General features: G+C 47.0%; 145 protein-coding genes, 1 tRNA gene, 1 other RNA gene, 1 riboswitch and 1 other annotated feature. Of the genes, 111 read left to right on the forward strand and 36 right to left on the reverse strand.

Going from position 1 to position 169841, the window contains the following annotated elements; translation table 11 throughout:
* The first annotated feature begins 470 nt into the window (after positions 1-470).
* The 53 genes from QZ371_RS06880 (at position 471) to QZ371_RS07140 (ending at position 62744) form a co-directional block, all read left to right on the forward strand.
* Positions 471-1523: a hypothetical protein gene (locus QZ371_RS06880; RefSeq protein WP_295211004.1), complete on the forward strand. Its 1053-nt coding sequence runs from the start codon at positions 471-473 to the stop codon at positions 1521-1523.
* Between the two features lie 359 nt (positions 1524-1882).
* Positions 1883-2752, forward strand: coding sequence for a substrate-binding domain-containing protein (locus QZ371_RS06885; protein ID WP_295211006.1), 870 nt, complete (start codon positions 1883-1885; stop codon positions 2750-2752).
* Between the two features lie 212 nt (positions 2753-2964).
* A complete protein-coding gene (gene pstC, locus QZ371_RS06890; RefSeq protein ID WP_295211300.1) occupies positions 2965-3801 on the forward strand; it encodes a phosphate ABC transporter permease subunit PstC in 837 nt (278 codons plus the stop codon).
* A 6-nt stretch (positions 3802-3807) separates the two neighbouring features.
* The gene (gene pstA, locus QZ371_RS06895; RefSeq protein WP_295211008.1) at positions 3808-4653 is read left to right on the forward strand and encodes a phosphate ABC transporter permease PstA; all 846 of its coding nucleotides are present in this window, start codon (positions 3808-3810) and stop codon (positions 4651-4653) included.
* Positions 4654-4656: 3 nt separating this feature from the next.
* On the forward strand, positions 4657-5430 hold the full coding sequence (gene pstB, locus QZ371_RS06900; protein WP_295211010.1) for a phosphate ABC transporter ATP-binding protein PstB: 774 nt from the start codon (positions 4657-4659) through the stop codon (positions 5428-5430).
* 44 nt (positions 5431-5474) lie between these two features.
* Complete coding sequence (gene phoU / locus QZ371_RS06905) at positions 5475-6134, forward strand: phosphate signaling complex protein PhoU (protein WP_295211012.1); 660 nt, start codon at positions 5475-5477, stop codon at positions 6132-6134.
* Between the two features lie 562 nt (positions 6135-6696).
* Positions 6697-8478 (forward strand): Na/Pi cotransporter family protein, encoded by a 1782-nt coding sequence (locus QZ371_RS06910; RefSeq protein ID WP_295211013.1) that lies wholly within the window; start codon positions 6697-6699, stop codon positions 8476-8478.
* 11 nt (positions 8479-8489) lie between these two features.
* A complete protein-coding gene (locus QZ371_RS06915; RefSeq protein ID WP_295211016.1) occupies positions 8490-9167 on the forward strand; it encodes a response regulator transcription factor in 678 nt (225 codons plus the stop codon).
* Between the two features lie 111 nt (positions 9168-9278).
* Positions 9279-10982 carry an ATP-binding protein gene (locus tag QZ371_RS06920; protein WP_295211019.1) on the forward strand — a complete coding sequence of 568 codons (1704 nt, stop codon included), beginning with the start codon at positions 9279-9281 and terminating at the stop codon, positions 10980-10982.
* 199 nt (positions 10983-11181) lie between these two features.
* Positions 11182-11967: a DUF4261 domain-containing protein gene (locus tag QZ371_RS06925; protein ID WP_295211021.1), complete on the forward strand. Its 786-nt coding sequence runs from the start codon at positions 11182-11184 to the stop codon at positions 11965-11967.
* 357 nt (positions 11968-12324) lie between these two features.
* Positions 12325-13746, forward strand: coding sequence for an MBOAT family O-acyltransferase (locus QZ371_RS06930; RefSeq protein WP_295211023.1), 1422 nt, complete (start codon positions 12325-12327; stop codon positions 13744-13746).
* Between the two features lie 14 nt (positions 13747-13760).
* Positions 13761-16103 carry a DHHW family protein gene (locus tag QZ371_RS06935; protein WP_295211025.1) on the forward strand — a complete coding sequence of 781 codons (2343 nt, stop codon included), beginning with the start codon at positions 13761-13763 and terminating at the stop codon, positions 16101-16103.
* A 22-nt stretch (positions 16104-16125) separates the two neighbouring features.
* Complete coding sequence (locus tag QZ371_RS06940) at positions 16126-16374, forward strand: hypothetical protein (protein WP_295211026.1); 249 nt, start codon at positions 16126-16128, stop codon at positions 16372-16374.
* A 30-nt stretch (positions 16375-16404) separates the two neighbouring features.
* Complete coding sequence (locus QZ371_RS06945) at positions 16405-16989, forward strand: L-2-amino-thiazoline-4-carboxylic acid hydrolase (RefSeq protein ID WP_295211029.1); 585 nt, start codon at positions 16405-16407, stop codon at positions 16987-16989.
* Positions 16990-17008: 19 nt separating this feature from the next.
* Positions 17009-17563, forward strand: a complete 555-nt coding sequence (locus QZ371_RS06950; protein ID WP_295211031.1) for a TIGR00730 family Rossman fold protein — start codon at positions 17009-17011, stop codon at positions 17561-17563.
* A 27-nt stretch (positions 17564-17590) separates the two neighbouring features.
* A complete protein-coding gene (locus QZ371_RS06955; RefSeq protein ID WP_295211034.1) occupies positions 17591-19387 on the forward strand; it encodes an HAD family hydrolase in 1797 nt (598 codons plus the stop codon).
* 165 nt (positions 19388-19552) lie between these two features.
* The gene (locus QZ371_RS06960) at positions 19553-19798 is read left to right on the forward strand and encodes an acyl carrier protein (protein WP_295211035.1); all 246 of its coding nucleotides are present in this window, start codon (positions 19553-19555) and stop codon (positions 19796-19798) included.
* Between the two features lie 410 nt (positions 19799-20208).
* Positions 20209-20940 carry a hypothetical protein gene (locus QZ371_RS06965; protein WP_295211037.1) on the forward strand — a complete coding sequence of 244 codons (732 nt, stop codon included), beginning with the start codon at positions 20209-20211 and terminating at the stop codon, positions 20938-20940.
* Positions 20941-21170: 230 nt separating this feature from the next.
* Positions 21171-21728 carry a hypothetical protein gene (locus tag QZ371_RS06970; protein WP_295211039.1) on the forward strand — a complete coding sequence of 186 codons (558 nt, stop codon included), beginning with the start codon at positions 21171-21173 and terminating at the stop codon, positions 21726-21728.
* 61 nt (positions 21729-21789) lie between these two features.
* Positions 21790-22320, forward strand: coding sequence for an inorganic diphosphatase (locus QZ371_RS06975; RefSeq protein ID WP_295211041.1), 531 nt, complete (start codon positions 21790-21792; stop codon positions 22318-22320).
* 816 nt (positions 22321-23136) lie between these two features.
* Entirely contained in the window at positions 23137-23568 is a 432-nt protein-coding gene (mraZ, locus tag QZ371_RS06980) for a division/cell wall cluster transcriptional repressor MraZ (RefSeq protein ID WP_295211043.1), read from the forward strand.
* On the forward strand, positions 23568-24503 hold the full coding sequence (rsmH, locus tag QZ371_RS06985; RefSeq protein ID WP_295211044.1) for a 16S rRNA (cytosine(1402)-N(4))-methyltransferase RsmH: 936 nt from the start codon (positions 23568-23570) through the stop codon (positions 24501-24503). Before mraZ ends, rsmH begins: the two co-directional genes overlap by 1 nt.
* A 57-nt stretch (positions 24504-24560) precedes the next feature.
* Entirely contained in the window at positions 24561-25034 is a 474-nt protein-coding gene (locus QZ371_RS06990) for a cell division protein FtsL (RefSeq protein ID WP_295211045.1), read from the forward strand.
* A gap of 163 nt (positions 25035-25197) precedes the next feature.
* Positions 25198-27531, forward strand: a complete 2334-nt coding sequence (locus QZ371_RS06995; RefSeq protein WP_295211046.1) for a penicillin-binding transpeptidase domain-containing protein — start codon at positions 25198-25200, stop codon at positions 27529-27531.
* Between the two features lie 57 nt (positions 27532-27588).
* Positions 27589-29037, forward strand: a complete 1449-nt coding sequence (locus QZ371_RS07000; RefSeq protein WP_295211047.1) for a UDP-N-acetylmuramoyl-L-alanyl-D-glutamate--2,6-diaminopimelate ligase — start codon at positions 27589-27591, stop codon at positions 29035-29037.
* A 166-nt stretch (positions 29038-29203) separates the two neighbouring features.
* The gene (murF, locus tag QZ371_RS07005; RefSeq protein WP_295211049.1) at positions 29204-30574 is read left to right on the forward strand and encodes a UDP-N-acetylmuramoyl-tripeptide--D-alanyl-D-alanine ligase; all 1371 of its coding nucleotides are present in this window, start codon (positions 29204-29206) and stop codon (positions 30572-30574) included.
* A gap of 13 nt (positions 30575-30587) precedes the next feature.
* Positions 30588-31631 carry a hypothetical protein gene (locus tag QZ371_RS07010; protein WP_295211051.1) on the forward strand — a complete coding sequence of 348 codons (1044 nt, stop codon included), beginning with the start codon at positions 30588-30590 and terminating at the stop codon, positions 31629-31631.
* A gap of 43 nt (positions 31632-31674) precedes the next feature.
* Complete coding sequence (locus tag QZ371_RS07015) at positions 31675-32901, forward strand: putative peptidoglycan glycosyltransferase FtsW (RefSeq protein WP_295211053.1); 1227 nt, start codon at positions 31675-31677, stop codon at positions 32899-32901.
* 20 nt (positions 32902-32921) lie between these two features.
* Positions 32922-34049, forward strand: a complete 1128-nt coding sequence (locus QZ371_RS07020; RefSeq protein WP_295211054.1) for a UDP-N-acetylglucosamine--N-acetylmuramyl-(pentapeptide) pyrophosphoryl-undecaprenol N-acetylglucosamine transferase — start codon at positions 32922-32924, stop codon at positions 34047-34049.
* A 61-nt stretch (positions 34050-34110) separates the two neighbouring features.
* Positions 34111-35019 carry a hypothetical protein gene (locus tag QZ371_RS07025; RefSeq protein WP_295211056.1) on the forward strand — a complete coding sequence of 303 codons (909 nt, stop codon included), beginning with the start codon at positions 34111-34113 and terminating at the stop codon, positions 35017-35019.
* Positions 35020-35105: 86 nt separating this feature from the next.
* Positions 35106-36365 carry a UDP-N-acetylglucosamine 1-carboxyvinyltransferase gene (gene murA, locus QZ371_RS07030; protein ID WP_295211060.1) on the forward strand — a complete coding sequence of 420 codons (1260 nt, stop codon included), beginning with the start codon at positions 35106-35108 and terminating at the stop codon, positions 36363-36365.
* Positions 36366-36414: 49 nt separating this feature from the next.
* Complete coding sequence (locus QZ371_RS07035; RefSeq protein ID WP_295211062.1) at positions 36415-37551, forward strand: FtsQ-type POTRA domain-containing protein; 1137 nt, start codon at positions 36415-36417, stop codon at positions 37549-37551.
* 277 nt (positions 37552-37828) lie between these two features.
* Positions 37829-38956 (forward strand): cell division protein FtsZ, encoded by a 1128-nt coding sequence (ftsZ, locus tag QZ371_RS07040; protein ID WP_295211064.1) that lies wholly within the window; start codon positions 37829-37831, stop codon positions 38954-38956.
* Positions 38957-39317: 361 nt separating this feature from the next.
* Entirely contained in the window at positions 39318-40274 is a 957-nt protein-coding gene (locus tag QZ371_RS07045) for a hypothetical protein (RefSeq protein ID WP_295211066.1), read from the forward strand.
* Between the two features lie 8 nt (positions 40275-40282).
* Positions 40283-40840, forward strand: coding sequence for a FumA C-terminus/TtdB family hydratase beta subunit (locus QZ371_RS07050; protein ID WP_295211068.1), 558 nt, complete (start codon positions 40283-40285; stop codon positions 40838-40840).
* Between the two features lie 239 nt (positions 40841-41079).
* The gene (locus QZ371_RS07055) at positions 41080-41640 is read left to right on the forward strand and encodes a sigma-70 family RNA polymerase sigma factor (RefSeq protein WP_295211070.1); all 561 of its coding nucleotides are present in this window, start codon (positions 41080-41082) and stop codon (positions 41638-41640) included.
* Between the two features lie 96 nt (positions 41641-41736).
* A complete protein-coding gene (locus QZ371_RS07060; RefSeq protein WP_295211072.1) occupies positions 41737-42015 on the forward strand; it encodes a zinc-ribbon domain containing protein in 279 nt (92 codons plus the stop codon).
* 237 nt (positions 42016-42252) lie between these two features.
* Complete coding sequence (locus tag QZ371_RS07065; protein WP_295211075.1) at positions 42253-42456, forward strand: DUF1858 domain-containing protein; 204 nt, start codon at positions 42253-42255, stop codon at positions 42454-42456.
* Between the two features lie 116 nt (positions 42457-42572).
* Complete coding sequence (locus QZ371_RS07070; RefSeq protein ID WP_295211077.1) at positions 42573-43247, forward strand: class I SAM-dependent methyltransferase; 675 nt, start codon at positions 42573-42575, stop codon at positions 43245-43247.
* Positions 43248-43379: 132 nt separating this feature from the next.
* Positions 43380-43787, forward strand: coding sequence for a hypothetical protein (locus tag QZ371_RS07075; protein WP_295211079.1), 408 nt, complete (start codon positions 43380-43382; stop codon positions 43785-43787).
* Positions 43771-44532, forward strand: a complete 762-nt coding sequence (locus tag QZ371_RS07080) for a Nif3-like dinuclear metal center hexameric protein (RefSeq protein WP_295211080.1) — start codon at positions 43771-43773, stop codon at positions 44530-44532. Before QZ371_RS07075 ends, QZ371_RS07080 begins: the two co-directional genes overlap by 17 nt.
* Before the next feature lie 32 nt (positions 44533-44564).
* A complete protein-coding gene (locus tag QZ371_RS07085; protein ID WP_295211082.1) occupies positions 44565-46316 on the forward strand; it encodes an NFACT RNA binding domain-containing protein in 1752 nt (583 codons plus the stop codon).
* 206 nt (positions 46317-46522) lie between these two features.
* Positions 46523-46731: riboswitch (cobalamin riboswitch) on the forward strand.
* Positions 46732-46965: 234 nt separating this feature from the next.
* Positions 46966-49053: a hypothetical protein gene (locus QZ371_RS07090; protein ID WP_295211084.1), complete on the forward strand. Its 2088-nt coding sequence runs from the start codon at positions 46966-46968 to the stop codon at positions 49051-49053.
* A 148-nt stretch (positions 49054-49201) separates the two neighbouring features.
* A complete protein-coding gene (locus QZ371_RS07095; protein WP_295211086.1) occupies positions 49202-51238 on the forward strand; it encodes a DUF4430 domain-containing protein in 2037 nt (678 codons plus the stop codon).
* Between the two features lie 2 nt (positions 51239-51240).
* Positions 51241-53040, forward strand: a complete 1800-nt coding sequence (locus QZ371_RS07100; protein ID WP_295211088.1) for a prenyltransferase/squalene oxidase repeat-containing protein — start codon at positions 51241-51243, stop codon at positions 53038-53040.
* Positions 53041-53049: 9 nt separating this feature from the next.
* Positions 53050-54012 carry a MoxR family ATPase gene (locus tag QZ371_RS07105; RefSeq protein WP_295211090.1) on the forward strand — a complete coding sequence of 321 codons (963 nt, stop codon included), beginning with the start codon at positions 53050-53052 and terminating at the stop codon, positions 54010-54012.
* Positions 54009-55016 carry a DUF58 domain-containing protein gene (locus tag QZ371_RS07110; protein ID WP_295211092.1) on the forward strand — a complete coding sequence of 336 codons (1008 nt, stop codon included), beginning with the start codon at positions 54009-54011 and terminating at the stop codon, positions 55014-55016. Before QZ371_RS07105 ends, QZ371_RS07110 begins: the two co-directional genes overlap by 4 nt.
* A 105-nt stretch (positions 55017-55121) precedes the next feature.
* Positions 55122-57251 (forward strand): transglutaminase family protein, encoded by a 2130-nt coding sequence (locus tag QZ371_RS07115; protein ID WP_295211094.1) that lies wholly within the window; start codon positions 55122-55124, stop codon positions 57249-57251.
* Between the two features lie 26 nt (positions 57252-57277).
* Entirely contained in the window at positions 57278-57841 is a 564-nt protein-coding gene (locus tag QZ371_RS07120) for a DUF4430 domain-containing protein (RefSeq protein ID WP_295211096.1), read from the forward strand.
* On the forward strand, positions 57838-58710 hold the full coding sequence (locus tag QZ371_RS07125; RefSeq protein ID WP_295211098.1) for an energy-coupling factor transporter transmembrane protein EcfT: 873 nt from the start codon (positions 57838-57840) through the stop codon (positions 58708-58710). Before QZ371_RS07120 ends, QZ371_RS07125 begins: the two co-directional genes overlap by 4 nt.
* A complete protein-coding gene (locus QZ371_RS07130; RefSeq protein ID WP_295211100.1) occupies positions 58683-60395 on the forward strand; it encodes an ABC transporter ATP-binding protein in 1713 nt (570 codons plus the stop codon). Before QZ371_RS07125 ends, QZ371_RS07130 begins: the two co-directional genes overlap by 28 nt.
* Position 60396: 1 nt before the next feature.
* Entirely contained in the window at positions 60397-61095 is a 699-nt protein-coding gene (locus tag QZ371_RS07135) for an ECF transporter S component (RefSeq protein WP_295211101.1), read from the forward strand.
* A 482-nt stretch (positions 61096-61577) separates the two neighbouring features.
* Positions 61578-62744 carry a cation diffusion facilitator family transporter gene (locus QZ371_RS07140; protein WP_295211102.1) on the forward strand — a complete coding sequence of 389 codons (1167 nt, stop codon included), beginning with the start codon at positions 61578-61580 and terminating at the stop codon, positions 62742-62744.
* 162 nt (positions 62745-62906) lie between these two features.
* Here the strand turns inward: QZ371_RS07140 and QZ371_RS07145 are convergent, their stop codons facing one another.
* The 6 genes from QZ371_RS07145 to QZ371_RS07170 form a co-directional block, all read right to left on the reverse strand.
* Positions 62907-64874, reverse strand: coding sequence for a cellulase family glycosylhydrolase (locus QZ371_RS07145; protein WP_295211103.1), 1968 nt, complete (start codon positions 64872-64874; stop codon positions 62907-62909).
* A 101-nt stretch (positions 64875-64975) separates the two neighbouring features.
* Complete coding sequence (locus QZ371_RS07150; RefSeq protein ID WP_295211105.1) at positions 64976-67144, reverse strand: bifunctional diguanylate cyclase/phosphodiesterase; 2169 nt, start codon at positions 67142-67144, stop codon at positions 64976-64978.
* A gap of 204 nt (positions 67145-67348) precedes the next feature.
* Positions 67349-67694, reverse strand: an RNA gene (rnpB, locus tag QZ371_RS07155) — RNase P RNA component class A.
* Positions 67695-67912: 218 nt separating this feature from the next.
* Positions 67913-69094, reverse strand: a complete 1182-nt coding sequence (locus tag QZ371_RS07160) for a Ger(x)C family spore germination C-terminal domain-containing protein (RefSeq protein WP_295211108.1) — start codon at positions 69092-69094, stop codon at positions 67913-67915.
* The gene (locus QZ371_RS07165; protein WP_295211110.1) at positions 69078-70163 is read right to left on the reverse strand and encodes a GerAB/ArcD/ProY family transporter; all 1086 of its coding nucleotides are present in this window, start codon (positions 70161-70163) and stop codon (positions 69078-69080) included. The genes QZ371_RS07160 and QZ371_RS07165 overlap by 17 nt, the downstream gene beginning before the upstream one ends.
* A gap of 240 nt (positions 70164-70403) precedes the next feature.
* Positions 70404-71885, reverse strand: coding sequence for a spore germination protein (locus QZ371_RS07170; protein ID WP_295211111.1), 1482 nt, complete (start codon positions 71883-71885; stop codon positions 70404-70406).
* Between the two features lie 229 nt (positions 71886-72114).
* Between QZ371_RS07170 and QZ371_RS07175 the strand changes: the two genes are divergently transcribed.
* The 8 genes from QZ371_RS07175 to QZ371_RS07210 all read left to right on the forward strand — a co-directional run bounded on the left by QZ371_RS07175 (position 72115) and on the right by QZ371_RS07210 (position 83156).
* On the forward strand, positions 72115-72807 hold the full coding sequence (locus QZ371_RS07175; RefSeq protein ID WP_295211113.1) for a DUF421 domain-containing protein: 693 nt from the start codon (positions 72115-72117) through the stop codon (positions 72805-72807).
* On the forward strand, positions 72804-73178 hold the full coding sequence (locus QZ371_RS07180) for a DUF4363 family protein (protein WP_295211115.1): 375 nt from the start codon (positions 72804-72806) through the stop codon (positions 73176-73178). The genes QZ371_RS07175 and QZ371_RS07180 overlap by 4 nt, the downstream gene beginning before the upstream one ends.
* A 274-nt stretch (positions 73179-73452) precedes the next feature.
* Entirely contained in the window at positions 73453-75504 is a 2052-nt protein-coding gene (locus QZ371_RS07185) for a zinc ribbon domain-containing protein (RefSeq protein WP_295211116.1), read from the forward strand.
* Between the two features lie 217 nt (positions 75505-75721).
* Positions 75722-78655: a fibronectin type III domain-containing protein gene (locus QZ371_RS07190; RefSeq protein WP_295211118.1), complete on the forward strand. Its 2934-nt coding sequence runs from the start codon at positions 75722-75724 to the stop codon at positions 78653-78655.
* A gap of 242 nt (positions 78656-78897) precedes the next feature.
* Positions 78898-79428, forward strand: a complete 531-nt coding sequence (locus tag QZ371_RS07195; RefSeq protein ID WP_366558714.1) for a cysteine hydrolase — start codon at positions 78898-78900, stop codon at positions 79426-79428.
* Between the two features lie 43 nt (positions 79429-79471).
* Entirely contained in the window at positions 79472-80185 is a 714-nt protein-coding gene (locus tag QZ371_RS07200; protein WP_295211120.1) for an AzlC family ABC transporter permease, read from the forward strand.
* Positions 80179-80499, forward strand: a complete 321-nt coding sequence (locus QZ371_RS07205) for an AzlD domain-containing protein (RefSeq protein WP_295211122.1) — start codon at positions 80179-80181, stop codon at positions 80497-80499. Before QZ371_RS07200 ends, QZ371_RS07205 begins: the two co-directional genes overlap by 7 nt.
* 296 nt (positions 80500-80795) lie before the next feature.
* The gene (locus tag QZ371_RS07210) at positions 80796-83156 is read left to right on the forward strand and encodes a phosphoketolase (protein ID WP_295211124.1); all 2361 of its coding nucleotides are present in this window, start codon (positions 80796-80798) and stop codon (positions 83154-83156) included.
* Between the two features lie 1192 nt (positions 83157-84348).
* Here QZ371_RS07210 and QZ371_RS07215 read toward each other — a convergent pair.
* From QZ371_RS07215 to QZ371_RS07290, 16 genes are all read right to left on the reverse strand, one after another.
* Positions 84349-85143 carry a Bax inhibitor-1/YccA family protein gene (locus QZ371_RS07215; RefSeq protein WP_295211126.1) on the reverse strand — a complete coding sequence of 265 codons (795 nt, stop codon included), beginning with the start codon at positions 85141-85143 and terminating at the stop codon, positions 84349-84351.
* A gap of 196 nt (positions 85144-85339) precedes the next feature.
* Positions 85340-86365 carry a hydrogenase expression/formation protein HypE gene (gene hypE, locus QZ371_RS07220; RefSeq protein WP_366558715.1) on the reverse strand — a complete coding sequence of 342 codons (1026 nt, stop codon included), beginning with the start codon at positions 86363-86365 and terminating at the stop codon, positions 85340-85342.
* Positions 86366-86420: 55 nt separating this feature from the next.
* Complete coding sequence (locus QZ371_RS07225) at positions 86421-86795, reverse strand: DUF3795 domain-containing protein (RefSeq protein ID WP_295211128.1); 375 nt, start codon at positions 86793-86795, stop codon at positions 86421-86423.
* A 43-nt stretch (positions 86796-86838) separates the two neighbouring features.
* A complete protein-coding gene (hypD, locus tag QZ371_RS07230) occupies positions 86839-87891 on the reverse strand; it encodes a hydrogenase formation protein HypD (protein WP_295211130.1) in 1053 nt (350 codons plus the stop codon).
* A complete protein-coding gene (locus QZ371_RS07235) occupies positions 87888-88094 on the reverse strand; it encodes a HypC/HybG/HupF family hydrogenase formation chaperone (protein ID WP_295211131.1) in 207 nt (68 codons plus the stop codon). The genes hypD and QZ371_RS07235 overlap by 4 nt, the downstream gene beginning before the upstream one ends.
* Positions 88095-88172: 78 nt before the next feature.
* On the reverse strand, positions 88173-90485 hold the full coding sequence (hypF, locus tag QZ371_RS07240; RefSeq protein ID WP_295211133.1) for a carbamoyltransferase HypF: 2313 nt from the start codon (positions 90483-90485) through the stop codon (positions 88173-88175).
* Between the two features lie 8 nt (positions 90486-90493).
* Positions 90494-90901: a hypothetical protein gene (locus QZ371_RS07245; protein WP_295211135.1), complete on the reverse strand. Its 408-nt coding sequence runs from the start codon at positions 90899-90901 to the stop codon at positions 90494-90496.
* Positions 90898-91971, reverse strand: a complete 1074-nt coding sequence (locus tag QZ371_RS07250) for a nitrogenase component 1 (protein ID WP_295211139.1) — start codon at positions 91969-91971, stop codon at positions 90898-90900. Before QZ371_RS07250 ends, QZ371_RS07245 begins: the two co-directional genes overlap by 4 nt.
* Positions 91968-93293, reverse strand: a complete 1326-nt coding sequence (locus QZ371_RS07255) for a nitrogenase component 1 (protein ID WP_295211141.1) — start codon at positions 93291-93293, stop codon at positions 91968-91970. Before QZ371_RS07255 ends, QZ371_RS07250 begins: the two co-directional genes overlap by 4 nt.
* Before the next feature lies 1 nt (position 93294).
* Positions 93295-94080 (reverse strand): nitrogenase iron protein NifH, encoded by a 786-nt coding sequence (locus QZ371_RS07260; RefSeq protein WP_295211144.1) that lies wholly within the window; start codon positions 94078-94080, stop codon positions 93295-93297.
* Between the two features lie 41 nt (positions 94081-94121).
* Positions 94122-95303, reverse strand: coding sequence for a nitrogenase component 1 (locus QZ371_RS07265; RefSeq protein WP_295211146.1), 1182 nt, complete (start codon positions 95301-95303; stop codon positions 94122-94124).
* Positions 95300-96637, reverse strand: coding sequence for a nitrogenase component 1 (locus QZ371_RS07270; RefSeq protein WP_295211147.1), 1338 nt, complete (start codon positions 96635-96637; stop codon positions 95300-95302). Before QZ371_RS07270 ends, QZ371_RS07265 begins: the two co-directional genes overlap by 4 nt.
* Positions 96634-97419: a nitrogenase iron protein NifH gene (locus tag QZ371_RS07275; protein ID WP_295211148.1), complete on the reverse strand. Its 786-nt coding sequence runs from the start codon at positions 97417-97419 to the stop codon at positions 96634-96636. The genes QZ371_RS07270 and QZ371_RS07275 overlap by 4 nt, the downstream gene beginning before the upstream one ends.
* Positions 97416-98459: a [FeFe] hydrogenase H-cluster radical SAM maturase HydE gene (hydE, locus tag QZ371_RS07280; protein WP_295211150.1), complete on the reverse strand. Its 1044-nt coding sequence runs from the start codon at positions 98457-98459 to the stop codon at positions 97416-97418. Before hydE ends, QZ371_RS07275 begins: the two co-directional genes overlap by 4 nt.
* The gene (gene hydF, locus QZ371_RS07285; RefSeq protein ID WP_295211152.1) at positions 98456-99652 is read right to left on the reverse strand and encodes a [FeFe] hydrogenase H-cluster maturation GTPase HydF; all 1197 of its coding nucleotides are present in this window, start codon (positions 99650-99652) and stop codon (positions 98456-98458) included. The genes hydE and hydF overlap by 4 nt, the downstream gene beginning before the upstream one ends.
* 378 nt (positions 99653-100030) lie before the next feature.
* Positions 100031-100276 carry a TM1266 family iron-only hydrogenase system putative regulator gene (locus tag QZ371_RS07290; protein ID WP_295211154.1) on the reverse strand — a complete coding sequence of 82 codons (246 nt, stop codon included), beginning with the start codon at positions 100274-100276 and terminating at the stop codon, positions 100031-100033.
* Between the two features lie 275 nt (positions 100277-100551).
* Here QZ371_RS07290 and QZ371_RS07295 point away from each other — a divergent pair, with 275 nt between their 5' ends.
* The 3 genes from QZ371_RS07295 to QZ371_RS07305 are packed head-to-tail and all read left to right on the forward strand — an operon-like array spanning position 100552 to position 103018.
* Complete coding sequence (locus tag QZ371_RS07295) at positions 100552-100836, forward strand: FeoA family protein (protein WP_295211156.1); 285 nt, start codon at positions 100552-100554, stop codon at positions 100834-100836.
* Complete coding sequence (gene feoB / locus QZ371_RS07300) at positions 100833-102839, forward strand: ferrous iron transport protein B (protein WP_295211159.1); 2007 nt, start codon at positions 100833-100835, stop codon at positions 102837-102839. The genes QZ371_RS07295 and feoB overlap by 4 nt, the downstream gene beginning before the upstream one ends.
* Positions 102836-103018, forward strand: a complete 183-nt coding sequence (locus QZ371_RS07305; RefSeq protein ID WP_295211161.1) for a FeoB-associated Cys-rich membrane protein — start codon at positions 102836-102838, stop codon at positions 103016-103018. The genes feoB and QZ371_RS07305 overlap by 4 nt, the downstream gene beginning before the upstream one ends.
* A 107-nt stretch (positions 103019-103125) precedes the next feature.
* Here the strand turns inward: QZ371_RS07305 and QZ371_RS07310 are convergent, their stop codons facing one another.
* Positions 103126-103833: a hypothetical protein gene (locus QZ371_RS07310; protein WP_295211163.1), complete on the reverse strand. Its 708-nt coding sequence runs from the start codon at positions 103831-103833 to the stop codon at positions 103126-103128.
* Positions 103830-104285: a LytTR family DNA-binding domain-containing protein gene (locus QZ371_RS07315; protein ID WP_295211165.1), complete on the reverse strand. Its 456-nt coding sequence runs from the start codon at positions 104283-104285 to the stop codon at positions 103830-103832. The genes QZ371_RS07310 and QZ371_RS07315 overlap by 4 nt, the downstream gene beginning before the upstream one ends.
* A 449-nt stretch (positions 104286-104734) precedes the next feature.
* Here QZ371_RS07315 and rplU point away from each other — a divergent pair, with 449 nt between their 5' ends.
* From rplU to QZ371_RS07415, 20 genes are all read left to right on the forward strand, one after another.
* Positions 104735-105046, forward strand: coding sequence for a 50S ribosomal protein L21 (rplU, locus tag QZ371_RS07320; protein WP_295211168.1), 312 nt, complete (start codon positions 104735-104737; stop codon positions 105044-105046).
* Positions 105046-105363, forward strand: coding sequence for a ribosomal-processing cysteine protease Prp (locus tag QZ371_RS07325; RefSeq protein WP_295211169.1), 318 nt, complete (start codon positions 105046-105048; stop codon positions 105361-105363). Before rplU ends, QZ371_RS07325 begins: the two co-directional genes overlap by 1 nt.
* A gap of 37 nt (positions 105364-105400) precedes the next feature.
* A complete protein-coding gene (gene rpmA, locus QZ371_RS07330) occupies positions 105401-105682 on the forward strand; it encodes a 50S ribosomal protein L27 (RefSeq protein ID WP_295211171.1) in 282 nt (93 codons plus the stop codon).
* Between the two features lie 145 nt (positions 105683-105827).
* Positions 105828-107105, forward strand: a complete 1278-nt coding sequence (gene obgE, locus QZ371_RS07335; protein WP_295211173.1) for a GTPase ObgE — start codon at positions 105828-105830, stop codon at positions 107103-107105.
* Positions 107106-107150: 45 nt separating this feature from the next.
* A complete protein-coding gene (locus tag QZ371_RS07340) occupies positions 107151-107546 on the forward strand; it encodes a ribonuclease III domain-containing protein (protein WP_295211176.1) in 396 nt (131 codons plus the stop codon).
* Positions 107547-107715: 169 nt separating this feature from the next.
* Complete coding sequence (locus QZ371_RS07345; RefSeq protein WP_295211177.1) at positions 107716-108459, forward strand: YebC/PmpR family DNA-binding transcriptional regulator; 744 nt, start codon at positions 107716-107718, stop codon at positions 108457-108459.
* 277 nt (positions 108460-108736) lie between these two features.
* Entirely contained in the window at positions 108737-110056 is a 1320-nt protein-coding gene (locus QZ371_RS07350; RefSeq protein WP_295211178.1) for a WG repeat-containing protein, read from the forward strand.
* A gap of 412 nt (positions 110057-110468) precedes the next feature.
* Positions 110469-111905 carry an adenylosuccinate lyase gene (purB, locus tag QZ371_RS07355; RefSeq protein WP_295211179.1) on the forward strand — a complete coding sequence of 479 codons (1437 nt, stop codon included), beginning with the start codon at positions 110469-110471 and terminating at the stop codon, positions 111903-111905.
* A gap of 230 nt (positions 111906-112135) precedes the next feature.
* Positions 112136-112771, forward strand: a complete 636-nt coding sequence (locus QZ371_RS07360; RefSeq protein ID WP_295211181.1) for a hypothetical protein — start codon at positions 112136-112138, stop codon at positions 112769-112771.
* A 36-nt stretch (positions 112772-112807) separates the two neighbouring features.
* Complete coding sequence (locus QZ371_RS07365; protein WP_295211183.1) at positions 112808-113941, forward strand: hypothetical protein; 1134 nt, start codon at positions 112808-112810, stop codon at positions 113939-113941.
* A 56-nt stretch (positions 113942-113997) separates the two neighbouring features.
* The gene (gene fic / locus QZ371_RS07370; protein ID WP_295211185.1) at positions 113998-114594 is read left to right on the forward strand and encodes a protein adenylyltransferase Fic; all 597 of its coding nucleotides are present in this window, start codon (positions 113998-114000) and stop codon (positions 114592-114594) included.
* Between the two features lie 86 nt (positions 114595-114680).
* Positions 114681-115946 carry an aminotransferase class V-fold PLP-dependent enzyme gene (locus QZ371_RS07375; RefSeq protein ID WP_295211188.1) on the forward strand — a complete coding sequence of 422 codons (1266 nt, stop codon included), beginning with the start codon at positions 114681-114683 and terminating at the stop codon, positions 115944-115946.
* Between the two features lie 429 nt (positions 115947-116375).
* Entirely contained in the window at positions 116376-117506 is a 1131-nt protein-coding gene (locus tag QZ371_RS07380; protein ID WP_295211191.1) for a cysteine desulfurase family protein, read from the forward strand.
* 150 nt (positions 117507-117656) lie between these two features.
* Positions 117657-118832 carry a tRNA uracil 4-sulfurtransferase ThiI gene (thiI, locus tag QZ371_RS07385; RefSeq protein WP_295211194.1) on the forward strand — a complete coding sequence of 392 codons (1176 nt, stop codon included), beginning with the start codon at positions 117657-117659 and terminating at the stop codon, positions 118830-118832.
* Between the two features lie 330 nt (positions 118833-119162).
* Positions 119163-119696, forward strand: a complete 534-nt coding sequence (locus tag QZ371_RS07390; protein ID WP_295211197.1) for a CinA family protein — start codon at positions 119163-119165, stop codon at positions 119694-119696.
* Positions 119683-120753, forward strand: a complete 1071-nt coding sequence (locus tag QZ371_RS07395) for a class B sortase (protein WP_295211200.1) — start codon at positions 119683-119685, stop codon at positions 120751-120753. Before QZ371_RS07390 ends, QZ371_RS07395 begins: the two co-directional genes overlap by 14 nt.
* A 126-nt stretch (positions 120754-120879) precedes the next feature.
* Positions 120880-121998 (forward strand): cell wall hydrolase, encoded by a 1119-nt coding sequence (locus QZ371_RS07400; RefSeq protein WP_295211202.1) that lies wholly within the window; start codon positions 120880-120882, stop codon positions 121996-121998.
* Between the two features lie 171 nt (positions 121999-122169).
* On the forward strand, positions 122170-123633 hold the full coding sequence (locus QZ371_RS07405; protein ID WP_295211206.1) for a SpoIID/LytB domain-containing protein: 1464 nt from the start codon (positions 122170-122172) through the stop codon (positions 123631-123633).
* Between the two features lie 63 nt (positions 123634-123696).
* The gene (locus QZ371_RS07410) at positions 123697-124416 is read left to right on the forward strand and encodes a zinc-ribbon domain-containing protein (protein ID WP_295211209.1); all 720 of its coding nucleotides are present in this window, start codon (positions 123697-123699) and stop codon (positions 124414-124416) included.
* 35 nt (positions 124417-124451) lie between these two features.
* Positions 124452-125057 carry a Maf family protein gene (locus tag QZ371_RS07415; RefSeq protein WP_295211212.1) on the forward strand — a complete coding sequence of 202 codons (606 nt, stop codon included), beginning with the start codon at positions 124452-124454 and terminating at the stop codon, positions 125055-125057.
* Here the strand turns inward: QZ371_RS07415 and QZ371_RS07420 are convergent.
* The gene (locus QZ371_RS07420) at positions 125045-125755 is read right to left on the reverse strand and encodes a DUF421 domain-containing protein (RefSeq protein WP_295211215.1); all 711 of its coding nucleotides are present in this window, start codon (positions 125753-125755) and stop codon (positions 125045-125047) included. The genes QZ371_RS07415 and QZ371_RS07420 overlap by 13 nt on opposite strands.
* A 103-nt stretch (positions 125756-125858) precedes the next feature.
* On the opposite strand from QZ371_RS07420, the gene QZ371_RS07425 reads away from it, so the two are divergent.
* The 5 genes from QZ371_RS07425 to QZ371_RS07445 all read left to right on the forward strand — a co-directional run bounded on the left by QZ371_RS07425 (position 125859) and on the right by QZ371_RS07445 (position 130257).
* Positions 125859-126074, forward strand: coding sequence for a hypothetical protein (locus tag QZ371_RS07425; RefSeq protein WP_295211216.1), 216 nt, complete (start codon positions 125859-125861; stop codon positions 126072-126074).
* A gap of 22 nt (positions 126075-126096) precedes the next feature.
* Positions 126097-126408, forward strand: coding sequence for a hypothetical protein (locus QZ371_RS07430; protein WP_295211218.1), 312 nt, complete (start codon positions 126097-126099; stop codon positions 126406-126408).
* Between the two features lie 347 nt (positions 126409-126755).
* Positions 126756-126983: a binding site (T-box leader), on the forward strand.
* A 67-nt stretch (positions 126984-127050) separates the two neighbouring features.
* The gene (gene ilvA, locus QZ371_RS07435; protein ID WP_295211221.1) at positions 127051-128253 is read left to right on the forward strand and encodes a threonine ammonia-lyase; all 1203 of its coding nucleotides are present in this window, start codon (positions 127051-127053) and stop codon (positions 128251-128253) included.
* Between the two features lie 131 nt (positions 128254-128384).
* Positions 128385-128759, forward strand: a complete 375-nt coding sequence (locus QZ371_RS07440) for a RidA family protein (protein WP_295211224.1) — start codon at positions 128385-128387, stop codon at positions 128757-128759.
* Between the two features lie 235 nt (positions 128760-128994).
* Positions 128995-130257, forward strand: coding sequence for a chloride channel protein (locus QZ371_RS07445; RefSeq protein WP_295211307.1), 1263 nt, complete (start codon positions 128995-128997; stop codon positions 130255-130257).
* A 182-nt stretch (positions 130258-130439) separates the two neighbouring features.
* Here QZ371_RS07445 and QZ371_RS07450 read toward each other — a convergent pair whose 3' ends face one another.
* From QZ371_RS07450 to rpsT, 3 genes are all read right to left on the reverse strand, one after another.
* Entirely contained in the window at positions 130440-132095 is a 1656-nt protein-coding gene (locus tag QZ371_RS07450) for a glycosyl hydrolase (protein ID WP_295211225.1), read from the reverse strand.
* A 270-nt stretch (positions 132096-132365) separates the two neighbouring features.
* Positions 132366-133211 carry a glycosyltransferase gene (locus QZ371_RS07455; RefSeq protein ID WP_295211226.1) on the reverse strand — a complete coding sequence of 282 codons (846 nt, stop codon included), beginning with the start codon at positions 133209-133211 and terminating at the stop codon, positions 132366-132368.
* Between the two features lie 188 nt (positions 133212-133399).
* Positions 133400-133651, reverse strand: a complete 252-nt coding sequence (gene rpsT, locus QZ371_RS07460; protein WP_022287631.1) for a 30S ribosomal protein S20 — start codon at positions 133649-133651, stop codon at positions 133400-133402.
* Positions 133652-134007: 356 nt separating this feature from the next.
* Here rpsT and gpr point away from each other — a divergent pair, with 356 nt between their 5' ends.
* The 10 genes from gpr to QZ371_RS07510 all read left to right on the forward strand — a co-directional run bounded on the left by gpr (position 134008) and on the right by QZ371_RS07510 (position 143781).
* Positions 134008-134877 carry a GPR endopeptidase gene (gene gpr / locus QZ371_RS07465; protein ID WP_295211230.1) on the forward strand — a complete coding sequence of 290 codons (870 nt, stop codon included), beginning with the start codon at positions 134008-134010 and terminating at the stop codon, positions 134875-134877.
* Between the two features lie 337 nt (positions 134878-135214).
* Positions 135215-136630, forward strand: a complete 1416-nt coding sequence (locus QZ371_RS07470) for an ABC transporter substrate-binding protein (RefSeq protein ID WP_295211232.1) — start codon at positions 135215-135217, stop codon at positions 136628-136630.
* A gap of 316 nt (positions 136631-136946) precedes the next feature.
* Positions 136947-137573, forward strand: coding sequence for an AAA family ATPase (locus tag QZ371_RS07475; protein WP_295211233.1), 627 nt, complete (start codon positions 136947-136949; stop codon positions 137571-137573).
* A gap of 240 nt (positions 137574-137813) precedes the next feature.
* Positions 137814-138416: an AAA family ATPase gene (locus tag QZ371_RS07480; protein ID WP_295211235.1), complete on the forward strand. Its 603-nt coding sequence runs from the start codon at positions 137814-137816 to the stop codon at positions 138414-138416.
* A 23-nt stretch (positions 138417-138439) separates the two neighbouring features.
* Complete coding sequence (gene ybaK / locus QZ371_RS07485; protein WP_295211238.1) at positions 138440-138931, forward strand: Cys-tRNA(Pro) deacylase; 492 nt, start codon at positions 138440-138442, stop codon at positions 138929-138931.
* 141 nt (positions 138932-139072) lie between these two features.
* On the forward strand, positions 139073-140428 hold the full coding sequence (locus QZ371_RS07490; protein WP_295211242.1) for a MurT ligase domain-containing protein: 1356 nt from the start codon (positions 139073-139075) through the stop codon (positions 140426-140428).
* Position 140429: 1 nt separating this feature from the next.
* Positions 140430-141170, forward strand: coding sequence for a glutamine amidotransferase (locus QZ371_RS07495; RefSeq protein ID WP_295211244.1), 741 nt, complete (start codon positions 140430-140432; stop codon positions 141168-141170).
* 27 nt (positions 141171-141197) lie between these two features.
* Positions 141198-141581, forward strand: coding sequence for a hypothetical protein (locus QZ371_RS07500; RefSeq protein ID WP_295211247.1), 384 nt, complete (start codon positions 141198-141200; stop codon positions 141579-141581).
* A 27-nt stretch (positions 141582-141608) separates the two neighbouring features.
* Positions 141609-143327, forward strand: coding sequence for a DNA mismatch repair protein MutS (locus QZ371_RS07505; RefSeq protein ID WP_295211249.1), 1719 nt, complete (start codon positions 141609-141611; stop codon positions 143325-143327).
* Positions 143328-143346: 19 nt separating this feature from the next.
* Positions 143347-143781 carry a GNAT family N-acetyltransferase gene (locus QZ371_RS07510; protein ID WP_295211251.1) on the forward strand — a complete coding sequence of 145 codons (435 nt, stop codon included), beginning with the start codon at positions 143347-143349 and terminating at the stop codon, positions 143779-143781.
* 90 nt (positions 143782-143871) lie between these two features.
* Here QZ371_RS07510 and QZ371_RS07515 read toward each other — a convergent pair whose 3' ends face one another.
* The 3 genes from QZ371_RS07515 to QZ371_RS07525 form a co-directional block, all read right to left on the reverse strand.
* Positions 143872-144597, reverse strand: a complete 726-nt coding sequence (locus tag QZ371_RS07515; protein WP_295211254.1) for an amino acid ABC transporter ATP-binding protein — start codon at positions 144595-144597, stop codon at positions 143872-143874.
* On the reverse strand, positions 144584-145276 hold the full coding sequence (locus QZ371_RS07520) for an amino acid ABC transporter permease (RefSeq protein WP_295211257.1): 693 nt from the start codon (positions 145274-145276) through the stop codon (positions 144584-144586). Before QZ371_RS07520 ends, QZ371_RS07515 begins: the two co-directional genes overlap by 14 nt.
* Positions 145277-145401: 125 nt before the next feature.
* The gene (locus QZ371_RS07525) at positions 145402-146184 is read right to left on the reverse strand and encodes a transporter substrate-binding domain-containing protein (RefSeq protein WP_295211260.1); all 783 of its coding nucleotides are present in this window, start codon (positions 146182-146184) and stop codon (positions 145402-145404) included.
* A 246-nt stretch (positions 146185-146430) separates the two neighbouring features.
* On the opposite strand from QZ371_RS07525, the gene nadA reads away from it, so the two are divergent.
* Positions 146431-147354 (forward strand): quinolinate synthase NadA, encoded by a 924-nt coding sequence (gene nadA, locus QZ371_RS07530; RefSeq protein WP_295211262.1) that lies wholly within the window; start codon positions 146431-146433, stop codon positions 147352-147354.
* 358 nt (positions 147355-147712) lie between these two features.
* Here the strand turns inward: nadA and QZ371_RS07535 are convergent, their stop codons facing one another.
* A complete protein-coding gene (locus tag QZ371_RS07535; RefSeq protein WP_295211264.1) occupies positions 147713-150397 on the reverse strand; it encodes a YfhO family protein in 2685 nt (894 codons plus the stop codon).
* A 245-nt stretch (positions 150398-150642) separates the two neighbouring features.
* On the opposite strand from QZ371_RS07535, the gene QZ371_RS07540 reads away from it, so the two are divergent.
* From QZ371_RS07540 to QZ371_RS07560, 5 genes are all read left to right on the forward strand, one after another.
* On the forward strand, positions 150643-151284 hold the full coding sequence (locus QZ371_RS07540) for a peptidylprolyl isomerase (RefSeq protein WP_295211265.1): 642 nt from the start codon (positions 150643-150645) through the stop codon (positions 151282-151284).
* A 322-nt stretch (positions 151285-151606) separates the two neighbouring features.
* Positions 151607-154378: a preprotein translocase subunit SecA gene (gene secA, locus QZ371_RS07545; RefSeq protein ID WP_295211268.1), complete on the forward strand. Its 2772-nt coding sequence runs from the start codon at positions 151607-151609 to the stop codon at positions 154376-154378.
* Positions 154379-154599: 221 nt separating this feature from the next.
* Positions 154600-155856, forward strand: a complete 1257-nt coding sequence (locus tag QZ371_RS07550; protein WP_295211271.1) for a DUF1015 domain-containing protein — start codon at positions 154600-154602, stop codon at positions 155854-155856.
* A 216-nt stretch (positions 155857-156072) separates the two neighbouring features.
* Complete coding sequence (locus QZ371_RS07555) at positions 156073-157242, forward strand: AGE family epimerase/isomerase (RefSeq protein WP_295211274.1); 1170 nt, start codon at positions 156073-156075, stop codon at positions 157240-157242.
* The gene (locus tag QZ371_RS07560; RefSeq protein ID WP_295211277.1) at positions 157242-157940 is read left to right on the forward strand and encodes a PHP domain-containing protein; all 699 of its coding nucleotides are present in this window, start codon (positions 157242-157244) and stop codon (positions 157938-157940) included. The genes QZ371_RS07555 and QZ371_RS07560 overlap by 1 nt, the downstream gene beginning before the upstream one ends.
* A gap of 75 nt (positions 157941-158015) precedes the next feature.
* Here the strand turns inward: QZ371_RS07560 and QZ371_RS07565 are convergent, their stop codons facing one another.
* The 4 genes from QZ371_RS07565 to QZ371_RS07580 form a co-directional block, all read right to left on the reverse strand.
* Positions 158016-158555 (reverse strand): hypothetical protein, encoded by a 540-nt coding sequence (locus QZ371_RS07565; RefSeq protein ID WP_295211279.1) that lies wholly within the window; start codon positions 158553-158555, stop codon positions 158016-158018.
* Positions 158556-158849: 294 nt separating this feature from the next.
* Entirely contained in the window at positions 158850-160007 is a 1158-nt protein-coding gene (locus QZ371_RS07570) for a glycoside hydrolase family 5 protein (protein WP_295211282.1), read from the reverse strand.
* Positions 160008-160241: 234 nt separating this feature from the next.
* Positions 160242-162818 (reverse strand): AMP-binding protein, encoded by a 2577-nt coding sequence (locus QZ371_RS07575; protein WP_295211284.1) that lies wholly within the window; start codon positions 162816-162818, stop codon positions 160242-160244.
* Positions 162819-162820: 2 nt separating this feature from the next.
* Complete coding sequence (locus QZ371_RS07580) at positions 162821-163342, reverse strand: MarR family winged helix-turn-helix transcriptional regulator (protein ID WP_295211286.1); 522 nt, start codon at positions 163340-163342, stop codon at positions 162821-162823.
* A 736-nt stretch (positions 163343-164078) separates the two neighbouring features.
* Here QZ371_RS07580 and QZ371_RS07585 point away from each other — a divergent pair.
* The 6 genes from QZ371_RS07585 to QZ371_RS07610 all read left to right on the forward strand — a co-directional run bounded on the left by QZ371_RS07585 (position 164079) and on the right by QZ371_RS07610 (position 169686).
* The gene (locus QZ371_RS07585) at positions 164079-165446 is read left to right on the forward strand and encodes a hemolysin family protein (RefSeq protein WP_295211288.1); all 1368 of its coding nucleotides are present in this window, start codon (positions 164079-164081) and stop codon (positions 165444-165446) included.
* 188 nt (positions 165447-165634) lie between these two features.
* Positions 165635-166948, forward strand: a complete 1314-nt coding sequence (locus tag QZ371_RS07590; protein WP_295211291.1) for a transglutaminase domain-containing protein — start codon at positions 165635-165637, stop codon at positions 166946-166948.
* 167 nt (positions 166949-167115) lie between these two features.
* Positions 167116-168192 (forward strand): hypothetical protein, encoded by a 1077-nt coding sequence (locus tag QZ371_RS07595; RefSeq protein WP_295211293.1) that lies wholly within the window; start codon positions 167116-167118, stop codon positions 168190-168192.
* Between the two features lie 190 nt (positions 168193-168382).
* Positions 168383-168820, forward strand: a complete 438-nt coding sequence (locus QZ371_RS07600) for a hypothetical protein (protein WP_295211295.1) — start codon at positions 168383-168385, stop codon at positions 168818-168820.
* A gap of 17 nt (positions 168821-168837) precedes the next feature.
* Positions 168838-169344 (forward strand): hypothetical protein, encoded by a 507-nt coding sequence (locus QZ371_RS07605; protein ID WP_295211298.1) that lies wholly within the window; start codon positions 168838-168840, stop codon positions 169342-169344.
* A gap of 266 nt (positions 169345-169610) precedes the next feature.
* A tRNA-Val gene (locus QZ371_RS07610) sits at positions 169611-169686 on the forward strand.
* Positions 169687-169841 lie beyond the last annotated feature (155 nt).

Consider the following 169841-nt stretch of genomic DNA (forward strand, 5'->3'; position numbering starts at 1 on the left):
AGGACTTGAACCTGCGGCATCTTGGTCCCAAACCAAGCACTCTACCAAACTGAGTTACGCCTCGTAGTTGACGTTGCACACGGTGGGGAAATATCTCCAGCCACGGAAAAGATCCAAGCTTTGTGTGCCTTGAGTTTTACGAATGTTTCCGCAAAACGTTTGTCTGCGTCATCAGACAGCTTAATTATTATACAATGCTTTGCTTGGTTTGTCAAGGGGTATTTTGATGATTTGTAGGGTTGCTGGGGCTGCGGTGTTTTATTTTGAAATAAAATGTGCAGATTGCACAGAAAATTGTGCTTTATTGTTGATCTTAGAGTGCGTTATGAGCCGCATTTACTTTTACCGAGCCTTAGAATAGGTTGTTGCCGATGGCGGCAAGCCCCTGCAAAAAAGGGGTTGATTTTTGAGAGCTGATGTGTTATTATATATTTAATATAGTATTTTTTGTTTTTTGGGAGGATATCATAATGAAAACTAAAGAATGTCCGTATTGCCATAAGGAAATTTCCGAGGAAGCAATACTCTGTAAATATTGTCACAATTTGCTTATCGATGAAAACGATACTGTCGCTGATAACGGCGATAATGTTAATGCTGACAATAACGTGCATATGGAGGACGACGCAGACAGAACTCGTGTGTTCACTAAGCAGGAAGCTGCCGATTATGAGGAAAAGACCCGTGCTTTCTCTGTTCCAAAACAGCCTGTACATAACGACCAGCCTGCCGATAATGCCTACGCTGCCCCTGTTCTCGACGATAACGACCAGTTCGGCGGCGTGAACGATCAGCCCGATTTCAACGATCAAGGCAATTATAGCTCAGGCAGCTATGACGATTTCAGCGACGATTATGATTATGACGACGATGACGCTGATTATGAGGAAGAGACTGAGGATGACTCAAAGAAAAAGCTCTTCGCTATCACAGCCGTTATCACAGTCGGCGTGCTGCTCGTTATTATCCTCGCTATTGTGGCAGGTTATAAGATATTCGGCGGAAGCAATGACGATTCGCTGAACTATTCCAAGAAGAGCAATTCCGTTGCAGCCGTTGACGACAGCAGCAAGAGCGGCGTTTATGTCGATACCCTTGAGGGAGATGACAGCAGCAAGGCTGATACAACTACTACTGAGCCTAAGGACGAAAGCTCCGATGAAGTTTCTGATACTGAGACAGATACTAATACTGCAACAACTACAACTACCACAACGGCTTCATCTACAACTACGACAACTACGACTTCCGCTTCGTCCACAACGTCTTCAACTACCACAACTACAACAGCTAAGTCGGAAAAGGAAGACACTGAGACGACCACAACGACAGCAGCAGGCGGTGATTCAAGCGACGCTATCGCAGCTATCACAGGTCAGATAAGCGGCACAGTTGAGTCCTATTCTTACAGAAGCGAGGACGCAGGCTACATTTACTATTATGTATACACAACTGACGGCCACGGTTACAGCGCAGCTTACAACAAGGCTGACGGCTCGGTAGTTCTTGTTCAGAGCTATTAATGCTATTAATATAGCGTTTGGTGACTTTACAATATGATTTTACAAAGGGCGACCTGCTTCGGCAGATCGTCCTTTTTTTGCCTGTTTGCGGCAGCTTCGGCGCATTTTACAGAAGCTTTTTCTTGTAAAGTGCGCTTTTTTGCGGCCTGTAAAAGTAAAATTCTTTGCAAACATCTTACAATGACTTTACTCTCCCACGGTTATTGATTTTACATTGGTGATGTATCATAATAACATCACCTGAATAAGATTTAAGAAAAAGACCACAGACGGGCTGTGGTGTAGGGCAGCATAAAGTTGCCGAATTAAGAAGGTGCAATTACATAGCCAAAACGGCTAAAGAAAGAGGTATATTTTATATGAAAACAAGAACATCAAAACTGGCAGCTATCTTTATGTCAATGGCACTTGCGGCTTCAATGCTTGCAGGCTGCGGCGGAAGCTCAGATAAGATTACGGTTATTTCCCGTGAGGACGGTTCGGGCACAAGAGGCGCTTTCATCGAGCTCACAGGTATCGAGGAGAAGGACGCTGACGGAAACAAGACCGATAACACGAAGAAGGACGCACTTATCTGCAAGTCCACAGACGTTGTGCTCACACAGGTTTCGGGCGATAAGAACGCTATCGGTTACATCTCGTTCGGTTCACTCAACGATACAGTAAAGGCTCTTAAAGTAGAGGGCGTTGAACCTTCAACAGCAACTATCGAGAGCGGCGATTACAAGATCGTAAGACCTTTCAACATCGCAGTTAAGGACGGCCTTTCAGACGCAGCACAGGACTTTGAGAACTATATCCTCAGCTCAGAAGGTCAGGACATCATCGAGAAGGCAGGCTACATCAAGATCGACAAGAGCGCAGCAGCTTATGCTTCAAACAACGCTTCCGGCAAGGTGGTAGTCAGCGGTTCATCTTCTGTAACGCCTGTTATGGAAAAGCTTGCGGAAGCTTATCAGAAGGTAAACACAGGCGTAACAGTTGACGTTCAGCAGTCAGACTCTTCAACAGGTATCAAGGACGCTATCAACGGCACATCTGATATCGGTATGGCTTCAAGAGATATCTCCGACGACGAGCTTTCACAGGGTGTCAAGTCTGTTACTATCGCACAGGACGCTATCGCAGTTATCGTAAACAAGGACAACACAGTTGACGATATCACAATGGACGAGATCAAGGCTATCTACACAGGCTCAAAGACAAACTGGTCCGACGAAAGCAAGTAAATTTGCTCGCAAATAATAATTTTCCACAATAAGTAGGGGCGAACAGCGTTCGCCCGTTTTGATACGTTTTGTATACGTTATCAAAATGCTAAAACGAAAGAAAACACGCTGAGGTGATAAATACGTTGACGGAAAATACGGCGATCGCCGAGACAAATTCAACTTCAAAAAAGCACCACATCAACAGAAAAGCAAGGGTTCTTGAAAAAGGAATGAAAGGGCTCTTCTTCCTCTGCGCCTGCGTATCCGTAGCGGCGGTAGTGGTCATATGTATATTTATGTTCGCAAAGGGCTGCCCCGCTATCGCAAAGATAGGCGTTGGCGAGTTCCTCTTCGGCTCAGACTGGAGCCCGAGAAACGTTCCTGCTTCATACGGCATTTTCCCGATGATAGTAGGCTCTCTTTACTGCACTGCCGGTGCAATGGTCATCGGTGTGCCCATAGGACTTCTCACGGCTATCTATATGGCTAAGTTCTGTCCGAAAAAGCTTTTCAAATGGCTTATGCCGCCTATCAATCTGCTGGCAGGTATCCCGTCTATCGTATACGGCTTCTTCGGAATGGTAGTTGTCGTGCCCCTCATCAGAAACATTTTCGGCGGAACAGGCAACAGCGTTTTGACTGTATCTATCATTCTTGGGATTATGATACTTCCGACTATCGTTGGAATGAGCGTTAGCGCACTTCAGGCCGTTCCCGACAGCTATTACGAGGGCGCAGTCGCTCTTGGTGCGACACACGAGAGAGCAGTTGCAACAGTAGTTTTCCCAGCCGCTAGATCCGGCGTGCTGGCAAGCGTTATCCTCGCTGTGGGCAGAGCTATCGGCGAGACGATGGCTGTAATTATGATCGCAGGCAACTCGACCATTATCCCACATTCGCTCCTTGACAGCGTTAGAACGCTTACAGGCAATATCGTAATTGAAATGAGCTACGCAGAGGGACTTCACTATGACGCACTTATCGCAACAGGCGTTGTGCTCTTCGTATTCATTCTGCTCCTCAACCTCTGCTTCAATCTTATCTCAAACAGAAAGGACAAGGGGTGATACATAATGTCAGACAGAATGAAAACCTATAAGACCCACCCGCTTTCCCTTGTGTTCAATATCCTCACAAAGATCGCTGTGGCGCTGACTATCGGCATTTTCATCTTGATAGTAGGCTATGTTGTGATAAAGGGCGTGCCTTATCTCAAACCTTCGCTTTTCGCTAAAGAATACACCACGGAGAACGTTTCAATGCTCCCTGCGATAATCAATACCTTTGAAATGCTCCTTGTTTCCCTTGCTATCGCTGCACCTCTCGGCATATTCTGCGCAATATATCTTGTTGAGTATGCTAAAAAGGGCAACAAATTCGTTAGGATAATAAGACTTACGACAGAGACCCTTTCGGGTATCCCTTCTATCGTATACGGACTTTTCGGCAATATGTTCTTTGTGCTGGCGCTCAACTGGAAGCTTTCAATGCTTTCGGGTGCGTGCACGCTGGCGATAATGGTTCTGCCGCTCATAATCCGTTCGACGGAAGAGGCGCTCAAGTCTGTTGACGACAGCTTCCGTGAGGGCAGCTACGGCCTTGGCGCAGGAAAGCTCAGAACTATCTTCGTTATCGTTCTGCCTCCTGCAATAAGCGGTATCCTCTCGGGCGTTATCCTTGCAATGGGACGTATCTTCGGCGAGACCGCCGCACTTATCTACACCGCAGGAACTATTGCAAAGTATGCAGGCCTTACCGATTCGGGACGCACACTTTCTGTACATATGTATTCGCTTTCAAACGAGGGACTTTATATGAATGAAGCAAGCGCAACGGCAGTCGTACTGCTGGCGGTGGTGCTGCTTCTTAACGGACTGGCTTCTCTTGTTGCTAAAAAGCTTTCCAAAGGAGGAAACTGATAAATGAGCACTCAGACTCAGACAAATCAGCCAAAATTGCAGGTCAAAAACTGCGACCTGTTTTACGGCGATTTTCAAGCGCTGAAAAATATAAACCTTGAGATACAGGAAAAGGAGATAACCGCATTTATCGGCCCGTCGGGCTGCGGAAAATCCACCCTGCTCAAGTCATTAAACAGAATGAACGATCTTGTGGAGGGCTGCAAGATAACAGGCGAATTTACACTTGACGGCGAAAATATCTACAAGGATATGGAGATAACAGAGCTTAGAAAGCGTGTGGGAATGGTTTTCCAAAAGCCTAACCTTTTCCCGATGTCCATATATGACAACATCGCATACGGCCCGAGAACACACGGCATAAAGAAAAAGGCGGAGCTTGACGAGATCGTGGAGACCACTCTCAGACAGGCCTCCGTTTGGGACGAGACAAAGGACAGACTAAAAAAATCCGCCCTTGGAATGTCCGGCGGTCAGCAGCAGAGAATTTGTATCGCAAGAGCTTTGGCTGTAAAGCCCGAGGTGCTGCTTATGGACGAGCCGACGTCCGCTCTTGACCCTATCTCCACTATCAAGATCGAGGAGCTTGCAACGGAGCTTAAAAAGGATTACACTATCATTATCGTAACACACAATATGCAGCAGGCGACCCGTATATCTGACAAGACGGCGTTTTTCCTCCACGGAGAGATAGTTGAGTTCGACAAGACCCAGCGTATATTCTCTAATCCTAAGGAACAGAAAACGCTTGAATATATCACAGGACGTTTTGGTTAATGGGATATTTGTGGATAAAGTAGGGAAAGGAATGGGTCTTAAAAATGCGTGCTAGTTTTGACAACAAGCTTAATGAACTCAACAGAAAGCTGCTGGATATGGCGGCAATGGTGGAACAGATAATCGCAATGTCGATAAAATCACTTGAGAAGCAGGACGAAAAGCTTGCAAAGGAGACGGTGGGATTTGATGAGAAGATCAACGAAGCCGAGCGTGAGGTGGAGCGTATCTGCCTTAACCTGCTTTTGCAGTATCAGCCTGTTTTTGCCGATGATCTGAGAAGAGTTTCGGCGGCGCTGAAGATGATAACTGATATGGAGCGTGTGGGCGATCAGGCTGCGGATATCGCAGAGCTGAACATTATGCTCATAAAGAAAAAGCAGCGCTGGGAGCTTTCGGACATAAGCGAAATGGCAAGAGCTGCCACAACAATGGTGACGGAAGCCATCGACGCTTATGTAAACAATGATGAAGAGCTTGCGAAAGCTGTCATAAAGTCTGACGACAAGATCGACGAGCTGTTTGTAAAGACAAAGGATAAGATAATAAACGAGATCGCAGCCGACAAGGCAAACGGCGAAAAGGCTATCGACACACTTATGGTGGCAAAATACTTCGAGCGTATCGGCGACCACGCTGTAAACATTGCAGAATGGGTGGTATTCTCCATTACAGGCGTTCATAAGACAGAACGGATAATGTAATATACAGTAAGATACAGCAAAAGAACAAAAAACTTTTCAATGTAAATATTTGATGAAAAACGGTGTTATACGTCGTTTCAGGCTGTCGAAAAACGCCCAAATAACGGGCGAACGATGTTCGCCCCTACATATAAACAGCGTATTTACGCCATTTGTATGGGACGGCGAAATTTATCTGTTCAACGTTGTTCGCAGATAAATTGACGTCCCACTTGTTTGAACCTTATTCGACAAGCTAAAACGGCGTTCAACGTCGTTTTTTAGGCTAAGGCACCACCGCACAAGGCACGCCTAGCGGCTTTGCACGCAATCTGCTTGCAGATTTTCCGCCATATCGCACAGAAATTTCTTGACATACGACAGTATGCCTGCAAAATTTCTATACGATCTGACGAAAAATCTGACTGCGCATCTTACGCACAATCCTTGTGTGGTGGTGCCTAAAAAAAGAGATTTTACTCAGATTTTACTCTGCCTGATTTGTTATTTTACAATTGTGTTGTATAATGTTCATTGTAAAGTATGTAACATTAGTGTAAAATGGTATTTAGGAGCAAATGGTATGAGTATTTTTAACGTGTTGACTCTTATCGGCGGCCTTGCGATGTTCCTTTACGGAATGAACGTAATGGGCGGCGGTCTTGAAAAGCTTGCAGGCGGCAAGCTTGAGAAGATTTTTGAAAAACTGACCTCGAACCCGCTCAAAGCGGTGCTGCTTGGTCTTTCTGTGACGGCTGTTATACAGTCGTCCTCAGCCACAACGGTAATGCTGGTGGGCTTTGTTAATGCAGGCATTATGAAGCTTCATTCAGCTATCGGCGTTATAATGGGCGCAAATATCGGCACAACGGTGACGGCTTGGCTGCTTTCTCTTTCGGGATTGGACGGCGACAGCTTTTTGATACAGATGTTAAAGCCGACCGCATTTTCGCCTGTCCTTGCAATAGTCGGCGTGGCGATACTTACATTCTCAAAGAGCGACAGAAAAAAAGACGTTGCGACTATCCTTATAGGCTTTGCTGTGCTTATGTTCGGAATGAACACGATGAGCGGAGCTGTTGAGCCGCTAAAGGACGTGCCTGAGTTTGCTGAGATACTTCTTTGGTTCAAAAATCCTATCCTGGGCGTGCTTGCCGGTGCGCTTCTTACGGCGATAATCCAGTCGTCGTCTGCTTCGGTGGGAATCTTGCAGGCGCTTTCGGCAACAGGCGCAATAACATTCGGTTCGGCGCTGCCAATTATTTTCGGACAGAATATCGGTACTTGCGTGACTGCGCTGCTTTCATCTATCGGCACAAGCAAGAACGCAAAGAGAGTTGCGGTGGCCCACCTTTATTTCAACATCATCGGAACGGTCCTTTTCCTTACGATATTCTACATCGCAAATGCTCTTATCGGCTTTTCGTTCATTGACGGAGTTGTGGGGGCAAAGGAGATAGCAATTGTCCATACGATATTCAACCTTTCAACGACTATCGTGCTGCTGCCTTTCATAAAGGTGCTGGAAAAGCTTGCTTACCTCACTATCAAAGACGGCGAGGGCGAGGGACAGAACAACGATATGGAAGCTCAGTTCAGACTGCTTGACGACAGATTTTTGCAGTCGCCAACATTCGCAGTTGAAAAGTGCAGAGAGCTTACCTATAAAATGGGCGAGATCGCAAAGGAAAGTATTAATATGTCCATAGATATCGCAACGGGCAAGTTCGATCAGGCAAAGGCGGATCAGATCAAGGCAAACGAATCTGCTGTGGATATGTATGAGGATAAGCTTGGAACATATCTTGTGAAGCTTTCAAGCCAAAATATGTCGGTGAGGGATTCGCAGTCAGTTTCAACGCTTCTTCACGTTATCGGCGATTTCGAGAGGATATCAGACCACGCAATGAACATTGTTTCCGTTGCGGAGGAAAAGCACAGCAAGAACGTTGAGTTCTCGGCTCAGGCGACAGAGGAGATAACTGTTATCTGCAACGCCGTCAAGGAGATACTTGACACGGCACTTGAAGCCTTTGAAAAGCACGATCTTGACACAGCTTCAAGAGTTGAACCGCTGGAAGAGGTCGTTGACAGACTGAGGACAAGGCTAAAGAACCGCCACGTCAGAAGGCTCCAGTCAGGTGAATGCACGATCGAAATGGGCTTTATCTTCTCAGACCTTTTGACAAATCTTGAAAGAGTTTCAGACCATTGCTCAAATATAGCGGTATGTCTTATACAGGCGGACGATGAAAGCTTTGACACCCACGAGTATGTTAAAATGCTCAAAAATTCGGGCGAGGGCTTTGACGGACAGGTGAAGAGATACTGCGAAAAATATGCTCTGCCTGCAAAAGAACTTTAGGGGGAAACTAGATGTCACTTATATATTGTGTAGAGGACGACGATGGTATCAGAGAGCTTGTTTCCTGCGCTCTCAAGTCGGGCGGATATGACGTGAAGGCTTTTCCGAAAGCCAAGCCCCTCTATGAAGAGATAAAAAACAAGCAGCCTGCACTTGTGCTGCTTGACATTATGCTGCCTGACGAGGACGGTTACACTATCCTCTCAAAGCTCAAAAAGGACAGCAGAACGCAGGATATCCCTGTTATAATGCTCACCGCAAAGGCAAGCGAGATCGACAAGGTATCGGGTCTTGAAATGGGTGCGGACGATTATATCACAAAGCCATTCGGCGTAATGGAGCTGCTTTCGAGGATAAAAGCCGTGCTGAGACGTGCCAACAAGCAAAACAGCGAGGTGGAAGTCATCGAAGAGGGCGGCGTATCCCTTGACGCTTCAAGGCGTATATGCTCTTATAACGGACAGGAAGTCGTGCTCACATACAAGGAATTCGAGCTTCTTATGTATCTGATGCGCCACAAGTCTATCGCCGTCAGCCGTGACAAGCTTATGGAAATGGTTTGGGGCTATGAGTTCGCAGGAGAGACGAGGACTGTCGATATGCACATCAAGACCCTGCGTCAGAAGCTTGAAGCCGCAGGCTGTACAGATCTTATCAAGACTGTAAGAGGCGTTGGCTACAAGGTTTAAGCATATATATGTAGATATATGTAGGGGCGAACATTGTTCGCCCGTTTATTCGCCGTTTGTTTCGACAGATCACGGCAAATTTATATTCCAATCAAAAGAAGGTGAATGATCGTGCAGAAAAAAATATATAGGGTTATGACTTTGCTAGTGTCCTGCACGGTGGTAATATTCCTGCTGGTGACAGGTTCTCTTGGTTATTCATCTTATCAGAGATTCACCAAAGAGGGGCTGAAATCCGCTGCAAGGCTTGTTGCGGCAGGAGATAATGAGCCTTCTGAAATGGCGGATATACTCAAAAAGTCCATTGATTATGATATCAGAGTGACTTATATCGACGCTTCGGGCAAGGTGCTTTTCGATTCCGTTGCCGACCCTGCAAAAATGGAGAACCATTCTCAGCGTGACGAGTTTGTCAAGGCAATGGCTGACGGCGAGGGCGAGGCGACACGTTTTTCCGAGACTTTGGGCTATTCGACATATTATTATGCGATACAGTACAAAGACGGCGTGCTGAGATTTTCCACCGATAAGGAAAACCTTGCAGGAGTGTTCCTTGTTGTGCTTCCAATGCTTGTGGTATTTGCCGGTGCGATAATATTCGTTACGACCGTAATTTCTATCAAGCTTTCGGAAAGTATGATAAAGCCGATAAATTCACTTGTGAAGCAGCTTGATCTGAGAAACGAGAACATCGGTCAGTTCGAGACCCCTTATGAGGAGCTTGAGCCGATAATCAAAAACGCCGACGTGCTTATGGGCCGTATCCACAAGAATATGAACAAGATAAAGGCGGAAAAGGAGAAAATTTCTCTTATCACCGAAAATATGGTGGAGGGAATGGTGCTTCTTGACGAGGATATGACGGTGCTTTCCGTCAACAAGAGCGCACTTCACACCCTTACTGACAGCTATGACGTATCAGAGCGCAGCAGGATAAGAGCGCTGACTGACGATCAGCAGGTGATAGAGCTTCTTGAAGAGGCAAAGGAAAACGGCGCTGCCAACGGCATTGTGTCGGTCAAGGGCAGATTTTACCGCACTTTTGTCAACAAGGTTTACAGCGAGAACACAATGGATTTCGGACTTATAATGTTCCTTGTGGACGTAACGGAAGAAATTCAGAGCGAGCAGATAAGGCGAGATTTCTCCGCCAATGTTTCTCACGAGCTGAAAACGCCGCTGACCACTATAAAGGGCTTTGGCGAGCTTCTTGAAAACGGACTTTTCACCAAGCAGGAGGACGTAAAGAAATACGGCGGAATGATATATCGTGAGAGCGAGCGCCTGCTTTATCTCATCAACGACATCATAAGACTTTCGCAGATCGAGGAGCAGGAGCACGTTTTGAGCGACACTATCGACCTGTTAAAGACTGCTCATGATGTTGAAGAGATATTGCAGAACAAGGCGTACAATCACAAAGTTGAGATACACATTGACGGCGAGCCTGCCATTATCCACGGCAATCAGAGCTATATAACAGAGCTTTTCCTCAATCTTATGGACAATGCTGTCAAATACAGCAAAGAAGTCGGCGATCTTTGGGTAAGCGTTCGCAAAGAGGGCGACAAGGCTGTTGCGGTCTTTAAGGACAACGGCATAGGCATTTCCGACGAAGATCAGAGCCGAGTATTCGAGCGTTTTTACCGTGTTGACAAGAGCCGCTCAAAGAAAATCGGCGGAACGGGACTTGGGCTTTCGATAGTAAAGCACATTGTTTCCTATCACGACGGCGAGATATCTATGAAGAGCGAGCCGGGCAAGGGAACGGAGATAACTGTTAGGCTTCCGCTTGCTCCCTCTAGTGAGGAATGAGGAGTGAGGAATGAATGTATCGCCTAACGGCGATGATCTTTGTTGCGAACTTCGTTCGCCCTTTTTTGTGCGCTATTTGTATGTGACGTTTGTATGCTCTGTTTCTGTGCTATTTTTGCTATTTTCCTTGCAATTTGCGCATTTGTATGCTATAATAAACAATAAATATGAACTATGAATTTTATTGCGGAGGTATAAAATGACTGAGGAAAACAAGAACGTTCAGAATACGAACGAGCAGAATAAAGATGATAAAAAAGAGGGCAATGTGCTGGCAGGCTTTGTGCTCTACACGGACGCAAATATCGACTGGCTGAGATTCAAAAAATATCTCAAAGAGGACTGGAACATTATCCCACAGGACGATGTCAAGGACAATGCTATGGTTTTCAAAGTCGGCGATATGGTTGTTGCTTGCTCCCTTATGCCTAACCCTGTTCCAAACAAGGAGGCGGAGGCTGCGGCTAAGTACAATATCCTTTGGAAAGAGGGCGCAAGCGAGGTCGCAAAGCACAATGCGCACATTATGCTGGCGGTAATGAACAAGACAAAGGCTATCGATCAGGCTATCCTTTTTGCCAAGGTCGCAAGCTCTTTGCTCAAGCTTGACAACGCTATCGGCATTTACAAAGACCCGACAGTTTACGAGAAAAATTTCTATGTGAACTTTGCCGAGACTATAAAGGACGGCGAATATCCAATGCCTATCCTTATTTATACAGGTATGTATCTTGCGAAAACTGGTCTTTGCGCTTTCACATCGGGAATGAGATTTTTCGGATATGAGGAAATGGAGATCGTTGATTCTCCGAAGCAGCCGAACGATCTGCTGGGCTTTTTGCTTTCTATCTCAGAGTACGTTCTCTCCGAGGGCGTTGAGCTAAAGGACGGCGAGACTATCGGCTTCACGGAGGAGCAAAAGCTGCCTATCACCCTGTCCGACGGCGTAAGCGTTCCGGGCAAGACCCTCAAGATCAAATATTGATGATTTGAAACAATATATTAAATGCCGCAAAGTGGGAAACTAATGGGCGACCACAGGTCGCCCCTACAAAAAACAACGCAATTACGTCAATTGTAGAGGAAAATTGTTGTTCGACAAGGCTTATTACAATTTGCGTCCTCGACGTCCCGCTTGTTTCGGAGTTTTTCAACAGTTTTAGCCGTACAATTTGTGCGGCTTTTTTTGTGTATGATATCAAAAATTGCGGCGTAAAGCCGATTTGCATTGACTTATTTTTGGCGGCGTGATATACTGATTATGTGTCGTCATTTGGCGATGCGATCAGATCTATGTTAAGTTTTATTTATTTTTATTATTTTTTGCGTTAGGAGCATTGTTGTGGTTTTTGCTGATCTATTTTTCCTTTATTTTTTCCTGCCAGTGTGCTTGATATGTTATTTTATAACAAAAAAGCCTGCCATAAGAAACGGCGTGCTGATAGTATTTTCGCTGATATTCTATGCTTGGGGCGAGCCTGTTTGGGTGAGCATTCTTATAGTTTCGTCCTTGGTTGACTACATAAACGGCCGTGTCATTGAAAAACACCCCGAGGGCTGGCAGGCAAAAGCCGCTTTGGCTTGGTCGTTGATATTCAATCTAGGCGTGCTGTTCGGCTTCAAGTATACGGCGTTCTTTGTTGAAAACCTCAACAACTGGTTCGGGCTGGGCATACCCGTGCCCAATATCGTGCTGCCGATCGGCATATCATTCTTTACATTTCAGACTATTTCATACACTGTGGACTGTTATTGGGGCAAGGTCACGCCGCAGAAAAGCTTTTGGCGCTTTTTGATGTACGTTTCCCTCTTCCCACAGCTTGTGGCAGGACCTATCGTCCGCTATTCAGTTATCGCCGATGAGATAAACGAGCGCCACACCACAGCAAAAGACCTTTCCGACGGCTTTTCAAGAATTATTCTCGGACTTGGCAAAAAGGTAATAATAGCAAATAATCTCAGCACTATCGTAACAGCACTTTTCGGCTCGGCTTCAAACGGCTATGAGAATATCAAGACACAGTCCGTGACAGGCGCTTGGGTCGGTGCGATACTGGTGGGACTTTGGTATTATTTTGACTTTTCGGGCTATTCCGATATCGCAATCGGCTTGGGACGAATTTTCGGCTTCCACTTTGATGAGAACTTCAAATATCCTTTCATATGCAAGTCAATATCCGAATTTTGGCAGAGATGGCATATCTCCCTCAGTTCGTTCTTCCGTGACTATGTGCTTTATCTGCCTATCTTTGGCAAAAGAAGAAAATACGGCGGACTGTTCCTCGTGTGGTTCTGCACAGGACTTTGGCACGGCGCAAGCTGGAACTTCATCTTCTGGGGACTTTATTACGGTCTTTTCATTTTTATGGAAATGCTCATCGGCAAAAAGCGTATGAAGAAAATGCCTGCTTTTTGGGCGCATATCTACACAAAGTTTGTGATATTTGTGGGCTTCGGAATATTCTATTTCGAGAATTTGGGCTCGCTGGGAACGTTTTTCAAGGCACTGGTGGGCGCAAACGGCAACAAGCTTACCGACGCTGTCACGAACCACTTACTTATGAACAACATTTGGCTTTTCGCCGTTGCAATACTTTTCACAATGCCTGTTGTTCCAAAGATCAAGGAAAAAGCCCTTGTCGCAAAGGGTTCGGCTTTTGCGATACAGTCATTCGGTATCGTCTGCAACGCCGCAATACTTCTTTTGAGCAGCGTTTTGCTTGTCAATACCACAAACAACCCATTCTTGTATTTCAGATTTTAGGCAGGTGAGAAGTTATGGATAATACAAATAATAGCAATAAAAAATTTGATAAGGACTTCTCTTTGCCCGATACAAAGGCGCTTTCAGAAGCCTATACAGACTATCTTGACAGCGTGACCTTCGGCGGAAAAAGCCTTTCAGAGCCGAAAACGTCCAAAGCTCAGAATGCTCATAAAATAGAAGAGCAGGACGAGGAATATTCAAAAGAGCACAACGAGATAGTTGAGAAAATAAAAGAGAAAAACCGCATTTTAAGCCAGAGTATTTGGACGGACGAGCCTGTTTTGAAGCCAAAGAAAAGCGTTTGGCTGGACGATGAAAGCGACAGCGCTTCTAATGTTAAGGCTGATGTCAAGGCTAAAGCTGACGCTCCAAAGGCTGTAAAAGATCAGACAAATGCCGCTCCAAAAGAGGAAAATAAGGCGGATAATGACGTTATTATCCCGTTTTCATTGGAGAAAAACCACATTGACGGGGCGAAAAAAGAGATCACAATGGAGGTGGCTGCCGACGGAAGTCTGCGCAAAAAGCCTTCAAAGAAAAACTTCACGCTGAAGATACCCGACAGCTATTACAGGGAATACGATCAGGGCTATCAAAAGGCTCAGCCTGTTATCGGCGGAAAAAAGGTGGAGATAATCGACAAGAGAAATATGTCGACTGAGAAGTCGGAAAGTTCTGCAAATGCTGAAAATTCTGATAAAGTTGACGATAAGCCAAAAGGTAAGAGGCTTTCCGAAAGCCGTGTCGAGGCGACGATAAATGTAAAATTGCCGACAGAAAATGTGAAACCGGCAGCCGAAAATGTGAAACAGGTTTCACATAATGATACTGAAACATTGCAGAAATCAGCGAGCGGAAATTCCGAAAGCGCTGAGAAGATCGAGACCATTGACCAATATGAGGAAGCCCACAAGAAAAGCTTGGAGCGTGTGGCAAAGCGCAGGGCGGAAAGGGAAGAGGCAAAGAAAAATAATATCCACGAACTGGAATTCAATGTGATAAACGTCGTGGTCTGCTTGGTGATTGTTTTCGGCGTGTTTATTGCGCTGCTTGTGATGAAGCGTGAAAGCGGCTTTATCCAGTCGGAAAACAGAAACCTTGCGACCTTCCCGAAATTCTCGGTATCCTCCTATTTCAAGGGCGAATACACAAGCGGCATTGCGGAATATTTTACCGATACTGTGCCGAACAGGGAGACTTTCAAGAAATTCTGCTCTGAGTTTTCAAATATGCTGGGAATAAAGCTCAATGATACTGTCATTTCGGGGGATTTCAAGACAGTTCAGAAGGAAGAGCTTGACCAAGAAAAGGTTGCGACAACCACGACTGTTACGGCGTTTACAGGCTCGAGGACGACCACGACTTCGGGTGATACCACTAGCGCTGATACCACCACAACAAAGAAAAAGACAACTACTGAAAAGGTGGTGGAAGTGCCCGACAACCTTGATGACGGTCAATGGGAAGGTGATGTTATCGTATCGGGCAAGGGCGAAAACGTCCGTGCAATGGGCGCTTATTACGGTACTTTCGAGAACGGTGATAAGTACGCTGAGACCATCAACAAATGGAAGGCTGATCTTGGCGACAGCGTGAACGTATACAATATGTCTATCCCGACTTCGGCGGCTTATTATATGCCGAACAACCTCAAGGACGCTGTTTCGGATCAGAAGGACAATATCGACAACATTGCCGCAGGACTTAAAGGAATAATCAACACCGATGTTTACGACGCTATCGGTGCGCACAAGGACGAATATATCTACTCGAGGACGGATCATCATTGGCAGCCGCTGGGCGCATATTATGCGGCGGAAGTTTTTGCTGGTCAGTCGGGAATAGATTTCCCGAGCCTTGACACCTACGACAAGAGGGAGATAGACGGCTTTGTTGGCACGATGTACGCTTACAGCAATTATAACAGCGAGCTTCAGAAATATCCCGACAAGTTTATTTACTACAAGCCCGACAACAATGACGATCTTACTGTGACATATTACGACACGTCATTTAAAAACCCTGTTCAGTCAACGCTGTTCTTTGATTATGCTGAGGGCGTGAACTGCTATTCGGCTATTCTGAACGTTGACCAAGAGATCGCAGAGATCGACACGGGGGTGGATAATGGCAGAGTGCTGGTGGTATTCAAGGACAGCTTCGGCAATGCGCTTATCCCGTTCTTTACCCACGGCTTCTCGAAAATTTATGTGTGCGATTTCAGATATTTCGATATCAACGCCATAGATTTCTGCAAGCAGGTGGGCTGCACGGACTTGCTGTTTGCGATATCCATAACATCCTGTTCAACGCCGACTAAGGTGGATTGTTTGAATAATATTAGGATACAGTAATTTTTGACCAAAGGGGATAGTTATGGGGGAATATGAGAATCTGGGGAAATTAATTGGCGATGCAGCGATATTTATGTATGTGTACGGGGCTATCATCGCTGTTGTGATTATCTTGCTGGGAGTACTTGTGGCGAGGTACATAAAGAAAAAGAATAGGAAAAACAAGGGTAATGATGATAAAAAATATGTGCCAATGAGGATAAGCATTATTATTGTGGTGGCGGCGCTGATATTGCTGGCGTCGCCGATCATAATGGGGATATTTTTGTAAATGTAAGTGATCTATGAGGTGATCAGGAAGATGGATATAAGACAACAGAAGCAGATCAAGGAATTTTTGGTTGAAAGTTTTGGAAGCGAAAGGGGCGGAGAACTGTTTGAAATGCAGGATAAGACCCTTGGCGCTATCATCGGCAATACCAAAGGCAAAACGGAAAATCAGATGAAAACCCTTGTGCAGACCATTTTGCCGAGGATTGCCCTTTATAAAAGCTTGACGGAAGCAGGGCTTTCGGAAGATGACGTGTATAAGCATATGCGCAAGTATATGCTGGAGATAGTTGCGGCGAAAAAGCACGCTGCTACGGCGAAAATGGAGATCGTGCCGGGATTTTATGCAATATACAGCAGGGTGTTTTTGAAAATAATGCGCACCACCGACCTTCAGGAAAGCACGCAGGAACAGGGCAAGGACTACTATAATATCACTATTACAAAGTGCCTTTGGCATACGGCTTGCGTGGAAAATGGCTGCGAGGAACTTTGCAGACTGTTTTGCGACGTTGACGACGTGACATACGGCGGACTTAGAAAGATAGGATTTTCAAGGACAAAAACGCTTGGCTATGGCGGCGATTGCTGCGATTTTCATATGTTTAGGAAATAGGTGTAAGGTGTAAGATGATATGAATATTACGGTATATTTGGGCGCAAGTGATGGCAACGACCCTGCTTTGAGAAAAGCAGTCACAGAGCTGGGCACTTGGATAGGGCAGAGCGGAAATGTGCTTGTTTATGGCGGCTCTAAAGGCGGATTAATGGGAGCGTTAGCAGACAGCGTGCTCAATGCAGGCGGAAAAGTTATTGGCATCGAGCTGCAGCTCTTTATTTTGAATGAGTTTCAGCATAACGGGCTGACTGAACTTATTGTGACTAAAGATATGTCTGAACGTAAAAATAGGATGATAGAGCTTGGCGATGCTTTTATTGCTTTTCCGGGCGGCACAGGTACGCTTGAAGAAATTGCGGAAGTTATGTCAAAGGTTTCATTGAAGCAGCTTGACGCTCCGTGTATTCTTTATAATTTGGACGGATATTACAATGACCTTAAAAATTTGCTTGGGCATATGATAGAAAAAGGGTTATCCTCTGAGGAACGACAGTCAGGCATTTACTTTGCTGACGACCTTGAACAAATACAGAGGGCGCTTGTGCAAAAGTCAGATATCTGTGTTGAGTGATCTGTGGAAACAAAAAGAGAGGACAATATGATAGAGCTTAATTATCCATTTGACAATGGGTTTATAATGAAAAAGAAAAGATCGCTGAAAAGGCAGCTTTTGGGCGACGGGGCGGTGCGTGTCAAGAAAAAGATCGCTGTGCTGGGCGGCTCAACTACTGACGATATCGTTTCGGTTCTGGAGCTGTTTTTGCTGGATATGGGCTTTGAGTGCAAATTTTATCAGTCTGAGTACGGGCAGTTTTGGCAGGACGCCGTGTTCTCAAATGAGGAGCTTGACAGCTTTGCGCCTGACCTTGTGTATATCCACACCAGCCTTAGAAATCTCAGCTTTTTGCCGACGCCGAGATCGACTGAGCAGGAGATAGAGCAGGCTTTGAACGCTGAGCTTGACAAGCTTTCGCAGGCTTGGGACGGAGTGAAAGAGCATTTCAATTGCCCCGTGATACAAAATAATTTTGAGCTGCCTTCCTATCGGCTTATGGGAAATATGGACGCTTCCGACAGGCGTGGTGCGGTGAATTTCGTCACACGGCTGAATGTGAAGCTTTATGACAGGATAGCAGAGCGAAAGGAAATCTATCTCAACGATATCAACTGGCTGTCGGCGGCTTATGGGCTGGAAAAATGGAGCGACCCGAAGTTCTGGTATCTTTATAAGTATGCGCTTGATATTAACGCTATCCCAGAGCTGGCTTTTCAGATCGCCAATATCATAAAGGCGATATTTGGCAAGAATAAAAAGGCGCTGGCGCTTGACCTTGACAACACCCTTTGGGGCGGTATTGTCGGCGATGACGGAGCGGAGAACCTTGAGATCGGCAAAGAGACCGCCGAGGCTATGGCTTATTACGAGTTTCAGAAGTATGTAAAGGCTCATAAGGATATCGGCGTGCTGCTGACTGTTTGCTCGAAAAATGAGGAGGAGAACGCTATTGCAGGGCTTTCTCACCCCGAGGGCGTGCTTAGGCCGGCGGACTTTGTGAATATCAAGGCAAACTGGCTCCCAAAGGACAAAAATATTGCGGATATTGCGCAGGAGCTCAACATTCTTGCGGAGTCTATCGTCTTTGTGGACGATAACCCTGCGGAGCGTGAGATAGTGAGAGAGCAGCTTGCAGGAACGGCTGTTCCTGAGATCGGCGAGGTGACGGACTATGTCAGGGTGCTCGATCGGTCGGGATTTTTTGAGACTGTATCACTTTCTGAGGACGATTTCAAACGCAATGAAATGTATCGTGCAAATGCCGAGCGTGCAAAGGCGCAGAGCAGGTTTGAAAACTATGAGGACTATCTGCTGAGCCTTGAAATGCGTGGTAAGATCGCAGATTTTTCGCCGATGTATATTCAGCGGATAACCCAGCTGACGAACAAGAGCAACCAGTTCAACCTCACCACAAAGCGCTATACTGTGGAGCAAATGGAAACGGTTTATGATTCCGACGAGTATGTGCGGCTTTACGGCAAGCTTTACGATAAGTTCGGTGATAACGGCGTTGTGGCGGTGACTATCGGAAAGCTGCGTGAGGTCAAAGAGGGCGCAAAGGCGCTTGATATCGAGCTTTGGCTTATGTCCTGTCGGGTGCTCAAACGTGATATGGAGCTTGCAATGCTTGACAGGCTGGTGGAAGAGGCGAAAAAGCGTGGGGTCAGCGAGATATTCGGCTATTACTATCCCACGGCGAAAAATAAAATGGTGGCAGGCCTTTACGAGAGTTTCGGCTTTGAAAAGGTCAGCGAAAATGAGGACGGAAGCACGGTTTGGAAGCTTTGTACTGAGGGTTATGTGAATAAAAACAAGGTCATAGAGATTGTAACTGATTAGAAAGTCAAGAATAAGTTGGTCGTTTAGGACGCAAAAAAATTTTTTTGTGGTGTAGGGGCGAAAATTGTTGTTCGACAAAGCTCACAACAATTTACGTTCGCCCGTTAATTAGCTGGCTGAAAGATAATAAAAGTTTGATTTTCATTATATAAAGGAGGAAATTTTATGCTTAATGACAAGGAATTGCTTGAAAGGCTGAACGATGTGTTCAGAGACGTTTTTGATGATGATGACATCGTGGTGGACGAAAACACCACCGCCGACGATATCGAGGACTGGGACTCTATCGAGCACATCACCCTTATCGGCGCTGTTGAGGACGAATTTGGTATGCGTTTCAAAATGGGCGAGGTATCAGGTATGCAGGACGTTGGCGAGATGATATCCATTATCAAGGCAAGGGGCAAATAATTTGCATATGTAGTAATATATAGGCGATACGGCGATCAAGCTTGCTGTATCGCCTTGCTTATTTAATTTGATATAAGATGAATTATTAAGCAAATTTGTTGCTAATATTTATGGCACAAAATTGAAATTGCATAATATATTGACTTTTACTTGGCGTTTTGCTGCGTAAATGTCAATATATTATGGTTTGTTTGTCCGCTTTATATAATTTATATACTTAAACGTTTTTAGTTTTGATGTAGTTTATTTAATCTGACAATTGTATTATTTATTAACTTATAGTATAATAAATATAACGAATTATTAAGTTAAGTTTAACGAAAGCGGTGGTTAAAAACCGTGCGGATTGAAAATTGGAAAACTGGAAAATTGAAAAGTGAAAAGGGATCTTTCAAGGAGATGTTTAGATTATGAAGGCGATCATCAGAACAGCCGCAGGCGTTACAGCAGCGGCAGTAGCAGTAACAACAAGTCTGGCAGCGGTATCGGCAGACAACGATAAATATTCAAAGCCATATACTATCAAAAACGTGCTGTCAGACTATGAATTCTTTGTTGAGGGCGATTTCAACAGCGCAAGCCACATTGTCGGCGCTATCGCAGCAGGCGGCACACTTTCCGTTGGTTCTTTCGGTGATGGACAGATCGTTCCGTCATACGGCCACGTTCTCAAGTACAATTCATTCGGCAACAGCCAATGGGTAGACGAGGCACACAAGAACAATACAGTTTATTACGGCACATCAAAGAGCAACGTAAACGGCGACAATTTCATTGAGAATGATACATATATCGACTTTTCTGAGGCTATGGAGAAGATCAGAAAAGAGTCGGCTTGGATCGCAAAGACAGGCACAAAGCTTGACGACAGCAATTACGATGTAAGCACACAGACTGTTACAATTGATCTTACAAATACAGACAGCAAGAGCTTTACGATCGGTTATGATCTTTATTCAAAGACTACAACAGCTTCTTCAAAGGCAGTTGATTCTGCTAACAACTCCAACCCTAAGACAGGTGCGGCAGCTACAACAGCGGCAGCAGTTCTTCTTGGAGCAGCAAGCGTTCTCGCAGTTTCAAAGAAGTCCGAAAATGACGATGACAACGCTAATGCTGAGAAGTCTGACAAGGACGAGTAAGAAGGTAAAAATATAAATTTGCTTATTTGATTTTCTTCATAATAATTTTCCAATGCGGCGGTACGGCTCAAAAGGCTGTACCGCCGTAAACTTTTTGTGCATTTTTTTTGCAATTTGGTATTTTTGTCTTGCAATGTGGGAGAAAATGCGTTATACTAAGCTTATGAAGCTTATGAAGTTTATGATATTTACGATATTATGATATCTATTATCGGAGGTATATTTTATATATGGAAAAGCAATTTAGTCTCTGCCAAGGCGTTTCGGTTGAGGGCGCTGACAAGCTGCGCTCCTGCTGGTGCGGAAATGGCGAGAATATCAGCGGCATACTGAGCTGCGAGCTTATCGCAAAGACCGCCAGCGCATTTATCGAAAAGCTGGGCGAGCCTATCTTTTTCTTCCTCGAGCTTTCAGAGGGCGAGGGCTTTAAGACTTATTATCTCGACAACTGCACGAAAGAGGTCGCCCTTGCGATAATGAAGCGCTACGGCGCTTTGCTGGTCAATGACGGCACTTCCAGATTCGGCTTCGGCTCTCACAAAAACGACGAGGAGATATATTTCACCGACTATCAGGAATTTCAGATATATTCCCCGAACCCTCAGAAGATCGCAAAGATATTCTCAAGGCTTGGTGTTGAAAAGGTGCAAGAGGACGACATCGTCACAATGTGGGATCTTATCAGAGAGGACAATGTTGGCTGCCTTTCCTGCGTTGAGGCGGACGGAGAAACTGTTGCCGATATCGTCGAGAACCTCAAGCCTGAGGGTATGTATGAGGCTGAGTAAAGCGAAAGAACTATTTTGACATAATAAAATAAAATCAGAAATACACAAGGAGGAAATTTATATGAACATATGGCACGATATTTCACCAAAGGCTATTTCAAAGGAAAAATTCACAGCGGTCATCGAGATACCAAGAGGCTCAAAGGTCAAGTATGAGCTTGACAAGTCAACGGGTCTGCTGAGAATGGACAGAATACTTTATACATCGACCCACTATCCTGCAAACTACGGATTTATCCCGAGAACTTACGCAGAGGACGGCGACCCGCTTGACGTGCTGGTGCTCTGCTCTGAGACGCTGGAGCCGCTTTCGCTGGTGGACTGCTATCCTATCGGCGTTATCACAATGCTTGACAACGGTGCGGCTGACGAGAAGATAATCTGTATCCCTGAGAACGATCCGACTTACAACGTTTATAAGGATATTTCAGAGCTTCCGAAGCACATTTTTGACGAAATGTCGCACTTCTTCTCCGTTTACAAGGCTCTCGAGCACAAGGATACCGTTATCGACGACGTTAAGGATCACGAGGCGGCTGTTGAGATCGTCGCAAAGTGCATCGACAGATATATCGAAAGCTATTGCAGATAATAATTTTACAATTGCACAATTGCATAGAATTTTTATCGGGCGGACTGCGTTTGCGGTCTGTCCGATTTTTTTGTTGAGGTATTTGCTTTGCAACTGTATGTTGTATCAACGGCGGCTTGTGAGGGCGGAGGGCCACAGGATTTTGCGGTTTTGTGCAATTTTACTATTATTTTGCCTGTAAAATGGTTTGTAAGGAGGTTTTGCGGACTTGTGGACTGCAAAATGTAAATTTTCTTTCACGGCGCTTTAAAATTGCCTTAAAGCATAATGTAATAATTAACTGAGTAAACAAATTACTTTGTTACCGATTTTTAACCTTTATTCGGCAGGGTTCAAAGGGGTCTGACATTTATCGTGATTTTTCACAGAGAAGTGATGGAAAATTGTTAGACTTTTTGCGATACCCTATTGACGTACACTATATATTGTGGTAAAATAGTTTTGTAAGAACTAATTGTACTTGAAAATGACTTTTTGAACCTGCCGCAAGGTCGTCATTATACAGAGGTCTAGGCGGTTTTGATATCAATATATAGCGCTCGAAAAAGTTAATAAAAAAGTTACAAATTACAGACCGGTGACAAATTATCCGGGCAAGGTTACAAAAATCCCATAAAAACACCTCGAAAATTGTAAAGTGTCCAAGAAAAATCCCTTGCGAAGTTTCACTTTGGGAAAAATTACTGTTGCAATTTTCTATAATATAGTGTATAATTAATGTATGGTGGTTAAAAGTGCGAAAAAGTGGTGACAAGTGTCACGAAAGTGCATTTTTAAAACTGGATTTAGATTATGCTATTGACGGAGGTGAACGGCTTGCTGACTTGTATGCTCAAAGGTACTTATAACCAGACGATGGACGCAAAGGGAAGAATGACTTTTCCAACAAAGCTCAGAGAGATAATCGGCGAGCGGTTCATTGTTACTAAAGGTATAGACGGCTGCCTTTTCGTTTACTCGATGGAGGATTTTGAAAAGAAGGCCGAGAAGATCAGAAGCCTGCCTATGGCGAAGGCGAGAGCACTCCAGCGAAGCTTTATGGCTTGGGCGTGCGAGGTCGAGCCGGACAAGCAGGGACGTATCCTTGTGCCCCAGTCCCTTAGAGAAGTGGCAGGGCTTGAAAAGGAGATCGTCGTTGCAGGCGTTTCCGACAGATGTGAGATATGGGATAAGCAGCGCTGGGACGATTTCAATAACAGCGTTGACGATGAAGAGCTTATGGAAGCTTTGGAGGGACTTGATTTTTAATGGAATTCAACCACGTTCCCGTACTTCTGAACGAGTGCCTTGAGGGGCTGAATATTCGTCCCGACGGCATTTACTGCGACGGAACAGCAGGCGGTGCAGGACATTCGAGAGAGATAGCGAAAAGGCTTGACGGCGAAAAGGGTGGCAGGCTCATATCTATCGACAGAGACCCCGAGGCTGTAAAAGTTGCGACTGAAAGGCTTGCAGGATATCCTGCGCAGGTCGTTAAAGGAAATTATTCTGAGATAGATGAGATACTTGAAAGGCTGGGCATAAGCGGCGTTGACGGCATTTTGCTTGACCTTGGCGTTTCATCTTATCAGCTTGATAATGCAGAGAGAGGCTTTTCTTATCACAATGACGCACCGCTTGATATGAGAATGTCGGGCGAGGGGCTTTCTGCGAAGGATGTTGTGAACGGATATGATTATCAGAGCCTTGCAAGGATAATCTTTGAATACGGCGAAGAGAAGTTTTCGAGGGGCATTGCTTCTAAAATAGTCAAATACAGAGAACAAAAACAGATAGAGACAACATTGGAGCTTGCCGAGATAATAAAAAGTGCAGTTCCGCAAAAAGCAAGACGGGAGAAAAATCCCTGCAAAAAGACTTTCCAAGCTATAAGGATAGAAGTGAACAAAGAGCTTGAGCATTTGAATATCGCTCTTGACAAGGCGTTTGACTGCCTTAACGTTGGCGGCAGGCTTTGTATCATCACTTTCCATTCCCTTGAGGACAGGCTCGTTAAGCAGAGGTTCCAAAGCTTCTGCAAGGGCTGTATTTGTCCGCCGGACTTTCCGCAATGTATATGCGGAAGAACGCCGAGAGGAAAGCTTGCGAACAGAAAGCCTATCGAGGCTGGGGAGAGCGAACTTGCTCAGAACAAGCGAAGCCACAGCGCAAAGCTGAGGGTCATCGAAAAGATCAAGGAATAAAAGACCGACGTCTTAAAATTTCTGACTGTGTAAAAATGTGAGAGGTGTTTACCTATAATGGCAAAGGTACATAATTTAGCTTACGATTACAGCATTTACGATAATGCGGAAGAGCAGGCTGTAAGAGAGATAAAATATAAGAAAAATCCTGCGGCGAAGCAGAAAAAGACTTCTGTTGTGAAGATAATGGCGGTCTGTATGCTTGCGCTGGCGATATTCGGTGCGATGATATTCGGCAAGGTGGAGATATCGAGCCTTTGCTCAGAGCAGACAAAGCAGCTCGAGCAGCTTGAACAGCTTCAGGGCGAGAATGTCAGCCTTCAGTCTGAGCTGGCTCAAAAGACTAATATGTCAAAGGTTGAAGAGTACGCAGAGAACGAGCTGGGACTGAAAAAACTGGACAAATCACAGATCGAATATGTAACAGTTGACTCCGACTCCGTTGCCAAAGTGGTAAAGACTGAGGAGAGCAATGTGTTCGTTAAGATTAAGCGCTGGTTCAGCTCCGTGCTGGAATATATCGGCGCTTAGTGAATAAAATATTTATGGGGAAAGTTAGGGACAAGATTTGTGCTTAGCTTTCTTGTTCTATTAATTTGTATGTGTAATTTTTCGTAAATTTATGATTTTTGCCGCAATGTGCTAAAATGTTGAAGATTTTGCATATCGGCAATATCATTGAAGGGAGATATTTATGACCGACAGACCGACCACACGAATGAAAAGACGTCTGAATATATGGCTCGGCGTGCCTATCGCAGCTATACTTGCGTATACGGTAGTCAACATATTCAACGTGTCGGTGAAGGACAGCAAAAAGTGGCAGTCTCTTGCCAACGCCCAGCAGCTCAAAAGCACGGCTGTTTCGGCTTCAAGAGGCACTATATATGATTCAAACGGAACGGTGCTTTCGCAAAGCTCGACTGTTTACACGGTTTACGCCGATCCGCATATGCTCAAGGAAAGACTTGAAGCGAACGATGCAAAGATAGAAGAACTCAAGGGCTATATCGCAAAAGAGGACGACGCAGCTAAAAAGGCTACTTATCAGACAAGACTTGACAACACAAAGTCTGGGGACGAGTGCCTTGACGAGTTGGTGGAGTTTTTGGCGCTGAACCTTGAGATAGATACATCAACTGTGAGGGAAAAACTCACCAAGACCGATACTCAGTACATAGTGCTGAAAAAAGAGGTCGAGAAAACTGTTTCGTCAAAGATCGAGGATAAGCTCACAGAACTTGGTATCGACGGCATAAGGTGCGACCCGACCACAAAGAGGCTTTATCCGCAAAACACCCTTGCTTCGACTGTTTTGGGTCATACCGATTATGAGGGCAACGGCATTTACGGTCTTGAAGCATATTATGACGATTATCTCAGCGGTATCGACGGAAGGATCATTACTGCGAAGGCTAACGACGGCACGGAGATACCTTACAGATACAAGCAAAGCTATGACGCTCAGGACGGCGACGATCTTAACCTTAATATCGATGCAAATATCCAGTATATCCTCGAGAAAGAGCTTGCGAAAGCCGTTGAGGAGAACAAGCCGACAGACAGAGCTTGCGGCATTATAATGAACCCGAAAACAGGTCAGATATACGCAATGGCGACTTCTGACCCTTACGATCCTAACGAGCCTGCGGCGATATCAGATGAGACCCTTGCGGCAGAGCTTGCAAACCTTGACGAAAATTCAGACGAATATAAGGAGAAACAGCTTGAAGCTTGGTCGCTCCAATGGAAAAACAAGGCTGTTTCCGAAACATATAACCCGGGTTCGGTATTCAAGGTCATCACAGGCGCTTCTGCACTTGAAGAGAAGGCTATCACACTTGACGATACTTTCGGCTGCGGAACGCAGATACAAGTTGAGGATACCACGTTCCATTGCTGGTCTACAAACGACCACGGTTCGCAGAACCTTGCGCAGGCAATGCTCAATTCCTGCAACCCTGTTTTCATTCAGATCGGTATGAAGCTTGGTTCGGAAGAGTTCTGCAAGTATTACAACGCTTTCGGCTTCAACGAGCTTACAGGTATCGACCTGCCGGCGGAATCAAATTCTATCAGTATGCCGCTTAGCAATATGGGTCCTGTACAGCTTGCTTCATCTTCATTCGGTCAGACCAATAAGGTCACGCCGATACAGATGATAACAGCTTATTCAGCAGCGATAAACGGCGGATATCTTGTTACGCCCCACGTTGTTGACAGCATTACAGACCCTAACGGCAACGTTGTGAAAAATTTGGACACAGTTATAAGACGACAGGTGATCTCTGAGGACACCTCCGCTTCTATGAGAGAGATTTTGGAGGGCGATGTTGAGGGTCAGCCAGGTTCAAACTGCTATATCAAGGGCTACAAGATAGGCGGTAAATCGGGTACTTCTCAGAAAATGGACGAGGATATCACAGGTCAGACCTATGTTTCTTCATACTGCGCATTCGCTCCCGCTGACGATCCTGAGATCGTTATGCTTGTAATGGTAGACCACCCGACAGGCGAGAAATTCTACGGAAGCCAAGTTGCAGCGCCTATCTGCGTGAACGTGCTTACAGACGTTTTGCCATATGTGGGAATCTTCCCTGAGTATGACGAGGACGAATTGCAGGATCTTCAGGTATCTGTTCCGAGCGTTCAGTATTACACAGTTGAGGAAGCAACAAAGACCCTTGAGGATCTTGGACTTGAGGTCAAGATAAAGGGCGAGGGCGATACTGTTATCAAGCAGGTGCCTTCCGCTGTTAAGATAGAGCAGGGCGGTTCTGTTGTGCTTTATACAGACAGCGAAACAAAGGAAGAAACTGTTACAGTTCCGTCTCTCCAAGGACTTACAAAGGAGCAGGCAAAGGCAACTCTCGATATGTACGGACTTAATCTGACGGCAGAGGGTTCGGGCTATGAGGAAGAGGGCGCTGTTGCGCAGAGCGATCAAAGCATAAGCGCAGGACAGAGCGTTCCAATGGGAACGGCTGTTACTGTTACGTTCGCCACAACAACAGTCGGCTCGCAATGATAACTCGCAGCTTGAAACTACACATAGCTCGTATGAGATCAAAAAGGAATGATGATTATGAAACTTTATGAAATTATAAAGGGCATTGCAGAGACCTCTCTGCCCGATATGGAAATAAGCGATATCACAAGCGATACAAGAAAGGCTGTCAAGGCAGGCTCGATGTTCGTGTGCATAAAGGGCAACACCTTTGACGGACACGACGCCGCTAAGGATATGATCGCAAAGGGCTGCACAGTTGTGGTCTGCGAAAGAGACTTAGGACTTGACTGTCAGATAATAGTTGACAACACAAGGGAAGCCTTTCCTCTGCTTTGCGCCGCATTTTTCGGCCACCCGGAAAAGGAACTCACTCTTATCGGCGTGACGGGCACGAACGGCAAGACAACTATCACAACAGTTATAAAGAAGGTGCTTTCGTCCTTCGGCTGCAAGGTGGGTCTTATCGGCACTTGTCAGAACGAGATCGGCGACACGGTTTATCCGACTGCAAGAACTACTCCAGAGCCTTACGACCTTTATGAACTTTTCAGAAAAATGGCCGACGAAAAGTGCGACTATGTTGTAATGGAAGCTTCATCTCAGGGCCTTGAACAGAAGAGACTTTCGGGCTGCCATTATAAGGTGGGCATTTTCACAAACCTCACTCAAGATCATTTGGACGTTCACGGAACTATGGAGAATTATTATCAGGCAAAGAAGATCCTCTTCACCATTTCCGATAACGCTATCATCAATATAGACGACGATTACGGCAGAAGATACATAAGCGAGATAAGCTGTCCTGTCAAGACATATTCCTGCTGCACAAAGGCTGATTTCAGAGCGGAGGATATCCTGCTTTCAGCAAGCGGTGTAAAATACGTTTTCTCTGACGGCTTCACAAAGCACAATGTTTCATTCAATATGCCGGGTCTTTTCAACGTTTCAAACTCCCTTGCCGTCATCGCCTGCTGCGAGACGCTGGGCTTCAATGTTGAGAAAACCATCAAAGCCCTTGGCACAATGCAGGGCGTAAGAGGCAGAGCTGAGATCGTGCCAACAGGCAGAGATTTCACCGTCATCTGCGATTATGCTCACACGCCGGACGCACTTGTAAACGTGCTTTCCGCTATCAAGAACAGCGCAAGCGGCAAGGTAAAGTGCCTTTTCGGCTGCGGTGGAAACAGAGACGCTTCAAAGCGAAGCCTTATGGCTGCGGCTGCTGCCGACCACGCAGATTTTCTTATTGTGACTTCCGATAACCCGAGAAATGAAGACCCACAGGATATTATCGACGATGTTCTCGTTGGACTTGAAGGCAAGACAACGCCTTATATCACCATCGTTGACAGGCGTGAAGCTATCCATTGGGCTATCCACCACGCTGAAAAGGACGATATAATCGTGCTGGCAGGTAAAGGTCACGAGGATTATCAGATACTTGCAGGCGGCGTAAAGATTCATTTCGATGAAAGAGAAGTCGTTGCTGACGCTCTTAAAGAGCTTGAAGCTGAGGGAAGATAAACGCATTTGGGTGTAGGGGCGAACAGCGTTCGCCCGTTGATTACCTGCTATTTAAACAGATTGCTGGCAATGGTCGGCTATCGTGATATGATATAAAGATATATATTCAGATACACAAGAAAAGGGAAAGGAGATACCGCCGAGATGTTGGCGGATAAGAATTAAAATGGAAAAATTAAACTTACAGGAGATAATATCGGCGGTTCACGGAAGCTACGGCTATCCTGCTGACGTTGAGATTTCCGATATCTCCACAGACACAAGAACTATCAAGCCCGGTTCTCTTTTCATTGCCCTCAAGGGCGAGAACTTTGACGGACACAATTTCGCCGCAAAGGCTATGGAGCTTGGCGCAGAGGCGGTCGTGACGGAAAGACCTGTTGAGGGCGCAAAGTGCGTTATCGTTGATTCAACCGCAAAGGCGCTTCTTGACTGCGCAGGATATTACAGATCAAAGTTCGGCGTAAAAGTCGTCGGCATAACAGGAAGCGTGGGCAAGACCACCACAAAGGATATGATCGCCCTTGTTGTTTCGCAGAAGTACAAAACGCTTAAAACTCAGGGCAATCACAATAATGAGATCGGTATGCCGCTGACCCTTTTCGGACTTGATAAGAGCTATGAAGCAGCTGTTATTGAAATGGGAATGTCCCACGAGGGCGAGATATCGAGAATGTCGATGTGCTGTCAGCCAGACGTTGCCGTTATCACAAATATCGGCGTTTCACATATCGAAAACCTTGGTTCGCAGGAGAATATACTCAAGGCAAAGCTTGAGATACTTGACGGCGCTTCATACAGCGCTCCTCTCATTCTCAGCCGTGATGATAAGCTGTTGGCAGGGGTGCAGATACATTCCGACAGGAAAATTTACTACTATTCAGTATCAAAAAAGGACTGCGATGTTTATGCCAGCGGTGTTAAGACCGCCGACAACGGCATAACATTTACTATAAACTATGAGGGTGGGAAGATACCAGCAAGGATAAACTGCCTTGGCGAACACAACGTTAAAAACGCTTTGGCGGCGTTCTGCGTTGGTTTGGCACTTGATATCGCTCCCGAGGATATCGTAAAGGGCATTGGCGAGTTCAAGCCCGAGGGACTTAGACAGAACATTACTGTCAAGGACGGCGTTACATATATAGTTGATTGCTACAACGCCGCCCCCGATTCGATGAAAGCGAGCCTTTCCGTGCTTTCGCAGGCGCAGGCAGAGGGCAAGCGCATTTGCGTGCTTGCGGATATGCTCGAGCTTGGCAAGAACGCAAAGACTTATCATAAAAATGTTGGCGAATATGTGCAGGCTTCAAAGGCCGATCTGCTTTACTGCTTCGGCGAAAACTCTCAGATGTACATTGAGGGCGCTGTAAAGAAAGGCTTTAACGCCGATAATTGCAGGCATTTCGACAGCAGGGAAGAGCTTGCAGAAGCTCTTGGTAAGGTCATCGCAAAGGGCGACGCCGTGCTTTTCAAGGGCAGCAGAGGAATGAAACTTGAAGAAGTTTACAACGCTCTGACAAGTTCAGCTGATTAAGAAAGCAGGCAAAATGAGCTGGAGCGTGCAGGCGGTAATAATGGTGTGCGAAATGGTGCTGGGATATTTTCTCGGCAGAGTTTTGATACCCTGTTTCCGCAAGACAAAAACAGGCAAATTCGATATCTATATCGGCGACAGATTTGCGAAAGACGGCTCTGAGCCGAAATTCGGCGGCGTTATTATAATGATGTGCGTTATCATCGGCATTGTTATAGGGCTGATGTTTGACGGCGATACGCAAACGCTGAGCTTTTCCGCCGGCTATTCAAAGCGCATGGCGCTCATATCATTGGGTGCGGTGATAATGCTCACGGCTATCGGCGTTTCGGAAGATTATGTCAAAGAGAAAAAGCTCGGTATCGGAATGAAGCCGATCTATAAGCTTTTGATGGAATATCTCATATGCCTTGGGCTGTGCGTGTGCTTAAAGCCATACGGCGGCGTTTCAACGGCTGTATTGATGCCATTTCACCTTGGCTATATCGAGTTCGGAAAGAGCTTTTATGTGCTGTTTCCGCTGTTTATGACCATTGGCATAAACGCTGTGAAGATTCACGACTGTGCAGGAGGAAGAACCGACACGGGTGTAGACGGACTGTGCGCTGTTACGGCGCTGGTGTTTTCGGCAGGACTTTCAAGCGGCTTTGCGGCGACCTCAAGCGCAGATACGGCACAGCTTTTCGCCGTTGTGACAATGGGTGCGGCGGCAGGATTTCTCTTTTGGGGCTGCGACCCTGCAAAGCTTTATCTCGGCGAGTCGGGAGCTTTGGCGCTGGGAAGTCTTATGACTGTTTCGGTGCTGCTTTCGGGACTTCATTTAGTTTTTATTCTGGCAGGAGCGGCGGCCATTATCGACGGCATTTGTGCCCTTTTGCAGTATGCAGCTTTCAAGACTAGAAAAAAGCTGCTTTTTAAAGGCTATACGCTCCACGAGCACCTTATGAAAAAGGGCTGGGGAGCTTTCAAGATATTAGGAGCTGACGCCGCAGTTTCGGCGTTGGGTTCAGCGGCGGCGATAATGTTTATCGTCTACGCTTCAAAAATTTCAATGTAACGATTTAACGATCGTGCGATTTATTTGTTAGGAGGTTGTTTGTTTGGCTATAAGAGGTCCAAGACGTGAACGGGACGGAAGCATAGTTTATGACAGTCACGTTCCCCTTAAACAACCTGTGGCGCAGGCAAGAAAGAAATTACGATTCAGATTTATTCTGACTGAGATAGATAAGCCGTTGTTCATATTAGTAATGGTGCTGCTCATATTTGGTATCATAATGATGTTCTCGGCAAGCTACGCCTGGGGACTCAGCGAGGAAAACGACGGCTATTACTATGTTAAAAATCAGATGATAGCGGCAGGTATCGGACTTGTTGCGATGTTTGCGATGAGCTATCTCGATTATCACTTTTTCCAAAACACAAAGATCGCCTATGCGGCGTTTTTTGCCACATATGCATTGACGCTTTATACCGCCTTTTTCGGAATAGACGTTGCAGGCGCACGGCGTTGGATACAGATAGGCTCACAAAGCTTCCAGCCGTCGGAGCTTTTGAAAGTTGCGTTTATAATCATTTTCGCCTACATAATGTCGGTTAACTTTCCGAAATTCAAGGACTGGAAATATTGCATAGTGCCTTTTGCGATCATAATGGGCGCTGTTGCGGTGGTGCTGGTGCTGCAAAGGCATATGTCGGCGGTAATGCTTGTGGGAATAATCGGCGTTTCGATGATGTTCATAAGCGGTATGCCGAGAAAGACCTTTTGGAAATTTATCGGCGTGTGCGTGGCGTTCGGCGTGCTTTATCTTATCTACAAAATGACTTCGGGTTCGGGCTTTTCCTATATTTCCGACAGAATACAGAGTTGGAAGAACCCTGAGGCCGACACCAGCGACGCAACTTTCCAGACCTATGAATCGCTGCTTTCTATCGGTTCGGGTGGCTGGTTTGGACTTGGCTTCGGCGAATCAAGACAGAAGTATTACCTGCCTGAATCGCAGAACGACTTTGTTTTCGCTATCATCTGCGAGGAGCTTGGTTTCGTCGGCGCAATGGTGGTGGTTCTGCTGTTCGTGCTGTTTATCATCAGAGGCTTTTATATCGCCTCAAACAGCAAAGATCGCTTCGGAATGCTTCTCGGCGCAGGAATAACTATCCAGATCGGTTCGCAGGCGCTTTTCAATATAATGGTTGCCTGCAACGCTTTCCCGAACACGGGAATATCCCTGCCGTTTTTCAGCTACGGCGGAACTGCGCTGCTTATTCAGCTTGCCGAAATGGGAATACTTCTCAATATTTCACGGCAATGCTCACGAAAAAAATAACTTAAAGAGGTCGATATATTATGTTAAGAGTTTTACTTGCAGGCGGCGGAACAGCAGGACACGTCAATCCTGCCCTTGCCATTGCGGAGATCATAAAGGAACATTATCCCGACGCTGTCATAAGCTTTGCGGGCAATCCCGAAAAGCTTGAGGCAAGGCTTGTGCCAAAGGCAGGATACAAGTTCTATCCTATCAAGATCGAGGGTTTTCAGAGAAAGCCTAACTGGACAAATCTCAAGAGAAATATCCACGCCGCAGGCTGTCTTGCAGCTTCTGGCAGAACGGCAAAGAACATAATAAAGGACTGCAAGCCCGACCTTGTTATCGGAACAGGCGGATATGTTTCCGGCCCTATCGTGAGAAAGGCTGCGAAAATGGGAATAAAGACCGCAGTCCACGAGCAGAACGCTTTTCCGGGTGTAACGAACAAGATACTATCAAAGTCCGCAGACGTTGTAATGCTCACGGTCAAGGAAGCTGAAAAATATCTTCCCGACGCTAAGAACACAGTCGTGACGGGACTTCCTGTCAGAGGTGCTTTCAACACGATGTCAAAGGCTGAGGCGAGAGCACAGCTTGGCTTTGCGGAGGACGAGATATGCGTGCTCTCCACAGGCGGAAGCCTTGGCGCAAGAGTGCTCAACGAGAATATCGCAAAGCTGCTGAAATGGTATCAGGACAACGGCGTAAAAGTCAACCATATCCATTCCTACGGCACTTATCAGGGCTATAAGGACTATCCCGAAAAGCTGAAAGCAATGGGCGTTGACCTTGAGGGCAATAAGCACCTTATCGTAAAGGATTATATAAATATGCCAGTTGCAATGGCGGCGGCTGACCTTGTTATATCAAGGTGCGGTGCGGCCTCGCTGGCGGAGCTTGAAGCAATGGGAAGAGCTTCCGTGCTTATACCTTCGCCAATGGTCGCTGAAAACCACCAGTATTACAACGGAATGGTGCTGCAAAACGCAGGTGCAGGCGTTGTTATCGAGGAAAAAGACCTTACCGACAAGCTTTTCATCGACACAGTAAAAAGCTTCATCGACGACCCGAACAAGCTTCGTGAATGTTCGGAAAACGCCGCAAAGCTTCACGTTGCCGATACCAACGACAGGATATTCAAGGCGCTTGAGCCGCTTCTGAAATAATCCTGTCAGTAGATTTACAAAATAGGAAGATCAATAGACTATCAAGGGGTTAGTATAGAATATGGACAAAAATTACAGGCAGTATAATAAAAGAGCCTCAATGGACAGCATTGAAGTGCCCGACGTGGACAAGATAAAAAAGCTCTCCGATAAAAAGTTCACAGGCAGCGGAATAAATGCCGCCGCCGAGCAGATCTTTAACGGCGAGAAATTCAACAAGCAGGGCGAGTTCGACAGAGCCACAAAGGTCTACGACGACCCCACAGTCCACAAGGAAGAGGAAGCCCCCGAGGACGATTTCATCGCCGACGCAGCGCCAATGCCTGCACAGGCCGCAACAGGCCTCAACAAGGGCGTAAAGGTGGGCGAATCCTACGTCAAGCGTGGCAAGATCGTCAAGTGGATATGCGTTGCGATAGTTATAATCGTGCTTATGGTGTTCTTCTGTCCGCCGTTTTTTTTCAATGATACCGACAAGAGCAAGGTAAGATATGACGACGATGTTTTCAAGACAATGGGAATGACCGACTTTAAGACCTATGCGCTGTCAAATTATTCAGTTTACAACGAAGAGGCGTTCAGCTCTGAGCTAAGCTCAAATTACAGGTTCGCAGATATTGTTTTCAACGTCAAGAACCCAACGCCTTTTGAGATAGAGATACCGCAGTATGAGATATCCCACGTTTCGTCAAGCTATGAAAATGCGGTCTGCTATGCAACTGCTCTGACGACCAACAGCGACGGCGAAGTTATCGGCGACAGTATCCCTGCATTTTCAAGCCAAGAGGTAACAGTAAGGATACTGGTAAACGTAACAGGTATGACAGATCAGACCTTTGACGACTGCGTGACAGGTATGATACTTTCCACCAGCGGAATGAAAAAGAAGATAGGCAAAAATTCTTATCTCCCTTGCCTGCCTGCATTTATGCCTGTTTCAAATGCAACTGAGATATATCTTTCTAAATAAACTAAATAAAGCAAATAAAATTTAAAACTCACAAATTATCATTCTAAAGCATAAGATAAGTCAAAACCGATAAAGGAGCGACGCTTATGCAACGGCTGATAATTCAGGGAGGAAACAGACTGAGCGGTGAGATCAGCGTTCAGGGAGCAAAAAACAGCGCTCTGCCTTTGCTTGCAGGGTGCGTTCTTGTGAAAGGCGAAACGCAGCTACATAATTGTCCTGCGCTTTCGGACGTCTTTGCGGCTTGCAGGATATTGTCCGAACTTGGGTGCAGGTGTGATTACTGCGGCGGAAGGGTGAAAGTTGACGCAAGTGGCCTTGACAAATGCTTTGTGCCCGATGATCTTATGCGTGAAATGCGCTCGTCTATCGTTTTTCTTGGTGCGATACTTGGAAGAACAGGGGAGTGCAGGCTTTCTTTCCCGGGGGGCTGCGAACTTGGCCCACGACCGATAGATATGCACATCTCCGCCCTTGAACAAATGGGCGTGAAGATAAATGAAGAATACGGCGTAATGGATTGCTGCTGCCCGAGAGGGCTTACGGGGGCGAAGATAAATCTTTCCTTCCCATCGGTGGGAGCGACTGAGAACATTATGCTGGCGGCGGTGCTCGCAAAGGGCGATACTATTATATATAACGCCGCAAGAGAGCCTGAGATCGCCGACCTTGCAGGCTTTTTGAATTGCTGCGGCGCAAGGATAAGCGGCGCAGGCACGGGAACTGTTTTTATAAGCGGAGTGAAAGAGCTTCACGGCTGCGAATATTCCGTTATGCCCGACCGTATCGTTGCGGCGACACTTATGAGCGCAGCGGCGGCAACAAAGGGCGAGCTTAGCCTTTTAGGGGCAAGAGCGCAGGATATTCAGGCGGTGATACCTGTTTTCGAGCAAATGGGCTGTCAAGTGTTCTGCTATGACGATAGGATATTCATAAGCGCAAGAAAGCCATTGAAAGCGGTGAAAACTATCCGCACGATGCCTTATCCCGGCTTTCCGACGGACGCACAAGCCATTGTTATGGCGGCGCTTGCGAAAGCTAAAGGCACAAGCGTGATAGTGGAAAATATTTTTGAGAACCGCTATCGCCACGTTGACGAGCTGGTGCGAATGGGCGCAGACATAAAAGCAGAGGGCAAAGTTGCAGTCATCGAAGGGGTGAAAGCCCTTTACGGCGCAAATGTGAGAGCCACAGACCTTCGTGGCGGAGCAGCCCTTGCGGTTGCGGCACTTTCCGCAGAGGGAGAAACGGCGCTGTCGAATGTGCGCTTCATCGACCGTGGATATGAAAGCATTGAGAAAGCTTTTTCACAAATAGGCGGAAATATCAAGCGTGTGAATTATTAGGGATATTAGAATTATAAAGGAAAAGTTAGTAAAGTTAGGAAAGATAAAAATGAATGAGACTTACAAGGGAAATATGGAAACACCGAGAAAAACGGCGGTACGCCGCCGCAAAGCCAATATGCGCAATATCTATGTTGCCTGCGGTTTTCTTGCGGCTGCAATAATGCTCATAATGTGTATGTTCCTGTTTTTCAATGTTTCTGATATAAAGATCGAGGGCGTGACCCTTTATGAGGACGAACAGATCCTCGTTGTGGGCGGCGTTCAGACTGGTCAGAACCTTGTGAGAACTAATACTGATATCGTTGAGCAGCGGCTTAAAAACACCCTCGTTTATATCGACGACGTGAAGGTAACGAAAAAATTCCCTTCGACCCTCGTTATAAGCTGTACAGAGGCGAAAAAAGCCGCCGATATCGAGGATAAGGGCTCATATTATGTAGTATCCACTTCGGGCAAGATACTTGAAGTGAAAAATCCCGATACCACAGGGGATATCCCCGTTGTGAAAGGCTTTGAGCTAAAAAGCAAAGAGCAGGGCGGCGACCTTGAGTCGGAAAACAGTTTCAAGGCTGATATCCTAAAAGAGCTTCTTTCCGACCTTGACGAGCTGGACTTTGAAAATATCGACACTATCGACATAACAACACGTTCGGATATAAAGCTTATGTATGACGGACGTATTGAGATAAAAATGGGCAGTTCAGTTGATATGGAATATAAGCTGACATACCTCAAGTATGTTATCGATAACAGCTTCACAAAGGATTATGAGGGCACGCTTATCTATAACGGCGCCGACAGCGGTATCTCAGCTATCCCGAAAGATCAGACCGAGGATACAACTTCAAGCGCAGTTGACAGCAAGACCGACAGCTCTTCTGACAGCAGCGCAGTCCAAGCTGACACAACAGCCGATGATAACCAGAGCGGCCAGCAATGGACGGCGGACGACACTCAAGGCTATGGCGATAACACGGACAATAACGACTATGCCGATAATACCGACACCACTTGGGGCGATAATAATAACAATAATAATGATAATTATGGCTATACGGGCGACGACGGTTACGGCGATAATGCCGATAACGGAAATTATGGCACAGATCAAGGCTACACTGATAATAACGGCGATTATGACTATGGTTACGGCAATGAAGATCAGACTTACGGCGGTTGGTAAAGTGTAATATACCAATTGTATAGTATAAACAATTATCGCCGTGAAATTAGTCGGTTTATTGATAATTAATAAAAAATTTATAAAGGCTTCATTTAAGTTCTTTACTTTTTGACTAAAGTGTGATAATATAATAATATATCTATTTGTGCGCTTATTCGGAAAGCGCAGAGCTTTTGTGCTCGGGCGTGCTGAGGTGCGCTGTCATTTTATGATTTTAAGCATTGATATGTAAAAATACGGAGAAGTATGAAAATTCGCTTTTAGGAGGAGTTCTATTATGGGTTACGAGTATGTTGAAGAGCCAGTCGTAGGCGCAAAGATCAAGGTCATCGGTGTCGGCGGCGGCGGCGGAAACGCACTTAACTGCATCGCACAGGCAGGCATCGAAGGTAACGTAGAATATATCGCTGTAAATACAGATATCCAGGCTCTCAAGAAGTCTGCTGCAAACAGACAGATCCAGATCGGCGCAAAGCTCACACACGGCCTTGGCGCTGGTGCTAAGCCTGAGATCGGCGAAGCTTCCGCACAGGAAAGCAAGGAGGAGATCTCCGAGGCTATCGCTGACGCTGATATGGTATTCATCACAGCAGGTATGGGCGGCGGAACAGGTACAGGCGCAGCTCCTGTCGTTGCTGAGATCGCTCAGTCACTCGATAAGCTCACTATCGCTGTTGTTACAAAGCCTTTCAGATTTGAGGGCGCAAAGAAGATGGAGAGAGCTGAAAAGGGTATCGAAGCACTTATCCAGCACGTTGACGCACTTATCGTTATCCCTAACCAGAACCTTATCACAAACGAGATGAGACTGACTATGAAGCAGTCCTACGCTATCGCAGATGAGGTGCTCAAGACTGACGTTATCGCTATCGCTGAGATCATCACAAGACACGATGAGATCAACGTTGACTTCGCTGACGTTACAACTATCCTCAAGGGCGCAGGCAGAGCGCATATCGCTATCGGCCACGGCGAGGGCAAGGATAAGGTACAGGATATCGTTAGCCAGGTCATCGCTTCTGACCTCCTCGAGACTTCTATCAAGGGCGCAAGAAGACTTATCGTTAACGTTACAATGAGCGAGGATCTCCTTATCAGCGATATGGACGAGCTTACAGGCGCAATTGCTGACGCTGCTGACGACGGTGCAGAGATCATCTTCGGCAACGGCACAAATCCTGACGCTAAGGATACAATGGACGTTACAGTTATCGCTGCTGACTTCGTTGACAGAGACGACGCTGCACAGGCTGCTCCAAAGACGGCAACAACATATACTGCAAATTTTACTAAGCCTGCCGACGACGCTAAGGCTGACGCTGAGGCAATGCACAAGGCAGGAGTTAAGGCTGCTGACAACCCGAATTATTACGACGATATCTTCAATATCTTCAAGAACAAGTAATTCGGCGCTTTGCGGCAGGATATAACAGAATAACTCAAAGGCGAGCATAGATTGTTCGCCTTTTGTTGCTCTTTATGAGAAAACGTTTACGAAAGTCAAATATCTAATTCATACCGAAATGGTAGCTGAGAATTCGGAAAGATTTCAAAAAGCAGAAAAAGTTTCGTAAAAGCACTTGAAATTTGCCGCAATATTTGCTATAATTACTTTATGGGGAACAGATAATTAAGACAAATTGTATAAATTTCAGCGGCATATTTGTATGGAATAATGAAATTATTGAAAACGTCTTAAATCTGTTGAAAAATTACTAATTTTATAGTATAATAAATATAATCACGAAATTGTGGAGGGATTTGAAATGGCTAGTAATGGTTATTTAAGAACAGTAAGAGTCGGCGGATTCGATAAGCAGGACGTTCTTGCTTACGTTGACGACCTTACTTCTAAAATTTATACTCTTGAAGCTCAGGTAAACGATCAGAATGAAACTATCGAACGTCTCGAAAAGCAGGGCGGCGCTCAGCAGAAGGACTTCGAGGGCAAAAAGGAACTTGAGAAGAAAGTAGAAGAAGCTAAGAATAAGATCGCAGAGCTTATGGCTAATACTGATACGATGAAAGTTCGTATCGCTGACTATGAGCAGCAGGTAACTGAGAAGGACGCCGAGATCGAAAAGCAGAAGCAGGAGATCGAGGAGCTCAAGGATAAGCTTGAGACAGCTGAGGCTAACGCAGGCACAGCTACGCCAAGCTTTGACCTTGGAAGCGTGTTCATCGAGGCTCAGAATACTGCTAATAAGGTGGTTCAGGAAGCTAAGAAGGCTGCAAAGCAGATGGAAGACGAAGCTAAGCAGCTTCAGGATCAGGTTCTTGCTGACGCTAACGCACAGGCTCAGAAGCTTGTTACAAATGCTCAGACTGAGGCTGATACAACTCTTCAGACTGCAAAGGCTAGTGCCGACGCTATGACAGCTGCTGCTAAGCAGGAAGCTGAAGCAGTTACAAGCGCCGCAAACAAGCAGGCTGCTGATGTAACATCTAAGGCAAATGCTGAGGCTGCTGACGTTACATCTAAGGCTAACGCAGAGGCTCAGAAGGTAGTAAGCGACGCTAAGTCTGAGGCTAAGAATATCAGAGCACAGTCCGCTGACCTCAGAGAGTCGGTTAAGACACAGTTCTCAACTCTCAGCGATACAGTTCAGCAACTCGTTACTTCACTTAACGATCTCTATGGCAACAGCATCGGCGCAGTAAACACAGCAAGAGACCTTATCGACGACGGCCTTGCTCTTGTTTCTGACGACGACGAGGAATAATCCGCTGTATGTCCGAAATAAAAAAAGTACGTTCCGAAGAGCTCAAAGCGAGAAGCGCTGAGTTCAAATGCGGCGATAAGATATTGCTCACGGGTACTGTCTATACTGCAAGGGACGCCGCTCACAAAAGGTTCAATGCGCTGCTCGACGAGGGGAAGGAGCTTCCGTTACCTCTCGAAAATGCGGTGATATACTATGCAGGCCCTACTCCTGCACCCGAGGGAAAGCCTATCGGCTCTTGTGGTCCCACCACATCGGGCAGAATGGACAGGTTCGCTCCAAGGCTGCTTGATCTGGGGCTGGGCGGAATGATCGGCAAGGGCGAACGTTCACAGGAAGTGCGTGACGCTGTTAAACGTAATGGCGCTGTGTATCTCTGTGCCGTTGGCGGAGCCGGTGCACTGGCTTGCAATTGCATAAAGTCCTGCGAGGTCATAGCCTTTGAGGAGCTCGGCTGCGAGTCGGTCAAGAAACTCTACGTTGAAGACTTTCCGCTGGTCGTTGCTGACGACTGCTTCGGCGGTGATATTTTCAGCAGCGGCAGAGCAGAATATTGCAGAGTATAGTCGCAAAACCTTTGCACAAAAGAATTTCAGTCAGTCGTGTTTATTCGACACGGCTGGCTTTTTTGTTTGTTATAAGTCACAAGAAAGCTTTCACAAAACTGTGGTTTGTTACAAAAATTTGAATGAGATGTGAGAGATTTCGGATTTTCCCTTGACTTTGGTGGGGAAAAATGTTATGATAACAGTACGCAGTTGCGGTGCGATTGCGTGCAAATTGTACGATTAGGCGGCGGTATCTTTTGGAAAACAATTGGCAGGGCTTGCTTAAACAGCTCTCTGACGAGCAGCTTGTGCGTAATGCTGAAAACGACAAGGCTGCGGTGGGCGAGCTGATCGCAAGGTATATCTGCACGGTTGAGTTTCTGGCGAAAAGGTACGGTTCGGAGGTTCGGGAAGATCTCGTGCAGGAAGGACTTATGGGGCTTTTGAGCGCCGTGAGGACTTATCGTGCGGAGGAAAACGTGAAGTTTTCGACGTATGCCACTAAATGTATAAAAAACAAGATCATTTCTTCCGTGGGGAAAAATGCGCTATTGTCTGACGGTGATGAGGCTGACCTTGAGGAGATATTGGGCAGCGGGGGTGATATCCCCGAGGATATCGTGCTTGAGCGAGAAGAGATGAACGAGCTTTATGAAAAGATCACTTCGGCGTTGTCTGAGCAGGAGTGGCAGATATTTCAATTGTTTTTAACTGGTATGTCTTATAATCAGATAGCATTAAACTTGGGGAGCACGGCAAAGTCGGTCAACAATGCGATGCAGAGGGTTAGGCGCAAATTAAAATCACTATTGAGATAAGGGAATATGGCCATATAGCTTAAAGCAGAGCGTTGTTTATCAAAGGTGTCGGTGCGAGTCCGGCTGGGCACAATTTTAATGTAACGAGGTAAGATTATGTACGAAGACAAGACATTAGTATGCAAGGAGTGCGGAAACGAGTTCACTTTCACAGCAGGCGAGCAGGAGTTCTATGCTGAGAAAGGTTTTGTAAACGAGCCCCAGAGATGTAAGGCTTGCAGAGATGCAAGAAAGGCAGCGACAAAGTCTGAGAGACAGACATACACAGCGACCTGTGCAGCTTGCGGCAGAGAGGCTGTAATACCTTTCAAGCCAAGAGAAGACAGACCTGTATATTGCAGCGAGTGTTTCGCTAAGATGAAGGAGCAGGGCTAATATAATTTCTGCATATATGAGCTGCCAAGATGTTGGTAGCTCTTCTTTTTTGTTCGAGGATATCATTCCCTACATATGCTTAAATGCGCAATTTTAATGTAGGGGCGAACATTGTTTGCCCGCAGTCCAGCCCTATGCGAATTAAAAAAAGGTCTTGCTTTTTTTTAGAGAATTGGTTATAATATAAGAGGTGTAGTGTGCACCAAAATCGTATATAATCGAACAGGAGGAATAAAAATGGCATTTACAGTAACTAAGGATACGATCATCGGCGATATAATGGACGCCGACGAGAATACAGCACCATACTTTATGGAAATGGGTATGCATTGCCTTTTCTGCCCCTCTTCAAGAGGCGAAACACTCGAGGAGGCTTGCGCTGTACACGGCGTTAGCGTTGACGATATGATCGCTAAGCTCAACGCTCATTTCGCAGGCTAATAACCACATAAGATATTCCGCCGAGTTTCCGTATGTGGAATTTCGGCGGTTTTCTTGTATGTTTGTATGTTTGTACATTTGTATATTTTTATATACTCTTTATGGAGGTTCACCTATTGGATAAAAGACTTCTGACCTGTGCGAAACTCTGCACGGGGGATTTTGTATGTGACGTGGGGACAGATCACGGATATCTGCCCTGCTTTATGATAAAGGAAAATATGTGTAAAAAAGCCCTCGCCTGCGACGTCGCCCCTATGCCGCTGAGATCGGCGGAGGAGCATATCCGCCGTGAAGGCCTTTCAGACCGCATTGAAACTGTGCTCTCCGACGGCCTCGATAACGTCCCCGAGCAAGGCATAACCGACGTCGTTATGGCAGGTATGGGCGGCGAGCTTATCTCAAAGCTGCTCGATAAATGTCCGTGGGTAAAAAATAAGGACAACGCCGTAAACCTCGTCTTGCAGCCAATGACTAAGTGGGATACACTCAGAAAATGGCTCTACGATAACGGCTTTGAGGTCAAAAATGAGCTTGCCTGCACAGAGGGGCAGTTCGCCTATTCCGTTATGCAGGTGGAGTTTATCGGCAAAACACCGACCTATGACTGCGACGACCGATATCTCCAGTTCGGCTTCGTCAAGTCCGAGGGAGAGGGCAGAGACTACATAGCAAGACAGGCAAAGCGCCTTATCTCCGCAGGCAGCGGAATGATGAAGTCTGAGGATAAAAAGGAACTTGGGGAAAGGCTCTGCGCCCTTGCGAAAAAAGAACTTGAAGGGCTGAAATAATAAGAACAACAAATAAAGAATAAAAATAGGGGTGCAAATATAAATATGAAATTTCTGAAAGCTTTGGGCATTGGCATAGCCGTGCAAATTTCCGTGTTGATATTTTCGTTGTTGCTGATATTGGCGTTTTGTATGGCAAGTCCCAGCATCGCAAGCATAGTATTGAGCGGCTTTATAACCTTTGGTGCGTATATAGCGGTGTATTTCAATTTCAAAAAGCTGAACGTCGGCAAAGCCTTTTATTGGCTCAGCTTTGCGTTTATTCCGCTTGCTTTGCATACCATTGTAATGGTCTTGGTCTATAACCATTGCGAAAAAGATACGTCAGGGGCTTGGGTCGATGGCACAAGGTTGCCTTCATTCAATTTCTTGCCTTATGCCGCAATGCTACCTGCATTGGTGGTTCTCATAGTGGGAGCACTTATGACAGGCCTTTATGAATTCCTCGATGCAGTCATCAAGGACAGAAATATCCCAAACAGCACACAAAGCACTTCAGATACTCAAAAAGGAGCTGACAAAAATGATGACAGTTTATGATATTTACAGTTTTATAGAGGATATCGCACCATATCGCTTGCAGGAGGGCTATGACAACAGCGGTCTTAACGTTGGCGAAATGTCCGCAGAGGTCAAAAGCGTCCTCGTGGCGCTGGATTGCACCGCAGAGGTGGCAAGAGAAGCCTGTCAGCGTGATTTTGACCTTGTTTTGACCCACCACCCAGTTATTTTCAGAGGGCTGAAAACTCTATCTCCAAACGACCCGGCCGTCATTCTTGCGGCTGGTGGCAAGAACGCAATTTCAATGCACACCAATTTCGATTCGGCAGAGGGCGGAATGAATGACGTGCTTTGCAAAATGCTGGGGCTTTCACCTAGCGGCTCTCTCCACGAGGAGCACGGTGTTGGCTGTGGATATGTCTGCGACTGCAAAGGCTTCAACGTACGTGAGCTTGCCCAAAGAGCAAAGGACGTGCTTGGCTGCAAAGTCGTCCGCTTCAATGACCACCAGCGTGAGGTCACAAGAGCAGCGGTCTGCTCGGGCTCAGGGGGATCGTTCCTTTCAGACGCTGCCGCCAAGGGCTGCCAAGTGCTCATAACTGGCGACGTCAAACACGATGTTTTCATCGACGGCGAAAATATGGGCGTGTCTATAATCGACGCAGGGCATTTCTATACCGAAAACATCTTCTGCGATTTCATCACTGAGCTGCTGAGAAAGAATTTCAGCGGACTGCGTGTGGAGACCGCCGCAAGCAACAGGGATATAGTTGATATAATTTGATCTAGTAGAATATAAAAAAGCAGGTAAGTAAAATGGCATTGGACGGAATTTATCTGAGCTTGCTCAGAAAAGAATTTACCCCTCTTATCGACGGCAGGGTGGATAAGATACACCAGCCCTCGAGAGAGGAAATAATAATGACTATCCGCACCCGTGAGGGCGCTCAGCGGCTTATGTTCAGCACAGGCGCAGGCTCGGCGAGAGTTCACATCACCACGGCGGATATCGAGAACCCTAAGACCCCACCGATGTTCTGTATGCTTATGAGAAAGCACCTTTCAGGCGGCAGGCTCACGGGCATAAGGCAGGACGGCTTTGAGCGTATACTCTTTTTCGACTTTGAAGCCACCAACGAAATGGGCGATAGGGTAAAGCTCACCCTTGCGGCGGAGATTATGGGCAGGCGCTCAAATCTCATTCTTTTCCGTGAGGACGGCAGGATAATCGACAGCATAAAGCGTGTGGGACAGGAAATGTCCTCGGTGCGAATGGTGCTGCCGGGGATGGCGTATGCCCTGCCGCCGAGAGAAGAGCGGCTGAACCTTATGGACTGCACAAAGGAAGAGCTTCTTGAGAAAATCGCCGAAAACTCCACGGCGGAGCTTTCAAAGGCGATAATGAAGAGCCTTGAGGGAATTTCCCCTGTTTTCGCAAGGGAAGCGGTGTTCTTTGCCGCAAGGGGCGCTGATATCACCGCCCAGCAGCTTTGCGGCGATACTGCCGACAGACTTTGGTTTTATTTCTCCAAAGTCCGTGACAGCATAAAAAGCGGTGAAAATGTCTATACTGTCCTAAAGACCAAAGAGGGCAATCTCAAAGACTTCTGCTTCTGCGATATCACCCAGTACGGCGCACTTATGGTGACAAAGGCATTCGAGTCACCCAGCGTGCTGCTTGATTATTTCTATGCGGAAAGGGACTCTCTTTCGAGGATAAAGCAGAAAGCCAACGACCTTTTCAAGCTTCTTGTGAACACCACCGAGCGTACTCAGCGCCGTGTCCAGAACCAGCGTGAAGAGCTAAAAGAGTGCGCAGACCGTGAAAAATTCAAGGTCTATGGCGATCTTATAATGGCGAATATGTATTCACTCGAAAAGGGTATGGCATACGCCGAGGTGCAGGATTTCTATGACGAAAACTGCCCGACGGTGAAGATCCCCATTGATAAAAGGCTCACGCCAACGCAGAATGCGCAGAAGTATTACAAAGAGTACCGCAAGCTTGACACAGCCGAGAAAAAGCTCACAGAGCTTATAAAAGAGGGCGAGGAAGAGGAAAAGTATCTTGATTCGGTTTTCGATTCGCTCACAAGGGCGCAGACCGAGGGTGATATCGCCGAGCTTCGTGAAGAGCTTTTCCAGCAGGGCTATGCAAAGCGCTCAAAGCTCAAAGGCAAGCCGCCAAAGGCTCTTCCGCCGATAAGATACCGCTCTTCTGACGGCTATGAGATAAGGGTAGGAAGGAACAACAAGCAGAACGACCGCCTAACCTGCAAAGAGGCTGAAAAGACCGACTTGTGGCTCCACGTCAAGGATATCACAGGCAGCCACGTTATCGTCACCTGCGACGGCACAATGCCCCCCGACAGAACTATCGAAGAGGCCGCAAATATCGCCGCCTGCAATTCAAAGGGCAAAGGCTCCTCACGAGTTGACGTTGACTATACCTTTATAAAAAACGTCAAGAAGCCAAACGGTTCAAAGCCGGGTATGGTCATATTCACAAACAATTACACCATAACAGTAAAGCCCGACAGCGAGCTTGAAGAGAGATTGAGGGTATAGCATATAGTTTCAAACTATCACAAACGAAGTTTTAAGCTATGCTGTTGTGCAAAAATGATAAAATGGCAATGTGTGAGGACTTAACTTGTGAAAAAATATCTCTTGAATAATCCATAGCATTATGCTATAATAAATACGGCGCAGAATGAAGTATGATCTTGCGCCATAAAATCAAATAATGTGTTTGTAGGGAAATACAGTTTGAAAAGTTGTTAGCTGAGTAAAGCGGAGAAAAACTCCGTCAGGGAAGCAGGTTTGAATCCTGCACAACCGCCATTACTGTGTTTGATGATCGAAAGCGAAGCGGAAAGTCCGCAGCCATTGGACGGGTAAAATCGTCTGAGAAGGCGCTTTTGTGGGAACGATATAGTTTCAGTCATAAGTCAGGATATCTGCTGTATTTTCAGACAGTCGGGATAGTTCCCCGACCGTTGTTGGTTCAACATATCTTGGGCGATGAAGAATGCGATCAATTATGAGCTTGTGGGCGCTGCATTTTTCGTGCAGGGTCTGTTAAGTCGTGTATAGTTTGATCTGGCTTTTTCGTGTTCGCTTTGTATTTTGTATGTGGATACGGGAAGGCTTTTCTTTTTGGATATGCTGGTACCAACGCTGAAAAAACAAGAAAAACTGAAAGGACAGAAGTGTAATGAAAGCGAAGAAAACATTCACAAAGGCTGTAAGCTGCACAGTTGCGGCTGCTCTCAGCCTTGGCGTTTGCGTAAGCACTAGCGCAAGTGCATTCGTTCCCGACGGAACAAACAACAGCGTCTCAAAAACAGCTCTTCCAAACAGCGCAGACAACGCTGTTCTCAACTGGGCAACAAAGGTTGGCACAGGCTGGACGGATTCTCCTTCCCCTGTAACTATCGTGGGCAATGACCTTGTTTTCACATCGGGCGATAAGCTTATGAGAATGAACAAGGACACAGGCGTTATCGACAGCACAGTCGGCCAGCGTGCAGGCACGAACAGCTACGCTATCCAGCCGCCAACATATGCTGACGGTATGATCTTTGTAGGCTTTGACGGCGGCGTGCAGGCATTTGACGCCGAGACTCTCAAGTCTCTTTGGGTATACAACGACGAGCTGGGCGGACAGGCTGTAAGCCCTATCTATTATAACGACGGCTGTATCTATACAGGCTTCTGGTCAAGCGGCTGGTCTGAAACAGATACAAAGAACTATGTTTGTATCGACGTTAAGGACGAGGACCCTAACTCTGAGACAGAGGCAAAGTCCGCTAAGTGGACATATGCAAGCGAAGGCGGCTTCTATTGGGCAGGCGCTTATGCAAACGACAATTTCGTAGTTGTCGGCACAGAGGACGGCAAGACAGGCGCAACAAGCCCTGCAAAGGCTGTAACTTTTGATAAGGAAACAGGCAAGGTGCTTGACAGCGTTGACAGCATTTACGGCGACGTAAGAAGCTCCGTTACATATGACGCCGCAACAGACGCTTATTACTTCACCTCAAAGGGCGGACATTTTTACAGCGTTAAGATCGACGACAACGGCAAGTTCTCTGATCTCAAAGACCTTGATCTTGGCGCAGCTTCCACATCAACACCAACAGTCGTTGACGGCAGAGCTTATGTTGGCGTAAGCGGTTCAGGCTGGGGACAGTATAACGGCTGCGGTATCGACGTTATCGACCTCGACAGCTTTGGGATCGCTTATAAGGCAGAAACAATGGGCTATCCTCAGACATCTGGACTTGCTTCTGTAAACGAGGACGGCTATACATATGTGTATTTCGTTGAGAACACTTCACCAAGCGAGATCCGCTATGTAAAGGATAAGAAGGGCGTAACGGAAGTTCTTGACGCACAGACAGAAAAGGGCAAGACTTGCGCTCCTGTACTTTTCACACCAACAGGCGCACAGGCTCAGTACGCTATCGCTGACCTTGTTGCAGACGATGAGGGCACTATCTATTTCAAGAACGATTCAAGCTATATAATGGCTATCGGCGCAGAGGTAAAGAACATCACAGTTGAAACAGCCGAGGGCAAGACCCTTTACAAAGAGGGCGAAAACTTTGACCTTGCAGGAATGAAGGTCTATGCAGAGCTTGCAAACGGCGTAAAGAAGGATATCACAGACAAGGTGACATTTGACGACAGCGCACTTTCACTTGACGATACTTTCGTAACTCTCACATACAATTACGGTCTTTACAAGGATACTGCAAATAAGGGCGAAAAGACCACAGCAGGCGTCGCAGTTGACCCGGCTGAGGCAACAGTTGACGTTAACGTCCTGAGCGAAGCTGATTACAACAGCGTTGACGAAGTAATCAAGGCTATCGCAGGTCTTGGCGACATCACACTTGACAGCGAAGAGGCTGTAAATTCCGCAAGAGCAGCATATGAAGCTTTGGGCGACCTCAAGGTATATGTTTCAAACATCGACGTGCTCACAGCTGCCGAACAGAAGATCGAGGATATCAAGAACTCTTCATCATCTGAGGAAAGCTCCGATTCCGACAAGGATTCAAATTCCGACAGCAGCTCAGAGGTAACTTCTGATTCTATCGCCGACAGCGACAGCACAAGCAGCGCTGATTCAGCTTCAAACGCTGACAGCAAGACAACTTCTGACGCTTCATCTTCAAAGGCAGCAAACAGCGCTTCATCTGCAAACCCTTCCACAGGTATGGCAAAGAGCCTTTGCTTCGCAGGTCTCACAGCAGTTATCTGCGGCGCACTTGCAGCTTCAAAGAAGAGAAAGTAAAAGTAAAAATTAAAAGCAACAAGCTAAATAAAATAACACATTTTTGTTAAATTTTGCAGGATACTCGCCCCCGAATTTCGAGGGCGGGCATTTTGCGTATTTAACGTTTTTTAGGAGTAACAAAATTTAGCATCAAACGGAGACTTTTATGAAAATGCAAAAAGTGCATATGGAAAAAAGCGGACAAAACAGGGCTTCAAAAAGGCTTTTGGCTCTGTCGGCGGCAGCGGTGATGATTTTCGCTGCGGCTTTTTTCTGTGTGCATTTTTATAATTTTGCAAGCTCCCACACCCCCGAAAATCCTTTCGCCGACCTGTCGCAAAGTATGACCCAGTATGAAACTGAGGGCGAAAAATATGAGACCGATACCACATCTCGGCGACAGGATTCTGCCGACAGCTCTCAGACTGATGATGATACCAATACTGATACAAATTCTGACAGCAAAACTGAAACCGATACCACATCAGTTTCACAAAATGACAATGTTTCGGATAATATCGGCGGCAATGTTGATACGCCAAATGGAATATCAAACGGCGGAAACAGCGTAAATACGCAGCAAAAGGGCGATAAAAAATCTGAGGACAGCAACGTTACAAACAAAAAACCAAATTCAAAAACTGAAACCGATACCACAAAGTCGGACACGGAATATTTCACAACTTCAATAAAAGACGGCGAAAAAGTGGAGAAAACTGACTTTGCTTTCACCATAACCCACAAAAGCAAGTCGCTGACTGTAAAAAAAGTTGCGGTGTCGGTCAATGGCGACGAGCTGCCCCAGTTCACGGGAAAATGCACGCTGAAAGAGGGGAAAAACACCATTCGTGTTGCGTGCACTTATACCGACAAGTCGGGCGAGGTGAAGCGTGCCTACAAGGACTACACGGTTTATTGCGATCTGGGCGAGATCACCATTGAGACCAGCCTTTCGGACGGCGATATTGATACCGACAGCGATAGTCTTGAGTTTACAGCATTTGCCTATGTCGGCAAAGAAAAGCTTTCGCCTGCCGTGAGCCTTAACGACGAAAAGCTGGGCGATACTGCGGACGGACGTTATTCTGTGACCCTTTCAGAGGGCGAGAACATCATCAAAATTTCCGCCGAAAAGGGCGAAAAAAAGGCGGAAAAGACCTATCGTGTGACATATACCAAAGCGGAATTTTCCATCGACACCGACCTTTTTGACAGAACTGTCAGCGACGAAAATTTCGGCTTTTATGTGAAAATGAAAGGGCAAAACGGCTCGGCAAAGCTGACTGTTGCTTTCAACGGCAAGAATATCAGCGGCGAAAACGGCGCTTATAACGTGACCCTCAAGACGGGGGCAAACCGAATCCGTGTCCGTGCGAAAGACGGCGAAAAGCTTATCGAGCAGACTTTCACCATAACTTTCACCCCTGCGGCGACTGACGAGACACGGCCAAAGCTGACATATATAAACATTTCTGACAATATGACTGTCAAGGGTACGGGCTTTACGCTGCGGCTTTATGCTGAGGACTATCAGGGCGGACGAATTTACGCCGACAGCACGGAGGTCTATCTCAACGGCGTTTGGCAGAGCTATCTTGCGCAGGACAGCCAGTCAGTTTATTATCTTGACCTCAAGGGCGGCGCAAATCTGCTGGAAATTCGCATTTATGACGGCGAGGGGCGCTATGCGGACTTTGCCTACACCATAAACTGCAGGTTGGCGGCTGACGGCGAGCAGATCGGCACGGTGAAAATCTCCTTTGACGCAAACGTTATCGGCCTTGGCCAGCTTGCAGGGGAGAGCGAAATTCCCATTTATCAAGGCGAAAACGGCTCCGACGCAATAGAGCGTTTTCTCGAGCAAAACGGCTTCACAGCGCACTTTACAGGCCCTTCAAACTCACGCTATCTCAGCCGAATCTACAAGGACGGGGCCTTCGCAGGGGGACAGATCGACAGACAGCTTTCGGGATATCTCTCGGCGGACGGCATTGGCGAAAACGGCGTGCAAAATGCAGACAGCCTTGGCGAAATGGACTACACAAACGCCTCGGGCTGGGTCTATACGGTCAACGGCGAAATGACAGGTTATGGAATGTCACGGGTGAATTTCTCTGACGGCGACGTCGTAAGGCTGGCGTTCACGCTTGCTTACGGCAAGGATATCACAGGTTCGCAGAATAGTTACGACAGGGTGTGGTAAAAATGGATATAAATAGCACGGACGTGGTGAAAAAACGCTGGGCGATCTTGGCGACAATGATTGCGATAATATTGACGATTGCGACTTTTGCGCCTGTTTTCGGCATTAGCGCACAGGCAGACAATTCTAAAAATACTTCGGACGAGCTTATCGCAAGCGCAAAAAATGTTATAGATTGGGAAAAAGAGCGCTACGGCATTGAGAAGTCGGGAAAGCTTTTTTCGGGGGATTTCCTCGAAAATGCTGGCTCTGCACAGTCGGATTGGTTCGCTATCGGGCTGTCGAGATTCGGCTTTGATGATGATTATCAGGCCTACCTCGGTGCACTTGGGGAGGCCGCAAAGCGGCTTTCTTACAGCGATAAAGCCACCGATTGGCACAGGACAGCCATTGCGGTGTGCGCAGTTGGCGGCGACCCGACGGATTGCGGCGGAGTTGATTTGGTAGAAAAAGGCGTTTATGGCAGAACGGAAGAAAATTCCGTTGGCAAACAGGGCGCAAACGGCTGGATATTCGCACTTTTGACCCTCGACACAATGGGCTTTTTCACACCTGAGGGCGCAGTTTTTGATCGTGAAAGGCTGATAAAGGAAATTTGTTCCTGTCAGAACGCCGACGGCGGTTTTTCTCTCAGCGGGAAAAGTTCTGACGTTGACATAACCGCAATGGCGGTGCAGGCGTTGGCGGTCTATCAGGACGACTTCACGAGGTCTGATATCACGGCGGCGGTGGATAATGCCCTTTCTTATCTCAGCGAAAAGCAGGGTGCGGACGGCTCATTCGGAAGCTGCGAGGCTGACGCACAGGCGATAATTGCCCTTTGCGCCGCTGGTGTGGATATCGAAAATGACGAGAGATTCACAAAAAATGGTACAAACATTTTGCAGGCTTTGCTCAGCTATCAGAATTCTGATGGCGGATTTGCGCATTTGGCAAATGGCGATTCGGACGAATACGCTTCGGGACAAGCCCTTTGCGCACTTGCGGCGGCGGAACGTCAGCGGCTCACAATGCGCAGGATATACGATTTCCGTGAGGAGCTTTCGGTTCTCCAGCGTGAAAAGCTTGACGGCACAAACGGCAGGCTTTCAGCTTTGGCGGACGCCGATGAGGACACAGCCTACGCCGCAGTCAAGCTTTTTAACGATCTCGACTGCGACGAGCGCACCTATATAAAATACGGCAGAGAGCTAAAAGCCGCCGCTGAAAAGTTCGGCATAGCCCTGAGCGACAGAGATTTTACAGCGGAGCTTTGCCAGTCGGAGCAGACCACGGGCTGCATATTCAGTATCGAAAAGACGGAAATTTACAAAGGCGAAAGCGGCTTTTCCGATGATGATCTTGCACAGTATGAAAAGCTGAAAAAAAGCGGAGCAGGCTCGGCGGACTGCACGCTGGCGGCGGTGCTGCTTTCAAAGGCAAAGGCGGACGAAAGTCTTTCTGATAGGGAAAATATCATCGCCGATCTTGAAAAGCTCAGCCAACAAGCGGAGGAGCTTTACAGCGAGGTCTGCGACCTTAACAAATTGATATCTGAGCGGCTTTATCCTGTCGAGACCGTGGGGAATGATAAAGCGAACAGGGAGCTTTTGAAGTCCACGGCGGAGCGTATAAAGGCGCTTCCAAAGGCTGAACAGCAGAAAGTCACGGCGGAGGAGGATATCCTAAAAGCCGCTGAAAATGGCTCTGAGACTGTTATTATCGTGATGATCGGCGTGATAATTTGCGCTGGCATTGTGACGATAGTTGCGGTAAAAAAGTTCAAAAGCAAGGGCAAAAAGTCTCAAATTTTGGAAAATTGAGGTGTCGATATGCACAACACAAAAGATAATACAAACGAGCTTCACGCTATCACGGCGGAGGTAAAAAAAGTCATTGTCGGCAAGGACAAGGTAGTGGACAAGGTGTTTGCGGCGGTGCTTGCGCAGGGTCACGTTTTGATGGAGGACGTGCCGGGTGTGGGCAAGACCACACTTGCGGTGGCGTTTTCAAAGGCGCTGGGGCTTGAATGTAAGCGTATTCAGTTCACCCCTGACACGGTGGCTTCCGATATCACGGGTTACACGGCGTTCGACAGGCAGGCAAACGGCTTCACTTTTCACAGCGGTGCGGCGATGACAAACATTTTGCTTGCGGACGAGATCAACAGAACGTCGGGCAAGACCCAATCTGCGTTGCTTGAAGTAATGGAAGAAAAAGCCTGCACAGTTGATGGCAGGACTTATCCGCTGCCAAAGCCCTTTGTGGTGCTTGCAACGCAGAACCCTGTTGGCTCTATCGGCACGACTGCGCTGCCTGTTTCACAGCTTGACCGATTTATGTTCCGCCTTTCAATGGGATATCCTGACAGGACGGCGATGAAAAATATTATGGCGGACAGAAGCGAGGCCGACCCGTTGGCGGCGGTCAAGGCGGTCTGCGATGCTGAAAAGCTTATAAAAATGCAGGAAAAAGCTAAAGCCGTGTATGTTGACGACGCAATTTACGATTATATCACGGCGCTTTGCGAGGCAACACGTTCCAGCGAGCTTGTGAGCCTTGGCGTGTCGCCGAGAGGTGCGCTGGCGCTTTGCCGTGGTGCGAAAGCTTGGGCGCTTTACAATGGCCGTGAATATGTTGTGCCGCAGGACGTGAGGGAGCTTTTCTGCGACGCCTGCGCCCACAGGCTGGTGCTTTCGCCAAAGGCAAAACTTTCAGGGGCAAAGGCAGAGGATATTTTGGCGGATATCTTGAAATCCACGCCCTGCCCAGAAAATGCGGTGAACGCTCGATGATATCGGCGAATGTGTCGGCAAAGCTCGCAATTAGGCGCATTTTGCTTATGGTAATGGCGGCGGTGGGGGCGCTAATGCTCAAATGGCATATTATCGCTGGGGCTGTTATTATCGTCATTGAGCTGGTTTTTCTGCTGTTTTCGGCGGCGGAAAATCTGCTTTGCAAGGAAAAACTTTCGGCTAATATCCAAAGCAAAGCCAATGGTCTTAAAAATTCTGCGGCTGATATCGGGCTGAAATTTTCGGGCAAGGCTGGGCTTTATAAGGGTCTGCTGAAAGTGGAAAATCTGTTGACGGGGGAGAAGATTTGCCGCAAAGTGCAGTTTGAAATTTTGGCTGAAAATGGCGATATCCCACAGCTTGAAGTTGAGATAACGAGCGAAAACTGCGGAAAATTGGCGTTTTCATTTGAAAAGCTGCGCCGTTATGATATGCTTGGGGTAACATTTCGGCGGATAAAGTGCGATGTAAAGGGCGCTTTCATCGTTATGCCCGACCCCGACAGCGACTTTGCCCTTGAAGAGCCAGAGCTGCGAAACGCCATTGAAAGCGACGGATTTAGCCAAGAAAAAGAGGGTACAGACCACAGCGAACCCATCGGGATCCGTGAATATCGTCAGGGGGACAGCTACAAGGCTGTGCATTGGAAAATGTCCTTTCGGCTGGAAGATATTTACGTCCGTGAATACGGCGAGCCTGTCACGAACTGCATTTGCATATATGTGGAAACTAGCGGCGATCGCCCATCAAAGGCTTATGACGGCGTTGCAGGGAAGGCGCTGGGGCTTTCAATGGCTCTGCTTGAGCAGGGAATAAACCATTATGTGGCATTTTACAGCTTTTCTGAGGATATGCCGATGATAGAATTGGTTGAAAACGACCAAAGTTTTGGCATCGCACTTGACAGGCTTTTATCCAGCCGACCGAAAGAGGCGGACGAAAAGTTCGGGAGCTTTGAAGAGCTCTTCGAGGAAATGGGAGTTTCAAGGATAATACGAATTTGACAAATGTGAAACCATATGAAACCGCACGAAAAAATGTGAAATTATATGAAATAAATGTGGTATCGGTTCCACATTGGTTAGCAACAGAAATCAGAGGTGAGAAAAATGACGCTTGATATCAAAGTCAGTAATAAACTCCAAAGCCGTGGCGAGGTCGGCGAGAGTTCGGGAAGCGGTTTGCTATCCAAAATATTGCAGATGATATTCTGCGGCGTTTTTCTTTTTGCTCTGTGCGAAATGTTCGGGCTTGGCGCTGGGGCGACTTTGGCTGGATTGGCAGGCTGGCTTGTGACTTGGGCGGCTTGGTGTTTGCCTTTGGGAAAGAAAAGGCGCTTTGGGGCGTTTGTGAATTTTGTGCATTTTATGCCCCTGATTGTGGTGCTGGCGGCGGACTTGATCTTTCACGAAAGCTTTGGAAAAAGCCTTGCAGGGCTTTTGAACTGCGCCGCAAAAAGCTATGGCGAGCATATGGGCGTTATAGTGAAAACCCTTGAAAACGTCGCAAATGCGACCTTTGCGGCGGTGACGGTGGCGGTGCTGGTGACGACTGTGCAGGGTATATTCTGCGCTCTTGAAAGCAAGGCGTTCAGCTTTGTTATGCTGGGGATTTTCTCGGGACTGCTTTTCGGTTTCGGCGGAGATAGCGTTATGGTCGCCGCTTTGGTGTATGTTTTTGGCATTTTGGCGCTGTTTGTTGGCAATGCGAGAAGCCTGCGGAACGCTTTTGGAAGGCTGCTGTCTGGGGCAATCGCTTTGGCGGTGTGCTTTGCACTTGATATCACGGGGGCGCTGGGGGCTTTGGAAAATGCTATTTCTGAGGATAAATTTGACAGCTCGGCAAGGTACGAGGTCATAATGGAAAAGCCTGCGCCTTTGTATCTTATCGAGAGCCGATTTGAGGTGGAGAATGCTGAGAGTTTTGCGTGGGAAAAGCTTTCAAACGCTGAGAAATTCGCCTTTGCGGACAGCTTTTACTGGCTTTACAGCTCGGGATTTTACCCCGAACTTCAGGCTTCCGATCTTAACAAAGCTATCGGTGTTGATGAAAGTGAAGCGGAACGGCAAAGTGTGACAATAAACATAAAAAACGGCAAAAAGGCGATCTATCCATATGGTATCACCAGCGCTGAGGGGGTGGTGACCGACGAGAAAAAGATCGACGGCGGACTTGAAAACAGCGCAAATTGGTACAAGCTGGCGGTGCCGGGCAATTATCTTAGCAAGCCCTCGGGGAGTTTTGCGGCGCTCCAAAGGGGCGGCGACGAGGTGGAAAGTTATCTCGACGTCGAAAAAGGTTATCGTGACTATGTTTACAAGACCTGTCTTGGGCTGAGTTCGGCGGACAGGCAGATGATCGCAAGCCATTTTGATCTTGGCGGCTCGGTGGGAAAGCTGGAGAGCCAAATGCTCAGCTTTTTTGCAGGAAATTGCACTCTTGACAAGGGGCTTTCATATGGCGGCGAGGGTTCGCTGGGGCGGCTTTTGGAGCGAGAGCTAAAGGGTGGCGAGGAGGACTTTGCGGCGGCGGCGGTGAAGATTTTCCGTGCAAAGGGCGTGCCTGCAAGGCTTTGCAGGGGGTATCTTGTTACTGACGATATGACCGATGGGCTGGCGGAAAATTCTGCTATCGAGGTCACGGCGGAGAATTTGCACTACTGGGCGGAATATTACAAGGACGGCATTGGCTGGCAGCCTTTTGAGGTCATTCCGGAATATGTTGGGCTTATCGACACGGACGATGAAGCTGTTAAGGCGGCGAAAACAGGCAAGACAGGCGGCGAGAGCCTTGCACCACGGGATGAGGAGATCACAAGGCAGGAAATTTTTGAGGAAAATAATGACACGGACAAGTCGGAGATATGGCTGAAAAAGGTGGTCATTATCATAGTCGCAGGGCTTTTAGCGCTTGCGATATTGGCGGCAGTCGTGGCGATTTTGGCTTGCAAGATTGCACGGAAGCGGCTTATGAAAAAGCCTGCGGACAAGCGTGTCAAGGTGATATTCACGGCGGCGGTTAAAAAGCTTTGCGGCAAGGATATCAGCAATTTGACGCCTTTTGAGCGTGGAAAAGATATCGAAAAGCGCTTTGGAAAGGGCATGCGTGACAAGTTCGAGGCGGCGGAAGAGGTCTTTGAAAAGGCGGCGTTTTCACGGCTTGACATTTCGGAGCAGGAAGAGCAGAGTGTTTTCGATTTTGAACAAGCGGCTAAAAATGCAAAAAATGTAAGAATGTAAAATAACGACAGTCGGGAGGGATAACGGTGAAAAAGGATATTGCGGTGCTTTTGGCGGTGGTGCTGCTCATCGGCGGCGCTTTCAAATTCGGGCTTATAAATATCCAGTCGGTGGAGGAATATTACAGCGTTCATTGTGACGATGTTGAAAACGCCGACAAGACCGTTTTTCTGACTGTCGATTGTTCGGACGTTATCCAAAATTACGATATGCTTGAGGAAAATCTTTGTGACGAGAAATTTGTGCCTTCTGACGGGAAGATAATCCCCGAGACGGAGTTTGTGCTCCTCGACGGCGACAGCGTTTTCGATATTCTCGATCGTGCGGCAAGAAGTCAGCGCATACCGCTTGACTATCAAGGGGCTGGTGACAACGGCTACAAGACCGTTTACGTCAAGGGGATAAACAACCTGTATGAATTTTCCTGCGGCCCGTCCTCGGGGTGGACTTACACGGTCAACGGCGAAAGCCCCGACAAGGGTTGCTCCCAATATATCCCCAAAGACGGCGACGAGATCGAATTTTACTATGTTTGCGACTACACAAAAAGCAACAAAAGCGATGTTGGCGAAGGGGGTGGCCGACGATGAAGCTTTCGACTTTTCACCCTTTGACTGCGCTGGTGTATTTTGCGGCGGTGCTGGTTGTGACGATGTTCTGCCTTAGTCCTGCGGTTGTGGTATGCTCGGCGGCTGGGGGGCTGTTGGCGGAATTTGCCCTGCGGCGTGATGTATGGCGATTTTTCAAGGACGTGGGGGCATACCTTGCGATGTGGGCTGTAATAACGCTGTCAAATCCGCTGTTTGTGCACAAGGGGCTCACGCCGCTGTTTTTCGTCAACGGCAGGGCTTACACGCTGGAAGCGCTGTGCTATGGCGCTGTTATGGGCGGCGGACTTGCGGCGGTGATAATGTGGTTCAAGGTGCTGGGGAAAATTCTCACGAGGGAGAAGCTTTTGTACATTTTCGGTCGCAAAACGCCTAAGACCGCCCTTATCATCACGGCGGCAATGGGCTTTATACCGAAGCTCAAAGGGCTTCACCGGCAGATATCAGACAGCTTGAAGTGCACGGGTTCGAACAATTCCGACAGCAGGCTGGACAGGTTCAAGACCGCCTGCGGAATGTTCACGGCGCTTTGTGCAGGCTGCCTTGAAAACGCCGCAGATGTGAGCATTTCGATGAAAGCAAGGGGCTTTTGCACGGGCAAAAGAAGCTTTGCACACGGCTTTAGGTTCAGACTTTTTGACGGGATATTCGCAGGGGCGTTTATATTGCTTTTCGTGATCGTGATGATCGAGCGGAGCAGGGGGGCGCTTTTGGCGGAATTTTATCCACGATTTGAGATATTCGAAAAGGGCGCTTTGGGCGTAGTGGCGTTTGGAATATTGTGCGCAATGCCGTTTATTTTGGAAGTAAAGGAGCGTTTGAAATGGAAATTCTTTCTTGCAAGGGCTTGAGTTTTGCATACAAGGACAGCGAGGATTTCGCCCTTGAGGACTGCGCATTTGCGGTGGAAAAGGGCGAAAAAGTTCTGCTTTGCGGACTTTCGGGCAGCGGAAAATCAACGCTTCTAAAGCTTTTGAAGCGAGAGCTTGCGCCCATTGGCAGGACAGCGGGTGAGATAAGGCTTTTCGGCGCTTCGCAAGAGGGCGTTTCGGAGCGTGAGAGCGCAAGGCGTATCGGCTTTGTTATGCAAGACCCCGACGCTCAGACCGTTTGCGACAAGGTATCGGCGGAGCTTGCGTTCGGGCTGGAGAACCTTGGGGTGAAAAGCGGCGAGATATTGAGCCGTGTTGGCGAAATGGCGGCGTTTTTCGGCATCGAGCGGCTTTATGATCGGGATATTTCCACCCTTTCGGGGGGGCAAAAGCAGCTTGTGAACCTTTGCGCCGTTATGGTGATGAACCCCGATATTTTGCTTTTGGACGAGCCTACCGCTCAGCTTGACCCTGTTGCCGCAAGGGATTTTTTGTCCATTCTCGAGCGGCTTAACAAGGAGCTTGGCTTGACGGTGATAATTGCGGAGCACCAGCCCGAGGGTATTTTTGACAGCTGCGACAGGGTGCTTTATATGGAAAATGGCAGGGTGAAGCTTTTTGCTGAGCCGAAAAAGGCGGCTGAATATTTCGCCGACAACGGGCTGACGGAGTTTTTGCCGAGGTCGGCGGCGGTTTTTGAGGGTATCGTTAATGGCGAGCTGCCACTCGATGTTAGAAGTGCAAAAAGGCGGTTTGCGGAGATCGTTGAAGATAGCGTTGGCGACAGAATGACGGCGGAGCAAGTGGGACGTCGAGGACGCCGTCCCCTACACCAGCAATCTGCTGAGGTCAAGAGCGATATGGTTTTGCAGGCGGAAAATGTTTGGCAGAGATATGAAAAGGATTTGCCCGATGTTATCAAGGGGGCTGATCTGCGGCTTTTCAAGGGTGAGTGTTACGGGCTTCTCGGGTCCAACGGCGTGGGAAAATCCACCTTTGTGAAAGTGCTTTGCGGTCTTGAAAGGGCTTATATGGGCAGGGTCAAGGTTATGGGCAAGGGGCTGAAAAGCTACAAAAACGGGGCGCTTTTTAGAAATATGCTGGCGGTTATGCCGCAGAAGCCTGTGACGATGTTCATTCGTGAGACCGTGAGGGAGGATTTTTTGCTGACACTCAGCCATATGGGCGGCAGGTTTGAGGAAAACGAGCAGGCGATACAAGATTGCGCAAAGCGGCTGGGCATTGGGGAGCTTTTGGAGCGCCAACCATATGATCTCAGCGGCGGAGAGATACAGAAATGCGCTTTTGGGAAAATTATGCTGTCCTGTCCGCAGATAATGATACTTGACGAATGCACAAAGGGGCTTGACGGTTTTGGAAAAAAGGCGCTTGGCGAGATCATTGAGGGCTTTAAGGCGGAGGGTATAACGCTTCTCATCGTGACCCACGATCTTGAATTTGCGGCGCAATACTGCGATCGCTGCGGACTTTTCTTTGAGGGAAAGATCGTTTCCGAGGGCGGTTCGGCGGAATTTTTCAGCAAGAACAGCTTTTACACCACAGCCGCCGCAAGGATAACCCGTGGCATTGCGGAGGATATTGTGACGGTGGGGCAAGCGAGAGAATATCTTGCAAGTTTGCATAAAGCGAAAGGTTTGGAATAGAATGGATAAAAAGGCAAGTGCAAAATTGTCCAACATAATATATCTTGCGATCGTGCCGCTGGTGTGTTTCGGGGGGATAGTGCTTTTTCGGGAGCGGTTTTATTCCTTTGTGACGGCGGTGCTGGCGATAATATGCCTTGGGGGCTATTTTCTGCGGTTCGAGCGGCGTGAAAGCTCGGCGGCGCAGCTTGTGATAATTGCGGCGATGACAGCGCTTTCGGTGTTCGGGCGGATATGTTTCAGCTTTCTGCCCGGTGTGAAGCCCTGCACGGCGCTTATCATCATCACGGCGATGTATATGGGCAGGGAGACCGGTTTTATGACCGGTGCGATGACGGCGCTCATCTCGAATTTTTACTTTGGGCAGGGTGCGTGGACGCCTTTTCAAATGCTGATATGGGGTTTGACGGGGTACGTTGCAGGAATGCTTGCGAATGTACTAAAGGGCAGGCGTTTAGTGCTCATCATATTCAGTGCAATTTCGGGCATAGCGTTTTCGCTGATAATGGACGTTTGGAGCGTGCTTTGGGCGGACAACGGGTTCAACCTTGGGCGATATCTGACAATGGTTGCTTCATCGGCTTGGTTCACATTTGTTTATGCGGTATCGAATGCGGTGTTCGTAAGGGTGCTTGAAAAACCGCTAGGCAGGGTGTTCGGGCGGCTCGGTAAAAAAGTGCGATTTTTTAGTGAGGAATGAGGAGTGAGGAATGAAGGTATCGCCTACGGCGATGATCTTTTTGTAGCGACCTTCGGTCGCTTTGAACTCTCGTTTGCTTTGACCTCTCGGTCGCTTTGAACTCTCGTTTGCTTTGACCTCTCGGTCGCTTTGAACTCTCGTTTGCTTTGACCTCTCGGTCGCATTGAACTCCCATTTGCTTAGAACTATCATTTGCTGTGTGCTTTTCGATAAAAAGGCTTGATTTTGTTTGATACTGTGGTATAATAGTAGGTGATCTTTTAAGTTTACTTCAGTAAACTTTGAGACTGTTGAAAAACACCAAAATAACGGGCGAACGCTGTTCGCCCCTACATATAAACAGCGTATTTACGCCAATTGTAGGGGAAAATTGTTGTTCGACAAGGCTTACAACAATTTGCGTCCTCGACGTCCCACTTTTGTCGGACTTTTTCAACAAGCTGCAAGTTTACCTAAGTAAACTTTATGCGAAGGAGATATCTATGACAAAACTTCTTATCAAACTATTTATAAAGGACAGCGACAATGTGGGCGACAGCAGTGTGCGTCAGAAATATGGCTACCTTGGCTCTTGCACGGGCATTGCGCTCAATATACTGCTTTTTGTGGGAAAACTCATCGCAGGGCTTATTTCGGGTGCGATATCCGTTATGGCGGACGCTTTCAACAACCTTTCGGACGCCGGCTCATCGGTTATGTCGCTGGTGGGATTTAAAATGGCGGCAAAGGCGGCTGACGAGGATCACCCTTTCGGACATGGACGAATGGAATACATATCGGGACTTGTGATATCTTTTATCGTAATGCTTATGGGCGTGGAACTTGGAAAATCTTCGGTATCGAAAATTTTCGCCGGGGAAAAGCTGGCGTTCTCTAAGCTCACTTTGGGGATACTCATATGCTCTGTGGCGGTGAAGCTTTGGATGGGCTGGTTTTACAAGAGCCTTGGAAATAAGATCAATTCGACGGCGCTTCGTGCTTCGGCGGCTGACAGCCTTTCCGACTGTGCGGCGACGGGAGCGGTAATAATCGCAATGCTCATCTCATCGCTGACTGGTGTGAATATTGACGGATATGTAGGTGTGCTGGTGGCTGTGTTCATATTCTGGTCGGGATTCAACACCTGTCGTGACAGCGTATCGCCTTTGCTGGGTTCAAAGCCTGACAAGGAGTTTGTGCAGGAGATAATCGACACGGCGATGAGCTATCCGAACATAATCGGCATACACGATCTGCTTGTACACGATTATGGTGTTGGCAATTCTGTGATATCATTTCACGCAGAAGTGCCATGCGAAATGAATTTTATGGCGGCGCACGAGCTTATCGACTCTGTTGAGGAAGATATGAAAAAGAAATACAAGTGTGCGGTGTCGATACATATGGATCCTGTTGCGGACAATGACGAGGAGACCAACGCTGCAAAGCAGGTAGCAATTGAAGTGGCAAAGTCCATTGACGAGCGTTTGAGCATACACGATTTCAGAATGACGAAGGGTGAAAACAGGGCGAATCTCATTTTTGACCTTGTTATCCCATTTGATTTTTGTTTATCGGACGATGAAGTCATTGACAAGGTATCACGCCGCTTATCAGAATTTGACAGCAGATACAACGCTGTAATTAATGTTGATAAAGGTTCTTTTTAGTTCGCATAGGGCTGGACTGTGGGTCGGGTACGACTCAGCCCGAGGAATGAAGGTATCGCCGTTGGCGATGATTTTTTTGTTGCGAACTCCGTTCGCTTAGACCTCTCTGTTGCCCACTGCATAAAAAAAGAGCGAAACTTTTTAAGCTTCGCTCTTTGCTTTTTATAAGCCCTTGGCTTTCTTTAGTGTGATACCATTATCACCTAGCGGTATGGCGTGGTCAAGCCCAACGAATTTGCCGTTTTCCTGCCATAGAACTTCCTTGACGAACTTGTATTTTTCTTCGTCCCAGGTGACAAAATCGTCTAGGACAAGTCCGCCTGTATCGCCCGAATTGGCGTTGAAGCACCAGAATGTGTGGTTGACGTGGTTGTCCTTTATAAGCTTGCGCATATAGGTCATCCAAGTGAGGTTCGGTTCGGTCATAAAGCCGCCCCATTCGCCGATGAGAAGCGGTGCGATGTTCTGATCTTGAATATAGAACCAGTTGTCCTTCCAGCAGTCTTTCATAAGGCTTTGGTAGGTGTAATTTCCTTGGAACCAAGGCTGTTCATATACTGTCGGGCCGTAATCGTGTGGCGAATATACCAGCTTATCCTGATATTTGCCAAGGTCGATAGGATGATCCTTCACGCCACGGAGATTTCCGCCCCACCAGTTGAAGTAATAGTCATCGCTGTTCTGCGACGAATAATCGCCATTTTTCTTGATATTCTTCGGGTAAATTTCCGTGCCCTCTACCATTATAAGGACGTTCGGGTTCTTGGCAAGGACTTTCTTTGCGGCGGTCTCGGCAACGTATTTCCAGTTGTTTGCGCTCTTTGAATCGTTCCATATCGCTGCGCTCGAGCCTTCATTTGGCTTGCCGTGAGGTTCGTTTTTAAGGTCGTATGCGATGATAGTGTCGTTATCTTTGTATCTTTCTGCCATCCATTCAAGTGCGCTGTAATAATCATTGACTGTTACCTTGTCGGTATACCAAAGATTTACTGTATGGCCGCTGGCATTCGTCTCGGCGGAATGGATATCGGGCATAACTTTCAAGCCGTTTTCCTCTGCAAGTTTGAGGAAGTAATCGAAGATCTCCAGGTTGTTCATTGCGTTGAGCTCTTCATTATAGGCGTTGTTATAATTTGCCTGCGGATATTCGCCGTCAGCCCATTGATTTATAAGCTCTGCCGACATAGGCACTCTTATGAGATTGAAGCCGTGGTCTGCGATAGCTTCAACAGAGGGCTTGAGTTCGCTGTTCCAAAGGCCGTCAAAAGTGTTTGTGCCTGTGTTATAGCCGAACCAGTTTACGCCTGTTATCCAAACTTCCTTGCCGTCCTTATCAAGTATTTTGCTGCCGTCTGTGTGGAGCCAGTCGTCGCCCTGTTTGGCTTTGGAAGTCCTTTTCAGCAGGTCTTTGACGTCCGCTGAGGTGGTCTTTTTATCGTTGTTTTGATTATTCTGATTATTATTGTTATTGTTCTGCGATACCTTGCCCTTTTTGACCGTGCAGTCAACGCCGTTGAGCTTTGCGGACTTGACGTTGAGCTTGACCCCTGTGCCGATATTGCAGCCGATAGAGGTCGAGCCGCCAACAGCGATCTCGCCGTTGTAGTCAACGTTCGTGATCGTGAGGGTGTTGCCCTTGGTCTTGTAATTGCCATTCCAGCCCTCGCAGGATTTTAGTTGGTCGATCTCCAACTCAAGCTTCCATTCCTTGATAGCGGCTTCGGAATTGTTTTCAATGCCGATCTCCATACCTGTCATGATCTTGTCGCCGTCCTGCCAAGTATTGTCGCCGGAATAGGATATGATGAAGCCTTTTTCCTTTTTGTCCGTGTCGTCTGAATCGGAACTTTCGTCAGCCTCGCTTTCGTCCTCGGAGCTGTCCTCGTCGGTATCGGAGCTATCTTCGTCAGAGCTTTCGTCGGTCTTGCTGTCATCCGCCTGTGAAGCGCTTTGGCTTTTATCAGCCTTTGAAGAGCTTTCGCCCTTGCCGCCGCTTGAAGTCGCCACGGCGATAAGTGCGATCATAAGCCCGATTATGACAGCGCCCATTGCGGCTATCGCCACGATAAGCTTCTTGCTGCCGCCTTTCTTAGGGCTTTGCTGTTGGATATCTTTGTTTTCTTCGTTCATAAACTTTCCCCTTTTTGATTTTTTGTGAGACAGAATATTCTGTCGCTTAGTAAAACAATACCGCACAAATGGCTGTGCGGTATTGCAAAATTGCGAATTTTTTACTGTTCTTTTTTTACAAGCACGCTGCTGTTGTTAAGAAACATTTCCTCGAATTTGTCGGAAGGCATTGGCCTGCCGAAATAATAGCCCTGAATAACGTCAGTATCAAGACCCTTTAGGATATCGAACTGTATCTGCTCCTCAACGCCCTCTGCGCAGACTGCGATATTAAGGTCGTGAGAGAGGTTGACTATCATCTTGACGAACACCGCTGTGCTCGGGTTGTTGGCGATATCGTCGATAAAGGACTTGTCGATCTTGATAGTATTGAGTGGCATTTCCTTTATGCAGTTAAGCGACGAATAGCCCGTGCCGAAATCGTCAAGTGCGATCTTAACGCCCTTGTCGGTGATACTTCTCAGCAGCTCTTTCATCTTGTTCATATCGTTGATAGCAAGGCTTTCAGTTACCTCAAAGCATATCTTATCCGGCGGCGCTCCCGTTTCCTTGAAGAGCTTATCCACCTTTTCAAGAAAGTCCGGCTCGATGAGCTGGCCGACGGAGAGATTGATGTTCACTCTTATATCAAGGCCTTGCTCAGCCCATTTTCTGCATTGTGTGCCTGCTATTCTGATTATATTCTCGCCCAAGAGATTTATGTAGCCCAGCTTTTCAGCCATTGGAATAAACTCTGACGGCGGAACTTGGCCATACTCGGGCGGGTTCCATCTCATAAGAGCTTCGCAGCCCACAAGCTTTTTGTCTGCGCTGCTGAATATCGGCTGATAATATGCGTTGAAATGGGCAAAGTTGTTTGTGATATCCTTGTGCATAAGTCTTTCAAGGTCTATCTGTCTTGTAAGTATCCTGCCAATAGTTTCGTTATAGTTTATTATGCAGTTCTTGCCGTGCTTTTTGGCGTAATAGATCGCAAGGTCGATACGCTTTAGGACTGTATTGACCGTATCATCGGGCTTCGGGAACTTTGCAAGTCCGATCGAGCAGGTGCAGTAGCAAGTGCTGTTTGCGATCTGCCATTCGGTGTTGAACTTTTTATGTATGGTGTTGCAGATATCGTCAACAAATTCCTGATCCTGGCTTCTTATAAGTATGACAACTTCGTCGCCGCCGAAACGGAAAACGCTGAGCTCTTTGTGGACCTTTTGAAGCTCAAGGAAAAACTGTCCGATATCTTTAAGCAGTCTGTCGCCGTTGTTATGGCCGTAGCTGTCGTTTATGTTCTTGAAGTTATCGAGATCGAGAAAGATTATCTCGCTGTCCTGCTCGGAGTCGATAATGCTTTGGATATTCTTGTCAAGGCTAAGTCTGTTGGGCAGACCCGTAAGGCCATCAAAGAACACCTGCTTTTCGATAACACGCTCGTACTCGATCTTATCGGAGATATCGTTGAGGGTGCAAAGCTTTATCATTCTGCCGTCGTGCCATTTGATTATCTTTTCGGACACATCGAGCCACTTATCCATTGCTTCGGAATAATAATCGCCGTTGAAAAGCTCGCCATTCTCAAGCTGGGTGTTATCATACCACGCCTTGCTGAAAACGTCACGACCCTTTTTGCCCACAAGCTCCTGTCCGAAAAACTTTTCAAGCCTTTTGCTTGCGAATACGATCTCATCGGTATCTGTTGTGAGGGCGATAACGTATGAATTCATATTGTCCATAACGTCTGCAAGAGTTCTCGAAGTATTCTCTGCGTGGGTAGAAGCACGCTGGGCGTGGAGCATACCCGAAAGTATGTATGTAAGCTGCGAAACGAGAGCTATCTCATCATCACGCCACACTCTTTCCTTATCTGAGCAGAGCAGATTGAAAAATGCAACGTTTACATTTGAGTCCCTGACTGCACAAGTGAGGGAGCAGGGGTACTTCACGCCGCTGAGAATAAAGGTCTCATTATCCGGAATAGGGTGCTCCTTATCGGCGATATGAATGCCCTTATCCATAAGAATAGGCCGCACGTCGGTGTAAACAGCGCCGCTTTTTTCTTTATCAAATTCAAATATTCTGTATGTCTTTGCCTCGGCTATCCATTCATAGCTGAGGGGAGTGGCGTTTTTATAACCCGATACCGTCAGCGTGGCAGCCTGAACTGACATAGCGCTGCAAATGCTTTCAAGAAAATCACGGCAGACTTCCTCAAACTTTTCGGTGCTTTCGAGAATTTTCAGAAAACTGCTCAAGGTGTTTTCGTTGACTGACAGAGCCATATTTCACCATATCCTTTCGCTAGAGTAAATTACATCAGTTACATTATAACACAATCGCCGTAAAATCACAAGAGCTAATCTTGATTTTTGGTTAGTTTGTATATTTAGCGAGCGTAAATCTGTACAAATAAGCAAATTAAATTTTCGTTGTAAAATATAAAAAAGCTCACTTAATTGGATCGTGAAAAAAGCAATTAAGTGAGCGGCGTGATCTGACCGATAAGCCGAGTTTTGTCGTGTGCGATAATCTATCTAGGCTGTACGTTGCCGCACAGCTCGAGCCACCTATGGCCCCAAGTCTGACGAGCAGCCATTGACTTGCAGACCACCATTGGTGTTGCATCGGATAAGGTTTACATAGCGACGGCGTCTCCGCCGCCCTGGTGAGCTCTTACCTCGCCTTTCCACCCTTACCGAAAAATTCGGCGGTATATCTCTGTTGCACTAGCTCTAAGGTCGCCCTCGGCTGATGTTATCAGCTACCCTGCTCTATGATGCTCGGACTTTCCTCATAAACATTGAACGTTCACGCTATCGCATAGTCTGGTCACGGGTAGTATTATAGCACACTTTGTCCTTTTTGTCAAACAATAGGCGCAAGCTAAGTGAGGAATGAGGAGTGAGGAATGAGGAATGAAGGTATTGCCTAGCGGCAATGATTTTTTTGGGGCGGCTTCGCCGCTATCGCTGGGTTCTTAACAATGTTGATTAGAATGACAAAGTTCGGTGGTATGTCAATAATTCCTCACTCCTCACTTAACTGCGTTCCTATTCCACCCGACAGTTTATCGCAAGCTCCAAGTCTGTAGAGCGCCAAATCTCTTCGAGCTTGTCCTTGTATTCAAGATACCCCTGCGGATATTTGTGGCGAAGCTGCTTCCATATGCCGAAAATGTCGGTCTCGTTTGCGATGATAGTCTTATTCCAGGCGGCGGTGATGTTTTCCGTTAGCTGGGCTTTGACCGCCTTTGATATCTCGTCTGACAGCCTTTCGCTGCGGATATCCTTTGAGGCGTGGGCGAGGACGGTGAGCTTTACCTTATATATAAGCCTGCCGTTTTCGTTTTCGAGAGTTATCTTTTTGCCGTCGTCGGAAAGCTTTATGTCAACGTCCTTGCCGTCGATATTTGTCACCATATCGAACTGCTTCGCCTTGCCCATAAGCCAAGCTGAGCCTGCGGCTTCCTCTCGGTTGAGGGTATCATTTTGCACCCTGCCGTTTTTCACAAGGGCGGTCTGACTTATTTCAAGGAGGGGTTCTTGCTGCTCGGCGGCGGAGTTTTCGGCGCTGCCTGCTTCGGAATTCTTGACGGACAGCACGGGCATTGCGACATATTGCGGTGAATTAATGCAGGAAAGGAAGTCTATCAGCCGACATTCAAGGGTTATGCCGTTGCGCACGCCCATTTTTATGACTTGTGTGAAGTTCTCCGAGGACATTGTGCCCCTTGTCAGCTGGACGTTCATAAGCTCTTCGGCGGTGGTGTCGGATAGGCAAAGCTCAACGCCGAGAAATACGTTTTTGTCCTTTATTGCGAATGAGAAAAGCCCCTCGGGGTTGGAAAAATCGACAGTTTTGCCGAAACATATTAGCTGAAGGTGGCCTAAAAAGACTTCCTTTCCAAGCTGATACTGACAGTCGTCGATGGCTTCCTTGACGGTCTTGCCTTGGCAGGTGACAGTTTGGATATTTGACTGGCTCACGTCAAGGGGTGTGTCAGAGCCCATACTTTGGGTCTTGAACACTTGCAGGGAGACTGTATACTCGCTGCCGTCAAAGTCAATGCCCATTGCGTGGACGAGGACACGCTGTTCTATCGCTACTTGATTTCCGAAAGAGGATAAAAGCAGCGTGACTGCGGCGATGAGAAGCACCGCTGTTATTTGAAGTCTGCGCTTTTTTCTGCTGCTGTTGATATTGCTATTGTTATTATTATCCTGCGCTTTCATTTTCGATTTTTGCACGCTCCTTTCTGCGTTTGTTTGAGAGCATTATCATCACAAGGGGGATAAGTCCCGAAAGTATCACCGCAGGCAGGGGGCTGAAATTTGAATATGCGATGATCTCCCATTTGTGGGGGATAAGCCAGAAAAGTGAAGCCGCCGCAGGTATCAATGCGGATATTATCACGGCGGGGACGAAATTCACTTTCGGGGAGATATATTTCACGCACCTGCCTGTGCAATGGAGATAAAGCCCCAGCTTATAGACTGAAAGCATTACCCAAAGCGCCATTATTGCGGCGTCGTAACGCTCTATAATGGCAGTTCGTGAATATGCCGCAAGGGCAAAGAATGGCAGCTTTGCAAGAAGGGTGTAATCCCCCAATATCATTGTGATGAAGCCTAAAATAAGCTCGATGAGGATAAGGCGTGTGAGCAAAAAGCAGACGGAGGTCTTTGTGACGCTGCCCTTGACGGAGGGGAGCAGAAAGACCAGCACCGCAAGATAGGAATTTCTCGCAAGCTCGCTGACGGCGGAGCGCCACACACCTGCAGCGAAATTGTCCTCTGCGGTGTGAAAGCTCACGAGAGAGAAATTTTCCACGGAGCTTATCACAAGGGTCGCTGTGAAGATGAGAAACAGGGCAAAAAGCACCGTGCCCGTCTTGCCGATAACGCCGATATTCGCCCTGCCGATATAAATTGCGCAGGCCGCCACGCTTATGACTGTCATGATCCTCGGGATATAATCGGAGAAATAATAGTCCATAAAATATGTGAAAGTGCCTATCATATAAAAGGACACCAGCAGGAAATATACTACATAAAGCGCCGTCACCCCAAGCCCCAGCGGCCGTGAACGGCTGAGGGCAAGGGAGCAGGGGTCGTCATTTGGGAAGCGCTTGTGAAAGACTATCATAATAATGATAAGGACAGCCTGAAAGGCGGTGGATATCACCGCACCAAGCATAAGCTGCAAGGCGTTCGAGGCGTTGTCGGGGAGAAATGTCATAAGCGAAAAAGCTCTTGTGCAGATAAGCAGAGAAAAGAGCTGTAATGGGGTCAGCTTTTTCAATTTTGTCCCTCCTGTTTTTAGTGTTTGGTTCGGGTATTGTGGGGTAGCACACGGAAAACGGGCGAACGCTGTTCGCTCCTACAATGCCAACGCATTTACGCCAATTGTAGGGGAAAATTGTTGTTCGACAAGGCTCACGACAATTTGAGCCCTCGACGTCCCGTTTGTTTTGGACTTTTTCAACAAGCTGCAGGCGACCACAGGTCGCCCCTACATTTATCTGTTGCAATTGGAAGCGTTTTAGCTCTCACGATATTCGTCAAAGCCCGGGGTAGTGTTTTCATAGGACTTGAAGCTGCGGCGTGAGATTATATCTTTAATGCCTTTCGGGAAAAATGGCGTCACGGGGGCGGTGTAGGATATGGCGAAATCGTCCATTGAGTTTATGTTCACCATAAGCAGGACTGTGCACAAGGCAATGCCGTAAAGCCCAGCCGTGCCGCCGATAAGGATATAAACAAGCCGCAGGATAGTGGTCTGCTGATTAAGGCTCGGGATAACGAATGACGAGGTCGTTGTTATTCCCACGACGATAAGTAGCGGTGCGGAGACAAGTCCGCTTTTTACCGCAGCGTCGCCGATGATAAGTCCGCCAACGATAGAAACTGCACTGCCAACGGCTTTTGGCAGCCGCACGCCTGCTTCTTTCATAATCTCAAACATTACCATAAGCACGAAAACTTCCACCGTCAGGGGATATGGCGTTGATTCCTCAGAGACGGTGAGGTTTAATAGCAGCTTGAGCGTAAAGACCTCGGGGTGGAAATTCGCCAAAGCCACATACAGCCCCGGAAAGGCAACGGCGAGAAAAAATGCGATATATTTCAGCCAGCGCATAAAGGTGACGTAATAAGGCTTCTCGGCGTAATCGTCCATTGTCTGGAAATTCTCCGCAAAGAGCGAGGGACAGATAAGACAAAAAGGCGTGCCGTCAACAAGAATACATATCCTGCCTTGATCAAGGCGTGTGCAGATCATATCGGGGCGCTCAGAATATGCCATTTGCGAGAACACCGACGAGCCAAAGCTTTCGTCGATGAAAGGCTCTATATAACCGCTGGTGAGGATAGTGTCAAGCTTTATGCTTTGAAGCTGTTTGCGGATAGTATCAACGGCTTCGGAGCTTGCCCTGTCGCAAAGGTACATTATGCACACGTCCGTTGAGGAAAGCTTGCCAACTTGCAGCATTTCAAAGCGCAGAGCAGGCGTTTTCATTCGGCGGCGAACAAGGGATAGATTGGTTCGGATAGTTTCCGTGAAAGCGTCCTGTGCGCATCTAATGGTCTGCTCGCTTTCGGGAGTTGATACCGAGCGCTTGTCATAGCCCTGTATGCCGTAAACAACGGCTTTTTGTATCCCTTGGACGAATATGACTGCAAAGCCCGAGAATAGATACTGGACGACTTCGCCGTAATCAAAGACGGTCTTTCGCTCTGCCGCAAGTATGCTCTCTTGGGTCAAAAAGCGGAAAACGCCGTCCTTGCCGATGTCGGGGCTTGTCCGTGAAAGTTCCATAAGCGGGCGGAAAATAAGCTCCGCCATTGCGTCTGTGGAGGTCATAGCTTCTATTGTCACAACGGAACATTCCACCTCGCCCACCTTTATTTGCAGGATATTGAGATCCATCGTGTTTCCCATAATTGTGCGCAGGTCGGTCATTGCGCCGTTTATATCAGCGCTTATTTTTGCGCCTTTATAGTTTCTGTGATCGGGTGAGTGCATTGTTTTGTTCCTTTCATAATTTTATAGATGATATTGCCGACAAACAGGAGAGCAACGGGCGAACGCTGTTCGCCCCTACCAAATCGTTACACGGACATATCAAGTAATTATCATAATTTCATAAGTTATTAGTTATTATCGTCATAATTTGCTGGAATATTCCAAAGATGTGCGGCGAATAATAGATGTTGAAAAAATCAAAATAATATTTCCGACAGGAGATGAAAAAATGCTGATAGTTTTCTTCCGTGCCATAATACTTTATATACTCATCGTAATAAGCATAAGGCTTATGGGCAAGCGGCAGATAGGGGAGCTCCAGCCCTCGGAGCTTGTTATAACCCTGCTGCTTTCAAATATCGCAACGCTGCCTATCGAGGATATCACGATACCAATGGCAATGGGCATTGTGCCTATCTTTACGTTGGTGTGCCTTGATGTGATACTTTCACATTGCTCGCTTAAATTTCGTGGGCTGAGAAAAATTATGTGCGGTTCGCCTAAGATAGTCATATCGGGTGGAAAGATAGATCAGAATCAGCTAAGAGACCTGCGGTTCTCGGCGGACGATCTTATGGAGTCCCTTAGAAGTATGGGCATATTCGATATTGAGGAGGTGCAGCTTGCTGTTGTGGAGACAACGGGCAAGATATCGGTCTATCAAAAGGCTGAGTATCGTCCTGTGACCAATGGAGCAATGCACGTCAAGGACTCTCAGGGCGACCCGCCTCAGCTTGTTATAGACAACGGCAAGGTCATAGGCTCGGCGCTGAAAAGTGTTGGCAGAGATCGAAAGTGGCTCGAACAGAAGCTTGGCGAAAAGGATATGAAGCTTTGTGACGTTTATATCTGCACCGCCGACCCGTCGGGCAAGGTGACTGTTATCGGCAAAGATAAGCGTGGAAAGGGGAGAGGAAAATGAAAAGGCTTGCGGCGTGTATAACCATACTTGCGGTGATAGCGGCGGCTTCGGTGTTCTCGCTGTTTTCTATCGGCAGGGCGAATGAGCGGCTGCTTGGGCTTATCGACGAGACCGCCGAAAGCTATCGCACCGACAGAAAGAGCACCCCTGCAAAGCTTGATGAGCTTGAAGAGTGCTGGAAAGATTATTATGTGAAGATATCATATATCGCACAGTCCTGCACATTGGACGACATATCATATTCAGTGGCAAAGCTGCCTGCGCTGCTTGAAAAGGACGCAGAGGAATTTCTTTCTGAGTGCGAATCGGTCAGCGCTTGGGTGAGAAAAGTTTACGACAGCCAGTTCCCACATTTGTATTCCGTGTTTTAGTTAACAAAGTTCAAAGGGTTAGTTATTTGATTTTACTATGTAAAAAGTCATATGGGACAGGGTGCAAATTGTACAAATATACAAAAATGCACCTTTTTAAGCGGTTTGCCGTGGGTTTTTCTTGACTTTTTTGTGCTTTTGGTTTATACTTTTTATGAAGCAAAATAATGTTTTTAATTTATATTCTGTTACGATGAGATTAATATCAACATTGTTTTGTATAGGCAGCACCCTTTGGCGGCGTTGCCTAATTGAAGTATAACGGAGGTATATAATGAACACTATCAAGTTTTGCTCGAAGTGCGGCGCTTCAATAGGTCCTGAAGAGAAGTTCTGCGGCGGCTGCGGTGCGTCTGTTGCTCAGATGGAGGCAGAGGCTGCGGCACAGGCCGGTCAGAACGCTGCGGCTGCACAGGCTCCTGTTCAGCAGGCACAGCCGAAAGTACAGTATAATGCACAGCAGGCTTACGAGAACCCGCAGAATATGGCAGCTCCACAGGCGGCAGCGGCAGCAAAGCCTAATCCCCTTACAAAGCTTACAGATTGGGTAAAGAACAACAAGAAGATATCGCTTATCATCGCTGCGGCGCTGGTGGTCGTTATCGTTGCTATCATCATTATCTGCAATATCCTTAAATATCAGGTCATCGACGCAAAGGATCTTTTCAAGATCGAGTTCAAGGGCGTTGACGGCTGCGGTATCGTTGAGGCTGAGCTCAACTGCTATGACGAGGACGAATACGCTTATGCAAACGCTTCATCTGTCCTCAAGGACAACGGCATCGACACGGGCGATCTTTTTGACGATTACGGAAGCGATGATGACGAGGACAAGGTATCAAAGTATTTCGCACTTGACAAAAAGACCCTTACAAAGGCTTTTGACAAGGCTGACGATTTCGCCGAGGCAAAGCAGATGAGAAACGCTCTTCTCAAGCAGAACAAGGACGGCGAATACAAGATCAAGATCAAGGCAAAGGACAACAAGAACCTCAAGAACGGCGACAAGGTAAAGTTCACCGTTACATATAACGAGGATACCCTCAAGTCAAAGAACATCAAGCTCAAGAACACAGAGTTTGAGATGACTGTAAAGGATCTTGAAAAGGGAGAGGAGATCGACTTCTTCAAGGGAATCGACGTTTCATTCACAGGTTTTGACGGCCACGGCGCTGCAAATATATCAGAGAATACAGACGGCTATCCATTCATTTACTATGATTACAGCTATGACAACAACCTTTCAAACGGCGATAAGTTCCCTGTAACAGCTGTCCTCAGCGTTTACAGCGATATGCACGAGAGCGGAGATATGACTTGGTTCGAGTATGACGACAAGTATTATACTTACAAGACTGCCGACGTTAAGGACAAGAAGGTAACAAAGGACTTCACCGTTGAAGGACTTAAAGAGACTTCTGAAGTTGATCCTTTCGAGGGTATCAAGTTTGAGTGCAGAGGCGGCGTTCCGTTCGTAAAGCCTTACGCTGTTAAGGAAGATTCTATCCCGGACGTTCTCAAGGACAACGTTTATTACACAGTTGAGTGCGACGATTATATCGGCGTTGGCGGCAAGTTCAAGGTAACTTGCAAGGCTTATTCGTCACTTGCGGAGAATGGCGTTACCCTCAAGGGCAAGACTGAAACAGACAGCTGGGGCGATACAGTTTGCACAACAGAGATCACAGTTGACGATACTTTCCCTGCATATGTAACTTCTGACAACGGCGAAGCTGCAATGGAGAATTACAGAACTGTTATCGAGGACAAGATACAGGAACTCAGAAAAGATATCAAGGGCAGTTCAGCACCTTGGGGCACAGATTTCGACGGCAAGGTAACATCTATCGAGTCATTCGACAAGGTGGATACTTATGTACAGTTCACAAAGAAGCAGAATTATGACAGCTGGAACGACACAAACAAGATCATTGAGCTTTACAAGGTAACAGTGAAGACTGACGACAAAAAGACAAAGACAGCTACATTCTACGCTGCTATCTATTGCTCGAACATCGTGTTCGACGGCGAGAATTACACAGAAGAGCCGGGCTTCTCTAGCAAGTATTACAATGACGAGAAGGCTTTCAAGGAAGATATGGTTGATATCGAAGGCTACACAGTAACAAAGGCCGGCGCTGCTGCGACAGACGATAAGAAGGACGATTCTTCTTCAAAGGCTGAAACAACAGCAATAACTACTACAACAACTGCTGCCGACAAGACAGCAAAGGACGATTCAGCAGCAAGCAAGGACTCTGAGACGACCACAACTACAACTACTAAGAAGGCTTCCGAGACAACAACTACAACTCTTGTTCCATAAGTTTTGGGGCGTTAAGATAGTTTGATATGAAAAAAGCCGCAGGCGTAAAAGTCTGCGGCTTTTTTGTGCGAAAAATTCGCAGATACGGGGAAAAGCTGTTGACAGATATGCGTAAATGTGGTATATTTATCGTGTAGAATTTAATTGAATGTTTACTGTTTTGTTATATTATTTCTTAATTTTTTTGAGTTTCTAAGGTTTTTAAGGAGGGAAGACTATGAAGAAGCGTGTCCTTTCGGCGGTGCTTGCGGTGCTGATGACTTTCGGTGCGGCGGTCGTGCCTGTGGGAAATGAGCTTGCGGAAAATGTCAGCCTGGGGGCTTTTGCCCTTGACGAGGACGGAATGAACGAAATGTTCGTCCGCAGCGGCGATTGGGAGGTCAGAGAGTATCTTGACGAGAACCAAGACCCATATCTTTACATAACGGCTTATTATGGCGAGGACGAGCACATTGCCGTGCCGAGCGAGCTTGACGGCAAGCCTATCAAGGGCATTGCTGCCTGTGCATTCGCTCAGAAAATCTACAAGGACGAGTCACGGCACGATCATTATTATCTTGCCAACAAGACTGCGCTTTCCGTGTCTATCCCAAAGTCGGTGGAGAGCATTGACCCAAGAGCATTTGAGTTGTGTGAAAAGCTTGAAAGCCTTGACATTGCGGCGGAAAACGAGAGCTACGCATACATCGACGGCATAATATTCTCAAAGGATATGAAAAAGCTTTTTATGGCGTTTGACAAAAATATCACCTCGGCGGAGATTCCTTCGACTGTTGAGGAGATATGCGAGGGCGCATTTGAGGGCTGTCAGAAGCTTGAAGTTATGAACCTTCCCGACAGCGTAAAGACCATCGGCGGCGGAGCTTTCAAGGACTGCACGGCGCTTAAAAATGTTGTTATCGGCGAGGGCGTGAAAAAGCTTGACAGAAGTATGTTCGCAGGCTGCAAGGATATCGAAAGCGTTGTGCTCGGCGAGGGCCTTGAAGAGATCGGAAGCTGCACATTTGCGGATATGCGAAAGCTTAAATATGTTGAGATACCTCAGTCGGTGACGGCTATCGGCGAGCGTGCTTTCGGCTTTGTCATCGAGTATGGCGAGGACAAATATGACTATGATTATTTCTATGCGGAGGATTTTACTCTTGGCGTTTACAAGGACACTGAGGGCGAGGCTTACGCAAAGCGCAGCGAGCTTGCTTATGATATCATAAAGGCTGACAGCAAGGTGGATATTGCCGACTGCAAGGTGGAGCTTGACGAATACGGCGCTGTTTATAACGGCGGCGAGTTCTGTCCGCAGGTTACTGTTACCGATAATTCGGACGATACCGAAGGAGAGAAAGTTCTCAAGCAGTACAAAGACTATATCGTGGAATATTATAACAATATAAATGCAGGCAACGGCTATGTGCTTGTAAATGGCATTGGAAAATACACAGGCAGAGCTGAGGTCAACTTTACTATCTCAAAGAAAGAGATAACCGAGGTTGAGCTTTCTCAGGACAGCTATATTTTTGACGGCACGGCAAAGACCCCAGACGTTGTTGTCAGAGACGGCGAGAAAGTTCTTGAAAAGGACAAGGACTATATGCTTGTGTACTCAAACAATGTCAATATCGGCACGGCAGTGGTTACTGTTGTGGGCAGCGGAAATTACACAGGCGTTGTGACAAAGCTTTTCGCTATCACCGCAGTACAGCTTCCGCAGCCGCAGCTTGAAAAGGACAGTTTCACATACAGCGGCGAGGCTATCAAGCCGAAAGTTACAGTCAAGGATGGAGAAACTGAGCTCACAGAGGGCGAAGATTTCGAGGTCTCATATACCGACAACAAAAATGCAGGCGTTGCAACGGCTGTTGTTGTGGGCAAGGGCGGATACAGCGGCACTTACATTTTGAATTTCACAATAAATGCCAAGCAGATACCAGCGCCGGGTCTTGAAAAGACAAGCTATGTTTACGACGGCACGGCGAAAAAGCCCTCCGCTGAGGTAAAGGACGGAGACAAAGTCCTCACCGAGGGCGTTGATTACACGCTGAGCTATTCATCGAACACCAATGCAGGCAAGGGCAGGGTGACTGTATCGGGCAAGGGCAATTACAAGGGCACAGCCACGACAGAGTTCACCATTGAGGGCAGAAAGCTTTCAAACGCAGTATTGCTCGAGACGCAGTTTATTTATGACGGCAAGGCAAAGACCCCGAAGGTAACAGTAACAGACGGCAACAAGACCCTTATGGAGGGTGCGGCATACACACTTTCATACAGCAAGAACAAGAATGTTGGCACAGGCGAGGTAACGATCAAGGGCATAGGCAATTACACAGGCTCATTGAAAAAGACCTTTACGATCCTGCCTGCAAAACAGACTGTTCAGAAGCTTGAGACGAGATACAGAGGTTTCTTTGTTGACTGGGCGCAGAAGGGCTCAGCCACAGGATACGAGATACAATACGGCACAAGCGCAGCATTCAAGGGCGCAAGCAGTTTCAAGCTTATGCAGAACAAGCCTGACACCTGCACTATCGGCGGACTTGTGGCAGGAAAGAAGTATTATGTAAGGGTTCGTTCCTACACAGTAGTTGGCGGAAAGACATATTATGGTGCTTGGTCGGACACAAAGAACATCACAACGGCGAAGTACAATTTCGCTTCATCGGTGGTGACGGGCATTTCCAACAAGGCATACACAGGCAAGGCTATCACACAGAACATTACGGTTAAGTACGGCGGAAAGGCACTTAAAAACGGCACAGACTACACCGTTACATACACGGCAAACAAGGCCATTGGCACGGCGACGATAAAGCTTGTAGGCAAGGGTGTGTACGGCGGCGTTATCACAAAGACCTTCAAGATTAACCCTGCAAAGCAGGCGATACAGAAGCTCACGGCACGCAGCAGAGGTTTCTTTATCGACTGGGCGCAGAAGGGTTCGGCGACTGGTTACGAGATACAATACTCATTGAGTTCAAAGTTCACGCCGATTATGAAGGCGACTGTCACGAACAACAAGCAGGACAAGCTTACCATCACGGGTCTGGCTTCTGCGAAGAAGTATTATGTTCGTGTACGTTCCTACACCAATGTTGGCGGAGTGAAGTATTACGGAGCTTGGTCGGCTGTGAAGAGTGTGACGACGCTCAAGTGAGGAGTTAGGAGTGAGGAGTGAGGAATTACTGGCGGTTGCCGATGGTTTCTTGTTCTTGGATAATTTGATTTAAGTTTAAGACGGGCGGCTATTTGTGGTCGCTCGTTTTTTGTTAGGGCTTGTAGGGGACGGCGTCCCCTACATTTTGGGGTCTTTACTGCCTTGATTTATTCACATTTTTGAGCTACAATATTACTTATGCTTTATTATATTTTATATTGGTTTTGAAAGGAAGTCTAATTATGAAGTTTCTTATTGTCGTTGATATGCAAAACGACTTTATTACAGGCAGTTTAGGCAGCAAAGCTGCTGAAGATATCCTCCCTGCGGTTTGCGACAAAATTCGCAGCTATAAAAATGATTCCGCCAAGCTCTTTATGACCCTCGACACCCATTTCAAGGACTATCTCTCCACCTCCGAGGGCAAAAAGCTCCCTGTGGAGCATTGCATTAAGGGCACTATCGGTTGGGAGCCTGCGGAAGAGGTCGCAAATGCCATTGGCGACTGCGCCGAGGTCTTTGAAAAGAACACTTTCGGTTCTGTAAAGCTTGCTCAGACCATTGCAAGCCTAGCAAAAGCTGGCGATACTGTTGAGCTTTGCGGACTTTGCACGGACATTTGCGTTGTATCAAACGCTTTGCTCATAAAGGCATTTTGCCCCGAGGTCGAAGTCATCATCGATGCAAAATGCTGCGCTGGCGTTACCAACGAGAGCCACGAAGCTGCCCTCGCCACTATGCGTTCCTGCCAATGCACCATAGAGAATTTTTAAGTTTGGCAAGTTCGGCAGGAAAATAGGGGGATAAAAATAATTTATGAGTGGATTTAAAAAGGGGCTGAAAGACGGCATACCAATAGCATTGGGCTATCTTTCGGTATCATTTACATTCGGTCTGCAAGGCGTAAAGGGAGGTCTCAGCTGGTGGGAAACTGTGCTGATATCAGTCTGCAACGTGACCTCCGCAGGGCAGTTCGCAGGCCTTGACATTATGCTGTCTGGGGGTGGCTTTTGGATAGAAATGGCTTGCACTCAGCTTATCATCAATCTTCGGTATGCGCTTATGTCATTATCGCTTTCACAAAAGGCTGACAAATCGCTTTCGGGCATACACCGCTGGCTGGTGGGATTTGGCATAACGGACGAGATATTCGTTATGGCAATGGGCAACGTCGGCGAGGTCTCGAGGCAATATATGTATGGGCTTATTGCACTGCCTGTGGCTGGCTGGTCGTTCGGAACGCTGCTCGGTGCGGCGGCAGGAAAAATCCTGCCCGAGGTGATAATAAGCGCACTCAGCATTGCGATATATGGAATGTTCCTTGCCATAATAATACCGCCTGCAAAGAAGAACAAGGGCATTGCGATGGCGGCGATATTTGCGGCGCTTTTAAGCTGCGCATTCAAGTGGTTGCCTGTGCTTAACAAGGTCTCGGGGGGCTTTTCTATCATAATCTGCACGGTGATATCTGCGGCCGTAATGGCTGTGGCAATGCCTGTCGCCGATGAAGAGGAGGGAAGCCAATGCTGACGGTGAGAGACTTTTTTATTTACCTTTTCATAATGGCGGCTGTGACGTATCTTATCAGAGCGCTGCCGTTCGTGATCTTCAAGGGCAAGATAACGAACCGCTTTGCGAGGAGCTTTCTTTACTATGTGCCCTATGCAGTCCTCGGTGCGATGACTTTCCCTGCCATACTTTTCTCGACAGGCAACCTTGCGGCTTCCGTGGCAGGACTTGTGACGGCCTGTCTGCTGGCCTTCAAGGAAAAAAGCCTTATCGTTGTGGCGGCGTTCGCCTGCCTTGCGAGCCTTTGCGTGATAATGCTTATGAGGGCGCTGTAATAGCGTAATGACATTGGATATCGACAAATGAGAGTATCAACGGGCGACCACAGGTCGCCCCTACGTTGAGCTGCGAGATCAGACCTTTCTGCGTTTGCGGATAGGTCTTTTTTATCGGCATTGCGGACAGTAGATATTACTATTTATATATACCATATGAAAAATAATAAATGCAGTATAAAATCCTCACTTAGTTTCATATTCTTTTCTTGAAAAATGAAAATGGCTGTGCTATAATTTACTTGTGTGAAAACGTTTACCGTTTTAAATATGACAATATATATGGAGGTATTGCAATGTCAGACACAAAGAACATTTCTCCTGAGCTGCTGGAGAAAATGAACAGATATTGGGACGCTGCCAACTATCTTTCCGCAGGTCAGCTTTATCTGCTTGACAATCCGCTTCTTCGTGAGCCTCTTACTATGGAGCACGTCAAGAAAAAGATCGTCGGCCATTGGGGCACAGTTCCCGGACAGAACTTTATTTACGTTCACCTCAACAGAGTTATCAAGAAGTATGATCTCGATATGATCTATATTTCCGGTCCTGGTCACGGAGGAAACTTTATGGTGGCCAATACATATCTCGAAGGCTCTTATTCGGAAATTTATCCGAACATTTCAAGAGATGTTGAGGGTATGCAGAAGCTTTTCAAGCAGTTCTCTTTCCCGGGCGGAATATCTTCCCACGTTGCACCTGAGACCCCGGGTTCTATAAACGAGGGCGGTGAGCTGGGCTATTCCCTTGCACACTCATTCGGCGCTGTATTCGACAACCCAGACCTTATCACAACTTGCGTTGTTGGTGACGGCGAAGCTGAAACAGGCCCGCTTGCAACGGCTTGGCATTCAAACAAGTTCCTCAATCCTAAGACTGACGGTGCTGTACTTCCTATCCTTCATCTTAACGGATACAAGATATCCAACCCGACTGTTTTCTCGAGAATTTCTCACGATGAGATAAAGAGCTTCTTTGAGGGCTGCGGCTGGAAGCCTTACTTTGTTGAGGGCGACGACCCGATGACAATGCACAAGCTTATGGCTGAAACGCTCGATACTGTTATCGAGGAGATCAAGGCTATCCAGAAGAACGCAAGAGAGAATGGCGTTACTGAAAGACCAAAGTGGCCTATGATAATCTTCCGTTCACCAAAGGGCTGGACAGGTCCAAAGGTGGTTGACGGCAAGCAGATCGAGGGCACATTCAGAGCTCACCAAGTTCCAATGACAATGGAAGCCCCTGAGCATCTTAAAATGCTGGAGGACTGGCTCAAGAGCTATCACCCTGAGAAGCTTTTCACAGAAGAGGGCAGACTTATCCCAGAGCTTGAAGAGCTTGCACCAACAGGCGACAGAAGAATGGGCGCAAACCCACACGCTAACGGCGGACTTCTGCTGAGAGACCTTAGACTTCCGGATTTCAGAAAGTACGGCATTGACGTTCCTGCTCCAGGCGCAGTTGAAGCGCAGGATATGATCGAGCTGGGCGGCTTTGTAAGAGATATATTCAAGCTCAATGAAGAGAGCAGAAACTTCCGTATCTTTGGCCCTGACGAGACAATGTCAAACAGACTTGGCAAGGTATTCGAGGCAACCAACAGAGATTGGAACGCTGACAAGCTTGACAACGATGAGTTCCTTGCAACTGATGGACGTGTTATGGACTCAATGCTTTCTGAGCATATGTGCGAAGGCTGGCTGGAAGGCTACCTGCTCACAGGCCGACACGGCTTCTTTGCAAGCTATGAGGCTTTTATCAGAATAGTTGACTCGATGTTCTCACAGCACGCAAAGTGGCTCAAGGTAACATCACAGCTTCCTTGGAGACAGAAGATCGCTTCTCTCAACTATATCCTTTCTTCCAACGTATGGCAGCAGGATCACAACGGCTTTACACATCAGGATCCAGGCTTCCTCGATCACGTTGCAAACAAGAAGGCAGACGTTGTAAGAATGTACCTCCCACCGGACACAAACTGCCTGCTGTCCTGCTTTGACCATTGTATCCGTTCAAAGAACTATGTGAACGTAATGGTAACATCAAAGCACCCAAGACAGCAATGGCTCACAATGGAGCAGGCTGTTAAGCATTGCACACAGGGTATCGGCATTTGGGAATGGGCTTCCAACGATCAGGGACAGGAGCCGGACGTTGTAATGGCTTGCTGCGGCGATACGCCAACGCTTGAAGCTCTTGCAGCGGTAACTATCCTCAGAAAGCACCTGCCGCAGGTAAAGATCAGATTTATCAACGTTGTTGACCTGTTCAAGCTTCAGCCGCAGTCAAAGCACCCACACGGACTTTCTGACGCTGACTTTGACGCTCTGTTCACAAAGGACAAGCCTATCGTATTCGCATTCCACGGCTATCCAACGCTTATTCACGAGCTGCTTTATCATCGTCACAACCGCAATCTTTATGTATGCGGCTACAACGAAGAGGGCACTATCACAACGCCATTCGATATGAGAGTTCAGAACGAGATCGACCGTTTCCACCTTGTTATGGAAGTTATCAAGAGACTTCCACAGCTTGGCAACACAGGCGCATATCTCCACCAGCTTATGCAGGACAAGCTTGTTGAGCACAAGCAGTACATCGCTGAGTACGGCCTCGATATGCCTGAGATCAGAGATTGGAAATGGGAAGTATAAAAATTACAAGCTGACCAACGCTAGTTAAATATACCAATATACCTAAAGAGGAGTTCCCGATATCGGGGGCTCTTTCTTTTTAATTTGGGATTCGCTGTACTTCGGGTGTCGCACTTTGTAGCCCGAAGACTGGACAGACTGTAAACCGCACACAGCATTAAACCGTACAAAGTCCGTTTGGTTCGGTTCAAATACAATGCTTTTGAATCTGTAAAATGTCAATATGTATGAAAAGTTATATTTTTTCAAAATAAAAGAGTGTCAAACACTTGACACTCCTAAGCTTTTGCTGTATAATAAAAATAGAGAAAAGGCAGATCGTATAGACGGTTGCCCTCAAGATTATGTTATAAAAATAACCGCTTCTTTTGGACGAGGGCGGTTATTTTTTTATGTTTTTAATCAACTCTGTAAGAGCAATTATCAACACGATAGTTAAGACGAAGTAAACTAAGTCCATTCTATCACCTCCGTTTCCATATCCTATTTTGCTTGATCTTGCGACCGCAATATTCAGACTATGTACGTTTGGAGGACAACCGCCTACCGTATAGACCTACCTTTTCCAACATAAATTATAACACAAATATGGAATTTTGTCAAATGTAGGGGACGACCTTTTTGGTTGTGCAACCCCACCGATTTCGATTATTCCAATTTGTGCAAACAAACGAAAAATAATTTAATTTGGCAACATTTGAGCAATTGTTGCATTTTTTATGCAACTTTTCACCGATTTTTCGGGATAAGTAGAAAGACATTTGTAGAGTGGCAAGGGAAACGAGGGCAGCACCAAACAAAGATTGTGCGTAAGATGCGCCGTCAGATTTTTCGTCAGATAGTGCAGAAATTCCGCAGGCATACTTTATGTATGTCAAGGGATTTATGTGCTATATGACGGAAAATCTGCAAGCAGATTACGTGCAAAGCCGCTAGGCGGTCTTTGTTTGGTGCTGCCCTGTGGACGGGCGGTGATGGCTCCGAGGTGAAGAGTCGGCTGGCGCATCTAAGGACTTGCACCCAAATGTTGAGACGAAAACATAAAAATGCGTGTGCGCACAATTTTAAAGCGCAGCTTTGTGACGTACTCTCCGCACAGTAACTTGAAAATTGAATAAATGGCAGGCGCATTATTTTTTGCACAAAAAAAGCTCCCACAGAATGTTAGTGGGAGCAAAAAGCCGTGAAGCGCTTAATTTCTTCTGTTGTTTGCGATCTTTACGAGGAGGTCAAGTATCTTGAGGTAAAGATAGATAACGCCAACGATAAGACCGTAGCTTGCGTACCATTCATAGTAAGCAGGAAGTCCGTGCTCAACTGTCAGACGGATAGTTTCAAAATCGCAGATAAGAAGTGCTGCTGCAACGAACACGCCGATAGCTGCGATAACAATGCCGATAGGGCCGTTGTTTGCGATTACGATGGAGCGGTAAAGGGCTGAGTTCGGGGCTGCGAAGGAAAGGATAGCGAAAAGCAGTCCGCCTATGATAGATACCCAAAGCCAAGCGATAAGCGCCGTTCTGAAACGCTGTCCAACGTGGATATTGCCTTTTGCATAAAGCACAGCAAGCACGCCAACGGTCAAAAGGGTCAGCACAAGGGCTTCAATAACAATGCCCTTGTAAGCCTGCGCATACATCATCGAAAGCAGCGTTATGGAATAACCCATACCAGCGGAATAGATCGTGCCTGTAACGGCGGTGGTCCTCGGGGCTAGTGAAGCCACGATACCTGAGATAAGCGTTGCGATCATCGCACCGAAAAGCACTCCGCTTTCAAGGGGATAGATCGTTGCTCCGCCGCCTAAAAAGTTGTGAATGTAAAAATATGCGCCCATTCCTGCGCCGAATATCGCAACGAAAAACAGCGTTTTCATAGCGATACCCTTATAAGTTGCGGCCTCAATGCCGAAAACCGACTGAGAAAACGTGCTCAGCTTTTTGACACGAGGATTCGTAAAGTCTTGTGAAAATGAATTGTTGCTCATAAGATCGTTTGCCTCCTTTGGCTTATGTTTTGTATTTTATATTTGCAATGTTATTTTTTTATATCTGTCTAAAATAAAATTGCCTTTTTGTTAATTAGGTCAACTTGTACACCTTTTTTCTTTGACTTATATACTATTATACATATTTTTTGTGAAAAGTCAACTGTTATTTTTAGGCGATAGTGAAGGGTGTTGCTTAACATATTCTCGGGAGCAGTTCGCCGCCCGGCTGAGGAAGCAAGGTCTGAGAGCCGATCTCTGTTTTCATTATAACTCTGCCTGCGTTGTCGGCGGTCACTTCTCCTATTATTGCCGCATTTTCTGAATTTTTGCATTTTTTCAGCGCAGAAACGATGCTTTCAGCTTTGTCCTTTGGTGCGAATATCACAAGTCTGCCCTCGCAGGCAAGATACAGCGGCTCAAGTCCTAACATTCCGCACACGCCCCTTACCTCGTCCACAACTGGTATCTTTTCAGCGTCAAGAGTAATTCCCACGCCGCTTTGACCTGCGATCTCGTAAAGCACCGTTCCAACGCCGCCTCTTGTGGCATCACGGATAACGTGGATATCGTCGGTGACATCGAACATCGCTTTGACATTTGCCCAAAGGGGTGCGCAGTCGCTTGTGACGTCGGCTTCAATGCCAAATTCGTCACGAGCCAAAAGTATTGTACAGCCGTGTCTGCCGATATCACCCGACACGATAACAGCGTCCCCCGGCTTGGCAAGCTTGCCCGAGGTGTTGGCGTTTTCCATTATCCTGCCAATGCCCGTTGTGGTGATGAAAACGCCGTCTACCTGACCTTTTCCTGCCACCTTGGTATCACCTGCACATATCTCGACCCCTGCCTCTTTAGCAGTCTTTGCCATTGCGGTGGCAATCTCCTCAAGCTTATCCATTGGAAAGCCCTCCTCGATAACGAAAGCGCAGGAAAGATACAAAGGCTTTGCGCCCATACAAGAAAGGTCGTTGACCGTGCCGCAAATGCTCAGTTTGCCGATATTTCCCCCTGCAAACTCATATGGCGAAACTATAAAGCCGTCGGTGGTGAATGCTATCTTGCCCTTTTCCATGGAAAGCACGGCGGCGTCATCGGCGGTGAGGTCGGGGTTTGCGAAATGTTCCTTGAACACACGGTCGATAAGCTCGGAAGTTTGTTTGCCGCCTGCGCCGTGGGCAAGGGTAACAAATTTGTCTTTTATATTTGTCATTTCTGTCATAATGGTTCCTCTTTTCTTTTGGTAGGTAAATAAGATCAAGCGTAGGATTTCGCTCCTATCGTTTTCCTGTCAGTATAAAATCCATAAGTTTTTGAACATCGTCAAAATCGTCATAATCACCCGTTATACCCTCTCGATGATAAACGACGCCCTTTTGCTCGTTTATCTCAAGGCGGTCAAGCAATGCCTCTTTGCCATATCGTTTTACGAACATTGTGAAGCCATAAGGCTTTATTTTTGCAAGCAGACCCTTGCGGCAATCTTCTTCGCAGTCATCACAGCCGGCAAGTCCTTTTTCCATAGAGCATTTTCTGTTTTCGCACCAGCCTTTATCGGTACATTCCCCTGAATTACAGCCCATGCAATGTTCATTTTCAGAGCATAGACAGCAGGCAAGTCCACAGCGTGCAATGCCAAGTTCTCTTTTCATTTTTTTCTCCCTTATAGTTTTATAGTCATATAGTTTTATGATTTTACACATTTCCGTACTGATAATAAGCCGAGCAAGCGCCCTCGTTGGACACCATACAAGCGCCGATAGGGTGAAGTGGCGTGCAGACCTTGCCGAAAACTTTGCAGTCCGAGGGCTTGCATTTGCCCTGCAAAACTTCGCCGCAGCGGCAGGCTGGGTTCGGCTTGCCTGTTATCTTTGGCAGAGAGAATTTTTTCCGTGCGTCAAATTCCGCATATTCATCACGGAGCACCATTCCCGACATCGGTATCACCCCGAGGCCACGCCATTCGCTGTCGCAAGGGGTCATAATCTTTTCCATAAGCTTTATCGCCGCAGGATTGCCCTCGGGCTTTACAACTCGTGGATAGCAGTTGCGGAAAAACGGCTCGCCCGTCTGCGAAAGCTGTATCGTTACCGCAAGAGCCGTCAAAAGCTCTGCCGCCGTAAAGCCCGTAACAACGCCCGATACGCCCTTTTTTGCAAGCTCTTCGCATATCGCCGTGCCTGTTATGGCGTTGACGTGACCGGGATAAAGAAAAGCGTCTGCGCTGCCCTCAAGGGCTTTGTATGCGTTTGGCATAGTCTTGTTCGCCCCGAGGATAGAGAAGTTTTCAAGCTCCATTTTCTGCGCCTTTTCCACCGCAAGACAGGCGGACGGCGTGGTGGTCTCAAAGCCCACCGCAAGAAATACCACCTGCTGATCTCTGTGGCTGTCGGCGTATTGGGCAGCGTCAAGAGGTGAATAAACGGTCTTTATTATCGCACCCTTTGAACGTGCCGCCGCAAGGCTCATCTCGCTGCCGGGTACTCTTATAAGATCGCCGAAAGTGCATATCACCGCACCTTTTTCAAGAGCCAGCACGCAGGCTTCGTCGATAAATCCCACAGGGGTAACACATACAGGACAGCCGGGTCCCGAGATAAGCTCAACGCTTTCGGGCAGAAGCTTTCTTATGCCAAGCCTGAAAATTTCGTGAGTGTGAGTGCCGCAAACCTCCATAATGCGCAGCTTTTTGCCGTCGGTGCGCTTGTAGGAAGCAATTATTTCTTTAGCGTTTTCTATCGTGTTCATAGCGTCTCCATAATCTCGTCAGTCTCCGCAGTATCGTCCGAGGTTATCTTTGCGATAGCGACCCCTGCGTGAACCATAACGTAATCCCCCGGTTCGAGATCTTCGATAATATCGGCCGAGACCTTCCTTTTTGCGCCGCTTGCGTCAATAAGTGCCGTGCCGTCGTTAACGCTTACGACCTTTGCTGATAAACCTACACACATAATTTATACCTCCAAAAATAATAATTCAAATCCAGAACAGAAACAAAAATACATCGCCGCAGGCGATACCGAAATTCCTCACTCCTCACTCCTCACTCCTAACTCAAAGGAAGCCAGCCCTTGTCCAAGAGCGATACCGCCGTCATTGGCAGGAACAAGACTGTGGGTGAGCACCTTGAAGCCCGAGCGTTCAAGCCTGCGTTTTACCATATCGAGAAGCAGAGTGTTCTGAAAAACTCCGCCGCTGAGGGCGCAGACTTGCGTGCCGCTAAAGCTTTTCACCTTTTCGCAGGACGCTGTTATCATATCCGCAAGACAAGCGTGGAAAATGTATGCAAGCTCGTTTACGTCGCCACCTGCAAGTTTGAGCTCACAAAGCCTTTTCACAAGCGCCGTGGTGCAAAGCATTATCCTGCCCTCTTTTTCGGCGGTGAGCTTTGCAAGTTCTGAGGAAATTCCGCACTTTGCAAATGGCTCACGGCTGAATTTTTCCGCCGCAAACTGCAAAGCCATTGAAGCTTCGCCCTCAAATGTTGAAGCCCTGCGCAGTCCGAGAATTGCGGACACGCCGTCAAAAAGCCGTCCTGCGCTGGTGGATCTTACAGCGTTCAGACCTTTGTCCGCCATTGTGGAGATAAGCTTAAATTGCTTTTTGTCGCAAATGCCAAGCTTTTCGCAGACCTCTGCGCCATTATCTTTGCTGTCGCCAAAAGCGTCGCTTATTATCGCCGCCGCAATGCGCCAGCCTTCCTTTGCGGAAAGGTCGCCGCCAACCTGCATAAAAGGCTTTATGCTTGCCGAACGTTCAAAGCCGAAGCGGTCGCAGAGAAGAATCTCGCCGCCCCAGATGGTGCCGTCCGTGCCGTAACCCGTGCCGTCAAATGCCACGCCGATAACTTTGCCGTCATAGTCGTTTTCCGCCATACAGGAAAGAATGTGGGCGTAATGGTGCTGGACTTTTATCACAGGCAGACCAAGGCTTTCAGCCAAAGCGGCGGTGTTGTATTTCGGGTGCATATCGCAAACCACAGCCGTTGGATTGGCTTCAAGAAGCTCGCACATACGCTTGACGGACTCTTCGAGGGCTTTCACCGTGCGGATATCCGCCATATCGCCGACATAGGGGGAAAGATAGAAAAGATCGTTCTTTCGGATACAAAAGGCGTTTTTCAGCTCGCCGCCAATGGCAAGGATCTCACCTTTCATTCCAAAAGATGTCATCACGGGCAGGGGAGCATAGCCCCTCGAACGCCTTATCATATAAGGTCTGCCGCCATAGGTAGTCATAACCGTGTCGTCTGCACGGAGCAGAATTTTTCTGTTGTGGGAAAGTATCAGATCGCAGAAGCTTGCTATCTCCTGCAAGGCGTCCTCATCGCTGCGGCAGATCGGTGCACCACGGACATTGCCGCTGGTCATAACAAGGCTGTCGGTCATTTTTACGCCGTCGTCATAGTCGAAAAGCAAAAGCTGCAAAGGCGCATATGGCAGCATAACGCCGATGTTCGGGTTATCGGGGGCAACGCTTTCGCAAAGTGCGCCGCCTGTTTTCTTTCTCATAAGCAGGATAGGCTTTTGCCAGCCCGTCAGAAGCTTTTCCTCATCGGGTGATATCTCGCATTCACGCCTTGCGGTGTCCATATCTTTCAGCATAACCGCAAAGGGCTTTGCAGGCCGTGTTTTAAGTTCACGAAGCCTTTTTACCGCACTATCGTCCTTGGCGTTGCAGCAAAGGTGAAATCCGCCAATGCCCTTGACTGCGATTATCTTGCCCTGCATAATGGCTTTTCTTGCGGCGGTGATAGCCTTGCTGCCACGTTCGCCGCCGATGATGTAGACCTCCGGGCCGCAGTCATTGCAGCAAACGGGCTGGGCGTCATAACGCCTTGTGGCAGGGTCGGTGTATTCCGCAGCGCAGCTTTTGCACATCGGAAATTCCGACATTGTGGTGCGGACTCTGTCATAGGGCATAGCATCCATTATCGTGAGCCTTGGACCGCATTGGGTGCAGTTTATAAAAGGGTGGTGATATCGCCTGTTGCCCTTGTCAAAAAGCTCCGCCCTGCATTTTTCGCATATGCCGATATCGGGGGAGACGAAAATATCTCCCTTTTCTTTTTCGCTTTCGATTATCTCAAAGCTTTCAAAGCTTGGCTCATCGCAATGGGCGGAGATAACTTCCATTACCATTGCACGCTCGGGGGCTTTGTCCTCAAGAGCTTTTTTCAGCCCCTCGATTGCCTCGTCAGAACCCTGTGCGTGTATCTCAACATAAGAGCCTTTATTCGCCACCGTGCCTTTGAGCCCCAGCCTGTCCGCTTCACGGCTCACAAAGGGTCGAAAGCCCACCCCTTGCACAATGCCGTAAGCTCGAATCATCTCTGTTTTCATAGTCGTATTTATATCAATTCTCTTACGGAGTCCTTTATCTCGTCCTCAAAATCGCTGTTCAAAACGTCGATAAGAACGTCTTCAAATGGCTCATAGTCCTGTTCGTTTTCCTGTGCAAATACCATTACTCTTGCTAACATTCTGACTGTGTTAAGGGTGGGGCGGCGTGATACCGACTTCATAAGCGCACCCTCATAGCCCCTGCCGAAAAACTGCTCCGCATATCGCACAACGGCTCCTGCTGTGTCAAAGTCCGCCATAGGGTGGCGCTCCATAAATCTAAGCAGCGGTTCAACGGCTTCAAAGCTTGCGCCGCTTTCGTCAAGCTCCTGCATACAGTTTTCCGCCTCGTAATCAAATTCGCCCTCTTCGAGAGCGTCTTCAAGGCGCTCTATGATATCGTCTATCTCGTTCATTTCAGCTCATATTCCCCTTTCAAAAGCCTTCCTGACAGCCCAAAATGCGGAAAGTCGATAAAAATTCCCTCAAAATCTTTTACAACACGCTTTAGCGTTCTGTCTGCGATGATAACGTCATATCCGCCCTCGTCGCAAAGCCTGCGAAGATCGTCCTCATCTGAAAGCGTCACGTCGCTAGGCTTTGAAAGTTGGGATTTTTGCATAAAAAATGTTGCGTTGTGGCATTGACAGTCCCAGCGGTCTTTTATAAGCTTCCTAAGCTCGTTCGCCGCCGTTTGCGTGTGAATGATAAGCACCTTTTTGCCGTCAATATCGGCACTTTCAAGCTGTTCAAAAACATTCTCACTTATGCAGCATTTGGGAAATTCAACCTCATATGGTGTGCCGAACTTTTCTTTGAGATATTCCGCCGCCTTTATGCCCGAGGCAGAAATGACGATGTTTTTCTCGCAGCTTGAAGCATTTTTCACGTCCTCAAGCCCTGCACCCATTCCATAGCAGACAACGTTTTTATAGCCCTTATCCTCGTATTCCGCCACGATATCCTCGGCGCTTATAAGGCTTATCTCAAGGGGCGCTGCGCCGATAATGCCCACTTTGCCGACCTCTTTTGGCAGATCGTCTTTCGCAAAGGTCTTGAAAAGCTTTAGCCAGACCTCTTCCTCGCCCTTGTCGAAATAATTTGTGCCGGTACATTCCGCCGTTATGCAGGGAAGCCCCGTTTTCTTTTCCGCCATTCGCTTCAGCGCACGCATATCCGTTGCGATAACAGCAGGCACAGGCGTGCCGATCATTGCGGTGAAAGCAGGTTTTAGCTGATCGCAGGCTTTGGAAAGCTTTTCGATGAGCCTGTCGTCACGGCCTAAAATTGCGTCCATATCTCTAAGCCCTGCGCTGAAAATTGCGCTCTTTTTGACAAACCAGCGTGGCTCGTCAAAGCCGCACACGTTGCCTGCGCAGCCCCCAGCGTCGCATATGACGATAAGTCCGCCAAGCTCGTAGAGCACTGCCGAAGCACCCGACTGATCGGGCGCAAAGGGTGATAAAAGCTTCAAAAGGTCTTTCATTTTTTTGCTCCTTTCTTGTCCTTATCGCTATCGCAAAGTGCGTTGTCAAGCTCATGGAAGAGCTTTTTCACCCCTGCATAACCGAATGGCTGGACTTCGCCGCAGAAGTCTGCGCCTTTGCATTCGGGGTGATAATATTTGCAGTCCTTGCCGATATAAGCGTCGATATCATCGCAAGGCTCGTAATAGAGCATTGTCGGCGAAAGGTTTGAATATATCTTTGTTTCGGGCGAAAGCTGGGCGATCTTTTTCACAAAAGCGAAATTTCGCTCACCAACGGTGCAGAAAATTTCTTTCACCTCAAAGCCGTATCTTATCAGCGCAAGGGAAGTCTCGATAGGGTCGCAGTTTGAAAATTCTCCCACCGCAAAGCGCAGTTTGCCGTGCTTTGCCTTGAAAGCTTCTACAGCCTGCATTGTTTCGTCATAATAAGCGCTGTCGTCAAGGTCTGCGCCGATAGCCTGACCGAGAAGCTTGTACTGATTGTGTATCTTGTCAAGCTGGAAAAGTCTCAGCAGTTCAATGCTTGGAATGCCAAGGCGCTCTTCCATATCCTGCGCCGCATATCTCGCTTCGGGGTCGAGGACAAGGGAAAAATTTGCTCTTGACATCTGCTCGTATTCCTCAAAGGTCTGACACCGTGAAAGCTCTCTTATCTTTTTTATCCCAGCCGAGGTCATAAGCTCATAAAGCTCGCAATCCTCCTGCAATGGTGAGAAATAACCCATAATGTTTATCTCGTCCGAACGGCGCTTTTGCGGCTTCAATAGCGAATAGACCGACTTTCGCACCGCTGCCATAGGCGGAAGTTTTTTCTCTCTCGTCAGCGCATACATATAGCAGGGCACAACGGGAACATTGGCACGCTGGCTGCTTTTGCGGCAGACTCTTTCCATATCCGTGCCAAGGAGAGCGTCAACGCAGGTTATACATATCATCACCGCAGAGGGGATGTAGTCAAGGCTCTGACAGACTTCCTCAACGGCTTTCGGTATCTTGCTCAAATGCCTGCCCGTGACGATATCCGTGTCATCAAGTAGCAGATAAAAGAATCTGTCGCCATAGCTGCTTTCAGCACGCAAAGTCGAGGTGTTACGTCCGCAGCAGGCAGGTGCGACCAGCAGCATAACAGACTCAGGCACCGAAAGCCCAGCCCTTTTTACGCCGAAGCCCTGCGCACCGGGGGAGTTGAAAGCCAGCGTTGCGGGGGAGCTGTAAATAAGATGTTTGGCGGACAAAAGCTCGTTGGGAATGTTGTCCTTGCCAAGCTCTGCCAGCTCACGGGCGGTTATATAAAAAGCTTTTGTTTCAATATCTGCCATATCAGACCTCTGCGCTGTCAGCGCTATTTTCGTTTTGATCTTCTGCAATGAGGACTTTCGCAAGGGCGATAAAACGCTCCGCCGCAAGACAGTCGGGCTGACCTTCTATAACGGTCATACCCTTGTCCTCACATCTGATTATATCGTCGCTCCTCGGGATATCCGCAACGATCTCAAGGCCTGCGCTGTCGGCAAAGGCTTTGACCTTTTGCTCCTCGTCCTCAACATTTCGCCTGTTCATCACAATACCACGGACTTTTGCGTAGCTTCTGTCGGCGAAATTGTTCACGGCGCTGTTGATATTGTTTGCCGCATAAAGCGCCATTTTCTCGCCTGACGTGACAATAAGCACCTTTGAAGCGTAGCCCTCTCGTATGGGTGCGGCAAATCCACCGCACACAACGTCGCCAAGCACGTCATAGAGCACCACATCGGGTTGATATTTTTCAAAAAGCCGCAGGTCTTCAAGCAGACTGAATGTGGTGATTATTCCACGTCCTGCACAGCCAAGACCCGGGGTGGGGCCGCCTGTTTCAATGCACAGCACGCCGCCGAAACCCTCTTTTGATATCTCTGCAATGTCCTCTGGGTCGTCATCGTGTTCACGGAGATAATTCATCACAGGGGTCACAGGCTCGCCGCCAAGAAGGTTTATGGTGGAATCCGCCTTAGGGTCGCAGCCTATTTGTATCACCTTTTTGCCAAGGCTCGCAAAAGCGGCGGCAAGATTGCCCGTCACAGTCGATTTGCCTATTCCGCCCTTTCCGTATACCGCAATTTTTATCATAAAAGTCCGTGCCCAGCACGTTCCTCCTTTGTGTTTTTATTTTAATTTATACCAAGCGCTTGTGCGCAGTTTTTGCCTATAAGGTCGGGGATATCTTTGAGAAAACATCTTCCCGAAAACGCAACCTGCGGCAGAGGGATAAAACGCTTGTTATTGCCGCAAATCGGCTTGAAAAGCGGGTCGGCGATGATAACAGCATTGTCATCAAGTCCGCAAAGTATCTTTTCCAGCCGCTCTTCCTCATAGTCAAAACAGGTGATATCGGCACCATTCAGCACACCTTCACAGCCGCCTTCGACTGTTGAGATCACCCTGCCCCCAAGTTCCGCCGCCAAAGATGAAGCAAAAACGCTTTCGCCAAGAATGACGATATCGTTCGCCGAATTATCCGACCTGTACTCTTTGCAGGAATTTATGCAGATCTTTTTCTCTGCCGCAAGATTTATATCACTAATGACTTTCGCCGAAAATCCCACACCTAAGGGCACGCCGATAACATAAGGTATGCCGAAGCGCTCCCAAAGATATTCCGCCGCAGGGATTCCGCAGGAGGATATCACAAGGCTGACCTCAGCTTCCGAACTGCGTTTTATCTCGTCAAGGTCACAACCCATTGCAAAGCAGCTTTTTACGGTCAGACCCTTTTGTTCAAGCAGCGCTTTGATAGACTGAACGCTGGTGTTTATGGAAAAATCAAGGGGCGTTGCGCCGATGATATTAACGGAGTTTTTTTCGGTCGCAATAGGCGGCTGGCAGAAATTCTCCGCCAGCAAACGGAAAGCTTGTCCTGCCCCGTGAAGATATGTGAAAGTGCCGTTGGTGTCGGCGCAGAAAGTTTTTATCCCCGTGCGAAGTTTTATCTCTTCCGCCGCCGAAACGAAGTCCGTTCCTATCATAGCAGGCATTGGCGAACCGCATATGCAGATGAATTTCGGCGCAAGTTCTTTGGCGGCTTTGCAGATATCGCTGATGAATTTTTCATCGTTGCCCATAATGGCGTCGGTCTCGTTGAGGGCAGAAATGTATATCATACTCTTGCGGTCGTACCAGCGTGGTTCATCGTGGGTGGCGTATGTGGAATTGCAGCCCGAAGCGTCGTGGACAACAACCATTCCGCCAAGCTCATACAAAGCCGAGCACACTCCCGAGGTGTCGGAAGAGTAGATAGAAATGACTTTTGCGCTCATCGTGTTCATCATATCGTTGCAATTTGTTGTGTTCATAAACAGCTTTCGCACCCCCAGCCTTTGTGCTGAATAACAGTCCGCCTGTCCTTTTTGTTTTCAAAAGCGTTCACCATAAGGCCGCAAAGCTTTGAAATGCCCTCAAAGCCGTAACCGCCGCCACCTGCCACGATATCGACAAAGTTGTCGGTCTGGCAATAAAACGCCGCTTTCTGCCCGATAGCAAGATAGTTTTCACCGCTTTTGTTTTCCGTAAACTCCATTTGTACGTTGACGGTCGGCAAAATTTCAAGTTGAGGGAAATGTTCTTTCAACCATTCAAAGTCCGCTTTTTCTTCATCTGAAAAGCTGTCGGCGTAACAGCGCTTGACGTTGAAGCCATTTTCTAAAAGCAGTCTGCAAAGCCCTAAAGGTCTTGGGGCGGCGGTATAATCAACCGAAATTGCAGTCTGTCCGACAGCAGAAAGGGCATTTGCAAGAGCATTGTCAGCTTGTGCCTTGTCCGCCGAAAGGTCGGGGGGCGCAATGCCAAGAGCCTTGCAAAGCTTGTCATAATTGTCCGCTATCTCGTCATAGCCCCAGCAAAGCGGAAGATACAAATGCTTTGTGCCAAGCCGCCGTTCAAGCTCATCGCCTGCCCCTTTTGCGGTGGGGATATATGTGATATTGAGGGAGCTTTCAGACATTTTTAGGTATTCATCATAGCTTTTGCATTTTGTGATATCCATAAGCTCAACGCCTGCGGAATTTATTATCCGCACAAGCTCGCTGCTCTCGTCAGTAGCCCTGTCGCAGCCTATTATCGCTGCAGTTTTGGGGCTCTTTTTCACGTCAGTTAGCTTAAAAAGCGGTTCGTAAAGCTGCTTGCGCATTTGAGCGTCGGGGGAGATAGTTTTGCGCATTGTGGGGGTCATATAGCAGTCGATAAAATGGATATCGGGGAAAGTGTTTGAAAGCTCATCTATTATCATTTTGAAGTCGCAGCCTGCGAAAAAATGCACGCAGCTGAGAAAAAGCAGCACGCATTTAGGCTTGTCGCCATTGTCGCAAAGTCGATTGATGATGTCCGTCACGCCGTCGATGACGTCCTGCTCCATCGTGCCGTCAAAAAGGTCACGCTCAGAAAGCGCCACCCAAGACATTCTGTCGTCGGCGTTCATTTCGGCGGCGGTCAAAATTACGCCCCTGAGACAGCCCCTTGCGCAGACGAATATCTGCCTTGACTGCGGGATAAGCATACCCGTGTGGACAATGTTCCACACGCCTCTTGTGGGCGGATTGTATTCAAGTCCGCCTGCAAATGGCGCAGTAAATCTATCGCTGTGGATATCGCCGATATTGATACCGACATTAGCATTGCAGTCATTTTTCATCGGCTTTCCCTGCCTTGTATGTCATTTTCGTGAAGCTTATAAAGCTCCGCTATCTTGTCCGCAAGGGCGTGATATTCAGCGGCGGAGGTGCTTTCGGGGAAAGCTTCCACAACAGTTTTGCCAAGCTCTTCCGCCTGCGCAACCACGTCAGAACGGCTTATATCGGCTATTATCTGCGTGTGAAAATCCGCCGCAAGCTCTGCGGCTTTGGCGTCCTCGTTTTTCACATTGCGCCTGTTTAAGATTATTCCGCCAAGGGTGGCATAGCCACGGCTTTTGAAATTTTCCACAGCCATTGCGATATTTGCGGCGGCGTAAATGGACATATTCTCGCCTGATGTGATGATGAAAATTTCGTCCGCATAGCCCTTTCGCATTGGCATTGAAAATCCGCCGCACACAACGTCGCCAAGCACATCGTAAATGACGATATCGGGGGCGTATTTTTCATATGCGCCTTTCTTTTCAAGTTCTTCCAATGCGGCGATTATGCCCCTGCCTGCACAGCCAAGCCCCGGCACAGGGCCGCCTGCTTCAACGCATATGACGCCCCCTGCCCCCTCACAGACCATATCTTCAAGGACAAAGTCGCCGCCATTTCTCACAAGCTCCAGCACAGTTTTGATACGCTTGCCGCCGTGAAGAAGTATGGTGGAATCTGCTTTCGGGTCACAGCCGATCTGCATAACTTTAAGCCCATTTTGCGCAAGGGCGCAGCTCAGATTTGAAGCGGTGGTGGATTTGCCTATGCCGCCCTTTCCATAAAAAGCAAGCTTTATCATTCCCTGTAATCTCCTCTTGAAATTTTGATGTTGTATCCAATGGACTTCATACGCCCTTCAAGGCAAGCTCTGCATTGCGCGGATTCGTCCCCCGTGCAAATTTTGTTGTCGTAAAGCATATATTTTTTTCGCACCTCCAGCGGCGAAAGGTTTGGCATTATGACATTTGCGCCGGCAAGCACGCCCTGCTCACGGCCTCTCGGGTCGATTGTGCCGAGGGCGGTGGTGGCAGGCAGCAAAACTTTCGGAAGCATTATCCTGCAAAGGCTCAGCATAAAAAGGGTGAGCTCGAAAGAGCCTTGGGGGAAGTCTCTGAAAGGCGTGTCCTTGTGTGGGATAAAGGGGCCTAAGCCTATCATATGGGGGCGAAATTTGCCCATAAATTCCATATCATCCGCAAGACATTCCGCCGTCTGATACGGCGAACCTATCATCATTCCGCAGCCTGTTTGATAGCCGATAGCTTTGAGGTTTTCAAGACATTCCATTCGGTTTTTCCAAGACATTTCCTTTGGGTGAAGCTTGCCGTAATGGCTCTCGTCAGCGGTCTCGTGGCGGAGCAGATATCTGTCCGCACCAGCCTCAAAAAACGCCTTATAATCGTCATAACTTTTTTCACCAAGCGAAAGGGTGATAGCGCAGTCGGGGTGACGTGATCTTATCTCGCTTACGATATCGCACATAATGTCACGGTCGTAAAAGCCGTCCTCGCCGCTTTGCAGCACAAAGGTGCGGAAGCCGTAGCCGTACCCCTCATCGCAGCAGGAAAGTATCTCATCTTTCGTCAGCCGATATCTGCTGACGTTGCCGTTTGAGCGCCTTATTCCGCAGTAAATGCAGTCGTTTTTGCAGATGTTTGAAAACTCCACAATGCCTCTTATAAAAATATCATTGCCGAAATTCTCCTGCGCAATGCCCCTTGCAAGCTCTGCGGCGTAAGCCCTGTCGTCCTCGTCAAAGTCAGATATGAGAGTGACCCATTCGGCGTGGGAAAGCTTTTTCTCGCTGTTCAGTTTATCAATAAGAATAATCTGTTTCAATCTTCAAGCTCCTTTGCAAGGTCGGGAAAAATTCCAATGCTGCGCTTTAAAATGCCCTTCATATGTGCGATAGCAATGCCGTAATTTGTAAACGGCACCCCTGTCTTTATGGCGCAGTTCATACGGCTTTGTATCTCACGAGAACCAAGCATACAGCCGCCGCAATGTATTATAAGTTTAAACTTGGAAAGCTCTTCGGGGAAGCCGTGACCGGAGGAGAGCGTTATGTCAAGGTCTTTTCCCGTGTGCTCTTTGAGCCATTTCGGCAGCTTTACAGAGCCGATATCGCCGCATTGCCTGTGATGTGTGCAGCCCTCTGAAATAAGCACATTGTCGCCGTCGCAAAGCCTGTCCAAAGCTTTCACGCCCTTGACCGCCGTTTCAAGAAAGCCTTTGTACCTTGCCATAAGTATCGAAAATGACGTCAGAGGAATATCCTCGGGGGTCTCTTTGGATACCCGTTCAAATGCCTGACTGTCCGTTATCACAAGGGTTGGCTTCACACGTTCAAGAGCCGTCAAAAGCTCTGTTTCTTTCACCACAACAGCGCAGGCGCTTGCTTCAAGCACGTCCCTTATGACCTGCTGCTGCGGCAGGATAAGCCTGCCCTTTGGTGCGGCGCTGTCGATAGGCGTGACCAGCACCACCATATCTTTTGGCGATATAAGATCGCCCACAAGCTTCATCGTCATATCCTCCGTGCGCACAAGCTTTGAAATGGCGTTTTTAAGCTCCTCAATGCCCCTGCGCTCCTTTGCGCTGACGTATATGGCATTGTCCTCTTGCGGCAATTCGCCGATAAGGTCGGACTTGTTTTTTGCGATTATGAAAGGGATATTTTTCTCTTTGAAAATTTCGATGAGCTGTTTCTCGCAGCCGCCAAGCTGACAGGTGCAGTCGGTGACGAGAACGGCGCAGTCCGTTCGCTCAAGTATCTCACGGGTCTTTTTGACACGCAGCTCTCCAAGCTCGCCCTCGTCGTCAAAGCCCGGTGTGTCGATGATCACGACAGGGCCGATGGGCAAAAGCTCCATTGCCTTTGAAACAGGGTCGGTGGTAGTGCCTTTCGTGTCTGATACCACTGCAAGCTCTTGGTTCGTCACGGCGTTCACAACGCTTGATTTGCCTGCATTTCTCCGACCGAAAAAGCCGATGTGTACTCTTTCTCCGCTTGGTGCGTCATTAAGTCCCATAAAAAGCCCTCCAAAATAGTAAAAAACTAAAAACTAAAAAAATAAGCCGTACCCCGAAGATACAGCCAAAACTTTCTGCGAAATCGTATCAAAACAACGCCACGGGATATCACCGACGGCTTTTCGCAAACAGTTTATGATGTACTTTCGCCTTAAAGTTTAAAAAACTTTTCGGCGTCAGGGATCATAAATTTGTATAGTATGTAATTATAGTAATTATAATACAGCTCGTTGAAAAAGCCCGACAAAAGTGGGACGTCGAGGACGCCGTCCCATACAATTGGCGTAAATACGCTGTTTATATGTAGGGGCGAACAGCGTTCGCCCGTTATTTTGGTGTTTTTCAACAGTCTCAATTATAGTAATTATAGTAGTGTGTTATTGCGGCGAATAAAGAGTCTTTGCGGTCACGCCATCGATCCTGCCGATCTTTCCTGCAAGGGAATTTATCTTGTCCTGCGGTGCGTCAATGGCAACGCTTATGATGTTCATACCCTTTTCACGATAGGGTATACCCATTCTGCCGATTATAAAGTCTGCATATTCGTGGAGCACGGCGTTTATCTCTTGGGCAGAGCCGTTGTTTCGGGCGATTATTGCGATCATCGCAACACGGGTCTCCATTTGCTATAAACCTCCCGTCGAAAAGTGGAACATATCAAATGAAAGCTAGATATGTTCACCATATCTTACTTTTGATTTTATCACATTTTGTGTGTATTGTCAACGACAAACGCCCTTTTTCAAATGTTTTTATAAATTTTTCGATAAGCATTGACAAACAAAGTTAGCTGTGGTAAACTTTTATTTGTGAGAATTATATTGCTAAGTACAAAATATAATGATAGTGCAGACTATGCAGTTAGAATATACCTATCGAAAATATAGGAGGAGAATAAATGGCAGAACAGAAAGAACAAACAAAATTAACGCTGGACAAGCTTAAAATAGGCGAAAGCGCCACGATCAAGACCGTGGGGGGCGAGGGTTCTCTGCGGCTGAGGTTTCTCGATATGGGGCTTATCCCCGGCACAAAAGTTAAAATGCTCAAAAGAGCGCCAATGGGCGATCCGCTGGATATCATCATTCGTGGATATGAGCTTACGCTGCGTATTGAGGACGCCCGAAATATTGAGATAGATATGGAGATAACAGACGTTTTAAAAGGAGAGAACAAAAAATGAGATTTGCCCTTGCAGGAAATCAAAACTGCGGAAAGACCACACTTTTCAACGCCTTGACAGGCTCGAACCAGCACGTCGGAAACTTTCCGGGCGTAACTGTGGAGCAGAAAGTCGGCGAGATAAGGGGCGAGAAAGACTGCTCTGTCGTCGATCTGCCGGGAATTTATTCTCTGCGGCCTTATACGCAGGAGGAGATCGTCACCCGTGATTATATCATAAACGAAAAGCCCGACGGCATAATAAATATTGTTGACGCCACCAATATCGAGCGAAATCTCTATCTGACCTTGCAGCTTTTGGAGCTTCGTGTGCCAATGGTGCTGGCGCTGAATATGATGGACGAGGTGAGAGCCAACGGCGGAACTATCGACGTGAAAATGATGAGCGACGCCTTGGGCATACCCGTTGTGCCCATAAGTGCCGCAAAGGGTGAGGGCGTTTCAGACCTTATCGACAAAGCCCTCGAGACCGCAAGAAATAAGAAAAAGCCAATCGTGACGGACTTTTGCGCCGATGATTCAGCCGTCCACCGCTGTATACACGCAGTAGTCCACCTTATAATGGATCACGCCAACCGTGCAGGCATCCCACCGAGATTTTGCGCCACAAAGCTTATCGAGGGGGATAGAAACATCGAGGATCAGCTTGCATTGAATCAAAACGAGCTTGAGCTTTTGGAGCATTGCATTGTGGAAATGGAAGCCGAATCGGGGCTTGACCGCAACGCCGCCCTTGCAGATATGCGCTATAACTTCATCGAAAAGGTGGTGGCAATAAGCGTTGTGAAATGCCACGAGAGCCGTGAGCATAAGCGCAGCGTGAAGATCGACCGCATTTTGACAGGAAAATACACGGCTCTGCCCGTTTTCTTCGGCATAATGTTCCTTGTGTTCTTCCTCACATTCAACGTTATCGGCTCCACACTCTCCGACTGGCTTTCCTTTGGCATAGACAAGCTTACGGCGCTGGCGGACAAGGGGCTCACCGCATATGGCATTAACCCTGTCGTCCATAGCCTTATAATAGACGGCGTGTTCGCAGGTGTGGGAAGCGTGCTGAGCTTTCTGCCGATAATAGTCACGCTATTCTTTTTCCTTTCTATCTTAGAGGACACGGGCTATATGGCGAGGGTCGCCTTTGTAATGGACAAGCTGCTGAGAAAGATCGGCCTTTCGGGCAGAAGCTTTGTGCCAATGCTTATCGGCTTCGGCTGTTCCGTTCCTGCGATAATGGCAACAAGAACGCTGGTCTCAGACCGTGACAGAAAAATGACTATCCTGCTGACCCCTTATATGAGCTGTTCGGCGAAAATACCTATCTACGCAGTTTTCTGCGCCGCATTTTTCAAAAAGTATCAAGCTCTCGTGATGATAGGGCTTTACATAACGGGTATGCTTTTGGGCATAATTGTCGCCCTGCTGCTCAAAAATACAGCCTTTCGTGGCAAACCTGTGCCGTTTGTAATGGAGCTTCCGAACTATCGCTTGCCTTCCGCAAAAAGCGTTGGTTTGCTGCTGTGGGATAAGGCAAAGGACTTCATCGAAAGAGCTTTCACGGTCATCTTTGCCGCAACCATTATAATATGGTTCTTGCAGACTTTCGACACAAGGCTCAATGTGGTATCGAACTCTTCCGACAGTCTGCTTGCTCTTATCGGGCAGGCGATATCGCCGATATTCACGCCGCTGGGCTTTGCAGACTGGCGTGTAACGACTTCACTCATCTCGGGCTTCACCGCAAAGGAAGCCGCCGTCAGCACAATGGCTGTGCTTATGAACACCAGCACCGCAAACCTCGGCGCAGCACTTTCGGGTGCGTTCTCGACACTTTCCGCTCTAAGCTTCCTCGTTTTCACCCTGCTTTATACCCCTTGCGTTGCGGCTGTAGCAACTATCAAGCGTGAACTGGGTTCTGGCGTTCAGACTGTTGCAGTTGTTATAATGCAATGCGCTGTTGCTTGGCTGTGCGGCTGCGCAGTCTATCAGATAGGTGCGCTGTTATGACTATCGGCGGCGTGAAAATAGCTGATATCATCGTCATAGCCCTGCTGATATTGTGGGCGGCGCTGGCGGTCAGATATATGATAAAACGCAGAAAAAGCGGCAGGTGCATATCCTGCTCGGGCAATTGTCAATGCTGCAAAATAAGTAAAGCAAACTGCAAGACCTCACAAAAAGGATAACATAAAAGAAATACCGCACAGACTTTTTACAGCGCTGTGCGGTATTCCTTTGTGTTGGGATCACAAATATAAAAAATATTATGAAGATAGGAAAAGGCTTAATAGTCTTAGATGTATGTTATATCAACACCTGAAGCTCTCACTCTGCCACGGAGGATAAGGGTCTTGCTGTCTTTATCAGCGTGCTTGTCGCCCGAGGTGTCAACGCCGCCGATAACGCAGTCGGCTTCGCTTATAACGCACCAGCTTCTTGGAATGTAAAGCTCAACGCCGCCGCAGGTCACGTCAAGGTTTACAACAGCTTTGTCGGCGGCAAGATCGGCGTTGTCGAAATAAACTTCCAGCCCAGCGCACTTGCTGCGAATGTTGACCTCTTTGAGCGTTTGCGAGGTGATGTACTTTGTGCAGCCCGAAAAGCTTGTGCTGATATCCACAACTTCACCGTCAACAGAGGAAGAATCCCACTTGGGGTGATCTTCCATTCCTGCGCTCCACTTGCTCTTTGTAATGCGGTAGCGATAGGGGAACAGCAGGGAGAAACCTGCGCTCAGCAGCACGGCAGCACCGAGGACAGGCCAAGGGGTGAACTTTTCGATGCCGAGAACATCGTCAAAAAGTATTGCGATGAAAGCAAGTGGGATAAAAATTCCTGAGAAATTAAGGTGACGTATACTTGTGATGATAACGGGCATAAGCAGCAGGGCGATTATAATGCTGAATGCGGAAACAGAGCCCAGCAGGTCGGTTTGGGCGAGGATAAGGGCAGCGGCAGCGCCGATAAGGAAAATGCCCCAGATAAGATTTTTGCCTTTCATAGAAATCTCCTTTCAACAAGACGAAGTTTTAAAAGCTTGTAATAATTCCGTGAAGCGTACACCTGTTTGTGGGTGCCTGCGAAGCTGACGAGGCTTGCGGAGGTGATGTTTCTTTCCACGGAATAGATGTGTTTGACGTTTACAATAGTAGATTTTGAGATACGCACGAACTTTTGCGGCAGGATATTTTCCAGCTCGAAGAGCTTCATTTTGACTTGGAAGATATCGTCAGCGGTATGAGCATTGAGAGCGTGTTCGGCGGTCTCGAAGAACAGGATAGAATCGAGGGAGGGGAAGAACTGAACGTTGTCCTTTAGGAAAACGATATCGGTATCGGTGGAGAGGTTTTCGGCAGCACGTTTTAGCTGGAGAATATTCTCGTCGATATCACGGCAGCGAATGACGACTTCATTTTGAGATAGGGAATCGTCGAGTTCGATCTTAACTTTCAAGCTTTCACCTTCGAAGTATTGGTATGAGAACATTATACGGCAAAAAGGTTGGTTTGTAAATAGAATTTAGCTAAGAGGTGAGAAAACGGCGGTAAGAAGTGTTAATTAGTGAGGAGTGAGGAGTGAAGGTATCGCCTAGCGGCGATGATTTTTTTGTAGGGGCGACCTTTGGTCGCCCGTTGATTGTTGAAACGTACTAATGCACTATTGATATGTAAGGGCAAACATCGTTCGTCCATTGGGTATCTTTTTTTGATATGCTCCTATTAATAATGGTATCACACTTAAAAATGTTAATTTATTGTAAACTTTTTGATGATTTTTATTATATCCTTGACTTTGAACAATAGATGTGGTATGATATTAAAGCCGCATATTCACGGTCAAAAGCGTTTGTGAAGGCAGGCCACCGTGCGTAGCGAGTTTAATAAAAGGTAGGTGCATCAGGAATGTACGCAGTAATCGAAACAGGCGGAAAGCAGTATCAGGTAAAGCCAGGCGATGAGGTATTCATCGAGAAGCTGGACGTTAACGCAGATGACGCTGTTACTTTTGATAAGGTAATGGTAGTAGGCGCAGACGACGGAATCAAGGTCGGCGCACCATATGTTGACGGCGCAACAGTATCAGCTAAGGTTCTTAAGAACGGCAAGGCTAAGAAGGTAACTGTATTCACTTACAAGCCAAAGAAGGGCGAAAAGACCAAGATCGGTCACAGACAGCCTTACACTAAGGTTATGATCGAAGCTATCAACGCATAATGATCTGCGCTGATTTCTTCAGAGACCCACAGGATAGATTGACGGGATTTCGTATAACGGGTCACGCTGGCTATGCTGATTATGGGGAGGACGTTTGTTGTGCAAGCGTCTCATCGGCTGTTATGATGACGGCTAACACGATCACGGAGGCTTTTAAAATAAAGGCTGACGTTGACGTGGAAGAAAACGAAATAATACTCAGGCTCGCAGATGATAGCGAGGAGGGGGATAAAGTCCTGCTGGGACTTATCACACACCTTTATTTCCTTGCAGAAGAATTCTCGGGCAGGATCAAAGTCAGCGTCAAAGATATCTGACGCCGACAGGATTACATTTTATGGAGGTGTAATTTAAATGATTAAGATTTCTATGCAGTTTTTCGCTCATAAAAAGGGAATGGGTTCTACAAAGAACGGACGTGATTCAGAATCCAAGAGACTCGGCGTAAAGAGAGCTGACGGTCAGTTCGTACTGGCTGGCAATATCCTCGTTCGTCAGAGAGGTACTCACATTCACCCAGGCGAGAACGTAAAGAGAGGTTCTGACGATACTCTGTTTGCTACAAGCGACGGTGTTGTAAGATTTGAAAGACTCGGAAGAGACCGTAAGAAGGTTTCGGTTTATCCCAAGGCTTAATTTTGTAACATATGACCCTGAGCCTTAGGCTTGGGGTTTTTTGTTGTTATGTATGTTATCCTCAGGGATAATTTCGCCCCCAAGGCAGAAAATAATCAAGATCGATCGAGATAATAAATCAATACTTAAATAAGGAGGTTTGGATATGTTTGTCGATCAGGCGAAGATATATATAAAAGCAGGTGACGGCGGCGACGGCGCAGTTTCCTTTCACCGTGAGAAATACGTTGCGGCAGGCGGCCCGGACGGCGGTGACGGCGGCAAGGGCGGAAATATTGTTTTCGTTGTGGACGACAATATTTCAAACCTTATAGATTTCAGATATAAAAGAAAATATATCGCCGAAAAAGGACAGAACGGCAGCGGCAAAAATTGCTCGGGCAGGAATGCTCCCGATGTTGTTGTCAAGGTGCCGAGAGGTACTGTGGTGAGAGAGCTCAAAACAGGCAGGATACTCGCCGACCTTTCTACCGACGAGCCTGTCGTTATCGCTCACGGCGGCAAGGGCGGACGTGGCAATGCACACTTTGCTACCTCTACAAGACAGATACCAAAGTTTGCAAAGCCCGGCTTCCGTGGTGATGAGTATGAGGTTATGCTGGAGCTCAAGCTTATCGCTGACGTGGGACTTGTGGGCTTCCCGAATGTGGGCAAATCAACGCTTATTTCCGTTGTTTCCGCAGCAAAGCCTAAAATCGCCAACTATCACTTTACAACCCTCACACCTGTGCTGGGCGTTGTGAAGATAGAAGAGGGCAAGTCCTTTGTTATGGCTGATATCCCCGGACTTATCGAGGGCGCAAGCGAGGGCGTCGGACTTGGACACGAGTTTTTGCGCCACGTTGAAAGATGCCGCCTTATCGTCCACGTTATCGACGTTTCGGGCAGCGAGGGCAGAGACCCTATCGAGGACTTTGAAGCCATCAACCACGAGCTGGAGAATTTTTCTATGGAGCTTGCGGAAGCGCCTCAGATCGTTGCGGCAAACAAGAGCGATATGGCTACCCCAGAGCAGATCGAGAGGCTCAGAGAGTATGTTGAGGATAAGGGACTGCTGTTCTATGAGATATCCGCTGCCACCACAAAGGGCACAAAGGAGCTTATGTTCGGCGTGTGGGACAGACTTTCCGTCCTGCCCCCTGTTAAACAGTTCGAGGCTCAGCCGCTCACGCAGGAAGAGCTTGACGACAAGCTCGTTTCAAAGAAGGACTTCCGTGTCACCGTGGAGGACGGAGTTTATTTCGTGGAAGCAGATTGGCTTTGGGATATCCTCAGAACGGCGGATATGGAGGACTATTCGTCCCTCCAGTATTTCCAGAACGTCCTGCGTACCAGCGGCATAATCGACAAGCTTGAAGAAATGGGTATCGACGAGGGCGACACGGTTTCTATATTCGACTTTGAGTTCGAGTATCTGCGATAGGAGATAGGGGGAGTTTTTACGGAAAAGCTTTCTGACAGAGAAGCTATGCAGTATTCGCCGCTTGCCCTTGCTTTTATCGGCGACGGAGTTTATGAGATGAGGGTCAGAGAGAAGCTTATCCTTGGTGCGAATATGCCTGCTGACAAGCTCCACAAGCTGACTGTTAAAAGGGTCTGTGCTGAGTATCAGGCGCAGGCTGTACATAAATGGATAGAGGACGGTTTGCTTGACGAGCAGGAGACGGAGCTTTTCAAGCGTGGCAGAAACGCTAAAGGCATTAATGCGCCGAGACATTCCACCGTTGGCGAATACCGTGCCGCAACAGGGCTGGAGTGCCTTTTCGGATTTCTGTATCTCACAGGCCGTGAGGACAGGATAACAGAGCTTTTTGAATCCGCCTGGGCGATTGGCGAAGATAATAAAGATAATAAAGATAATTGAGTTTAGTTAATGTTCAATATTCGGGGCATTGAGAAAAAAGCCCTGCGCAGACGTTACGTTTGTGTAGGGGCGAACATTGTTCGCCCGTTGGCTGTTGTTTTTTTAGACTGAATATTGTGTATTTTATAAATTTACATTTCAAATTTTTACATATTAAGGAGTGAATCAAATGTCAGGTCATTCAAAATGGGAAAACATTAAGAGAAAAAAGGGTGCGACTGACGCCGCAAGAGCAAAGATATTCACAAAGATCGGCAGAGAGATCGCAGTTGTAGTTAAGCAGGGCGGCGCAGACCCGGCAGGCAATGCAAAGCTCAGAGACCTTATCGCAAAGGCAAAGTCAAACAACGTGCCTAATGACAATATCGAAAGAATTATCAAGAAGGCGGCTGGCGACGGCGACAAGAACAGCTATGAGTCAATGGTATACGAGGGCTATGGTCCTAGCGGTGTAGCCGTTATCGTTGAGTGCCTTACAGACAACAAGAACAGAACAGCAGGCGATATCCGTCACTTCTTCGATAAGTTCGGCGGCAATATGGGTACATCAGGCTGCGTATCATTTATGTTCTCAGACGTTGGAACAGTCGTTATCGAAAACAACGGCGCTGACGAGGACAAGATTATGGAAGACTGCTTCGAGGCAGGCGCTGACGATTTCAACGTTGAGGACGACGTTATCGAGATCGCTTGCGACCCTAACAAGGTATCCGCAGTAAGAGAAGCTCTCGAAGGTATGGGCTACAAGGTGCTTTCCGCAGAGGCAGAGAAAGTTCCTTCCAACTACACAACTATCGAGGACGAGGACGCAATAAAGAAAATGGGTCTCCTTCTCGAGCACCTCGAGGACGACGACGATGTTCAGAACGTTTATCACAACTGGGAGAATATGCCGGCCGAAGAAGAGGAATAAGCTCCGAGAGGTATATTTTACCGCAAAAAGCATATAATAATAGCCGATCTGTTATGGGACAGGTCGGCTTTATTTTGTCACAAAAAGTGTAAAAATGACTGAATTAATCGAGGGGAACATATTTGTAATTGTATGTTGTGCTATTGACATAAATCGGGTTATAGTATATAATAATCGTATGTGTGGATATTGCCGCAGGAGATATAAATATAAAAATAAAAAATTAAACAAAATGCGGCAGTCTCAGAAAGAAGCAGAAAATGATAGGAGGAAACTTATGAACAAGTATATTTGTTCCGCTCTTACTGCTGCCATTGCAGGTGCAATGCTCACGGGCTGTTCAATGCCTTGGGAAAACGGCAGCGGCGAAGATACCGCTCCCGACGGATATTCCTATACTGCCGATTCAAATTCTCAGCAGGAGCAGGCGTATTATTGGCTGCTCGAGCCGAGCATAAGCGCAGATAATATCATATCCTTCGACGGCAGTCAGGTCGACCCCGATAACGAGCAGAACACGGCGTATGCAAGCTACTCTGTTATAAGACAGGGCGGAAAATACGGTATCATAGATTATGACGGCTCTATGGTAGTTCCTGCCGAGTATGACGATTATTATACCTGCTGGTGCGGCGAGGTAACGCTTTATAACGTTATCGACGAGAAAAACGGCGAGTATGAATATTGCAGTATCGACAGTTCTAACCAAGTCGTAAATTATGTGGCCGATCATCACGACAGCTCTCCTGAGTATTTCTGGAACGGCGAGGAGAAGCAGATATACGTCAAGAATAAAGACGAGGATTACGGCAGAGAATATACAGGCAAAAAGGCTGTCGTAGTCAGCGAGGCTGATATCGCAAAGAACGATAACGGCTATTACGACATCACGCCTAAGAAGGATTCCCTCTATGGATTGGCTAAAAAAGACAAGCTCATACTTGATATAAAATATGCTGATTATTATGCTCCTGCCTATAAGGGCGCAGGGCTCACTTGTATCGCATTTCAGAATGACGAGGGCAAGTGGGGCTATGTCGGCTCTGACGGCAAGACGATAATAGATTTCAAGTGCGACGGCGATATGAGCACATACGGCGGCAGGATAATCGACGACGAAATGGCAACTCACCCATATCTTTTCACGGGAGATTACGTTCCTGTTTCCATAAACGCTTCTTATGGCTATTACAATATCGACGGCGAGTGCATAATAAATCCGGGCGAGTTCGAGCAGGCAAGACCTGTCCACAACGGCAAAGCTTGGGTGAGAAAGAACGGAATGTGGGGCGTTATCAGAATAGGCGAAGCTCCTGCCGAGGACGAGTCCTCTGAGGAAGAGACAAGCACCACCACGACCACCACAACGGCAATGACGACTTCCGCAAGCACTTCCGCTTCCACAACAACAGCTTCCAGCACAACGGCTTCCGAAGCTACCACAACTACAACGGCTTCACAAGCCACCGAACCTGTGACAACTCCTAGCGAGACCCAGCCGACGGAAACTGAGCCGCCTGTTACAGAGCCGCCTGTTACCGAACCTGTGGTAACAGACCCGATCGTTACAGATCCCGAGCCAATACCGGCGGAATAATGTGCAAACGAGATATGGCGCAGAAAAAATAGAACAGCGAATATACACGGGCGAACGATGTTCGTCCGTTTTACTTTGTTGAAAAATGTTCAAACAAGTGGGACGTCGAGGACGCCGTCCAATGGGACGCAGACGTCCCCTACAAATTACGTAAATGCGTTGTTTTTTGTAGGGGCGAAAATTGTTGTTCGACAAGGCTCACAACAATTTGAGGTCGCCCGTTTTGCTTTGTCCGTTTGTGTTTCGTTGATGTTCTGACTTATGTTCTTGTCCAATGTCTGCAAAGTTTTGTTTTGCCACATTTGTGCCGACTTTTTTTGCTTTTTATCCCCCTCAGCTATTGTAAAGAGCCCGAAAATATGTTATAATGTATACATATTGTTTTGTATTAAAAACGAAAGAGGTTGAAACTATGACAAATTCTTACGAAAGCCCATTCTGCACAAGATATGCCAGCAAGGAAATGCAGTTTATTTTCTCCGCTGACAAGAAGTTCACAACTTGGAGAAAGCTGTGGGTAGCACTTGCAAGAGCTGAAATGAAGCTCGGCCTCGGCGTTACTCAGGAGCAGGTAGATGAGCTGGAAGCTAATATCGAAAATATCGACTATGAAGTTGCTGCAAAGCGTGAAAAGGAAGTCCGCCACGACGTTATGTCACACGTTTACGCTTACGGACAGGTCTGCCCAAAGGCTGCTGGTATTATCCACCTTGGCGCAACTTCCTGCTATGTGGGCGATAATACAGACGTTATCATTATGAGAGACGCCCTCAAGGTAGTAAAGAGAAAGCTCGTCAAAGTTATCGACCAGCTTGCAAAGTTCGCTGATAAGTATAAGTCTCTCCCTTGCCTTGCTTATACACACCTCCAGCCTGCTCAGCTTACCACCGTGGGCAAGAGAGCGACCCTTTGGTGCAATGAGCTTCTTATGGATCTGGAAGATCTCGATTTCAGACTTGCTAACCTCAAGCTTCTCGGCTCAAAGGGCACAACAGGCACGCAGGCTTCATTTATGGAGCTTTTCCAGGGCGATACAGACAAGATCAAAGATCTTGAAAAGATGATCGCAGAGGAAATGGGCTTTGACGCTGTGGTTCCTGTTTCGGGTCAGACTTATTCAAGAAAAATGGATTATCAGGTTTGCTCAGTTCTCGCAGGCATTGCACAGTCCGCAATGAAGTTCTCCAACGATATAAGGATTCTTCAGTCATTCAAGGAGATCGAAGAGCCATTCGAAAAAAATCAGATCGGTTCTTCCGCAATGGCATACAAGAGAAACCCAATGAGAGACGAGAGAATCACATCTCTTGCAAGATACGTTATCTGCGATGTTCTCAACCCTGCATTCACAGCAGGCACACAATGGTTCGAGAGAACTCTTGACGACTCTGCAAACAAGAGGATATCCGTAGCTGAAGCATTCCTCGGCGTTGACGCTATCCTTAACATTATGCTCAATGTTACCGACCCAGAGAACGGCCTTGTTGTATACGACAAGATCATCACAAGAAGAGTTATGGCTGAGCTGCCATTTATGGCAACTGAGAACATTATGATGGACGCCGTTATGAAGGGCGGAAACAGACAGGAGCTTCACGAGAGAATCAGAGAGTATTCAATGGTTGCAGGCGCAAGAGTCAAGAAGGAAGGCCTTGATAACAATCTCTGCGAGCTTATCCTTAACGACCCGATGTTCAAGATAACAAAGGAAGAAATGGACAAGATCATGAAACCTGAAAACTTCATCGGCAGATGCCCACAGCAGGTGGACGAGTTCATCGAAAACTGCGTAAAGCCTGTAATAGAGGCAAACGGCGTTTCTGACGATGTTGCAGAGATAAACGTATAGATCAACGACTTTGAAAGCAGTAGTTCCTCAATAGAATATATATAACCTGTTGTTCTCTTCGATCTTTCGGAGGGGACAACTTAGTATACGCAACACAGCACAGCTTTATAGTGTTAAGATTTTTGAGCAATGGTTCGTCAATTGTAGGGGAGAACAGCGTTCGCCCTTTTTGTCTGCAACTTTTTTGAAAGCCTGATAGTGTTGCGTTCAGTTTCGAGGTGAAAAACAAAATGGAACAGCTTGATATGACCACACTTGAAAAATACAAGAAAAGCGCCGCCGAGATATTCGACAGGCTCGCTATCGCAATGAAAAGTCCTGATGGCTATGTTCATCCGCAATCGCTGCTTTGCTGCATAGGCTCGCTGGTCGGCTTTTCCTGTCAAGAGGACGTGAGAAGGCTTTACCTCAATGCCGACACCACCGAGCAGGATATTTTCACCGTGTTCGAGGACAAGGCAGGCAGAAAGTATTTTTACGGCGATATAATCGACCAGCTCCTTGTGGGCAACACCTATTCGGTGTGGGCGTTTACGGCAGGGGTGCTCAAACGCCTTGAAGAACCTTATACGGACGTTGGCGAAATGCTCCGCTACACGGCCGCAAACGCCGGCGGACAAAGCTTCGGCAAGGTGCGAAACTGCACGACCGGAGAGACAGTTCAGGGCTATATAAAGCTTCTTTGGAAAGCACTTTTGCCTATTGCAGAAAAGGCCGCCGACAAGGGCGACTTGCACGTTATTTTCGGCTTGTGCGCACAAAGGGCTATTATGACCTGCAAAAGCGCAATAACAGTTTCGGAATGTGCAAGAATAATAATGGAAAGCGCATTGACAGGCGCAAGGCTGGATTATAAGGATTTGTAAAAAGTGGAAAAGTAAAAAATATAGGGTGAATTTAATATGAACAACAGCAGAAAAATGGCGTTATCGCTGGCATTGTTTGCGGCACTTTTGTCGGCAATGTTATGCGCCTGTGGTCCTGTTGAGGACGCCGCAAACAACGTAGATAACGACAGCAGTCAGATTTCAACGGAAGCAGTTTCAGATATTGATGACAGCCTGCCTTTGCCCAACAGCACGGGCGAAAGTTCAGAGCTGGACGATAGTTCACAGGCGGAAATTATCCACGACCCAGAGCTTATTTGCGATCTTGACGAGATACCATACACCGCAAAATGCACAGTACAGGGCAATTTCGGCGCAGGGGCAAAGCTCACAGATTATTATGGCATTAACGCAATGATAAACTCTGACCAGCCGCTTCTGAGTATACCTGTCAAGTATACTGACCCCGATTTTGGCGGCGGCACTATAACTTTTGATTATAGTGATAAAATGACCGACGAGCAGAAAGCCGACGCTGTCATAATGTACTTTGATGAGGACAGCACCTTCACAAAGCTTGAAAGCTTCAAGAGCGACAACAGCATTTCCGCAAATATCACCACAGAGGGCGTTTATATGGTCATAGACGGCTATGTTTACGATATGTTCAACGGCGAGGTCTCGGACGAAAGGCGCTATGACGTTGGTACAATGACCATAGAGCTGCCCGAATTTTCCACGGCTATCGATATTCCCGACATCGGCAATTTTACCGCCGCAAAGGTGGAAAAGCAGGAGGTCACGATCGACGATTTTGACGGCAGGAGCGGTGTTAAGATAATATATGCGAACCTTCTTGACGGCGAGGTCGATGAAAAGTATTATGGCGTTGAGCTAACGTTGTCCTATTTCCAGCGCCTTGACAGCACGACAGTTGATGAAATGCTTGATATGTACGCAAAGTCGGCTGATGTGAATACTACCGGCGACGATAATATTTGGCTGGATTATCGTGGACTTGACCTTGGAGGTGGCAAGCGTGGCTGCGTCATTGCCGCTCTGAACGAGGGCGAAAGCGTGAATGTTCAAGGGATATACCAGCTTTCTGATAGTGAATATATACAATATAATGTGATATTGCCGCTTAAGTATATCTCAATGGTAGAAGCAAGTCTAAACTCGGCGATGACATTTAGTTTTAATAAATGAAATGTTCTATTAATGCAGTAAGCAGATCTTAAACAGCACAAAAGGGGAAGCAATAAATGGCTCTTGAAAATAAACTTGGCATAACAAGCTCAGCAGAACTTGCTAGGGTCGAGGAGAAGATAAGTAAAGAACGTGCGGCGGAGCTTTTCAGCTCCGGTGCGATCGACAATATGAAGGCAGGAACATTTGCAACGCTTGCCGAGATACACCGCCGACTTTTTGGCGATATATACGATTTTGCAGGGAAAATTCGCACAGTCAACATTGCAAAGGGCGGATTTCGCTTCGCACCGCTGATGTATCTTGAAGCTTCTATTGCGAATATCGAAAAAATGCCACAGAATGACTTTGACAGCATAGTGGAAAAATACGTTGAGATGAACATTGCCCACCCATTCCTAGAGGGCAACGGCAGGGCAATGCGCATATGGCTGGATATGATGTTCCGCAGCGAGATCGGCAAGGCAGTTGACTGGAGCCTGATCGACAAAGAGGATTATCTTCTTGCAATGGAACGCAGCCCCATAAGAGACATTGAGATCAAGCACCTTCTGAAAAATGCTTTGACGACTGATACAGGCAGGGAGATCTTTATGAAAGGCATAGATCAAAGCTATTACTATGAGGGCTACAATGCGTATAATTTATTTTAATTCGGTGACTGCTGTACTATGGGAGACTTGCATAGTAGCCCGCAGTACAGATTATGCGAATAAAAAAAAGAAAGGATTTGATTTGATTGAAGATTGAAACACAATGTTTGCACGAGGGCTATACGCCTAAGAATGGAGAGCCGAGAGTAATGCCTATCGTCCAGAGCACGACTTATGTCTATGACTCCACTGATGACGTTGCGGCAGTTTTTGACGACCCGACTAAGAGCCTTATCTATTCGAGATTTGCAAACCCTACAACGGACGTTGTAGAAAAGAAGATAGCCGCTCTTGAGGGCGGCGTTGCGGCTATGTGTACGTCCAGCGGACAGGCTGCCACACTCTGCGCAATTCTCAACATCTGTCAGGCAGGCGACAGCTTTATCGCCTCAACTTCCATTTATGGCGGTACTATCAACCTGTTCAGCATTACAATGAAGCGCCTTGGTATCGAGTGCATTTACGTTGACCCAGACGCAACTGACGACGAGATACAGGCAGCTTTCAAGGACAACACAAAGCTTGTTTTCGGCGAAACTATCGCAAACCCAGCGCTGACAGTTTTCGATATCGAGCGCTTTGCGAAAATCGCCCATAAGAACGGCGTGCCGCTTATCGTCGATAACACTTTCGCAACACCTGTCCTTTGCAGACCTATTGAGTGGGGCGCTGATATCGTTATCCATTCGACCTCGAAGTATATGGACGGCCACGCAGTACAGGTTGGCGGCGTTATCGTCGACAGCGGCAAGTTCGATTGGACAAGCGGCAAATTCCCTTGTATGACCGAGCCCGACGAAAGCTATCACGGCATTGTCTACACCGAGCAGTATTCATTTGCGCCGTATATAATCAAGGCTAGAATGCAGCTTATGAGAGATTTCGGCTGCTATCCTGCCGCAAATTCGTCATTCCTGCTGAACCTCGGTCTGGAGACACTTTCAGTTAGAATGAAGCAGTATTGCGAAAACGCATTGAAGGTCGCAAAATTCCTCGAGGGAAATGACAAGGTCGAGTCCGTTGCATATCCGGGACTTGAGAGCGATAAGTATCATAAGCTTGCGGAGAAGTATTTGCCGCTTGGCACATCGGGCGTAATTTCCTTTGTAATAAAGGGCGGAAGAAGCACGGCAGTCAAGTTTATGGATAGCCTTAAACTTGCGTCCAATGAAGTACACGTTGCGGATATCCGTACTTGCATACTTCACCCAGCTTCGGCAACACATCGCCAGCTTACAGACGAGCAGCTTGTGGCCGCAGGCATAAACGGCGGAATGATAAGATTGTCAGTTGGACTGGAGAATGTGGAGGATATCATAGCAGACCTTACACAAGGCTTCAATGCTATATAAAAAGCGAAAAAATACAACGGAAAAGTCTCGACTAAAATCCAAAAACTAGCGCAGCGAAAGCGCCTGCCAGGGTCTCTGGGCAGAGCCCTGAGCAGGTTAAATTTCTTGTTCGGCATTGCTCACAAGAAATTGGACAGAGCCTCATTCGGCGATAGCCGACTTTAGTAGGCGCAGAAAATGAAAAGAAGCACAACGGAAGTTGCTGCTTCTTTTTTGTTATGTCGAAGCAAATATCCTGCGCCGATCTCATTGCAGTAAGTCCGCTCGCAAAAAGCGAAGCGATTTTGCGACACAGCTCCGTAATAAACCTGTGAGGCCACTCAAAAATAGTTGCAAATAAAGCGGATATGTGTTATAATAAATATAACTGCGATCATAAAAGCAACATCAACAAAAGCAATGTTGCCTCTGCGAAAGGACTTGAAAAGTTTGATATATCTTGATAATGCCGCCACAACAAAACCTTGTGACGAAGCGAAAAACGGCGTGATGAAAGGGCTGGAGTGTTTCGGCAACCCGTCCTCTCTCCATAAAGCAGGTCTCGATGCCGAACTGTTGGTGTCTCAGGCTCGTGAAGTAATCGCCGACTCTATCGGCGTCACACCCGATGAGATCTATTTCACTTCGGGCGCAACGGAAAGCAATAATACCGCCATTTTCGGCGCTTTCAAAGCCCACGGCAAACGCAAAAAACGTGTCGTTACGACAACTGTCGAGCACCCAGCCGTGCGAAATCCTGCGGACGAACTTGAAAAACTCGGCTGCGAAGTAATTCGCATTGCACCGGACGAAAACGGCGAAATAAACGCCCGTGATATTTTCGCTGCGGTCAATGACGATACCTTCCTTGTTAGCTGTATGCTGGTCAATAACGAGACGGGCTATATCCTGCCTGTTGCGAAAGCGTTTTCGATGATAAAGAAAAAATATCCTGCCGTGCTCACCCATTGCGACTGCGTTCAGGGCTTTATGAAGCTGCCTGTCAAGGCGAAAAAACTCGGCGCAGATATGATATCCCTCAGCGGCCATAAGGTCTATGCACCAAAGGGTATCGGTGCGCTGTATGTGAAAAAAGGCGTGCATATACCGCCTTTTATGCTGGGTGGCGGACAGGAAAAAGGTTTCCGCTCGGGTACTGAATCTGTTCCACTTATCTGCGGTTTTGGCGAAGCTGTCAAAAAACTTGCGCCGAATATCGAGGAGAACTTTGAAAAGACTTCCAAGCTTCAAAAGTATTTTATCGAAAAATGCTCAGAAAACGGCGAAATTTTCGTGAATTCCCGTGAGGGCGGTTCGCCTTATGTGACGAGTATCGCCGTCAAAGGGCTGAAATCTGAGGTGCTTTTACACTACCTCGAGAAGCGTGAGATCTACGTATCAAGCGGCTCAGCCTGCTCAAAGGGCAAAAAAAGTTCCGTGCTCAAGGAGTTCAAATACCCCGAACAGAACCTCGATTCAACGCTGAGAATAAGCTTTAGTATCGACACAACAAAGGAAGATATCGACGCACTTATGGACGGAATATCTGCGGCGCAGTCGGAGCTTTGCAGGATAAAATAAGCAAAATTTAAGCGCAAAAAATGTGCGAACAAATATTTTATACTATATTATAAGGGGACGGCTGAAAAAGGTCGGAATTTTGAGAAAAAATTTTTGAATATTTTGATTATTTTAATATCAAGTCGGAAAAACCGAAGGAGAAAATAGAAAATGAAAGAAATTATTTTGTGCAAATATGGCGAGATCGCATTGAAGGGTCTCAATAAGTCCAGCTTTGAAAGTATGATGACAAAAAGCGTCAAAAGACGTCTGAGAAGCTGCGGACAGTTTTCCGTTTCAAAGGCGCAGTCAACACTCTATGTTGAACCGCTGAACGACGAGAGCGACGTTGACGAAGCTGTCGAAAAGCTGTCGAAAGTTTTCGGTATCGTTAAGCTTTGCCGCTGCTGCGTGCTCGAAAAGGATATGAATGAGATACTCACAAAGTCCCTTGACTATATCGAGGACGAAATGGAGGCCGCAAGGACTTTCAAGGTCGACGCAAAGCGTTCCGATAAGAAGTTCCCGTTCAAGTCACCAGAAATTTGTATCGAAATGGGCGGAAAAATTCTTGAAAGATTTCCACACCTCAAGGTCGATGTCCATAACCCTGACGTTGTGGTAACAGTCGAAATAAGAGAAACAAACGCCTATGTTCACGCAGGCTCTATCGAGGGCGCAGGCGGAATCCCTGTTGGCTCAAGCGGAAAGGCTATGCTGCTGCTTTCGGGCGGAATAGATTCACCTGTGGCAGGTTATATGATGGCAAGACGTGGCGCAATAATCTCGGCTATCCACTTTGAAGCGCCACCTTATACCTCTGACAGAGCGAAAATGAAGGTGGAAAAGCTTGCGAAAATAATCACAGCTTATTGCGGCGATATCAATTTCTATTGCGTGCCTTTCACGGAGATACAGGAGCTTTTGAGGGATAATTGCCCCGAGGAGCTTTTCACGATACTGATGAGACGTCTTATGATGGAGATCGCCCAGCGCATCTGCGAAAAGGAGGATATCCAAGCCCTCGTTACAGGCGAAAGCCTTGGACAGGTGGCAAGCCAAACGATGTATGCTATGGTCTGCACCGACGCCGCTTGCAGAATGCCAGTTTTCAGACCTTGCGTCGGAATGGACAAGTCCGAGATCGTTGAGATCGCACGAAAGATAGATACTTTCGATACATCTATCCTGCCTTATGAGGATTGCTGCACCGTGTTCACACCAAAGCACCCTAAGACAAGACCGAACCTTGCGGACGTTGAAGCGGCGCAGAATTCCTTCGATTGGGAGCCTTATATCCAAAAGGCTATCGAGGGAACAAAGCCTTATCTTATCAGGAACGAATAGGTTACAAAGAGGTTAAAATGTAACCGAAATTAAATCAGTCGTACGATTTTTTGTACAGGAAAACGGCTGCGAAATATGTAGATTTTTGAGGAAAAGCCCCGATTTACGAGGGCTTTTCTTGCGGCCTGGTTCATTTGTTTTTGAGAATAATATAATGAAAAAGCGGTAAATCGGTAACAAAAGCGTAACAATATCTTGCGGATTATGGCTATCATATTGGTTTGCAAAAGCTGTCGAATTAACAAAATCGTCAAAATAGGGCGATTTTTTATGTGCAATATATAAGTAAAAGGGGCGTATAAGTCTATGAATTTTGCTGAAGGTGACAAAGTGGTTACAGAAAGTATTGACATTGTTACAAAAAGTGTAGTAAAATATATGATAAAGAACGGTCTCAGACTGTGTACTGCCGAAAGCTGTACAGGCGGAATGATAAGCCAAACAGTCACGGAGGTCGCAGGGGCTTCACAAATGTTTCTCGGCGGTGCCTGCACTTATACCGAGGAAGTGAAGATGAAGCTGCTGGGCGTGAAAGGGGAGACCCTAGAAAAGTTCTCGGTCTATTCCGAACAGACGGCTGGCGAAATGAGCAGCGGTGCAATGAAGCTTTTCGGTGCGGATTGTGCGGTGGCTGTTACAGGTATCGCAGGACCCGGGGGCGGAACAGAGGATAAGCCTGTGGGCACGGTATATGTGTCGGTGAGAAATGACAGGCGTGAGATCGTGAGGACGCTCAGACTTGACAAAGAATATGAGAATTTAGACAGAAGAATGATCCGTATGATAACAACACTGAAAGCACTTGAGATGGTGCTGGAGCTTTATGGGCAGAAAACGGAGGACGACATTAATGTCAATGGCTAATGAAACTATGAATCTGTCTGAAAAGGACGATACGAACTTTTTTATAAGAGTTGTAAAATATTTTATCCCGTGGAAGGGCGACGGCAAGGGCGAGATATTCAGAAAGATCGTTTTTATGTTTTCGATCGTTCTGTTCTGTATCTCACTTAACCAGCTTGCTGATTTTCTTAAAGCTGACGAACAGGATCAGACTTATATGCAGGAGATCGTAAATTACGAACCTGATTTCAGCGATACTGTAGATCAGACAAAGAATAATGGCGAGGACGATGTGGATATATCCGATCCTGAGGCTGCTCAGAAGGATAGAAAAGTTCAAGACTGGGCAAAGAAGCTTCTCAAAAGGAATAAAGACGTTGTGGGCTGGATAAAGATACCCGGTTTTAAGAATTCCGCAGGCGATGAATATATCAATTTCCCGGTTCTGCAAGGCGAGGATAATGAATATTATCTTTATAAGAACCTTGACAAGCAGTATTACGAGTCGGGAAGCATTTATGCAGACGCTTGGTCTACTATCAATAAGGACGGTCAGTCGGACAATATCACGATCTATGGTCACAATATGAGATATGTAGGCACTTCTTTCACTCATCTGACTGAGTATAAGAAAGGCGTTGACTTCTTAAAGAAATATCCTGTTATAGAGTTCAATACCATATATGAGAACAACGTAAAGTACGTTATAGTCGGCGCTTTTGCCACGAACGTTTACGAAAATCAGGACGACGGCAAGGTGTTCAAATATTGGACAACACGTTATTTTGACGACGCCGATTACAAGTTCGACGAATGGATCGACGAGGTAAAGAAGCGCTCTTGGTATTCAAGCGATATCGACTGCACGGAGGACGACAAGTACATCTCGCTTTCAACTTGTACAAATGAGACCTCTAATCTGCGTTGGGTCATCGTTGCAAAGAAGATGACGGCTGAGGACAACCTCGACCTTATCATCGACTCATATAAGGACAAGGACAACAAGGATATCTATTTCCCTAAGTGCTGGAGAAGCGTTTACGGCAACAACAAAAAATACTTCGGCTGGGATTACTAAATTTTTAGTTTATTACACCTTATAACTTCATTTGAGGTGTAAAATATAAATTAGCTGTGGTCAATCTCACAGACCACGGTGAAGACGGTTTGCTTGCAGACGGTCGGAAAGGGTAATGTGATAAAAATGAAGCAGAAAAAAACTGAAGACAGCTTTAAGCGTTCAGCTAAGCCGTCGGTCAGGAAAGTAGGAACAATGCTGAGCTGCGGCGCTATGGCGGTGCTTATGGTCGGAACAGTAAGTATCTTCGGACTTACTTCTGATAACAAAAAGGCTCAGAAGGACACAAAAGCTGCAATAACCAACACTAAGACCACTTCTGTGACAGAAGCAGAAACTGAGAGAGATGAGACTTATACTTCAATGAATACCGTGACTTGGAAAAAGGCCGGTATCAGCGAGTATGAAATGGCTGAAGTGCAGTCAGAGACAACAACTGCCGCTTCAACTACCAAGAAAAAGACAGAAACAACTACAAGTGCAGCTAAAGAGACCAAGATCGACAGCACAAAGATGTATGCAACCGATATCGTGAATATCAGAACTAAGGCTGATAAGAACGCTGATATCGCCGCAACTCTCACAACTGATGACGAGGTCGTTGTATCAGCAGAAACAAGCGACGGCTGGTACAAGGTTACATACGGCGAGTATGCTGGTTATGTGATGAAGGAATATCTCACAAATACTGTTCCTGCTTCGGTAAAGGCTCAGAGCGAGACCAAGACCGAGACCACTACCACAAAGGCTCAGACAACGACAGCTAAAAAGACAGAGGCTAAGACGACTGCCGCCCAGACTACTAAGGCGCAGACAGCCAAAGCCACAACAGCTGCCACAACAAAGACAGAAGCAGGAAGCAATCCTGTGATAAGCTATACTGACGAAGAGTTCGATATGCTTTGCTACGTCCTTCAGGGCGAGGTGGGCAACTGCTCTGAAAACAGCAAGATCGCTGTTGCAAATGTTATCATCAACAGAGTGAAGTCGGGCAGATTTGGCAGCTCAATAAAGGCTGTTCTTACTGCACCGAACCAGTTCACAGCGATCAGCGGCTATTACAGCGGCAGAAACACTCCTTCACAGAACACTATCGACTGTGCAAAGAGAGCACTCTACGGCGAGGATAATACAAACGGAGCAACTTATTACTACGCTCCACAGTATTGCGGCGGAAGCACAGCTGCTTGGTTCGAGTCCCTTACGTTCTGTATGGAACTTGACGGTCAGAGATATTTTAAGTAATTGGCTATTATGCTGATTATGTAGTGTAAAAATTGTATATTATGCTGAAAAGTCAGGACAGAGCTAACCTTTGTCTTGACTTTTTTTCAGTATTTGATAAACTAATACTAGGTATGAAATGATAGATTTTTTAAATGTACTATGGAAGGTCATTGTTAAGGACAGGTAATTATGAATATAACTGACATTAAGAAGATCACGATGAAAAGGCTTTGCGCCAATGTCTGCGCTGCGGTAATGGGTATCACGGCGGTGGGCGTATGCGGCGAGCTTATGCTGGGCGGCGATAAGGCGAGCGCTGAAAAGGCTCCTGCGGTGGAAAAGGTCAAGACCGCCGAGGTGCAGAGCGTTCAGACGACCACGGCGACCGAGGTCTACAGCTTCGTGAAATTCAAAAAATCCTCCGTGGATAAGTACGATATGACTTATGCCCAGGAGAAGCAGACGAAAAAGACTTCAAAGAAAAAAGCCAGCGCTTCGGAATTCAATGTCGAGCTACCCGAGGATAAGGGCGAGTATTATGACATTATGAACGACCCGATGAACTTCACCGAAACAAGAAGCGTTGCCGATGAGTATTACACGGTCTATGACATAATCTCAGGGGGCACGGTGACGCTTAACGGCCACGAGCTCCTTTGCAGGATAGTGAACAGCGAGATCGGCGGCGAATGGGGCGAGGAAGCTATCAAGGCGCAGGCCGTTGCGGCTTATACTTGGGTAAGGTTCAACGACTCTATCGGCGCAATCCCGACAGTCGGACTGAAAGAGGGCTATTCCGCAAAGATCGAGAACTGCGTAAACGCTGTCGAGGGACAGGTGGTGCTTTATAACGGCAATATCATAAATGCGGTCTATTCCGCTTCCACCGCCGGATATTCCACCACAAGCGAGGATATATGGGGCGTTTCCTATCCATATCTCAAGCGTGTCCTCAGCCAGTATGACGACAAAGACCCTAACTGGGGTATCGAGACCAAGTATACAAAGGACGAGGTCAAGGAGCGTATCGAGAGCCAAACTGATATAAAGCTTTCTGATGACGTTCAGAGCTGGTTCAAGATCGACTCGGCTTTCAGCGGAAAATATATCAGCGGCGTGACTATCGACGGCCACACAAGCTGCACATACGAGGGCAAAAGCTCACGGATAACGGGCATAACCCTTTGCAATCTCTTTGACGTGAAATCGAACGCAATGGAGATAAGCTATAAGGACGGCGTGTTCACATTCAAGTCCTACGGCTGGGGTCACGGCGTTGGAATGTCCCAATGGGGCGCTTGCTATTACGCCGAGGCTGGTTGCACATACGATCAGATATTGACACACTATTATGTAAACACCACGCTGGGCGTTTCAGCGGTCAACGATAAGGCGGTCAAGAGAGGTCAGATGACAAAGGACGAGCTTGACGATGAGATCAACAATTCCGATATCATCGACGAGAACGGCAATATTACCGAGGGCAAGCAGGATACTTCAAAGACCGATACCGAGCAGACCACGACCACCACAACAGAGCCGGCGCAGACCACGGCTCCTGTTACGGATATCCCTGGCGAGGTGCAGACAACTGTCCCTGCCGATGATACGGCCGACCAAGCTGCAAATACAAACGCAGATACCGAAGAATAAACAGGCGGAAATACGCTATAATTTTATAAATTTCTAATTTTATAATGCAAGGGAGATACCACTATGGGATTTTTTACACCAAAGAACACACCCGAAAATGCAGTTAAGGCGCAGATCGACGCAAAGCTTGCATTCATAAACGAAAAATATACCGAGATCGGACGTTTTGTTAAGCTGAAAATGGCAGATCAGATCGAAGCACCTGAGGTCAAGAATCTGATCGCACAGATCGACGCCACCCTCGCCGAGCTCAAAGGTCTTAACGAGCAGCTTCTCACTATCAGAGGGGTAAAGCTTTGCACAAATTGCGGCCACGAGATACCTGTTGCAACAGCATTTTGCCCCGACTGCGGAACAAAGCAGCCTGCACAGAATACACAGAATATGCAGGGCGGAGCAGCCGTGCCAATGGGTCAGCCTGCGCAGAATTTCCAGCCACAGGCAAATTTCGTTCAGCCGATGAATCAGGTAATGGGAAATCCTGTTGAGCCTGGCTATACACCCCCTGTTGCACGTCCTGTCAACGGCGAAGTGAGAATTGACGCACCAACGCCGGCTTCCGTTCAGCAGGCAGCAGAGCCGCAGGAAGTTGCTCAGCCGGCAGCAGAGCCTGTTATAAATGAAGCACCACAGGAAGCCGTTCAGGCTTCTGCACCTGTTCAGAACGAGCAGCCTGCACAGCCTGTTCAGCCAACGCAGGGTCAGTTTATTTTCTGCTCGCAATGCGGACACAAAGAGCCTGCGACAGTTAAATTCTGCTCGAACTGCGGCAGCAAGCTTTAATTTTGTATATCACACAAAAATAGGAGTAAAAGTATATGTCTGTAAATATCGCTTCTGAGCTTATGGAATATGATGTGATACTTGCTTCGGCTTCTCCGAGAAGGAAGGAGCTGCTTTCGCTGATGTGCGAAAATTTTCGTGTCATTCCCTCTGATTGTGACGAAACTATCCCTGCCGACGTTGCGGCGGAGCTTGCCCCCGAGTATCTTTCGGGGATAAAGTGCAGATGTATCGCCTCGGTCTACGATCTCAGCGTTGTTATCGGCTGCGACACAGTCGTTATCTGCGGCGGCAAAGTTCTCGGCAAGCCTGCGGACGAGGCCGATGCCATAAAAATGCTGGAGAGCCTTTCGGGAAAGACCCACGACGTTATCACAGGCGTGACTATCGGCAGAGGTTGCCGTTACAGAAGCTTTTCCGTTGACACAAAGGTCACGTTCAGAGAGTTAGGTCGTGACGAGATACTGACCTATGTCAAAAGCGGCGAGCCTATGGATAAGGCTGGGGCTTACGGCATACAGGGGAAAGGCGCTTTGCTGGTGGAGAAGATCGAGGGCGATTTCTTCAACGTGGTGGGACTGCCTGTCTCAAGACTCGCAGAGGAAATGCACGAATTTCTCAAAAAAGTTCAGTCAAAGTAAATTTTCTTGTTGCTCTCTGCGGTCTTAGGGAAAACTGTCACATTGTCCTTGTCGTCAACGGTGCAGAGAAAGACCTTGTCGGGGGAAGGGCAGCCCTGCTTTTTTATCTCGTTTGTGAGCCATTTTATCTCCTTGCCTGCATAGCGGAGGTTGTCCTCCATAACAACGCCGTCAAGGATAAGATTGATACAAAGTCGCTCGTCCTCTTTTTGATAGCCTAAGTCCTTGGGCGTGAGGGGCGCTTCGGCGGCACGCTCCATAAATGATATAGTGCCATTAGTTTCCAAAATGGCGTAGGATATCTTTGAAATATCGAAATAGCCCGAAGTCCTTGCCCTTGAAAGCAGGTCGTTGACGTCCAGCTTTGCAGTCTTGAGATTTTCGGGATATATTTTGCCTTTTTCGATGAGAAGTATTGGCTTGCCCGAAAGAAAATGGCGGCAATGGATAGATCTCATCGTGAAAACGGAAAGCAGAAAGCCCGTCAAGCCGTAAAGTATCATTGCGATTATCGGCACCACAAGCTCGTCCATTTCCTGCGATACCGCCATTTCTGCGGCGATAGAGCCAATTGTAATGCCGTTGATGTAGTCAAAAAGCGTGAGCTGGGAAATTTGCTTGTTGCCAAGAAGCTTTGAGATGATAAACATCACGATTATCGAGCCGACTGTCGCAAGTATCGTGTGGATGATGTTCATAAGGTTTGCCCCTTTCGGTGTTTGTTTTAAAACTGGTAGAAATATTATTCTCAGCCCGTGGCGGATTATTCCCATTCGGAATATAATGATAGCGGTGATGAATGTGACGAACAGGACGAAGGAGCAAAAGGGCGGACTTTGCTGGGGACAGCAGCTCAATATTATGGCGGCGTTTGCGAATTACCTCGGCGAGGGAATGACAGCCGATCAGCTTGGGCTGCTTTCGGCATTTTTGCAGTCGGTGGGCGAATCGCTGGACGTTATCGCCTCTGCAAGACAGCTTTGCGAAAACAGCCGGCAGGATATTATCGGAGAATAGAAACGAACAGGAGAGAAAACATATGGGACTTTTCAGCAAAAGCAAAAACAAGGGTACGCCCTTAAAAGAGCTTGAAAGATATCACGGCAAGCGGATATCATACGTTGTTGAGCGCATCGGAGCGGAGGAGAACGTTATCGGGCGAACAGGGGGCATTTCCGTTGACGATGAAAAGCTTGTGGTGGTCTGCGACGGACACGAGGTCGCAAGGTTCGATGTGAAAGGTCTTGTCTGCGCCGAGCTTATGAGCCACAATGGTGCGGATATCAAGGGCACAGATGTGTCCACAGGCAAACAGCGCCACGTCGTTGTTCATTATGCCAACAAAAGGTGACAAAAATCGGCAGGAAAGCTCCTGATTTTATGTGCGATTTTTTCAAACATACTTGCTTTGCACATAAATCTATCACATAAGGGTGATATCATATATACAGTCGGGAAGGAAAGAACGAAAAGAAAATCCTCCCGACGGTATAAATCAAGCTTTCGTGATTGTTTTCTTCATATATTTTTCTATACTTCCTTAATGAATAAAAACCTGCATTTCGGTGCGGGTTTTTATTTTTTTGCGTATAGATATCAGCACATTGCCTTAAAAAATTCATTATATTGCTGTTGACAATTCATATTTATGGTGCTATAATGTTTGTATTGAATGAATATGATGAATAAATGAATATGAGAAAAGCTGAGACGGGAAAGGTGACGGTGCGAATACCTCGCAGAGAGCGGACGTTTGGTGAAAGTCCGCAGGGATAACAGCGTCAGGATCATCTCCGAGCTGGTCGGCCTAAGCGAAAGTTTTAAGCAGACCCGGTGCTCTCACCGTTAAAATGAGATATGAGTGGCGGAAAGTTATTTTCCGCAATCAGAGTGGTAACACGGAGATATTATGTCTTCGCCTCTATATAGGCGAGGGCTTTTTTATTTCATATTTGTCTTTTCGGTATCAAATTAGAAAAAGAGGTTGTTTTTTATGCTTACACTTGACAAGGTTTTTGACGCTTCAAACGTGCTTAAAGAGGTCATCAGACCAACTGCCTGCATTTATGCGCCAAAGGTCAATCCTGACTGCAATGTTTATCTGAAAACAGAAAATCTTCAGGTAACAGGATCCTTTAAGGTGAGAGGTGCTTACTATAAGATTTCACAGTTGTCAGATGAAGAGAAGTCTCACGGCGTTATCGCTTGCTCAGCCGGCAACCACGCACAGGGCGTTGCGCTGGCAGCTACAAAGAACGGTATCAAGTCTATAATCTGTCTCCCTGACGGCGCTCCTATCTCAAAGGTAGAGGCTACAAAGGGCTATGGCGCTGAGGTATGTCTCGTTCCCGGCGTTTATGACGACGCCTATGCAAAGGCTATCGAGCTGAGAGACGAAAAGGGCTATACATTCATTCACCCATTCGACGACGAGAACGTTATCGCAGGTCAGGGAACAATCGGCCTTGAGATACTCAATCAGGTGGCAAATGCCGATGTTATCGTTGTTCCTGTTGGCGGCGGCGGACTTATCTCGGGCGTTGCCTTCACAGTAAAGCAGCTCAAGCCAAACGTTAGAGTTTACGGCGTGCAGGCTGAGGGCGCACCTTCAATGGTAAATTCCCTCAAGGACGATAAGATCGAGTGCCTTGACAGCGTACATACTATCGCCGACGGTATCAAGGTAAAAGAGCCGGGCGAGCACACATTTGAATACTGCAAGCAGTATGTTGACGGCGTAGTTACAGTTTCGGACGATGAGATATCTTCTGCGATCCTCCACCTTATCGAGAAGCAGAAGCTCGTTTCAGAGGGCGCAGGCGCAACACCTGTGGCTGCGGTTATGTTCAATAAGATTCCTGACCTCAAGGGCAAGAACGTTGTATGTCTCGTTTCGGGCGGCAATATCGACGTTACCATACTTTCAAGAGTTATCAAGAGAGGTCTCCTCAAGTCGGGCAGATCAGATACTCTTACTATCCAGCTTGAGGATAGACCAGGTCAGCTCAGAGATGTTTCCGCTATCATCTCAAAGCTCGGCGGAAATGTTGTTTCAGTTCACCACGAGAGAGCAAGCGAGGACAGCGATATCACCGATTGCCTGCTGAGACTTGTGCTTGAAACAAGAAATTACGATCATATCAGAGATATCAGACAGGCTCTCACAGCCGCAGGCTTCAAGATCGTAAACAAGTAATGAAAATCGTATCAAATAGTGCATTGGATTGTAGGGGACGGCGTCCTCGACGTCCCACTTGTTTGTACGAATTTTAATAAACATAATTAGTATTAGTGTAATTTAAATATTATAGATAGGAGTAGATAAAAATGGCAGAAGTTGTTTACACAAAAAACGCACCGGATGCGATCGGTCCATATTCACAGGCAATGAAGGTTGGAAACCTTGTTTTCACATCTGGTCAGATCGCAATTGACCCGGCAACAGGCAATGTTGAGGCAACAACTATCGAGGAGCAGACACATCAGGTGTGCAAGAACCTCACAAACGTTCTTGAAGCCGCCGGCACATCTATCGGCAAGGCTGTCAAGACAGTATGCTTCCTCAAGAATATGTCTGATTTCGGCGCATTCAACAGCGTTTACGGCGAGTATTTCACATCAAAGCCAGCACGTTCCTGCGTGGCTGTTAAGGAGCTTCCAAAGGACGTTCTTGTTGAAGTTGAGGTAATTGCTGAGGCATAATGCCTTTCAGCGGTGCTGAGAAATTGTAGGGGCGGCCTAAGGTCGCCCTTTGTTTTATAACCGAAACAGGCGGGACGTCGAGGACGCCGTCCCCTACAATCGACGTTCGCCCATTGGTTACATTGACAGATTTGTAGGCGGATAATGTTCGCCCTTTGTTTTTACAGGCTTGAAAATATGCAAGCCTTATGGGGAAAGTATAGATATATGAGGTAATCAGTAAATTATGTTAAATATGGAATTTGTCAAGGCGAAAATGCGGACGGTGAAAAAGTTCAGCCTTGCCTTTGTCAAGTGGGTGTTCATAGCCTGCGCTGTGGGCGTTATCGGCGGAATAGTGGGTTCGCTCTTTCATCTTGCGGTAAATTTCGCAACAGATTTCCGCCTTGCACATAGCTGGACGCTTTATTTGCTGCCCATAGCAGGCCTTTTCATCGTGTTCAGTTACCGTGCCTGCAAGGTGGACGAGGAAACTGGCACGAACCTTATAATAAGCTCGGTGCGAAGCAATATCAAAGTGCCGCTGCTAATGGCGCCGCTTATCTTTATGGGCACGGTGCTGACCCACATAACAGGCGGTTCGGCAGGCCGTGAGGGTGCGGCTTTGCAGCTTGGCGGAAGTCTCGGCGCAAAGGTGGGGGAGCTTTTGAAGCTTGACGAAAAGGACTCCAGCCTTGTGATAATGTGCGGAATGAGCGCAGTTTTCGCTGCACTTTTCGGCACGCCGCTTACGGCAACATTTTTCGCAATGGAAGTAATAAGCGTCGGCGTTATATACTATGTCGGCCTTGTGCCCTGCATAGCTTCGTCACTCATCGCATATAAGATTTCGATATTGGCAGGCCTTGCGCCCACAAAATTCAACATTGGCGGAGCGATACCAAAGCTTTCAATGGTCTCCGTTGCGCAGATTGCAGGGCTTTCAGCGCTTTGTGCGGTCATATCCATCGTCCTTTGTATGGTAATGGAATTTACCCATTCACGCTTTAAAATTTATATGCCCAACACCTATCTGCGCATTGCAATAGGCGGCGTTGCGATAATATTGCTGACCCTGCTTATCGGCACAAGAGATTACAACGGTTCGGGCGTGGACGTTATCGTGAACGCTATCGAGAGCGGCAAAGCCAATCCCGAAGCCTTTGTGCTGAAAATAATCTTCACAGCCATAACGATAAACACAGGCTTCAAGGGCGGCGAGATCGTGCCAACGTTTTTCATCGGCGCAACATTCGGCTGCACAGCAGCGCCTCTGCTGGGGCTTGACCCTGCCTTTGGCGCAGCGGTAGGCCTTGTGGCGCTGTTCTGCGGCGTTGTGAACTGTCCGGTGGCGTCGATACTGTTGAGCTTTGAACTTTTCGGCGGCGGAGGACTTATCCTCTTTGCGGTGGCCTGCGGCGTAAGCTATATGCTTTCGGGCTATTACGGCCTTTACAGCAGTCAGAAGATTATGTACTCAAAGACAAAGCCGGAGTTTATAAATATTAATGCGAAATAAAAGCAATCAATTATGAACCTGTCAATTGTAGGGGCGAACATCGTTCACCCGTTGTCGACAGTCAAAAAAAGAGTATGAGCAATAAGCCCATACTCTTTTTATTTAGATATTGTCAGAATGTAGGGGCGACCCGTGGTCGCCCGTTTGGTTTGTAGCTTTTTCTATTGCATTAACCTAATTTATTACTTATGCTCTTCAAGATACTTCTCCGTGTCCATTGGATAGCACTTGAGGTTCGGAAGCTCGTCCAAAGTGAGCACACGCTCGCTGTTGTAGATCTTGTTCCACTCGTCAAAGCTTGTGTACTGATCTGAAAGCTGCTTGTCCTTGATGCAGAATTCTCCGTTCCAGGTCGAGAAGAATGACCAGCGTGCGCCGTCGTTGAAAGCGGCGTCTGGGTCGAACATCGAGCCGTTCTCGGTCATTGCGATTATCTTGTTTGTGGAAGTGCTCTTCTTGAGCAGATCGTAATATTCCTTCTGTGAGGAGCTGTCCTGCTCGGCCGGATAGCAGTCGTAACCCATTATGTCAACGTACTCGTCACCCGGGTACCAGTCAGGGTTCTGTGCGTTCCATACCCAAATAAGGTTGTTAAGTCCGTACTCGTTTGTGAACTTGTCGTACATAAGCTTCCAAAGCTGGAGATAAGCGTCCTTGCCGGCTGAACCCCACCAGAACCAAGCGTTGCCCGGATATTTCGGGTCGCCTGCCGCCTCGTGGAGAGGTCTCCAAAGGATAGGCACGTTTGCGTCTGCAAGCTGCTTGAGCACCCCTGCCATATGGTCAAGGTCGGCGATGATAGCGTCGTAGCCCTCGGGATCTTCGCCGTTGAGTGCCTTTGCAAGGTCAAAGTCGGTGTATTCGGAATAGAAGCCCTGCCACCAAGCGCCGCCGTTCTTTTCAAGGTTCTTTTCCGGCGCATACCAATGCCAGCAAAGTGAAACTATGCCGTTTTCGTTGTTGTACCAGTCCATAGCCTGAAGCGGAACCATATCTCCGCCGCCTGCTTCGTGAGCAAGTGCGCTGTTTGAAAGGTTTAAAACGTCCAGACCGAGGATAGCAGGCTTCTTGCCTGTGTATTTCTCGATCTCCTTGAACTCACGGCTGTCCTTGCCCTCGTTGTCGCCCGAGAACTGACCTGAGATTGTGTACTTGCCGTAAACGTCCGTAAGGAAGTTGAAAAGTCTCTTCGCCTCGTCGGAAGCGTTAGGGTTTGAAAGCTGGTTTGAAACCTCATACTGTGAAAGGTCGATAGCAGGCGCAGGTGTGATCGTGATCTTGTCAATGTAAATGTGACCCTGGTCGGCCTTTATGCCGATGGTATGCTTGCCCTCGTCGATAAGAACGTTCTCTGCAACTGTCTCGCCAAATTCTGTTGTTGTGGACTTGAATGAAGTCAGCGAAGCGCCGTCAACTGTGATGAGGTTTGACTGACCCTCAGCGTCAGCGGCCATTGTAAGTGTGATGTTGTAGCTGCCCTTTGCAGGAAATTCAACTTCAAAATCAACTTCATCACCCGAAGAGCTTATTGAAACGAAGCCGTCGCCCGAAAAATCGCCGAGGAAGTTCTTGTCAAGCACCACTGCACCTCCCGAAAGAGTTCCTTTTTCCGCCTCAGACTCGAACTTGAAGTCCTCAGGCACGTCATAATCGTTTGTAACGTCTGAAAGATCAAGGTTGCCCATATCTTCAACAACAGGTGCTGTGGTGGTCGTGGCAGCCGTGCTGTCTGCGCCGGAAGCCGTGCTGCTGTTGCCTGTGCTTGAACAGCCTGCCGCCGCACAAGCCATTATCACCGCCATACAAGCGGCAAGAGTTCTTTTGATGATGTCTCTCATAAAATTCTCCTTATCTCAAATATCATATTTGGAATATTCAAATTTTCATAAAGCCTGTTATTCAAAAATGCTTTATGATATCCTCTACTTTTAAATATAACATATACAAAACCGTTGTCAATAGACAAATACAATGTTTTACACCACGTTCAAAATTGATAACGTTTACTTTGTCCGCCTTTGCAATATCATAAAAATATATGAACCCCGCAAGTGCGAGGTTCATATTTTCATATATCTATTATTATATTTAACAAAATCACGTTATGCCTATTTGCGCAGGAAGGTCTTGTATACCCAGCGAGTAAATTTTCTCGGGAAGATGAACAGCCCAAGCTGCAATGCACAGGGCATAAAAAAGTCCTTGAAATTCGTGTAGCCCGAGCGGTAGATTATCCAGCGCACTCTGATAAAAGCCTTTGTGTGCAGCCAGCTTTTGCGGATATCCACGGTGTTCTCGTCAATGCGGTAGCGCACAAGCACTTCGGGGATATTCTGCCCCTTTGCGCCGTTTTGCAGCATTCGTGCGATAAATTCGTAATCCTCGCAAAGCTTCAAGTCGGAATAGCCGCCGATCTTCTCCGCAAATGACTTTCTGAACGCCACGGTCTGCCGATTGAACGGGTTGCGGCGCTTTGAGAACGCCACGATATCTTTTTGCATAACAGGAACTTTCTTCACCGAGACCACCTTGTCGGTGCCACTGTCAAATTCCTCCACAAACGTGCCCGTGATATCGAGCTGCGGCTTCACGGCGAAAAGCGTCATCTGCTTCAAACAGCGGTTTGGCAGGGAAATGTCATCGCTGTCCATTTTGACGATGTAATCGCATTTGCAGGCCTTTATGCCCTCGTTGTAAGCCTTTCCAACTCCCACGTTCTCGTCTATCTGCACGATGTGGAAAATGTTCTTGAACTCGTTCTGAAAGGATTTCACGATGATGTTCAGCTCGCAAGTGAGCTTTCCGTCGCACACCAGCACAAAATCCGACGGCGGATAGGACTGCATAAGCATTGACTCAAGGCTCTCGTTAAGGTTCTCGGGAAGCTCACGGTCATAGACCGACATAAGCACGCTGTATTCGGGCAGCGTATACTTGCCCACACGATAAGTCATATGACCCCTCCCCACACACAAAGTTCCATACAGCGCACAAAATGCCGCCGTATATACACAAACATTGTATCACATCAGCAAAAAAAAGTCAACATCGGCATACAACATTCTGCCGCTATGAGGTCAAAAAAGCGCAAAAAAAGACCGCTCCCCAAAAGGAACGGTCAGAAAAGTTGAGCTAAAGAGAATTAGCCGAGCTTCTTAGCAAGCTGGGAAACCTTTCTTGCAGCAGCATTCTTGTGCATAATGCCCTTTGTGCAAGCCATATCTACCTTCTTGATAGCAGCTCTTACTACTTCTTCCTTGTTCTCTGCGTTCTCAGCGACAGCAGCGTCAGCCTTCTTGAGCGCAGTCTTAAGATCAGACTTTACAGCCTTATTTCTCATAGTCTTAGTGTTGATGACCTTGACTCTCTTCTTAGCGGATTTAATGTTCGGCATACCGAAACCTCCCTCAATTCTGAATAAATTTGCACTTATTTGCACAAGCTATCCGCAGACTGAGAGGAAATGCGGAAAGCCCTTTAAACAAGCCTCGTGAATTATTTTACCACAGTTCGCAGAAAAATGCAAGGGGTTTGGTGAAAAAAATAGTAGATTTTTTGACTGAAAAATTGTGATATCATACAAAAGCCATAAAAGACAAACGCTTTTGACGGGAAACTTAGTGTAGGGGCGAACATCGTTCGCCCGTTGGGTATGATGAGTGTATCACATATCTGTAAACCACGTATTTTCAATTATACTATGTATAATGCAAAAAAGCAAGCGAACGATCAAAAGGGAAGGGATAAAAAATGGGAATAAGAACAGATATGGCGGCGGAAGCTTTTTCGCAGGCCGGCGGAGCAGGGAAGCTTGCTGGCGTGAAAGTCATTACGAAAACAGACCAAAACACAAGCTTTGAGATCACGGACATCACTATCCAAAGCATTGAAGCGGCGCAAAAGCTTGGCAAGCCTGTTGGCCGATACATCACAGTCCGTGCAAGCGACCAGCCTTTCGATATGTATAGCGACTGCTTTGAGGACAGGGCGGAGCTGCTGGCGGATATCATCAAAAATCTTTGCGGCGGCGCAGATAAAGCCCTCGTTGCAGGACTTGGCAACAAAAGCATCACCCCCGATGCCGTCGGCCCGTTGGCGGCGGAAGAAATTTTCGCAACACGGCATATAAAGCGCCTTTCTGCAGAGCTTGACTGCGGCGATCTTGCCGAAATAACTGCGGTGTCAACAGGCGTGCTTGGTCAAACAGGCCTTGAAGCGGCGGAGCAGGTGAGCGCCCTGACAAAGCTGGTCGAGCCGCAAGTCGTCGTGGTGATAGACGCCCTTGCTTGCAGCGAAATGGACAATCTCGGCCGCTCCGTTCAGCTTTGCGATACGGGCATATCCCCCGGCAGCGGCGTTGAAAACGCACGAAAAGAGCTGTCTGAGAACACCCTCGGCGTGAAATGTATCGCTATCGGCGTGCCAACAGTCGTCGACCTCACCACGGCGGCGGAGCACATTTTCGGCTCACAAGCTCCCGATACCGCCGAAAATATGATAGTCACCCCCAAAAGCGTTGACCGCCTTGTGCAAAATTGCGCAAAGCTCATCGCAATGGCGGTGAACAGGGCTTTCCATACCTCGCTGACACAAGAGGATATCCAATCGCTGGTGTTTTGATGAATTAGTGAAAAGATAGTGCATGACAAGTGTAAACTTTTTGTGAATTAAAAGTCGTGTATCAAAGAAAACGTTTTCTGAAAACGTATACTTGACGAAATATAGCCTCCCTTTGGCATAATTAACAAAAACGAAACCGTTTTATATTGCAAAATGCTGATTGACTAATTTTCAACTTTTTGTTATCATAAGAATAGACGAAAAATAAGCGTTATGATGAGTGCTCGGACGGGCTGATGTTTTCCTGCCGTGTCCTTGGGTAAGGGCATTTGTCAGTCGTAACAGATGAACGTTTTTGGGTAAGGAACATTCGTCTATTATCAAGGAGGTTATTCTAATGAAAATGACAAAGAGAATTATGGCTGCTGCTTGTGCACTTTGCCTTGCTTGCGGTATGGCTGCTTGCGGCAGCTCATCAAGCGATTCTTCATCTTCTAAGGCTGCCGCTAAGGCAATGACAGACGATCAGAAGAATCAGGTAGAGGCACTCAAGGATAAGCTGCCTGACGTTGAACTTGCAAACAAGACGATCAAGTGGATGGCTCACTATGACATCAACCCTAGCGATGGTAAGTCTGAGTCTCCTGATATCTCACTTTTCAAGTCTAAGTACGGCGGAAAGATCGAGTACGTTCAGACAACTTGGGAGAACAGATATACAGACCTTGCTAAGGCTGTTATGGCTAACGATTCACCTGACTTCTTCCCAGCTGACGATATGGACGCATTCCCTAAGGGCGCTATCAAGGCAATGTTCGAGCCTATCGACGATGTAGTTGATCTGAGCTCTGACATCTGGTCTGATTCACAGACACTCAACGATTCGTTTATATTCAACGGCAAGCACTATGTAGCTGCTATCGACGTAAGACCACAGTACGTTTGCGTATATAACAAGAATACTATCTCAGACTTCGGTCTTGACGATCCTGCAGAGCTTTATGCTAACGATGAGTGGACTTGGAGCAACTTCACGGATATGTGTCTCACTTTCACAGACGCTGAGGCTGACAGATACGCTCTTGACGGTTACTGGTACGGCAAGGCTCTTAACGATACTTGCGGATATCCTCTGATCGGTCTTGAGGACGGCAAGATCGTAAACAATATGGGCAAGGCTGAAGTTGGCGCAGTTCAGGATCTTATGTACAATCTTGAGAAGAACAACGTTGTATTCGATAGATCAAGCAACAACTGGAAGACAAGAGGCGACGGCGCTAACGGTGAAGGCCTTGGCTCACAGCTCACACTCTTCATTCCTATCGGTACTTGGGCGATCGAGGATACAGCTGAGAATACAAAGACATTCGGCAGCATCAAGGACGGCGAAGTTATGTTCGTTCCAATGCCAAGAATGGACGATTCCGATAAGTACTATGTATCTACCGTCGTAAACGGCTACCTCCTCTGCAAGAATGCAAAGAACAAGGAAGGCTATGCTGCATTTGTAAACTGCTGCAAGGTAGCAAACTCTTCAGTACAGAACATCACAGAAGAACAGCTCAAGGACAACTATGGCTGGACAGACGAGATGATCGAGATGAGAAATACTATCTACGAGCTGGCTAGAGAGAACCCTGTGTTCGACTTCCAGGACGGCGTATCTGCTGAGCTTTCAACACTTATGCAGACAGTTAACCAGGCTACAATGATAACAGGCGGCGGAGCTACAACTTGGACAGAGTGCGTTGCCGAGAACGAAAAGGGTGTTGACTACATCCTCAAGGAAGCTAACTCAAACATCGAAGGCTAATTTGATTTAGCGATCTAGCGGACGTGTTTAAATAACAATATTTTGCGGAACGATATTCGTATCGTTCCGCTTTTTGTTTGCCTGCATATATTTTTGTCCGAAAACTTTTCGGCGATTTGCGCAATATATTGTTTTAAAAGGGAAGTTTGCAAATTGCACAAGAAAATTTATATAAATTTGTGCAAGAATTTATCGATTTTTTATGTACAAATCACAAAAAATGTGCTATAATATAAATACGTTAAGAGAGAAGGACAAAAACAACGAAAGTTGCTTAACTATCTTAACGAACATTTCGTGAAAGGGGATATGTGTTATGAAATCTATTATTACGATCAGCCGAGAATTTGGCAGCGGAGGACGTGAGATAGGTAAGAGGCTCGCTGATGAGCTGGGCATTCCTTTTTACGATAAGGAACTGCTGGAAATGGCTTCAAAGGAAAGTGGCATTTGCCAAGAGCTTTTCGTGAAGAATGACGAGTCCTATACCAACAGCTTTCTGTTTTCCCTCGTTATGGGCAATTATCCTGTAAGCGCCGACGGCAGGATCAATCCTGATATGCCGCTGAACCATAAGATCTTCCTTGCACAGTTTGAGACTATCAAGAACGTGGCAAAGAAAGGCCCTTGCGTTATCGTCGGCAGGTGCGCAGATTATGTGCTCAAGAACGAGCCAAACGTTATCGACTTCTTCATTTCGGGCAATACCGCTGAAAAGAAAAGGCGTATCCTCGAAAGATATGATATTGAGAAAAACAAGGCGGAGGACTTTATCCGCAAGACCGATAAGCGCAGAGCTTCCTATTATAATTACTACACCGATATGAAGTGGGGCGAGGCCAAGAACTATGACCTCTGCATAAACTCTTCCAAGACCGGCGTTGACGGAGCTATCCAGCTTATGAAGGACTATATCAAGATAAAAGAATCCAGAGCTGATTAACTGCTCGATAGATCGAAAACGATCAACATTAATTACGAATTTTCCAATTTAATTCATTTTACTTTCCTTACTACGAGATAGGGCTGACCTTTTGGGTCGGTCCTTTTTCGTTTTGTACAAATTTGCAGAAATATATGCAAATGTCGGAATGTATATAAAGTGTAATAATTTTGTCATTGACAACTAAAAGGAAATATATTATAATGTTATTAAAGAAAAATTCATAAAGGAGATGCAAAAATGGCAGAGATCAAGGTCGTAACTATCGGAAGGCACTATTGTGCAGGCGGTTCAAGTATCGGTAAGCTGGTGGCTGAAAAGCTGGGCATACCCTGCTATGACAGAGAAATTATAGATATGGCGGCGCAGAAAAGCGGTATCCAAATGACAGAGATACAAAAATATGAGGAAGCCGTGCTCAACGTGCTGAAAACGCCTATAAACCTCTTCTCAAAGGAAAAGGAATACCCCATAACGGAGAAAATTTTTGCCGCCGAGACCGAGGTCATAATGGAGCTTGTCTCAAAGGGCAGCTGCGTTATCGTGGGTCGATGTGCGGATTTTATCCTCAAAAACAAGGTCAAAACGCTGAACGTTTTCATCAACGCAAGCTTTGAAAAGCGTCAGGAATGTGCAATGGAAAAGCATAATGTTCCCGACGACGAGGTCGCTGCAAGGCTCAAAAAGTACGATAAAAAGCGTGCGGATTACTATAATTCCAACACAAACAAAAAATGGGGAGAAATGTCAAGCTATGATATGTGCCTTGACAGCGGCAAACTGGGCTATGAAATGTGCGCCCAAATAATCGCCGATACAGTCAAATTATCAAAACAGGGGTAAAATTTTTACTCGGAGTGATAAAAATGTCAAAGGAAAAAGAGGTCAAGACCAACGCAATGCGTATCCTTGACCGCAACAAGATAAAATATAAGGTTAATACATACGATTGCGGCGAGTTCATCGACGGCGTCCATATCGCTGATATGCTGGGTCAGCCCTATGAAAGCTCTTTCAAGACCCTCGTGACCGTGGGCAAAAGCAAGAATTATTACGTCTTTGCCATACCAATAGCGGCGGAGCTTGATATGAAAAAAGCTGCCAAAGCCGTGGGTGAAAAGTCGGTTGAAATGCTCCACGTCAAGGATATAAATTCCGTGACGGGCTATATCAGAGGCGGTTGTACGCCATTGGGAATGAAAAAGCAGTACGTCACCGTGGTGGATAGATCGGCGGTGCAGTTTGACGAGATAATAATAAGCGGCGGACGTCTCGGCTCGCAGATAGTCCTCGACCCGAAAGACCTCATCAAGGTCACAAGAGGCAAATTCGAGGCCATAACGGCTGAGGAAGAATAACAAATAACGGAAATTTTTGCGGCGGACGGCTTTGGCTGTCTGCCCTTTTTTGCTGTGACGTAGCCACAGCAAAAAAGCTTGACATTGTGGCGTAATTGGGTTATTATTATTTTATACGATTAAATTTTAGGAGACGCTTAAATGAGTATTAAAAACGCTTTTACCATTATTTTCGGCAAGCTTATGGTCAAAACGCTGCACCTGCTGGGCAGAGACGCAGGCAACTTTCCCGGCCTTGTGCTCTGGACTATAAATAAAGACTGCCTAAAGGCTTTCAAGGTCGATTGCCCCATTATCGCCGTAACAGGCACAAATGGCAAGACCTCAGTCACAAATTACCTCAGCCATATCTTCGCAAGCGGCGGCAAGAAAATAATAACAAACCCCGAGGGCAATAACCTCGATACAGGCATATGCTCCCTACTGCTCAACCATTGCGATATGAAGGGCAGAGTGCACGCCGATTACCTTGTGCTGGAAACTGACGAGTCCCACGTCCCCGTGGTATATTCAAAGCTCAATTTGCAGACCCTCGTCCTGCTCAACTTCTTCCGTGACCAGCTGGATAGAAACGGAGAGGTGGAGACCCTTATCCTCAAAGTCAAAAAATTCCTCGAAACTTTCGAGGGCAACGTCGTCCTTAATGCCGACGACCCTAATGTGGCAAGACTTGGCCTTGCCAACCCGAAAAATAAGAATATCTACTATTTCAGCGTTGATAAATACTCAGGCGCAACGGACAAGCCTTATGAAGTCGGCGAGGGCAAATTCTGCCCATTCTGCGATACCGAGCTTGTCTATGACTATTATCAGTATTCCCATATCGGCAAATTCCATTGCCCGAAATGCGGCTTCGGCAACGTAACGCCAGCGGTGCAGGTGAAAAATGTCGATCTCTCCGTGCCGTCCTTTGAAGCCGACGGCGAGACCTATAAGACAGCCCACAACAGCATTTACTATATGTATAATATGGCAGCGGTCTATACCGCCGCAAAGCTTTATAACTTCGATAAGTCCATCCTCCACGATACATTTGAGCATTTCGAGGTCAATAACGGCCGACTTGAAAAGTTCGAGATCGAGGGTTCGAGCCTTCTTGTGAACCTTGCAAAGAACCCTGTTGGCGCAAATATGACCCTGCGTGTTATGAACGAACATCAGGGCGCAAAGGAGCTTCTCTTCGTCCTCAACGACAATCTTGCGGACGGCCACGACGTTTCTTGGATATGGGATATAAACTTCTCCGTTTTCAAGGACGTTGACAGAGTTATAACTTCGGGCACAAGAGCCTATGATATCGCCATAAGAATTAAATGTTCGGGCTATGACCCCGAAAAAATATTCGTCTATCCCGACCTTGATAAAGCCGTCACCGAGCTTTTCAAGACCACAGGCGATAAGTTCGCAATCGCAAATTACACCGCTATCCAGCCGACAAGAGCCGCTATAAAACGCTATAAGAACTCAAAGTCAACAGAAAATGGGGAGGAAAACTAAAATGGAAAAGCTGAAAATTCTTCATATGTACCCCAATATGCTTGACCTCTATGGCGACAGCGGCAACGTCGAAGTGCTTTCCTATCGCTGCAAAATGCGTGGTATCGAGCTTGAAGTCTCAAAGCACCTTATCGGCGACAAGGAGACCGACTTTACGCAGTATGATATTATCTACCTCGGCGGCGGAGCAGACTTTGAGCAGCAGATTTTGGCAGACGACCTCGTCTCCTGCAAGGACAGCATTATGGAAGCCTATAAAGCAGGCACATTTTTCCTTATGATCTGCGGCGGCTATCAGCTTATGGGTCAGTATTATAAGGACTCAAACGGCGAAAAAGTCCCCGGTCTAGGGCTTTTTGACTATTATACCGTGGCTTCGACAGATAAAAGGTGCAGATGTATCGGCAATATCGTTATCGAGACCCAGCTTGAGGGCGAAAACTATAAGGTGATAGGCTTTGAGAACCACGGCGGACAGACTTCAAATGTCAAGTCCCCATTCGGCAAAGTCCTTTCGGGCAACGGCAACGAGTTTGAAAGCAGCACAGAGGGCTATATGGAGAAAAACGTCGTTGCGACTTATCTCCACGGACCGCTGCTCTCCAAAAATCCAAAGCTCAGCGACCATATCATCTCCTATTGTATGACAAGAAAGCTTGGCGAAAAGTACACCCCTGCGCCGATCAACGATAAGCTTGAAGAGGATTGCCGCAAGCAGCTTTTTGACCGCTTGGGCGTATAGACTGTATAGATTTCAAGGTGCAAAAATATGTTTTCACTTTTCAGAAAGAAACAGCAGGGCGATGAACCGCCGCTGAAAAAGAAGATCAAAGATATGAAATGCCGCAAGATAAATTACGTCGATGAGGGCTTTGACTCGCTGGGCGAGGAAATGTCCGCCGACCCGAAAGCCATTCTGCGGCTGAAGCCTGTAAATTACTATGCAATAAAAAATAAGTATATTATGGGAAAAGTGTATACTTCCGAAGATTACGAAGAAAATTACGTCCAGTTTTTCCGATACGAGTATGAGCACGAGTGCGGAAAGACCGATATCTACCCGCTTTCGGCAGAACTTCTTGCGAAAGCCCTCGCCAAAGTCGGCATAATAATAAATTTAAAAGACCTCAAAAAAGACAATAACGACCAATGACCCATAATACATAATAGAGGTGCAAAAATGGCTTCACAATACGACGAATTTGACATAAAAACTTCCGTTGTCGATCTGCTTTACCCTTCCGTGGAAAAGCACAACGCAATGAAAAAGCGCTCCGCCGCTTTGGACAAGCTCCCACGGGATTTCGTGGATAATATGGAGCTTGACAAGGTGGCGGATATCATCACGCCCCATTACCAGTATCGTGTAATGAGACTCTTTTCCGAGCTTTGTGACGATGAGGAGATAATAAACTACCGCCTCGATATCCTTGATGATTTCATAAATCTCCCAGCCCTCGCCACGACCATTAAGAAAGTCATAAACATAATGGTTGAAAACGACCGCCGCAACGTCTATAACCTCACCACTCCCGATAGCTTTTCCCAGCTTGACGACGCCATAAGCGGTTTTGACGCCTATATCGAGTGTATGGAAGTTATGCACGCTTTCTATGAAAAAATGCAGGATAAGATACAGTCCGAAGGCGTGAAAAAGCTTTTCGGCTTCTTTGAGGAGCATTACGGTGATAAGCATTATATCTCGCTGAAAAAAGAGGTGGACGACCTCAAAAAAGCTCTCACCAACAGGATAAGAAGCATAACCGTTGCGATAAATCTTGACGAGCGCCTTGTGCCGATATCCGCCGGAATAATCGACCTTTCCAGCGAAAGATACGGCCTAAAGCCCTCTCTTGTCGACCGCATAATCTATCACGGAGCGAAGTTCAACGAAAAAGCCGTGGTGAAAAATCTCCGCCATAGGTACAATGAAAGCGAAGTCACCGATGAAAAGATCGTAAATACTGTTGATAAGACCCTCTTTGACGAGCTTGACGATTTGACGTCAAAGTATGTGAAAATGATCGGCGAAGTGCTTGGCGAGTATCAAAAAGCAGGCATTGCCGATATGCGCTATATAGATTATCAACTTGAGTATTATATGGGCGCAGTCCAGATGATAGAAGCCTGCGAAAACAGCGGCGTGAAAATGTGCCGCCCGAAGCTTTTGCCAATGTCCCAGCGCAGAGCGGTCATAAAGGACATTTTCGACCCCGTTTATTTCCGTGAAAGCAAAATGTATAACCTCAACCATAAGGACAAAAAGTCCGTCGTCACAAACGATATAACCTTTGACGATGACGGAGCGTTTTACGTCCTCACAGGCGCAAATAACGGCGGAAAAACCACCTTTCTCCGTGCAGTAGGCTTGTGTCAGATATTGGCACAAACAGGGCTTTACGTCCCTGCTTCCTATTGCGAGATCTCAATGGTGGACTATATCTACACACAGTTCCCTAAAGAAGAAAAAACAGGCATTGATACCAGCCGCTTCACAACCGAGATAAAAGAGTTCAAAGCCATAAGCGACACTATCACAAACCATAGCCTGCTGCTTATGAACGAGTCTATCCAAAGCACCACTCCGAGAGAGTGCATAGAAGTTGCCTGCGAGCTGCTGAGAGTTTTCTGCAAAATGGGTGTAAGAGGCGTTTTCGCCACCCACCTTGTCGATATCGCATTCAAGACCGTGGAGCTTAACAAGGACGACACCCTGCGCTCAAAGCTAGTCAGCATTGTGGCCGACGCAGACGAGCAGACGGGCGAGCGCAAGTACAAAATAGTCAAAGGAATGCCGAGGGATAACAGCTTTGCCGAAACTATCCTCAACAAGTACGGCATTGATATGGCGTCTATCGAAAGCAGGATAGGCAAAATGGATTGGCAAGAAAAAAACTAAAGTTTTTAGGAGCATACATATGGAATACAGTATGAAGATAGCAAAAGGCATTGAAAACAACCGTGACGCAAAGCTTATAAGGCAGGCGGTGTTTATCGACGAGCAGGGCTTTGTCAATGAGTTCGACGATATCGACGAAAGAGCCGTCCACGCAGTTTTGTATCTCGGCGGTTTTCCCGTTGCAACAGGCCGACTGTTCGATATCGACGGCGAAGCCCACTTGGGCAGGATAGCCGTCCTCAAAGCCTATCGTGGCAAAGAGCTTGGCAGAGCTATTATGGAGGCTTTGGAGGAATATGCCGCAAAAGCAGGCTATAAATCCACCAACCTTTCCGCTCAGCTCAGAGCGCAGAAATTCTACGAAAAGCTGGGTTATGAAGCCTACGGTGATATCTATCACGATGAATACTGCCCACATATAGCAATGAAAAAAGCCCTTGCGGCGGATAAATAAGGCATAAATATCACACAAAAAAAGGCAGCCGATTTGTTCGGCTGCCTTTCGCATTTATAAACAATACGCAATATAAGCAATATAAAAAAATCAAATGATCTTCGACAAAAATTCCTGCAATCTGGGATTCTTAGGGTTTGCGAAAAATTCCGACGGCTTGTTCTGCTCGAGGATATTTCCGTCCGCCATAAACATAACCCTTGAAGCCACCTCTCTCGCAAAGCCCATTTCGTGGGTGACTACCACCATAGTCATTCCGTCATTTGCAAGCTGCTTCATAAGCTCCAGCACCTCGCCTACCATTTCAGGGTCGAGCGCCGACGTCGGCTCGTCAAAGAGCATGACCTCCGGATCCATTGCCAGCGAACGTGCGATAGCTATACGCTGCTTCTGTCCGCCCGAAAGCCTTGACGGATATTCGTCCGCCTTGTCGGGAAGCCCAACACGCTCAAGAAGCTCCTCAGCACGCTGGTCAGCCTCCTGCTGGCTCATAAGCCCCAGCTTAACAGGTGCAAGGGTGATGTTCTTTCTTATGGTCAGATGTGGGAAAAGATTAAAGTGCTGGAAAACCATTCCCATACGCTGTCTGAGCTTGTTCATTTCGTGCTCATTTGCCTGCGTGATATTCTCGCCCTCAAAGAAAATATCTCCCGAAGTCGGCCTCTCCATAAGGTTAAGGCAGCGCAGGAACGTTGACTTGCCCGAGCCCGATGGTCCAACGATAACTACCTTTTCACCCTTTTCGATAGTCTCGCTTATATCTTTGAGAACTTCGACCTCGCCGAATGATTTGCTAAGATGTTTAACGTCTATCACTTTGCGACAGCCTCCTTTCAAGCTTTCCGACCAGGTGCGTCAAAAGAAGCACCATTGCAAGGTAAATGATCGCAACTGTAATAAGCGGCATAAAAGCCGAGAACGTCTGCGAACGAATGATATCGCCGCCCTTTGTAAGGTCTTGTATAGCGATATATCCTGCAACGGAAGTTTCTTTCAAAAGCACTATACACTCGTTTGCAAGAGCAGGGAGCACGGTCTTGAACGCCTGAGGCAGGATAATTGATATCATAGTCTGACGATAGCTGAGACCAAGGCTTCTGCCTGCCTCAAACTGACCGTTGTCTACCGACATTATACCCGAGCGGACGATCTCAGCCACATAAGCGCCCGAGTTCACGCCGAAAGCCAGCACCGCAACAAGTGTCTTGTCGATATTCACGCTGCCGAAAATAACAAAGTAAGTGATAAGGAGCTGAACGACCATAGGCGTTCCTCTGATAACTGTAAGGTATATCCTGCAAAGGACGTTGAGCACCTTCATCTTGCCCGTCTTATCGTGTGTCGAGCGGACGATAGCCACAAGAAAACCCAGCACAAAGCCGATTATCACCGCAAAGAATGTTATGATAAGTGTTGTTTTAAGACCGCTGGTGAGATAATGCCAACGATCTTTTTCCAAAAAATTCTGACTAAAGTCAGCGATCAGTTTGTTCAATTCAGCACTTCCTGTTCTGTACAAAAATCTAAAAATAGTGTTGTTGGTATCGTGATCGGTATAATTTATCGCTTTAAAATAATTTCGGCTGCCGCTTACGACAGCCGATAAAATTCAAGATCTGATTACTTCTTTCTAACGATTATTACCTGGCTGGAAGAAGTGTAAGTGTCAGAGAAGAGCACGTTCTTTTCTCTGTCCGGAGTAACAGTCATACCTGCAACGCCAACGTCAGCCTTGCCCGACTGAACAGCGGAGATGATAGAATCGAAAGCCATATCGTCGATCTTCAGCTCATAACCAAGCTTGTCGCAAACAGCCTGCATCATATCAGCGTCGATACCAACGATCTTGTCGTTTTCCTTGCTCTCATATGGAGGGAACTCAGCATTCGTTGCCATAACAAGAGTACCCTTGTCTCTCTTAACGTCAGCAGGAGAAGTGTAAGGGCTCTTGCCAGCGTCGTCGCCAACGTAGTTGTTCTTGATAGCGTCGAGAGTGCCATCGTCCTTGAGTTCCTTAAGTGCGCCGTTGATAGCAGTCTGAAGCTCTGTATTGTCAAGCTTCATAGCGATAGCGTACTCTTCCTCAGCGAAAGGCTCGTCGAGTATCTCAAGGTCGTCATTCTTTTCAACAAATACCTTAGCAGGCTCAGAGTCGATTATAACAGCGTCGATCTTGCCCTGCTTGAGAGCCTGAACAGCGTCAGCACCCTTGTTATACTTTTCAACGTTAGCGTCCTTAACGTCCTCAGCGTAGATATCGCCTGTTGTACCAAGCTGAACGCCGATAGTCTTACCCTCAAGGTCGTCAACGCTGTGAACAGTATTAGCAGGCACGCTTCCGCAGCCGGCGAGCATAGTGATACCCATTGCAAGTGCAACAAGTCCGCAAGTAATTTTCTTCATAAAAAACATTTCCTTTCCGTATAAATCAATATCAGATATAAAAAGCTTCAAAAAAGCATTTACTCTTCCTATTATAACTGAACCCGTCAATTTTTGCAATAGCTTTTTTAACTAAATTCATATACATTTTATGAACTTTTATTACGGCGGCGAAGCCGTCGTAATAAAAGTGTTGACAAACACAAAAATTCATACTATAATTATATGGTATAATTCTGTCAAAAAACTTTTAAAAAGGTGATAAAAATGATAAAAGACGTGCAGGAAAAAATTCTGAAACTGAAAAAGGAAAAGGATATCTGTATCCTTGCCCACAGCTATCAGGCGAAGGAGATCGTTGAGATAGCAGATATCACAGGCGATTCCTACAAGCTCAGCGTTGAGGCTCAGAAGGTAAGCAACAAGAATATCCTTATGTGCGGTGTGCATTTTATGGCAGAAACTGCTAAAATGCTTTCTCCCGACAAGAACGTTTACCTTGCAAACCCCGGCGCAGGATGTCCAATGGCAGAGCAGATGGAGCCTGAGATGATCGAAATGATAAAGGCGCAGGACCCTGACCGCAAGGTGGTATGCTATATCAACACCACCGCAAAGCTCAAAGAGGTCTGCGACGTATGCGTAACTTCCTCTTCCGCCGTGAAGATCGTGAAGAATATGGACGCTGACAAGATACTCTTTATCCCCGACTGCAATCTTGGCGCATTCGTTCAGAAAGCCTGTCCCGAAAAGGATATAAAGCTTCTCCAAGGCGGATGTCCTGTACACGCTTCCGTTACAAAGGCTGATATGATCGCCGCAAAGGAAGCTCACCCTAACGCTCTTGTGCTGGTTCACCCCGAGTGTATCCCTGCTGTCAGCGAAATGGCAGATTATGTTGGCTCGACTTCCGGCATAATGAATTTTGCAGCTGAATCTGACGCCAAGGAGTTCATCATCGGCACAGAAATGTCTATCGCCGAGCACCTCCAGTACCGATTCCCGGACAAGGATTTCTACATACTTTCCAAGAAGATACTCTGCCCGAATATGAAGCTCACAACTCTTATGGACGTATACAAGACCTGCGAAGGCATTGGCAACGGCGGCGGTTTCGAGATAATTATGACTGATGAAGAGATAACCTCCGCAAGAAAATGCATAGACGAAATGATCCGCCTAGGCGGCTGATCTTTTTTAATTCGCATAGGTCTGGACTGCGGGTCTGTTCCGACTCAGCCCGAAGACTAGACAGGCATTAAACCGTACAAAGTCTTATTGGTGCGGTCTATATACTTTGTTGGTTGCGAATAATTTTATAATGCAAAAATAAAAGCGATACCATTTTAATGTGGTATCGCTTTTTTGTAGGGGAAAATTGTTGTTCGGCAATGCTCACAACAATTTGCGTTCGCCCGTTTGTTTTATCTGTACATTTGTAATATGCCAATTGTAGGGGACGACAAAATTTATCTGCTCACCGTTACTCGCAGATAAATTGACGTCCCGTTTGTCTGTCGCTTTCATATGTGCTTAATGCTACTGACCCCTAGCTATAAATATTGATAACACAAGGCAGTACATAAACCGCCGCAGCCACAATGATCCCAATGCCGATAAGCACAACTCCTGCCGCCGTCTCGATAGTCTCGCTGAACCTCAGCTTCTTGCGGAACAGGATATACACCGCCGTCAAGCCAATGCCGATGATAGTCAGCACAAGTCCGCCCCAGAAGCCCTTTGGCGACGAGGTCACAACAATGTCATTCTCGCCCTCCTTGAGGTCAAAGCTCACAAGATCGCCAAAGACCTTGCTGTATTCAACGCTCTCGCCGTTTATCTTGATCTTCAGCCCATCTTGATAAGGTATAGCCAGCACGCACTTTTCCCCGGCCTTTGCCGTGTAGCTTCCTGTAAGCTTGCTGTCATTATCAATCATTCCGACAGTCTGAGCGCTCTCCAGCGCCTTGTCAAGCACCTCTTGATGAAGTCCGAAAACGCCGAATGAGCGGCAAACAATATTGTCCTTGAGCGTCACTCTGATGTTGACAGTCTCGTTCTCAAATTCGCCCAAGTTGATAAGTCCGTTGCTCGATTGCGAAGGATAATCGCTCTGCTTGAGAAGCCCGTTCACCGAGATAGAGAAGCTGTTGTTTATGTCCTCGCTAAGGCTGTTTGAAAGCTTGTCGAAGCAGTCGAAATAAAGGGTCTGCTTGTCCGTCACCTTAATGCTGTAATCAAAATATCCCGTCTCACCCGACTTTACAAAGTTGTAAGGCTGGGGCGTGTTCGGCACGCTGTCGTCAAGGATACCCACCGCCGAGGTGTATTGATAATCAGTGATAAGTTCCTGCTTGCCATCTGGGTCAAAAAGCGTCTTGAAAAGCTGCTTTTGAACGTCGCTTCTCGTGCCGTCTGAAAGCTCAGCGCTTTTGCTGAGGTCAGAATCCGTCACAAGACCCAGCGGCAAATATTCGCCATTGGGCACGATCTCGTAAGTGTCGTTGCGATATACGGTATCGCTCCTGTTGGTGCCAACATTTTTCTTGATAAGATACTTAACAGAAAGCAAAGCGTCCGTAAGCTCCGTTCCGCCGTATGAGCCAACTTCCATCCAGTATGAAGAGTAGCCAAGCTCTTTCATCATATACATATAATCACGGCTGGTAAGGGAAGTGTAATGGCTGAGTGAATTGTATCCCATCGAACCTACAAGGTTCACCTCAAAAAGCTTGTTCGTGGTCTTTACCCTGTAAAAGCCCTCATCGTCTATCCTGTCGGAAAGGTCCATGATCTTCTCGTGATTGTAAGCCCTCTCAGGGTAATTCCTGTCAGGAGATGTCATATAGATCGATATGTTTGAATATGACTCCGCCGCAACCATAATCGCAAGAAACAGCGCAAAATAATGCTTTGATATCCAGCCCTTTTTGTGCAGCAGCACAAGCACAGCATAAAATACCGCCGATACCACAAACAGCTCCATTATGAGCACAAACGCCGTCTCGTCCTGCCATAAGCTCTTTGTATACTTGCTCATTCCGTCAATGTTGTTTTCAACAAAGCCTTGCGAGAAGTAATAGAACCCGTATACGATCGCCGCAAGGATAATGAATATAACAGGGTTGTCGCACTTCTTGCGCTCCTTGTGGTTGTGCTCCTCGTCTGAAAGAAAATAACCCGAGCATATAAGCCCGATAAACACCGTGATAAACGCATATCTGCACGGGAAGGACATATAGCTGCCTGTGTGCCACATAAGGTTCGCAGGCTCGATCAATATCGGCAGGAGCATAAGGAAAAGCATTATAAGATAGGTGTTTAGCTTCTTGCTTCTCGCCTTTGCGTCAAATACATATATCGCCAGTATCACGACCATTGAAGCCGTCGACATCAGCAGGCATAACGTCGTCTGATAGTTTGTGAAAAAGTTCGCCTTTTCGATAGTGTCGATAATGGAAGTGGAACGTCCGCTTGAAAGAAACTGCAAAAAGCAGGGTATCCATACCACAGCTGAAAGCAGCGCCGCCAATACAGAACCCACGATAAATCTGGCAGGGCAGTCTTTGTATCTCTCGTCCCTGCGGTATCTCCAGCAGCAGACCGCCATAAAAAGCAGCACGAACAGCACTATCATATAGCTGATATAATAGTTCACTATCATCATCGCCGTCATAACGATAACATAAGGCATAATGCGCTTTTTCTCAAAGAGCAAATGGAACGCCACCATAAGCAGCGGGAAAAGATACATCATATCAAGCCATATGTTGTTCTGATAATAAAGCATACCATATCCGCAAAATGCGTATATAACGCTCAGTACCGAAGATATCCACGGGCTGAGCTTTGCCTGACAGCGCCTAAAATATATCTGAGCCGTCAGCCCGGCGGTCATAAGCTTTAGTATGGTGATAATGTTCACAAGGTAAATAATGTGTCCCTTGTCAACAAATAGGGTCAGCAGAGTGAAAGGGCTTGCGATAAAGAAAAAGAATACGCCCCAAAGGTTCATTCCGCCAGCATTGTGGAAGTTCAAAAACATTCCGTCCTTGCCCGATATGATATCCTTAAAGTCCGTCAGCAAAGGCACAACTTGCTGAGACATATCGCACCAAGACACCGTGCCGTCCCCGAAAGGATATAACCCGTATTGATAGAATGCATAGCCCATAATAAGCATTACCGCTAAAGGCGGAATTATAAAGGGCAGAACTTTTTTCAGCTTGTCCATTTTGTTATCAGTCCTCCGATTTTTGTTTTTGTCTCCGTTTGTATTTAATGTATTTAGTCAAACATAATAATTATACTCTAAAACCCGACAAAAATCAATATATCAAAGGGATAAATAATATAAAATATTGCAGATAAGAAAAAAGAAAATTATGTGAAAATCTCCATATGGCAGTTGATTTTTTCTCTGTCAGGTGTTATAATGTATTGTAACCTAAAATCTATAACAGAACAAGGAGAATTAAAATGAAATTAAAGAAGATATTCAAAGCCTTGGCTCTCGTGACAGCAGGCGTCCTCACCTGCGCAATGCTCACAGCCTGCGGCGATAAGAACGATTCAAGCGCAGCAGGTTCAAAGGCTTCCGAGGATAACACAAAGAAGTTCGTTATCACACTTTACGCCAACGAAGCCCCTATCACCTGCGCAAACTTTGAAAAACTTGTTAAAGAGGGCTTCTATGACGACCTCACATTCCACAGAGTTGTTGACGGCTTTATGGCGCAGGGCGGCGACCCTAAGGGCGACGGCACAGGCGGAAGCGAAGAAACTATCAAGGGCGAGTTCTCACAGAACGGCGTAGAAAATAACCTCAGCCATACAAGAGGCGTGGTATCAATGGCAAGGGCGCAGGATATGGACAGCGCTTCAAGCCAGTTCTTCATCTGTTACAGCGACGATGACGTTTTCCTTGACGGTCAGTACGCAGCATTCGGTATGGTAACAGAGGGAATGGAAGTGGTAGACAACTTCCTCACTATCGAAAGAACAACAGGCACAGACGGCGTAAAGTCAAAGCCTGTAACGCCTATCACAATAGTAAAGGCTGAAATGATCGACGACGACCAAGACGGCAACCACAGAGTTCAGTTCACAATGGATTTCTAAGAATAACAAAAAAAGAACAGCAACGCTGTTCTTTTTTTGTTATTGGTATGGGCGACCTTTGGTCGCCCATTTGTTTTCTCTGTCCGTCTTATAGAATGTCAAATGTAGGGGCGAACATCGTTCGCCCGTTTGTCTGTCGAATAATCTGCAAAATATCGGGCGACCACAGGTCGCCCATACACAAAAAATGCTTGACAACTACTGCTCTATACTGTATAATAAAATAGTGTATTTGTAACATAATTAAATTGTAAATTTTCGCAGTTATCTCACTATTCAAACGTGACATAGATAATACGAACAAATAAAAGGTGGATTGAAAATGGGATTGTTTGATAAAATATTCGGCAACTATTCAAAAAAGGAACTCGCAAAGATCGAGCCTATAAAAAATAAGGTGCTCGAGCTGGAGAGCAAGTATGCCGATATGTCGGACGAGGAGCTGGGCGGACAGACCGCTATACTCAAGAGCAAGCTCGATGAACTGTCAACTCTTGACGATATCCTCCCCGATGCGCTGGCTGTCTGCCGTGAAGCAGCGTTCAGAGTGCTGGGCAAAAAGCCATACCCTGTTCAGATAATCGGTGCTATCGTCCTTCATCAGGGACGTATCGCTGAAATGAAAACAGGTGAAGGTAAGACCCTCGTTGCCTGTCTGGCAGCTTATGCTAACTCGCTCACAGGCAAGGGCGTTCACGTCGTTACTGTAAATGACTACCTTGCTAAGTTCCAGTCTGAGGAAATGGGCAAGGTCTTCCACTTCCTTAATACTTCAATAGGCGTTGTCCTCACAGGTATGAATAAGGAGCAGAAGAGAGAAGCCTATAACGCTGATATTACATATGGTACGAATAACGAGTTCGGCTTTGACTACCTCCGTGATAATATGGTCATCTATAAGAAGGATAAGGTGCAGAGAGAGCACGCCTTCGCCATCGTGGACGAGGTGGACTCTATCCTCATCGACGAAGCAAGAACTCCGCTTATCATTTCAGGTCAGGGCGATAAGTCCACAAAGCTTTATACCCTCGCCGATAGATTCGCTAAAACTTTGAAGCCTGTAACAGTCGTTGAAATGGACGATAAGGCCGATAACGACCTCCTCGACGGCGACTATATCGTCGACGAAAAGGCTAAGACCGCTACCCTTACAAAGAGCGGCGTTAAAAAGGCTGAAAAGGCATTCAATGTCATCAACCTTATGGACGCCGATAATATGACCCTCGCCCACCATATCAATCAGGCTATCAAAGCAAACGGCGTTATGAAGAAGGATATCGACTATGTTGTCGAGAACGGCGAAGTCCTCATCGTCGATGAGTTCACAGGCCGTATTATGCAGGGCAGACGTTTCAATGACGGCCTCCACCAAGCTATCGAAGCCAAGGAAGGCGTTGAGGTGGCAAGAGAGTCAAAGACTATCGCTACTATCACATATCAGAACTATTTCCGTCTCTATGGCAAGCTCTCCGGTATGACCGGTACAGCCCTCACAGAGGAGGACGAGTTCAGAGAGATCTATAAGCTTGACGTTATCGAAATACCAACAAACAGACCTGTTATCAGAATAGATCACCCCGATATCGTCTATAAGACCGAAAAGGGCAAGTTCAATGCCGTTATCGATCAGATAATCGAGTGCCATAAAAAGGGCCAGCCTGTCCTCGTCGGTACTGTTTCCGTTGAAAAGTCTGAGTATCTTTCAAGACTGCTGAAAAATAAGGGCATAAAGCACGAAGTCCTCAACGCTAAGCACCACGACCGTGAGGCTATGATCGTCGCACAGGCTGGTAAATACGGCGCTGTTACTATCGCTACAAATATGGCAGGACGTGGTACCGATATTATGCTTGGCGGTAACGCTGAGTATAAGTCTCTTAACGACCTCCAGAAAATGGGCTATTCCGAAGAAGTCGCTGTTGAAGCGGCTGGCTTCTCAAATACACAGGACGAGGAAGTCCTCGCCGCAAGAGCCGAGTATAAAAAGCTCTATGCAAAGTATTCTGACGAGGTAAAGGAGCTTGCCGAAAAGGTAAGAGAAGCAGGCGGACTTTATATCATCGGTACTGAAAGACACGAGTCAAGACGTATCGACAACCAGCTCAGAGGCCGTTCAGGCCGTCAGGGCGACCCGGGCGAGAGCACATTCTTCCTCTCCCTTGAGGACGACCTTATGAGAATTTTCGGCGGCGAGAGAATAACATCAATGATGGATACCCTCAAAGTCGATGAAAATACCCCTATCCAGTCAAAAATGCTCACAGGCGTTATCGAGTCCTCGCAGAAGAAGATCGAGGGCAGAAACTTCAATATCAGAAAGAACGTCCTCAATTACGACGACGTTATGAACACTCAGCGTGAGATCATCTATAAGCAGAGACAGCAGGTGCTGGACGGCGAAGACCTCCACGACAGTATCCTCGGTATGATAAAGGAATTCGTGGAAGATTCCGTCAATATGTACGTTGTTGACGAGCAGATACAGGACGAGTGGAACCTCCAAGGCCTTAAAGACAGACTTTTGGGACTTATCACAGTCGATGATGATTTCAACTATACCCCACAGGAACTTGACGAGCTCACAAAGAAGGATATCATCGATATGCTTGTTGACAGAGCACTCAAGATCTATGCAAAGCGTGAGGAAGACCTTGGACAGGAATTGCTCCACGAGATCGAGAGAGTCGTTCTCCTCAAGGTCGTAGATACAAAGTGGATGGCTCATATCGACGATATGGACGAGCTCAAAAAGGGTATCGGTCTGCGTTCCTATGGCCAAAAGAACCCTGTTGTCGAGTACCGTATGGAAGGTATGGATATGTTCGACGATATGGTCGCTTCAATCCGTGAGGATACTGTAAGAATGCTGTTCACTATTCAGGTAAGAAAGAACAACGCCGCTCCTAAGAGAGAGGACGTCCTCAAGCCAAGCGAACACCATAATATGACTGTAAGAAAGGCTAAGAAGCCGGGCAGGAACGATCTCTGCCCTTGCGGAAGCGGCAAAAAGTATAAAAATTGCTGCGGCGCAGGCACACAGCCGGAGCAGAATGACAGCACAGAAAACGCTGCCTCTGATACAGCCGAGGAATAATTTCAAATGATAGAACAGGACGGCAGATAATACCGTCCTGTTTTGGGTATTTATAAACAGAGAAGAGCAGAGTGTGTTGAAAATTTTATTGCTGCATAAATGCGTTTTTATGTAGGGGCGCAAATTGTTGTTCGACAAGGTTCACAACAATTTGCGTTCGCCCGTTGGGCACGCTTTTTTTCGACAGACTCACTATAAATTAAAAACGGGAGTGTTGAGAAATGTCAACAGCTTTTAAGTCGGCGGATATACTTCTGCCAAAGAATACGGATATGTCAAAGTGGGCTGTGGTGGCGTGCGATCAGTATACCTCTGAGCCTGCATATTGGGCAGACGTGGAGAAAATAACAGAGGGCGCAAAAAGCGCTCTGAACCTTATCCTCCCCGAGGTCTATCTCGAGGACAGCGACGTCGATGAGCGTATCGAAAAGATACACAAGAATATGAACGACTATATCAGCGGCGGCGTTTTTGAAGAGTATAAGGACGCAATGATATATGTTGAAAGAACTCAGTCTGACGGCAAGGTCAGAGCAGGTATCGTGGGCGCTATCGACCTTGAAGAGTACGATTACCGCAAAGGCTCAAAGTCCGCAGTAAGAGCCACCGAAGCCACAGTCGTTGAAAGGATCCCGCCAAGAATAAAGGTAAGACGTGGCGCACCTGTTGAGCTGCCTCATATAATGATACTTATCGACGATACAGAAAAAAGCGTCGTTGAGCCGCTGGAAGCCGCAAAGGCTGAAATGAAAAAGGTCTATGACTTTGACCTTATGAAAAACGGCGGACATATCGCAGGCTATCTCGTTGAAAAGCCAATGCAGGATAAGATAATTTCAGCCCTTGAAAAGCTTGGCGATATCAACGCCTTCAATGCAAAGTATAATTTGAACGAAACTTCACCGCTTGTGTATGCAATGGGCGACGGCAACCACTCTCTCGCAACAGCAAAAGAGTTCTATGAGGAGCAGAAAAGGGAAAATCCCGATAAGGATATGACAAACGCTCCTTGCAGATATGCCCTCGTCGAGATAGTAGATCTCCATTCACCGGCTCTTGAGTTTGAAGCTATCCACAGAATAGTTACAGACGTTGATACAAATGCGCTTATGAGCGAAATGACAAAGGCTCTCGAGCTTTCAGAAGAGCAGTCCGAGCAGGCAATAGTTGTCTGCGACAACAATGATGAAAAGACCCTTTATATCCATAAGCCTTCCTCAAAGCTCACAGTCGGTTCACTTCAAAACTTCCTTGACGGCTATATCAAGACAAATGGCGGCAAGATCGACTATATCCACGGCGCAGACGTTATAAGAGACCTGGCTTCCAAGGATAATTCAATAGGCTTTATGCTCCCAGATATGGGCAAGGAAGAACTCTTCCCAACAGTAATAGTTGACGGCGCTCTCCCAAGAAAAACATTCTCAATGGGTCACGCCGAGGACAAGCGTTTTTACGTTGAAGCAAGAAAAATATAATAAATAATTAGCCACAACATAACCTACAAAATGTAGGGGCGAACATTGTTCGCCCGTTGATATGCGCATTGCTGGTGTGATTACGTTATTGTGAGAATATCACACATAAATATTATCTAAGATCAAAAACATTTTACAATGGGGTAAAGCGAAGCAAAAAATAGAAGATCATAGGCAAATAAAGTTAAAGTTAAAAATCTAAAGGAGTTTTTCACGGTGATTATTGAAGAAGTAAAAAAGGAACTTACAGGACACATCATTCCGTTTTGGAATAAGCTGAGAGACGATGAAAACGGCGGCTTTTACGGCTTTATGAGCTATGATCTCAAGCTTGATAAGCAGGCAGACAAGGGCGTTATCCTCCACGCAAGAATACTTTGGTTCTATTCCAAAGCATATATCACCCTTGGCGATAAGGCGCTTCTTGACAACGCACGCCACGCTTATGAGTTCATAAAGAACCATTGTATCGACTATGAGTACGGCGGAGTTTATTGGATGATGAACTACAAGGGCGAGCCTGCCGACACAATGAAGCATACATATAACATCGCATTTGCGATCTATGCCCTGTCTTGCTATTATAATGCCAGCGGCGATAAGGAAGCCCTCGAGCTTGCCTATAAGCTCTTCCACGATATCGAAAACAATACCCTCGATGAGTACGGTTATAGAGAAGCATTTGATAGACAGTGGAATCTGGTATCTAACGACGCCCTTTCCGAAAACGGCCTTCAGGCTGATAAAACAATGAACGCTATCCTCCACCTCATCGAAGCCTATACCGAACTTTATAAGGCTGACCATAACGAGGAAGTTGCCGAAAGACTTAAATTCCAGCTCGGTCAGATGAGAGATATCGTCTATACTCCTGAAACAAATGCCCTCAAGGTGTTCTTTGATACAAAGTTCGACCTCGTCGGCGATATCCATTCATTCGGCCACGATATCGAAGCAACTTGGCTTATGGATCTTGCCTGCGATACTTTGGGCGATGAAGAGCTCAAGAAGCAGTTCGCTGAAATGGATCTGAAAATTTCCCACAATATCCAGAATATCGCTTTGGATAACGGCGCACTCAATAACGAGCGTGAGAACGATAAGATCGACAAGAAGCGTGTTTGGTGGGTAGAGGCTGAGTCAGTTGTGGGCTTCATCAACGCTTATCAGCATAGCGGCGAAAAGGAGTTCCTCGAAAGCGCTAGAAGCGTTTGGGAATATATCAAGGCTGAGATAATCGATAAGAGAGAAGGCTCAGAGTGGTATTCCGAGGTCTCATATGACCATAAGCCGCACGATTGGAAAGAAATCGTCGGTCCTTGGAAGTGCCCATATCATAACGGCAGAATGTGCATGGAGGTCATCTCAAGAGGGGTAGACTTTTAATGTTCAAGTATGAAACTCATCTGCATACCGCCGAAGGAAGCAGCTGCGCCTCCGCCAGTGGAGCAGAGCAGGCAAGGCGCTATAAAGCCCTAGGCTATGACGGAATCATCGTCACCGACCACTTTTTCAACGGCAATTGCGCCGTCACAAGCTTCCTCAATTGGGAGGATAGGGTGAATAAGTTCTGCAAGGGCTATGAAAACGCCAAGGCCGTCGGCGATGAGATAGGTCTGAAAGTCTTTTTCGGACTGGAGTATTCCTATTTTGGCGCAGACATCTTGACCTATGGCATTGATAAGGACTTTCTCCTTGCCAACGACAACCTCAGCGATATAAGCTTCTATCAGTTCGCCGACAGAGTCCACAAAGCAGGGGGAGTGCTCGTCCACGCCCACCCCTTCCGCCAAGCGGATTGGTATATCCACGAAATAAAGCTGCTCCCCAAATGGATAGACGGCGTTGAAGTCTATAACAGCGGCAACGGCAAAGAAGTCTATAACCAGCGTGCAAAATGGTACGCCGAGCAGTTCGGCTTCAAGCAGACAGGTGGCACGGATAACCACCACCTGTGGGTAGAGGACAGCCGTATCAGCGGCGTTTCCTCCGAAAAGCCCCTCGATTCCATCGCCGACTATATCACCGCACTAAAAGAGGGCAAGCTTAACGTTATAACCCCCGAAAAACCAGCGGAAGGCTAATTAATTTCATATGACATAAAAAATAAAAAGGCAGTACCGATAATACGGCGCTGCCTTGATTTTTTATCCTATTTCTCAATTTTGCAGACTGTCAACATTCTCCACTAGCTTGAAAACATTGTCGCCCTCTTTGAAAGACGTCTCGCTCAAAAACAGCGGCCCCGATGAAAATTGCAGACCCTCTGCTGTGTCCTGCTCCAAACGAATAACAGTCCTGTCGCCGTTATCATGAAAAGTCTTTATATCATATCTGATAGGCTTGCTGTAAAGTTTTATCGTGTCAGCCTTGTCATCTTCATCGAAGAACGTGATAAAAGTGTCAAGATACCCCTCCACATCACCGCAAACGTTGTAAGTCTCATCATCAATGTGAACATAAAACCGATCGTTTTTCACATTTCCGTCAATGTAATAATCGCCCTTGGTCAGAACAGGTTCAACAAAATCATCGCCGTGAACGTAGGCATACGCCGCATAAAATTCCTTTTCTGCCGCAGCCACTTCCGCTTCCACACGCTTTTCTCTTCCAACAAAATACCCAGCCGCCCCAGTCACCACGACCGCCGCCGAAGCCCATATGACGACCTGCCTAATTACCGAACTATGCGCTTTCATAGCCATACCTCCTTTGTATTTTATTGTTCTGCACATAAAATTTATATCTCTTCCACTATTATACAATATCCCTCGCCGACTGTCAATTGACAGCTTTACCAATAAACACAAGCCCCATTTGTGAAAATAAGCATAAAAAGAGAGACGGCTATAACTATCAGATCAAGAAACAAAAAGCGGGCGACCGAAGGTCGCCCCTACATTAAGGATACTGCAAAAAACTGCGGTCATCGTGTAGGGGCGAACATCGTTCGCCCGTTCTGTAATCATATCCGTATGTATGTTAACGCCGAATTACCCGTTAACAACTTCCATCATAGCGTCAATAAGGTCAGGGAAGTACCAGCCGCCCTCAGACCTGTTGAGCAAACCGAAGTTCTCGCCGTTGCCGATACGAGTTCCGTTGTCCCACCAGCAGCAAGGCACGCCGTACTGCTTTGCCGTGGAAAGATAATCCTTTGCGCATTGTATTCTCGCCTCATCATTGCTCTTGTTTACAGAGCCGAATTCGCCGATGATAACAGGGATTCCCTTGCTGAGAAATACCTCGTCAATGTCCGTAAACAGCGTGGTGATAGAAGAATCAATGCTTGTGTATTGATCTGTGCCTGCGGTGTCAAGTGCGAATGAGTATGGCAGATAAGCGTGGATAGATACGATTATCTTGTCGTCATTCTGCGGAACTTCCAAAGCTTCCATATTCTGTCTCGAGGACGAAGCCGCATAAGGTGTCACCATAAGACATCTGTTAGGATTATTTCCGCCCGAAGCACGAACTGTGTCAACAAAAGTCTGCGCATACTTGTTTACGATCTCTCTCGAAGCGCTGTCGCCGACCCATTCAGCGCCCTCGCCCCTAAGTCTAGGCTCGTTAACGCCCTCAAAAATAAGGTGCTCGTCATAGCCTTGGAACCTGTCACATATCTGCTGCCAAAGCGCCTTGAGCTGCTCAAGGTTCTGATCCACATATTCAGCCTTTGGCATATACCATTCCTCGTGATGAGTGTTGAGGATAACGAACATTCCGTTGTCGATACCGTAGTTCACGATCTCTTGAACTCTGTCCATCCAAGCCTCGTCAACGGTGTAATTTTCGTCCATATGAGTACCCCAAGAAACAGGCAGTCTGAACACGTTGAAACCTGCGTCCTTGACCTGGTCAATCATAGCTTTAGTGGTCTCAACATTGCCCCAAGAGGTCTCAGCGTCAACGCCCGAACCGCCGGTAGCGTCCATAGTGTTGCCGAGGTTCCAACCGATCTTCATCTGAGCCACAAGGTCTTTTGCGGAAGTGACAGTCATTTCGTCGTTTGTGTGAGTTGAAGCGACGCCCTCAGCCTTTGAGGAATCGTTTTCAGCCTTAGAGCTGCTGTTGCTATCGCCGCAAGCGGTCATAAGAGAGAGCCCGAGGGCGAGTGAGAGCACCGCAGCGAGTATTTTTTTGATCTTCATTATAAAAGTCCTTTCTGAAAGAGCGCAAAGCGCAAATATTTACAACATACATTGTAGCGCATTTTGCACTTGTTGTCAAGACAAAAAGTACGGAGCGCTATTAATTAGGAGCGCACAAGTGAGGAATGAAGGAATCGCCTAGCGGCGATGATTTTGAAATGGGGAATAGAGAAAGTGCGATTTTGCGACACGCCAACGTCCGAAAAGCAAACAGCGAAGCGCATTTGCGAAAAACTAATAACGCTTCCTCCGCAAAGCCCGTAACCTCTCTCTGAACCCAGCCTTCCCGGCGTCAGCCTCTGCCTTGAGTTCCAATACCGCAAGCCGTACACGCTCCATAAGTTCCTCAGGGGTCGAACCGTCAGGATAAATAGGCTCACCATATAGTACCTTGACATTGTATTTGCTCAAATGTTTCCAGTTGAAAAGCCTCGGCAGCTTCTTGTCGGGCGGAAAAACCTCGTGTCCACCCTTGATGTATGCAGGCACTATCGGCACGTTGGCCTCAATGGCAAGCACAGCCGCTCCGCTCTTGAACTTGCCCATCTCGCCTGTCTTGCTCCTCGTGCCCTCAGGGTGTACAAGTACACCCCACTTCTGCCCAAGCTTCTCTCGCAATGCCGCCATCGAATCCGATACCTGCCCACCACGGTCGATCGGCACCATTCCGCCAACTCGTACAAGTACCTTGCTGATAAAGCCACCCTTGAAAAGCTCCTTCTTCGCCATACAGCAGAACTTCGCAAAGCGCTCGTATCTGAAATTCAGCGTCAGAAAGATAAAATCAAAGTTTGAAACGTGGTTCGCACATATTATGTATCCACCACCATTTGGCAAATTGTCCTGCCCCTCAACTTCAACTTCGTAAAAAGCCTTCACAAGATTTCTGTAAAATCTGTAAATGCGATAATCTATCTTGCGCTTGTCAAGTGGATATAACATCGACTTCACAGTCACAGGCTTTATCCTGTTCGGGTTCTGCACAAGGGCTATAAGCCGCCCCACAGTCATTTCCTTGTCCATACAGTCATCGACCCGCACACCGCTGAAACTCTCTATCTCCAGCGCAAGCTCGATGGTCGAAAGCGAGTCGATCGCAAATTCCTGCAAAAATCTCGTCGAAAGCTTTACCTCTTTCGGACTGACGTGAGCGATCTTCGCAACAGCATTTCGCACAAGTGTGGGAATGTCGCTAGGGTCTGATTGCTTCGGCTGAGCAGCCTCCTCAAAACTGTCCTCCAGCACCATTTTTTTCAGCAAATATCTCTTCGGCTTGCCAATTGCAGTCCTCGGGATAGCCTCAACAAAATGTATACCACTAAGCCTCATCGACTGATTTAGCCCTGCGCTTACCTCTTTAAGCTCCTCCTCAGCCTTGCCTTGCAGCTCTTTTTGACATACCACAAATGCGTGAACTTCATCATAACTTCCGTTCTCAACAGGCACTCCGCATACCACCAGCTCGTCAATGCCGCCGATATTGCGGTACGCCTCCTCAATATCGTCCGGTGCAACTTTCTTACCTGTCGCAAGCACAATGTTTTCCTTGCACCTGCCAAGTATCACAATGTTTTTGTGCTTGTCAAATTTCGCAAGATCACCAGACTTGAACCAGCCCTCCGCCGTGAAAGCCTCCGCCGTCGCCTTGCCGTCATTGAAATACCCCTGCATCATATAAGGCGAGCGTATAAGCAGCTCACCGCTGCGGTCGATCTTAACCTTGATATCGGGATAAGCCCGTCCGCAGGAATCAGCGTAAATGTGCTTGCCATATGTGCCGATAGTGGGGATACTGGTCTCCGTGGCACCATAATTGTTCACAAGATCAAAGCCCACGCCGTAGAAGAATTCAAAGGTCTCTTTCGACATCGGCGAACCTGCCGAGCAAAGAAATCTCAGCTCGCCGCCCAAGGACTTGTGTATCTTCGCAAATATCTTCTTTCCGCTGTTTATGCCGTAAACTTTCCGCTGATGAAGGGCCACAGGGAACATCGTCTTGAAAAGCTTTGCCGATACCTTGCTTGTCTCGATCTGCTTCATTATCTGCGCACGCAAAAGCTCGTAAACTTTCGGCACACCTGGGAAAACTGTCGGCTTAAATTCCGTGAAGCCCCTTGAAAGCCCCTTTGCGTTCAAGCTTTCGATAAAGCATACTGTTCCGCCCGTGGTCATCGGCGCAAGTACCTGCGCAAAAAGCCCGTAAATATGGCTGTTCGGCAGTATTCCAAGGTATCTGTCATCGTCGGTGATGCCGTTACATTCGCATACCATTTTGCAGGACTTTATCTGCGATTCGTGGGTGTGCATAATGCCCGAAGCGGTCTTTGTCGTGCCGCTGGAAAAGATTATCACAGCCGTCTCAGGGTCGCCTGCCAAGCCCCTGCGCTTGACGATATGAGACGAACCACCATAAAATTTCAGCTCGTTTTCGATATCCAGCACCGCAATGTCAAGCCCCGCAAGCTTTTTCGCCGCCTTATGAGAGCATATCACGCACATTGGCTGGGATTTTGTTACAAGACTGGAAAGCTCCGCCGAGGGCAGGGAATAATCGAGCAAAACAGCCGTTGCAGAAAGCTTTGCGCAGGCCATAAACGCAATGTTCCATTCAGGTCGCCCCTCAGAAGCAATGCACACCCTGTCGCCCTCGCAAACCCCTAGTTTACGCAGTTTTTCGGCATATCGGTCAATGTATTGCAAGGTCTGCCCGAAGGAATATTCCACCTCGTCGCCGTCGTCATAATACATAACAAGGGCGGTCTTGCTGTAACGATCAACCGCCGCTTTTTTCATTTCGTGATATATGTTCATAGCTATACGCACTCCTTATCCTGCGCATTTGCGCTGTTTGCGGGCTTTTTTGACTGTTTGGACTGCTTGTCTTTTGCAGACTGTTCCGCCCTTGCAAATGCATCAATTGCGATCTCCGTGCTGTTTAACAGAAAAAGTATCTGCTTTTCACCCATTATGTCAATAAATGTCTTGAAATAGTGCTCGATCTTGTCCTGCTTTGCAATAACGATCTCTTCGCCCTTTGGCAGAATTTTCACATTCACCCTGCGCTTGTCGTCAGCGTCACGTTCAAGGCTCACGAAGCCCTTTTTCTCCATTGCGCTGAGCACCGAAGTCGCCCTCTGTCGTGAGATTTGCAGGTCACGGCTAATGTCAGAGGGATAGACCGTTCCGTCGGCGGCACAAAGATATAGCAAAACTTTACATTCGCCTTGGAAGAGGTCGACAATTTCTTCCATATAACCTGTATCGTAAATTTTTCCGAACACCTCTGCGAAGCGTCCGATAACCCTGTCGAGAGATCTATTATCAGCTGAACTCATAGTGCCCTCCGTGTCAAGTGTGTTGATTGTCAATACTGTTGATTATACACCCTGTTGACAAATTTGTCAAGTGGAAAGTTGCTCTAATATACAAAAAACGGCAAAAAAATTCCGAGCTGACTAATCGGAGTCGTCAGCTCGGAGCGATGTTTCAAGCGACCATATAATGGATAAAGCCGCTTCAGATAAGGGGATTATCTATGAATTTTTCTACAATATGATTATAGCACATAAAAAATCAAAAGTGTTAAGCTGACAGCTTACTAAAACGTTTTCGGAAGATATTTTTTTATTTTAACCAAATATGCTGGCGATACGATGTCGGCATTTGTCGAATTGCGGTGGGGCGTTAGGGGAAATGTTCGGGCGTCGTGCGTGGGTGGCTAATGAGGGAAAGTGCGTAAATACGTTGTTTGTGGTGCATTTCGATGTGGGGATAGGTAGGCTTTGTGTGATAGTGGCAATGCCCGAAAACGTACAACATATGGGGCAAACGAGTAGCGTGAAACCACGGGCGCTGTTTTTGAGAATTTACAGACGTGCTTATTGTGGGAAATAGCGCATTTCCGCCCCTATGCCATAAATGCAGAGAAATAACGTGAAGCAGGGCGAAAAATTGTGGGATTTTCTATTGACAAAGGTCATTATGTTGTGTAAAATTAATATAATAGTATAACTGTACTACTATATATAAGCATTACTAATATTTAGAATTTTTGAAAGGATGATCAGATCAATGGACGATGCGGGGCGATTGTGGTTGGGTATTGCCGTGTGTGCTGCGGTGGTGCTGCTTATGGGCTTTCTTACTGCCTGCGAGAATGCGGCGGTGGAGTTTAATGACGCAAGACTGAAAAAATTGGCGGAGGAGGACAAAGACCCCAAGGCCATTAGACTTGCAGGGCTTCTTAGCAGGACGGGCAGGGTAGTTGCAACAAACCTTATTGCACGGTCAATTATGATAATCGCAGTTTCCGTGGTGGGGGCGATTTATTTTTACTCGCCGCTGGCAGGACAGCTCCACAAGCTGTTTGATGTGTATTCAAACGCTTCAAACTACCTTATCGGCATAGGTTCATTCATTATAATAAGCTGCATACTGGCGCTTGTCATATGCACATTTGGTATCGGCATACCGAAAAAGCTGTGTGTTTCGGGCAAGATCGGCGAGAGGTTCATTCTCAACGTTTGCGGCGTTTACAAGGCGTTTTTGGCGCTTTTTGGCCCTCTTGCGGCTGTGAGCGGTGCGGTGTCGGCCGGATTTTTAAGGCTCTTCGGCGTTAAGTCCACAAACAAGGCGGATTCCGTCACGGAAGAGGAAATTCTTATGATGGTGGACGCTGTAAATGAGACGGGTGGTATCGAGGAAAGTCAGGCGGAGATGATAAGCAACATCTTCGAGTTTGACGACATTGAAGTCCGTGAGGTTATGACCCATAGGACGGAAATGGTGGCTATCGAGGAAAATTCAGCGGTTACGGAGGCTGTGAAGCTTGCTATCGAGAGCGGATTTTCAAGGATACCTGTATACAGAGAGAACACCGACGACATAAGCGGCGTTATATTCGCAAAAGACCTGCTTAAACTTGTGCTCGAGGAGGACAAAAAGGAGCTTCCTGTGAGGGAGTTCACAAGAGAGATAAGCTTTGTGCCAGAGAGCAACAAGTGCGGAGAGCTTTTTAAGGAGTTCACCGACGAGAAAACGCAGATCGCCGTGGTGGTTGACGATTACGGCGGAACGGCTGGTATAATCACAATGGAGGACCTGCTTGAGACCATTGTGGGCAACATTCAGGACGAATATGACAACGAGGCTGTGGAGATACAGAAAATTTCTCCCGACAGCTATGATATCCTCGGAAACACGGCATTTGACGAGGTTATGGAGACCCTTGGCAAGGAATATGACGGCGAGGAAGATTATGAGACTATCGGCGGATTTGTTATCGATCTGCTGGGGCATATCCCCGAGGACAACGAGCGTGTGACCGTCAAGTGGGAAAATATTGAGTTCAGGGTGCTTTCAGTCCACGACAAAAAAATAGAGCGGCTGAGGGCGGTAATAAACAGAAACAGAGAAAAGGCTGAGAACAAGGGCGAATAAAGCTTGTCGGGCGGCGGAAAATTTGTAGGGGCGAAAATTGTTGTTCGACAAGGCTCACAACAATTTATGTTCGCCCGTTTGATGATGACTGTGGCGGATATGCTGGTCAACGTTGTTTGGCGTTTATATTTATAATTGTGTATAATTTTGTGTAATAATTTGTGTAATAAATTTTTGAGGGCGGAAATTTGAAAAGACATAAAATAATTGCCGCAGGGCTTTGTGGGCTTACTGCGGCGGCTGTGCTTTTGGTTTCGGGGTGCAGTCTTGGGGGCAAAAGCTCTGAGGTCGGAAAAGGCGGCAAAGAAACCAAAATGGTGAACACTCACGTCACCTATATAGAGGGCAATTCCGAGAAGCAGACTGAGACGGGCACAAATACAGATACAAAGACGTCTAAAACGTCTAAGACTGAGACTTCGGCGGAGAAAGATGAGCCTTTGCAGCTCGAGATACCCGACACGGCGGAATATCTTGCGGACTTTTTATCGGCGGACGAAAAGCTGGTGTTTTCGCAGCTTTACAGCGGTCTTGCGGACTTTGAGACTGATATCGACATAAAAAACAGCGTGATTTACAAGGACGATATCGGGGCTTTTATTTCTATGCTCACGGCGGCGTGTCCTTATATCGACTACATCGGTTCGGAATACACCATTTGTATGGACGCTGAGGGCTATGTTTCGGCTATCGAGGTCACATATGACAGGTCAAGGGAGCAGGCAGAGCAGGAGACTGCGGCTGTTGAACAGCGCATTGCGGAGATGATCGCAGGGGTAGAGAAAGGCTGGTCGGACTATGACAAGGCGCTCTATTTCCACGACAGCATAATACTTAACTGCCAATATGACGACGGGGCGGATAATCCTTATTCGGCATATGGCTGTCTTATCGAGGGCAGGGCGGTCTGTGAGGGCTATGCAAAGGCTATGCAGCTTTTGTGTACCCGTGCAGGGCTAAAGTGTTTGCCTGTGGCAGGGAAGGCTTATGACGGCGGAACTGTTCAGCCACACTTGTGGAACAAGGTCAGACTTGACGGAGAATGGGTGAACATCGACCTCACTTGGGACGATCCTGTGACGGACGCCGGTGAGGATTATATAAGGTATGATTATTTCGGCTTGACGGACGCTGAGTGCGCAAAGGATCATACTGTGGACGAAAACAAGTATGTGAATTATCCCGAGGCTTTTTCATCGGCGGCAAATTATTACAGGCGCACGGGGCTTTATGCCGAAAGCGGCGACGATATTTTCAGCCTTATGTGCTCGTCTGTGGAAAAGGCTATGGGCGAAAAGGGCATTGCAAGGCTTAAATGCGCTGACGAGGACGTTTATAATGCAGCGATCGAGGAGCTTTTCGGCGGCGACGGAACTGTTATTTTTGACGTGCTCAAAGAGGCCTATTCACGGCAGGGCGGCGACTGGTCAACAGGCAGCTATGCGGTGATAAAAAATGCGGAGCTTTACACCATTACTGTTATGCTTTATAAAAATGAATAGGCGCAATGGGCTGAAAAATACAGGAAAAATAAAAAATGTGCGAAAATGTGTTGAAATTTAAGACGCATTGTGCTATAATAACTATAATAATGCGTTGATATCGGCGGCGAAAATGCCGTCGGAGCGCTTTTGTGTGATATTTATTGGAAAGGAATGTTAATATATTTATGAGCAGCGCAACAAAACAGAAGTCCTCAGCAGGAAAGAACGTTCTGATATTCTTTATTGTTTTTATAATCCTTGAAATGCTTATCGTGGTAGGCGTGGGAAGAGTTTTCAAGAACAAGGACGTTACGCCTAGCATTGCAGGATACAGCCTTTACATAATGAACGGCGACGGAATGAAGGACAGGGTGCCGGAGGGTTCACTTGTTATCACTTCAAATATGACGCCGAGCACCGACAAGATCGGTCAGGCGGTGGTATGTGAAAACGTTCCGAACGTCGGAACAAGCGTATTTTGGCTTTACGACATCTCTTCGACTGATGATAATAATGGTGTAGTTTACACGGTTTACCAGGAGAGCGCCCCCACAAAGCTTTATGAGATAAGCTCAAAGGACATTGTGGGCGTGGCTTCGAGTTATTATATGACTGCGGGCAAGGTAATAACATTTATGACATCAACATTCGGTATGATCGTATGTGCAGTCGTACCGCTGTTCCTGCTTGTTGTTATCGAGCTTATCATTGCCATTGCAACACATTCATCTGACGATGATGATGAAGATGAGGACGATGACGAGGAAGAAAAGACAGAGAACGTAACTCTTGACGATTTCCTGTTCGGCGGAGAGAACGAGGGCGAGCAGATCGCAAGACATAGAAAGCACGTTGACGAGGAGATCGCAGCTCACCGCAAGGCCGAGAAGGCTGAGGACGCTGAGGAAGAGGTCGAGGAAGTGGAAGAGGTCTCATTCGAGGAGACTGAGCTTCAGTTCACGAGGCCTGAAGAGCCTGTCGAGGAGGCTGCGCCTGCGGAAGAGCCTGTCGAGGAGGCTGCGCCTGCGGAAGAGCCTAAGTCTGACATTGATCGTTCATACTATGAGAGGGCTTCAAAGCTGCTTGACGAGGCGGCTTCGGGCGAGAGCGAGGAAGCTTCGCAGCCTGTTGAAAAGGTTGTTAAGCCAAGGGCTGCAAGCACGGCAAAGCCTGCAAAGTCTGCGTCGGCTTCATTGGAGGATCTTATGAAGCTTATGGAACAGGAGCAGGAAAAGCTTAAGAAGCAGTTGGAAAATAAATAATTTTTGAAAGAATTTTGTCCGTCGGGCGTAAGGCTCGGCGGATTTTTTGTATTTTATATACAATTACAATGCTAAAATATTGTACATTATTTTAATGTTTACATTATTGACAGAAAGATAAAAATAATGTATTATATAGCTAAGGAAGTGTGCCGTTACTAATGACAAAAAAGAAAAGGGAGGAATTATTTTGAAAAAGATTGGCACAGTACTATTGTCAACTTGCATGGCAGCAATGGTGGCTATAAATGCTTCGGCATCGTATTCGGTTGGATATAGCTCAACTAAAAAATGGTTTATCAACATGAAGAATTATATTGGAAGTGCTTCGATTTATGCATATTCTGATAATGTTAGAGGAGATAGTGATATACAGGCAGAGAGCGGGTCATTTGACGCGTTTGAAGTTGGCGCAAAATCAAAGGTATACAAGAGCAATGGAACCCTTGTTGCATCAAACTCATATACGTATTGCAAGAGTAATACAACAAAGTATTCGTCTGGCGCTATATATTACACAAAAAGTGGAACATATTATTCAATTGGATATGCTCATATTAAAGTTGAACAGACCAATAAGTATACGGAACGAATAACTGATAAAACAGCCAATGTAGTTCCCAGCTAGACAAGGAGGGCAAGATGATGAATAAAAAAATAGTTGTAACTGTTGCGGCAGTAGTTTCTGCTGTTGCGATTTCAGCGGTCGCAGTAAGTGCGGCAGATTTTAATGTAGGCTCGCTTCTTGACACTAAGACAAATGAAGCTGAAGCGTTGAATGAAGCAATAATTGACGGCGATGATCTGGCGGCATATGAGGAAACAGACCTGTTTGCTTATGCTGAAGAGGTAATGGCAAAAGAGGGAAAGGCTTATGACGCAGAAGATCATTATGGCGTAAATGAGTATGGCATGACTTATGGATCATCAGCTTGGGCTAAAGGCATAAGCGATCAGCCTGATCTTATATTGGTGGAAGCAACTAATGGTAAGGTTGGTTATGTGTATAGTGATGAACTCGACGGAGGCGTGCCCGAAACGGTTGATGATATAGAGGAATATGAGCGCACTCACAGCCATTATTTCTTGAATGTTTACGAGAGCGACGGAGAAACAGTTATCGGTGAATTTGAAGTAGCTGGTTTGGAATAAAAGATGATGCACAGCCGAAAGGTTGTGCATTTTTTTGTTTGACAAGTTGCAAGTAAAGAAGTTTTTCAGGGCAAAAAGTGTGGTTTTGATGTGGTAAATGCACATAAAGTTTCAAAATATCGGCGTTTTGGTTGTGAGAAGATACAAACCGAAAAAATATTCAAAAAAAGTGTTGACAAACGGGTAGACATAGTGTATAATAGATACTGTTGTGAGGGACACGACGAAACAAAGTCAAGAAAAACCGATCAACAAACCAGCTAAATGGGAGCATAGCTCAGCTGGGAGAGCATCTGCCTTACAAGCAGAGGGTCACAGGTTCGAGCCCTGTTGTTCCCACCAATTATTTCGTGACGGGCAAAGAGATTTGCCTGTCATAGAAAATAATTATTCTTCAAATTCGGAGAGGCTGAACTCGAAAAGTTTGAAGTTCTTTTTTTCAATGGCCGGGTAGTTCAGCTGGTTAGAACGCTAGCCTGTCACGCTAGAGGTCGTGG

It is taken from the genome of Ruminococcus sp. (genome assembly GCF_019423705.1).
Taxonomy (GTDB): Bacteria; Bacillota; Clostridia; order Oscillospirales; family Ruminococcaceae; genus Hominimerdicola.

Excerpts from the sequence above, each read along its gene's own strand:
- purB (WP_295211179.1), top strand. The coding sequence starts at position 110,469 with ATGACAAATTCTTACGAAAGCCCATTCTGCACAAGATATGCCAGCAAG.
- QZ371_RS07215 (WP_295211126.1), bottom strand. The coding sequence starts at position 85,143 with ATGAGCAACAATTCATTTTCACAAGACTTTACGAATCCTCGTGTCAAA.
- gpr (WP_295211230.1), top strand. The coding sequence starts at position 134,008 with ATGGGAATAAGAACAGATATGGCGGCGGAAGCTTTTTCGCAGGCCGGC.
- QZ371_RS06955 (WP_295211034.1), top strand. The coding sequence starts at position 17,591 with ATGATAGAGCTTAATTATCCATTTGACAATGGGTTTATAATGAAAAAG.
- QZ371_RS07255 (WP_295211141.1), bottom strand. The coding sequence starts at position 93,293 with ATGGCAGATATTGAAACAAAAGCTTTTTATATAACCGCCCGTGAGCTG.
- QZ371_RS06885 (WP_295211006.1), top strand. The coding sequence starts at position 1,883 with ATGAAAACAAGAACATCAAAACTGGCAGCTATCTTTATGTCAATGGCA.
- QZ371_RS07560 (WP_295211277.1), top strand. The coding sequence starts at position 157,242 with ATGTTCAAGTATGAAACTCATCTGCATACCGCCGAAGGAAGCAGCTGC.
- QZ371_RS07410 (WP_295211209.1), top strand. The coding sequence starts at position 123,697 with ATGGGATTTTTTACACCAAAGAACACACCCGAAAATGCAGTTAAGGCG.
- QZ371_RS07130 (WP_295211100.1), top strand. The coding sequence starts at position 58,683 with ATGGAAATTCTTTCTTGCAAGGGCTTGAGTTTTGCATACAAGGACAGC.
- ilvA (WP_295211221.1), top strand. The coding sequence starts at position 127,051 with ATGCTTACACTTGACAAGGTTTTTGACGCTTCAAACGTGCTTAAAGAG.
- QZ371_RS07225 (WP_295211128.1), bottom strand. The coding sequence starts at position 86,795 with ATGAAAAGAGAACTTGGCATTGCACGCTGTGGACTTGCCTGCTGTCTA.
- hydF (WP_295211152.1), bottom strand. The coding sequence starts at position 99,652 with ATGGGACTTAATGACGCACCAAGCGGAGAAAGAGTACACATCGGCTTT.
- QZ371_RS07430 (WP_295211218.1), top strand. The coding sequence starts at position 126,097 with ATGGGACTTTTCAGCAAAAGCAAAAACAAGGGTACGCCCTTAAAAGAG.
- QZ371_RS07400 (WP_295211202.1), top strand. The coding sequence starts at position 120,880 with ATGAAGCAGAAAAAAACTGAAGACAGCTTTAAGCGTTCAGCTAAGCCG.
- QZ371_RS07105 (WP_295211090.1), top strand. The coding sequence starts at position 53,050 with ATGCACAACACAAAAGATAATACAAACGAGCTTCACGCTATCACGGCG.
- QZ371_RS07395 (WP_295211200.1), top strand. The coding sequence starts at position 119,683 with ATGTCAATGGCTAATGAAACTATGAATCTGTCTGAAAAGGACGATACG.
- QZ371_RS06935 (WP_295211025.1), top strand. The coding sequence starts at position 13,761 with ATGGATAATACAAATAATAGCAATAAAAAATTTGATAAGGACTTCTCT.
- QZ371_RS07140 (WP_295211102.1), top strand. The coding sequence starts at position 61,578 with ATGACAAAACTTCTTATCAAACTATTTATAAAGGACAGCGACAATGTG.
- QZ371_RS07090 (WP_295211084.1), top strand. The coding sequence starts at position 46,966 with ATGAAAGCGAAGAAAACATTCACAAAGGCTGTAAGCTGCACAGTTGCG.
- QZ371_RS07420 (WP_295211215.1), bottom strand. The coding sequence starts at position 125,755 with ATGAACATCATCCACACGATACTTGCGACAGTCGGCTCGATAATCGTG.
- QZ371_RS07265 (WP_295211146.1), bottom strand. The coding sequence starts at position 95,303 with ATGAACACAACAAATTGCAACGATATGATGAACACGATGAGCGCAAAA.
- QZ371_RS06960 (WP_295211035.1), top strand. The coding sequence starts at position 19,553 with ATGCTTAATGACAAGGAATTGCTTGAAAGGCTGAACGATGTGTTCAGA.
- pstC (WP_295211300.1), top strand. The coding sequence starts at position 2,965 with ATGAAAGGGCTCTTCTTCCTCTGCGCCTGCGTATCCGTAGCGGCGGTA.
- QZ371_RS07490 (WP_295211242.1), top strand. The coding sequence starts at position 139,073 with ATGAGTATTAAAAACGCTTTTACCATTATTTTCGGCAAGCTTATGGTC.
- QZ371_RS07540 (WP_295211265.1), top strand. The coding sequence starts at position 150,643 with ATGAAATTAAAGAAGATATTCAAAGCCTTGGCTCTCGTGACAGCAGGC.
- QZ371_RS07535 (WP_295211264.1), bottom strand. The coding sequence starts at position 150,397 with ATGGACAAGCTGAAAAAAGTTCTGCCCTTTATAATTCCGCCTTTAGCG.
- feoB (WP_295211159.1), top strand. The coding sequence starts at position 100,833 with ATGAGATTTGCCCTTGCAGGAAATCAAAACTGCGGAAAGACCACACTT.
- QZ371_RS06945 (WP_295211029.1), top strand. The coding sequence starts at position 16,405 with ATGGATATAAGACAACAGAAGCAGATCAAGGAATTTTTGGTTGAAAGT.
- QZ371_RS06950 (WP_295211031.1), top strand. The coding sequence starts at position 17,009 with ATGAATATTACGGTATATTTGGGCGCAAGTGATGGCAACGACCCTGCT.
- QZ371_RS06910 (WP_295211013.1), top strand. The coding sequence starts at position 6,697 with ATGAGTATTTTTAACGTGTTGACTCTTATCGGCGGCCTTGCGATGTTC.
- QZ371_RS07455 (WP_295211226.1), bottom strand. The coding sequence starts at position 133,211 with ATGACTTATCGTGTGGGCAAGTATACGCTGCCCGAATACAGCGTGCTT.
- QZ371_RS07525 (WP_295211260.1), bottom strand. The coding sequence starts at position 146,184 with ATGAAGAAAATTACTTGCGGACTTGTTGCACTTGCAATGGGTATCACT.
- QZ371_RS07060 (WP_295211072.1), top strand. The coding sequence starts at position 41,737 with ATGTACGAAGACAAGACATTAGTATGCAAGGAGTGCGGAAACGAGTTC.
- QZ371_RS07100 (WP_295211088.1), top strand. The coding sequence starts at position 51,241 with ATGGATATAAATAGCACGGACGTGGTGAAAAAACGCTGGGCGATCTTG.
- QZ371_RS07270 (WP_295211147.1), bottom strand. The coding sequence starts at position 96,637 with ATGAAAAATGACTGCAATGCTAATGTCGGTATCAATATCGGCGATATC.
- nadA (WP_295211262.1), top strand. The coding sequence starts at position 146,431 with ATGATAAAAGACGTGCAGGAAAAAATTCTGAAACTGAAAAAGGAAAAG.
- QZ371_RS07360 (WP_295211181.1), top strand. The coding sequence starts at position 112,136 with ATGGAACAGCTTGATATGACCACACTTGAAAAATACAAGAAAAGCGCC.
- QZ371_RS07550 (WP_295211271.1), top strand. The coding sequence starts at position 154,600 with ATGTCAACAGCTTTTAAGTCGGCGGATATACTTCTGCCAAAGAATACG.
- thiI (WP_295211194.1), top strand. The coding sequence starts at position 117,657 with ATGAAAGAAATTATTTTGTGCAAATATGGCGAGATCGCATTGAAGGGT.
- QZ371_RS07010 (WP_295211051.1), top strand. The coding sequence starts at position 30,588 with ATGAGCTGGAGCGTGCAGGCGGTAATAATGGTGTGCGAAATGGTGCTG.
- QZ371_RS07045 (WP_295211066.1), top strand. The coding sequence starts at position 39,318 with ATGGCTAGTAATGGTTATTTAAGAACAGTAAGAGTCGGCGGATTCGAT.
- QZ371_RS07160 (WP_295211108.1), bottom strand. The coding sequence starts at position 69,094 with ATGAAAGCGCAGGATAATAATAACAATAGCAATATCAACAGCAGCAGA.
- QZ371_RS07035 (WP_295211062.1), top strand. The coding sequence starts at position 36,415 with ATGAATGAGACTTACAAGGGAAATATGGAAACACCGAGAAAAACGGCG.
- QZ371_RS07570 (WP_295211282.1), bottom strand. The coding sequence starts at position 160,007 with ATGAAGATCAAAAAAATACTCGCTGCGGTGCTCTCACTCGCCCTCGGG.
- QZ371_RS06990 (WP_295211045.1), top strand. The coding sequence starts at position 24,561 with ATGGCAAAGGTACATAATTTAGCTTACGATTACAGCATTTACGATAAT.
- phoU (WP_295211012.1), top strand. The coding sequence starts at position 5,475 with ATGCGTGCTAGTTTTGACAACAAGCTTAATGAACTCAACAGAAAGCTG.
- QZ371_RS07585 (WP_295211288.1), top strand. The coding sequence starts at position 164,079 with ATGGACGATGCGGGGCGATTGTGGTTGGGTATTGCCGTGTGTGCTGCG.
- QZ371_RS07340 (WP_295211176.1), top strand. The coding sequence starts at position 107,151 with ATGCAGTATTCGCCGCTTGCCCTTGCTTTTATCGGCGACGGAGTTTAT.
- QZ371_RS07150 (WP_295211105.1), bottom strand. The coding sequence starts at position 67,144 with ATGGCTCTGTCAGTCAACGAAAACACCTTGAGCAGTTTTCTGAAAATT.
- QZ371_RS07495 (WP_295211244.1), top strand. The coding sequence starts at position 140,430 with ATGGAAAAGCTGAAAATTCTTCATATGTACCCCAATATGCTTGACCTC.
- QZ371_RS06940 (WP_295211026.1), top strand. The coding sequence starts at position 16,126 with ATGGGGGAATATGAGAATCTGGGGAAATTAATTGGCGATGCAGCGATA.
- QZ371_RS06915 (WP_295211016.1), top strand. The coding sequence starts at position 8,490 with ATGTCACTTATATATTGTGTAGAGGACGACGATGGTATCAGAGAGCTT.
- QZ371_RS07250 (WP_295211139.1), bottom strand. The coding sequence starts at position 91,971 with ATGAAAGACCTTTTGAAGCTTTTATCACCCTTTGCGCCCGATCAGTCG.
- hypD (WP_295211130.1), bottom strand. The coding sequence starts at position 87,891 with ATGAACACGATAGAAAACGCTAAAGAAATAATTGCTTCCTACAAGCGC.
- QZ371_RS07175 (WP_295211113.1), top strand. The coding sequence starts at position 72,115 with ATGCTGATAGTTTTCTTCCGTGCCATAATACTTTATATACTCATCGTA.
- QZ371_RS07000 (WP_295211047.1), top strand. The coding sequence starts at position 27,589 with ATGAAACTTTATGAAATTATAAAGGGCATTGCAGAGACCTCTCTGCCC.
- QZ371_RS07065 (WP_295211075.1), top strand. The coding sequence starts at position 42,253 with ATGGCATTTACAGTAACTAAGGATACGATCATCGGCGATATAATGGAC.
- QZ371_RS07025 (WP_295211056.1), top strand. The coding sequence starts at position 34,111 with ATGGACAAAAATTACAGGCAGTATAATAAAAGAGCCTCAATGGACAGC.
- QZ371_RS07180 (WP_295211115.1), top strand. The coding sequence starts at position 72,804 with ATGAAAAGGCTTGCGGCGTGTATAACCATACTTGCGGTGATAGCGGCG.
- QZ371_RS07505 (WP_295211249.1), top strand. The coding sequence starts at position 141,609 with ATGGCTTCACAATACGACGAATTTGACATAAAAACTTCCGTTGTCGAT.
- QZ371_RS07445 (WP_295211307.1), top strand. The coding sequence starts at position 128,995 with ATGGAATTTGTCAAGGCGAAAATGCGGACGGTGAAAAAGTTCAGCCTT.
- fic (WP_295211185.1), top strand. The coding sequence starts at position 113,998 with ATGGCTCTTGAAAATAAACTTGGCATAACAAGCTCAGCAGAACTTGCT.
- hypF (WP_295211133.1), bottom strand. The coding sequence starts at position 90,485 with ATGAAAACAGAGATGATTCGAGCTTACGGCATTGTGCAAGGGGTGGGC.
- QZ371_RS07325 (WP_295211169.1), top strand. The coding sequence starts at position 105,046 with ATGATCTGCGCTGATTTCTTCAGAGACCCACAGGATAGATTGACGGGA.
- QZ371_RS07310 (WP_295211163.1), bottom strand. The coding sequence starts at position 103,833 with ATGAAAGGCAAAAATCTTATCTGGGGCATTTTCCTTATCGGCGCTGCC.
- rpmA (WP_295211171.1), top strand. The coding sequence starts at position 105,401 with ATGATTAAGATTTCTATGCAGTTTTTCGCTCATAAAAAGGGAATGGGT.
- QZ371_RS07205 (WP_295211122.1), top strand. The coding sequence starts at position 80,179 with ATGCTGACGGTGAGAGACTTTTTTATTTACCTTTTCATAATGGCGGCT.
- QZ371_RS07415 (WP_295211212.1), top strand. The coding sequence starts at position 124,452 with ATGTCTGTAAATATCGCTTCTGAGCTTATGGAATATGATGTGATACTT.
- QZ371_RS07260 (WP_295211144.1), bottom strand. The coding sequence starts at position 94,080 with ATGATAAAAATTGCGGTATACGGAAAGGGCGGAATAGGCAAATCGACT.
- QZ371_RS07085 (WP_295211082.1), top strand. The coding sequence starts at position 44,565 with ATGGCATTGGACGGAATTTATCTGAGCTTGCTCAGAAAAGAATTTACC.
- QZ371_RS06970 (WP_295211039.1), top strand. The coding sequence starts at position 21,171 with ATGGAAAAGCAATTTAGTCTCTGCCAAGGCGTTTCGGTTGAGGGCGCT.
- QZ371_RS07275 (WP_295211148.1), bottom strand. The coding sequence starts at position 97,419 with ATGATAAAGCTTGCTTTTTATGGAAAGGGCGGCATAGGCAAATCCACC.
- QZ371_RS07500 (WP_295211247.1), top strand. The coding sequence starts at position 141,198 with ATGTTTTCACTTTTCAGAAAGAAACAGCAGGGCGATGAACCGCCGCTG.
- QZ371_RS07200 (WP_295211120.1), top strand. The coding sequence starts at position 79,472 with ATGAGTGGATTTAAAAAGGGGCTGAAAGACGGCATACCAATAGCATTG.
- QZ371_RS07350 (WP_295211178.1), top strand. The coding sequence starts at position 108,737 with ATGAACAAGTATATTTGTTCCGCTCTTACTGCTGCCATTGCAGGTGCA.
- QZ371_RS07295 (WP_295211156.1), top strand. The coding sequence starts at position 100,552 with ATGGCAGAACAGAAAGAACAAACAAAATTAACGCTGGACAAGCTTAAA.
- rsmH (WP_295211044.1), top strand. The coding sequence starts at position 23,568 with ATGGAATTCAACCACGTTCCCGTACTTCTGAACGAGTGCCTTGAGGGG.
- QZ371_RS07365 (WP_295211183.1), top strand. The coding sequence starts at position 112,808 with ATGAACAACAGCAGAAAAATGGCGTTATCGCTGGCATTGTTTGCGGCA.
- murF (WP_295211049.1), top strand. The coding sequence starts at position 29,204 with ATGGAAAAATTAAACTTACAGGAGATAATATCGGCGGTTCACGGAAGC.
- QZ371_RS06965 (WP_295211037.1), top strand. The coding sequence starts at position 20,209 with ATGAAGGCGATCATCAGAACAGCCGCAGGCGTTACAGCAGCGGCAGTA.
- pstA (WP_295211008.1), top strand. The coding sequence starts at position 3,808 with ATGTCAGACAGAATGAAAACCTATAAGACCCACCCGCTTTCCCTTGTG.
- QZ371_RS07510 (WP_295211251.1), top strand. The coding sequence starts at position 143,347 with ATGGAATACAGTATGAAGATAGCAAAAGGCATTGAAAACAACCGTGAC.
- secA (WP_295211268.1), top strand. The coding sequence starts at position 151,607 with ATGGGATTGTTTGATAAAATATTCGGCAACTATTCAAAAAAGGAACTC.
- QZ371_RS07575 (WP_295211284.1), bottom strand. The coding sequence starts at position 162,818 with ATGAACATATATCACGAAATGAAAAAAGCGGCGGTTGATCGTTACAGC.
- QZ371_RS07290 (WP_295211154.1), bottom strand. The coding sequence starts at position 100,276 with ATGGAGACCCGTGTTGCGATGATCGCAATAATCGCCCGAAACAACGGC.
- QZ371_RS06975 (WP_295211041.1), top strand. The coding sequence starts at position 21,790 with ATGAACATATGGCACGATATTTCACCAAAGGCTATTTCAAAGGAAAAA.
- QZ371_RS07095 (WP_295211086.1), top strand. The coding sequence starts at position 49,202 with ATGAAAATGCAAAAAGTGCATATGGAAAAAAGCGGACAAAACAGGGCT.
- QZ371_RS07595 (WP_295211293.1), top strand. The coding sequence starts at position 167,116 with ATGAGCAGCGCAACAAAACAGAAGTCCTCAGCAGGAAAGAACGTTCTG.
- QZ371_RS06880 (WP_295211004.1), top strand. The coding sequence starts at position 471 with ATGAAAACTAAAGAATGTCCGTATTGCCATAAGGAAATTTCCGAGGAA.
- QZ371_RS07020 (WP_295211054.1), top strand. The coding sequence starts at position 32,922 with ATGTTAAGAGTTTTACTTGCAGGCGGCGGAACAGCAGGACACGTCAAT.
- QZ371_RS07440 (WP_295211224.1), top strand. The coding sequence starts at position 128,385 with ATGGCAGAAGTTGTTTACACAAAAAACGCACCGGATGCGATCGGTCCA.
- QZ371_RS07565 (WP_295211279.1), bottom strand. The coding sequence starts at position 158,555 with ATGAAAGCGCATAGTTCGGTAATTAGGCAGGTCGTCATATGGGCTTCG.
- QZ371_RS07345 (WP_295211177.1), top strand. The coding sequence starts at position 107,716 with ATGTCAGGTCATTCAAAATGGGAAAACATTAAGAGAAAAAAGGGTGCG.
- QZ371_RS07470 (WP_295211232.1), top strand. The coding sequence starts at position 135,215 with ATGAAAATGACAAAGAGAATTATGGCTGCTGCTTGTGCACTTTGCCTT.
- rpsT (WP_022287631.1), bottom strand. The coding sequence starts at position 133,651 with ATGCCGAACATTAAATCCGCTAAGAAGAGAGTCAAGGTCATCAACACT.
- QZ371_RS07080 (WP_295211080.1), top strand. The coding sequence starts at position 43,771 with ATGATGACAGTTTATGATATTTACAGTTTTATAGAGGATATCGCACCA.
- QZ371_RS07210 (WP_295211124.1), top strand. The coding sequence starts at position 80,796 with ATGTCAGACACAAAGAACATTTCTCCTGAGCTGCTGGAGAAAATGAAC.
- hypE (WP_366558715.1), bottom strand. The coding sequence starts at position 86,365 with ATGACAGAAATGACAAATATAAAAGACAAATTTGTTACCCTTGCCCAC.
- QZ371_RS07115 (WP_295211094.1), top strand. The coding sequence starts at position 55,122 with ATGACGCTTGATATCAAAGTCAGTAATAAACTCCAAAGCCGTGGCGAG.
- QZ371_RS07135 (WP_295211101.1), top strand. The coding sequence starts at position 60,397 with ATGGATAAAAAGGCAAGTGCAAAATTGTCCAACATAATATATCTTGCG.
- rplU (WP_295211168.1), top strand. The coding sequence starts at position 104,735 with ATGTACGCAGTAATCGAAACAGGCGGAAAGCAGTATCAGGTAAAGCCA.
- pstB (WP_295211010.1), top strand. The coding sequence starts at position 4,657 with ATGAGCACTCAGACTCAGACAAATCAGCCAAAATTGCAGGTCAAAAAC.
- QZ371_RS07245 (WP_295211135.1), bottom strand. The coding sequence starts at position 90,901 with ATGAACGAGATAGACGATATCATAGAGCGCCTTGAAGACGCTCTCGAA.
- QZ371_RS07235 (WP_295211131.1), bottom strand. The coding sequence starts at position 88,094 with ATGTGTGTAGGTTTATCAGCAAAGGTCGTAAGCGTTAACGACGGCACG.
- QZ371_RS07195 (WP_366558714.1), top strand. The coding sequence starts at position 78,898 with ATGAAGTTTCTTATTGTCGTTGATATGCAAAACGACTTTATTACAGGC.
- obgE (WP_295211173.1), top strand. The coding sequence starts at position 105,828 with ATGTTTGTCGATCAGGCGAAGATATATATAAAAGCAGGTGACGGCGGC.
- QZ371_RS07605 (WP_295211298.1), top strand. The coding sequence starts at position 168,838 with ATGAATAAAAAAATAGTTGTAACTGTTGCGGCAGTAGTTTCTGCTGTT.
- QZ371_RS06995 (WP_295211046.1), top strand. The coding sequence starts at position 25,198 with ATGACCGACAGACCGACCACACGAATGAAAAGACGTCTGAATATATGG.
- QZ371_RS06925 (WP_295211021.1), top strand. The coding sequence starts at position 11,182 with ATGACTGAGGAAAACAAGAACGTTCAGAATACGAACGAGCAGAATAAA.
- QZ371_RS07475 (WP_295211233.1), top strand. The coding sequence starts at position 136,947 with ATGAAATCTATTATTACGATCAGCCGAGAATTTGGCAGCGGAGGACGT.
- murA (WP_295211060.1), top strand. The coding sequence starts at position 35,106 with ATGCAACGGCTGATAATTCAGGGAGGAAACAGACTGAGCGGTGAGATC.
- ybaK (WP_295211238.1), top strand. The coding sequence starts at position 138,440 with ATGTCAAAGGAAAAAGAGGTCAAGACCAACGCAATGCGTATCCTTGAC.
- QZ371_RS07050 (WP_295211068.1), top strand. The coding sequence starts at position 40,283 with ATGTCCGAAATAAAAAAAGTACGTTCCGAAGAGCTCAAAGCGAGAAGC.
- QZ371_RS07170 (WP_295211111.1), bottom strand. The coding sequence starts at position 71,885 with ATGCACTCACCCGATCACAGAAACTATAAAGGCGCAAAAATAAGCGCT.
- QZ371_RS07185 (WP_295211116.1), top strand. The coding sequence starts at position 73,453 with ATGAACACTATCAAGTTTTGCTCGAAGTGCGGCGCTTCAATAGGTCCT.
- QZ371_RS07305 (WP_295211161.1), top strand. The coding sequence starts at position 102,836 with ATGACTATCGGCGGCGTGAAAATAGCTGATATCATCGTCATAGCCCTG.
- QZ371_RS07580 (WP_295211286.1), bottom strand. The coding sequence starts at position 163,342 with ATGAGTTCAGCTGATAATAGATCTCTCGACAGGGTTATCGGACGCTTC.
- QZ371_RS07145 (WP_295211103.1), bottom strand. The coding sequence starts at position 64,874 with ATGAACGAAGAAAACAAAGATATCCAACAGCAAAGCCCTAAGAAAGGC.
- ftsZ (WP_295211064.1), top strand. The coding sequence starts at position 37,829 with ATGGGTTACGAGTATGTTGAAGAGCCAGTCGTAGGCGCAAAGATCAAG.
- QZ371_RS07405 (WP_295211206.1), top strand. The coding sequence starts at position 122,170 with ATGAATATAACTGACATTAAGAAGATCACGATGAAAAGGCTTTGCGCC.
- QZ371_RS07480 (WP_295211235.1), top strand. The coding sequence starts at position 137,814 with ATGGCAGAGATCAAGGTCGTAACTATCGGAAGGCACTATTGTGCAGGC.
- QZ371_RS07125 (WP_295211098.1), top strand. The coding sequence starts at position 57,838 with ATGAAGCTTTCGACTTTTCACCCTTTGACTGCGCTGGTGTATTTTGCG.
- QZ371_RS07110 (WP_295211092.1), top strand. The coding sequence starts at position 54,009 with ATGATATCGGCGAATGTGTCGGCAAAGCTCGCAATTAGGCGCATTTTG.
- QZ371_RS07450 (WP_295211225.1), bottom strand. The coding sequence starts at position 132,095 with ATGAGAGACATCATCAAAAGAACTCTTGCCGCTTGTATGGCGGTGATA.
- QZ371_RS07075 (WP_295211079.1), top strand. The coding sequence starts at position 43,380 with ATGGCAAGTCCCAGCATCGCAAGCATAGTATTGAGCGGCTTTATAACC.
- QZ371_RS07190 (WP_295211118.1), top strand. The coding sequence starts at position 75,722 with ATGAAGAAGCGTGTCCTTTCGGCGGTGCTTGCGGTGCTGATGACTTTC.